General features: G+C 72.8%; 211 protein-coding genes, 1 tRNA gene, 1 pseudogene and 2 riboswitches (1 of these 215 cut by a window edge). Of the genes and pseudogenes, 88 read left to right on the top strand and 125 right to left on the bottom strand.

The window, feature by feature from the left end; genetic code table 11:
- Positions 1-47: 47 nt before the first annotated feature.
- From J2X26_RS07465 to nirB, 5 genes are read right to left on the bottom strand one after another with little or no spacing between them, the layout of a single operon-like run.
- A complete protein-coding gene (locus J2X26_RS07465; RefSeq protein WP_307491109.1) occupies positions 48-788 on the bottom strand; it encodes a sirohydrochlorin chelatase in 741 nt (246 codons plus the stop codon).
- The gene (locus J2X26_RS07460; protein ID WP_307491107.1) at positions 788-1,903 is read right to left on the bottom strand and encodes a uroporphyrinogen-III synthase; all 1,116 of its coding nucleotides are present in this window, start codon (positions 1,901-1,903) and stop codon (positions 788-790) included. The genes J2X26_RS07465 and J2X26_RS07460 overlap by 1 nt, the downstream gene beginning before the upstream one ends.
- On the bottom strand, positions 1,900-3,162 hold the full coding sequence (cobA, locus tag J2X26_RS07455) for a uroporphyrinogen-III C-methyltransferase (protein ID WP_439897838.1): 1,263 nt from the start codon (positions 3,160-3,162) through the stop codon (positions 1,900-1,902). The genes J2X26_RS07460 and cobA overlap by 4 nt, the downstream gene beginning before the upstream one ends.
- A gap of 5 nt (positions 3,163-3,167) precedes the next feature.
- Positions 3,168-3,542, bottom strand: coding sequence for a nitrite reductase small subunit NirD (gene nirD / locus J2X26_RS07450; RefSeq protein ID WP_307491104.1), 375 nt, complete (start codon positions 3,540-3,542; stop codon positions 3,168-3,170).
- On the bottom strand, positions 3,539-6,130 hold the full coding sequence (gene nirB, locus J2X26_RS07445; RefSeq protein ID WP_307491103.1) for a nitrite reductase large subunit NirB: 2,592 nt from the start codon (positions 6,128-6,130) through the stop codon (positions 3,539-3,541). Before nirB ends, nirD begins: the two co-directional genes overlap by 4 nt.
- Before the next feature lie 134 nt (positions 6,131-6,264).
- Here nirB and J2X26_RS07440 point away from each other — a divergent pair, with 134 nt between their 5' ends.
- From J2X26_RS07440 to J2X26_RS07430, 3 genes are all read left to right on the top strand, one after another.
- On the top strand, positions 6,265-6,798 hold the full coding sequence (locus J2X26_RS07440; RefSeq protein WP_307491102.1) for a DUF1697 domain-containing protein: 534 nt from the start codon (positions 6,265-6,267) through the stop codon (positions 6,796-6,798).
- 13 nt (positions 6,799-6,811) lie between these two features.
- A complete protein-coding gene (locus tag J2X26_RS07435) occupies positions 6,812-7,258 on the top strand; it encodes an HIT family protein (RefSeq protein WP_307491101.1) in 447 nt (148 codons plus the stop codon).
- Positions 7,259-7,539: 281 nt separating this feature from the next.
- Positions 7,540-9,066 carry a molybdopterin-dependent oxidoreductase gene (locus J2X26_RS07430; RefSeq protein ID WP_307491100.1) on the top strand — a complete coding sequence of 509 codons (1,527 nt, stop codon included), beginning with the start codon at positions 7,540-7,542 and terminating at the stop codon, positions 9,064-9,066.
- A gap of 7 nt (positions 9,067-9,073) precedes the next feature.
- On the opposite strand, the gene J2X26_RS07425 is transcribed toward J2X26_RS07430, so the two are convergent.
- From J2X26_RS07425 to J2X26_RS07400, 6 genes are all read right to left on the bottom strand, one after another.
- Positions 9,074-13,234 (bottom strand): bifunctional nitrate reductase/sulfite reductase flavoprotein subunit alpha, encoded by a 4,161-nt coding sequence (locus tag J2X26_RS07425; RefSeq protein WP_307491099.1) that lies wholly within the window; start codon positions 13,232-13,234, stop codon positions 9,074-9,076.
- Between the two features lie 2 nt (positions 13,235-13,236).
- Complete coding sequence (locus J2X26_RS07420; protein WP_307491097.1) at positions 13,237-14,598, bottom strand: MFS transporter; 1,362 nt, start codon at positions 14,596-14,598, stop codon at positions 13,237-13,239.
- A 130-nt stretch (positions 14,599-14,728) separates the two neighbouring features.
- Positions 14,729-15,781 carry an ABC transporter ATP-binding protein gene (locus tag J2X26_RS07415; RefSeq protein ID WP_307491095.1) on the bottom strand — a complete coding sequence of 351 codons (1,053 nt, stop codon included), beginning with the start codon at positions 15,779-15,781 and terminating at the stop codon, positions 14,729-14,731.
- On the bottom strand, positions 15,778-16,584 hold the full coding sequence (locus J2X26_RS07410; RefSeq protein WP_439897825.1) for an ABC transporter permease: 807 nt from the start codon (positions 16,582-16,584) through the stop codon (positions 15,778-15,780). Before J2X26_RS07410 ends, J2X26_RS07415 begins: the two co-directional genes overlap by 4 nt.
- The gene (gene modA / locus J2X26_RS07405; RefSeq protein WP_307491092.1) at positions 16,581-17,357 is read right to left on the bottom strand and encodes a molybdate ABC transporter substrate-binding protein; all 777 of its coding nucleotides are present in this window, start codon (positions 17,355-17,357) and stop codon (positions 16,581-16,583) included. The genes J2X26_RS07410 and modA overlap by 4 nt, the downstream gene beginning before the upstream one ends.
- A complete protein-coding gene (locus tag J2X26_RS07400) occupies positions 17,354-17,758 on the bottom strand; it encodes a TOBE domain-containing protein (protein WP_307491091.1) in 405 nt (134 codons plus the stop codon). The genes modA and J2X26_RS07400 overlap by 4 nt, the downstream gene beginning before the upstream one ends.
- Positions 17,759-17,857: 99 nt before the next feature.
- Between J2X26_RS07400 and ppk2 the strand changes: the two genes are divergently transcribed.
- Positions 17,858-18,703 carry a polyphosphate kinase 2 gene (ppk2, locus tag J2X26_RS07395; protein ID WP_307491089.1) on the top strand — a complete coding sequence of 282 codons (846 nt, stop codon included), beginning with the start codon at positions 17,858-17,860 and terminating at the stop codon, positions 18,701-18,703.
- Positions 18,704-18,758: 55 nt separating this feature from the next.
- Entirely contained in the window at positions 18,759-20,135 is a 1,377-nt protein-coding gene (gene nhaA, locus J2X26_RS07390) for a Na+/H+ antiporter NhaA (protein WP_307491087.1), read from the top strand.
- Between the two features lie 101 nt (positions 20,136-20,236).
- Here nhaA and J2X26_RS07385 read toward each other — a convergent pair whose 3' ends face one another.
- Genes J2X26_RS07385 through J2X26_RS07370 form a run of 4 tightly spaced genes read right to left on the bottom strand, consistent with a single transcriptional unit; the run spans position 20,237 to position 24,656 of the window.
- Positions 20,237-21,388: a peptidoglycan-binding domain-containing protein gene (locus J2X26_RS07385; RefSeq protein ID WP_307491085.1), complete on the bottom strand. Its 1,152-nt coding sequence runs from the start codon at positions 21,386-21,388 to the stop codon at positions 20,237-20,239.
- Positions 21,385-21,777: a DUF7144 family membrane protein gene (locus J2X26_RS07380; RefSeq protein WP_307491083.1), complete on the bottom strand. Its 393-nt coding sequence runs from the start codon at positions 21,775-21,777 to the stop codon at positions 21,385-21,387. Before J2X26_RS07380 ends, J2X26_RS07385 begins: the two co-directional genes overlap by 4 nt.
- The gene (locus J2X26_RS07375; protein ID WP_307491082.1) at positions 21,770-21,955 is read right to left on the bottom strand and encodes an SHOCT domain-containing protein; all 186 of its coding nucleotides are present in this window, start codon (positions 21,953-21,955) and stop codon (positions 21,770-21,772) included. The genes J2X26_RS07380 and J2X26_RS07375 overlap by 8 nt, the downstream gene beginning before the upstream one ends.
- Positions 21,956-22,013: 58 nt before the next feature.
- Positions 22,014-24,656 (bottom strand): LuxR C-terminal-related transcriptional regulator, encoded by a 2,643-nt coding sequence (locus J2X26_RS07370; protein ID WP_307491080.1) that lies wholly within the window; start codon positions 24,654-24,656, stop codon positions 22,014-22,016.
- A 193-nt stretch (positions 24,657-24,849) separates the two neighbouring features.
- On the opposite strand from J2X26_RS07370, the gene J2X26_RS07365 reads away from it, so the two are divergent.
- From J2X26_RS07365 to J2X26_RS07355, 3 genes are all read left to right on the top strand, one after another.
- Entirely contained in the window at positions 24,850-26,283 is a 1,434-nt protein-coding gene (locus J2X26_RS07365; protein ID WP_307491079.1) for an anaerobic C4-dicarboxylate transporter family protein, read from the top strand.
- 29 nt (positions 26,284-26,312) lie between these two features.
- Positions 26,313-27,659, top strand: coding sequence for a M20/M25/M40 family metallo-hydrolase (locus tag J2X26_RS07360; protein WP_307491077.1), 1,347 nt, complete (start codon positions 26,313-26,315; stop codon positions 27,657-27,659).
- A 106-nt stretch (positions 27,660-27,765) separates the two neighbouring features.
- A complete protein-coding gene (locus J2X26_RS07355; RefSeq protein WP_307491076.1) occupies positions 27,766-28,047 on the top strand; it encodes an isoamylase early set domain-containing protein in 282 nt (93 codons plus the stop codon).
- 22 nt (positions 28,048-28,069) lie between these two features.
- Here the strand turns inward: J2X26_RS07355 and J2X26_RS07350 are convergent, their stop codons facing one another.
- From J2X26_RS07350 to J2X26_RS07335, 4 genes are read right to left on the bottom strand one after another with little or no spacing between them, the layout of a single operon-like run.
- Positions 28,070-29,785, bottom strand: a complete 1,716-nt coding sequence (locus J2X26_RS07350) for a threonine/serine ThrE exporter family protein (RefSeq protein WP_307491074.1) — start codon at positions 29,783-29,785, stop codon at positions 28,070-28,072.
- A 5-nt stretch (positions 29,786-29,790) separates the two neighbouring features.
- Positions 29,791-30,579: an SDR family NAD(P)-dependent oxidoreductase gene (locus J2X26_RS07345; RefSeq protein ID WP_307491073.1), complete on the bottom strand. Its 789-nt coding sequence runs from the start codon at positions 30,577-30,579 to the stop codon at positions 29,791-29,793.
- Entirely contained in the window at positions 30,576-31,082 is a 507-nt protein-coding gene (locus J2X26_RS07340; protein ID WP_307491072.1) for a DsbA family protein, read from the bottom strand. Before J2X26_RS07340 ends, J2X26_RS07345 begins: the two co-directional genes overlap by 4 nt.
- Before the next feature lie 18 nt (positions 31,083-31,100).
- Entirely contained in the window at positions 31,101-32,126 is a 1,026-nt protein-coding gene (locus tag J2X26_RS07335; RefSeq protein WP_307491070.1) for an NAD-dependent epimerase/dehydratase family protein, read from the bottom strand.
- Between the two features lie 82 nt (positions 32,127-32,208).
- Here J2X26_RS07335 and J2X26_RS07330 point away from each other — a divergent pair, with 82 nt between their 5' ends.
- The 4 genes from J2X26_RS07330 to J2X26_RS07315 are packed head-to-tail and all read left to right on the top strand — an operon-like array spanning position 32,209 to position 34,640.
- A complete protein-coding gene (locus J2X26_RS07330; protein WP_307491069.1) occupies positions 32,209-32,667 on the top strand; it encodes a hypothetical protein in 459 nt (152 codons plus the stop codon).
- Complete coding sequence (locus J2X26_RS07325; RefSeq protein ID WP_307491068.1) at positions 32,664-33,893, top strand: Nramp family divalent metal transporter; 1,230 nt, start codon at positions 32,664-32,666, stop codon at positions 33,891-33,893. The genes J2X26_RS07330 and J2X26_RS07325 overlap by 4 nt, the downstream gene beginning before the upstream one ends.
- Positions 33,890-34,282 (top strand): hypothetical protein, encoded by a 393-nt coding sequence (locus J2X26_RS07320; protein WP_307491067.1) that lies wholly within the window; start codon positions 33,890-33,892, stop codon positions 34,280-34,282. The genes J2X26_RS07325 and J2X26_RS07320 overlap by 4 nt, the downstream gene beginning before the upstream one ends.
- A complete protein-coding gene (locus J2X26_RS07315; RefSeq protein ID WP_307491066.1) occupies positions 34,269-34,640 on the top strand; it encodes a PRC-barrel domain containing protein in 372 nt (123 codons plus the stop codon). The genes J2X26_RS07320 and J2X26_RS07315 overlap by 14 nt, the downstream gene beginning before the upstream one ends.
- A gap of 3 nt (positions 34,641-34,643) precedes the next feature.
- Here the strand turns inward: J2X26_RS07315 and J2X26_RS07310 are convergent, their stop codons facing one another.
- The 4 genes from J2X26_RS07310 to J2X26_RS07295 form a co-directional block, all read right to left on the bottom strand.
- Positions 34,644-35,801: a serine hydrolase domain-containing protein gene (locus J2X26_RS07310; RefSeq protein WP_307491065.1), complete on the bottom strand. Its 1,158-nt coding sequence runs from the start codon at positions 35,799-35,801 to the stop codon at positions 34,644-34,646.
- 80 nt (positions 35,802-35,881) lie between these two features.
- Entirely contained in the window at positions 35,882-36,421 is a 540-nt protein-coding gene (locus J2X26_RS07305; protein WP_307491064.1) for a methylated-DNA--[protein]-cysteine S-methyltransferase, read from the bottom strand.
- Between the two features lie 90 nt (positions 36,422-36,511).
- Complete coding sequence (locus tag J2X26_RS07300; RefSeq protein ID WP_307491062.1) at positions 36,512-37,330, bottom strand: ABC transporter permease; 819 nt, start codon at positions 37,328-37,330, stop codon at positions 36,512-36,514.
- Positions 37,327-38,331 (bottom strand): ATP-binding cassette domain-containing protein, encoded by a 1,005-nt coding sequence (locus J2X26_RS07295; protein ID WP_307491061.1) that lies wholly within the window; start codon positions 38,329-38,331, stop codon positions 37,327-37,329. The genes J2X26_RS07300 and J2X26_RS07295 overlap by 4 nt, the downstream gene beginning before the upstream one ends.
- An 87-nt stretch (positions 38,332-38,418) precedes the next feature.
- Here J2X26_RS07295 and J2X26_RS07290 point away from each other — a divergent pair, with 87 nt between their 5' ends.
- Positions 38,419-39,372, top strand: coding sequence for a helix-turn-helix transcriptional regulator (locus J2X26_RS07290; protein WP_307491059.1), 954 nt, complete (start codon positions 38,419-38,421; stop codon positions 39,370-39,372).
- Positions 39,373-39,378: 6 nt separating this feature from the next.
- Here J2X26_RS07290 and J2X26_RS07285 read toward each other — a convergent pair whose 3' ends face one another.
- Positions 39,379-39,951: a uridine kinase gene (locus tag J2X26_RS07285; RefSeq protein ID WP_307491057.1), complete on the bottom strand. Its 573-nt coding sequence runs from the start codon at positions 39,949-39,951 to the stop codon at positions 39,379-39,381.
- A 38-nt stretch (positions 39,952-39,989) separates the two neighbouring features.
- Entirely contained in the window at positions 39,990-41,270 is a 1,281-nt protein-coding gene (locus J2X26_RS07280) for a mechanosensitive ion channel family protein (RefSeq protein ID WP_439897837.1), read from the bottom strand.
- A 334-nt stretch (positions 41,271-41,604) separates the two neighbouring features.
- Here J2X26_RS07280 and J2X26_RS07275 point away from each other — a divergent pair, with 334 nt between their 5' ends.
- Positions 41,605-42,438: a DNA-3-methyladenine glycosylase family protein gene (locus tag J2X26_RS07275; RefSeq protein WP_307491053.1), complete on the top strand. Its 834-nt coding sequence runs from the start codon at positions 41,605-41,607 to the stop codon at positions 42,436-42,438.
- 118 nt (positions 42,439-42,556) lie between these two features.
- The gene (locus tag J2X26_RS07270; protein WP_307491051.1) at positions 42,557-43,630 is read left to right on the top strand and encodes a DUF4349 domain-containing protein; all 1,074 of its coding nucleotides are present in this window, start codon (positions 42,557-42,559) and stop codon (positions 43,628-43,630) included.
- 7 nt (positions 43,631-43,637) lie between these two features.
- Here the strand turns inward: J2X26_RS07270 and J2X26_RS07265 are convergent, their stop codons facing one another.
- Positions 43,638-45,017: a pyridoxal phosphate-dependent decarboxylase family protein gene (locus J2X26_RS07265; protein WP_307491049.1), complete on the bottom strand. Its 1,380-nt coding sequence runs from the start codon at positions 45,015-45,017 to the stop codon at positions 43,638-43,640.
- Between the two features lie 196 nt (positions 45,018-45,213).
- Between J2X26_RS07265 and J2X26_RS07260 the strand changes: the two genes are divergently transcribed.
- On the top strand, positions 45,214-46,227 hold the full coding sequence (locus J2X26_RS07260; RefSeq protein WP_307491048.1) for a hypothetical protein: 1,014 nt from the start codon (positions 45,214-45,216) through the stop codon (positions 46,225-46,227).
- Between the two features lie 5 nt (positions 46,228-46,232).
- On the opposite strand, the gene J2X26_RS07255 is transcribed toward J2X26_RS07260, so the two are convergent.
- The 3 genes from J2X26_RS07255 to J2X26_RS07245 form a co-directional block, all read right to left on the bottom strand.
- Positions 46,233-46,484, bottom strand: coding sequence for a PspC domain-containing protein (locus tag J2X26_RS07255; protein ID WP_307491046.1), 252 nt, complete (start codon positions 46,482-46,484; stop codon positions 46,233-46,235).
- A gap of 110 nt (positions 46,485-46,594) precedes the next feature.
- A complete protein-coding gene (locus J2X26_RS07250; RefSeq protein ID WP_307491045.1) occupies positions 46,595-47,044 on the bottom strand; it encodes a hypothetical protein in 450 nt (149 codons plus the stop codon).
- Positions 47,041-48,177 carry a serine/threonine-protein kinase gene (locus J2X26_RS07245; RefSeq protein ID WP_307491044.1) on the bottom strand — a complete coding sequence of 379 codons (1,137 nt, stop codon included), beginning with the start codon at positions 48,175-48,177 and terminating at the stop codon, positions 47,041-47,043. Before J2X26_RS07245 ends, J2X26_RS07250 begins: the two co-directional genes overlap by 4 nt.
- 75 nt (positions 48,178-48,252) lie before the next feature.
- Between J2X26_RS07245 and J2X26_RS07240 the strand changes: the two genes are divergently transcribed.
- The 3 genes from J2X26_RS07240 to J2X26_RS07230 all read left to right on the top strand — a co-directional run bounded on the left by J2X26_RS07240 (position 48,253) and on the right by J2X26_RS07230 (position 53,328).
- On the top strand, positions 48,253-48,618 hold the full coding sequence (locus tag J2X26_RS07240; protein WP_307491042.1) for a nuclear transport factor 2 family protein: 366 nt from the start codon (positions 48,253-48,255) through the stop codon (positions 48,616-48,618).
- Positions 48,619-48,758: 140 nt separating this feature from the next.
- Positions 48,759-50,996 carry a cellulose binding domain-containing protein gene (locus tag J2X26_RS07235; RefSeq protein WP_307491040.1) on the top strand — a complete coding sequence of 746 codons (2,238 nt, stop codon included), beginning with the start codon at positions 48,759-48,761 and terminating at the stop codon, positions 50,994-50,996.
- 64 nt (positions 50,997-51,060) lie between these two features.
- The gene (locus J2X26_RS07230) at positions 51,061-53,328 is read left to right on the top strand and encodes a glycoside hydrolase family 95 protein (protein ID WP_307491038.1); all 2,268 of its coding nucleotides are present in this window, start codon (positions 51,061-51,063) and stop codon (positions 53,326-53,328) included.
- Here the strand turns inward: J2X26_RS07230 and J2X26_RS07225 are convergent.
- Positions 53,318-53,983, bottom strand: coding sequence for an NAD(P)-dependent oxidoreductase (locus J2X26_RS07225; RefSeq protein ID WP_307491036.1), 666 nt, complete (start codon positions 53,981-53,983; stop codon positions 53,318-53,320). The genes J2X26_RS07230 and J2X26_RS07225 overlap by 11 nt on opposite strands.
- A gap of 90 nt (positions 53,984-54,073) precedes the next feature.
- Here J2X26_RS07225 and J2X26_RS07220 point away from each other — a divergent pair, with 90 nt between their 5' ends.
- Positions 54,074-55,063, top strand: coding sequence for a cupin domain-containing protein (locus J2X26_RS07220; protein WP_439897824.1), 990 nt, complete (start codon positions 54,074-54,076; stop codon positions 55,061-55,063).
- A gap of 77 nt (positions 55,064-55,140) precedes the next feature.
- Positions 55,141-55,545, top strand: a complete 405-nt coding sequence (locus J2X26_RS07215) for an aldehyde dehydrogenase (protein WP_307491033.1) — start codon at positions 55,141-55,143, stop codon at positions 55,543-55,545.
- On the opposite strand, the gene J2X26_RS07210 is transcribed toward J2X26_RS07215, so the two are convergent.
- Together J2X26_RS07210 and J2X26_RS07205 are read right to left on the bottom strand one after the other, a co-directional pair.
- A complete protein-coding gene (locus tag J2X26_RS07210; RefSeq protein ID WP_307491031.1) occupies positions 55,542-55,796 on the bottom strand; it encodes a nuclease in 255 nt (84 codons plus the stop codon). The two genes, J2X26_RS07215 and J2X26_RS07210, sit on opposite strands and share 4 nt — an antisense overlap.
- A 291-nt stretch (positions 55,797-56,087) precedes the next feature.
- Positions 56,088-58,106, bottom strand: a complete 2,019-nt coding sequence (locus J2X26_RS07205; RefSeq protein ID WP_307491029.1) for a thioredoxin domain-containing protein — start codon at positions 58,104-58,106, stop codon at positions 56,088-56,090.
- A gap of 144 nt (positions 58,107-58,250) precedes the next feature.
- On the opposite strand from J2X26_RS07205, the gene J2X26_RS07200 reads away from it, so the two are divergent.
- The 6 genes from J2X26_RS07200 to J2X26_RS07175 all read left to right on the top strand — a co-directional run bounded on the left by J2X26_RS07200 (position 58,251) and on the right by J2X26_RS07175 (position 65,681).
- Positions 58,251-58,778, top strand: a complete 528-nt coding sequence (locus J2X26_RS07200) for an RNA polymerase sigma factor (RefSeq protein WP_307491028.1) — start codon at positions 58,251-58,253, stop codon at positions 58,776-58,778.
- Positions 58,775-60,016: a hypothetical protein gene (locus J2X26_RS07195; RefSeq protein WP_307491026.1), complete on the top strand. Its 1,242-nt coding sequence runs from the start codon at positions 58,775-58,777 to the stop codon at positions 60,014-60,016. The genes J2X26_RS07200 and J2X26_RS07195 overlap by 4 nt, the downstream gene beginning before the upstream one ends.
- Before the next feature lie 71 nt (positions 60,017-60,087).
- Positions 60,088-60,927, top strand: a complete 840-nt coding sequence (fdhD, locus tag J2X26_RS07190; RefSeq protein WP_307491024.1) for a formate dehydrogenase accessory sulfurtransferase FdhD — start codon at positions 60,088-60,090, stop codon at positions 60,925-60,927.
- Complete coding sequence (locus J2X26_RS07185) at positions 60,927-63,227, top strand: FdhF/YdeP family oxidoreductase (protein WP_307491021.1); 2,301 nt, start codon at positions 60,927-60,929, stop codon at positions 63,225-63,227. Before fdhD ends, J2X26_RS07185 begins: the two co-directional genes overlap by 1 nt.
- 115 nt (positions 63,228-63,342) lie before the next feature.
- Positions 63,343-64,521 (top strand): DUF1611 domain-containing protein, encoded by a 1,179-nt coding sequence (locus J2X26_RS07180; RefSeq protein WP_307491020.1) that lies wholly within the window; start codon positions 63,343-63,345, stop codon positions 64,519-64,521.
- Positions 64,518-65,681 (top strand): alanine/ornithine racemase family PLP-dependent enzyme, encoded by a 1,164-nt coding sequence (locus J2X26_RS07175; RefSeq protein WP_307491018.1) that lies wholly within the window; start codon positions 64,518-64,520, stop codon positions 65,679-65,681. Before J2X26_RS07180 ends, J2X26_RS07175 begins: the two co-directional genes overlap by 4 nt.
- On the opposite strand, the gene J2X26_RS07170 is transcribed toward J2X26_RS07175, so the two are convergent.
- Complete coding sequence (locus tag J2X26_RS07170; protein ID WP_307491016.1) at positions 65,588-66,451, bottom strand: hypothetical protein; 864 nt, start codon at positions 66,449-66,451, stop codon at positions 65,588-65,590. The two genes, J2X26_RS07175 and J2X26_RS07170, sit on opposite strands and share 94 nt — an antisense overlap.
- 148 nt (positions 66,452-66,599) lie before the next feature.
- Between J2X26_RS07170 and J2X26_RS07165 the strand changes: the two genes are divergently transcribed.
- The 5 genes from J2X26_RS07165 (at position 66,600) to J2X26_RS07145 (ending at position 71,550) form a co-directional block, all read left to right on the top strand.
- A complete protein-coding gene (locus J2X26_RS07165; RefSeq protein WP_307491015.1) occupies positions 66,600-67,427 on the top strand; it encodes a PhzF family phenazine biosynthesis protein in 828 nt (275 codons plus the stop codon).
- 84 nt (positions 67,428-67,511) lie between these two features.
- Positions 67,512-67,883 carry an ArsR/SmtB family transcription factor gene (locus J2X26_RS07160; protein ID WP_307491013.1) on the top strand — a complete coding sequence of 124 codons (372 nt, stop codon included), beginning with the start codon at positions 67,512-67,514 and terminating at the stop codon, positions 67,881-67,883.
- Positions 67,880-69,547 (top strand): SulP family inorganic anion transporter, encoded by a 1,668-nt coding sequence (locus tag J2X26_RS07155; protein WP_307491011.1) that lies wholly within the window; start codon positions 67,880-67,882, stop codon positions 69,545-69,547. Before J2X26_RS07160 ends, J2X26_RS07155 begins: the two co-directional genes overlap by 4 nt.
- A gap of 82 nt (positions 69,548-69,629) precedes the next feature.
- Positions 69,630-70,595 (top strand): non-homologous end-joining DNA ligase, encoded by a 966-nt coding sequence (gene ligD / locus J2X26_RS07150; RefSeq protein WP_307491010.1) that lies wholly within the window; start codon positions 69,630-69,632, stop codon positions 70,593-70,595.
- A gap of 355 nt (positions 70,596-70,950) precedes the next feature.
- On the top strand, positions 70,951-71,550 hold the full coding sequence (locus J2X26_RS07145; protein ID WP_307491008.1) for a chloramphenicol phosphotransferase CPT family protein: 600 nt from the start codon (positions 70,951-70,953) through the stop codon (positions 71,548-71,550).
- A gap of 174 nt (positions 71,551-71,724) precedes the next feature.
- Here J2X26_RS07145 and J2X26_RS07140 read toward each other — a convergent pair.
- Both J2X26_RS07140 and J2X26_RS07135 read right to left on the bottom strand, forming a co-directional pair.
- A tRNA-Met gene (locus J2X26_RS07140) sits at positions 71,725-71,798 on the bottom strand.
- Positions 71,799-71,895: 97 nt separating this feature from the next.
- Complete coding sequence (locus J2X26_RS07135; RefSeq protein ID WP_307491006.1) at positions 71,896-74,880, bottom strand: UPF0182 family membrane protein; 2,985 nt, start codon at positions 74,878-74,880, stop codon at positions 71,896-71,898.
- Between the two features lie 148 nt (positions 74,881-75,028).
- On the opposite strand from J2X26_RS07135, the gene J2X26_RS07130 reads away from it, so the two are divergent.
- Positions 75,029-75,574: a PPA1309 family protein gene (locus J2X26_RS07130; protein ID WP_307491004.1), complete on the top strand. Its 546-nt coding sequence runs from the start codon at positions 75,029-75,031 to the stop codon at positions 75,572-75,574.
- Positions 75,575-75,580: 6 nt separating this feature from the next.
- Here J2X26_RS07130 and J2X26_RS07125 read toward each other — a convergent pair whose 3' ends face one another.
- Positions 75,581-76,687, bottom strand: coding sequence for a YlbL family protein (locus J2X26_RS07125; RefSeq protein WP_307491002.1), 1,107 nt, complete (start codon positions 76,685-76,687; stop codon positions 75,581-75,583).
- Between the two features lie 50 nt (positions 76,688-76,737).
- Positions 76,738-77,832 carry an NAD-dependent epimerase/dehydratase family protein gene (locus tag J2X26_RS07120; protein ID WP_307491001.1) on the bottom strand — a complete coding sequence of 365 codons (1,095 nt, stop codon included), beginning with the start codon at positions 77,830-77,832 and terminating at the stop codon, positions 76,738-76,740.
- Between the two features lie 65 nt (positions 77,833-77,897).
- Between J2X26_RS07120 and J2X26_RS07115 the strand changes: the two genes are divergently transcribed.
- Entirely contained in the window at positions 77,898-79,298 is a 1,401-nt protein-coding gene (locus tag J2X26_RS07115) for a zinc-dependent metalloprotease (RefSeq protein ID WP_439897823.1), read from the top strand.
- Positions 79,299-79,479: 181 nt separating this feature from the next.
- Here J2X26_RS07115 and J2X26_RS07110 read toward each other — a convergent pair whose 3' ends face one another.
- The gene (locus J2X26_RS07110) at positions 79,480-80,208 is read right to left on the bottom strand and encodes a SprT-like domain-containing protein (RefSeq protein ID WP_439897822.1); all 729 of its coding nucleotides are present in this window, start codon (positions 80,206-80,208) and stop codon (positions 79,480-79,482) included.
- Positions 80,209-80,399: 191 nt separating this feature from the next.
- On the opposite strand from J2X26_RS07110, the gene J2X26_RS07105 reads away from it, so the two are divergent.
- Together J2X26_RS07105 and J2X26_RS07100 are read left to right on the top strand one after the other, a co-directional pair.
- Positions 80,400-80,558, top strand: coding sequence for a DUF5679 domain-containing protein (locus J2X26_RS07105; RefSeq protein WP_146844118.1), 159 nt, complete (start codon positions 80,400-80,402; stop codon positions 80,556-80,558).
- 127 nt (positions 80,559-80,685) lie between these two features.
- Entirely contained in the window at positions 80,686-81,705 is a 1,020-nt protein-coding gene (locus tag J2X26_RS07100; protein WP_307490998.1) for a thiamine biosynthesis protein ThiF, read from the top strand.
- A gap of 27 nt (positions 81,706-81,732) precedes the next feature.
- Here J2X26_RS07100 and J2X26_RS07095 read toward each other — a convergent pair whose 3' ends face one another.
- The 3 genes from J2X26_RS07095 to J2X26_RS07085 form a co-directional block, all read right to left on the bottom strand.
- Entirely contained in the window at positions 81,733-82,086 is a 354-nt protein-coding gene (locus tag J2X26_RS07095) for a WhiB family transcriptional regulator (protein ID WP_307490997.1), read from the bottom strand.
- 139 nt (positions 82,087-82,225) lie between these two features.
- On the bottom strand, positions 82,226-82,402 hold the full coding sequence (locus J2X26_RS07090) for a hypothetical protein (RefSeq protein ID WP_307490996.1): 177 nt from the start codon (positions 82,400-82,402) through the stop codon (positions 82,226-82,228).
- A 159-nt stretch (positions 82,403-82,561) separates the two neighbouring features.
- Complete coding sequence (locus tag J2X26_RS07085) at positions 82,562-84,562, bottom strand: ATP-dependent helicase (protein WP_307490994.1); 2,001 nt, start codon at positions 84,560-84,562, stop codon at positions 82,562-82,564.
- A 171-nt stretch (positions 84,563-84,733) separates the two neighbouring features.
- On the opposite strand from J2X26_RS07085, the gene J2X26_RS07080 reads away from it, so the two are divergent.
- On the top strand, positions 84,734-84,994 hold the full coding sequence (locus J2X26_RS07080; RefSeq protein ID WP_307490992.1) for a mycoredoxin: 261 nt from the start codon (positions 84,734-84,736) through the stop codon (positions 84,992-84,994).
- Here the strand turns inward: J2X26_RS07080 and nudC are convergent.
- Entirely contained in the window at positions 84,987-85,964 is a 978-nt protein-coding gene (gene nudC, locus J2X26_RS07075) for an NAD(+) diphosphatase (protein WP_307490991.1), read from the bottom strand. The genes J2X26_RS07080 and nudC overlap by 8 nt on opposite strands.
- Positions 85,965-86,094: 130 nt before the next feature.
- On the opposite strand from nudC, the gene J2X26_RS07070 reads away from it, so the two are divergent.
- Both J2X26_RS07070 and J2X26_RS07065 read left to right on the top strand, forming a co-directional pair.
- Positions 86,095-87,042: a phosphotransferase gene (locus J2X26_RS07070; RefSeq protein WP_307490990.1), complete on the top strand. Its 948-nt coding sequence runs from the start codon at positions 86,095-86,097 to the stop codon at positions 87,040-87,042.
- Positions 87,039-87,737, top strand: a complete 699-nt coding sequence (locus tag J2X26_RS07065) for a tyrosine-protein phosphatase (protein WP_307490988.1) — start codon at positions 87,039-87,041, stop codon at positions 87,735-87,737. The genes J2X26_RS07070 and J2X26_RS07065 overlap by 4 nt, the downstream gene beginning before the upstream one ends.
- A 157-nt stretch (positions 87,738-87,894) precedes the next feature.
- Here the strand turns inward: J2X26_RS07065 and J2X26_RS07060 are convergent, their stop codons facing one another.
- From J2X26_RS07060 to J2X26_RS07050, 3 genes are all read right to left on the bottom strand, one after another.
- Complete coding sequence (locus J2X26_RS07060; RefSeq protein ID WP_307490987.1) at positions 87,895-91,434, bottom strand: ATP-dependent DNA helicase; 3,540 nt, start codon at positions 91,432-91,434, stop codon at positions 87,895-87,897.
- Positions 91,431-94,634 (bottom strand): ATP-dependent helicase, encoded by a 3,204-nt coding sequence (locus J2X26_RS07055; protein WP_307490985.1) that lies wholly within the window; start codon positions 94,632-94,634, stop codon positions 91,431-91,433. Before J2X26_RS07055 ends, J2X26_RS07060 begins: the two co-directional genes overlap by 4 nt.
- 63 nt (positions 94,635-94,697) lie before the next feature.
- The gene (locus J2X26_RS07050; RefSeq protein WP_307490984.1) at positions 94,698-95,645 is read right to left on the bottom strand and encodes a DUF3152 domain-containing protein; all 948 of its coding nucleotides are present in this window, start codon (positions 95,643-95,645) and stop codon (positions 94,698-94,700) included.
- 47 nt (positions 95,646-95,692) lie between these two features.
- Here J2X26_RS07050 and J2X26_RS07045 point away from each other — a divergent pair, with 47 nt between their 5' ends.
- Positions 95,693-96,361, top strand: coding sequence for a TetR/AcrR family transcriptional regulator (locus J2X26_RS07045; protein ID WP_307490982.1), 669 nt, complete (start codon positions 95,693-95,695; stop codon positions 96,359-96,361).
- A gap of 80 nt (positions 96,362-96,441) precedes the next feature.
- Positions 96,442-96,666: a DUF3107 domain-containing protein gene (locus J2X26_RS07040; RefSeq protein WP_055915598.1), complete on the top strand. Its 225-nt coding sequence runs from the start codon at positions 96,442-96,444 to the stop codon at positions 96,664-96,666.
- Positions 96,667-96,719: 53 nt separating this feature from the next.
- Here the strand turns inward: J2X26_RS07040 and J2X26_RS07035 are convergent, their stop codons facing one another.
- Positions 96,720-97,454 carry a ferritin-like fold-containing protein gene (locus tag J2X26_RS07035; RefSeq protein ID WP_307490978.1) on the bottom strand — a complete coding sequence of 245 codons (735 nt, stop codon included), beginning with the start codon at positions 97,452-97,454 and terminating at the stop codon, positions 96,720-96,722.
- Positions 97,455-97,785: 331 nt separating this feature from the next.
- Here J2X26_RS07035 and J2X26_RS07030 point away from each other — a divergent pair, with 331 nt between their 5' ends.
- Positions 97,786-99,561 carry a DEAD/DEAH box helicase gene (locus tag J2X26_RS07030; RefSeq protein WP_307492221.1) on the top strand — a complete coding sequence of 592 codons (1,776 nt, stop codon included), beginning with the start codon at positions 97,786-97,788 and terminating at the stop codon, positions 99,559-99,561.
- A 76-nt stretch (positions 99,562-99,637) separates the two neighbouring features.
- Here J2X26_RS07030 and J2X26_RS07025 read toward each other — a convergent pair whose 3' ends face one another.
- Genes J2X26_RS07025 through J2X26_RS07015 form a run of 3 tightly spaced genes read right to left on the bottom strand, consistent with a single transcriptional unit; the run spans position 99,638 to position 101,875 of the window.
- Complete coding sequence (locus J2X26_RS07025; protein WP_307490977.1) at positions 99,638-100,399, bottom strand: formylglycine-generating enzyme family protein; 762 nt, start codon at positions 100,397-100,399, stop codon at positions 99,638-99,640.
- A gap of 13 nt (positions 100,400-100,412) precedes the next feature.
- The gene (locus J2X26_RS07020; protein WP_146844129.1) at positions 100,413-101,036 is read right to left on the bottom strand and encodes a MarC family protein; all 624 of its coding nucleotides are present in this window, start codon (positions 101,034-101,036) and stop codon (positions 100,413-100,415) included.
- Positions 101,033-101,875: a PHP domain-containing protein gene (locus J2X26_RS07015; RefSeq protein ID WP_307490974.1), complete on the bottom strand. Its 843-nt coding sequence runs from the start codon at positions 101,873-101,875 to the stop codon at positions 101,033-101,035. The genes J2X26_RS07020 and J2X26_RS07015 overlap by 4 nt, the downstream gene beginning before the upstream one ends.
- Positions 101,876-101,913: 38 nt before the next feature.
- Here J2X26_RS07015 and J2X26_RS07010 point away from each other — a divergent pair, with 38 nt between their 5' ends.
- Entirely contained in the window at positions 101,914-103,440 is a 1,527-nt protein-coding gene (locus J2X26_RS07010; RefSeq protein WP_307490972.1) for an aminopeptidase P family protein, read from the top strand.
- A 179-nt stretch (positions 103,441-103,619) separates the two neighbouring features.
- Here the strand turns inward: J2X26_RS07010 and J2X26_RS07005 are convergent, their stop codons facing one another.
- Positions 103,620-104,330 (bottom strand): general stress protein, encoded by a 711-nt coding sequence (locus J2X26_RS07005; protein WP_307490971.1) that lies wholly within the window; start codon positions 104,328-104,330, stop codon positions 103,620-103,622.
- A gap of 131 nt (positions 104,331-104,461) precedes the next feature.
- On the opposite strand from J2X26_RS07005, the gene J2X26_RS07000 reads away from it, so the two are divergent.
- From J2X26_RS07000 to J2X26_RS06940, 13 genes are all read left to right on the top strand, one after another.
- Complete coding sequence (locus tag J2X26_RS07000) at positions 104,462-105,769, top strand: magnesium transporter MgtE N-terminal domain-containing protein (protein WP_307490969.1); 1,308 nt, start codon at positions 104,462-104,464, stop codon at positions 105,767-105,769.
- A complete protein-coding gene (locus J2X26_RS06995) occupies positions 105,762-106,322 on the top strand; it encodes a DUF1003 domain-containing protein (protein WP_307490967.1) in 561 nt (186 codons plus the stop codon). The genes J2X26_RS07000 and J2X26_RS06995 overlap by 8 nt, the downstream gene beginning before the upstream one ends.
- Positions 106,323-106,347: 25 nt before the next feature.
- Entirely contained in the window at positions 106,348-107,487 is a 1,140-nt protein-coding gene (locus J2X26_RS06990; RefSeq protein WP_307490966.1) for an Mrp/NBP35 family ATP-binding protein, read from the top strand.
- 200 nt (positions 107,488-107,687) lie between these two features.
- Positions 107,688-108,473, top strand: coding sequence for a DeoR/GlpR family DNA-binding transcription regulator (locus J2X26_RS06985; protein WP_307490965.1), 786 nt, complete (start codon positions 107,688-107,690; stop codon positions 108,471-108,473).
- Between the two features lie 20 nt (positions 108,474-108,493).
- Positions 108,494-109,657, top strand: a complete 1,164-nt coding sequence (galT, locus tag J2X26_RS06980) for a galactose-1-phosphate uridylyltransferase (RefSeq protein WP_307492220.1) — start codon at positions 108,494-108,496, stop codon at positions 109,655-109,657.
- The gene (gene galK / locus J2X26_RS06975) at positions 109,654-110,859 is read left to right on the top strand and encodes a galactokinase (protein WP_307490963.1); all 1,206 of its coding nucleotides are present in this window, start codon (positions 109,654-109,656) and stop codon (positions 110,857-110,859) included. Before galT ends, galK begins: the two co-directional genes overlap by 4 nt.
- Positions 110,860-111,159: 300 nt before the next feature.
- Entirely contained in the window at positions 111,160-112,182 is a 1,023-nt protein-coding gene (locus tag J2X26_RS06970; protein WP_307490961.1) for a secretion protein HlyD, read from the top strand.
- Positions 112,179-112,958, top strand: a complete 780-nt coding sequence (locus J2X26_RS06965) for an ABC transporter ATP-binding protein (RefSeq protein WP_307490959.1) — start codon at positions 112,179-112,181, stop codon at positions 112,956-112,958. Before J2X26_RS06970 ends, J2X26_RS06965 begins: the two co-directional genes overlap by 4 nt.
- Positions 112,955-114,196 carry an ABC transporter permease gene (locus J2X26_RS06960; RefSeq protein WP_307490958.1) on the top strand — a complete coding sequence of 414 codons (1,242 nt, stop codon included), beginning with the start codon at positions 112,955-112,957 and terminating at the stop codon, positions 114,194-114,196. The genes J2X26_RS06965 and J2X26_RS06960 overlap by 4 nt, the downstream gene beginning before the upstream one ends.
- Positions 114,197-114,459: 263 nt before the next feature.
- Positions 114,460-115,455, top strand: coding sequence for a hypothetical protein (locus J2X26_RS06955; protein WP_307490957.1), 996 nt, complete (start codon positions 114,460-114,462; stop codon positions 115,453-115,455).
- Positions 115,456-115,522: 67 nt separating this feature from the next.
- Complete coding sequence (locus tag J2X26_RS06950) at positions 115,523-117,112, top strand: hypothetical protein (protein ID WP_307490956.1); 1,590 nt, start codon at positions 115,523-115,525, stop codon at positions 117,110-117,112.
- Positions 117,109-117,828 (top strand): ABC transporter ATP-binding protein, encoded by a 720-nt coding sequence (locus tag J2X26_RS06945; RefSeq protein ID WP_307490954.1) that lies wholly within the window; start codon positions 117,109-117,111, stop codon positions 117,826-117,828. Before J2X26_RS06950 ends, J2X26_RS06945 begins: the two co-directional genes overlap by 4 nt.
- Complete coding sequence (locus J2X26_RS06940) at positions 117,825-119,072, top strand: ABC transporter permease (protein WP_307490952.1); 1,248 nt, start codon at positions 117,825-117,827, stop codon at positions 119,070-119,072. The genes J2X26_RS06945 and J2X26_RS06940 overlap by 4 nt, the downstream gene beginning before the upstream one ends.
- On the opposite strand, the gene J2X26_RS06935 is transcribed toward J2X26_RS06940, so the two are convergent.
- Complete coding sequence (locus tag J2X26_RS06935) at positions 119,012-119,587, bottom strand: winged helix-turn-helix transcriptional regulator (RefSeq protein ID WP_307490950.1); 576 nt, start codon at positions 119,585-119,587, stop codon at positions 119,012-119,014. The genes J2X26_RS06940 and J2X26_RS06935 overlap by 61 nt on opposite strands.
- Positions 119,588-119,645: 58 nt before the next feature.
- Between J2X26_RS06935 and J2X26_RS06930 the strand changes: the two genes are divergently transcribed.
- Both J2X26_RS06930 and J2X26_RS06925 read left to right on the top strand, forming a co-directional pair.
- Positions 119,646-120,944 (top strand): MFS transporter, encoded by a 1,299-nt coding sequence (locus J2X26_RS06930; protein ID WP_307490948.1) that lies wholly within the window; start codon positions 119,646-119,648, stop codon positions 120,942-120,944.
- 46 nt (positions 120,945-120,990) lie between these two features.
- Positions 120,991-121,905, top strand: coding sequence for a hypothetical protein (locus tag J2X26_RS06925; protein WP_307490946.1), 915 nt, complete (start codon positions 120,991-120,993; stop codon positions 121,903-121,905).
- Here J2X26_RS06925 and J2X26_RS06920 read toward each other — a convergent pair whose 3' ends face one another.
- The 7 genes from J2X26_RS06920 to glyA form a co-directional block, all read right to left on the bottom strand.
- On the bottom strand, positions 121,906-122,187 hold the full coding sequence (locus J2X26_RS06920) for an SHOCT domain-containing protein (RefSeq protein WP_307490945.1): 282 nt from the start codon (positions 122,185-122,187) through the stop codon (positions 121,906-121,908).
- A gap of 111 nt (positions 122,188-122,298) precedes the next feature.
- Complete coding sequence (locus J2X26_RS06915; RefSeq protein ID WP_307490944.1) at positions 122,299-122,964, bottom strand: response regulator; 666 nt, start codon at positions 122,962-122,964, stop codon at positions 122,299-122,301.
- Complete coding sequence (locus J2X26_RS06910; protein ID WP_307490943.1) at positions 122,961-124,118, bottom strand: sensor histidine kinase; 1,158 nt, start codon at positions 124,116-124,118, stop codon at positions 122,961-122,963. Before J2X26_RS06910 ends, J2X26_RS06915 begins: the two co-directional genes overlap by 4 nt.
- A gap of 83 nt (positions 124,119-124,201) precedes the next feature.
- Positions 124,202-125,014, bottom strand: coding sequence for an exodeoxyribonuclease III (locus tag J2X26_RS06905; protein WP_307490942.1), 813 nt, complete (start codon positions 125,012-125,014; stop codon positions 124,202-124,204).
- Between the two features lie 34 nt (positions 125,015-125,048).
- Positions 125,049-125,528 carry a VOC family protein gene (locus J2X26_RS06900; RefSeq protein WP_307490940.1) on the bottom strand — a complete coding sequence of 160 codons (480 nt, stop codon included), beginning with the start codon at positions 125,526-125,528 and terminating at the stop codon, positions 125,049-125,051.
- A gap of 68 nt (positions 125,529-125,596) precedes the next feature.
- The gene (locus J2X26_RS06895) at positions 125,597-126,478 is read right to left on the bottom strand and encodes a bifunctional methylenetetrahydrofolate dehydrogenase/methenyltetrahydrofolate cyclohydrolase (RefSeq protein WP_307490937.1); all 882 of its coding nucleotides are present in this window, start codon (positions 126,476-126,478) and stop codon (positions 125,597-125,599) included.
- Positions 126,478-127,767 (bottom strand): serine hydroxymethyltransferase, encoded by a 1,290-nt coding sequence (gene glyA, locus J2X26_RS06890; protein WP_307490936.1) that lies wholly within the window; start codon positions 127,765-127,767, stop codon positions 126,478-126,480. Before glyA ends, J2X26_RS06895 begins: the two co-directional genes overlap by 1 nt.
- Positions 127,768-127,832: 65 nt before the next feature.
- A riboswitch (ZMP/ZTP riboswitch) is annotated at positions 127,833-127,921 on the bottom strand.
- Positions 127,922-128,020: 99 nt separating this feature from the next.
- Between glyA and J2X26_RS06885 the strand changes: the two genes are divergently transcribed.
- Complete coding sequence (locus J2X26_RS06885; protein WP_307490935.1) at positions 128,021-128,980, top strand: methyltransferase domain-containing protein; 960 nt, start codon at positions 128,021-128,023, stop codon at positions 128,978-128,980.
- 18 nt (positions 128,981-128,998) lie between these two features.
- Here the strand turns inward: J2X26_RS06885 and J2X26_RS06880 are convergent, their stop codons facing one another.
- A complete protein-coding gene (locus tag J2X26_RS06880; protein WP_307490934.1) occupies positions 128,999-129,493 on the bottom strand; it encodes a GNAT family N-acetyltransferase in 495 nt (164 codons plus the stop codon).
- Positions 129,494-129,541: 48 nt separating this feature from the next.
- Between J2X26_RS06880 and purU the strand changes: the two genes are divergently transcribed.
- Entirely contained in the window at positions 129,542-130,405 is an 864-nt protein-coding gene (gene purU, locus J2X26_RS06875; RefSeq protein ID WP_307490932.1) for a formyltetrahydrofolate deformylase, read from the top strand.
- A 49-nt stretch (positions 130,406-130,454) separates the two neighbouring features.
- Complete coding sequence (locus J2X26_RS06870) at positions 130,455-131,840, top strand: extracellular catalytic domain type 1 short-chain-length polyhydroxyalkanoate depolymerase (RefSeq protein WP_307490930.1); 1,386 nt, start codon at positions 130,455-130,457, stop codon at positions 131,838-131,840.
- Between the two features lie 50 nt (positions 131,841-131,890).
- Here J2X26_RS06870 and J2X26_RS06865 read toward each other — a convergent pair whose 3' ends face one another.
- From J2X26_RS06865 to J2X26_RS06850, 4 genes are read right to left on the bottom strand one after another with little or no spacing between them, the layout of a single operon-like run.
- Complete coding sequence (locus tag J2X26_RS06865) at positions 131,891-133,063, bottom strand: sugar ABC transporter permease (RefSeq protein ID WP_307490928.1); 1,173 nt, start codon at positions 133,061-133,063, stop codon at positions 131,891-131,893.
- Positions 133,060-133,800: an ATP-binding cassette domain-containing protein gene (locus J2X26_RS06860; RefSeq protein WP_307490926.1), complete on the bottom strand. Its 741-nt coding sequence runs from the start codon at positions 133,798-133,800 to the stop codon at positions 133,060-133,062. Before J2X26_RS06860 ends, J2X26_RS06865 begins: the two co-directional genes overlap by 4 nt.
- Positions 133,797-134,882: a substrate-binding domain-containing protein gene (locus tag J2X26_RS06855; protein ID WP_307490925.1), complete on the bottom strand. Its 1,086-nt coding sequence runs from the start codon at positions 134,880-134,882 to the stop codon at positions 133,797-133,799. The genes J2X26_RS06860 and J2X26_RS06855 overlap by 4 nt, the downstream gene beginning before the upstream one ends.
- Positions 134,879-136,063, bottom strand: a complete 1,185-nt coding sequence (locus J2X26_RS06850; RefSeq protein WP_307490923.1) for an ROK family transcriptional regulator — start codon at positions 136,061-136,063, stop codon at positions 134,879-134,881. Before J2X26_RS06850 ends, J2X26_RS06855 begins: the two co-directional genes overlap by 4 nt.
- 408 nt (positions 136,064-136,471) lie before the next feature.
- Between J2X26_RS06850 and J2X26_RS06845 the strand changes: the two genes are divergently transcribed.
- The 3 genes from J2X26_RS06845 to J2X26_RS06835 all read left to right on the top strand — a co-directional run bounded on the left by J2X26_RS06845 (position 136,472) and on the right by J2X26_RS06835 (position 139,713).
- On the top strand, positions 136,472-137,764 hold the full coding sequence (locus tag J2X26_RS06845) for an ABC transporter substrate-binding protein (protein WP_307490921.1): 1,293 nt from the start codon (positions 136,472-136,474) through the stop codon (positions 137,762-137,764).
- A gap of 150 nt (positions 137,765-137,914) precedes the next feature.
- Positions 137,915-138,817: a carbohydrate ABC transporter permease gene (locus J2X26_RS06840; RefSeq protein WP_307490919.1), complete on the top strand. Its 903-nt coding sequence runs from the start codon at positions 137,915-137,917 to the stop codon at positions 138,815-138,817.
- Complete coding sequence (locus J2X26_RS06835; protein ID WP_307490918.1) at positions 138,817-139,713, top strand: carbohydrate ABC transporter permease; 897 nt, start codon at positions 138,817-138,819, stop codon at positions 139,711-139,713. Before J2X26_RS06840 ends, J2X26_RS06835 begins: the two co-directional genes overlap by 1 nt.
- A gap of 108 nt (positions 139,714-139,821) precedes the next feature.
- Here the strand turns inward: J2X26_RS06835 and J2X26_RS06830 are convergent, their stop codons facing one another.
- The 12 genes from J2X26_RS06830 to J2X26_RS06775 form a co-directional block, all read right to left on the bottom strand.
- Positions 139,822-140,604: an ATP-binding cassette domain-containing protein gene (locus tag J2X26_RS06830; RefSeq protein WP_307490916.1), complete on the bottom strand. Its 783-nt coding sequence runs from the start codon at positions 140,602-140,604 to the stop codon at positions 139,822-139,824.
- A 78-nt stretch (positions 140,605-140,682) separates the two neighbouring features.
- Positions 140,683-141,876: an ROK family transcriptional regulator gene (locus tag J2X26_RS06825; RefSeq protein ID WP_307490914.1), complete on the bottom strand. Its 1,194-nt coding sequence runs from the start codon at positions 141,874-141,876 to the stop codon at positions 140,683-140,685.
- A 69-nt stretch (positions 141,877-141,945) separates the two neighbouring features.
- Positions 141,946-143,127, bottom strand: a complete 1,182-nt coding sequence (gene mmsB, locus J2X26_RS06820; RefSeq protein ID WP_055912426.1) for a multiple monosaccharide ABC transporter permease — start codon at positions 143,125-143,127, stop codon at positions 141,946-141,948.
- Positions 143,124-144,662, bottom strand: a complete 1,539-nt coding sequence (gene mmsA, locus J2X26_RS06815; RefSeq protein ID WP_307490913.1) for a multiple monosaccharide ABC transporter ATP-binding protein — start codon at positions 144,660-144,662, stop codon at positions 143,124-143,126. Before mmsA ends, mmsB begins: the two co-directional genes overlap by 4 nt.
- A 117-nt stretch (positions 144,663-144,779) precedes the next feature.
- The gene (gene chvE / locus J2X26_RS06810; RefSeq protein WP_307490912.1) at positions 144,780-145,922 is read right to left on the bottom strand and encodes a multiple monosaccharide ABC transporter substrate-binding protein; all 1,143 of its coding nucleotides are present in this window, start codon (positions 145,920-145,922) and stop codon (positions 144,780-144,782) included.
- 340 nt (positions 145,923-146,262) lie between these two features.
- Positions 146,263-152,073, bottom strand: coding sequence for a pullulanase-type alpha-1,6-glucosidase (gene pulA, locus J2X26_RS06805; protein ID WP_307490910.1), 5,811 nt, complete (start codon positions 152,071-152,073; stop codon positions 146,263-146,265).
- 202 nt (positions 152,074-152,275) lie between these two features.
- Positions 152,276-152,998, bottom strand: a complete 723-nt coding sequence (biuH, locus tag J2X26_RS06800; protein ID WP_307490908.1) for a biuret amidohydrolase — start codon at positions 152,996-152,998, stop codon at positions 152,276-152,278.
- Positions 152,995-153,555 (bottom strand): cysteine hydrolase family protein, encoded by a 561-nt coding sequence (locus J2X26_RS06795; RefSeq protein WP_307490906.1) that lies wholly within the window; start codon positions 153,553-153,555, stop codon positions 152,995-152,997. Before J2X26_RS06795 ends, biuH begins: the two co-directional genes overlap by 4 nt.
- A 50-nt stretch (positions 153,556-153,605) precedes the next feature.
- Positions 153,606-154,757, bottom strand: a complete 1,152-nt coding sequence (locus J2X26_RS06790; RefSeq protein WP_307490904.1) for a BMP family ABC transporter substrate-binding protein — start codon at positions 154,755-154,757, stop codon at positions 153,606-153,608.
- A gap of 32 nt (positions 154,758-154,789) precedes the next feature.
- On the bottom strand, positions 154,790-155,701 hold the full coding sequence (locus J2X26_RS06785) for an ABC transporter permease (protein ID WP_307490902.1): 912 nt from the start codon (positions 155,699-155,701) through the stop codon (positions 154,790-154,792).
- Positions 155,698-156,795 carry an ABC transporter permease gene (locus J2X26_RS06780; RefSeq protein WP_307490900.1) on the bottom strand — a complete coding sequence of 366 codons (1,098 nt, stop codon included), beginning with the start codon at positions 156,793-156,795 and terminating at the stop codon, positions 155,698-155,700. Before J2X26_RS06780 ends, J2X26_RS06785 begins: the two co-directional genes overlap by 4 nt.
- Positions 156,792-158,336: an ABC transporter ATP-binding protein gene (locus J2X26_RS06775; protein ID WP_307490898.1), complete on the bottom strand. Its 1,545-nt coding sequence runs from the start codon at positions 158,334-158,336 to the stop codon at positions 156,792-156,794. Before J2X26_RS06775 ends, J2X26_RS06780 begins: the two co-directional genes overlap by 4 nt.
- 145 nt (positions 158,337-158,481) lie before the next feature.
- Between J2X26_RS06775 and J2X26_RS06770 the strand changes: the two genes are divergently transcribed.
- The gene (locus J2X26_RS06770) at positions 158,482-159,108 is read left to right on the top strand and encodes an alpha/beta fold hydrolase (protein WP_307490897.1); all 627 of its coding nucleotides are present in this window, start codon (positions 158,482-158,484) and stop codon (positions 159,106-159,108) included.
- Here J2X26_RS06770 and J2X26_RS06765 read toward each other — a convergent pair.
- The 4 genes from J2X26_RS06765 to J2X26_RS06750 form a co-directional block, all read right to left on the bottom strand.
- Complete coding sequence (locus J2X26_RS06765) at positions 159,105-159,371, bottom strand: DUF167 domain-containing protein (RefSeq protein ID WP_307490895.1); 267 nt, start codon at positions 159,369-159,371, stop codon at positions 159,105-159,107. The genes J2X26_RS06770 and J2X26_RS06765 overlap by 4 nt on opposite strands.
- Positions 159,368-159,784: a hypothetical protein gene (locus J2X26_RS06760; protein WP_307490894.1), complete on the bottom strand. Its 417-nt coding sequence runs from the start codon at positions 159,782-159,784 to the stop codon at positions 159,368-159,370. Before J2X26_RS06760 ends, J2X26_RS06765 begins: the two co-directional genes overlap by 4 nt.
- A 2-nt stretch (positions 159,785-159,786) precedes the next feature.
- Positions 159,787-160,776: a malate dehydrogenase gene (locus J2X26_RS06755; protein WP_307490893.1), complete on the bottom strand. Its 990-nt coding sequence runs from the start codon at positions 160,774-160,776 to the stop codon at positions 159,787-159,789.
- 105 nt (positions 160,777-160,881) lie between these two features.
- Positions 160,882-162,099 (bottom strand): NADP-dependent isocitrate dehydrogenase, encoded by a 1,218-nt coding sequence (locus J2X26_RS06750; protein ID WP_307490891.1) that lies wholly within the window; start codon positions 162,097-162,099, stop codon positions 160,882-160,884.
- 267 nt (positions 162,100-162,366) lie between these two features.
- Between J2X26_RS06750 and J2X26_RS06745 the strand changes: the two genes are divergently transcribed.
- Entirely contained in the window at positions 162,367-163,413 is a 1,047-nt protein-coding gene (locus J2X26_RS06745) for an MIP family channel protein (protein ID WP_307490889.1), read from the top strand.
- 68 nt (positions 163,414-163,481) lie between these two features.
- On the opposite strand, the gene J2X26_RS06740 is transcribed toward J2X26_RS06745, so the two are convergent.
- Positions 163,482-163,898: a DUF3017 domain-containing protein gene (locus tag J2X26_RS06740; RefSeq protein WP_307490887.1), complete on the bottom strand. Its 417-nt coding sequence runs from the start codon at positions 163,896-163,898 to the stop codon at positions 163,482-163,484.
- Positions 163,899-163,951: 53 nt separating this feature from the next.
- On the opposite strand from J2X26_RS06740, the gene J2X26_RS06735 reads away from it, so the two are divergent.
- On the top strand, positions 163,952-165,214 hold the full coding sequence (locus tag J2X26_RS06735; RefSeq protein ID WP_307490886.1) for an NAD(P)/FAD-dependent oxidoreductase: 1,263 nt from the start codon (positions 163,952-163,954) through the stop codon (positions 165,212-165,214).
- Positions 165,215-165,219: 5 nt separating this feature from the next.
- Here J2X26_RS06735 and purH read toward each other — a convergent pair whose 3' ends face one another.
- Positions 165,220-166,812 (bottom strand): bifunctional phosphoribosylaminoimidazolecarboxamide formyltransferase/IMP cyclohydrolase, encoded by a 1,593-nt coding sequence (gene purH / locus J2X26_RS06730; RefSeq protein ID WP_307490884.1) that lies wholly within the window; start codon positions 166,810-166,812, stop codon positions 165,220-165,222.
- Between the two features lie 37 nt (positions 166,813-166,849).
- Positions 166,850-166,937: riboswitch (ZMP/ZTP riboswitch) on the bottom strand.
- Between the two features lie 131 nt (positions 166,938-167,068).
- On the opposite strand from purH, the gene J2X26_RS06725 reads away from it, so the two are divergent.
- A complete protein-coding gene (locus tag J2X26_RS06725; RefSeq protein WP_307490882.1) occupies positions 167,069-167,860 on the top strand; it encodes an alpha/beta fold hydrolase in 792 nt (263 codons plus the stop codon).
- A 15-nt stretch (positions 167,861-167,875) separates the two neighbouring features.
- Positions 167,876-168,667 carry a MerR family transcriptional regulator gene (locus tag J2X26_RS06720; RefSeq protein ID WP_307490881.1) on the top strand — a complete coding sequence of 264 codons (792 nt, stop codon included), beginning with the start codon at positions 167,876-167,878 and terminating at the stop codon, positions 168,665-168,667.
- A gap of 41 nt (positions 168,668-168,708) precedes the next feature.
- Here the strand turns inward: J2X26_RS06720 and purN are convergent, their stop codons facing one another.
- Entirely contained in the window at positions 168,709-169,362 is a 654-nt protein-coding gene (gene purN, locus J2X26_RS06715; RefSeq protein ID WP_307490879.1) for a phosphoribosylglycinamide formyltransferase, read from the bottom strand.
- 77 nt (positions 169,363-169,439) lie between these two features.
- On the opposite strand from purN, the gene J2X26_RS06710 reads away from it, so the two are divergent.
- Complete coding sequence (locus J2X26_RS06710) at positions 169,440-169,967, top strand: hypothetical protein (protein ID WP_307490878.1); 528 nt, start codon at positions 169,440-169,442, stop codon at positions 169,965-169,967.
- A 6-nt stretch (positions 169,968-169,973) separates the two neighbouring features.
- Here J2X26_RS06710 and J2X26_RS06705 read toward each other — a convergent pair whose 3' ends face one another.
- The 3 genes from J2X26_RS06705 to sucC form a co-directional block, all read right to left on the bottom strand.
- Positions 169,974-171,257 carry a cell division protein PerM gene (locus J2X26_RS06705; protein ID WP_307490877.1) on the bottom strand — a complete coding sequence of 428 codons (1,284 nt, stop codon included), beginning with the start codon at positions 171,255-171,257 and terminating at the stop codon, positions 169,974-169,976.
- 117 nt (positions 171,258-171,374) lie between these two features.
- On the bottom strand, positions 171,375-172,250 hold the full coding sequence (gene sucD / locus J2X26_RS06700) for a succinate--CoA ligase subunit alpha (protein WP_307490875.1): 876 nt from the start codon (positions 172,248-172,250) through the stop codon (positions 171,375-171,377).
- Between the two features lie 31 nt (positions 172,251-172,281).
- A complete protein-coding gene (gene sucC / locus J2X26_RS06695; RefSeq protein WP_307490873.1) occupies positions 172,282-173,463 on the bottom strand; it encodes an ADP-forming succinate--CoA ligase subunit beta in 1,182 nt (393 codons plus the stop codon).
- A gap of 224 nt (positions 173,464-173,687) precedes the next feature.
- Between sucC and J2X26_RS06690 the strand changes: the two genes are divergently transcribed.
- Positions 173,688-174,380, top strand: a complete 693-nt coding sequence (locus J2X26_RS06690) for an AAA family ATPase (protein ID WP_307490872.1) — start codon at positions 173,688-173,690, stop codon at positions 174,378-174,380.
- A gap of 8 nt (positions 174,381-174,388) precedes the next feature.
- Here the strand turns inward: J2X26_RS06690 and J2X26_RS06685 are convergent, their stop codons facing one another.
- Genes J2X26_RS06685 through J2X26_RS06670 form a run of 4 tightly spaced genes read right to left on the bottom strand, consistent with a single transcriptional unit; the run spans position 174,389 to position 177,578 of the window.
- On the bottom strand, positions 174,389-174,952 hold the full coding sequence (locus tag J2X26_RS06685; protein ID WP_307490871.1) for a signal peptidase I: 564 nt from the start codon (positions 174,950-174,952) through the stop codon (positions 174,389-174,391).
- Positions 174,949-176,331 carry an RCC1 domain-containing protein gene (locus J2X26_RS06680; protein ID WP_307490869.1) on the bottom strand — a complete coding sequence of 461 codons (1,383 nt, stop codon included), beginning with the start codon at positions 176,329-176,331 and terminating at the stop codon, positions 174,949-174,951. Before J2X26_RS06680 ends, J2X26_RS06685 begins: the two co-directional genes overlap by 4 nt.
- Positions 176,319-177,005, bottom strand: a complete 687-nt coding sequence (locus tag J2X26_RS06675) for a hypothetical protein (protein ID WP_307490868.1) — start codon at positions 177,003-177,005, stop codon at positions 176,319-176,321. Before J2X26_RS06675 ends, J2X26_RS06680 begins: the two co-directional genes overlap by 13 nt.
- Positions 177,006-177,032: 27 nt before the next feature.
- Complete coding sequence (locus J2X26_RS06670; protein WP_307490866.1) at positions 177,033-177,578, bottom strand: hypothetical protein; 546 nt, start codon at positions 177,576-177,578, stop codon at positions 177,033-177,035.
- A gap of 196 nt (positions 177,579-177,774) precedes the next feature.
- On the opposite strand from J2X26_RS06670, the gene J2X26_RS06665 reads away from it, so the two are divergent.
- The gene (locus J2X26_RS06665) at positions 177,775-177,987 is read left to right on the top strand and encodes an RNA polymerase subunit sigma-70 (RefSeq protein WP_146844185.1); all 213 of its coding nucleotides are present in this window, start codon (positions 177,775-177,777) and stop codon (positions 177,985-177,987) included.
- The gene (locus J2X26_RS06660) at positions 177,987-178,535 is read left to right on the top strand and encodes a Clp protease N-terminal domain-containing protein (protein WP_307490863.1); all 549 of its coding nucleotides are present in this window, start codon (positions 177,987-177,989) and stop codon (positions 178,533-178,535) included. Before J2X26_RS06665 ends, J2X26_RS06660 begins: the two co-directional genes overlap by 1 nt.
- Positions 178,536-178,593: 58 nt before the next feature.
- Here the strand turns inward: J2X26_RS06660 and pcrA are convergent, their stop codons facing one another.
- Genes pcrA through J2X26_RS06645 form a run of 3 tightly spaced genes read right to left on the bottom strand, consistent with a single transcriptional unit; the run spans position 178,594 to position 181,931 of the window.
- Positions 178,594-181,026, bottom strand: coding sequence for a DNA helicase PcrA (gene pcrA, locus J2X26_RS06655; RefSeq protein ID WP_307490861.1), 2,433 nt, complete (start codon positions 181,024-181,026; stop codon positions 178,594-178,596).
- Positions 181,027-181,084: 58 nt separating this feature from the next.
- A complete protein-coding gene (locus J2X26_RS06650) occupies positions 181,085-181,567 on the bottom strand; it encodes a DUF456 domain-containing protein (protein ID WP_307490860.1) in 483 nt (160 codons plus the stop codon).
- A gap of 16 nt (positions 181,568-181,583) precedes the next feature.
- Entirely contained in the window at positions 181,584-181,931 is a 348-nt protein-coding gene (locus J2X26_RS06645) for a hypothetical protein (protein WP_307490858.1), read from the bottom strand.
- Between the two features lie 104 nt (positions 181,932-182,035).
- Between J2X26_RS06645 and J2X26_RS06640 the strand changes: the two genes are divergently transcribed.
- The 9 genes from J2X26_RS06640 to J2X26_RS06600 all read left to right on the top strand — a co-directional run bounded on the left by J2X26_RS06640 (position 182,036) and on the right by J2X26_RS06600 (position 189,919).
- Positions 182,036-182,788 carry an SDR family oxidoreductase gene (locus J2X26_RS06640; protein ID WP_307490857.1) on the top strand — a complete coding sequence of 251 codons (753 nt, stop codon included), beginning with the start codon at positions 182,036-182,038 and terminating at the stop codon, positions 182,786-182,788.
- A gap of 26 nt (positions 182,789-182,814) precedes the next feature.
- Entirely contained in the window at positions 182,815-183,390 is a 576-nt protein-coding gene (locus J2X26_RS06635; RefSeq protein WP_307490855.1) for a TetR/AcrR family transcriptional regulator, read from the top strand.
- 4 nt (positions 183,391-183,394) lie between these two features.
- Positions 183,395-184,372, top strand: coding sequence for an NADPH:quinone oxidoreductase family protein (locus J2X26_RS06630; RefSeq protein WP_307490854.1), 978 nt, complete (start codon positions 183,395-183,397; stop codon positions 184,370-184,372).
- On the top strand, positions 184,369-185,100 hold the full coding sequence (locus J2X26_RS06625) for a glucose 1-dehydrogenase (protein WP_307490853.1): 732 nt from the start codon (positions 184,369-184,371) through the stop codon (positions 185,098-185,100). Before J2X26_RS06630 ends, J2X26_RS06625 begins: the two co-directional genes overlap by 4 nt.
- Before the next feature lie 99 nt (positions 185,101-185,199).
- Positions 185,200-185,952 (top strand): ABC transporter ATP-binding protein, encoded by a 753-nt coding sequence (locus J2X26_RS06620; RefSeq protein WP_307490852.1) that lies wholly within the window; start codon positions 185,200-185,202, stop codon positions 185,950-185,952.
- Between the two features lie 7 nt (positions 185,953-185,959).
- Positions 185,960-186,670 carry an ABC transporter ATP-binding protein gene (locus J2X26_RS06615; RefSeq protein ID WP_307490851.1) on the top strand — a complete coding sequence of 237 codons (711 nt, stop codon included), beginning with the start codon at positions 185,960-185,962 and terminating at the stop codon, positions 186,668-186,670.
- A complete protein-coding gene (locus tag J2X26_RS06610) occupies positions 186,670-187,548 on the top strand; it encodes a branched-chain amino acid ABC transporter permease (protein ID WP_307490849.1) in 879 nt (292 codons plus the stop codon). Before J2X26_RS06615 ends, J2X26_RS06610 begins: the two co-directional genes overlap by 1 nt.
- Complete coding sequence (locus J2X26_RS06605; RefSeq protein ID WP_307490847.1) at positions 187,545-188,648, top strand: branched-chain amino acid ABC transporter permease; 1,104 nt, start codon at positions 187,545-187,547, stop codon at positions 188,646-188,648. Before J2X26_RS06610 ends, J2X26_RS06605 begins: the two co-directional genes overlap by 4 nt.
- Before the next feature lie 5 nt (positions 188,649-188,653).
- Positions 188,654-189,919 (top strand): ABC transporter substrate-binding protein, encoded by a 1,266-nt coding sequence (locus J2X26_RS06600; RefSeq protein WP_307490846.1) that lies wholly within the window; start codon positions 188,654-188,656, stop codon positions 189,917-189,919.
- 59 nt (positions 189,920-189,978) lie between these two features.
- Here the strand turns inward: J2X26_RS06600 and J2X26_RS06595 are convergent, their stop codons facing one another.
- From J2X26_RS06595 to J2X26_RS06575, 5 genes are read right to left on the bottom strand one after another with little or no spacing between them, the layout of a single operon-like run.
- Positions 189,979-191,562 (bottom strand): AMP-binding protein, encoded by a 1,584-nt coding sequence (locus tag J2X26_RS06595; protein ID WP_307490844.1) that lies wholly within the window; start codon positions 191,560-191,562, stop codon positions 189,979-189,981.
- A complete protein-coding gene (locus tag J2X26_RS06590; RefSeq protein WP_307490843.1) occupies positions 191,559-192,764 on the bottom strand; it encodes an acyl-CoA dehydrogenase family protein in 1,206 nt (401 codons plus the stop codon). The genes J2X26_RS06595 and J2X26_RS06590 overlap by 4 nt, the downstream gene beginning before the upstream one ends.
- Positions 192,764-193,825, bottom strand: coding sequence for a phosphotransferase family protein (locus J2X26_RS06585; RefSeq protein ID WP_307490841.1), 1,062 nt, complete (start codon positions 193,823-193,825; stop codon positions 192,764-192,766). Before J2X26_RS06585 ends, J2X26_RS06590 begins: the two co-directional genes overlap by 1 nt.
- A 58-nt stretch (positions 193,826-193,883) precedes the next feature.
- Positions 193,884-194,288, bottom strand: coding sequence for an acyl-CoA thioesterase (locus J2X26_RS06580; RefSeq protein WP_307490840.1), 405 nt, complete (start codon positions 194,286-194,288; stop codon positions 193,884-193,886).
- Positions 194,285-194,926, bottom strand: a complete 642-nt coding sequence (locus tag J2X26_RS06575; protein ID WP_307490838.1) for a QsdR family transcriptional regulator — start codon at positions 194,924-194,926, stop codon at positions 194,285-194,287. The genes J2X26_RS06580 and J2X26_RS06575 overlap by 4 nt, the downstream gene beginning before the upstream one ends.
- 116 nt (positions 194,927-195,042) lie before the next feature.
- Here J2X26_RS06575 and J2X26_RS06570 point away from each other — a divergent pair, with 116 nt between their 5' ends.
- Together J2X26_RS06570 and J2X26_RS06565 are read left to right on the top strand one after the other, a co-directional pair.
- Complete coding sequence (locus J2X26_RS06570; protein ID WP_439897836.1) at positions 195,043-196,221, top strand: acyl-CoA dehydrogenase family protein; 1,179 nt, start codon at positions 195,043-195,045, stop codon at positions 196,219-196,221.
- Positions 196,221-197,444: an acetyl-CoA C-acetyltransferase gene (locus J2X26_RS06565; RefSeq protein WP_307490836.1), complete on the top strand. Its 1,224-nt coding sequence runs from the start codon at positions 196,221-196,223 to the stop codon at positions 197,442-197,444. The genes J2X26_RS06570 and J2X26_RS06565 overlap by 1 nt, the downstream gene beginning before the upstream one ends.
- A gap of 57 nt (positions 197,445-197,501) precedes the next feature.
- Here the strand turns inward: J2X26_RS06565 and J2X26_RS06560 are convergent, their stop codons facing one another.
- The 3 genes from J2X26_RS06560 to J2X26_RS06550 are packed head-to-tail and all read right to left on the bottom strand — an operon-like array spanning position 197,502 to position 199,818.
- A complete protein-coding gene (locus tag J2X26_RS06560; protein ID WP_307490835.1) occupies positions 197,502-197,957 on the bottom strand; it encodes a MaoC family dehydratase in 456 nt (151 codons plus the stop codon).
- Complete coding sequence (gene fabG, locus J2X26_RS06555; protein ID WP_307490833.1) at positions 197,954-198,703, bottom strand: 3-oxoacyl-ACP reductase FabG; 750 nt, start codon at positions 198,701-198,703, stop codon at positions 197,954-197,956. The genes J2X26_RS06560 and fabG overlap by 4 nt, the downstream gene beginning before the upstream one ends.
- Entirely contained in the window at positions 198,700-199,818 is a 1,119-nt protein-coding gene (locus J2X26_RS06550; protein WP_307490832.1) for an alcohol dehydrogenase catalytic domain-containing protein, read from the bottom strand. The genes fabG and J2X26_RS06550 overlap by 4 nt, the downstream gene beginning before the upstream one ends.
- Positions 199,819-199,915: 97 nt before the next feature.
- Here J2X26_RS06550 and J2X26_RS06545 point away from each other — a divergent pair, with 97 nt between their 5' ends.
- The gene (locus J2X26_RS06545; protein WP_307490831.1) at positions 199,916-201,061 is read left to right on the top strand and encodes a serine hydrolase domain-containing protein; all 1,146 of its coding nucleotides are present in this window, start codon (positions 199,916-199,918) and stop codon (positions 201,059-201,061) included.
- A gap of 99 nt (positions 201,062-201,160) precedes the next feature.
- On the opposite strand, the pseudogene J2X26_RS06540 reads toward J2X26_RS06545, so the two are convergent.
- The 6 genes and pseudogenes from J2X26_RS06540 to J2X26_RS06515 all read right to left on the bottom strand — a co-directional run.
- Positions 201,161-201,571 (bottom strand): annotated as a pseudogene (locus J2X26_RS06540) (NUDIX hydrolase); the annotation flags it as partial.
- 37 nt (positions 201,572-201,608) lie between these two features.
- Positions 201,609-202,034 (bottom strand): type II toxin-antitoxin system VapC family toxin, encoded by a 426-nt coding sequence (locus tag J2X26_RS06535; protein ID WP_307490829.1) that lies wholly within the window; start codon positions 202,032-202,034, stop codon positions 201,609-201,611.
- Positions 202,031-202,306, bottom strand: coding sequence for a type II toxin-antitoxin system prevent-host-death family antitoxin (locus J2X26_RS06530; protein WP_307490827.1), 276 nt, complete (start codon positions 202,304-202,306; stop codon positions 202,031-202,033). Before J2X26_RS06530 ends, J2X26_RS06535 begins: the two co-directional genes overlap by 4 nt.
- 41 nt (positions 202,307-202,347) lie before the next feature.
- Positions 202,348-202,767, bottom strand: a complete 420-nt coding sequence (locus J2X26_RS06525) for an NUDIX hydrolase (protein ID WP_307490826.1) — start codon at positions 202,765-202,767, stop codon at positions 202,348-202,350.
- 14 nt (positions 202,768-202,781) lie between these two features.
- A complete protein-coding gene (locus tag J2X26_RS06520; protein WP_307490824.1) occupies positions 202,782-203,438 on the bottom strand; it encodes a LuxR C-terminal-related transcriptional regulator in 657 nt (218 codons plus the stop codon).
- Positions 203,431-204,738 carry an ATP-binding protein gene (locus tag J2X26_RS06515; protein WP_307490823.1) on the bottom strand — a complete coding sequence of 436 codons (1,308 nt, stop codon included), beginning with the start codon at positions 204,736-204,738 and terminating at the stop codon, positions 203,431-203,433. The genes J2X26_RS06520 and J2X26_RS06515 overlap by 8 nt, the downstream gene beginning before the upstream one ends.
- Positions 204,739-204,874: 136 nt before the next feature.
- On the opposite strand from J2X26_RS06515, the gene J2X26_RS06510 reads away from it, so the two are divergent.
- Entirely contained in the window at positions 204,875-206,275 is a 1,401-nt protein-coding gene (locus J2X26_RS06510; RefSeq protein WP_307490821.1) for a PspC domain-containing protein, read from the top strand.
- Positions 206,275-206,886 carry a hypothetical protein gene (locus J2X26_RS06505; protein WP_307490820.1) on the top strand — a complete coding sequence of 204 codons (612 nt, stop codon included), beginning with the start codon at positions 206,275-206,277 and terminating at the stop codon, positions 206,884-206,886. The genes J2X26_RS06510 and J2X26_RS06505 overlap by 1 nt, the downstream gene beginning before the upstream one ends.
- Before the next feature lie 69 nt (positions 206,887-206,955).
- Here the strand turns inward: J2X26_RS06505 and J2X26_RS06500 are convergent, their stop codons facing one another.
- From J2X26_RS06500 to J2X26_RS06490, 3 genes are all read right to left on the bottom strand, one after another.
- A complete protein-coding gene (locus J2X26_RS06500; RefSeq protein WP_307490819.1) occupies positions 206,956-207,525 on the bottom strand; it encodes an aromatic ring-opening dioxygenase LigA in 570 nt (189 codons plus the stop codon).
- Between the two features lie 140 nt (positions 207,526-207,665).
- Positions 207,666-208,805, bottom strand: coding sequence for a glycosyltransferase family 4 protein (locus J2X26_RS06495; RefSeq protein WP_307490818.1), 1,140 nt, complete (start codon positions 208,803-208,805; stop codon positions 207,666-207,668).
- 51 nt (positions 208,806-208,856) lie between these two features.
- Complete coding sequence (locus J2X26_RS06490; protein WP_307490816.1) at positions 208,857-209,255, bottom strand: DUF3817 domain-containing protein; 399 nt, start codon at positions 209,253-209,255, stop codon at positions 208,857-208,859.
- 142 nt (positions 209,256-209,397) lie between these two features.
- On the opposite strand from J2X26_RS06490, the gene J2X26_RS06485 reads away from it, so the two are divergent.
- Entirely contained in the window at positions 209,398-210,267 is an 870-nt protein-coding gene (locus J2X26_RS06485) for a hypothetical protein (protein ID WP_307490814.1), read from the top strand.
- A gap of 10 nt (positions 210,268-210,277) precedes the next feature.
- Here the strand turns inward: J2X26_RS06485 and guaA are convergent, their stop codons facing one another.
- The 16 genes from guaA to J2X26_RS06405 form a co-directional block, all read right to left on the bottom strand.
- Positions 210,278-211,858, bottom strand: coding sequence for a glutamine-hydrolyzing GMP synthase (gene guaA, locus J2X26_RS06480; RefSeq protein WP_307490813.1), 1,581 nt, complete (start codon positions 211,856-211,858; stop codon positions 210,278-210,280).
- A 68-nt stretch (positions 211,859-211,926) separates the two neighbouring features.
- The gene (locus J2X26_RS06475; protein ID WP_307490812.1) at positions 211,927-212,400 is read right to left on the bottom strand and encodes a hypothetical protein; all 474 of its coding nucleotides are present in this window, start codon (positions 212,398-212,400) and stop codon (positions 211,927-211,929) included.
- Positions 212,401-212,404: 4 nt separating this feature from the next.
- Positions 212,405-212,989: a hypothetical protein gene (locus tag J2X26_RS06470; protein WP_307490811.1), complete on the bottom strand. Its 585-nt coding sequence runs from the start codon at positions 212,987-212,989 to the stop codon at positions 212,405-212,407.
- Positions 212,990-212,997: 8 nt separating this feature from the next.
- Positions 212,998-214,440, bottom strand: a complete 1,443-nt coding sequence (locus J2X26_RS06465) for a hypothetical protein (RefSeq protein WP_307490809.1) — start codon at positions 214,438-214,440, stop codon at positions 212,998-213,000.
- A complete protein-coding gene (locus J2X26_RS06460; RefSeq protein ID WP_307490806.1) occupies positions 214,437-215,558 on the bottom strand; it encodes a hypothetical protein in 1,122 nt (373 codons plus the stop codon). Before J2X26_RS06460 ends, J2X26_RS06465 begins: the two co-directional genes overlap by 4 nt.
- Positions 215,555-217,087 carry an OmpA family protein gene (locus J2X26_RS06455; protein WP_307490805.1) on the bottom strand — a complete coding sequence of 511 codons (1,533 nt, stop codon included), beginning with the start codon at positions 217,085-217,087 and terminating at the stop codon, positions 215,555-215,557. The genes J2X26_RS06460 and J2X26_RS06455 overlap by 4 nt, the downstream gene beginning before the upstream one ends.
- Before the next feature lie 117 nt (positions 217,088-217,204).
- Positions 217,205-217,435, bottom strand: a complete 231-nt coding sequence (locus J2X26_RS06450; RefSeq protein ID WP_307490803.1) for a hypothetical protein — start codon at positions 217,433-217,435, stop codon at positions 217,205-217,207.
- Positions 217,436-217,494: 59 nt separating this feature from the next.
- Positions 217,495-218,184 (bottom strand): response regulator transcription factor, encoded by a 690-nt coding sequence (locus J2X26_RS06445; protein WP_307490801.1) that lies wholly within the window; start codon positions 218,182-218,184, stop codon positions 217,495-217,497.
- A complete protein-coding gene (locus J2X26_RS06440; RefSeq protein WP_307490800.1) occupies positions 218,181-219,386 on the bottom strand; it encodes a sensor histidine kinase in 1,206 nt (401 codons plus the stop codon). The genes J2X26_RS06445 and J2X26_RS06440 overlap by 4 nt, the downstream gene beginning before the upstream one ends.
- Positions 219,373-220,254, bottom strand: a complete 882-nt coding sequence (locus J2X26_RS06435) for a type II secretion system F family protein (protein WP_307490798.1) — start codon at positions 220,252-220,254, stop codon at positions 219,373-219,375. The genes J2X26_RS06440 and J2X26_RS06435 overlap by 14 nt, the downstream gene beginning before the upstream one ends.
- Positions 220,254-221,177, bottom strand: coding sequence for a type II secretion system F family protein (locus J2X26_RS06430; protein WP_307490796.1), 924 nt, complete (start codon positions 221,175-221,177; stop codon positions 220,254-220,256). Before J2X26_RS06430 ends, J2X26_RS06435 begins: the two co-directional genes overlap by 1 nt.
- On the bottom strand, positions 221,174-222,469 hold the full coding sequence (locus J2X26_RS06425; protein ID WP_307490795.1) for a CpaF family protein: 1,296 nt from the start codon (positions 222,467-222,469) through the stop codon (positions 221,174-221,176). The genes J2X26_RS06430 and J2X26_RS06425 overlap by 4 nt, the downstream gene beginning before the upstream one ends.
- 3 nt (positions 222,470-222,472) lie before the next feature.
- Positions 222,473-222,847: a hypothetical protein gene (locus J2X26_RS06420; protein ID WP_307490792.1), complete on the bottom strand. Its 375-nt coding sequence runs from the start codon at positions 222,845-222,847 to the stop codon at positions 222,473-222,475.
- Entirely contained in the window at positions 222,844-224,403 is a 1,560-nt protein-coding gene (locus J2X26_RS06415) for an AAA family ATPase (protein WP_307490791.1), read from the bottom strand. Before J2X26_RS06415 ends, J2X26_RS06420 begins: the two co-directional genes overlap by 4 nt.
- A 3-nt stretch (positions 224,404-224,406) precedes the next feature.
- Entirely contained in the window at positions 224,407-225,105 is a 699-nt protein-coding gene (cpaB, locus tag J2X26_RS06410) for a Flp pilus assembly protein CpaB (RefSeq protein WP_307490789.1), read from the bottom strand.
- Positions 225,102-225,793, bottom strand: the 3' portion of a protein-coding gene (locus J2X26_RS06405) for a hypothetical protein (protein ID WP_307490788.1). The gene runs 88 nt beyond the window's last position; 692 of the gene's 780 nt are visible here — the last part of the coding sequence; the start codon falls outside the window, past its right edge; the stop codon is at positions 225,102-225,104. The genes cpaB and J2X26_RS06405 overlap by 4 nt, the downstream gene beginning before the upstream one ends.

Raw genomic sequence — 225,793 nt, 5'->3', positions numbered from 1 at the left:
CCCGTTCCTAGAGGTACGGAACGGTTCGGGGCAACCCATGTCTCACGTCAGGTGGCGGCGTCGTACCTGTCGAGCACGATCTGCACGAGGCGCTCGTCGGGCGCGAGCGGGGCGGCGACGACGTCGGCCCCCGCCTCCATCACGCGGTCGTAGAAGTAGCCCGGTGCCAGCAGGTACGAGGCCACGACGACCCGGCCGCCGGGCGGCGCGTCGGCGCGTGCGGTGGCGACGGCCGCGGGCACGCGCGGTTCCGCGCCGGCCCCGTAGCCGATGGTCACCGGCTGCTCGAGCCGGTCCGCCAGACCGGCCGCGACCGACTCCACCGCGAGCGCGGCCGCGGGGTCGGTGGACCCGGCGGCGGCGAGCACGACGGAGTCGTCGGGGGCGAGGCCCGCGGTCTCGAGGCGGTCGACGAGGATGTCGACGAGCCGCGGGTCCGGGCCGAGCGGTGCGGCGGCGGTGGCGCCGGGCTGGTCGACCGCTGCGGCGATGTCGACCTTCACGTGGAAGCCGACCGACAGCAGCAGCGGCACGACGACGGCGCCGGACGCGTCGCTGTCGAGGGCGTGCGCGACGACGTCGGCGACCTCGGGCTCCTGGACGTCCACGAACGCCTCGCGGACGTCGAGATCGGGCCGGTAGGCTGCCACGCCGGTGAGGATCGAGCGGACGGCGGCCCGCCCGTCGGCGTCGTCAGTGCCGTGCGAGCACCCGACGAGCACGGGAGCGTCGAGGTCTCCGCGCGGGCCGTCGGGAGCAGGGCCGCGGGCGTGCAGTGCGTTCGTCATCAGACCTCCTCCAGCTGGAGACGGTATCCCCTCTTGACCACCGTGCGGATCAGCTGGCGGCTCCCTGTCGCGTCACGCAGCCGCGCGATGGCCACCTCGGCGGCGTGCGGGTCCTGCGAGTCCCCGGGCAGCGCGGCCAGCACCTGATCCCGCGGCACCACGGCCCCACCTGCGGCGGCCAGCAGCCGGAGGACCTCCAGCCCCGTCGGGGTCAGTGCGAGCACGTGCCCGTCGAGCACCGCGGTCCCGCGGTGCACCTGGAGCGGGCCCGCGATGGTCTGCAGCGCTTGGAGCCCGCCGTAGTGTCCGACCAGTGTCCGGACCAGCGCGCCCAGGCGGCCACGTTCGGGCACCAGGGGCTCGATGCCGCGGTCCTGCAGCGGCTTCGCGGTGATCGGTCCGACCGCCGCCATCACGACGCTGCCACGACGGGCGAGCGACGCGATGTCGTCGATGACGCCGGCCTCGTCGGCCGCCTCGAGCCAGGCGTGCGCACCGGGAGCGGAGGTGAAGACGACCGCGTCGATCTCGCCGGCGGCCACGCCCCGGACCGAGGCGGTCACCACGGACGGGTCCGGCGGCGGACCCCAGCGGTACACGACGAGGCTGCGGACCCGCGCACCCGCGGCGGCGAACGCCTCGTCGAGGCCGTCCGCGCCGGCACCGTGGTGCTGGACGGCGATGTCGCGACCGGCGACCCCCTCGTCCAGGAGCACCTCCGCGATCTCGGCGCTCGTCTCGGACTCCGCGACCCAGTCGGCGGTGAGCCCGGCGGCCTGGATCGCGCCGCGCGCCTTCGGTCCACGGGCGACGATCCGGGTGCCCTTGAGCATCTGCACGAGCGGCTCGTCGAGCCCCGCCGCGTCCGCCGCCTCGATCCAGCCGCGGAACCCGATACCGGTGGTCACCACCACGGTGTCCGGCGGGTGGGCCAGCAGCGACCGCGTGCCCTCGAGCAGCCGGGCGTCGTCGATGTGGGGCACCATGCTCAGCGCCGGGGCGTGCCGGACTGAGGCACCTCGGCGACCCAGTGCGGCGGCGAGCTCGGCCGACCGGCGGTCGGCGGTGATGAGCACGACGAGGCCCGCGAGGGTCTGGTCGATAGGTTCGCTCACGTGGCCATTGTGACGGCCCCGGAGGCCGATGCGTCCGGCGACTCGGTCGTGTGAGCGGCGTCACCATGGTCGGGCTCGAGGAGCCCGGCCGCGGCCACGGCACCCAGGACGATGACGGCAGGTGCGCGCACGCCGGCGGCGCCTGCGACGTCGACCACGTCGTCCAGGCGCGCCCGCGTGACGCGCTGACCGGGCAGGGTGCCCTCCTCGACCAGGGCGACCGGCGTGGCCGGGTCCGCGCCGGCGTCGAGCGCCTGCGTGGCCAGGGTCGCCAGCGCACTCACGCCCATGAGGACGACGACCGTGCACGACCCGTCCCGCAGACCCGTGAGTGCTGCCGACGACCAGCCGTCGTGCCCGTTCATCACGTGCACGGCACCGACCGTGCCGCGGTGCGTCAGGGGGATGCCGGCGGCGGCGGGCGCGGCGAACGCGCTGCTCACCCCGGGGATGACCTCGACGGGCACGTCGGCCTCCCGGCAGGCGAGCACCTCCTCGCCGCCCCGGCCGTACACGAACGGGTCCCCGCCCTTGAGCCGGACGACGACCCGGCCACGCTGGGCCTGCTCGACCAGGATCCGGCCGATCTCGTGCTGCGGCACCGGGTGGTGGCCGGGCGTCTTGCCGACGTCGATGATCTCGACCCCGGGCGCCAGCTCGTCGAGCACGGCGACCGGTCCGAGCCGGTCGGTGACCACGACGTCCGCCTCGGCGAGCGCGCGGCGGCCGGCCAGCGTGAGCAGCCCGACGTCGCCCGGTCCCCCGCCGACCAGCACGACGCGGCCCGCGTGCGCGCGGCGGTGCCGCAGGTCGACGTGCCCCTCGCGCAGCCGGGCGGCGAGCGCGTCGCGCACGGCGACCGTGCGCCGCGGGTCCGCCGCACCCGTCGAGACCACGCCCACCAGGACGTCGCCCTGCTGGGTGGTCGCGGGCGTGCGGGCCGAGCCGGCGGCGCCGGAGCCTGCGTCGACGCAGAACGTCTGACGCTCCGTGGCCCAGGCGAGCACGGCGGCGTCCGTCGAGCGGTCTCCCGTGGCGGTGTGCACCAGCCAGGCACCGTCGAGGTCGGACTCCTCCACCTCCCGGGCCCGCCACTCGATCAGGCCCCAGCGGTGCAGGTCGAGGAGCACCTCGCACAGCTGCGGCGCGACGACGACCACCGTGGCGGCGTCGGCGAGCAGCGACTGCACACGGCGCGCAGCCACGGGTCCGCCACCGACGACGAGCACGCGGCGGCCGGTCAGCTGGAGCCCGAGCATCGTGGTCACGAGCCCACCTCCACGAGGCCGTCGCGCAGCCGGACGGGCCAGGTGCGCAGGTCGGGGTCCAGGTCCCGGGCCGGCGTCTTGCCCGCGACATCCAGGCACCGGCCCGTCGTCAGGTCGAACACCTGCTTGTACATCGGGGAGGCGACCGTCGGTACCTCGGCGCCCTCGACGAACCGGGAGCCGACGATGCCCCGCGAGATGACGAACGCGTCGCTGAACGGGTCGTGCTGCTGGACCGCCAGCACGCGACCGTCGAGGAGCCGGAACAGGGCGACCTGGTCGGCGCCGAGCAGTGCGGCGGCACCACGCTCGGGCGCGAGGTCGTCGAACCGGCAGACCGTCGTCCACACGATCGTCTCCAGCGCGGTCATGAGCGCACCTCCAGTCGGGCTCCGGCGACGAGAACGGGTTCGTGGTGCGGCGTCGGGCGGGCGTGACGACGCTCGTCGGCGGTGGCCGGCCGGGACTGGCCGCGCTCCGGCACGTACGCCAGCGACGGGTCGGGGGTGTCGGGTGCGTTGACGAAGGACGCGAACCGGCGGAGCTTCTCCGGGTCCTCGAGCGTGGCGCGCCACTCGTCCTCGTACTCCACGACGTGCTGCGCCATCTGCTCGTCGAGGTCCGCGGCGATGCCGAGCGAGTCCTCCATGACGACCGCGCGGACGCCGTCGAGACCGCCCTCGACGTCCTCGATCCACGGCGCCGTGCGCTGCAGCCGGTCCGCCGTGCGCACGTAGTAGAGGAGGAACCGGTCGATGGTGCGGACCAGCGTCTCGGTGTCCAGGTCCTCTGCCAGCAGCTGCGCGTGCCGCGGCGTGAAGCCGCCGTTGCCGCCGACGTAGACGTTCCAGCCCTTGTCGGTCGCGATGACGCCGACGTCCTTGCCGCGGGCCTCCGCGCACTCGCGCGCGCAGCCCGAGACGCCCAGCTTGATCTTGTGCGGCGAGCGCAGACCGCGGTACCGCAGCTCGAGCATCACCGCGAGCGCCACCGAGTCCTGCACCCCGAACCGGCACCACGTGGAGCCCACGCAGGACTTCACGGTGCGCAGGGACTTGCCGTACGCGTGGCCGGACTCGAACCCGGCGTCGACCAGGCGCTGCCAGATGAGGGGCAGCTGGTCGATGCGGGCGCCGAACATGTCGATCCGCTGGCCCCCGGTGATCTTGGTGTACAGCCCGAAGTCCTTGGCCACCTCGCCGATCGCGATGAGCCCCTCGGGCGTCACCTCGCCGCCGGCGATGCGCGGGACCACCGAGTACGAGCCGTCCTTCTGGAGGTTGGCCATGACGTGGTCGTTGGTGTCCTGCAGCGTGGCCCGCTCGCCCTCGAGGACGTGCGCCGGGGACGTCGTCGCCAGGATCGACGCGACCGTCGGCCGGCAGATGTCGCAGCCACGCCCCTCGGCGCGGGTGCCGAACCGCTCGATGACCTGCGTGAACGACGAGACGTCACTGACCCGGACCGCGTCGTACAGCTGCGCGCGGGACAGGGCGAAGTGCTCGCACAGCGCGGTGCTGACCTCGATGCCCTGCGCTGCCAGCTCGGTGGTGACCAGCTTCTTGACCAGCGGCAGGCACGAGCCGCAGCTGGTGCCCGCCTTGGTGCACGCCTTGACCGCGCCGAGGTCGGTGCACGCGTGGTCGGTGACCGCGCCGCGGATGGTGCCGGCCGAGACGTTGTTGCACGAGCAGACGGCGGCGTCGTCGGGCAGCTCCAGCTCCGGCGCTCCCCCGCCACCCTCGGGCAGCAGGAACGCGGCCGGGTCGCCCGGCAGCTCGCGCCCGAGCATCGGGCGCAGGCTCGAGTACGCGCTGGCGTCGCCGACGAGCACGCCGCCGAGCAGGGTGCGGGCGTCGTCGGACATGACGAGCTTCTTGTAGACGCCCCCCACCGGGTCGGCCCAGACGATCTCGAGGGCGCCGGGCGTCTCGCCGAACGCGTCGCCGAAGCTGGCGACGTCGACGCCGGAGAGCTTGAGCTTGGTCGCGGTGTCCGCGCCGGGGAACTCCGAGGTGCCGCCCAGCAGACGGTCGGCGGTGATCTCCGCCATCGCGTAGCCGGGGGCGACGAGCCCGATCGTGGCGCCCTGGATGCAGGCGACCTCGCCGACCGCCGAGATGTCGAGGTCGCTGGTCAGGCAGGTGTCGTCGACGACGATCCCGCCGCGCGCGCCGATCTCGAGGCCAGACGTGCGGCCCAGCTCGTCGCGCGGCCGCACCCCGGCGGCGATCACGACGACGTCCGCGTCGACCCGGCCGCCGTCGGCCAGGTCCAGCCGACCCACGCCCCCGCGCCGGTGCGGGCGGATCTTCGTGGTCATCGCGTTCAGGCGGACCCCGACACCGAGATTGTTGATGAGCCGTCGCAGCGCCTCGCCGCCGCCGAGGTCGACCTGCGTCGACATGAGGTGCGTGCCCACCTGCAGGACGGTCGTGCGGGCACCGAGCGCCTGGAGCGCACCGGCCGCCTCGAGCCCGAGCAGACCGCCACCGAGGACGGCTCCCTTGACCACCCGGTCCTCGGAGAGCTTCTCGACGTAACCGCGCAGCTCCGCGACGTCGTCGACGGTGCGGTAGACGAACACGCCCGGCAGGTCCGTGCCCTCGATCGGCGGGACCCAGGCCGACGAGCCCGTCGCCAGGACGAGGTGGTCGTAGTGCTCCGTGCGGCCGTGCGCGGTGGTCACCGTCTTCGCGTCACGGTCGATGTGCGTCACCGCGTCGTCGCGGACCAGGGTCACCAGCGGGTCGGACCACAGCTCCGGGTCGCCCAGGGCCAGGTCGTCGGCGTCGCGACCCGAGAAGTAGCTGGTGAGGGCGACGCGGTCGTACGGGCGGCGCGGCTCCTCGGCCAGAACGGTGATGCGCCAGGTGCCGGCGGTGTCGCGGTCACGCAACGCCTCGACCAGCCGCTGGGCGACCATGCCGCCGCCGACGACGACGAGGTGCTGGTTCATAGGGTGCTCCGTCGGGCTGGGGGGTGGGGCACGTCCCACGGTAGGAACGGGTTGTTTCCCCGAGGACGTCGCTCGGTTACCTGGGAGGAACCTTTCCCGCACACCGCGTCGGTGCCTGGTGTGAGAGTGAGGGCATGAGCCCCGTGATCGCCCTCCTGCGCGCCGTCAACGTCGGCGGTCGCACCGTGAAGTCGGCCCAGCTGCGCGAGGTCGCCGAGAGCCTCGGCCACACCCGGGTCACCACCTACGTGAACAGCGGGAACATCGTGCTCGTGCCCGCCGGAGCCGCCTCCGCCGTGGGCCCCGGACTGGCCGAGGCCCTCGTCGCCGAGCTCGGGTTCGACGTCCCCGTCGTGACCCGGACGCTGGAGCAGTGGGACGCCATCGTGGAGCGGCTCCCGTACCCCGAGGAGGCGTCCTCGGACCCCTCGCACGTGGTCCTGTACTGCTGGGACGGCGCCCCCGCGCGCACCGACCTCGACCCGACGCCGTACGGTCGCGAGAGCGTCGCGTTCGCCGGCCACGAGACCTACGCGTACTTCCCCGACGGCATCGGCCGCTCCAAGCTCACCCTCCCCGTGCTGGAGAAGGCGACCGGCCGGTCCGGGACCGCGCGCAACTGGAACACCGTGCTCGCGCTGCAGCGGCTCGCCCGTGAGCGCGCCTGACTAGCGTGGCGTCATGAGCACCCTGTTCACCAAGATCATCGCCGGGGACATCCCGGGCCGGTTCGTGTGGGCCGACGACGTCGCCGTGGCGTTCGGCACCATCGCCCCCATCACCGAGGGTCACATGCTCGTGGTCCCCCGCGCCGAGATCGCGCAGCTCACCGAGGCGCCCGATGACGTGCTGGCGCACCTGGTGCTCGTCGCCAAGACGATCGGGCAGGCGCAGCAGCAGGCCTGGTCCGCGCCGCGCGCCGCACTCCTCGTCGCCGGGTTCGAGGTCGCGCACCTGCACCTGCACGTCCTGCCCGCGTGGGACGAGGCGAGCCTGTCGTTCCGCAACGCCCGCTCCGACGTCCCCGCGGCCGAGCTGGACGCGGCGGCCGAACGGGTCCGGGCCGCCCTGCGCGACCAGGGCCACGCCGCCCACGTCCCGGCGACGCTGGGCAGCCCCGCACTCTGACCCCCGCAGCGTCCGCACGTTCGAGCGTCCGGACGACAGGATGCGCGGACGTCCCGTAGGCATGGCTGCAACGTCCGCACGTTCGAGCGTCCTGGCGACCGAATGTGCGGACGTCCTGCATCCACCATGGTGACGTCCGAGGAAGTGCGCGGTATCGCGGCCGGATGCTCGGACGTTGTGGTGTCAGATACACAGGGTCGGCGCGCAGGGTGGGTGACGACATCCGCCGTCCGTCAGGGCAGAGTCGGGGCTGACCGCTCATCGAGGAGGGCACGCAGCAGATGGCAACACGCCGGGACACCGGGCTCGCCGCGCTCGCGGGACTCGCCGCGGGTGTCGTGACGCTCGGCGTCGGGTCCCTCGTCGCGCTGATCACCGGGCCGAGCACCGACCCGCTGGTGGCCGTCGGGTCCGCGTTCGTCGACGCGACCCCGGCCTGGCTCAAGGACTTCGCCGCCTCGACGTTCGGCACGGCGGACAAGGTCGTCCTCGGGATCGGCGAGGTGCTGGTCATCCTCGCGCTCGCCGCGCTGGCCGGGGTGCTCGCAGCCCGGCGCTGGGCGTGGGGCGCCACGCTCGTGGTGGTGCTGGGTGCCGTCGCCGCTCTGGCGGCGATGGGCCGACCGGATGCGGGGACCCTCGCCGGGGCGCCCGCGGTGGTCGGCGCGATCGCTGGTCTGCTGACCCTGCGGGAGCTGGTCCGTCGCCTGCCCGGAGCACCGGGGCGCCCCCGTCCCGAGGGTGTCCAGCGGCGCGCGTTCCTGCAGGCCACGGCCGCGGCGGGAGCCCTCGGCGTGGTCGGGGTGGTGCTCGGCCGGGCCATCGGCGCCGGTGCCCGCGGGGCGCAGTCGGCGCGGGCAGCTGTCCGGATCCCGTCCCCCACCACGACGGCGGCGCCCGTGCCCGCGGGCGTCGACGTCGGCGTCGACGGCGTCGGGCCCTGGCAGACGCCGCCGGACGAGTTCTACCGGATCGACACCGCCCTCGTGGTCCCGCAGGTCGACCCGAGCACCTGGAGCCTGCGGGTGCACGGCATGGTCGAGGAGGAGGTCACGCTCACCTGGGACGAGCTGCTGGAGGGCGACCTCGTGGAGGCCTGGGTGACGCTCGCGTGCGTGTCCAACCCGGTCGGCGGCGACCTCATCGGTAACCAGAAGTGGCTGGGCATGCCCATCGCGGACCTGCTGGCCCGGGCCCGGCCGACCGGCGACGCCGACATGGTCCTCTCCCGCAGCGTCGACGGGTTCACGGCGTCGACCCCGCTCGCTGCCCTGACCGACGGGCGCGACGCGCTGCTGGCCATCGCGATGGACGGCGAGCCGCTGCCCGTCGAGCACGGTTTCCCGGTGCGCATGGTGGTGCCGGGGCTGTACGGGTACGTGTCCGCGACGAAGTGGGTCACCGAGCTGCGCGTCACCCGGTTCGCCGACGACACGGCGTACTGGACCGAGCGCGGCTGGTCGGCGGAAGGGCCGATCAAGACGCAGTCGCGCATCGAGGTGCCGAGGCCCGGGACGTCCGTCCCCGCCGGGTCGGTCGTCGTGGCCGGGACCGCCTGGGCGCAGCACCGCGGCATCACCGGGGTGCAGGTGCGCGTCGACCAGGGGTCCTGGAACGACGCGACGCTCGCCGACGACGGCAGCATCGACTCGTGGCGACAGTGGTCGTGGACGTGGGACGCCGAGCCCGGCGAGTACCAGCTGTTCGTCCGCGCGTCCGACCCGCAGGGCCCGCAGACGGGTGCGGTCGCGGGCGTCATCCCGGACGGCGCCACGGGCTACGACACGGTCCGCGTGACCGTCACCTGAGCGCGCGTCAGTAGACGTCGCGCACGTACCGGCGCCGGGTGACGAGGTCCTTGACGTACGAGTCGGCCGCCGCGGCGCTGAGCCCGCCGTGCGTCGCGACGATCTCGCGCAGCGCGGCGTCGACGTCCTTCGCCATGCGCGAGGCGTCGCCGCACACGAAGAACGACGCGCCCTGCTCGAGCCACTCCCACAGCCGGGCGCCGTGCTCGCGCATCCGGTCCTGCACGTAGATCTTCGACCGCTGGTCTCGCGAGAAGGCGGTGGCGAGGCGGTCGAGCGTGCCCTCCGACAGCAGCCGCGACAGCTCGTCGCGGTAGTAGAAGTCGGTCGCCTGGTGCTGCTCGCCGAAGAACAGCCAGTTGCGCCCGGTGTGCCCGGCGGCCGCGCGGTCGGCGAGGAAGCCGACGAACGGCGCCACGCCCGTCCCCGGGCCCACCATGATGGCGGGCACGTCGGGGGCCGGTGGGCGGAAGTGGGACGTGGGCTGCACGTGCACGGGCACGAGCGTGCCGAGCGGTGCGTCCGCGAGGAACGTCGAGCACACACCGCCCCGGCGCGCGCCCGACGGCGACGCGTACCGGACGACGGACATCGTCAGCGCGACCACGTCCGGCGTGACGCGGGAGCTCGACGAGATCGAGTACTGCCGCGGCGCGAGACGGCGCAGCACCCCGACGAGGTCCGCGGCGGGCACGTCGGGGGCAAGCTCGGCGACCACGTCGACCGCCTGCCGGCACCACGTCCAGCGCGCGAGGTCGCTGCTGTTCCCGGGGCGCAGGAGGTGGCGCAGCTCGGTGCTGCCGGACCGTTCGGCGACGAGGCTGAGCAGGTCGCTCGAGATGCGGCTGACGTCCAGCTCGGTGGTGAGCGCGGCGCGCAGCGGGTGCGGACGGCCGTCCACCTCGACCACCTGGTCCGGGTCCCACCCGGTGACGGCGAGCCACTCGGCGACGAGCTCCGGCGAGTTCGACGGCCGCACGGCGATCGCGTCCCCCGCGCGGTAGGAGACCTCGCGCGGGCTGTCGGTGACGTCCAGCAGGATCTCGCGCACCTCCTTGTCCGAGCCGGGCAAGGACAGCAGGCGGTTCCCGATGATCTTCGCGACGCCGGGGTGCTGCCGCGTGGCGTGGGCAGGCTCGTCCGGGCGTGCCGCGACGGCGGGCTCGGCAAGGGGGGCCGGTGGCGTATCCCCCGTCAGGGCCGACACCACCGCGTCGATCCAGGCGTGCGCCTGCTGGTCCTCCCCGGGCTCGCAGTCGACGCGCTCCACCAGCCGCGCCGCCCCGAGCTCCTCGAGACGGTGGTCGAGCCGGCGCCCGTGCCCGCAGAACCGGTCGTAGCTCGAGTCGCCCAGCGCGAGCACCGCGAACCGCGACCCGTCGAGCCGGCGCGCATCGACCGCGGCCACCGACTCCCAGAACGCGGTGCCGTTGTCCGGCGCGTCGCCGTCGGAGAACGTGCTCGTCACGACGACGAGGTCGGCCCCCGTCGGCAGGTCGGCCGGGAGACAGTCGTCCATCGCGACGGTGCGCGGCGCGAGCCCGGCACCCACCAGCCGCTGCGCCACGGCCGTCGCGAGGTCCTCGGCCGCACCCGTCTGGGACGCCCACAGCACCACCACCTGGCGCGGCGCCGTCGCCGCCCGCTCGGGAACCGCACCACCGCGGCTCCCGTCGGCCTCGGGGGTGCGAGAGAAGAGGCCCGCGAGGAGGCCGTCGACCCAGAGCGCGTCGTCGGCGTCGAGGGGGGCGTTCGGCGGCAGCACGGGGGTGCCCGGCTCGCCCCCGCCCAGCCCCGCGAGGAACCCTGCGAGGTAGCGACGCTCGCGGTCGCCGAGGCGAGGCGGCTGGTGCGCGTCGAGCCCGAGCGTCGCACCCAGGGCGCGGATCGCGAGCGCACCCGGCGAGAGGCCGCCGGGCACGACGGGATCGACCGACCGGAGGTCGGGCACGACGGGTTCGACCTGCGAGGCGACGGGCGTGAGCGCCACAGCGCACACCTTGAGCTCGGGCTGGAAGGAGATCGGGTCGACCGCGTCGTTGGTGACGGCGTTCACGGCCAGGTACTCACCGAACAGGTCGTTCCAGTGGAAGGGGGCGAACAGCGCGCCCGGCAGCACCCGGTCGGTCACCGTGACGGGCAGCACGGCCCGACCGCGACGGGACGCGACCTCGACGGACGCGCCGTCGACCAGCCCGAGCGCGCTCGCGTCGGACGGGTGCATCTCGACGAACGGTCCCGGCGCGAGCTTGTTGAGCTTGGCGACCTTGCCCGTCTTCGTCATCGTGTGCCACTGGTGCTGCACGCGACCGGTGTTGAGCACGAACGGGAAGTCGTCGTCGGGGAGCTCGGCGGCGGGCAGGTGGGGGCGGGCGAGGAACCTGGCCCGGCCCGACGGCGTCGGGAACGCGAGCCGCGGACGCGTACCGTCCGGGCGCTCGAGAAGCTGCTGGCTCACGCCGTCGTTGAGGTAGCGCAGAGGGTTGCGACGCGGCCCGTCGGGCGCGGCGGGCCACTGCACGGAACCCGAGCGCAGACGGTCGTACGTCACCCCGCGCAGGTCGTAGCCCGTGCGGGGGTTCGCGAAGGCGCGCAGCTCGTCGAACACCTCCTCTGACGAGGCGAAGTCGAACCCGTCGTAGCCCATCGCGGTGGCGACCCGCGCGATGAGCAGCCAGTCCGGGAGGGCGTCGCCCGGCGGGCGCAGGGCCGCGCGAGCGAGCGTGAGGTTGCGCTCGGAGCTGATCATCACGCCGTCGGACTCCGACCAGAGCGCACCCGGGAGCACCACGTCGGCGTAGGCGTTGGTCTCGGTGTCCGCGAACGCGTCCTGCGTGACGACGAGCTCCGCCCGTTCGAGCCCTTCGATGACGGTGCGTCGGTTCCCCACCGAGGCGACCGGGTTCGTGCAGACGACCCAGCACGCCTTGATCTCGCCCGTCGCCATGCGCTCGAACATGTCGACGGTGCCGCGGCCGGTGAAGTCGGCACGCAGCGTCCCCGGGGCGAGGTCCCAGACCTCCTCGACGAACGCGCGGTCGTCGGCGTCGAGAACCGTGCGCTGGCCCGGCAGGCCCGGGCCCATGTAGCCCATCTCCCGGCCGCCCATCGCGTTGGGCTGACCGGTCAGGGAGAAGGGGCCCGAGCCGGTGCGGCAGATCGCGCCCGTCGCCAGATGCAGGTTGACCAGGGCGTTCGTGTTCCAGGTGCCGTGCGTCGACTGGTTGAGCCCCATCGTCCAGCAGGACACCCAGCTGCCCGCGCCCGCGAGCATGGCCGCCGCCGTGCGCAGGTCGGTCTCGGCGAGACCGGTGATGCGCGCCACCTCGTCTGCCGGGTAGTCCTCGAGCATGGCCTCGAGCTCGTCCCACCCCTCGGTGTGCTCGGCCACGAACTCGTCGTCGAGCCCACCCGCCTCGACGATCAGCCGCAGCAGCCCGTTGAGCAGCGCGATGTCCGTGCCGGGTGCCACCTGGAGGAACAGGTCGGCCTTGTCCGCCGTGGCCGTGCGACGAGGATCGACGACGATCAGCTTGGCGCCCGCCTTGACCCGGTCGAGCATGCGCAGGAACAGGATCGGGTGGCAGTCGGCCATGTTCGCGCCGATGACGAGGAAGACGTCGGCGTGGTCGAGGTCGTCGTAGGACCCGGGCGGCCCGTCCGCGCCGAGCGAGAGCTTGTAGCCCGTCCCCGCGCTGGCCATGCAGAGCCGCGAGTTCGACTCGATCCACTGCGTGCGCACGTAGCCCTTGGCGAGCTTGTTGGCGAGGTACTGGGCCTCGAGGCTCATCTGTCCCGAGACGTAGAGCGCGAACGCGTCGGGCCCGTGCGTGTCGACCACCTCACGCAGGCGCCGGGCGACCAGCGCGATCGTCTCGTCCAGGTCCGCTCGCACGGGCTCGGCACCGCGCTCCGCTCGCACGAGCGCGTGCGTCGCCCGACCGCCGGCCGCCAGCATGTCCGCGCTCGTCGCGCCCTTGGTGCACAGCCGGCCGGCGTTCGCGGGGTGCGACTTGTCCCCGCGGGCACCGCGCGCGACGCGGCGGCCCTCGTCGTCGCACGCGACGTCGAGGACGATCCCGCAGCCCACCCCGCAGTAGGAGCACACCGTCGCCACCTGCTCGACGGACGTGGTGCTCCCCTGCGGGGCGGGCGTGGTGGTGGTCAAGATCAGATGACCGTCGCGCCGTACGCGCCGCTGCGGCGCTGGTACACGGCCCACGTGGTCAGGCTCATGACCAGGTACAGGCCCACGATCACCCAGAGCGCCGCCTGGATGTTGCCGGTCGCCGTCGTGGAGATGGCGAAGCCGCGCGGGATGAGGAAGCCGCCGAACGCCCCGATCGCCCCGGCGATGCCGAGGCAGCCGGCCGCGGCCTTCGCGCGTCGGGCGCTGTCCTCGGCGTCTGTTGCCCCGAACCGGAAGACCGCGGGGATCATCCGGTAGACCGAGCCGTTGCCGGCTCCGGTGGCGATGAAGAGCACGAGGAACGACACGAGGAACGGACCGAACGCGTGGGCGCGCAGGGCGAAGATCGCGCAGACGACCCCGATCGCCATGACGGTGAACGCGCCGATGGTGACGCGGGCGCCGCCAAGCTTGTCGGCGAGGATGCCGCCGAACGGGCGGGCGATGGAGCCGACGAGCGCACCGGCGAACGCGATCGTGATGGTGACCTCGGGGAACGTGTTCGCCAGCAGCAGCGGGAACGCCCCGGAGAAGCCGATGAACGAGCCGAAGGTGCCGATGTAGATGAACGAGATGATCCAGGTGTTCCGGGACCGGGCGGCGACGCCGTAGGCCCGCGGGTCCGCCTTGGCGTTCGACAGGTTGTCCATGTAGCGGAACGCCAGGAACGCGGCGATCAGGATGAGCGGCACGAACATGAAGCCGGCCCACTGGAGCTGCATGCCGGCGCCGACGACGACGACGATCGGCACCGCCCACTGCACCGCGGCGGTGCCGAGGTTGCCACCCGCCGCGTTGAGGCCGAGCGCGCGACCCTTCTCCTTCTCGGGGTAGAAGAACGAGATGTTCGCCATCGACGAGGCGAAGTTGCCACCGCCGACACCCGCGAGCGCGGCGACCACGAGCAGGACCGGGAAGCCCAGCTCCGGGTTCTGCACGGCCACGCCCAGCGCGACGGTCGGGACGAGGAGCAGCAGCGCGGACACGATGGTCCAGTTGCGGCCGCCGAAGATCGGCACCGCGAACGTGTAGGGGATCCGCAGGGTGGCGCCGACGAGCGTCGGCAGCGCGATCAGCCAGAACATCTGGTCGACGGTCAGGACGAAGCCCGCGTCGGGCAGGCGCGGGACGACGATGCTCCAGAGCGCCCAGACGGCGAAGCCGAGGAACTCGGCGAAGATCGACAGGCCCAGGTTCCGGCGGGCGATCACCCGGCCGACGGAGGCCCACTGGCCCTCGTCCTCCGGGTTCCAGCCGTCGATCCAGCGTCCGGGGCGGTGGGTGAGCGGCGCGGCGTCGAGTACGGGGGCAGTGCTGGCGTCGGTGATGACCTGTGGCGCCATGGGGACCTCCGGGTGGACAAGGGGGGCTCGGTCGACGCCGACGCTAAGGATCGGATGTTTCGTCCGACCTGTCGGAACGGTTGCGTGCACGGTTCATTTCGCGCACGGTGTCCGTCGCGACGCTGTGAGATCAGGCGAGCGGACGGACCCGGACGTGCTCGGCGGGGACGCTCAGCCGGAGCTCGGCGCCCGCGTGCAGAGCGAGGGCCGCAGCCTGCGCGGGCGGGAGGTCGACGAGCACGTCCCCGCTGGTCCGGACCCGCACACCCGTGGTCCCGGGCTCGAGGTCGAGCACGCGTGCGGGCCAGCCGTCGCCGACCACGACCGCGCCCGGCGGGAACGTCACCTGCGCCCGCCCGCCCGGCTCGTGGGCACCGCACGGGACCAGGACACCGTCGGGGCCCTCCAGTGCCGTGGTGCCGTCGGGCTGGACCAGGAGCCGTCCCACGACGAGGTTCACGCCCGCCAGTGCGGCAGTGAACGGATGGACGGGGTCGGTGAGCACATCGAACGGTCGGCCCTGCTCCACCACCTGCCCGTCGTGCAGCACGACCACCCGGTCGGCCAGGGTCACGGCGTCGAGCACGTCGTGCGTGACGAGCACGGTGGCGGTGCGTGTCCGGCGGACCTGGTCCCGGACCACGTCGCGCAGCTCGGCCGCGGTGCGGACGTCCAGCTGCGCGAACGGCTCGTCGAGCAGGAGCACGGTGGGCTCGGCGGCGAGCGCCCGGGCGAGCGCGACGCGCTGGCGCTGCCCGCCGGACAGGGCGTCGGGGCGGCGGTCGGTCAGCCCGCCGAGGCCGACCGCCGCCAACCACTCGTCAGCCGCTCGTCGCGCCTGCGCGGCGGGCACCCCGGCCGCGCGCGGGCCGAACGCCACGTTCTCCCGGGCGCTCAGGTGCGGAAAGACCAGCGGGTCCTGCCCGAGCAGGCCGACCGAGCGACGCTCGGGACGGACGGCGGTCTCCACCCGGTCGTCACGGACGGCGGTCAGTGTCCGCTCCCCCACCCGGACCACGCCGTAGGACGGCACGAGGTGCCCGGCGAGCACGGCGAGCAGCGTGGACTTGCCGGCGCCGTTGGGGCCGAGGATCGCGACGATCTCCCCCGGATGGGCCGCGAACGTCACGTCCAGCGTGAACGCAGCCCGGCGGACGACGACCTCCGCGTGCAGGGACGTCATGCGGCACGTCCCGGTCGCCAGGCCCGCGCGGCGAGCAGGACGGCGACCGCGGCGACCACGAGCAGCAGCGACAGGGCGACCGCGGTCCCCTGGGTCACCCCGGCACCGTTGAACGCCGAGTAGATGGCCAGCGGCATGGTCTGCGTGACGCCCGGGGAGTTGCCGGCGAACAGCGCGGTCGCGCCGAACTCACCGAGCGCCCGCGCGAAGCACAGGACCGTCCCGCTGATCAGCCCCGGCATCACGAGCGGCAGGGTGATCCGTCGCAGGACCGTCCAGCGCCCGGCGCCGAGGCTCGCGGCGACGACGTCGAACCGCGTGCCCGCCGTCCGCAGCGACCCCTCGACGCTCAGCACGAGGAACGGCATCGCGACGAACGCCTGGGCGATGACGACGGCCGCCGTGGTGAAGGGGACGGTGATGCCGAACCAGGCGTCGAGCGACTCACCGACCAGGCCGCGCCGGCCCAGCAGGTAGAGCAGCGCGATGCCACCGACGGTCGGGGGCAGCACGAGGGGCAGGGTGACCAGCGCGCGCAGCACGTCGGCGGGCCAGCCGTGGGCGCGCGCGAGCACGACGGCGAGCGGCACCCCGAGCAGCAGGCACACGCCCGTCGCGACGACCGACGTCGACAGCGACAGCCACAGCGCGTCCAGCGCGGCGGGTGTCGTGATGTCGGCGGGCAGCGTCGACCAGTCGGCGCGGACCACCAGCGCGACGATCGGCATGACGAGGAGCCCGGCCGCCAGTGCCGCCGGCGGCCACAGGAGACGCGGGACACCCCCGCCGCCGCTCCGACTCACGGCGCCGTGAACCCCAGGTCGCGCAGGATCCGCCGGCCGTCCGCGGAGAGCACCAGGTCGACGAACGCCTGCGCGACGTCACCGTCCACGAGCACGACCACCGGGTACTCGTTGACCGCCGTGGCCGCCTCGGGGAACTCGACGCCCTCGACCGTGTCCCCGGCCGCGAGCACGTCCGTCCGGTACACCAGCCCCGCGTCGGCGTCGCCGGTCTGCACCTTGGTCAGCACGGCCTTGACGTTCTGCTCCTCGCTGACCGGGGTGAGGGTGAGTCCGGCCCCGTCGAGGACCGTGTGCGCCGCGGAGCCGCACGGCACCTCGGCTCCGCAGAGGACCACCTTGCCGCCCGACGTCGACAGCGCCGCGAGGTCGGCCAGCGTCTCGATCCCGAGGGGGTTTCCGGGTGCGACGACGATCTCGAGCGTGTTCGTCGTGAACACCGTCGGCGTGCCGTCGGCGAGGCCCGCACCCGTCACCGTGCCCATGCTCGTCAGGTCTGCCGACGCGAACACGTCGGCCGGCGCCCCGTCGACCAGCTGCGTCGCCAGGGTGGACGAGCCGTCGTACGTGACGGGGTGCACCGTGACGCCCGGGTTCTGCTCGGCGAGCTCGGCGGCGATGGCGTCGAACGCACCCTGCAGCGAGGCGGCGGCGAACACGGTGAGCTCGCCCGTGAGGCCGGTGGGCGACGGTTCTGCGGCCGGGGCCGCAGACGAGCAGCCGGCGAGCGCGAGCAGGACCGCGGTCCCGGCCGCGAGAGCACGGACCTTCATCGCTGCGCCCGCGGGGTCTCGACGAGGACGGTGGTGGCCTTGACCACGGCGACCGCCCGGGAACCGACCTCCAGCCCGAGCTCACGTACGGCCTCGGTGGACATGAGCGACACGAGGCGGAACGGCCCCGCCTGCAGCTCGACCTGCGACATCACGGTGTCGGACACGATCCGGGTCACCAGGCCGGGGAGGCGGTTGCGCGCCGAGCTGGAGCCCGCCGCCGGATCGTCGGGAGTCTTGGCGCGCTCGACGGCCAGCGCCGCCAGGTCCGTTCCCGCGATCACGCTCCGCCCGGCGCCGTCACCGGACGCGGTCAGGGCCCCGGAGTCGACCCAGCGCCGCACGGTGTCGTCGCTCACGCCCAGCAGCTCGGCTGCCTCGCTGATCCGGTAGGTCGTCACGAACGCGATGATAGTGCCGCAGGTGCGGAGCCATGGGCGTTTCCGCACCGCGGATGCGGATGTCGAGCGCCGGTCCGGTCCGGGCGGTAGCGTCCGGACATGGCGAAGAAGTCCGGCAAGAAGAAGAACAAGGACAAGATCCCGAACGCCGTCTACGAGGCCGAGCTGTTCCGCCTCCAGTCCGAGCTGGTCAAGGTCCAGCTCTGGGCGAAGGCGACGGGAGCCCGGGTGGTCGTCCTCTTCGAGGGCCGCGACGCGGCCGGCAAGGGCGGCACCATCAAGCGGATCTCGGAGTACCTCAGTCCTCGCGTCGTGCGCATCGCCGCACTCCCGACGCCGACCGAGCGCGAGAAGACGCAGTGGTACTACCAGCGCTACGTCGCGCACCTGCCCGCGGCGGGCGAGGTCGTCCTGTTCGACCGCTCCTGGTACAACCGCGCCGGGGTCGAGCACGTCATGGGCTTCTGCACGCCGCAGGAGTACAGCCGGTTCATGCGCCAGACGCCGATCTTCGAGCAGATGCTCATCGAGGACGGGATCCTCCTGCGCAAGTACTGGTTCTCGGTCTCCGACCGCGAGCAGCTCAAGAGGTTCCGCTCGCGCCTGAACGACCCGGTGCGGCAGTGGAAGCTGAGCCCGATGGACACCGCGTCCCTGAGCCGCTGGGAGGACTACTCCAAGGCGAAGGACGAGATGCTCGTGCACACCGACGTCCCCGCCAGCCCGTGGTTCATCGTGGAGTCGGACATCAAGAAGCACGCCCGGCTGAACATGATCAGCCACCTGCTCTCGACCATCCCGTACACCGACGTACCGCACGAGAAGGTGGTCCTGCCCGACCGGCCCGCCGCGTCGAACGGGTACAAGCGTCCGCCGCGCGAGCTGTCGACCTACGTCCCCGACCACGTCGCCGCGCTCCTCGGCGACCCGGAGAAGGACCTCTGACGCCCACGGCGAACTGCCGTTGCATCCTCGCCGCTCACCTGCGACCTTGAGCGGCATGTCGGTGACGTCCACCAGCCCGGGGCCCAACCTGCGGGTGTCGCTGCCCGGCCTGCAGCCCTCGGTCAAGGAGTTCCTCACCAACGAGGCCGGCAGCGCCGTCTACCTTCTGGCCGCGACCGTCATCGCCCTGGTCTGGGTCAACTCCCCGTTCGCCGAGTCCTACGAGGCGCTGTGGCACACCACCGCGGGCTTCCACGTCGGGACGTGGGGCATCGACCTCGACCTGCACCACTGGGTCAACGACGCCGCGATGGCGATCTTCTTCGCGGTGGTCGGCCTCGAGATCAGCCGCGAGGCCACCACGGGAGACCTGCGGGACAAGCGGACCGTCGCCGTCCCCGCCCTCGGCGCCCTCGGGGGCCTGGCGGTCCCCGTGCTGATCTTCCTGGCGTTCAACGGCGGGACCGACGCCGCGCACGGGTGGGGTGTCGTGATGTCGACCGACACCGCGTTCCTCGTCGGGATCCTCGCCCTGTTCGGCCCCAAGTGCCCGGACCGCCTGCGGCTGTTCCTGCTCACGCTCGCGATCGTCGACGACATCGGCGCGATCACCGTGATGTCGATCTTCTACACCGACGAGGTCGACATGGCCGCGCTCGCGCTCGCGGCGGGGATCGTCGTCGGGATCGTCATGCTGCGGTGGCTCAAGGTGTGGCAGCTGGCGCCGTACGTGATCGCAGGGATCGCCCTCTGGTTCGCGGTGCAGGCCTCGGGCGTGCACGCGACGCTCGCCGGGGTGATCGTCGGCCTCCTGGTCCCGGCCCGGCCGCCGGACCAGAAGACCATCGACGAGGTCGCCGGCTACGGGCGCAAGCTCATCGACGACGCCACCGCCGAGCGCGAGCACCTCGCCGAGGTCGCCGCGCGCGCCGCGGTGCCGACGAGCGACCGGCTGCAGCGCATCCTGCACCCGTGGAGCGCGTTCGTCGTGGTGCCGCTGTTCGGCCTCGCGAACGCCGGGATCCGGCTCGACCTGGAGTCCTTGCAGGCCGCCGCGCAGTCCCGCCTGGCCATCGGCGTGGCCGTCGCGCTCGTGCTCGGCAACGCCATCGGCATCACCGGCGCCGCCACCCTGGCGATCAGGCTCGGGCTCGGTGAGCTGCCCGGACGGGTGCGCTGGGGACACCTGCTCGGCGGCGCGGTGCTGGCCGGCATCGGCTTCACCATCTCGCTGTTCATCGCCGAGCTCGCGTTCGACGACCCCCAGCAGCTGGAGGACGCGAAGATCGGCATCCTCGCCGGGTCGCTCACCGCCGCGGTGCTCGGCTCGATCCTCCTGCGGTGGCTCGGCGAGAAGCTGCCTCTGTGCTCCCCGCTCAGCGACGCCCCACCACCGCTGCCGCCGCTCCCGTGGCGGGCACCCGCGGGCTGACGGTCGCCCGGTCCGGCAGGCAGGCGCAGGTCGCGCTGCCTGCCGGACCGTGGGTGCCGTCAGCCGTCAGCCGTCAGCCGTCAGCCGTCAGCCGTCAGCCGTCAGTCGTCACCCTCGCCCTCGCTCTCGCTCTCGGTCGGTGTCGGCTCGGGCGCCGGAGCCAGGGCACCCGCCAGGGCGGCCTGGAACGCGGCGACCGTCGCGGCGTCCACCGTGCCGGTGACCGGCACCCCGAGGTCGGTCTGCAGCGCACCCACGGCAGCCGTGAGCTCGTCGGTCCACAGGCCGTCGACCGGACCGTCCCAGTACCCGGCCAGCGTGAGCGTCTGCTGCAGCGCTGCGGTCGCCGCCGTGGACGCCCGGGCCGCTTCGGCACCCTTTGCCTCGAGAGCTGCCTGGAGTGCGGCGGCCGTCGCCTTGTCGACGGTCCCCGTCTCGGGCAGCCCGCTGGCCTTCTGCAGGGCCTGCACCGCGGCGACCGTCTGGGGGCCGTAGATGCCGTCGACCGGTCCCGGCGAGTACCCGGCGTCGGTCAACGACTGCTGCAAGGCGGCCGTGTACGTGCTCACGGTCGCGCTCGCCTCCGCCCGGCGCTCGTCCGAGAGGCACCCCGAGTCGGCGAACAGGCGGAGCCAGGCCATCTCGAGCGCCACCGCTGCCGCGTTGAACTGCTCGGACGCCTGGACGAGCGGAGTCTCGTCCGTGATGCCCGACCGCGCCGACGCGAACTCGTCCTCGGCCTGCTGGACGCGGGACACCGTGGCCGCCGGGACGGTCGCGACCGGGCTCGGCTCGGCGGTGGTCGGCTCCGGCGGTTCCAGACCCTGCTCGGCCGCCTCCGCCTCGGCGAGCGCCTGCTGCGCCGCGGCGAGCTCCTCCTGGGCGACCACCACGGCATCCCGCGCGTCGATCGCGGCCTCGCCCGCGTCCGCCGCCTCCTCCGCCGGTGAGGTGAGGTCGTCACCGGCCGTCTGGACGTCACCGACGGTGACCGCAGTCTGGCTCAGCACGTCGCCGTAACGGTCGAGCGCGGTGATGTAGGTCGAGCTCGCGTCGCAGAACGCCGTCGCCGCTGCTGCCGCCGCGTCGTCGGCCTCGGCCAGCGCAGCCTCCTTGGCGGCCACCTCGGCCTGCGCCGCGCTGACCGCCGACTCCGGGGTGGCGTCCGTGCCCTGACCGCCGCCGGTGCAGGCGGTCAGGGCGAGCAGCACGGTCCCCACGACCAGCGGGCCGCCGATCCGCCCGACGATCACTCGACGATGTCCCGACCGTGCAGGGTCAGCGCCCAGATCACGAAGACGTCGAGGGCGATGATGACGATGGCCCAGAACGGGTAGTACGGCAGCCAGATGAAGTTCAGGACGAGGCTCAGGCTGGCCACGAGCACGCCGACGATCCGTGCCCACACGGCGCCGCTGAGCACGAAGAAGCCCGCGACGGCGACGAGCAGGCCGATCAGGATGTGGATCCAGCCCCAGGTCGTCACGTCGAACTCGAACACCCACTCGGCGCCGACCACGTAGAACGTGTCGTTGAAGACGGCGACGAGTCCTTGCAGGGCGTGCAGGACGCCGATGACGATCAACATCGTCGCCGCGAAGACGGTCATGCCGACGGCAAGGCTGCTGCGTTGTTCAGTCACGATGGGATTCCTTCCGGACCGGTGGTGAGGTCTCGGCGTCGCCGATGACCTTCCTGCGCTGGAGCTCGTACTCCTCCGGCGACACGAACCCGCGCGCGACCAGGTCGGCCAGCTCGGCCAGCTGGGCGGCCGAGTCGATCAACGGGTCCTCGCCGGGGCCCTGGCTCGCGGGGGGCATGCGGGCATCGTCGCGACGCACCGGGTGGTCGCACACCACCCTGCGCGGGGTGAGCCGCTCAGCTCCGCGCAGCGCCCACACCCGACCGGGACCGCTCGGCGACGTCGCGCGCGAGGTCGGCCGCCTCGGCCCGCGAGCCGACCGCGAGCTTGCGGTAGACGACCTTGAGGTGGAACTTGAGCGTGTTCACCGAGATGGAGAGCTCGTCGGCGATCTCGCGCAGGGTGAGCCGGCTGGGCAGCATCCGCAGCACGTCGAGCTCACGCTCGGTCAGGTGCTCGCCGGGCACGCTCGGGTCCGTGGTCCTCGCCGCGGTGAGCGGTGACGCTGCGCGCCGGACCCGGTCGAGCCACGCGGCGGGTGCGAGGAAGGCCTGCACCTCGACCAGCTCCAGCACCTGCGCACCCTCGGAGGCCACCGTCTGGACGAGCCCGACGCCGGTCGCCGTCGCAACGGCGCGCGCCACGTGCTCCAGCGCCTCCTGGTGGCTCGCCGCGGCCCGCGCCCGGAGCAGGTCGCGGACCACGTCGTGCCGTGGGCAGCGGGGCTCGACCTCGTCGAGCAGGACCGTCGCCTCGGCCCGCCGACCCTCGTGCAGGTCGACGCGCGCGACGCACACACCGCCCCAGAACGGGTCGTCGACCTGCTCCGCCCACCTGCGGGCCTCGGCGGGTCGGTCGGCCGCGAGCGCGACCAGCGTCCCGGTCCGCGCCAGCCACATGAGCCCCCCGGGGCCGGCGAACTCGGTGCGCACGAACGCGTGGGCGCGCTCGAAGCAGGCGTCCGCCGCCTCCAGATCACCCTCGTCGAGCCGGAGCTCGGTCAGCTGCAGCAGCGCCAGCGCCTCTGCGTGCGCGACCGGCTCGAGCCAGCGCGGGGCCACGGAGACCAGCTCGGTGACGGCACGCGACCGGTCGCCGAGCTCGCGGTGGGCGACGGCCTCGGCCAGGCTCAGCTCGGCGCAGAGGATCGCCATGGAGGCCACCGCCTCGACGCCGCGGATGCCGGCGGCGACCCGCAGCGCATCCACCGGGCGGCCGGCGAGCGCCTCCCCCACGGCACGCGTCCCCTCGAACCCGAGCCGTCGCTCCGGGTCCCACCCCAGCTCCTGACGGACGTCCTGCAGCTGCGCCGACCCGTCGTCCCACCGCTCGGACAGCGCCGCCTCGCGCGCGATCATGTTCCAGCCGAACCTGCCCACCAGGTCCACCTGGCTGTCGTCGGCCAGCAGCGCGATGGCCTGCGCGGCCAGCACGCTGCTCGAGCGCCAGTCCCCCGTGAGCGTCGCCGCGATCGACTGCAGCATCATGAGACGGCCGTCCTGCGGGCGACCCCCGGCGGCGAGCCGAGCCCGGCTCGCCGTCGCCGCGTCGACGGCCTCGAGGAACCGGCGCTTGTCCACGAGGAGGTGGCACCACGCGAACTCGATCATCGCGTCCAGGTCGCCGGAGGCCACGTTGAGCGGGATCTGCGCGATGGTCCGCTCGATGGTCGCCACCAGGCCGGAGTCGTAGAGCTCGCTGACGTTCCCGGCGAGCAGGCGCAACGCCTCGCGTGGCCGGCCGGCGAGGAGCCACTGCTCGAGCGCGCTGGTCACCTCGCCGACGTCCTCGAACCACCGCGCTGCACGCACGTGCAGGAGGGCGACGCGCTCGGGTGCGCGGCGCGCGACCTCGCCGAGGAGCTCCTGCCGCACCACGGCGTGCACCTCGAACCAGCCGGACGGACCGAGCCGGGTGATGAACAGCCCACGGGACTCGGCGTCGGCGAGCAGGTCGCCCGCGTCAGGGCGGCCGGACAGGGCTGCGGCGAGCGGCCCGTTGGCCCGCACGACGACGGACGTGTCCAGGAGGACGTCGACGACCTCCTGACGCTCCGCTGCGAGCACCTCGCGCCAGACGTAGTCGGCGAACAGGAGCCCACGGGCGTCGACCCGGGGAAGCGAGACCGGCTGCGCGCTGTCCGAGCGCGACGCGAGGGCGGTGAGCTGCAGTCCCGCCGCCCAGCCGCCGGCCCGGTCGACCGCCGCGGTGACCTCGTCGTGCTCCAGCGACGCCTGGAGGCAGGCCAGCATCTCCTCGGACTCCTCCGGCGAGAACCGCAGCTCGGCGAAGTGCACCTCGACCAGCTGCCCCCGGGCACGCAGCCGGTCGACCGGCAGCTTGGGCGTGCGGCGGGTCAGCAGCACCACGTGCAGCCAGCCCGGCAGGGCGGCGAGGAAGTGCGCGAGCGAGTCGACCAGCGCCGCGTCGTCGTCGAGGAGGTGGATGTCGTCGAGGACCAGCACGGCCGACTCCGGGTGGTCGCTGCGCTCGAGCCGCGCGATGATCCCCGGCACGACGTCGGGACGCGTGGCCGGTCGCCGGGTGGTGGACGAGACCTTCCTGAGGTCGACCAGCTCACCCAGTGCCGCCGTCACCGCCGTCCAGAACTGGCCACCGTCGTGGTCGGACTCGTCCACCGACAGCCACGCCGTCGGAACCTCGGCGGTCGACCGCCAGTCGACCAGCAACGAGGTCTTGCCCGACCCGGCGGGCGCCACGACGACAGTGATCGGCACCGACGTGGACCGGGCGAGCAGCGAGAGGAGCCGCGGCCGCCGCAGGTAGTGGACAGGGTTGGCGGGCGCCCGCAGCCGCGACGCGAAGAACGACGACGACCCGGCATGGGTCGACCTGCTACCTGGTCCGTTCTGCCTCACGCGACCCCTCCTGGATCGACCGGAGCACAGCACCCTGACCAGGATCATTGCGGATCAACCGGGCGCGGGACCAGCACCGCCACGCGCATTCACCACCCCGCGCAGGATGGGGACCGCCCACCCCGCCCGGTGCGATGCTGCGGGAGGCACCGACGCCGCGCCGCTGCCACCGGACGAGCACCGAGGAGTCGGCATGAGCGTCAGCTTCGTTCTCGAGGCGCTGGTGGTGCTCGGGTGCATCGTCATGGGCACCCGCGCGGGCGGTGTGGGAGTCGGCCTGTGGGGCGGCCTCGGCACCTTCGTCCTGGTGTTCGTCTTCGGTGAGGCCCCGGGCGCACCGCCCGCCGCGGCGGTGGCGATCATCCTGGCCGTCGTCACCACGGCGGCACTGATGCAGGCCGCGGGCGGCATCGACTGGATGGTGTACGTCGCGGCGAAGGTGATCGAGAGCCGTCCGAAGCAGATCACCCTGATCGCACCGCTGACCGCCTTCGCGTTCTGCGTGGGCGCCGGGACCGGGAACATCATCTATCCGCTGATGCCGGTGATCTACGACGTCGCCTACCGGAACCACATCCGCCCGTCCCGACCGCTCACCGTGACGGTCGTGCAGTCGGGCATCGCGCTGGCGGCCTCACCCGTCTCGGCGGCGATGGCCGCGATGCTCACGCTCACCGACGTCGCGCCGTACAACCTGGGGCTCACCCAGATCCTCGCGATCACGCTGCCGGCGTGCGTGATCGGGATCGTCGTGACGTCGATCGTCGTGAACCGGATGTGGGCGGAGCTCGACGACGACCCGGAGGTGCAGGCCAAGATCGCGTCGGGTGAGCTGCTGGCGCCCGAGGCGCTGATGGCCACCGCAGCCGCACCCGGCACCTCCGCAGGCGTGGGCACCTCCGACGACGCGAACCCCGCGCCCGTCGTCGGTGGCGCGGCTCCCGCACCGGCCTCCGCCGCGCTCACGTACACGCCGGCAGGACGCAGGTCCGCGCTGGCCTTCTTCGGCGGCGTCATCGCGATCGTGCTCCTCGGTCTGTTCCCGGGCCTGCGCCCGTCGTTCACCGTCGGCGAGGAGACCGTGGCGCTCGACATGACGAACACGATCGTGCTGGTCATGTTCGTGGTCGGCGTGCTGATCCTCTTCGTCGGCAAGCCCGACGTGCGGGAGGTCCCGGAGATGTCCGTGTTCAAGGCGGGCATGATCTCGGCGATCGCCCTCTTCGGCATCGCGTGGCTCACCGCCACCTTCATCGCCGCGCACGAGACGTTCATCGTCGAGACCGTCGGCGCGTGGGTGACCAGCTGGACGTTCCTGTTCGCCCTGGCGGTCTTCATGGTCGCCGCGCTCACCACGAGCCAGTCCACCGCGACGCGGACGATCGTGCCGATCGGTCTGGCGGCCGGGCTCGCGCCCGGGGTCGTGACCGGGATGTGGGCGGGCGCACTCGGCGGCGTCTACACGCTCCCGGCCAACGGCACGCAGATCGCCGCCGCGAACTTCGACCTCACGGGCACGACGAAGCTGGGCACCAAGCTGCTCGACCACAGCTTCTTCGTCCCGATGCTCGTGCTGTCGGTGACGACCATCGTCGTCGGTGCGGTCATCGGCGCCGTCTTCTTCTGACTCTCGACCGGGACCGAACGGAGCACACGATGGATCCGCAGGAGATCGCGACCCGGGCGTCCGCGCTCATGCCGGGGCTGCTCGACGACCTGGGCGCGCTCGTCGCGATCCCGTCGATCGCGTTCCCCGGGTACCCCGCCGAACCCGTGGTGCGGATGGGCCAGGAGACGCTCCGCCTGTTCCAGGAGGCCGGCGTCACCGACGCGCGACTCATGGACGTCCCGACCGGGTACCCGCCGGTCTACGGGGAGATCGCGGGCCCGCCGGGGTCACCGGTGGTCGTGCTGTACGCGCACTACGACGTGCAGCCGGCGCCGCCCGAGCAGGGCTGGACCAGCGATCCCTGGACGGCGACCCGCAAGGACGACGGACGGATCTACGGGCGCGGGGCCGCCGACGACAAGGGCGGGCTGGTGGCCCACCTCGGCACCCTGCGGGTCTTCGACGGGCAGCCGCCGTGCACGGTCAAGCTGGTCCTCGAAGGGATGGAGGAGACGGAGAGCAACCTCGAGGCTTTCGTGCTGGCCCACCCGGAGCTGTTCGACTGCGACGTGTTCCTCATCTGCGACATGGGCAACCTGCGCGTCGGTGAGCCCGCCCTGACCACCGCGCTGCGCGGCGACGTCGCCTGCGTCGTGACCGTCAGCACGCTCGAGCACCCGCTGCACTCCGGGGTCTTCGGCGGCGCTGCGCCGGACGCGATGATGGCGCTCGCGCGCCTGCTCGCCACCCTGCACGACGACGCGGGCGACGTGGCCGTCGCGGGGGTCTCGTCGGGCACGTGGGAGGGCGAGGGCATGAGTCCCGAGGACTTCCGCTCCAACGCCGACATGCTGGACGGCGTCGACCTGACCGGGACCGGCACCATCGGCTCGCGGTTGTGGGCGAAGCCGTCCATCAACGCGATCGGGCTCGACATGACCAGCATCGCGGGGTCGTCGAACGTCCTGATCCCGCAGGCGAGGGCGAAGGTCTCGATGCGGATCGTGCCCGGGGCGGATCCCGAGCGGGAGCTCGACGCGCTCGTCGCCCACCTGGAGAGCCACGCGCCGTGGGGTGCGCGGGTCGAGGTGCAGCGCACGAAGACGGCGCCGCCCTTCACCTGCGCGACCGACGGCCCTGCCTACGTCGCCGCGCGCGCCGCGCTGAGCGAGGCGTTCGGCGCGCCCGTGGCCGAGGCCGGGAGCGGCGGCTCCATCCCGCTGCTGCGCACGCTCGAGTCGGTCGCCCCCCGGGCGGAGTTCATCCTGTGGGGACCGGAGGACCTCGCTGCGTCCCGCATCCACGCCTCCGACGAGAGCGTCGACCCGAGCGAGATCGAGAAGCTCGTCGTGGCCCAGGCACTGCTCCTCCAGAAGCTGGCTGAGGGGGCGTGACGAGGCTGTTCGTCACGTCGTGATCACCCGGCCGTAGCCCTCCCGGAACATGGGTGCGCCACGATGCGCCTGACTCACCCGTTCGAGGGAAAGTGTGGCCCCGCCCGTGCTCAAGAAGTCCCGCTCCGCCGCCTCCGCCACCTGCACGCTCACGTTCTTCCTGCCGACGACCGCGCTCGACGGGGCGGTCAGCGTGGTCGGCTCCTTCAACGACTGGACGCCCGGGCTGCACCCGCTGCGTCGACGCTCCAACGGGACGGCGAGCACGTCCGTGACCGTGCCGGCGGGCGAGACGGTCAGGTTCCGCTACCTCGGCGAGCAGGGTCGCTGGTTCGACGACGCCGACGCGGACGAGATCACCGCGGACGGGTCCGTCGTGCACGCCTGACGAGGCGTTCGCGCGGGGCCGGCTAGAACCGCTCGACCGCCAGCCCCGCGCGTCGCCCGACGGCGGTGCCGAGCGCGATGCCCGCGAGGACCCCGAGCGAGATCGCGACCATCGTCGTCCCGGCGGTGACGACCGTGCTGAGCGCCTGCGCGCCGTCGCCGAGGATCGACGTCACACCGACCAGGCCGAGCGCACCCGGCACCAGGAGCCAGAACCCCGGCAGGAACCCGACCAGCGCGGGCGGACCGGTCGGCCGGGTGGCGGCGAACATCGCGACCGGGGTCATGAGCAGCGCCCCGATGAACGCGGAGAACACCCCGCCGAAGAACAGCCCGCCCACCACCTGCCCGGCGTACGCGACGACGAGCACGAGCAGGATCCAGGGCAGCGCGGGACGGCGTGCGCAGTTGTGGAACACGACGCCCGTGCCGTAGACGAGGACGCCGATCCACGGCCCCGCCCAGCCGAGCGGCTGGAACGTCGCGGAGCCGACCTCGGACGCGGGGACCCCCACCAGCGCGGCGGCGCCGACGATGCCGAGCGCCAGCAGGACCAGCTGCATGACACCCGCCGCGAGGCGCGCCGACCCCGCGATCATCTGCCGGGTGGCCAGGTCGATCGCCGCCGTGGTGAGCAGGGCGCCCGGCAGGAACGTGACCAGGGGCGCCACCAGCGAGGCGAGCATCCCGACGTCGATCCCGGTGCGCGACAGCAGGAACACCGCACCGGAGACGACGAACGCGCAGCTCAGCACCACCAGCGCCTGGTACGCGGCCGGCAGCCGCACGGTGGCGACCTGCAGGCACGCGATCGCGGCGCCGAGCACGGCGGCGACCAGCACGTCGACGAGGCCGCCGCCCAGGATCATCGCCAGGCCCGCGGAGACGGCGACGTACCCGAGGACGCGGGTGGGGCCGTCGTAGAGCGGGGGCGCGGCGACGACCGACTCGATCCGCTCGGCACCCTCGGCGGGGCCGACCCGTCCGGACTCGGCGTCGGCGGCCACGTCGAGCACGTCCTGCACCTGGTGCAGGCGGAGCTGTCGCCAGCCGGCCGACGATGCAGCCGTCTGCGTGGTCGTGCGGCCCGGCACCGAGACGAGCAGGGCGGTGGGCAGCGCGATCACCTCGACGTCCGGGGCACCGTTGATCGCCGCGACCCGTTCGAGCGTCCGGGTCACCTGGACCACGGGCGCGCTGGAGTCGATCATCGCCTCGCCGAGCAGCATGAGGAAGCGGACGGTCTCGACCGTGTCGGTGGGAGCCTCCGCCGGGATCGCGACGGCGTGCGCATCGTCCAGGATGCCGATCTCCGACGTGGACGCGGCGGGCTCGAGCGCTGCCGCCGCGATCACCCCCGTCGGCCGCGCTCCGCGGTTCCGCCGGAGCGCCAGGACCAGGGCGGTGCTCGCGACGACCAGGACGAGCAGTGCGGTGATGACGGCGCCGAGCGGGATCGTGGAGGTGGCGGCCGCGGGCTCGTGGGTCCACGGCACCTCCACCACGACCGTCTCCGTCGGGGCAGGCTCGGGCGACGGCGGCTCCTGCGTCACCGTCACGGTCGGCACGGGCTCTGCCGGGGCGGTCTCCGTCGGGGCGACGGACGTGTCGGGGGCCGGCGTGGTCGTGGCGTCCGTCGGCGTCGGTGTCGGGGTAGGGAGCGTCTCGGTGGGGTCGGGCGTCACCTCGACCCCGGTCACCCCGGGGTCGGGCACCGCAGCCTCGGCGATCCCGATCATCGCGGTCAGACCACCGGGTCCTCGTCGCCGTACGCGCCGAGGCGCAGGGTGCGCGCGTCGGCGGCGAGGATCTGCGGCAGGGCCGCCAGCAACGACTCGACGGTGTCGGTCCCTGCGCGCACGAACCGCCCCGAGAGCGCGTCGAGCTCCCCGTCGCCGAACGCCCGGGCCAGCTCGGCGACGGCCTCGACCGGGGTCCACTCGGTCCGGCCGTCGTGCATCGCCATCGAGGTCGTCATCGCCGTCTCGACGTGCCCGGGGGCGAGGTCCAGCACGCGGATCCCCTGGTCGCGGTACTGCGCGTCGAGCTGCGTGGTGAACCGCGCGAGCGCGCCCTTGCTGATGGCGTAGCCGGTGTAGGACGTCATCGCGCGGTGCCCGGCGCCGGAGTTGAGGTTCAGCACCCGGCCGTCGCCGCGCGCGAGCATCCCCGGCAGCACCGCGTGCGTGACCAGCAGGGGCCCGCGCACGTTCGCCTCGATCACCCGCCAGGAGTCCTCGACGTCGTCCTCGACGAACGGCACCTCCGCGCGCTCGATGACCCCCGCATTGTTCACCAGGAGACCGATGCCGCCGAGCTCCTCCTCGACGCGGGCGACGGCGTCGAGCACGGCGGTGGCGTCGGTCAGGTCGGCGGCCGCCACGCACGCGTCGTCCCCGATCTCCTCGGCCACGGCATCGAGATGCGCGCGCGTCCGTCCGACCAGGCCGACGGCGTATCCCGCCTCCGCCAGGCCGAGGGCGATCCCCCGGCCGATCCCCCGCCCGGCTCCGGTGACCAGCGCGGTCCTCACGCGATCGCCCCCACAGCCTCGCGCAGCCGCTCCAGGGTGGGCTTCCCGTGGAACCTCGTCCCGTCCACGAAGATCGTGGGTGTCCCGCGCACGCCCGCCTCGATGCCCGCCGTGTAGTCGGCCGAGACCGCGGCCGCGTGGACCTGCGCGTCGTCGCCCGCGACCGTCGACGGGTCGAGCCCGAGCCTCTCGGCGGCCGCGCGCAGGTCGGGCTCGGCCAGACGGTCCTGGTGGCTCATCAGCTCGTCGTGCATCTCCCAGAACCTGCCCGCGACGCCGGCTGCCTCCGCGGCGAGCGCCGCGGACAGCGCGTACGGGTGCACCTCGAAGAGCGGGAAGTGCCGCCACACGAGCCGGACCCGCCCACCGGACGTGTCGACCAGCTCGCGCAGGGCAGGCGCCGCCGCGCGGCAGTACGGGCACTCGAGGTCACCGAACTCGAGCACGGTGATCGGGGCGTCGGCGCGGCCGTAGACATGCCGCTCGGCGAGGTCGTCGGTCATGCGTCGAGGATGCCAGGCTCAGCGGCGGCGTGGCCGCAGCGGCGGGCTCGCCGTCCCGGCGCCGGACGCGATCCCGGCGACGAGCTCCCGCACGGTGTCGATGCCGGACCGCGTGGGCCGCCAGTTCAGCTCCCGCTGGGCGTGCGACGTGTCGAGCAGCGGCGCCGCCAGGGCCATGTCCAGCCAGCCCGGTCCGACGGGCACCGCGCGCGCGTGCCACCCCACCCGCACGACCGCGCGGGCCTGCGCCACCGGCACCTCGACCAGCCGCCCGCGGGACACGACGTCGGCCAGGTCCTGGCCGCGCAGCACGTCGGGGGCAGCGACGTTGAACGGACCCCGCACGCGACGCACGACTGCCTCCCGGAACGCCGACGCGACGTCATCGGCATGCACCACCTGCAGCCGCAGACCGTCGGGCCACGGCAGTGCCGAGAGGTACCCGTTGATCGCCCGCTTCGGCACCCACGGCCCCAGGAAGTAGCGCGAGATCTCGTGCCCCGCAGCGCGCTGGAACACGAGCGCTGGCCGCAGCCGGGCGATCGCGAGGTCCGGGGAGGCGGCCTCTGCCTCGTCGAGCATCCGCTCGACGGAGGCCTTGTCGACGCTGTACGACGACGAGCGCACGCCGTCGGTCGCCCAGCCCTCGCCCCGCGGGACGTCGTCGGGCGCCGGCGAGTACGCGCCGACGCTGGAGGCGACGACCACGTGCGGCACACCGGCGCGACGGGCAGCGTCGAGGACCCGGCGGGTCCCGGCGACGTTCACGTCGTGCAGCCGGCGGCGGTCGTGGCTCGGCTGGATCGCCCACGCGAGCTGGACCACCGCATCGGCCCCGGCGAACGCTGCCGTCAGGGTGTCGACCGCATCCGGGTCCGTGACGTCGCACCCGACCCAGGACGCCACACCGTAGGGCGCCGGTGGGGTGCCACGGGGCGCACGCCGTGCGACCCCCACGACGGAGGTCACCGTGCCGTCGTCGACGAACCGCCGCAGCAGTGCCGTGCCGACGTTGCCGCTGGCACCCACCACGACGACCCTCATGGGCCCACGCTCGCACCAGTTGCGGGCGCCCGCATCCCTGTTTCGGCGCGCGCAGGGGCGGGCGGCGAGCCACGATGCGTCCATGCAGGTCGTCCGCGTGCTCCTCGGGCTCGCCGCGCTCGCGGTCGTGGCCGGCTGCGCCGTGGGCTCGCCCGCGACGACCGTCGACGAGGCGCGGGCGCTCACGGCCCCGCTGGAGCAGGCGTCGTCGGCGGTCGGGACCGCGACTCTGGCGACCGAGCTCCTGGGCGACGACCGCAGCACTGCCGCCGTCACGGACACCGCGCTGCTCGACCAGGTGCACGTCCTCGAGGAGGCCGCCGACGCCGTCGCGACCTTCGTCCCGGCCGATCCCACCGGTGCCGGGTGGCAGGCCGCCGCGCTGACCGCCGTCCGGGACGCGCAGCTGGCGGTCGCGGACGCGCGCGGGTGGGCCAACGGCGCGGGCTCTGACGAGGCGTCCGTGGTCGCGGCGCTGGACGCGAGCGCGACCGCGCTGGAGGACCTCACCGCCACGCTCGACGAGGTGACCGGCGAGTGAAGAAGCTCCTCGGTGTCGCGCTCGGCATCCTCACCGCGATCGGCGGCTTCCTCGACATCGGGGACCTGGTCACCAACGCGGTGGTCGGCAGCCGGTTCGGGCTCTCGCTCGCGTGGGTGGTCGTCGTCGGCGTGATCGGCATCTGCCTGTTCGCCAGCATGTCCGGGCGGGTCGCGGCAGTGAGCGGCCGGGCGACGTTCGAGATCATCCGCGAGCGCCTCGGGCCCCGTGCGGCGGGTGCCAACCTCACGGCCTCGTTCCTCATCAACCTGCTGACCCTCACCGCCGAGGTCGGGGGCATCGCGCTCGCGCTGCAGCTGGCCAGCAGCGTGGAGCCCCGGCTGTGGATCCCCGTCGCGGCGTTCGCGCTGTGGCTGGTGGTGTGGCGGACGAAGTTCTCGACCATGGAGAACGTCACCGGCCTGGTCGGGCTCACGCTCGTCGTGTTCGCGGTCGCGGTGTTCCTCCTGGGACCCGACTGGTCCGAGCTCGCCGACCAGGCGTTCTCCCCCACGGTGCCCGCCGGCGAGGGCCACGCCGTCTACTGGTACTACGCGATCGCGCTGTTCGGAGCGGCCATGACGCCGTACGAGGTGTTCTTCTTCTCCTCCGGCGCGGTCGAGGAGAAGTGGACCGTCAAGGACCTGGCACAGTCGCGGCTCAACGTCCTGGTCGGCTTCCCGTTCGGGGGCGTGCTGTCCGTCGCCATCGCCGCGTGCGCCGCGATCGTGTTCCTGCCCGCGGGCATCGAGGTGTCGTCGCTCTCCCAGATCGTGCTGCCCGTCGCTCTCGCCGGCGGCAAGCTGGCCCTGGCGGTCGTCATCGTCGGGATCGTCGCCGCGACCTTCGGTGCCGCGCTGGAGACGTCCCTGTCCAGCGGCTACACGCTCGCGCAGTTCATGGGCTGGTCGTGGGGCAAGTTCCGCCGCCCGGCGCAGGCGGCCCGCTTCCACCTCACGATGATCGTCTGCATCCTGGTGGCCGTCGGGGTGCTCATGACGAGCGTCGACCCCATCAAGATCACGGAGTTCTCGGTGGTGTTCTCCGCGATCGCGCTCCCCCTCACGTACCTGCCCATCCTGATCGTGGCCAACGACCCCGAGTACATGGGCAAGCACGTCAACGGCCGGGTCACCAACGCCCTCGCGCTGGTGTACCTGGTCATCATCGTGACGGCATCCGTCGCCGCGATCCCCCTGATGATCGCGACGGGAGCGGGCTCATGAGCCTTCCGCCCGACGAGCACCCGCCCGGGCTCGTGCTCGACGCCCGGCTGCACCTGCTCGACCGGCAGGTCCTCGACGTCGACGGCGTGCCGGTGTGCACCGTCGACGACCTCGAGGTGCACGGCGTCGACGGCAGCGACCTGCCGGACGGGTCCCAGACCGCCGTCGTCACCTCGCTGCTCAGCGGCGCGGTGCTGGCCACGCGGGTCTTCGGCGGCCGGCCGCCGTCGTCGCGCTTGCACCGCATCCGCTGGACCCACGTCGCCGACGTCGGCACCACCGTCGCGCTCGGCGTGCACGGTGACAGCCTCGACGTGACGTGGACCGAGCGCTGGATCCGCGACCGGGTGATCGGACGCCTGCCGGGAGGTCGCCATGATCCTGGGTGACGTGCTCGACGCCCCCGTGCGCGGGCCCGCCGACGAGCCGCTGGGCTACGTGGTGGACGTGCGGCTCGTGCTCGACGGCCCGCTGGACGGGACGCTCGCCGCGCCGCGCCTGCACGGGCTCCTGGTCAGCCCGCGGACGGGCACGTCGTTCCTCGGCTACGAGCGGACCGGTGTGCGGTCCCCCGCTCTCCTGGCGCGCTGGTTGCGGTGGCGCCATCGCGGGACGTTCCTCGTGAACTGGTCGGACGTCGAGGCCGTCGCGCCCGGCGCGGTCCGGCTGCGCGAGGGCTACCGACGGTACTCCCCGGACCTGCCGGGGAGACCGTCGCAGCGCCCGGACCTGCACCGGGCCACCTGACGACTACGCGCAGAGGACCGCGTCGACCGCCTCGTTGATCCGCTCCCACGCCGCCTCGGGGTCGGCCGTGGCCGCCGGCAGCGCGGTCACCGCGACGGTCACCGACCGGCCGTCGGGGCCCACGCCGCCGCCGGTCTCGTACCCGGGGATGCTGCCGCCGTGTCCCCAGGCGACACCGCCGCAGCTCAGCGGGGTGCTGAAGAGCGCCAGCCCGTACCGCATGCCGTGCAGCTCCGGCGCCGTCTCGACGGTCGTCTGCATCTCGGCGAGGAGCTCGGGCGGGAGCAGCTCGCCGCCGAGCAGGGCGACGAAGAACGCGTCCAGGTCGCTCGGGGTCGAGACGATGTCGCCGGCCGCCCAGGCCCACGACGGGTCGAGCACGGTGATGTCCCGCAGGTCGCCGCCCGGCTCCGACGCGTGGTACCCGAGCGGGTGGCGCTCGCGGAGCTCCTCCTCGCCGCGGTCGGGCACGTAGGTGTCCCGCAGGTGCAGGGGCTCGATCACCCGGTCGGTGACGACCTCGGCGAGCGGCCGGCCGGTGACCTTCTGCACGATCAGCCCGGCGATGACGTAGTTGGTGTTGCTGTACGACCACGCCGACCCCGGCGGCGTGCCCGGCTGCGTCAGTGCCAGGTCCAGCAGCTCGCGCGGCTCGACGTAGTGGTGCCGCGTCGCGAAGAAGTCCAGGTTCATCACCGCGGTGTAGTTGGGCACCCCGCTGGTGTGCTGGAGGACCTCCCGGACGGTGATGAGCGAGCCGTCCACGCCATCGCCGTGGACGAGCCCGGGCAGGTAGCTCTCGACGGGTGCGTCGAGGTCGACCTCTCCCTCGTCGACCAGCTGCAGCAGCGCGACCGCGACGAACGTCTTGCTGTTGCTGCCGATCCGGACCTGGCCGTCGAGCGGCACCCGGGCGCCCGTCTCGAGGTCGCCGACCCCGGCGGTGTAGTCGCGGCTGCGTCCCCGGGCGTCCCGGGACGTGGCCAGCGCACCGGGGAAGCCTGCGTCCCGGACCAGGGCGTCGAGCTCGTGCTGCACGACGTCCCGGTGTGCACGGTCCTGCGAGTACGCGGGGATCCCGGTGATCACGGCGCTGATCGCGACGCTGCAGGCGGCGGCGATGGTGACTGCCAGGCGGGCGTTGCTCTGTGGTCTCGTCATGAGACCAGCGTGCTGTCGTGCGGCGTCCGCCCACCATCGAGCACTCCCCCGGACGACCGTGGGGTTGCCCCCCGTACCCGTCAGAACAGCAGGTGCTCGCGCGGGCGGCCCTTGGCCTCGTGCCCGAGCAGGAACCGCTTGCGGTCGAGCCCGGCGGCGAAGCCGGTCAGCGACCCGTCCGCGCCGATCACGCGGTGGCACGGCACGACGATCGCGATCCGGTTGCGCCCGTTGGCAGCTCCGACGGCCCGCGACGACGTGCGCGGGTCGAGGCCGATCTCCGCGGCGAGGTCGCCGTAGGACCGGGTCTGCCCGTACGGGATGCGCAGGAGCCCCTCCCACACGCGGCACTGGAACGTGGTCCCGACGAAGTGCAGCGGCAGGTCGAACTCGGTGCGCGTCCCGGCGAAGTACCCGTCGAGCTGCGTCTGCACCTCGTCGAACTCGCCGTCCGCCCGCTCACCGAAGGGGCCCTGCACGGCCTCGTACTTCGAGCTCTGCAGCAGGAGCGCGGACAGCCCGCCGTCGTGGGCGACGAGCGTGATGGGTCCGAGCGGTGACGGCACGACCGTGTGCACCACGCGGACATCCTCGAGGACCTCGAGCTCCTGGACCGTCATGGTCGCCATCATTCCCCCACCCACTGACATCGCCCGCCGGTCGCGCGCCCTCGAGAGGAAGACGCGCGACGGACGGGCGATGTGAGGTGCTCAGTCAGTGCTGCGCAGCAGGGTCCGCACCCCGACCGCCAACCCGACGACCGCCGTGAGGACCGCCGCGAGCCACCCCGCGGCCACGGCGCTGCTGGTCAGGTCGCCGGCGAACAGCGCCCGCTCGGCCTCGACCACCCACCGCAGCGGGTCGAACGCGGACGCGACCTTCATCCACTGCGGCCCGGTCTCCAGCGGCAGGAGCATCCCGGACAGGATGAGCAGCGGGAACAGCACGGTCTGCTGCACGGCCCAGAACATCCACTCCTGCTTGCGCACCGCGATCGCCAGCGCGTGGCTGAGCGAACCCAGCCCGACGCCCAGCACCGCGAGCATCGCCAGACCGATCGGGGCCCCGACGGGGTCGGCGCGGAAGCCGAACGGCAGCATCACCAGGATGAGGATGACCGCCTGCGCGACCAGCGGCACCATCTCCTTGAGCGACCTGCCGACCAGTTGCGACGACCGCGACAACGGGGTGACCAGCAACCGCTCGTGGGCGCCCGTCTGCATCTCGAACTGCAGGTTGGAGCCGGTGGTGGACGTGCCGAACAGCGTGGTCATCACGAGGATCGACGGCACGAACCACTGCCACACGTCCGTCGAGCTCAGGCCCCCGGTCTCCCCCACCGATCCGACGAGCAGCGGACCGAACAGGCCGAGGAACACCAGCGGCTGGATGAGGCCGAACACGACGGAGAACGGCTCGCGGGCCACCGGGCGCAGCTCGCGCGTCATGACGAGCCACACGTCCGAGAACCAGGACCGGCGGACGGGGGTGAGCGTGCTGGTCGGGGCGTCGACGGTGATGGTGCTCATGCTGCGGCCTCCTCGGCGGTGGACTCGGTGGTGTCGGTCTCGCGCGCACCCTCGTCGCGCAGGCTGCGGCCGGTGAGGGCCAGGAAGACGTCGTCGAGCGTGGGCCGCACGGCGAGCGCCTCGAGCAGGGGCGCCCCGGCAGCGGACGCCGCGAGGACCAGCTCGGGCACCGCCGCGCCGGCGTCGGCCACCCGCGCCTCCACCCGGTCGCCGGCGACGACCACGTCCCGGGCGCCGGGCAGGTTCTCGACGATCGACGCCACGCGCGACGCCGTCCCGCCGACCGCGACCGTGAGCACCACGCGGTCACCGGCGAGCGTGCGCTTGAGCCCGTCCGCGGTGTCGTCGGCGATGATCTGCCCGTGGTCGACCACCACGACACGCTCGGCCATCGTGTCGGCCTCGTCGAGGTAGTGCGTGGTGAGCACGATGGTCATGTCGTGCTCGGCGCGCAGCCGGGAGATGTGCTCCCAGAGGTTGGCGCGGTTGTGCGGGTCGAGGCCCGTGGTCGGTTCGTCCAGGAACAGCAGGCGCGGCGCGTGCACCAGGCCCAGCGCGACGTCGAGCCGCCGCCGTTGTCCGCCAGACAGGTCCGACACCTTGCGCCTCGCCAGCGCGGTGAGGTCGAGCGCGTCCAGCAGCTCCGCCGTGCGCCGTCGCGCCGCCGCACGGTCGAGCCCGTAGACCTGGCCCTGCATGGTCAGCTCGTCGGCGGCACGCTGCTGGTGGCCCGCCCCGTTGCCCTGCCCGACGTAGCCGATGTGCCGCCGGACGGTCGCCGGGTCCGCGACGACGTCGACGCCTGCGACTGTCGCGGTACCGGACGTCGGCCGGATCAGCGTGGTGAGCATGCGCATCGTGGTCGACTTGCCGGCGCCGTTCGGGCCGAGCACCGCGACGAGCTCGCCGGGGGCGATGTCGAGGTCGATGCCGCGCACGGCGTGCACCGTCTCGGTGCTGCTCACCACGAAGTCCTTGGTGAGTCCTCGGGTCTGGATCATGGGTTCTCCCTCGTCGAGTGGGTACTGCACCAGCCTGTCGGGCATAGCGGTCAGGTCCTGTCCGCTACTGCGTGGCATCCTGAGTGCATGTCCACGCCGTCCTCCCGACTCCTCGCTCTCCTGTCGCTGCTGCAGGCCCGCCGCGACTGGCCGGGCGAGGCGCTCGCCGACCGGCTCGGCGTCAGCCCGCGGACCGTGCGCCGCGACGTCGACCGCCTCCGCGAGCTGGGCTACCCCGTGCACGCGAGCAAGGGACCCGACGGTGGGTACCGGCTCGACGCCGGGACCCAGATGCCACCGCTCCTGCTCGACGACGAGCAGGCGGTCGCCCTCGTCGTCGCCCTGCAGACCGCCTCCACGGGCGTCGCGGGGGTCGACGAGGCCGCCGTGCGCGCGCTCGCGACGCTCCGCCAGGTCATGCCGGCCCGGCTGCGCGCCGCCGCCGACGCGCTCCAGGTCACCGCCGTCACGCGCGGCGGCAACCGCCCGCAGGTCGACCAGCAGGTGCTGCTGGCGGTCGGCGCGGCCGTGCGCGCACACGAGGTGCTCCGGTTCGACTACGAGGGCGGCAGCGACACGCGGCTCCCCCGCCGCACCGAGGCCCACCACCTGGTCACCTGGGGCGGGCGCTGGTACCTGGTCGGCTACGACCTCGACCGCGCCGACTGGCGCACGTACCGCGTGGACCGCATGACCCCGAAGACCGGCTCAGGACCCCGCTTCGCGCCCCGTCCGCTGCCCGCGACCGACGTCGCCGCGTTCGTCGCCGAGCAGTTCAGCAGCGTCAACCCGTGGCCCTGCCGCGGCGAGGCCGAGGTGGACATGGCCGCGTCCGAGGTCGCCCAGTGGGCCGGCCGGGACGCCCTCGTCGAGCCCCTGGGCGACGACCGCTGCCGGGCCGTGCTGAGCGCCTGGTCCTGGGACGGGGTCGCCGCACGGTTCGCGATGTTCGGTGTGCCCCTGCGCGTGGTCGGTCCCCCGGAGCTGGCCGACGCGATGCACCGCCTCGCGGCCCGCCTGACGGCAGCCGTCCCGGCGTGAGCCTCATCACCCATCGACCTCGAGGGCAGGGTGGCGCGGGTCGTCGACGTGGACCACGACGTCCGCCACCTGCGTCGGCAGCGTCTCCTCGTCGTAGCGGGCGAAGGCGGGGAGCGTCCAGTGGTCCTCCGCCGGCGTCCGGCGGGCGAGGGTCGACGGCCGGACGGTCAGGTGCACGGTGAGCTCGGCGTCGAGCCACCGACCCAGCAGCAGGCTCCCGTCGAGCACCAGGACGGCTCGCCCGGGCGCGTCCACGAAGGCCGCCCGGGTCGCCCGGTCGGCGACGGCGTCCCACAACGTCGGCAGGAAGCGGCCCCGGGCGACGAACGGGTCGAGGACCTCCCGGCCGAGCGCACCCGCGTCGAGCCGGTCCTCCAGGTAGGCGTCCGGATCCCGCCGCCCGTGCTCGAACCGCACGGACGCGGGCCGCAGGAAGTCGTCGGCGTGCACCCGGAACACGGGCCGGCCGAGCGCCTGCAGCGGGTCGACGAGCGCGTCGGCGAGGTCGTCGGGCCGCGTCGGCGGTGCGCCGTCGACCATGACGCGGACCCTGCCGTCGCGCGGGGCGACGAGCTGCACCAGGCGGTCGACCAGCAGCTCCGGCGTGACGGGCTGGATCAGGGCTGCCGCCCCTCCCCGTGGTCCTCGGCGGACTGCTCGCGCTCGTCGATGACGTCCTGCCCGGGGCCGGAGAAGTGCCGCGACCGCTCCAGCGCGTCGATGCTGCCCGTGAACAGCCGGGCGTCCTGCCCGCCGGTGGTGATGGTCTGCGTGTCGTCCGGGGACCACGCGCCCGGCACCGGGAGGACGGGCGTCGGCGCGGAGTCCGGACGGGCGGCGGCGCGGCGTCCCGTCGACGGCGCGGGCGGCGTGCCCTCCCACCGGGTCTTCGGCAGGCTCTGCGGCGCCTCGCGCTGCAGCCAGCCGACGAGGCCCTCACGGACGTAGCACCGCAGGTCGAACAGCGTGGGGGCGTCCACCGCGCTGGCCAGCGCGCGGACGCGGACCATGCCCCCGACGGCGTCCGTGACCTGCAGGATGCCGACGCGGCGGTCCCACAGGTCGGTGTCCTGGAGCAGCCGCGTCAGCTCGGCGCGCATCGCCTCCACCGGGACCTCCCAGTCGACGTCGAGCTCGACGGTGCCCAGCAGGTCGGCCGCGCGACGGGTCCAGTTCTCGAACGGTGTCGTCGTGAAGTACGTGGACGGCAGGATCAGGCGGCGGTCGTCCCAGACGTGCACGACCACGTAGGTGAGCGTGATCTCCTCGATGCGGCCCCACTCGTCGGCGACGACGACCACGTCGTCCACCCGGATGGCGTCGGTGAACGCGAGCTGCAGCCCGGCGAACACGTTGGCCAGGGAGCTCTGCGCCGCGAGGCCTGCGACGATCGAGATGAGCCCCGCGGACGCCAGGAGGCTCGCGCCGAGCGCCCGGGCCGACGGGAACGTGAGCAGGATCGCCGCGATCGCGCAGAGCACGAGGATCGCGACCGTGATGCGGCGCAGCACCTGGACCTGCGTGCGGACGCGGCGGGCGTGCCGGTTGTCGGCGACGTCGATCCGGTACCGCTGCAGCGCGGCGTCCTCGAGCACGAACGCGAGACTGCCGATGAGCCACGCCACGGTGATGATGAGCGCGATCAGCAGGACGTGCTCGGCCGTCCGCGTCCAGTCGGCGGGGTCGGTGCTCAGGCGCAGCGCGATCCAGACCGCGACCACGAGCAGGACCGCGCGCATGGGTTTGCGCGAGCGACGGGTGAGGTCGGCGGCGACGGCGGAGCGGCGCGCGAGGCGCCGCACCACCACGGCAAGAGCGGTCGCTGCCAGGAAGGCGACGACGACGGCAGCGAGGAGCGACAGCGTCGGGACGACGAAACCCTCGACACCGTCGGCCACGGACGGGTCGACAGCGCCGGGCAGGAGGTGGGGGCGCACGTCCCTCAGCGTAGGCAGTGCCGGACGTAGGTGCGCCCCGTCCCCTGTTCTCGGGGACGGGGCGCCACGGAGAGGCGTCTCGCCGGCACGAGGCTTGGCGCACTCCCTGAACCCTCACGGGCGGTCCGGCTCTCGCCGTGACCCTCGGCAACGCGGCCGAACTTGCGACCGGCTGGTCGCCCCAGGCTCCCGGTGCGATCAGCTAGAACAGTTCTAGCACTGCCACGCGTGGGGCGCATCCTTTCCATGTAAATACATTGACTTGGTAAAGCGTCCAGCGAGCTACCGTCGACCCGTGAGCGCCTCTCTCGTCCTGCAGCGGTCGTTCGACCCGGCCCCGGCACTCGCCTCGCTGGTCGCCCATGCGGTGCCGGGCGTGGAGATGGTCGACGCCGGAGTCGTGCGCCGGGTCGTCCGGCTGGGCGGTGGACCGGCGATCGTCGAGGCCACCCTGGGCGCGGACCGGATCGCGCTGCGCTCCACCGCCGGGTCGGAGGCCGACCTCGCAGCGCTGGCCGCCTCGTGGTTCGGGCTCGCCGACGATCTCGACGCCGTGCTCGACGCCTTCGGGGACGACTCCGTCCTCGGCCCGCTGGTACGGGCGCGACCCCGGCTGCGGATCCTGGGACACCCCGACGGCTTCGAGGCCGCGGTGACGACCGTGCTCGGCCAGCAGGTGTCGCTCGCCGCCGCCCGCACGTTCGGGGGTCGGCTGGCTGCCGCCTACGGCAGCCCCGGACCGGACGGCCTGACCACGTACCCGACACCGGAACGGCTCGCGGAGGTCGACCCCGTGGAGCTGCAGGCCGTCGTCCGGATCACCCACTCCCGCGCCCGCACCCTGCACGCCCTCGCGCGGGCCTGCGCCGACGGGCTCTCGCTCGTGCCGGGAGCAGCGGATGTCCGGGATCGCCTCCTCGCCCTCCCGGGGATCGGTCCGTGGACCGCGGACTACCTCGCCCTGCGCGTGCTCGGCGACCGCGACGCGATGCCCGTGGGCGACCTCGTGCTGCGTCGGGCGCTCGGCGTCGGGTCCGCGGCGGACGTCACCCGCTTGGCCGAACGGTGGCGCCCACTGCGCGCCTACGCGGCCGTGCACCTCTGGACCGCGACGGCCTACGTGCTCTGAGCAGCGCGAACGCGGTCCGGTGTCGGCGCGGTCACGATTCGGTCCCGCCCCCGCCGATGCCGTCACAGTTGAGTCACAGCCAACCCGCAGCCTCGCCGACGGTCCTACGGTCACGGCCATGAAGCCGACGACGAAGCGCCCCGCACCGACAGCCCGCGCCCGCACCACCCGGTGGATGGTCGCCGGCGTCATCGCCCTCGCGGCGACCCTCAGCGCCTGCAGCGGCGCCGACAGCGGCGACAGCACCTCCGAGGCCCAGTACGACAGCGGCACCGACCAGGGTGCGGTCGGTGCCGACGAGGGTGGCGCCGATCCCGGCACGGTGGTCCAGCAGGACACCGACGGCGCCGGGAACGCCGTCGAGCCCGCTGCCAGCACTCCCGACGCGAACCGTCAGGTCATCCAGACCGGGGACGTCGCGATGGCGGCGAAGGACCCGCGCGTCGCCGCCGACGCCATCGTGCGCCTCACCGAGGACGCCGACGGCCGCGTCGACGACCGGGCCGAGAAGGCCGCCACCGAGACGGAGGTCGCCACCGCCACGCTGACCATCCGGCTCCCCGCGGCCGCGGTCACCCCGACGCTCGTCGCCCTGCGCGAGCTCGGTGACGTCGAGGCGGTGGACCTGACCAAGAAGGACGTGACCGGGGCCGCACAGGACCTGGACGCCCGCATCCACGCGATGGAGCTCTCGGTCGCCCGCATGACCAACCTGCTGGCCACCGCGACCACGCACGACGACATCATCGTCGCGGAGAACGCCCTCACCGAGCGCGAGGCCGGCCTGGAGCAGCTGCGGTCGCAGCGGGCCGCGATCGCCGAGCAGGTGTCGCTGTCCACGATCCACGTCGCGATCGTCGGCCCGGACCTGCCCCCGCCCGTCGAGCCGCCGGCGCCCGTCGAGCCGCCGACCGGTCCGCAGTCGTTCGTCGAAGGGCTCGTCACGGGCTGGGACTCGCTGGTCTCCGTGGTCTCGGCGATCGCCATCGTCGTCGGGGTGCTCCTGCCCTGGCTCGCCTTCGGCGGCGCGATCGCGGCGCTCGGCGTCGCAGGGGTGCGCTGGGCGCGGCGCTGGCGGGGGCCGGCGACGCCGGTGCAGCCGCTGGCGGCCGGGCCGGGCAACCCGTTCGACCCGCCGGCGGGCCCGCCGACCGCACCGCCCGTCGACCCCGGGCAGCACCAGCCGCGCTGACCTGGTGTCAGTCGGTCGACGCCGCCCGGCGGACGGCGTCGACCGACCGGGCGACGTCCTCAGCGTCCGTCGACCAGTTGCTCACCGACACCCGCAGCACGTCCCGGCCCTGCCATCGCGACCCCGACATCCAGGTCACGCCGTCGGCCAGCACCCGCGCCGTGACCGCACGGGTCCGCTCGTCGGACCCGAACCCGACGCAGACCTGGGTGAACACGACGTCGTTGAGGATCTCGGCGCCGTCGATCGTCGCGATCCCGTCCGCGATCGCCCGGGCGTTCGCCACCAGCCCGTCCACCAGGTCCTCGACGCCGCTGCGGCCCAACGACCGCAGCACCGCCCACACGGGGACGCCGCGAGCGCGCCGGGACAGCTCGGGCACCTTCTCCAACGGGTCGCCCGACCCGCTGAACGTCGCGAAGTACTCGGCGTGCATGCCGAGCGCCCGGCGCAGCGGCTCGGGGTGCGCGACGATCGCCAGGCCGCAGTCGTACGGCACATTCAGGGTCTTGTGCGCGTCGGTGGCCCACGAGTCGGCGCGCTCGTACCCGGCGACGAGGCGCCGCAGCCGAGGTGACGCCGCGGCCCAGAGCCCGAAGGCGCCGTCGACGTGGACCCAGGCGCCGTGCCGGTGGGCGACCTCGATCGCCTCGGCCATCGGGTCGAACGCGCCCGAGTGCAGGTTGCCCGCCTGCAGGCAGACGATCGTCGGCCCGCTCCCCTCCGCCAGAGCGCGCTCGAGGTCGGCGACGACGAGCCGGCCCTGGTCGTCGGCGGCGACGGCGGTCGGCGTCCCGAGCCCGAGGTAGCGCAGCGCGAGGTCGAGGGTCTCGTGCCGCTCCGCCCCGACGAGGACCCGGACCCGCGGACCGCCCGCGAGGCCGTCGCGGCCCACGTCCCAGCCCGCGTCGGCGAGCACCTGCTGCCGCGCCGCCGCCAGCCCGGTGAAGTTGGCCATGGTGGCGCCGGTGACGAACCCGACGTCGGCACCGGCCGGGAGGCCGAGCAGGTCGAGCGCCCACGCGGCGGCCGCGTCCTCCACCGCCACGACGCCCGGTGTCGAGTGACGCATCGCCGTGTTCTGGTCCCACGCGCTCGTGAGCCAGTCCGCTGCGAGCGCGGCCGGGTGCGTGCCTCCGATGACCCAGCCGAAGAAGCGCCCGGACGGCATCCCCATCAGCCCGGGCTCGATCCCGGCGGCGAGCTCGTCGACGACCGTCTCCGGTGGGGTCGGCCCGTCCGGGAGGGGTCCGCCGAGGACCGCCGCGAGCGCGTCGGGCTGCGCCCTCGGGTGCACCGGGCGCTCGGCCAGGGACATCAGCCACTCGCGCGCATGGTGCGCCGCGCGGTCGAGCGCCGGCGCGAATGCCGGCCACCGTGCCGTCATGGCGTCCACCCTGCCACCGGCGCGCCGGTCGCCGATCGCGAGATCTCGGAGTTTCACCCGGTCGATTCGTCCGGCGTGTCGTGCGGACCGGCGGTTTGCGTCAGGGGGGTCACCCAGACGGTCGACTCCGGGCACGCGCGCGGTCCATAGCGTCAAGGCGTGTCTGACCGGCCGGACGTCGGTGGAGGAGGTGGACGTGAGCACCACGGGCAAGGACCCGCAGTGGCGCGACGCCGAGCGCTTCGCTGAGCGGCACGCCCGCACGGTCCTCGCCCGCACCGACGTCCGCGTCACGGGCCCCGGCTCCGCGATCGAGCTGGACCTGGTCGGCATCGACTTCGCGGGCCGCGTCGAGCACCGCCGCAGCCCCGTCGGGCGCTCCGACCTCGAGGACCTCCGCGCGGCGGCGGGCTCGTTCGTCGCCGTCTTCTACTCCCGCTCCGGGTTCACCAAGACCGCCGTCCTGTGGGCGGAGGAGCACCACATCGCCCTGTTCGGCTACACCGACACCGGCTACGCCAGCCCGGCGAACCCGTGCGCCGCCGAGCTCGTGCACCGGGCCCAGACCGAGTCCGAGCAGCACGTGCGGACGGCGACGGAGCTGGTCTCCCGGCGGGCGAACGCAGCCCGGCAGGAGGCCGAGCGCCGGGAGCGCGAGGCGCTCGCGCTGGAGCTGCGCGCCGAGGACGAGGCCCGACGGGCGACCGAACGGCGACGGGTCCGTCGGGAGCGCTCCGAGCGGGTGCTCGGGCGGACCGTCGCGCTCCTGCTGCAGATCCAGATCGTGCCCGGCGCCCTGGCCGCGACCGTCGACCGGCTCGCGCACTCGACGATCGTCGCTGCCGTCACGGACTCCGCGGACCGGCTCTCGATGGGCGACCGCCCGCACGCGGTGGCGCTCCTGCGCTCGATGTTCGACGACGCCGCCGCGGTGCTCGAGGTGCTGACCCCGCCGGCTGCGCGGGACACGACGAACTACCGGACGTCGCGGGCCGCGATAGAGCGCGGTCTCGACGCGCTCGACGCGGCCGACGGCATCGGAACCGTGGGCCACGTCGCGCCCGAGGACGTGGCGACGCAGCTGCGCGCCGCCGAGCAGTCCTGGCGTGCGCTGATCGGCGAGCTGACCAAGGCGCTCCCGGCCCCCCTCCTCACCGATGTCCCGGTGCCCCGCCGACCCCGCCACCTGACGCCGACCGGCGGCATCTGAGCTGCCTAGTACCTGCCCGGAGCAGCGTCCACCGGCGTGGTCACCCGGTGCTCCGTGGGCATGAGGATCCACAGCAGCGGGTAGATCAGCAGCTGGCTGCCCGGCAGGACGAACAGGATGAGGACGAACAGGAGCCGCGCGTGGAACGGCGCGATGCCGAACCGCTGACCCAGGCCGGCGCACACACCGCCCAGCACGCGACCGTCGACCGGCCGGACCAGGCCCTGTCGGGCCATGCCGTCGTGGATGCTGCCCATGGTCGTGCTCCTCTCGGGCCGGCCACCAGCGGCCGGACCACCCCAGGATGCACGTCCGGACACCCCGGCCGCATCAGTGATCCCCCGGAACCCGACCCTGAGCAGGTGGCCTACTTGCCCTTGCCCGGTCCCTTGCCCTTGGGGGCGGGGGGCTCTTTGGCGGGTGGGGGAGCAGCCTCCTGCTCCGCCGCGGCCTGCTCGGCGGCGGCCTGCTCCGCCGCCGCCTGCGCGGCCGCTGCCGCCTCGGCGGCGGCCTGGTCGGCGGCGGCCCGCGACGCAGCCAGCTCTGTCGCGACCAGGTCGAGCGCGGCGTCGATCTCGCGATACCGGGTCGTCGAGACCTCGCCCGCGTCCACCCCGTCGTCGAGCGCGACCCGCGTCTCGACGAGGAGGGACTGGGCGTCGGCCCACCGCGCCTCGCTGGCGGCCTGGGAGACGGCGAGGACCGAGTCCTGGAGCGTCCGCGCACGGTCGGCGGCCAGCTCGGTTGAGCTGCCGCAGCCCGCGCACACCAGCGCGACGCCGAGGACGAGGGAGATCATCCGCGCCGCGCGCCTCATGGCTCGACGCTCTCTTGCAGCTGCGTGAGGGACTCGCCCACCGCGCCCTCGACGGCAGGGTAGGAGGGCGGCACCACCGTGGTCCCGCCGCCGGCCGCGAGCTGTCCGACCAGCACCGTGCCGCCGACGAGGAGGATCACCGCACCACCGACGAGCGCGGGACGAGCCCACCGGCGGGAGGGCGTCGCCGGGATGCTCTCCGGGACGGGGCTCTCGGCGGCGGGCATCACCAGCGTCTCCCCCGGGTCGCCGGCCAGGATCGCCGCCAGGTCCTGCGCCACCTCGCGGGCGTCGGGCCGGTCCTGCGGCGCCATCCGGGTCATGCGCGACAGGAGGTCACCGAGCCGGGGGTCGAGGTCGACCGGCACGTCGGGCGACGAGACCAGCCGCGCGGTCGCCATCTCGGCCATCGTGCCGGTGAAGGCAGGTCGGCCGGTCACGCACTCCAGCAGGACCAGCCCGAGCCCGTACACGTCGCTCGCCGGTCCCAGCTCGGAGCCGGTGGACTGCTCGGGGCTCAGGTAGCTCATCGTGCCGAGCGTCATGCCCGTCATCGTCAGCCGGGTCGCGTCGGCCAGGCGGGCGATGCCGAAGTCGGCGAGCTTGACCGCGGGCTCCCCCCGTCGCCGCGTGGTGTCGAGCGCGTCGGCGCTGGTCAGCAGCATGTTCGCGGGCTTGATGTCGCGGTGGACGATCTCCCGCTCGTGCACGGTGGCGAGCGCCTCGGCGACGTCCCGGCCCACCCGCGCGGTCTGCTCGACGTCCAGGGCACCGTCCCGGAGGCGTTCGGCGAGCGTCGGCCCCTCGACGAGCTCCATCACGAGGTACACCTGCTCGGACCCGTCGTCGCCGTGCACGGTCCCGGCGTCGTGCAGCGTGACCAGGCCCGGGTGGCTGAGCGTGGCCAGCACGCGGATCTCGGCGCGGTTGCGCAGGAGGTCGTCGGTCCCCTCGAGGACCGCCGGGAAGACCTTGACGGCCACGTCCCGCTCGAGCAGCACGTCGTGCGCGCGGTGCACGGTGGCCATGCCGCCGCGCCCGAGGACCCCGTCCAGCCGGTAGCGGTCGCCCAGCAGCGGGCGCTCGTCCGGCTCGGACGAGCCCACCGGGGACTCGCTGACATGGTCCAGCATGAGAATCGACGCTAGGCGCAGCGCCTGGCTCCCGCATCCGGGGACCGGGCGAATCCTCGATGCCACACTGCTCCGATGAGCATCCCCGAACCCCTCGCCTTCAGCGCCGCCTGGGTCGCGGCGTGGAACGCCCACGACGTCGAGGCCGTCCTGTCGCAGTTCCACGACGACGTGGTCTTCACGTCCCCGACGGCCGCGCGGGTGGTCCCGGCCAGCCGCGGGGTGACGCGTGGGAAGCAGGCTCTGCGCGAGTACTGGACCGAGGGTCTGAGGCTGATGCCGGACCTGCACTTCACCGTGGAGCGGGTGTACGCCGGCGTCAGCGTGCTCGTGATCACCTACCGGAACCAGGCCGGCGGTCTGGTCGACGAGGTTCTCGTCTTCTCTGACGGCCTCGTGGTCGAGGGGCACGGGACGTACCTCGTGCCAGACGGCCGGTAGAGAACGTTATCGGCGGTAAGCGTGTTCCGATGAAAGGTTTCACTCCGTAGTTGCGCACCCGCGTCCGTACCTACGTTCCCCTGAGGGCTGAGCCGTGCCCCCCGACGAAGGCGTCGGCCGTGAACGCAGGAGGAAGCACCATGTCGCACCCTCGCAGAACCATCCCGTGGCTGATGGCGGCCACCCTGGCAGTCGGAGTCGGCGTGGCCGCCGCCCAGCCGGCTGCGGCCGCGGTCGGCTGCCGCGTCGACTACACGGTCACCAACCAGTGGGGCGCCGGCTTCGGGGCCGACGTCAGGATCACCAACCTCGGGGACGCCGTCACCGGCTGGAACCTCACCTGGTCGTTCGGCGCCGGGCAGACCGTGGTCCAGGCCTGGAACGCGGCGACCTCGCAGAGCGGCTCCCAGGTGACCGCGACCAACGTCTCCTACAACGGCGGCATCGCGTCGGGCGCGAGCACGTCCTTCGGGTTCAACGGCACGTGGTCGGGCAGCAACCCGGTGCCGACGAGCTTCGCGCTGAACGGCACCACGTGCACGGGTGGAACGTCGACACCGACGACCAGCCCGACGGCCACCCCGACCAGCACCCCGACCGCCACGCCCACCGCCACCCCGACGCCCACCCCGACCAGCACAACCCCGCCCGCCGGGGCGTGGCAGGCCGAGAAGCTGGACCGCGGACTGATCAGCGTGCGGTCCGGCAGCAACAACCTGGTCCAGTGGCGGCTGCTCGGTACCGAGCCGGTGAGCACCGGGTTCAACGTCTACCGGGGCGGCACCAAGATCGCCGGACCGATCACCGACTCGACCAACTACCTCGACGCCGGGGCGTCCGCGAGCGCGACCTACACGGTCCGCGCCGTGGTGAACGGCTCCGAGCAGGGGGCGTCGGCGACGTCCCTGACGTTCGGCAACGGCTACCTCGACGTCCCCATCCAGAAGCCCAGCGGCGACTACGTGGCCAACGACGGCAGCGTCGGCGACCTCGACGGGGACGGCCAGCTCGAGGTCGTCCTGAAGTGGGACCCGACCAACGCGAAGGACAACTCCCAGTCCGGCGTCACCGGCAACGTGTACGTCGACGCGTACAAGCTGAACGGCACGCGCCTGTGGCGGATCGACCTGGGCCGCAACATCCGGGCCGGTGCGCACTACACGCAGTTCCAGGTCTACGACTACGACGGGGACGGCAAGGCGGAGGTCGCGATGAAGACCGCCGACGGCACCCGCTCGGGGACCGGTCAGGTGATCGGCGACGCCAACGCGGACTACCGGAACTCGTCGGGTTACGTGCTCTCCGGCCCGGAGTACTTCACGGTGTTCACCGGCCAGTCCGGCGCGATCGGCGCGACGACGAGCTACGTCCCGCCCCGCGGCACGGTGTCCAGCTGGGGCGACAGCTACGGCAACCGGGTCGACCGGTTCCTCGCCGGAACCGCCTACCTCGACGGTCAGCGGCCGTCGATCATCATGGCCCGCGGCTACTACACGCGTGCCGTCGTGGTGGCCTGGGACTACCGCAACGGGTCGCTGACCCGACGGTGGACGTTCGACTCGAGCTCGAGCACCTCCGGCAACAGCACCTACGCCGGGCAGGGCAACCACTCGCTGTCGGTCGCCGACGTCGACGGCGACGGCAAGCAGGAGATCCTGTACGGCGCCGCCGCCATCGACGACAACGGGACGGGCCTGTGGAACAACCGCACGGGCCACGGGGACGCCGGGCACGTCGGCGACCTGATCCCGAGCCGTCCCGGCCTCGAGTACTACAAGGTCACGGAGAGCACGACGCAGCCGGACTCCTGGATGGCCGACGCACGCACGGGCCAGATCCTGTGGAGCACCCCGGCCACCACCGACAACGGCCGCGGCGTCTCCGACGACATCTGGTCGGGCAGCGCCGGCGCCGAGTCGTGGTCCTCGTCCGACTCGCAGCTGCGCAACACCTCCGGCCAGACCATCGGCCGCAAGCCCGGGTCGGCGAACTTCCTGGCCTACTGGGACGGGGACACGTCGCGTGAGCTGCTCGACGGGACGCACATCGACAAGTACGGCACGGGCGGCGACACCCGCCTGCTGACCGGTGCCGACGTCCGGTCGAACAACGGCACCAAGTCGACCCCGACGCTGTCGGGCGACATCCTGGGCGACTGGCGCGAGGAGGTCATCTGGGCGAGGTCCGACGAGTCGGCGCTGCGCATCTACGCGACACCGACCGTGACGAGCGCCCGCGTGTGGACCCTGCTGCACGACCAGACCTACCGGGTCGCGATCGCGTGGCAGAACACGGCCTACAACCAGCCGCCGCACACCGGGTTCTTCCTGGGCACGCCGTTCACGCTGCCGGCCCAGCCGAAGATCTCGACCCCCTGATCTACCCTTCCGGAAGGACCGTCGCCACCTCCGGCGACGGTCCTTCCGGCAGCCCTGGAGACCCGTGACGACCGAGACGACCCTGCGCTACGACTCCCCCGCCGACCTGTGGACGGACGCCCTCCCGCTCGGCAACGGGCGGCTCGGCGCGATGGTCTTCGGCGGTGTCGCGGTCGAACGGCTCCAGCTCAACGACGACACGTGCTGGTCGGGAGCGCCACGCTCGGGCTCGGCACCCGACGGTCCGGCCACGCTGGCCGCCGCCCGCGAGGCGCTCGAGCGGGATGACGTCCGCGAGGCCGAGCGCCAGGTCCAGCGCCTCCAGGGCGGCTTCGTCCAGGCGTACCAGCCGCTCGCGGACCTCTGGCTGGAGCAGGACGCAGCAGCCGACGGGTACGAGCGCTGGCTCCGTCTCGACGAGGGCGTCGCGGGCCAGTCCTGGGCGACCGGTGCACAGGAGGCGTTCGTCAGCCGACCGGCATCGGTCGTCGTCGTGCACCGCACCTGGTCCGGCGGACCGCTGCGCATCCGGGTCACCTCGGAGCACCCGCTCGACCGGCCGACCGGCGACGGCACCCGCTGGTCCACCACGCTGCGGCTGCCGTCGGACGCCCCGCCCGACTACGTGGCGGGCGCGCAGGTGGTCCGCGACCGCGGTCCCGGGACCAGCATCACCGCGGCCGTGGCCCTCGAGGTGGTCACGGACGGCGTCGCCGCCGCGGGCCCGGACGGTCTCGTGCTGCGCGACGCGTCCTGGGTGACGGTCGTCGTCGCGACCGCGACCGACTACGTCGACGCGACCACTCCCGTGCACGGGGACGCGGACGAACTCCGTGCGCAGGCGGCGGCCACCGCTTCTGCGGCCGCCGCACGCGGGGCATCGGCCCTGCGCGACGAGCACGTCGCCGACCATGCCCGCCTCTTCGACCGGGTCGCGCTCGACCTCGGGGGGAATCCGGCAGCCGAGCTGCCCACCGACGTGCGCCTCCGTCGGCACGCCGCCGGCGAGCCCGATCCGGGGCTGGCCGCCCTCGCGTTCCACTACGGGCGGTACCTGCTGATCGCCGGGTCACGGCCCGGGACGCTGCCCATGACTCTGCAGGGGCTCTGGAACGACGCGGTGCAGCCGCCGTGGTCGTCCAACTACACGATCAACATCAACACCGAGATGAACTACTGGCCGGCGCTGAGCACCAACCTCGCGGAGTGCCACGAGCCGCTCCTGCGCTGGGTCGGCGAGCTGGCCACGTCGGGCACGCGCACGGCGGCCGAGCTGTACGGGCTGCGCGGCTGGGTCGCCCACCACAACTCCGATGCATGGGCCTTCACCGAGTCGGTGGGCGACGGCACCGGCGACCCGTCGTGGGCGTGCTGGCCGTTCGGGGGCGTCTGGCTCGCCCGGCACCTGGTGGACCACCACGACTTCACCGGGGACCCCGTCGACCTGTCCGTGGTGCTCGGCGCCGCGCGGTTCGTCCTCGACTGGCTGGTCGAGCTCCCCGACGGGACGCTCGGCACCCGCCCGTCGACGTCCCCGGAGAACACCTTCGTCGCCCCGGACGGCCTGCCCGCCTCCGTGACGACGTCGACCACCGCGGACCTGGCGATGGCGCGCGACCTCCTGGAGAGCGTCGTCCGGCTCGGCGGACCTCCGGACCTGCTGGCCGAGGCGTCGGCGGCGCTCGCGCGGCTGCCCACGGAGCGCGTCGCACCCGACGGGCGGCTGGCGGAGTGGCGCGACGACGTCGAGGACGTCGAGCCGGAGCACCGCCACCAGAGCCACCTCTTCCGTGTGCACCCGGGGACGTCGATCGACCCGGACCAGGCGCCGGACCTCGCCCGGGCCGCCCTGGCCACGCTCGACGCGCGCGGCCCCGACTCGACGGGCTGGTCGTTGGCGTGGCGTCTCAACCTGCGCGCCCGCCTGCGCGACCCTGCGGGTGCCGAGGCGATGGTCGACGCGTTCCTGCGACCCGCGGGGTCGGGCGCCGGCGTCTACCGCAACCTCTTCTGCGCCCATCCGCCCTTCCAGATCGACGGGAACCTCGGCTTCACGGCGGGCGTCGCCGAGCTCCTGCTCCAGTCGCACCGCACGGCCGGGCCCGTGCGGGAGCTCCACCTCCTGCCGACCCTCCCGGCGTCCTGGCCGTCCGGGTCCGTCCGCGGGCTGCGGGCGCGCGGCGGGGTCTCGGTCGACCTGGCGTGGGAAAGGCACACGCTCACCGCGGCGCGTCTCGTGGCGGACCGGGACACCACGGTCCTGCTCCGCCACGACGACACCACCGAGCGGCTCGACCTGCGCGCGCGTGAGGCCTGGTCGCTCACACGGTGACCGGGACCGCGGCACCGGCGGACACCGAGACCGTTCGCCCGGTCAGCGTCGGGTCCTCGACCGCCTCCGCGAGGAACCAGCCGACCTGCGCGCGCGAGACCTTCACGCGGTCGATGTGCCCGTCGGTCGACGTGGTCGGCGCACCGGCCCACGGCTCGTCGGTGAGGGTCACCGGCTGGACCTCGACCCAGTCGAGCCCGCTCGCGCGCAGCTCGGCGCCCTGCCGCTCGGTGTCCGCCATCTGCGGCCGCAGCAGCAGCGCGAAGATCACCCGGTTGACCAGCGGGAGGCCGACGCTCGTCGGCCCGGTGCCGTAGGACGTCTGCACGACGACGCGGCGCACGCCGTGGCGACGCATTGCGGTCAGCACCGTGCGCGTGCCCCGCGAGCGGATGTCGAGCGGGGTGCGCGACGGTCCGCGCAGGCGCACCCGGACCGCGCTCTCGCTGATGCCGAGCGTCACGACGACGGCGTCCTGGCCCTCGACGAGCCTGCCGACCAGTGCGGCGTCGGTGGCGTCTCCGTCGATCCCCCGGACCCCCGGCAGCGAGGACGCGTGGCGCGAGAGCGCGGTGACGTCGTGCCCACGGTTGACCAGCTCGGTCACGGCGGCACGGCCGGAGCCGCCCGTCGCTCCGACGACGAGAACCTTCATAATCTGTCTCCTTCGGTGCGGTGTGGATTCCTGTGGTTCCCACCTCACCAGCGGCGCACTGGACGGTCTATGATGAGTCGTCGCCAATCTATGGCCGATCATCCAGGAGGTCTCGTGACCGTCGTCGATCTCCCGTGGACCCCGATCGACCCCGTCGGCGAGGCCTTGCACCACCTGCGCGTGACGGGCGTCTTCTACAGCCGCACCGAGGCGGACGGCCCGTGGGCGGTCGACATGCCCGCGTTCGGCGACTGCGTCAGCTTCCACGTGGTGACGGTCGGCGAGGCGTGGGTCCAGGTCGAGGGCGGGCCGCCGGTCCGGCTGGTCCCGGGCGACCTCGCGCTCGTCCCCCACGGACGAGGACACCTGCTGCTCAGCGCTCCGGGCGTGCCGTCGCTGGGCCGGGTCGACGAGCTGCCGCAGGAGTTCCTCAGCCCGAACTACTCCGTCCTGCGGCACGAGGGCTCCGGATCGCGGGTCGAGCTGATCTGCGGCGTGCTCTCCGTCGACGGGGCCGCCTCCCGGCTCCTGCTCGACCTGCTGCCCTCGGTCGTGCACGTCGACGGTCGACAGGGCGGGGCGTGGATGGCGGCCACGCTCGCCCTCACCACCGAGGAGCTGACCCACGCCCGGCCCGGCGGCGAGGCCGTCACCACCCGGCTGGCGGACATCCTCGTGATCCAGTCGATCCGTGCCTGGCTGGACGCCCAGGAGGTCACCACCGGCTGGCTCGGGGCCCTGCGCGATCCCCAGCTCGGCGCCGCGATCACCGCCGTGCACCGCGAGCCGGGCCGGCCGTGGACCGTCGCGACGATGGCGCACGAGGCGGTGATGTCCCGGTCCGCGTTCTCGGCACGGTTCACCGAGGTCGTCGGCGAGCCCGCGATGCAGTACGTGACCCGCGTCCGGATGCACGTCGCGGCCGACCGGCTCGGCTACGGCCGTGCCACCGTGCGCGAGGTGGCCGCCGAGCTCGGGTACGACTCGGAGGCGTCGTTCAGCCGCGCGTACAAGCGTGAGGTGGGCGTCTCCCCGGGCCGGACCCGCCGCGCACCAGGATGGTCCGGGCCACCCGTCTGAACCCATGGCGCGACCGTCCGGGCCCGGCGTAACGTCGCTCGAACCAGGGTCCGGCAGGCAGCGAGGGGTGAGCAGCGATGAGCATGATGGCCGACATGATGAAGTCCATGCCGATGGCGGGCATGGCCGGCATGGAGATGCCGATGATGCAGGACTGCATCGAGGCGTGCTCGGCTGCCGCGATGGCCGCCACCATGTGCGCCGACGCGGACGGCGGCGAAGGCATGGGGCGATGTGCCTCGATGTGTATGAGCACCGCAGACGTCGCGACGACGATGATGCGGATGATGATGCGCCCGGCCGGCTACGACATGGGCGTCATGACCTCGATGATGACGGCGTGCATGACGATGGGTGAGGCCTGCGCCGCCGAGTGCGCGATGCACGCGGAGATGTCCGAGCACTGCCGGATCTGCGCCTCGGCGTGCACGGCGATGGTCGAGGCGTGCCGGGCGGCGATGTCCTCGATGCAGATGGCCTAGCCGACGACGGGGCGCGCCGAGTACCAGGCGCCTCCCAGAGCGACCACCTCGGCCACGAGATGCACCGCGACGGGCTCCCCCGTCGCCGGTGCCGCCCTGGTGGCCAGGACGGTCGCGCCACCGTCCAGCAGGGCGACGGTGATCGTGTCGGGCTCACGGGAGATGACGATCCCGTCGCGCCAGGCGCGCGGTGAGGCGGTCGCGACGGCCTCCTGGATCGGGAGAAGGTCGATACGGGTACGGTTCGGCACGGTTGCTCCAGGTCGGGCGATGTCCACTGTCGGTCCGCACCGTCGTCGAGGACGGTGTCGGGCTGCGCCGCGGGGCGGCGGGTCTGGTCCTACCTGCGGCGGGACGCCTGCAGGGAGCTCCTCAGAGCTGCGGGGACCGGGAGGACGGAGTCCTCAGAGACACATTCGACACAGACACCGGCGCGTCGACATGACGTCGACGGATCGCGCGATGCTGGTGGTGGACATGCCACGAGTGTGAGCACCGGTCCACATGCTGTCAAGGCGTCTCGGATGTCGGACGCCTGCCGCTCACCGCCCGAGCTGCCGGGCCAGCTCGTCCGCGCTCGTCGTCGGCAGAGCGCACACGAAGCCCCGGCACACGTAAGCGGACGCGATCCCGGAGACCAGCGGCCGGTCACGGAGAAGGGGCGGTGCGTCGGCCCCCGGCGGCCCGGCCGCGACGACGAGGCCGGGGGCCGTCGACCGGAGAGCGGCGGCGTGCAGCGCCTGCCTCGCGGGGTCGTCGGTCCCCACGACGGCGACCTCGCGCGGACCGTCGAGGAGTGCCTCCACCACCGCCAGCGCCGCACCGGCTGCTCGCGGGAAGCGTGTCGCGATCTCCAGCGGACCGCGGAGCGCGCGCTCGGCGGCTTCCCGGTGCCGCAGTGATCCCGTGAGGGCGGCATACGTCAGCAGGACGCCAGCCGCTGCGGACTGGCCGGACGGTGTCGGGCCGTCGGCGGGGTCCTGGAGGGTGCGGATCCGACCCACGACGGCATCGGTCTCGTCGTCGGCGGTGTCCCGCAGCCCGCCGTCCGCCGCAGCGAAGTGCACCAGCGCCGTCTCCAGGAGGTCCTCGGCGGCGTCGAACCACGCCGGATCCCCGGTGATCGCGCTGAGCGTCAACATCCCATCGGCCACGTGCGCGTAGTCCTCCAGCACGCCCGGTGCGGAGCCGGCCACCCCGCCGCGTGAGGCCCGCACCAACCGCGTCGACCCGTCCGGTGCGCGGCGGGCGTGCGTCTCGAGCACGAAGCGGGCCGCCGCCGACGCAGCGTCGACCAGGTCCGGGCGGTCCAGCAGCGCGCCGGCCTCTGCCAGCGCCGCGACCGCCAGCCCGTTCCACCCGGAGACGACCTTGTCGTCGCGCGCCGGACGCGGGCGGCGCTCCCGCGCGGCATGCAGCCGCTCCCGCACGTCGTCCAGCCGCTCGGTGTCGGTCGGGTCAGCGCGCCGCTGGAGCACCGACGTGCCGTGCTCGAACGTGCCCTCGTCGCTCACGCCCAGGACGCCGGCCGCCCAGGTGCCGTCGTCGTCCCCGAGCACGTCCCGCAGCTGCGCGGGACTCCAGGAGTAGAACGCTCCCTCGCGGCCCTCGCTGTCGGCGTCGAGCGACGACGCGAAGCCGCCCTCGGCCGTGCGCAGCTCGTCGAGCAACCACCGCGCCGTCTCCGTCGCGACGCGGTGCGCCAGCGGCGACCCGGTCGCCCGCCACGCGTGCACGTACACCCGCAGCAGGAGAGCGTTGTCGTAGAGCATCTTCTCGAAGTGCGGGACCACCCAGGCCGCGTCCACGGAGTACCGGGCGAAGCCGCCGGCGAGCTGGTCGTACATGCCGCCGCGGGCCATCGCGTCGAGGGTCGCCTCCGCCATCGCGAGCGCCCGCGCGTCGCCCGTGCGCGCGTGGTGGCGCAGCAGCCACTCGAGCACCATCGACGGCGGGAACTTCGGGGCGCCACCGAACCCGCCGCGCGCGGCATCGAACGTGGTCGCCACACCCGCGAGCGCGCGGTCGACGACGTCGAAGCCCGCTTGCTCCCCCGCGGCCGGCCGCTCCGCGAGCGCCTCCGCGATGATCCCGGCGCTCGCCTCCACCTCGTCCCGGCGCGTGGTCCACGCCGCAGCCACGCTCGCCAGCACCTCCGTGAACGACGGCATCCCCTGCACGGGGCGCGGCGGGAAGTACGTACCGCAGAAGAACGGCTCCCCCGTCGGCGTCGTGAACACGGTCATCGGCCAGCCGCCGGATCCCGTCATCGCCTGCGTCGCCGCCATGTAGACCGCGTCGACGTCGGGCCGCTCCTCCCGGTCCACCTTCACGCACACGAAGTGCTCGTTCAGGAACGCCGCCGTCGCCGCGTCCTCGAACGACTCGTGCGCCATCACGTGGCACCAGTGGCACGCCGCGTACCCCACCGAGACCAGCACCGGCACGCCCCGGGCCGCCGCCTCCTCGAACGCCGCGTCACTCCACTCGACCCAGTCCACCGGGTTCTCGGCGTGCTGCAGCAGGTACGGGCTCGTCGCGGACGCGAGGCGGTTGGGCACCGACCCAGCCTCCGCCCGAACCCGGAGCGGGGCTACCGCAGCGTCGCGACGGGGTGAACCTGCCGCGCCGCACAACCGATCGGCCCTCCAGAACGTCTGGGGGGCACAAGGATGTCGGGGCTGCAGAGCCGAGAGGGGTGATCCATGGGCGACGAACGTCTCGCCAGCCTGGTCCGCGAACGAGGACCGGCGCTGACGGCGTACGCCTACCTGCTCACCGGCGACGACGCAGCCGCGCAGGACGTCGTCCAGGCGGCACTCGTCCGGACGTTCTCCCGGCGCCGCTCCGGCGCCGACGTCGAGTGGCTCGAGGCGTACGTGCGACGCGCCATCCTGCACGTGTTCCTCGACGGCTACCGCAAGCGCCGCCGCTGGCTCGGGCTGGTCCCGATGGTCGCGGACCGCGGACCTGCACCGGACGGTCCCGACACCACCGCCGTCCGTCGTGCCGACATCGCCCGGGCTCTGGCGTCGCTCCCCCCGCAGCAGCGGGCAGCCGTGGTGCTCCACTACGTCGACGACCTCGCGGTCCGTGACGTGGCGGACCGCATGGGCGTGTCCCCCGGGACCGTCAAGCGGTACTTGTTCGACGCACGACAGAACCTGAGCCCGCTGCTCGGGGACAACGAGGGTGACCGCATCGACGTCACGACGGTCCGGAGGACACGATGACCGACGACTTCCGCAGGGGACTCGAGGAGCTGAGTCTCGAGGTCAGCGAGCGCCACCGCCGTCAGCCGGGTCTGCCCGTCCCGCTCATCGCCCGCGCGGCCCGCGGTCGGCGCCGCCGGCACGAGTCGCTGATGGCGGCCGGGTCCGCAGCCGCGCTGGTCCTGGTCGCGGTGACGGGTTCCGCGCTGCTGGACCGAGGCGCTCCGGCACCGGCCCCACCCGCGCAGACGTCGTCGCCGACGCCGTCCGTGGAGCCCTCGAGGACTCCGACAGCCAGCGAGCCCGCCCGCGCGCTCGCACCGAAGGGTCACGCCTCGGAGCCCGACGCCTGGGTCATCACCGACGACACCTGGGCCACGGTGGGAGCAGGGTGGGCGCTCACGCTCTTCTCGACGGTCTCGATCATTCCCGGTGAGGACTACGGCACCTTCGACCCGGCGGGAACGCAGGCCCTGTTCCTCGTCGCACCGGACGGTACGACCTACCGTCTCTCCGCGCTGCCGGCTGACGGCGAGGGCGAGGTCATGTGGTGGGACGCAACGCAGCGCAAGGCCTGGATGTACTTCAAGGGCCTGGGCGAGAGCTGGTGGTACACCGAGGTCGACCTGCGCGACGGGAGCCTCCGCGAGTTCCGTCTCGGTCCGAACTCCCGCGACGCGGCGCCGGTCCTGCAGCGGCCGGACGGTCGGGTGCTCTGGGCCGACACCGACCCGCACTTCCCGACGGGCGTCCACGGGCTGTACTGGCAGGGCACCGACGGCACCATCACGCCGCTCGCCGGGGACGAGATCGAGGGCGACGTGTGGCTCGACCCCGTCGCCCGCGACGTCGTTGAGTTCCTGGCACGTTCGGTGGACGGGTACGACCTCACGAGCATCGACCTGACGAACGACTCGATCGCGACCACCCCGCTCGGTGCCGCGCCGGAGGGCAGCTCCGAGTGCGGCCTCACGAACGTCCTCGCCACCTCCGCGCTCGTCACCTGCAGCGGCGCGGAGCCGTTCGGGTGGCGCACGTATGACGTCGCGGGCCGGACCTTCGCCGAGGCGGCCGACGTGGAGCCGTCGGACGAGCTGATCCAGGGCATGCTGATGTGCGGTGCGCTCGAGGTGCCGTGGAGCGCAGGCGGCCGGGAGCTCGACGCTCCCCTGGCCGCACAGGGCTGGAGCGATGCCTGGGTGCTCCCCGCCACCCCGGGCGCCGCGCTCTCGGTGCCCAAGAAGTTCGGCGGCTGCTGAGAAGAACAGGTGAGGCGGCTCGCGCGGGAACCGAACGTCACGAGCACTGCTCGACGGGCGATAGTGGGGGCATGCAGAGAATCGCGGTCCGTCGACGGGTGACGCGGATCGACCTGGACAGCGGGGCGCGCCGGGTCGAGGACGTCCTCGCCGCCGAGGAGCCCCTGGAGATCCGCGTCGGCGGACGCTCGCTCGCCGTCACCATGAGAACCCCCGGCCACGACGTCGAGCTCGCTACGGGGTTCCTCGTGTCGGAGGGCGTCGTGACGGCCGCGGAGCACGTCGCCGCCGCGCGGTACTGCGCGGGCACGACCGACGAGGGGCTCAACACCTACAACGTCCTCGACGTCACGCTCCGCGACGTCCCGGCACCGGACCCCAGCCTCGAGCGCTCCTTCTACACGACGTCCTCCTGCGGGCTGTGCGGCAAGGCCAGCATCGACGCCGTCCGCACGCACTCGCACTGGACGGTCGACGACGACGGGCTCGTCCTTCGCGCCGACCTGCTGGCGACGTTCCCGGACCGTCTCCGCGAGCACCAGGAGGTGTTCGCCACGACGGGTGGGCTGCACGCCGCCGCGCTGTTCGACGGTGCCACCGGCGAGCTCCTGGTGCTGCGCGAGGACGTCGGCCGCCACAACGCCGTCGACAAGGTGGTCGGGTGGGCGCTGACCGGAGGCCGGCTGCCGCTGCGGGGCACCGTGCTCATGGTGTCGGGGCGCGCCTCGTTCGAGCTCACGCAGAAGGCGCTCATGGCGGGCATCCCCGTCCTCGCCGCCGTCTCCGCGCCGTCGTCGCTCGCCGCCGACCTCGCGCACGAGGCCGGCATCACGCTCGTCGGCTTCCTGCGGGGATCGTCGATGGTCGTGTACTCGCGGCCGGAGCGCGTCGCCCTGCCGGTGCACGTCTGATGGCCCGCGAGCCGCGGTTCACCGTCCATCCGCCCGAGGCGTGGGCCGTCGGGCTCCCCTCCGTGGTCAGCGCCATGGGCTACGTGCTCGACGGCCTGGGTCCGAGCCGCGCGCTGAAGCTCCTCACCAAGGTGAACCAGAAGGACGGCTTCGACTGCATGAGCTGCGCGTGGCCGGACCCGGAGCACCGCGGGCGGGTCGAGTTCTGCGAGAACGGCGCCCGCGCGGTCGCGTGGGAGGCCACCCCGGCGACCGTCGCCACGTCGTTCTGGGCCGAGCACTCGATCGCCGACCTGCAGGACCGCTCGGAGTACTGGCTGGGCCAGCAGGGCAGGCTCGTCGAGCCCGTCCACAGGGCCGCCGGCAGTGACCACTACGTCCCCATCAGCTGGGTCGACGCGTTCCGGCTGGTCGCCGACAAGCTGCGCGGGCTCGACTCGCCGGACCAGGCCGCGTTCTACACCAGCGGCCGCACGGCCAACGAGACGGCGTTCGTCTACCAGCTGTTCGTGCGCGCCTTCGGGACGAACAACCTCCCGGACTGCTCCAACATGTGCCACGAGTCGACGGGCACCGCGATGCTCGCCACGGTGGGCGTCGGGAAGTCGACCATCGCGTACGACGACTTCGCGAAGTCCGACCTGATCATCGTCATGGGTCAGAACCCCGGCACCAACCATCCGCGCATGCTGACCGCGCTCGAGAACGCCAAGCGGCACGGCGCGACGATCGTCTCGGTGAACCCGCTGCCGGAGGCGGCCCTGCGGCGCTACAAGAACCCGCAGACCGTCCGCGGGGTCCTCGGCCGCGGCACCGACCTGGCCGACCAGTTCCTGCAGATCCGCAGCGGCGGCGACATGGCGCTCCTCCAGTGGATCTCCCGTCGGGTGCTGGAGGCGGAGGACCGCGCCCCCGGAACGGTCCTCGACCACGAGTTCCTCGCGGAGCACACGCTCGGTCTCGACGAGCTCCGGACCCACCTGGAGACCCTCGACGACCAGGAGGTGCTCACCGCCACGGGCCTGACCGCCGACGAGATGGACCGGCTGGCCGAGCGCTACCTCGCCGCGGACCGCGTGATCATCACGTGGGCGATGGGGCTGACGCAGCACCGCAAGGGCGTCGACACGATCAAGGAGATCATCAACCTCCTGCTCCTCCGCGGGAACATCGGCAAGCCGGGCGCCGGCGCCTCCCCCATCCGCGGGCACAGCAACGTGCAGGGTGATCGCACCATGGGCATCTGGGAGCGGATGCCGGACAGCTTCCTCGACGCGCTCGGCGCCGAGTTCTCGTTCGAGCCGCCGCGCCGGCACGGGCTCGACTCCGTGCAGTCGATCGAGGCGATGCGCCGCGGCGAGCTCAAGGTCTGGTTCGCGCTCGGCGGCAACCTCGTCGCCGCGATCTCGGACACCGCGGCGGCCGAGGCGGCGATGCGCGGGACCGACCTGACCGTGCAGGTGTCCACCAAGCTCAACCGCTCGCACGTCATCACCGGGGCCGAGGCGCTCATCCTGCCGACGCTCGGGCGCACCGACGTCGACCTCCAGGAGACCGGACCGCAGTTCGTGTCCGTCGAGGACTCCGTGTGCGCCGTCCACGCCACGCACGGCCCCCTGCCGCCCGTCTCGGACCTGCTGCTCTCCGAGGTGTCCATCGTGACTCGCCTCGCGCGGGCCGTCCTCGGCGACGACGGGCCGATCGACTGGGCCGGCTTCGAGCGGGACTACAACACCATCCGCGACTCGATCTCCCGCGTGGTGCCCGGGTTCCACGACTTCAACCGCCAGGTCCGTCAGGCCGGCGGCTTCGTCCTGCCCAACGGCCCACGAGACTCCCGGACCTTCCCGACAGCGACCGGCAGGGCCATGCTCACGGTCAACCAGCTCGTCCCCGTGGAGTGCCCACCCGGACGGCTGATCCTGCAGACCATCCGCTCCCACGACCAGTTCAACACCACGATGTACAGCCTCAACGACCGCTACCGCGGCATCCGCGGCGGCCGTGACGTCGTCCTGGTGAACCCCGAGGACGTCGCCGACCTGGGCCTCGCCGACGGTGACCGTGTCGACATCCACAGCGAGTGGCCCGGAGAGGCGGACCGGTCCCTCCGCAACTACCGCGTCGTGGCCTACCCGACGTCCCGCGGCTGTGCCGCCGCGTACTTCCCCGAGGCGAACGTGCTGATCCCGCTGGCCAGCACGGCGCTCGGCAGCAACACCCCGGTGTCGAAGGCGATCGTGGTCCGGCTGGAGAGGCGAACGGGCGACGATGCAGGGAAGTCGGCGCCGAGCGGCTAGGGTCGGGCCTGCCGGCAACCTTGCCGGCACTCAGTGCAGACCACTCGTTGACCGTTGGGCTCATCGCCCGGCCACGATCCCGTCGCCTCCTCTGAGCCTTTCTCAGAGGGAACACATGTCTGCGCTCACCAACAGCTCCTCGCCGCCCAACGCCTGGCGGAGTCTCGACGAGACCGCCCCGGCCGAGCCCTTCGCCCTCCCGGTCGGCGCGACCGCGGTCGTCTACTGCGAAGGCCAGTTCGGTGAGCAGGACGGCAAGACGGGCAACGGCCTGGTCCGGCACTCGGAGAAGTACGAGATCCTCAGCGTCATCGACAGCAGGTGCGCCGGCACCGACGCCGGGACGTTCCTCGACGGGAGCCCGAACGGCATCCCCATCGTCGCCACGCTGGACGAGGCCATCGCCGACGCCGGCCAGGTCCCCGACTACCTGATCTGCGGGCTCGCGCCGGCCGACGGCCTGCTGTCGCAGGACCAGCGGGTCGTGCTGCTCGACGGGATCGCCCAGGGCATGCACGTCATCAACGGTCTGCACGAGTTCCTCAACGACGACGCCGAGTTCGTCGCCGCCGCACTGATCGCCCGGGTGACCATCACCGACGTGCGCCGCCCGAAGGACACGCGGGACCTGCACCTGTTCTCGGGCCGGATCTTCGACGTCACCTGCCCGCGGATCGCGGTGCTGGGCACCGACGGCGCCATCGGCAAGCGCACCACCGCGACGCTGCTGGTCCAGGCGCTGAATGCTCGCGGGATCCACGCGGTCATGGTCGGGACGGGCCAGACCACGCTGATCCAGGGCGGCAAGTACGGCGTCGCCCTGGACGCCCTGGTGCCGCAGTTCTGCTCCGGCGAGGTCGAGCACCAGGTCGTCGCCGCGTTCGAGGGCGAGAACCCCGACGTGATCGTCGTCGAGGGGCAGGGCGCGCTGAGCCACCCGGCCTACCTGACGTCGGGACACATCCTCCGAGGCAGCCGCCCTCAGGGTGTGATCGTGCAGCACGCGCCGAAGCGTGAGGTCCTCGGGGACTTCCCGATGATGCCGATGCCGACCGTGGCCAGCGAGATCGCGCTGATCGAGGCGTTCGCCGACACCCGGGTCATCGGGGTGACCATCAACCACGAGTCGATGACCGCAGCGGAGCTCGACCGGTCCATCGACGACCACCGGCTCGAGCTCGGCCTCCCGGTCACCGACCCGCTGACCCGACCGGGCCAGGACCTGGTGGACATGGTCCTGCGCGCGTTCCCCGATCTCGCACCGAAGGCGGAACCCCGCACGTCGATCCGGTGAGCGCCCCACGGATCGAGATCGACCTCGGCGTGGTCGAGCGCAACACCCGCGTCCTGGTGGACCGGCTGGCTGCGCGCGACGTCCGGGTCCTCGGGGTCACCAAAGCCGTCCTCGGCTCGCCGCGGGTCGCCGCCGCGATGCTGCGTGGCGGGGCCGTCGGTCTGGGTGACGCGCGCGTCGAGAACCTGGCCCGCCTGGACGGGTCGGTGCCCCGCACCCTGATCCGCTCCCCCATGCTCAGCCAGGTGGCGCAGGTGGTCCGCACCGCGACCGCCAGCCTCAACACCGAACCCGCCGTCCTCGCGGCGCTCGACGACGCCGCGGCACACGCGGGGATCCGCCACGACGTGATCCTCATGGTCGAGCTCGGCGACCTCCGCGAAGGCATCGCCGTCGATGACGTGTCGGCAGCGGTGAAGGTCGTGCTGGCGTCGCGGTCGCTCCGGCTGCGCGGCCTCGGCACGAACCTGGCCTGTCAGAACGGGGTCGTGCCCGACGACGCGAACATGGACGTCCTGCACCGGCTCGTCGACCGGTCCGAGGCGCAGCACGGCATCACCCTCGACGTCGTGTCCGGCGGCAACTCGGCCGCCCTGGACTGGGCGCTGACGACGTCCCGGCTCGGACGCACCAACGAGCTGCGCCTCGGCGAGGCGATCCTGCTCGGCACCGAGCCCCTGCGCCGCACCCCGATCACCGGCCTGAGCACGAACGCCTTCGCCCTGGTCGGCGAGATCATCGAGGTCGCCGACAAGCCCGCCCGCCCCTGGGGCAACCAGGCGCTGGCCACCTACGGCGAACCTCCCAGCCGCACCGCGGGAGGAACCCGCCGGCAGGCGATCGTCGCCCTCGGCCGTCAGGACGTCGACATCGACGGCCTGATCCCACCGGCAGGAGTCTCTGTGCTCGGGATGAGCAGCGACCACCTGGTCCTCGACATCGGCGACCACCGGATGACGGTCGGGGACGAGCTCTGCTTCCGGCTCGGCTACGGCGCGCTCGTCCGTGCCATGACGTCACCGTTCGTCAACCGAGCCGAGGTTTCGGCATCGCCCGCTCTCACGACTCAGCCAGCGGGCTGGCCGAACGTCACGGAGATCACGACGTCGTCGCCCGCCGCGATGCTCACGTCGGACACCGTGACGCCGGCCGGAAGCTGAGCGGCCAGGTCGATCGTCCGGTTGGCCTCGGCGGCGACCTTCGACCGGAACGGCCCGATGAACCCCTCGACGATCGGGTTGCTGCTGGAGATCGTCACGTCGCCCACCTCGAGCACCAGTGATCGGTCGATCGAGGCCGACGCGGTCACGGTCACTCCCGCACGCAGGAAGCTCCGCTGGACCTTGGCGTCGGCGCGAACGGCCAACGCGCGCGGCCCGCGGTTCTGCAGGTCGAGGTCGAGCGCCGTGAGCGTGAAGCCCTTGTCCTGGAGGACCGCGGCCAGCACCGTCCGGACCGCGGCCACCAGATCCCGGTGCGCGACGGCGATGCGTGCCGTTCCGACGACCGGCTCGGCGTCCGAGGGCTCGCGCACCTCGACGTAGAGCTGGTCGTCCGCTCCGACGACCCAGTCGAAGCGGACGTCGCTCGCCGAGACGTCCACCTCGGCGGGAACACCCCTGACCGACGCCGGGTGCGCGACGACCTCCAGCCTGCGGACCGATCCCGGGACGCGGTGCACGACGTCGACGGACGGCGCCGCGGGCCGCACGGCCGTCAGCCGCTGGTCGTCGACGGTGACCCCGGACGCGTCCACGCGCAGGGACGGGATGTCAGCACCGTCGACCTCGGCCGCTGTCCGGACACCGCCCAGGCCTCCCACGCCCGGCTGCGCGAGGGTCGCCAGGAGCGCGGTGACCCGGCTCTCGACCTCGGCGCCGCTCGTCGGCACCGGGGCGGCGCCGAACGGGAGCAGACGTGTCTCCGTCATCGCGATGCGTCCTTCTCTCGGGGGTCGACCGCGTCCGGGTGCGGCCGTCCCGATCGAAGCACACGACGCCCGCCGGGTGTGCGCGTGCAAGGCCATCGCCGTCCGATTGGCTATCGCGGTGCTGCGTGTCCGCAGGGACGATCGGCGGATGGAGATCCTGAGGTACAGAGCGTTCACCACCACCGAGCCGAACCCGCGGTCGGGCAACCCGGCGGGCGTCGTGCTCGACGCCGAGGAGCTCGGCGACGCCGAGATGCTCCGGATCGCGGCGGACCTCGGCTTCAGCGAGACAGCGTTCCTCACCGCCATCGAGCCCGACGCGGCGCGCGTGCGCTACTTCACCCCACGCGCGGAGATCGCGTTCTGCGGGCACGCGACGATCGCGTCCGGTGTCGTCCTGGCACGGCTGCGGGACGCAGCCCCCGTGGTGCAGCTGACGACGAACGCCGGCCTCGTCCCCGTGGAGGCGACCACCGAGCGGGCGACCCTGGTGGCGGTCGACACCGAGGTCGAGGAGCTCGACGCCGGCCTGGTCGACGAGCTGCTGGCCACCCTGCGGCTCGACCGGGACGACCTCGACCCCGTGCTGAGTCCCGCCCTCGTGCACGGCGGCAACCTGCATCCCCTCGTCCTTGTGCGGGCAGGCGTCCTCGAGCGCCTCGACCACGACGGTGACGCGGTGCTCGCCCTGCAGGACAGCCAAGGGTGGGACGGCACGGTCCCGGTCGTCGAGCGGCTGTCGGCGACGCGCTTCGCTTCGCGGAACCCGTTCCCGCGGGGCGGGATCCGCGAGGACCCGGCGACAGGATCAGCGGCGGCCGGTCTCGGAGCGTACCTGCGGGCAGCCCAGCACCTCGACACACCCGCGGTCGTCACGGTCGACCAAGGGGCAGAGACGGGGCGACCGTCGCTCCTGGTCGTCGAGGTCCCGCGCGAGGGCCGCGTGCGGGTCACGGGGACCGCGGAGGAGCTGTAGCGCGCGCACCCCGATGGCACGAACGACGATCGCCGGCTCCCGATGGCGGACCGTGACCAGTCGTACCGATATGATGGATTCATCATGCCGCTGAATCAGCCCTTCACCCGCAGCCAGCGCCCCCTCTACGAGGTCAAGGCGGGACTGTTCAAAGGCCTGTCGCACCCGCTCCGGATCCGACTTCTCGAGCTGCTCGCTGACGGCGAGGAGCACACCGTCGCCGAGCTCCAGGCGCAGACCGGACTCGAGGCGTCGCACCTCTCCCAGCATCTGGCGGTCCTGCGCCGCCATCGCCTCGTCGAGTCCGACCGCCGCGCCAGCCACGTCCACTACCGACTCGCGCACGCCGAGGTCGCCGAGCTGCTCGCGGTCGCCCGACGGCTGCTCGTGGACATCGTGACCACCGACCGGGCCATGCTCGACGACGTCGCGGGACTGCCCGCACTGACTCGATGACGGGCGTGCTGGCCTCCCTGCAGCGTCTGCTCCCGAGCCGTTCCGACTACGCCGAGCTGCCGCGCTCGTGGCGCGCCGACCTGCTCGCGGGGCTCACGGTCGGCATCGTGGCGCTCCCGCTCGCGCTCGGTTTCGGCATCGCGTCCGGCGCCGGCGCCGAAGCCGGGCTCGTCACCGCGATCGTCGCAGGGCTGGTCGCAGCCGTGTTCGGCGGCTCGCACGTCCAGGTGTCCGGACCTACCGGTGCCATGGTGGTGATCCTGGCGCCGGTCGTCTCGGTGTACGGCGTCGGGGCCGTCGCGCTCGTGACGCTCATGGCCGGGGTCATGGTCGTCGTCGCAGGCTTCGCCCGGCTGGGCAGGGCCGTGTCCTACATCCCGTGGCCCGTCATCGAGGGCTTCACCCTCGGGATCGCCGTCATCATCTTCCTGCAGCAGGTCCCGGCCTTGACCGGCGCCGCCGGATCGGGACCGCACACCAACGTCGTCGCCTCCGCGCTCTCCTCGGTGACCCACGCCGATCCCGCCACGCTCGCATGGTCGCTCGCGACCGTCGGCCTCGTCGCCGCCTGCATGCTGCTCCTCCCCCGTCTGCGTCCGCGGCTCCCCGGATCGCTCGTCGGCATCGTCGTCGCGACGCTCGCCGCGCTGGTGCTGCACGCCCCGCTCGCGACGATCGGCGCACTGCCGAGCACGCTGCCCGCTCCTGCACTCCCGGCTCTCGACCCGGAAACGATGCGGGCGCTGCTGCCCGCTGCCCTCACCGTCGCGGCACTCGCGGCCATCGAGTCGCTGCTCTCCGCACGCGTCGCCGCCTCCCTCGCGGACACCGGCGCATACGACCCGGACCGCGAGCTGCTCGGGCAGGGTCTGGCATCGCTGGCGGCGGGCCTCTTCGGCGGGATGCCCGCCACCGGGGCGATCGCGCGGACGGCGGTCAACGTCCGGTCCGGCGCGCGCACCCGAGCCTCAGCCGCGGCGCACGCCGTCGTGCTGCTCGCCGTGGTCCTCGTCGTCGCGGGCCCCGTCGCCCACATCCCCCTGGCCGCCCTGTCGGGCGTGCTGATGGTGACGGCCGTGCGCATGGTGCACCTCGCGACGGCCCGGTCGATCTTGCGCTCGACCCGGGCCGACGCCGCAGCATTCCTCGTCACGGCCGTCGTCACGGTCTCGGTCGACCTCATCGTCGCCGTCGGCATCGGCGTCATCGTCGCGGGCGCGTTCGCCCTGCGTGGCCTCGCCCGCGCGACGGGCGTCGCCCGCGAGCCGGTCCCGGGAGAGCCGGAGGCCGGCGACGAGCAGATCGCCGTCGTCCGCATCGACGGTCCGCTCTTCTTCGCCGCCGCCGACCGCGTCCTCGACGAGGTCACGGGTCTCGACGGCGTGACCGTCCTCGTGCTGCGCATGTCGCAGCTCGAGCTCGTCGACGCCACCGGGGCGCACGTGCTCAGCGAGATCGTGCAACGCCTCGAGACCCGCGGCGTGACGGTGCTCATCAAAGGCGTGCGCGACGGGCACGTCGAGCTCTTCCGCACCGTCGGAGTGCTCGACGCGCTGCGCCATCAGAACCACCTGTTCGACAACCTCGACGCTGCCGTCGCGCACGCCCGCGACCACGTGCGCCGGGCCGAGCACCCGTCTGCCGCCGACATCAAGGCCGCCTAGCCGGTCGCCGTCCGGCGGAGATCCCTCAGCCACCGGCTCGCTCCGGAACCCGCTCTCGGCACGCTGCGCGCTTGAATGGGGCATGGCCCCGGACAGCTCACCCGCCGTGGAGCTCGAGGTCGGGTCCCGCACCGTGCGGATCTCCAACCCCGACCGCGTGTACTTCCCCGCCAGCGGAGCGACCAAGCTCGACCTCGCGAACTACTACCTCGCCGTGGGTGACGGGATCGTGCGCGCGCTGCGGGAGCGCCCGTGCATGCTGCACCGCTACCCGACGGGCGTCGCCGGGGAGAAGGTGCACCAGAAGCGGTTGCCGCACGGGGCGCCGCCGTGGATGGAGACGGTGGAGGTCTACTTCCCGCGCTTCGGTCGCACCGCCGACGAGCTGTGCGTGACCGAGCTGGCCCATGTGATCTGGGCGGTGCAGATGTCGACCGTCGAGTTCCACCCGTGGAACAGCCGCCGGGCCGACACCGAGAGCCCTGACGAGTGGCGCATCGACCTGGACCCCATGCCGGACTGCCCCTTCGACCGGGTGCGGCGAGTGGCACACGTGGCGCGGGAGGTCCTGGACGAGCTGGGCGCAGTCGGCTGGCCGAAGACCTCCGGCGGCTCGGGCCTGCACGTCTACGTCCGGATCACCCCCGAGCACGGGTTCACGGACGTGCGACGAGCGGCGCTCGCCTTCGCGCGCGAGGTGGAGCGCCGTGCGCCGGACGACGTCACCACCACCTGGTGGCGGCGCGACCGAGATCCGTCCCTGGTGTTCGTCGACTACAACCAGAACGCGCGCGACCACACGATCGCCTCCGCCTACTCGGTGCGCGGAACCCCGGGGGCCACCGTGTCGACGCCTCTGCGCTGGGACGAGATCGACGACGTCGATCCCCGCGACTGCACCGTGCACACGGTGCCCGCACGGTATGCCGAGCTCGGCGATCTGCATGCCGGCATCGATGACGCAGTGTTCGACCTGGCCCCGCTGCTCCAGTGGGCCGAGCGCGACGAGCGCGACGGCGCCCCGGCACCCCCGGACGGCGACGAGTAACCGGCCAGGGCGAGTACGACGAAGGCCCGGACCACCAGGTCCGGGCCTTCGTCTTCTTGTAGCGGGGGGACCACCCTGATCTGCGGTCGTCGGCAGAGCCGCCGAGCGTAGTCGCAGTTCAGAGGGTGTGCGTCGGCAGCCCGATCCCCTCCGCCGTTGCCATGGTGGGATCACACCAGAGGCTGTCGACAGCCTTGATCGCCGCGAGGATCGCTCCGGGGCGGGGCGCTACCTGCTCTCGTCAGTCGGCGATCGCGGGGTGTGGAGGAGGACGGGATCGCGACTGCCGTCCGGTCACCCCGGTTCACCCGCCGGCCGACCACCCCGAGGCGGTCGAGCCGCGATACTCGGCGCCATGAGCCTGCCCGCACCCGGCACCGTCGTCGTGCTCAACGGCACCTCCAGCGCAGGCAAGACCTCGCTCGCCCGAGCGCTGCAGGACCGCTGGGACGGGCCCCTCCTCGACGCCGGCCTCGACCGGCACCTGACGATGCTGCCCCGCCGCTACCTCTCGAGCTCGTGGCCGGAGGTGTTCCGGTACGAGCTCGCGGTCGACGGGACGATCGAGCGCGTGGTCGCGGGGCCTGTGGCGCACGACCTGGTCCGCGGCCTGCACCGGACTGCGGCGGCGCTCGCGGCTGCGGGGTTCGACGTCGTCGTCGACCACGTGCTGCTCGAGCCGGCGTGGTCGCGGGATCTGGCCGAGGTGCTCCGTGCGACGCGTGCAGTGCTCGTCGGCGTGCGGTGCGAACCGCCGGTCCTCATCGAGCGCGAGCGTGACCGAGGCGAGAGGACCCTGGGCCAGGCGACGGCCCAGCTGCCGTACGTGCACCGGCACGGCGACTACGACGTCGAGGTCGACACGGCGGTCCTCGACGTCCCCGCGGCCGCCGACGTCGTCCTGACGTGGATCCGCAGCGGAGCAGCCCCGAAGGCGCTCGACCGGCTCAGGTAGCGGTCGGCTCGCGGCGTGACCCGACTGACCCGACAACGTCACTCCGGATCGAGAGGCGCCCCCTGAGTGCCGCGAGGAACGGTGTTGCCCTCCACGCACCCGTTCGCCGGGCCTACGGCTGATTGCGCGAACGACGAAGGCCCGGACCATCAGGTCCGGGCCTTCGTCTTGTTGTAGCGGGGGCAGGATTTGAACCTGCGACCTCTGGGTTATGAGCCCAGCGAGCTACCGAGCTGCTCCACCCCGCGTCGGTGGTTACAACTTACCTCACCCCCCAGGGGGGACCAAATCGCAGGCGCCCGGCCGGTGGTGTCGTGCGTCACCTCCACCGGCCGGGCCCCTGCGTCACTCGTCGAGCCGGGCCTCCGCCTCCAGGGCGCTCTGGACGGCCTGGTCGAGCCGCTGCTGCGCCTCGCCGTACGCAGCGAAGTCGTTGCGTGCCAGCGCGGACTGGCTGTCGGCGATGGCCTGCTTGGCCTGCTGCAACGCCCGGTCGAGGTCGGAACGGGCGGTCGCGTCCGTGCCGGTCTCGGTCCCCGGGTCGGTCGGTGCCGGTGTCGCTCCGTCGGTCGGCTCGTCGGTCGGTTCGTCCGTCGGCGGTGTCCCCGCGTCGGGATCGGTCCCGGCGTCGCCGGCGTCGGCGCCCGAGTCCCCGCCGAACACCTGGTCGAGCGCACCGTCGAGGGTGTCCGCGAACCCGATGTCGTCACCGAACGCGACGAGCACGCGTTGCAGCAGGGGGAACGTGGTGCCGGACCGGGCCTGGACGTAGACCGGCTGCACGTACAGCAGGCCGCCACCCATGGGCAGGGTCAGCAGGTTGCCGCGGACCACCTGCGAGTCGCCACGGCCGAGGATGTTGAGCTCGTTGGACACGTCCGGGTCGGCGACGAAGTTGTTGTTCACCTGGCCGGGACCGGGGACCGTCGAGTCACGTGGCAGCTCGAGCAGGCGCATCTTGCCGTAGTCCGGGGACGGCTTCCCGTCCTCGTTCCCTGCCTCGGCGTCGACCGCGAGGTAGCCCGTCAGGACGTTGCGCGCGTTGGTGCCGGTCGGGATGAACGACGACATCAGCGAGAAGCTGGCCGCGTCCTGGTCCGGCATCCGCAGCGTCAGGTAGTACGGCGGCTGCGGGACGGCGACGCTGCTGGTCGGGTCGTTCGGGTTGGCCCAGAAGTCGTTGCCGGAGAAGAACTGGCCGGCGTTCGTCACGTGGTAGCGGGCGAGCAGGCTGCGCTGCACCTTGAACAGGTCCTCGGGGTAGCGCAGGTGGCTCATGAGGCTGCCCTTGATGGAGGACAGCGGCTCGAGCGTGGACGGGAACACCGAGTCCCACGCCTTGAGGATCGGGTCCTCGGCGTCCCAGGCGTACAGCGTGACCGAGCCGTCGTAGGCGTCGACCGTGGCCTTCACCGAGTTGCGGATGTAGTTCGCGGTCTTCGGCTGGAGCGCCTGGATCGTCTCGGAGGACTCGGTCAGCGAGTCCGTCGTGGCGTCGTCGAGCGACTTCGGCTCGGAGTACGGGTACTGATCCGACGTCGTGTAGCCGTCGACGATCCACTTGACGCGGCCGTCGACCACCGCGGGGTACGCGCGGCCGTCGAGCGTGAGGTACGGGGCGACCTTCTGGACGCGGTCGCGGGGGTCACGCTCGTAGAGGATCTGCGAGTCGCTGGTCACGCGGTCCGAGAAGAGGATCTGCTCCGAGCCGAACTTCAGTGCGAAGAGCAGCTTGTTCAGCGGGTTGCCGATCGACGGGCCGGCGGAGACGTCCTGCGTCGGGAACGTGCTGTTGACGGCGCCCTCCGAGTCGTCGGCCGGGTAGTCGAGCTCCCACGGGTCGGCCCCTTCGGGAGCACCGACGATCGAGTACAGCGGGGCCTTGGGGCTGAAGTAGATGCGCGGCTCGTACTTGCCCATCTGCCCCTGCGACGGGATGCCCTGCTCCCAGAAGGCGGGGGCTCCACGCCCCGCGGTCGTGTTGCCGTAGGCCGCGACGACGCCGTACCCGTGCGTGTAGACGGTGGTGTCGTTGGTCCAGTTGCGCTGCTGCGCGTCCAGTCCCTCGAGCGACAGCTCGCGGACGGCGATCACGGTGTCGCGGCTCTCCCCGTCGATCTCGTACCGGTCCACCGACAGCGAGTCGGGGAAGTCGTAGAACGCGCGGATCTGCTCGAGCTGCTTGAACGACGGGCTGACGATCTGCGGGTCGAGGAGCCGGATCGAGGCCGTGGTGTCGGCGTCGGAGCGCAGCGCACCGGCCTCGGCCGTGACCTCGGCGTCGTACTCCGTCTTCTCGACGTCCTGGAGGTCGTACGCGTCGAGCGTGGCGTCGATGTTGCGCCCGATGAACTCCGCCTCGGCGTCCTGCTGGTTGGGCTGCACCTGGAAGCGCTGGACCACGGCGGGGTAGACGCCGCCGACGGCGACGGCCGCCACGACCATCAGGCCGACGCCGATGGCGGGGAGGCGCCAGTTCCCGCGGACCGCGGTGACGATGAACATGACCGCCACGAAGATCGCGATGCCCGCCAGGATCGCCTTCGACGGAATGACGGCGTGCACGTCGGTGAACGAGGCGCCGGCGAACTTCCGGCCCGTCTTCGTCAGGATCGAGAACCGGTCCAGCCAGTAGCTCGCCGCGATGAGCAGCATGAGCACGGCCGCGATGACGGACAGCTGGATGCGTGCCGCCCTCGTCGTCCGCGGCGCGCCACCGCGCTGACCGCCGACGCGCAGGCCGCCGTAGAGGTACTGCGTAGCCAGTGCGCCGATGCCCGAGAGCACGACGACCGCCATGAGGAACGAGACCACGAACCGCAGCCCCGGCAGCGTGAACAGGTAGAAGCCCAGGTCGATGCCGTACTGGGGGTCGGTCTTCCCGACCGATCCCCCGTGCATCCACAGCTGGATGGTCTGCCACTGCTGCGACGCCGCGGCGCCGGCGAACAGGCCCAGGACCGCGGGGCCGACGATCATGACCAGCCGGCGCAGGGGCTCGATGGCCTCGCGGTACTGGTCGAGGTTCGCCTGCTCCTGCGTGGACGGGGCGTACACCGGGCGCGAGCGGTAGCCGAAGTTGAGGCTCCAGTAGACGGCGCCGCCCATGACGAGGAAGCCGAGCGCGAAGAGGATGGCGCGCGTGCCCCACTCGGTGCGGATCACGTTGCCGAACCCGAGCTGCTGGTACCAGAGGACCTCGGTCCACACCTGGGCCAGGATCAGCACGACGACGACGAGCACCCCGAGGACGACGAGCGTGGGGGCGAGCGCTCCGCGTCGGCGCGGGCGTGCCGGGCTCGGGCGGGGCGGCGGGCTTCCGAAGGTCACGGCGTGGCAGTCCTCGTCGTCGGCAACAGGGTGAGCACGTTCGGCACGGTCACGACCGTGCCGGGCGACGCGTACGGGACGCCGCCACTCGCACGGGAGAACGTGCCGGTCGAGGCACAGGTTCCCACAGGAATGGGACGATGAACCTGTGAGTGAACCCTCCCCCGACCTGGCCGCGCTGGCCGAATCCGTCCGCGAGATCGAGCACCACGTCGCCGAGGCCGGGTGGGACGGCCCGGTGCGGGTGTTCGCGCTGGTCCGGACGCAGGAGATGCTGCGGACCGAACCGGGCCTCGCCGCGCAGCTCGACCCGTCCGTCCTGACCGCCGCCCGGTCCCAGCCGTGGCACCTCACGTCGGTCGAGCAGGAGGAGCTGCCCGCCGCGCCCGACCTCGAGACGCTGCTCGCCGGCCTGTCGTGGCCGTCGACGGTGGACGGGATGGCGGTGACCGTCGAGCGCGTCGTGCTCCCCCCGGCCGCCGAGGAGGCGATGCCGCCGGACACCGACGCCGCGCTGGAGTACCTGCTCGCCCACCCCGAGCGGCAGGACGTGCGGCTCGTCGTCGGCGCGCTGCGCGACGGCCCGTCCTGGTGCGCGGTGCGCAGCCGCGCGAACGACACCGCCGACCAGGTCGGTCAGGGCCCGGACCTGGTGCCCGGTCTGGTGGCGGCGGTCCGGACCACGCTCGAGTAGCTCGGACTAGCTCGTGCAGGTCGGCAGGTCGTCGCCGGTGCCGGCGCCGATCGCCGTGATCGCCTCGCGCGCCTCGTGCAGGGTCTCGATGCGCACCACGCGCAGACCGTCCGGCACGTGGTCGACGACCTCGTCGCAGTTCGCGGCCGGGGCCAGGAACCACGTGGCCCCGTCGCGCGTCGCGCCCGCGAGCTTCTGACGGATGCCGCCGATGGGACCGACCTCGCCGGTCACGTCGATGGTGCCGGTCCCCGCGATGTCCTTGCCGTTCGCCTCGTCCTCGGGCGTCATCTTGTCGATGATGCCGAGCGCGAACATGGTCCCCGCGCTGGGGCCGCCGATGTCGTCGATGCTGATGGTGACGTCTACGGGCATGTCGAACGCCGGGTCGATGAACACCCCGATCTGCGCACCGCCGTCGGGCTTCTCGGTGGTCACGATCGGGATGTCGACCGCCTGCCCGTGCCGCCGGACCGTGAGCGTCACGGTGTCCCCCGCCTCGACGTCGTCGAGCATCCCGATGAGCCCCTGGTAGTCAGGCACCGCGGTGCCGTCGAGGGCGACGATGACGTCCCCGTCCTCGACCTTCCCCTCCGCGTCGGACCCCTCGACCGTCCCGGCGACGACGAGCGTCGCGGGAACCTCGTAGCCCAGCTCCGTGAGCGCAGCGACCGCGGCGTTCTCCTGCGAGGAGACCATCTCGGCGGTGTTCGACTCGTCGATCTCGTCCTGCGTCCGGTCCGGCGGGTAGAGCAGCTCGACCGGCTGGACGACCGCCCACGGGGAGAACCAGCCCTGCAGGACCCCGACGACGCTCGACGGGAACCCGGGCCCGCCCGTGCCCGACACGGTGGTCAGCCTCAGCTCGCCGGTCGAGTCGAACGTCTCGGCGCCGGAGATCTGGATGAGCGGGGTGCCGTCGTGCTCGCCCAGCACGTCGCGCGTGGGGCCGGGGCTGCTGATCGCGTACGGCACCGGGAGCACCACGAGGACGGCGAGCAGCAGAGCGGTGACCATCATGCCCACCGAGAGGGTGAGCGACCGAGGACTGATGCGCTCGGGCGGATCGAGGTCGTCGTCGACGTCGGGCGGTGAGGTGGGCTGGTCGAGCACGCCCACATCATCTCCCGACTCGGCACCAGCCCCGTCACTCGCGCCCGTGCTCACGGTCGCCGCCGCGCTCGCGCCTGGCGCCACACTGCCGCGGTGCCGATGAGGGCGACCGCTGCCCCCGCGGCCCCGAGCGCCGCCGCGTCGCGGGTGCCGACACGTCGTCCGGCCACCGCGACCCGTCCCTGCACGCCCTCGAGCAGCACGTCCAGGCAGGCGGCGCTCGACCAGCGCGGAGCCCAGCCGGCCTCGCGCAGCCGGTCGGCCGCGACGGTCCACGGGTAGACCACGAACGCGAGCTCGGACGCCGGCGCGGGCAGCACCCCCACGCGGTGCAGCCGCTCGGCGGTGCCGAACGCCGTCGCCGCGGCCAGCTCGACCCGCCGCATCCCGGCGGCCGCCTCGACCTGCGCGGGCTCGAGCACGTCGTCGGCACCGACGGTCAGGACGCCGGCCAGGCGGTGCGCCACGGCGAACCGGGCCGCCGCCGCGAGGTCCTCGACGTGCACGAACTGCCACTGCCGGACCGCGCCGCGCACCGTCAGCAGGCGGGGCGCCTCGAAGTGCCGCGTCACGAAGGTGTCGATCCCCACCCCGACCACCGCGGCCGGACGCAGCACCGTGACGAGCGGAGCCTTGCGGCGCCGAGCACGTTCCAGCACGGCCTCGGCGGCCAGGAGGTCACCGACCAGTCCCTCGCGGACCGACTCGTCCGCGCGCGGGAGGGGGTCGACGTCGTGGATCACGGGACGGTCGGCCCACGCGCCGTGCACGACGGCAGACCCGATCGCCACGACGTGCCGCGCACCCACGGCGCGCGCAGCGCCCAGGACGCGCTGGGTGTGCGCGACGACGGCGGTCTCGCGTTCGCGACGCCCCTTGACCGGGGACGCGACGAGGTCGCCCGGGTGCGCGACGAGCACCACGACGGTGGCACCGGCGATCGCGTCCTGCGGGCTCTCGGCAGGGAGCTCGTCGACCGTCCGGACGTGCTCGCCCCACGCCGCGGCGACCGCGGACGCGATGGGTCCGCGGCCGACGACGACGACCTCGTCGGCCGGCTCGCCTGCCGGTGCCGCGTCCGCCGTCGCCGTCGACGGGCCATCCCGTCGTGTGCTGCGCCCTGAGCGAATCTGCTCGCCCACCATCCCTCGTTCCTGTGCTGCGCGGTTACCGTGGTTCGCAGCCGGCCCTATCGTCGCAGGAGGTCCACGTGAGCCCCGACAACTCCGCCGTCCCAGGATCCGATGGTGGCGTGCCCGCCTGGGAGCAGGTGATGCGCGCGATGCTGGGCGAGGGCGCCGACGAAGCGATCCGCGAGCTGCAGGAGCGCGGCTTCGACCCCGGCGCGATGGCCGCCGCCTCCGGCCTGCCCGACGACCCCGCCGCGCTCCAGCAGGTGTTCGCGCAGGTCCAGGCCCTGCTCGCCGCGTCCGGCGACGACCCGGTCAACTGGCAGATGGCGCACGACCTGGCCCGCCAGCAGGCCGCCGCCGGTGGGGACCCGTCCCTGACCACCGCCCAGACGCGCCAGGTGCTCGACGCGCTCGCCGTCGCCGAGCTGTGGCTGGACGCCGCGACGGACCTGCCGCCGTCCACGGGCACCCCGCGGGCCTGGAGCCGCGCGGAGTGGGTCGAGGCGACCCTGCCGACGTGGCGGACGCTGACCGAGCCGGTCGCGTCCTCGCTGTCGGTCGCGCTCGTCGGAGCCCTCGGCGGCGCCCTGCCCGACGGAGCGCCCGAGGACCTCGCGCTGCCCGGCGGGATCGAGCCCAGCCAGCTCCTGCGCCAGCTCGGCTCCGCCGTCTTCGGCATGCAGGTGGGCCAGGCGGCCGGCACCCTCGCGCACGAGGTGTTCGGCACCACCGACATCGGGCTCCCGCTGCTCGACCGACCGGCGCCCGCACTCGTGGCCGCTAACGTCGACGCGTTCGCCGAGGGTCTCGACGCGCCCGCCGAGGAGGTCCGCCTCTTCCTCGCCCTGCGCGAGGCCGCAGCCACCCGCCTGTTCACGCACGTGCCGTGGCTGCGGGCCCACCTGCTCGCCACCGTCGAGGCCTACGCGCGTGGCATCACCATCGACGCCGACCAGCTCGAGGAGGCCGTGCGCTCGATCGACGTGACCGACACCGCAGCGCTCCAGCAGGCCCTGTCCGGTGGAGTCTTCGCGCCGCACACCACACCGGCGCAGAAGGCCGCGCTCGAACGGCTGGAGACGGCGCTGGCCCTGGTCGAGGGCTGGGTCGACGAGGTCGCGACCACGGCCGCGCTCCCCCACCTGCCGCACACCATGGCGCTGCGCGAGATGATCCGCCGCCGCCGCGCCGCCGGGGGGCCGGCGGAGCAGACGTTCGCCAACCTCGTCGGTCTCGAGCTGCGACCCCGCAGGCTCCGCGACGCGGCGGCGCTGTGGGCGCAGATCACCCGCGACAACGGCGCGACGGCACGCGACGCCGTCTGGGACCACCCCGACCTGCTGCCCGGCACCGAGGACCTCGACGACCCGGCCGGCTACGCGACCCGCCGCGCGACGGCCGTCGACGACGCCGCCGAGGTCGACCGCGCGCTGGCGGAGATCCTGGGCGAGGACCCGAACGCCGACCCGACAGCCTGATCGACGCGGTTCACGCCTGGCCGCCGCAGTCGTTCGGCCAGCCCGCGTCGATGACGTCAGCTCGGGCTCTCGTCGACGACGTCAGCTCGGGCTCTCGTCGACGACGTCAGCTCTGGCTCTCGTCGATGACGTCAGCTCGGGCTCTCGTCGACGACGTCAGCTCGGGCTCTCGTCGACGACGTCAGCTCTGGCGCTCGGACCCTAGATCGTCCAGCTCCAGCTCGAGCTGACCGAGCGACCCGTCGTCGGGATCGTCGTCGTCGGGCGGGAAGTCCTCGACGTCCACCTCGTCGGCCACGACCGCGTCCGGCTCGCCGATCCCACCGTCTTCGACCTCGTCCTCGCCCATGTCGCGCACGTCGTCGTCCGCCTCGGCGTCGCCCGGCGGGACGTGCGCTCCACGCTCCGCCGCGTAGGCGTACCCCTCCAGGAACCCTCGCGCCCGCAGGGTGCGCGGGTAGGCGTCGAGCACCGCCCAGAACTCCGGGCCGTGCCCGGCGTGCAGCAGGTGCGCCAGCTCATGCAGCAGCACGTAGTCCAGCACCCACCGCGGCATGCCGCGCACGCGGTCGGAGATCCGGATGGTGCCGTCGGACGGCGTGCAGGACCCCCACCGCCGCCCCTGGTTGGTGGACCACCGGACCGTCGTCGGCCGCGCACGCCCGCCGAGGTACTTGGTCGACAGCTCCGTCGCCCGGGACATCAGCTCGTCGTCCGACGGCCTGCGCCGCCGTTCCTGCGCCGCGAGCCGGGCCAGCATGCGGCGCACCCACTCGTTCTCCTGCGCCCGGGTGAACCGCGCGGGGATGGCCACGATGGTCCGGTCGCCCTCGCGCCAGGCCGTCACCGTGCGCACGCGCTTGCGTGAGCGGCGGATCTCCACCTGCGACAGGTCCTGCGTGGGCTGCACGGAAGAACGCTAGCGCGCAGTGCCCACGCGCCCCGGTTCACCCGTCGCCGCACGGCGCGTCCTGCACGATTCCGCGGGCTGTGGGCGCCTCGACTACTACTGTGAAAGCCGCGCGGGCGTGGCTGCACCACCACGCCCGGCCGCCGGCCGGCGGTTTCCCGGTCCGGTGCAGGACACCGAGGGAGGGCCCCATGGCTGAGACATATGCAGGCGAGTTCTACTGCGTGAAGTGCAAGGAGAAGCGTCAGGCGGAGGGAGACGTCGTCGTCTCCGAGTCCGGTCGGAGGATGGCCAAGGCCGTCTGTCCGGTCTGCGGCACGAAGCTCAACCGCATTCTCGGCAAGGCCTGAGATCTTCTTCGCCTGAGGGCATCGTCCGACCGGACGGTGCCCTTCGGCATGCCCGGGCCTGTGGATGACGGGCACGGAGGATCGGTCGCTGCTGCCACAGTGACGCCCTCGTCCTGAAGGGAGCGCCATGCGACTGCGTGCCGGGCTGCGGGTGCTGCGACGCACGGCCACCGAGGTCCAGGTGGGCACCGACCCGCGCTGGGCCGTCCGCCTGCCCGACCTCACCCCTCCCGAGGCGGACCTGCTCCAGTCCGTCGACCCCCGCACGGAGCTGACCGAGGTGGTGCGTCTGGTGGCGGGACGCGACGTGGACCCGGACAGGGTGCGTGCGCTCGTCGACGTGCTGGTCGAGGCGCGGCTCACCGTCGGCGGCCCGTCCCGGGCGGTCCTGCGCGGGCCGGCGGCCGTGGACGCCGCAGTCTGGTCCCTGCTCCGCGCCGACGGGGACGGTGCCTCCGTCGTCCGGGCGCGCGCGGACCGGGTGGTGGCGGTCCTCGGACTGGGCCCGACCGGCCTCGGCATCGCTGTCGGGCTCGCAGCAGCGGGGGTGGGCACCCTGCTGGTGGACGACGAGCGGCCGGTGCGCTCGACGGACGTCGGCGTGTGCGGGTACCGGTGGGCCGACGCCGGCTCGGTGCGCGAGCACGTGACGGCCCGGCTGCTGCGCGACGTGGCCCCGCACGTCTCGACCGCGTCGGACCGGACGCCGGACGTCGTGGTCCTCGTCGAGGACGGTGTCGCGGATCCCGGCCGCGGCCCTGTCCTCGTGGCCGGTGGGGTCGCTCACCTCGGCGTGGTCGTCCGCGAGGCCGACACGGTCGTGGGGCCGTTCGTGGTGCCCGGCGCCGGCCCGTGCCTGCGCTGCCTCGACCTGCACCGCACGGACGCGGACGGGTCGTGGCCCACGATCGCCGCGCAGCTGCACGTCGGCGGGGTCGCCGACGAGGCGGGGCAGGTCGCCGCGGTCTGCGCCGGTCTCGGCACCGCGGCCGTGCTCGCGCACCTGGACCGCACCCCCGGCCTCGCGCCGGGCGCCACGTTCGAGGTGGCCCTGCCGGACGCGGTGCCCCGCAGACGCACGTGGGCGGTGCACCCCGAGTGCGGGTGCACCGCCCTCCCGGCGTCGCTGGTCGGCGCGCCGGGCTGAGTCGCCGCCGTCAGACCTGAGTCCTGCTCAGGCCGCGGGGGCTGCGTTCTTCCGGGGGCGGCCACGACCACGCTTGGTCGCCACCACCACACCGCCGACGAACACCTCGCCACCCCACACGCCCCACGGCTCGGCGCGGTCGATGGCGCCGGCCAGGCACCCCTCCATCAGCGGGCACTCGCGGCACAGGGCCTTGGCCTGCTCGACCTCGGCGGTCCGCTCGGCGAACCAGAGCTCGGGGTCGTTGGACCGGCACGGGATGAAGTCGGCGACGAGCTGGTCGAACGTCTGGTGGTCGTCGGTCGTCGAAGTGCTGTCGGTGACGGGCCACTGGCCGGATCCGCCCTGGTTCACCGTGTCGAGCAGCGTCGTGAGCCGCACGATGTCCTCCTGATGTCCTTGCTGGTGAGCGTGTTGCGTCGGTGCCGGACCGACTGCCAACCCGTCCACCCGACTCATCGGGAGAACAGAAAGGCCGCGGGTCCGAGTTCGGACTCCGCGGCCTGTGCCTCGTTCGAGGTCAGATCATGGGAGTCCGGATCAGGTACGTGCGGGGATCGGTCGCCGTGCGACGCTTCGACCCGCCGATCGGCTCGAGGGTGCCGCCGCCGATGGGCAGAGCGATCCCCTGGAACCGGAACGTGGTGGGCGCGACAGATCGCGGCAGGAACGCGTGAGCATTTGCCGTGTCGATCATCTGGTTCTTCAATGCACCCACCCCCTCTCCGGTTCGGACCCTCGCCGTGTCGGCGCGATCCCTCTACAAGGACGTCGCTCAGACTAGAACCGGCTTTGCACGGGGGACAACCGAATAAACGAACTTTCACCGACGAGTTTCTGCCATCGCCCGATCGGCTCAGCGAGCGGGCTCTCGTACGGTCGCGCGCACCGCTGCCAGGACGTCCTCGCCGATGTCCGCGAGCGTCATCGGACCGACGCCACGAACCGCACCCAGCTCCTCGAGCGTGCTGGGGCACCTCTCGGCGATGGCGCGGATGGTCGCGCTGGTCAGGACGGACGCGGGCTGGCGGCGCAGCTCGGCGGCGTGCGCGTCCCGCCAGGCGGTCAGGCCGTCGACCACGGCCTGCTGACGCACGTCGAGATCGCGCCGCGGGACGCCCGGCCGGCGGCGCTCGTCGGGCCACAGGTCCGTGAGGAACCGCGACACCCCACGGCTTGCCCGCGCCCGAGGATGCCGGGCACGGGAGTACGACAGGTGCAGGTGCTCGCGCGCGCGGGTGATCCCCACGTAGAGCAGGCGCCGCTCCTCGGCCACGGTCGCGTCCGTCTGCGCCTGGACGGTCGGCAGGAGACCGTCGGACAGCCCCACCAGGAACACCGCGTCCCACTCGAGGCCCTTGGCGGCGTGCAGCGACGCGAGGGTCACCCCCTCGACGGTCGGCGCGTGCTGCGCGGCGGCGCGCTCGTCGAGCTCGGCGACAAGGTCGGAGACGGTGGGCGGGCCGTCGCCCGTCGGAGGAGCCGCCGCGAGCGCGTCGGCCAGCGAGACGAGTGCCTGCAGCGCGTCCCAGCGCTCGCGGCTCGCTCCCCTGCCCTCCGGCGGCGCATCGGTCCAGCCCGCGCTGCGCAGGATGTCCCGGACGGACTCCGGCATGGGCGTGCCCGGGTCCGCCGCGCGAGCCCCGCCGCGCAGCAGCACCATCGCCTTGCGCACGTCCGCGCGGGCGAAGAAGCGCGCGTTCCCGCGCACCTGGTAGGCGATCCCCCGGTCGGCCAGCGCCGCCTCGAACGCCTCCGACTGCACGTTGGTCCGGAACAGGACGGCGATGTCGGCAGCGGCCACACCCCCACGCACCAGCGTCGCGATCGCGTCGGTGACGCCCGCGGCCTCGGCATCGTCGTCGGGATACGTCACGTAGGAGACGTCCGGTCCGTCCGGCCGTTGCGCGCGCAGCTCCAGCGGCGCCGGTCCACCCGCCTTGCGGGACGCGTGCATCACGTGGTTGGCCAGGGACACCACCTGCGGGGTCGAGCGGTAGTCCCGGACCAGCTCCACCGTGGTCGCGCGCGGGTACGTCCGGGTGAACGTCGTGAGGTGGTGGGCGGACGCACCGGCGAACGAGTAAATCGTCTGGCTCGGGTCCCCGACGACGCACAGCTCCTGCCGGCCGCCCAGCCACTGGTCGAGCAGGTACTGCTGGAGCGGGCTGACGTCCTGGTACTCGTCGACGACGAAGTGCTGGTACTGCTCCCGGACCGAGTCGGCGACGTCGCGGCGCTCGGCCAGCATGGCGGCGAGCAGGAGCAGCACGTCCTCGAAGTCGATGACGCCCTGCTGGTCCTTGGCCGACTCGTAGGCAGTCATCAGGCGCGCCACCGACTGCGGGTCGGTGCCGCCCGGCCCGGGTCGGTCCGTCGCGGCGGCGGCCTTCGCGTAGTCGTCGGCCGTGACCAGGCTGACCTTGGCCCACTCGATCTCCGAGGCCAGGTCCCGCACGCTCTCGCGGTCCGTCTCGAGGCCGACCAGCTGCGCCGCGTGCGCGACGAGCTTGACCTTCTGCTCGAGGATCCGCGGCGGCGGACCGCCCACGACCTTGGGCCAGAAGAACCCGAGCTGCCGCAGCGCCGCCGCGTGGAACGTGCGGGCCTGGACCCCTGGCGCGCCGAGCAGGCGCAGGCGCGTGCGCATCTCCCCGGCGGCGCGGGCGGTGAACGTCACGGCCAGCACGTTGGCCGGGCGGTAGGCGCCCACCTGGATGCCGTACGCGATCCGGTGCGTGATCGCCCGCGTCTTGCCGGTCCCCGCACCGGCGAGCACGCGCACGGGTCCCCGGAGCGTGGTGGCGACGGCACGCTGCTCGGGGTCGAGGGCGTCCAGGAGGGCTTCGGCGGACATCGGGCACAGTCTCTCAGCACCTGCCGACACCCTCGTCGCCAGCCTGTGCACATCGGGTACCGTCACCCGTCCGCGCGACAGGGGGAAGATCCCGGGTCGCACGGGTGTTGGTGCCCCCGGGCGACGATCTCGCCCGCACCGACCCGTATCCGCTCCGACCACGAGGGACCGATGACCACGCAGACCCTGCCCGACGCCGGCACCATCACGATGTACTCCACGACGTGGTGCGGCTACTGCCGCCGGCTGAAGACGCAGCTCGACTCGGCAGGGATCGGCTACACCGAGGTCAACATCGAGGAGCACGCCGACGCGGCGTCGCTGGTCGAGTCCCTCAACGAGGGCAACCAGACGGTGCCCACGGTGGTGTTCCCGGACGGGTCCGCGGTGACGAACCCGTCGCTCGCGCAGGTCCGCGCCCGCCTCAGCTGAGCGGTCCCCCGAACCACTCCTCCACCAGCGCACGAGCGATCGACGCGCGCCCGGGCGGGATGACCTCGCCCGACCGCATCGCGTCGGCGAGCTCGTCACGGGAGAACCAGCGGGCCTCGGTCAGCTCGACGCCGTCCACCGTCACATCCGTGGACAGCGCGACGGCGCGGAAGCCGATCATGAGCGACGCCGGGAACGGCCACGGCTGGCTCCCCCGGTAGGAGACGTCCCCGACGAGCACCCCGGTCTCCTCGGCCACCTCGCGGCGGACGGCGTGCTCGAGCGACTCCCCCGCCTCCACGAAGCCGGCGAGCGTCGACCACCGGCCGGCGGGCCAGTGCGCGGCGTGGCCCAGCAGGATCCGGTCGTCGTCGTCGACCACCGCCATGATCACCGCAGGGTCGGTGCGCGGGTAGTGCTCCGAGCCGTCGTCGACGCACACCCGGGTCCAGCCGGACTGGGCGACCCGGGTCGCAGCACCGCAGCGCGGGCAGCGCGGGTGCCGGGCGTGCCAGGCGTCGAGCGCGACGGCGGTGGTGGCCAGCCCCGCCTCGTGCGCGGTCAGGTCCGCGCCGATGTCACGCAGCGGCGTCCAGGCCAGCCCGTCGGGAAGCGCTGCCGTGGTCGCGGGTCCGGCAGCGGTCGGCGCTGCGTGGACCAGGACGTCGGACGCCTCCCCCACCCGGGGAGCCGGTCGACGGTCCGGGACCCGCAGGGCCAGGAACGCCTCGCCCGCCTCACCCCGACCGAGCAGGAGCCAGCCGTCGTCCGGCGCGGGCACCTGGACCTGCGACGGTCGGAGCAACGCGACCCGCGAGCCCTCCCCGGTGACGACCGCGCCGTCGCACACGAGCAGGACGCGGGTCTCCGCGTCGGTCAGCGCGGCGGCGACGAACCCGTCGTCGGTCCGCGACAGCGCGGCACGGTCGACGCCGGCACGGGACAGCGGCAGGTCATCCGGAACGATCACGCCGGTCACCGTACGCGGCGCCGATCGGACGAGCACGCGGTCCACCAATGCGGCGCGACGGGAGCAACCGGGCGAAGACACGCCGCGCAGGTCGTCCGGGACGGCTCCGTCGCCCGCCTATCCTGGGCGGGTGGTTCGATCCCCTCTCGCCCTCGCCGCCCTGGCGACCGTCGCCGTGCCGGGACTCGACGCCTTCGACGTCCGACGGCCCGCCCAACCCGGGTCCGACTTCGACACCGCGGTCGTGATCGACGCCCACCGCAACCGGTGGGTCGTCCGCGCACCGCAGCACGCCGCGGCCGGCGCCGCACTCGAGGCGGAGATCGTGCTCCTCGGCGTGCTCGCGGCCGAGGCCGAGCGCGGCAAGCTCCCCTTCGCCATCCCGGCGCCCGTCGGGTTCGCACACCTGCCCGAGGGCGGGCGCGCAGCCGTGCACACCGAGATTCCCGGCGACCCGTTGCGGCTGGACCGCCTCGCGCCGGGGCCCGGGCTCGCCGCAGACCTCGGCCGCGCGATCGCCGCGGTGCACGAGCTGCCGACCAGCCTCGTCGAGAACGCCGGCCTGCCCGCCTACGACGCGGGCGAGTACCGCAGGCGCCGTCAGGCCGAGGTCGACGAGGCAGCACGCACCGGCAAGGTCCCGCCCGCGCTGCTCCGGCGCTGGGAGGACCGGCTCGAGGACGTCGCGCTCTGGCGCTTCCGGCCGACCGTCATCCACGGCGACCTCACCAGCGAGCGCGTCCTGGTCCAGGGCGACAAGGTCACCGGGATCCTGCACTGGGGAGACGCCTGCGTCGCCGACCCCGCCGACGACCTCGCCTGGCTCCTGGTCGCCGCGCACCCCGACACCACCGACTCGATCATGGAGGCGTACCAGCTGCGCCGGACCGAGCTCACCGACCCGCACCTGGCCGACCGCGCCCTCCTCGCCGGAGAGCTCGCGCTGGCCCGGTGGCTGCTCTACGGCGTGCGCACGCAGGACCCCGAGATCATCGACGACGCCGTCGCCATGCTGGAGGAGCTCGACGCCCACACGCGCGAGGACCGGGACGCCGAGGCCGAGTCGCTGCTGGCGTGAGCGACCGCTCCGTCACCTGGGGTGGCCTGCACAACGCGCGCGACCTCGGTGGCCTGCCCGCCGGCACGACGGTCACGCGGCCGGGTCGGATCTTCCGGACCCCGCGCCTGGACGGTCTCGACGAGCAGGGCTGGACGGAGCTGGTCGACGCGGGTGTGCGGACGATCGTCGACCTGCGCAACCCGCACGAGATCGCGACCCTGTCGCTGCCGGCGGGCGTCACGCGGCACCACCGGCCCGTCGAGGTCTGGGAGGACCGCGACTTCATGGCGCGCTGGGGCGACGTGCTCGACTCGCCGGAGTACTACCGGGCGAACCTCGAGGCCTGGCCGGAGCTGATCGTCGCCGCCGTCCGCGCCGTCGCGCACGCCCCGGACGGCGCGGTCGTCATCCACTGCTCGGCGGGTCGAGACCGGACCGGCCTGCTCACGGCGCTCCTCCTGTCGCTCGCGGGGGTTCCGGAGGACGCCATCGTCGAGGACTACGCGTGCGCGGTCGTCGCGATGAACGACTACGCCCTGGCCGGTCTCGGTGACGAGAGGGGACGTACCGACGACGAGCTCGGTCCGCGGTTGGCCGAGGTGACGGGGCACCTCCGCGCGTTCCTCGCCGACCTCGACGTCGCCGGGTACCTGACCCTGCACGGCATGTCCGCCGACGAGCTCGCACGCGTGCGGTGCCGGCTCCTCGACTGACCGGGGCCGGAGCGCGGAGGTGTGCGGTGCGGGCTCCTCGACCGATCGGGCCGGACTGCGGACGTATGCGGTGCGGGATGCGCGGGTGCGTTGAGGCGAGCAGGTCGCGCCAGGACGGGGCGGTCGCGCACCAGAGCAGCCCCCGGGGTCGCCGCCGTCAGTCGACGTCGAAGAGTGTGGGTGCTGCCGGCTGTGTCGATCGACGAGGCGGCGCCGCGTTCGTGCCCTCCCACCCCGGACGGCGACGGGTGGGCGCGTTCGTCCTCGATCCGCGCCGGTTGGGCACCGGTTCGACGGCAGCCACACCCTGCGGACCCTGCGCCTGCGTCGCGGAGCGCAGCAGCTCGGTGATCTCGGCCTCGTCGAGCAGCCGGTCCGGGTACACGGTCGCGCCGGCACCGACGTAGCAGAACGCTGCGCGCACCCGGTCGAGGGGGGTCCCCGTCCAGCGCGACCACGCGAGCCGGTAGACGGCCAGCTGGAGCTCGCGGGAGGCCCGCGCCGCCTCGTCCTTCGGTGGCGCACCGGTCTTCCAGTCGACGACGACCACACCGGGCTGCTCGCTGCCGCCCCCAGCGGGGTCGGGGAACACGGCGTCGATGCGGGAGCGCAGCACGTACCCGTCGACCGAGATCTCGATGTCCACCTCGACCGCGACGGGCGACCGGTTCGCCCACTCGGTCGCCTGGAACGCGTCCCGGAGCGCCTGCTCGTCCAGGTCGAGGGCCGTCGAGTCGTCGTCGGCACCCGGCAGCGCATCGACGTCGACCAGGGAGGCGCTGCCGTACCAGCCCTCGACCCAGGCGTGGAAGCGGGTACCTCGGCGCGCCTGCGGTGACGGTTCGGCCGGGACCGGTCGGCGCAGGTGCTGCGCGAACTCCCCGGGGTCGCTCTCCAGCCTGACCAGCGCGGATGCGGACAGGTGCGCCGGGAGCTCCACCTCGCCGGACGGTCGGCGCACCCGCTCACGCTCGGCCAGCAGCCGGTCGGCGAGCACGTCCCACGGGTGCGGCTCGTCGACGACGTCCGCAGCCACCGCTGCCCCCCGCTCGTCGGGCCCCACCATCGCCTCGCGGACGCGGGTCGCGGCGTCCTCGACGTGCGTGCGGCGGCTCGGCCCGACCTCGGCGCCGAAGGGGTCCGCGGGCCAGGTCGCCGTGAGGACCAGCGAGGCGCGAGGGTTGGTCCCACTCTCGTCGGGTGCCTCGTCCCAGCCGCCGTTCTCGACGAGCCCGGCCTCGGCGAGCTCGGTGAGGAAGACCGAGACCTTGCGCACCCGGCTGCCGTCGCCCCACCACGCCGCGGTGAGGAGCAGGTCGGTCCGCGCGCGGGTCAGCGCGACGTAGGCGAGGCGGCGCTCCTCGGCGACCTGGTGGTCGCCGGCGTCGAGCACGAACTGCTTGCGCCGCTCCTCCAGCTCCTTGGGATCCTCCGCACCGGAGAACGCGAAAACCGGCAGGTCGTGGCGGTCGCCGCGCAGCGGGTACGGCAGCGAGCCGAGCCCGGTCAGCCACGCCGAGTCCTTCGGTCCGTCCTTGCCCTGGGTCGCCGTGGCCGGCAGACCGCCGTCGACCAGGCCGGCGACCGCGACGACGTCCCACTCGAGGCCCTTGGCCGCGTGCACGGTGATGAGCTGCACGGCGTCGGGATCGGGCTCGGAGACCGGCATGTCGAGGCCGTTCTCCCGGGTGTCGGCCGCCTCGAGCCAGGCGAGGAAGCCGCCGAGGTTCGGGTGGTCGGCGGAGCGGGCGAACTCGACGGCCACGTCCCGGAACGCGTCCAGCTGGGCGCGCGCCCGGCCCGGCGAGGTCCGTGCGCGCGCGGCGACCTCGATGTCGAGCCCGAGCAGCCGCTCCGCCTCGCCGACCAGCTCCGGCACGGACAGATAGCTGTGCGCCCGCAGCGCCCGCAGCGTCATCGCGAGGTCCGCCAGCCGCGCACGGCCGACCGCGCTGAGGGTCCGACCGCCGCGGCTCGTCCAGCCCTCAGCCGGGAGCTCCGTGATCGCGTCGAGCGCGTCCACGATGCTGCGCTCGTCGACCGCATCGGCCTCGACGACCACGTCGGCACCGGCGGCCGCGCCGTCGGACACGTCGAGCACCGGCCCACGACCGCGCGACCGCGCTCCGCCGCCCCCGTGACGCGCCGCCAGCTCACCGGACCAGGCCGCCAGCGCGTGCAGGTCCGACGCCCCGAGCCGCGTGCGGGCGCCGGTGAGCAGGCGCATGAGGGCGTCGCCGCGGGACGGGTCGTGCGCGGTCTGCAGGAGGGCGACGAGGTCGACCACCTCGGGAGCGGACAGCAGACCGCCGAGGCCGACGACCTCGACCGGCAGCCCTGCGTCCCGCAGCGCCCGGCGCAGGGTCTCGAACTGTGACCGCTTCCGGCAGAGCACCGCCGCGGTGACCCGGTCGCGCCCTGGCCCGGCGGGCTGCCACCGGTCGCGGACGAACTGCGCGACCGCGCGCGCCTCGTCCTCGACGGTCTCGGCGACGTGGGCGTGCACCCGACCGTCTCCGGCGCCGGGCCGGGCGGCGAGCACAGGCACGGCCACCCGGGTCGCGGACGCGCGCAGCGGTGTGGCGACGTGGTTGGCCGCGGCCAGGATCAGGCGGTCGTTGCGCCACGACGTGGACAGCTGGAGGACGTCCGCCGGCGTGCGGGTGCCGTCCGGGTGCACCTGCGGGAACGACGTGGGGAACCCTTCCAGGCCGCCCGCGCTCGACCCGCGCCACCCGTAGATCGACTGGTTGGGGTCTCCCACCGCGGTCACCGGGTGCCCGCCGCCGAACAGCGCACCGAGCAGGGTGAGCTGCGCGTAGGACGTGTCCTGGTACTCGTCGAGGAGCACCACCCGGAACCGTTGCCGCTCCCCGGCGCCGACCTCCGGGACGTCGAGCGCGAGCCGGGCGGCGAGCGCGACCTGGTCGCCGAAGTCGATCGCGTCGGCCGCACGCTTGCGGCTGCGGTACTCGGCGACGAGCTCGAGGACGCGCACCCGCTCCCCCAGCGACCGCACCAGCTTGTTGATCTCCGCGTACGGCTCGCGCGGCGGCGTGCCCGCGGGCGTCGCGACGAGCCCGTCGAGGATCGTCTCGATCCCGGACCGGGCCTGGGCGGCGTCGAGCAGGTGCTCGTCCAGCGCACCCGACAGCGCGAGCACGGCCTCGATCACCGTCGACGTCGCGGCGTCGGTGTCGAGGTCGTCGCTCCACGCCTCGACGACCTCCGAGGCCAGCTGCCACTGCGCGGCCTCGCCGAGGAGCCGCGCGGACGGGTCCAGGCCGAGCCGCAGCGCATGGTCGGACACCAGGGAGGCCGCGTAGGAGTTGTAGGTGGAGATCGTCGGCCGCGCGAGGCCTGCCAGCCCGTCGGTCCGTGCCGCGTCGACGGTTCCGCCGAGCACCACGCCTTCGGCCGCCGCCGCACGGGCGAGCGTGCGCAGCCGCTTGCGCACCCGCTCCGAGAGCTCCCCGGCCGCCTTGCGCGTGAACGTGAGGCCGAGCACCTGGTCGGGCTCGACGATGCCGTTGGCCAGCAGCCAGACCACGCGCGCCGCCATGGTCTCCGTCTTGCCCGAGCCCGCACCGGCCACCACGAGCGACGGCCCGAGCGGCGCCTCGATCACGACGCGCTGCTCGGGGGTCGGCGGCGGCTGCCCGACCAGGGCGGCGATCTGTGCCGCGGAGAGCGTCATGCCACCACCTGTCCGCCCTCGCCGCGGACCGGGCACGAGCGCCGCACCGGGCACCGGTCGCACAGGTCGTTGGCGGTCGCCTCGAACGTGGACGCGGCCATCTTGTCGGCCACCTGGTCGACCATCCGCCGCGCCCAGCTGGGTCCGTCGAGCTCGGGGCCGAGCGGCTCCTGGGTCCGGGTGACCGCGGTCGCACCCGTGCCGAGGAACACGAGCTGCGCGCCCCCGCTCGTCGTCCCATCGGGGAGCCCGTCGAACGCGCCGGCGTCGACCGCAAGCTGGTAGGCGCCGAGCTGCGGGTTCTCGGCGGCCTTGCTCACGCTGGGCGGGCTGGCACCGGTCTTGAGGTCGACCACCCGCACGACCGGTCCCTCGGCACCGTCCTCGACCCGCTCGATCCGGTCGACCGACCCCCGCAACGTCGCCCGGTCCGTGTCGACGGCGAACGCGCCCTCGACCAGGAGCGGCTCACCGGCGTTGCGCAGGTACACGGCGAGCCGGTGCACCATCGTGTCCGCCTTGCGACGGGTCGCCAGTGCCGGCCACCCGGTGCCGAGCCCGAGCTCCGCCCACCGCCGGTCGAGCGCCGCGGACAGCTCGGCCTCCGTGCCCTGCGGGTGCTCCTGCGCGATCGCGTGCAGCAGCGTGCCGAGGTTCTGCCCGCCGCTGGCGGACGACGTCCCGCCCGCCGCCTCCAGCGCCCACCGCAACGCGCAGCGCTGGGCGGTCTCGACCTTCGACGGGGACACCGGCACGCGTGTGTCCGCGTCCCACAGGGGCGCCTCGCTGGACGGTTCGGCGAGGCCGTACCACTGCGCCGGGTCGGCACCCGGCACGTCGGCCGACGCCAGCCGCGCGAGCGTGCGAGCCGCCGCGGGGTCCGGCTCGACGCCGTCGACCGCCGCCTGCTCGAGGTGCGCACGCAGCTGCGCGACGAGGCCGCGCAGGTCCAGCGGCGCAGGAACGCTCGTGCGCCGCGTCTCGCCCTCGTCGTCGGAGGGCTCCACGAGCTCGAGGAACGGGGACGGCTGCTGGTCGGCGTCGTCCACCGCCGTGACCAGCAGGGATCGGCGGGCGCGCGAGCACGCGACGACGAACGACCGGAGCTCGTCGGCCAGGACCGCGTCCCGCGCGGCAGCCGCGGTCTCGGCGTCGTCGCCCACGCCGGGCACCGCGCGGCCGGCGACGAGGTCGACCAGCGCCTGCGCGCCCAGGAGCGAGTCCCTCAGCCGCAGGTCCGGCCACGCTCCTTCCTGCACCCCGGCGACGACGACGAGGTCCCACTCCCGACCGGCTGCCCCGGCCGGGGTCAGCACCTGTACGGACGCGCGCCGGGCGCGTGCGGCGAGCGAGTCCGACGGGAGGTCCTGTGCCTGGAGCCAGTCGACGAACGCGCCCGGCGTCGAGCGCGGCATGCGGTCCACGAACGTCTCGGCAGCGCGGAACAGCGCCAGCACCGCGTCGAGGTCACGGTCGGCCCGCTCGCCCGCCGCTCCCCCCGCGAGCGCCGAGCGGCGCCACGGCTCCGCCTGCTCGGCCGCCGCCCACAGCGCCCACAGGACGGTCTGCGCATCCGCACCGACGACGGCCGCCGCCTGGCGTCCCGCCGCCAGCACGCGGGCCAGCCGCGCGACGGGTCGTGCTGCGGCCGGCAGGAGCGCCGGCTCGTCGGAACCCAGCGCCTCGACCAGCAGGGCGTCGCTGGTGCGCCCCCCGCCGTCGGCCAGCTCCTGGGCTCGCAGCGCCCGGCGGACCCGGCGCAGGCCGACGGTGTCCAGGCCGCCGAGCGGCGAGCACGCCAGCCGGGCTGCGGTCGCGGCGTCGAGAGTCGCCGCGCCGACGCACACGCGCATGGCATCCAGCAGCGGCCGCGCCGCCGGCTCCTCGCGCAGCGGCACGTCGCTGCCGAGCACGCTGACCGGGACCGAGGCCCCCGTCAGGGCGCGCCGCAGCGCGGTCACCTGGGCTCCGGACCGCGCGACGACGGCCATCTGCGACCACGCCACCCCGCGTTCGACGTGTGCGCTGCGCAGCGCGTGCGCCACGAACGCCGCCTCCTGCGCGGTGCTAGGCAGCACGGCGGCGCGCACGTCCCCGCCGCCCGGCCGTGCCGGGACCGCCCGGCGGTGCTGCACGGCGCCGACCGCTCCGACGCGCTCTGCGATCCGCCCGACCACCGACCGCAGCCCGGCGTCGTGCCGCCACGCCGTCCGCAGCACGATCGTGCGCGCACCGAGCTCGCCGGGTCCCGGCCCCCCCAGGCCTGCCCGCCCGACCAGCGACGGTGTCGCGCCGCGGAACGTCTGCACGGCCGCGTCCGGGTCCGCCAGCAGCAGCACCCGGGCGCCGTCGTCGGCGAGCACCCGCAGCAGCCGGGCGGTGGCCGAGGTGCTCTCCTGGTAGTCGTCGACGACGACGACCCGCCAGCGTGGGCGCACCGCACCGGGCACCTCGTCCTCCCACGTCAGCAGCGCCTGCGCGGCCTCGTCGACCACGACCGCCGGGTCCAGCCGCGCGCCCAGGTCAGGGGTGCCGGCGCGCAGCTGCACGACGTCGAGGTACTCCTCGTACAGCCGCGCCGCGCTGGCCCAGACGGGCCGGCGGTGCGACTCCGCGAGGGTGGCGAGGTCCACCGGGGTCAGGCCACGCTCGGCCGCCCGCATCAGCAGGTCGCGCAGCTCGTCGCGGAAGGGGCGCAGCCCGAGCACGTCGGGCCGGACCTCCGGCGGCCACGCGAGGGGCACCCCCTCGCCGGCGGCGTGCCCGGCGAGCAGGTCGCCGAGGAGCAGGTCCTGCTCGGCGCCCGAGACCAGCGTCGGGACCGGGTCACCCAGCAGGGACGCGCGCGCCCGGAGCACCGAGAAGGCCGCCGCCGCCGCGGTCTGCACGAGCGGCCGGCCCGACGTCCGGCGCAGCCGCGCCGACACCCGGTCCCGCAGGTCGGCTGCCGCACGACGGCCCGGCGAGAGGACCAGCACGTCCTCCGGGGACAGTCCCCCCTCGACCGCGGCGACGACCGCCTCGAGCGCGACCGTGGTCTTGCCGGTCCCCGGGGCGCCGAGCACGAGCACCGCAGGATCCGTCGCGACGACCGCCGCAGCCTGCTCGGGATCCAGCTCCACGAGGGCACCGGCACCCTGGTCGGGGACGTCCGCGAGGGCCGGGCGCACGAGGCGCAGGGCGTGCGGGGAGCCGGTCACGCGACGATCCCATCACGAGCCACCGACACCCGGACGCACGACCCGCGCGGCCGGCCGGAACAGCTACGGGAACGGCCAGGGGTTGGGTGTGCAGGGTGCGGCCCTGTAGCTCTGCTGCTGCATCAGCGGCGCCCGCTGACCCGCCCCGGGGCACCTCTCGTGCCGGTGCCCGAGCAGGTGCCCGACCTCGTGGTTGACCAGATACTGCCGGTAGGCCGCCTTGTCCGCGGCGTACTCCTCCGTCGCCAGCACCCACCGGCGCAGGTTCAGCACGGCGCGACCGTTGGTGCCGCACGACACCTCGCCTCCCGTGTCCAGCGGAGCGCACAGGTCGTCGACGGTCGCCGGCGAGGCCAGGATCACGCGCAGCTCCGCGTCGCCGTCGGTCCGCGCGAACGACAGCGACCCGTCGGCACCCCAGCCGCGCGGGTCGTTGAGGGTCGCCATGACGGTCGCGGCGAAGGCCGGCCCGTCCACCAGGAGCCCGTCCTCCACCTCGACCCGCACGGTGCGGACCGCACCCGTGCCCGGCCCGGGGTCGGTACCGGGGACCACGCTGAACGTGCCCGCGGCGGCCTCGACGACGACGGGCGAGAGCAGCCCCGAGGCCACGTCCTGGGCGGTCAGGCCGGGTGGCAGGGCGACGATGCCGGGCGGCGGGTCCGTCGGCAGCATCCCGACCGGCACGTCCACCGGCTCCGCGACGCGCAGCTCACGTCCGCCGGACGCCCGGCTCTGCAGACCGGTCCGGTCGACGGTCTCGGCGGGTGCCGACGACGGTCCGAGCGCCGCGTCCACCAGCGCCGCCGTCTGCGGGGCGTCCGCGGCCCAGAGCGCGCTGCCGGCGCCGAGAGTGAGCCCGATGGCTGCCACGACGACCGGCAGGACGAGCCCGGCAGACCGGCCCCGGCGCCGCACCGGAGCCGCGCGGAGTCGACGACGAGGGACCGACGGCCGCAGGGATGCGCGCGTCGGTCCCTGGTCCGTCCGGAGCGGTTCCCGGGTCGTCACCCGATCATCGTCGCATCCTTGACACATCCCGTGACTACCATCACGGCATGACGGACGGGACAGACGACTCGACCCCGCGGGCGCGCAGCCCGCGGATGGCTCGCGACGAACGCCGTGCCCAGGTGCTGCGCATCGCCCAGGAGCTCTTCTCCTCCGAGGGCTTCCACCACGTCTCCATGGACGACATCGCGGAGCGCGCCGAGGTCAGCAAGCCGGTCCTGTACCGCCACTTCCCGTCCAAGCTCGACCTCTACCTCGCCGTCGTGGACCAGAACGGTGCCGACCTGCTGGTCGCCGTCGACGCGGCGGTGTCCGGGATCGAGCAGGGCCCGGTGCGCCGGGGTGACGGGCGCGACGTCATCGCCGCGATCGTCGAGGCGTACATCATGTTCGTCGAGGGCGCAGGAGAGTCGTCCGCGCTGCTCTTCGAGTCCGACGTCACGCACGACGCCGACGTGCGCGCGCGGGTCGAGCACGCGTCCTCCGAGGCGGCCCGCCGCATCTCGGTGGTCCTGTCGCAGGTCACAGCCCTGCCGCTGGACGACGCGAGCATGCTCGCCGTCTCGTTGATCTCCATGGCGCAGGGCGCCGCCACGCACCGCCTGCGCCAGCCGTCCGACGTCGGCCCCGAGCGGACCGTCGAGCTGGTCACCCAGCTGGCCTGGGGCGGGGTGTCCGCGCTGATCCGGCCCGACTTCGAGTACGAGGACGCCTAGGATCGGACGACGTGCCACGGCCCACCGGCCGACGGCGCCCGAGAACCACAGCGTGGAGTGAGGACGTGAAGGAGATGACGGTGGAGATCACCATCGGCGTGCAGAACCTGCCTCGGGAGATCAGCCTCGAGTCCGACCAGACGCCGGACGAGGTCGCTGCCGCCGTGGCCGCCGCCCTGAGCGGACGACCGGCGCTGGAGCTGGTGGACGTGCGTGGCCGTCGGGTCATCGTGCCGACCGCGAGCCTCGGCTACGTCGAGATCGGCTCCGAGAGCAAGGGCCGCGTCGGCTTCGGCAACATCTGACAGGCACAGCGGAGCCCCGCACCGAGCGATCGGTGCGGGGCTCTTCCGTGCGATCAGGCCGTCAGGCCGAGGCGGCTCATCCGACGCGTGTGCTGGGCCGTCAGCTCGCCGAAGAGCTTGGTGGGTGCGTTCGTCGGGGCTGCGTCGGGGCTCGTGGACTGGTTCGCGGACCCGATCGCGACGAGCCGCACCAGGGCGGGACGCTGCACCAGGAGCCGCTGCACCACGCCGAGCGCCTCGCCCACCAGCCGCCGGCCCCACAGCGCGAGCCGGGCGGTGAGCACGCCGTCCGCGGACCCCGCGGCATCGAGCTCCGCGACGGCCAGCTCCGCGTGGGAGGCGTCGTCGAGGACCTCCAGCACCACCGCGCGCGAGCCCTCGTCGAGACCCTCGGCGGCGAGGCGGCAGAAGTCGTCGGCCACGCCGTAGCCGACGTACGCCTTGAGCAGGCGCTCCCACCACGAGCCGGGTTGCGTGCGGGCATCGAAGTCGTCGAGCACGTCGTCGTACTGGCGGACGGCCGCGACGGGGTCGCCGCCGATCTCGGTGATGCGGGCCAGGACCCGGTCGCGACGCTCGACGGCGGCCGACGCGAAGCGGCTGAGCTCGAGGCGCTGCTCGATGGTGGGCGCCAGAGCGGAGTCGGCGGCGAGGCGCGCGAAGGCCACGTGCTCGAGCTGCGCGACGAGGCCGAGAAGCTCGATGGTGTCCGCGAGCTCCGGCGATCCTGCAGCCGGGATGGTCGCTGAGCTGGTCCCCGAGCCGGTCCGTGCGGGCGTCGTCGTCATCCGAGGATCGTAGCCCCGGCGGGGCGGCGACCGGCCTGCCAGGTGCGTCAGATAGACTGTGCAGGTAATTCGGTTGCCCGGTCGTCTCGAAATCCCCGCTCGTTCGACGATCACCCATTCTCGCGCAGCCCCGGACCCGTCCGGACGACGCGCGCGAGTCGACTTGCACGATCGGCTGCCGGCCAACCCGCGTGGTGAACTCCGCTGTCGCCCGGGACGCTCCGACACCCGTCGGCCCCGGCAGCGCGCGGCACACCACCCTTCGCAGTGAAGAGTCCTCGTGACCACCACCGACGAGACGCCGGAGCAGGTCTCTGCTCTGGCCGAGCCCATGACCCGCCCCCTGAAGAACACCTGGTCCTCCGTGCAGGCCGTCGAGGCCTCCTTCGCGGACTTCGACGTCCGCCCGGAGATCGTCCAGGCGCTGGCCGACGCCGGCATCACGCACCCGTTCCCCATCCAGGCGATGACCCTGCCGGTCGCGCTGTCCGGCCACGACATCATCGGCCAGGCCAAGACGGGTACCGGCAAGACCCTCGGCTTCGGCGTCCCGCTGCTGCACCGCGTGGTCGCCCCCGGCGAGGAGGGCTACGAGCAGCTGGCCCACCCCGGCAAGCCGCAGGCGCTCGTCGTCGTCCCGACGCGTGAGCTCGCCGTGCAGGTGGCCGGAGACCTGGCGACCGCCAGCTCGCGCCGCTCGGTCCGCGTGCTCCAGGTCTACGGCGGCCGCGCGTACGAGCCGCAGATCGCGGCGCTGAACAGCGGCGTCGACGTGGTCGTCGGCACCCCCGGCCGCATGATCGACCTGCTCAAGCAGCGTCACCTCGACCTCTCGCACGTCAAGGCGGTCGTGCTCGACGAGGCCGACGAGATGCTCGACCTCGGCTTCCTGCCGGACGTCGAGACCCTGCTCGCCGCCACCCCGGCCAGCCGCCACACCATGCTGTTCTCGGCCACCATGCCGGGCGCCGTCGTCGCGATGGCCCGCCGCTACATGACGCAGCCGACGCACATCCGCGCCGCGGACCCGGACGACGACGGCCAGACCGTCAAGAACATCAAGCAGGTCGTCTACCGCGCGCACGCTCTCGACAAGGTCGAGATGCTGGCCCGCATCCTGCAGGCCCGCGGCCGCGGCCTGACCATCGTGTTCGCCCGCACCAAGCGCACCGCCGCCAAGGTGGCCGACGACCTGGTCGAGCGCGGCTTCGCCGCCGGTGCGCTGCACGGCGACCTCGGCCAGGGTGCGCGCGAGCAGGCGCTGCGCGCGTTCCGCCACGGCAAGGTCGACGTCCTGGTCGCCACCGACGTGGCCGCCCGCGGCATCGACGTCGAGGCCGTCACGCACGTCATCAACTACCAGTGCCCCGAGGACGAGAAGACCTACCTGCACCGCACCGGCCGCACCGGCCGGGCGGGCGCCAAGGGCACCGCGGTCACGTTCGTCGACTGGGACGACATCCCCCGCTGGGGCCTGATCGACAAGGCGCTCGGCCTGGGCATCCCCGAGCCGATCGAGTCGTACTCCTCCTCGGCGCACGTCTACGAGGACCTCGACATCCCCGAGGGCACCAAGGGTCGCCTGCCGAAGTCGCAGCAGACCCGTGAGGGCCTGGGCGCGGAGAAGCTCGAGGACCTGGGCGAGACGGGGAAGCGTGGCGGTGGACGTCCCGCCGGCGGCTCGCACTCGGACCAGATCCGGGGCAACCGGGGTGGCGGCGACTCCCGTCGCGGCAGCGAGTCCCGCTCGACCGGGTCCCGCTCCAGCGACACCCGCTCCAGCGACACCCGCTCCGGCGACACCCGGACCGCGTCGGCCCCGCACGCGTCCACGCCGCCGTCCGAGCGCCCCGCCGACGAGTCCGGTGAGCCCCGCGAGGGCGGCACGCGTCGCCGCCGTGGCGGTCGTGGCCGTGGCCGCGGCGAGGCCGGTGCCGAGAACACGACGCCGACCTCCGAGTCGCCCGCGAACGGTCCGTCCGCGGAGCAGGGCGGCGAGGACGCGCCGGCCGGGGGAACGCGTCGGAGCCGCAACCGCCGGCGCACGCGCAGCGGTCAGTCGGCCGAGGGCGGCGGCGCCCCGCAGGCGTCGGCCACCGAGGGCTGAGCGAAAGCAGAAGAATGGACAGGACGGGGTGCGCGCTCAGCCGAGCTCGCACCCCGTCCGGCGTCGCGGCCGTGCGTCAGCTCCCGTCCTCGTGGCGGTCGCGGCGAAGCAGCGACGTCCCGAGCGGCGTCCAGCCGAACGGGACCGGCCTCGGGATGCGTGCGCGGGACAGGTCGGCCGCAGCCGACCACCCCTGCGCCTCGTCGGAACCGTCCGCCCCGACGGCACCGCGCGCGACGCGGAAGCCGACGTCCTCCAGCACCGCGTCCGGCGCGCTGCCTCGGCGCACGGATGCGCGACAGCTCCACGGCCGGTCCGCCCAGCCGCCCCCGCGCAGCGTGCGGTAGTCGGCGTACCGGGCGGTGTCGATGTAGTCCCAGACCCACTCCCACACATTGCCGAGCATGTCGAACAGGCCGTAGGCGTTGGCGGCCTTCCGCGCCACAGGCTGCGGTCCGCCGACCTCGTCGGACGCGGTCCAGGCGATCTCCGCCAGCGGGCCGTAGGTGGGGGTGGTCGTCCCCGCGCGGCACGCCCACTCCCACTCGGCCTCGGTCGGTAGCCGGTACCCGTCGGCGCCTACGTGCCAGGTCACATCGCCGTCAGCCAGCACGTACGCGGGGACGAACCCGTCGGCGAGCGAGGCTCGGTTGCACCACCGCACCGCGTCGAACCACGTCACCGGGTGCATCGGATCGTCCCCACCCTCCACGGTCACGGGCGTGACGGCGAGGGTGAAGGGGCGGAGCCGGACCTCGCGGCTCGAGCCGGTGCGCGCGTCCCGGAGCAGGATCGTGCCTCCCGGCACCGGCACCAGGTCGACGCGTGAGCCGGGCACTGTGCGCCGAGCCTCAGGCAGCCTTGATGAAGGCTTCGACCGCGTCGGCCACCAGCTGCACCGCGATGGCGGCCAGGAGCAGGCCCGCGATCCGCGTCACCAGGATGGTGCCGGAGTCGCCCAGGACGCGGTGGATGACGTTGGCGAAGCGCATCGCGAGGTAGAGGCTCACGTGCACGGCGACGACACCCAGCGCGATGGCCACCCAGTCGGCGACGGTCTTGTCGGACTGCTGGACGAACACCATGGTCGCGACGATGGCACCGGGGCCGGCCAGCAGCGGCGTACCCAGCGGGACCAGTGCGACGTTGACCTTCCCGTTCCCCGACGGCTGCGGCTCCTCCATCTTCCCGGTCAGCAGCTCCATGGCGATGAGCAGCAGGAGCAGACCGCCGGACGCCTGCAGGGCGGGCAGCGTGATGTGCATGTAGTTGAGCAGCGACTGCCCGAACAGGGCGAACGCGACGATCACGCCGAGCGCGACGAGGACGGCCTGCCGCGCGGCCCGGTTGCGCTGCTGCCGGGTCATGGCGCCCGTGAGGCCGAGGAAGATCGGGACGACCCCGGGCGGGTCCATGATCACGAACAGCGTGATGAAGACCGACGCGAAGAGGTAGGCGTCGAACACGTTGCTCATGGCCGCACCACGTCCGTCGCCCCCTGCTCCTCGATCGCCGCGAGCACCTCGGGCGCAGTCAGATTCTCCCCCAGCCGGTTGGCCTTCCCGGTCCCGTGGTAGTCGCTCGACCCGGTCACCAGCAGCCCGAGCCGGTCGGCGATCGCGGTCAGCCGCTCGCGCTGCGCAGGCGAGTGGTCGCGGTGATCCACCTCGATCCCGCCCAGGCCGGCCGCGGCGAGGCGGTCGAAGACCCGGTCCGGCACGATCCGGCCGCGCGCGTCGGCGCCGGGGTGGGCGAACACGGGGACGCCGCCGGCCGCCCGGATCGCGCGCACCGCGTCAGGGCCGTCGGGGGCGTAGTGGGGCACGTGGTACGGCCCGGCGGCCGAGAGCAGGTACGCGAACGCGGCGTCCCGGTCGGGCACGATGCCGAGCGCGACCAGGGCGTCGGCGATGTGCGGCCGGCCGACGACGACGGCGTCGCGGGAGTGCTCCAGCACGTCGTCCCAGGTGATCGGCACGTCGGCGGAGAGCAGCTCGACGATCGCCCGCGCGCGGTTGAGCCGCGCCTCGCGCGTCCTGTCCAGCTCGACGGTGAGCGCCGGGTGCGTCGGGTCCTGCAGGTAGGACAGCAGGTGGATGCTGATCCCGTGGGCGCGCGCCGAGACCTCGGTCCCCTGCACCAGCGCGATGCCGTGCTCGCGCGCCGCCGCTGCCGCTTCCGGCCAGCCCGCCGTCGTGTCGTGGTCGGTGAGGGCGACGACGTCGAGCCCGGCTGCAGCCGCCTCCGCCACCACCTGGGCCGGCGCACCGGTCCCGTCCGACGCCGTCGAGTGGGTGTGGAGGTCGATGCGCACGGCCTCACGGTAGTCGGCACGGATGGGAGGATGACGCCATGAGCGAGGACCTGACGCCCGAGTCCACCACCGAGCAGCCGCTGGCCGACCGCGGGAGCAACCGCTCGCAGCGCCCCAGCTCGCCGGAGTTCGTGCGGTTCATCACGTCCGGCTGGGGCGAGCGCCCGTCGTCGACGCTCGAGCGCAGCCCGGCCGCCGACCACACGTCCGCACGGCGTTCCGCGCTGTCGGCGCAGTTCCCCGGCGAGCGGCTCGTGATCCCCGCCGGCACGTTCAAGCAGCGGTCCAACGACACCGACTACCGCTTCCGCCCGCACTCCGCGTTCGCGCACCTCACGGGCCTGGGGTCCGAGCAGGAGCCCGACGCGGTGCTCGTCCTGCACCCGGTCGCGGACGGCGCGGGCGACGACGGCAGCGGCCACCACGCCGTCCTGTACATCCGCCCGCTGGCGGGCCGTGACACGGAGGAGTTCTTCTCCGACGCCCGCTACGGCGAGTTCTGGGTGGGTGCGCGCCCCACCCTCGAGGACCTCGAGACCCTCACCGGGGTCAGCACGGCGCACGTCGACGACCTGCGCGACGCGCTGGCCAAGGACGTCGGCGTCGACGGCGTGCAGGTGCGCGTGGTCCCCGACGCGGACGAGGCGATCGAGGAACTGGTCGAGGAGATCCGCGCGACCGAGGCCGCCGGTGAGCGCGACGAGAAGCTGGCCGAGGCGCTCTCCGAGCTCCGGCTGGTCAAGGACGCGCACGAGATCGAGCAGATGCGCCTCGCCGTGGACACCACGATCGACGGCTTCGAGAAGATCGTCCGCGCGCTCCCCCAGGCCGTCGCGCACCGCCGCGGCGAGCGGGTCATCGAGGGCACGTTCATCGGCCACGCGCGGGTGGAGGGCAACGCGGTCGGCTACGAGACGATCGCCGCGTCCGGCGAGCACGCCACGACGCTGCACTGGACCGACAACGACGGCCAGGTGCACGCCGGCGAGCTGGTGCTCGTGGACGCCGGGGTCGAGATCGACTCCCTCTACACCGCCGACATCACGCGCACGCTGCCCGTCGACGGCACGTTCACCGAGGTCCAGCGCCGCATCTACCAGGCGGTCCTCGACGCGGCCGACGCCGCGTTCGTCGCCGCCGTGCCGGGCGCCCGGTTCCGGGACGTCCACGCGGCCGCCATGCAGGTGATCGCCGCCCGCCTCGAGGAGTGGGGGCTGCTGCCCGTCACCGCCGAGGAGGCGCTGCTGCCGGAGAACCAGCACCACCGGCGGTGGATGGTGCACGGCACCAGCCACCACCTCGGCCTCGACGTGCACGACTGCGCGCAGGCCCGCGCGGAGCTCTACCTCGACGGGATCCTCGAGCCCGGCATGGTGTTCACCATCGAGCCCGGCCTGTACTTCAAGTCGGACGACCTGCTGGTCCCCGAGGAGTACCGGGGCATCGGCGTGCGGATCGAGGACGACGTCCTGGTCACCGCGGACGGCAACGAGAACCTGTCGGCCGCGCTGCCCCGCGACCCCGACGCCGTCGAGGCGTGGATGGCGGGCCTGCTCGACGGCTGAGGTGTCGATCGGGGCCACCCGTCGGCGTCACCACCTGTGAAGGGACACCCCGACACAGGAGGCAGACATGGACCCGAACCTCGCACTGCTGTTCTCGAAGGGCTTCACGCTGCGAGAGGTGCACAGCGCAGAGCCGGACGCCCCGCAGGTCGACCCGGAACCGACGTTCCGCGAGCGCGTCAGGGCGCGGTCGGCGGCCCGCTCGGAGGCGCGATCGTCGGCCCGGGCTGCCCGGGTTGATCGGAAGGCGGTCCGGGCGGCGGAGCAGGTGGTCCGGGCGGCGCGACCGGCGGCACGGTCGGCGACCCCCACGGCTGGGAGCCCGCAGCCGGTGGGTACGCACCCGACGGATCCGACGGACTTGTGGTGGTGATCGGCGTCGGCGGTCGGGCCGGCCAGCCGGACTGGACGCCACCGATCTCGCGCAGGAGCTCGCGCGCCTTGTGCGCCTGCTCCTGCCGGCACAGCACCGCGTAGGACGACGCGACGATCTGGCTGGTCGACGTGAAGTCCCGCTTCCCGCGGGAGAACGAGTACGTGAGGATCGCGAACAGCAGGCCGAAGGCGCCACCGATGAAGATCGCGGGCACCAGCGGGCTCTGCGCTCCCGGGGTGGTGAACAGACTGAGCAGGAGCCCGACGAAGAGGCCGAACCACGCGCCGGACAGGAAGCCGCCGAGCGCGACGCGGGGGTAGGAGAGGCGTCCGGTGACCCGCTCGACCATCTTCAGGTCGGCACCGACGATCGTCACCAGCTGCACCGGGAACGCGCTGTCGGCGAGGTGGTCGACGGCCTTCTGCGCCTCGAGGTAGGTGGCGTAGGCCGCGACCGTCTCGCCCTGCGGCGGCGTGGGGGTACGCGGGGGTCGGGCGTTACCGGAGAACGACATGCCGCGATCCTCTCCCAGGGCCGCAGAGATCGCCAGGCCCGGTCGACGAGCGGGTGACGCACGGGTGACGTGTGGCCGGACAACCGGCGGTGTGGCGGCTGACGTCGGGTGCCCGGTCTAGGCTGACCGACGTGAGCAGCGTCGGGACCAGGGTGTTCGTCGCGCGCCTTGCCGGGACCAACGTGTTCGACCCCCTCGGTGACCAGGTGGGACGAGTGCGTGACGTCGTCGTGCTGGTGCGCCCCAAAGGGCTGCCCCGGGCCGTCGGGCTCGTCGTCGAGGTGGCCGCGCGCCGCCGCGTGTTCCTCCCGCTCACCCGCGTCACCGCGATCGACTCCGGGCAGGTCATCTCGACCGGCCTGGTGAACATGCGCCGGTTCGAGCAGCGGGCGTTCGAGACCCTCGCCGTGGGCGAGCTGCTGGACCGCACCGTCGAGTTCGTCGACGGCTCCGGGCAGGCGACCATCGAGGACGTCGCCATCGAGCTGCAGCGCAACGGCGACTGGGTCATCTCCAAGGTCTTCGTCCGTCGCATCCCCGCCGGGCGCTCGGGCATCCTGCGCCGGCGCGGCGAGACGCTGCTGGTGTCCGTCGACGAGGTCACCGGGCTGGGTCAGGCGAGCGCCGCCCAGGGTGCCGAGCTGCTCCTCGCGCAGTACGAGGACCTCAAGCCGGCCGACCTCGCCGACGTCCTGCACGACCTCGGCCTCACCCGTCGGCTGGAGGTCGCCAGCGCGCTGGACAACGAGCGGCTGGCCGACGTGCTGGAGGAGCTGCCCGAGGACGACCAGGTGGGCATCCTGCAGGGGCTCGCCCTGACCCGCGCGGCCGACGTGCTCGAGGCGATGCAGCCCGACGACGCCGCCGACCTGCTGGGCGAGCTGCCCGACGACCAGGCCGCCGAGCTCCTCGAGCTCATGGAGCCCGACGAGGCCAAGGACGTCCGCCGCCTGCTCGCGTACGAGGACAACACCGCGGGTGGTCTGATGACCACCGAGCCCGTGATCCTCGGCCCGGAGACGCCCATCGCTGCCGCGCTGGCCCACGTGCGCCGCCAGGACCTCACGCCCGCGCTGGCGTCGATGGTGTTCGTCGCACGCCCGCCGCTGGAGACGCCGACGGGCCGCTTCATCGGTGTCGTGCACCTGCAGCGGCTGCTGCGCGAGCCGCCGCACGAGGCGATCGGCTCGATCGTCGACACCGACATCGAGTCCATCACCGTCGATGCCCCGCTGCTGTCCGTGACCCGCAACCTGGCCACCTACAACCTGCTCGCCCTCCCCGTCGTCGACACTGAGAAGCGCCTGCTCGGCGTGGTCTCCGTCGACGACGTCCTCGACCACCTGCTGCCCGAGGACTGGCGCGAGACCGACGACGAGGGCAACTTCCCGGACACGAGCGTCCTCGGCATCACGCGCCCGGGGGTGAGCCGTGGCTGACCGCCTGGACACCCCGCTGGAGACGCGCCGCCGGTTCATCCGTCGGCCGCAGCTGGACGAGGACGCCTCGGGGAAGATCTCGGAGAGCATCGCGAGGTTCCTGGGGACCCCGCGGTTCATCATCTACCTGACGCTGTTCTGCCTGGTCTGGATCGCGTGGAACATCTGGGCCCCCGAGGGCATGCGGTTCGACCAGGCCGCGAACGGGTTCACAGCCCTCACACTCATGCTCTCCCTGCAGGCGTCGTACGCGGCCCCGCTGATCCTGCTCGCGCAGAACCGGCAGACCGACCGCGACCGCGTGCAGGCCGAGCAGGACCGCCAGCGCTCCGAGCGGAACCTCGCGGACACCGAGTTCCTGGCGCGCGAGATGGCGGCGCTGCGCATCGCGCTGTCCGAGGTGGCCACGCGCGACTTCGTCCGCTCGGAGCTGCGCAACATGCTCGAGGACCTCACCGCGGAGCGGGACGGGGACAAGGAGCACGACGGCGACCGTCCCGAGAAGAAGGGCGACCGCTCCCGCGGGGGCGGGGACCGGCAGGCACGGGGCTGAGGCTCGGCCGACCTACGATGGGCCCATGCCGGACCCCACCGACCCCCTGCTCGATGCCATCCGCGAGGCGCTGACGCACGTCCTCGACCCGGAGATCAAGCGGCCGATCACCGACCTCGGCATGGTCCGCTCCGTCGAGGTCACCGGCTCCCGCGCGACGGTCGGCATCGACCTGACCACCCCCGGCTGCCCGCTGAAGGACACGCTGACCCGCGACGTCAGCGCGGCGGCGGCCGGCGTCGAGGGGATCGACGACGTCTCCGTCGTGTTCGGTGTGATGTCGGCCGAGCAGCGGGCGGCACTGCGGACGCTCCTGCGGGGCACCGACGCCGAGCCGGTCATCCCGTTCTCGCAGCCGGGCTCGCTGACCAAGGTGTTCGCGATCGCGTCGGGCAAGGGCGGCGTCGGCAAGTCCTCAGTCACGGCCAACCTGGCGGTCGCGATGGCCGCCGACGGGCTGAAGGTCGGCGTCGTCGACGCGGACATCTACGGATTCTCGATCCCCCGCATGCTCGGGGTGACGCGGCAGCCGACGCGGGTCGACGACATGCTGCTGCCGCCTGAGGCGTTCGGCGTGCTGGTCGTCTCGATCGGCATGTTCGTCCCGCCCGGGCAGCCGGTCGTGTGGCGCGGTCCGATGCTGCACCGCGCGCTGCAGCAGTTCCTCGCGGACGTGTTCTGGGGCGACCTCGACGTGCTCCTGCTCGACCTGCCCCCCGGCACCGGGGACATCGCCATCTCCGTGGCGCAGCTGCTGCCGAGCTCCGAGATCGTGGTGGTCACCACCCCGCAGCTCGCCGCCGCGGAGGTCGCCGAGCGGGCGGGGTCCGTCGCCGTGCAGACCCGGCAGCACGTGGTCGGTGTCGTGGAGAACATGGCGTGGCTCGAGCAGCCCGACGGATCGCGGCTCGCCCTGTTCGGTTCCGGTGGCGGGCAGATCGTCGCCGACAACCTCTCGCGGATCACCGGTGGCGACGTGCCGCTGCTCGGACAGGTGCCGCTCGACGTGCGCCTGCGCGAGTCCGGCGACGCGGGCACCCCGGTGGTGCTCAGCGCCCCGGACTCCCCCGCCGCTCAGGCGCTGCAGGCCGTCGCTCGCTCGCTGGCCTCCCGCCGCCGCGGCCTGGCGGGCCGCTCGCTGGGTCTGACCCCCGCAGGTCGCTGACGCAACGTCCGCACGATCGAGCGCCCCAGCGACCGAATCCGCGGACGCAGCGCGTCCCCACCCACGACGTCCGCACGATCGAGCGCCACAGCGACCGAATCCGCGGACGTCCGCACTCCCGCGTGCTGGAGCCCGCGGGAGTGCGGACGTCTCGCAACCCTCGTGTTGAAGTTTGTTGGATTGCGTGCGAGAGTGTTCGGATGCTTGCCTCTCAGCGACAGGAGCGGATCCTGGCCGCCGTCCGCGCCGACGGGGCCGCGCGCGTCGCCGACCTGGTGGAGAGCCTCGACGTCTCGGACATGACCGTCCGGCGTGACATTGCCGAGCTCGCGCGCGCGGGACTGGTCCGTCGCGTGCACGGCGGCGCCGTGGCCCCGGACGCCCTCGGGAGGCCCACCGACGAGCCGGGCTTCGACGCCAAGCGCTCCTGGGCCGGTCCGGAGAAGGCGGCGATCGCCCGCGCCGCGCTGGCCACCGTCGAGCCCGGACAGGCCATCGCGCTGTCCGCGGGGACGACCACGTACCTGCTGGCGGAGCTGCTGGCCGGTGCCGGCATCCCGGACCTCACGGTCGTCACCAACGGCCTGCGCATCGCCGACGCCCTGCACGGCGCGGCCGGTGTCGAGGTGATCCTCACGGGCGGGGTCCGCACCCCGTCCGACGCGCTCGTCGGCCCGGTCGCGGACGCCACGCTCGCGAGCCTGCGCGTCGACCGCACCTACCTCGGCGTGCACGGTCTCGACGCCAGCGGCCTGACCACGCCCAACCTCGCCGAGGCCGCCACCGACCGCGCGCTCATGGCGTGCGCCGCCGCGACCACCGTGCTCGCCGACCACACGAAGTGGGGGGTCGTGGGCCTGGCCCGCATCGCCCCCCTCGACGACATCGACACCCTGCTCACCGACGACGCCCTGCCCGCCGACGCACGACGACACCTGACCGGCGCGGACCTCCGCCTGGTCACCACCCCCGGAGCCGCCACGTGACCGTGACCCCGACCGTCCGCATGACCCCGACCACGCTGGCCGACGGCCGCGAGCTGATCTACTTCGACGACTCCGAGCCGTACGTCTCGGGAGGCGCGACCCGCACCCTGACGGACGCACGCCCGCTCGTGGACAGGTTCGCACCGGTGCCCGACGCGGACGGGGTGCCGCAGCCGGTCACCGGCCCGGAGCTGCGCCGCGACCCGCTCACGGGCGAGTGGATCCCGATGGCCGCCCACCGGATGAACCGCACGTTCCTGCCGCCGGCCGACGCCAACCCGCTGGCCCCCGCCAAGCCCGGCGCGGTGTACCAGGACGGCGAGATCCCGGCCGAGGACTACGACGTCGTCGTCTTCGAGAACCGCTTCCCGTCGCTGCTGGCGATCCCGGGGATCCCGGACGCTCCGGTGCAGCGCGACGGCGAGCCGCTCTGGACCGTGCGCCCCGCCGCGGGCCGCTGCGAGGTCATCTGCTTCTCGTCCGACTCGACCGCGTCGCTGAGCACGGTGACCCCGCGCCGCATGCGGACGATCGTCGAGGCCTGGACGCAGCGGACGGAGGCCCTGAGCGCGCTGCCCGGCATCGAGCAGGTGTTCGTGTTCGAGAACCGCGGCAAGGAGATCGGCGTCACGCTGCACCACCCGCACGGGCAGATCTACGCGTTCCCGTACGTCACGCCGAGGACGACCGCGATGCTCGCGCAGGCCCGCGCCCACCACGAGCGGACCGGGCGACTGCTGGGCCGGGACGTGCTGGACGCCGAGCTGGCGCACGGGGAGCGGATCGTCGTGGAGTCGGAGCACTGGGTGGCCTACGTGCCGTTCGCGGCGCGCTGGCCCGTCGAGGTGCACCTGGTCCCACGGCGCGACGTGCCCGACCTGCCGGCGCTCACCGACGCGGAGCGCGACGACCTGTCGACCGTCTACCTGGCGCTGCTGCAGCGGCTGGACCGGTTCTTCGTCGGCCCCGACGGCGAACTCATCCCCCTGCCGTACATCTCCGGCTGGCACCAGGCGCCGACCCGCGAGGGCCGTGACGTGTCCCGCCTGCACCTGCAGCTGTTCTCGGTGCTGCGCGCGCCGGGCAAGCTCAAGTACCTCGCCGGTGTCGAGTCCGGCATGGGCGCCTGGATCAGCGACACCACCCCCGAGCGCATCGCGACCCGACTGCAGGAGCTGGCATGACCGCCGACGTGACCTGGCTGGACGTCTGGACCCCGCAGGAGGGCGCCGACCGCGTCCGCGCCCTGTTCGCGGGCCGGTTCGAGGCCGAGCCGGAGGGCACCTGGTCGGCACCGGGTCGCGTGAACCTCATCGGTGAGCACACCGACTACAACGGAGGCCTCTGCCTGCCCATCGCGCTCCCCCACCGCACGTACGCGGCACTGCGGCGTCGCGACGACGACATCGTGCGGCTCGTGAGCGCGCAGGAGCCCGCCGGGCTGCGGACCGTCGACCTCGCCGACGTGGCGCCCGGCACGGTGGACGGCTGGGTCGGGTACGTCGTGGGGGTGGCCTGGGCTCTGCGGCAGGCCGGCCACGCCGTCTCCGGGTTCGACGTCGCGATCGACTCGTGCGTGCCGTACGGAGCCGGGCTGTCGTCGTCCGCCGCGCTCGAGGCGTCCACCGCGGTCGCGCTCGACGCGGTGTTCGCGCTGGGCCTCGCGGCCTCCGACGAGGGCCGCGCCACCCTCGCGGCGCTGTGCGTGCGCGCCGAGAACGAGATCGCCGGCGCGCCCACGGGCGGCATGGACCAGGCGGCGTCGCTGCGGTCGCAGGACGGTCACGCCCTCCTGCTCGACTGCCTCGACGGCTCCGTCCGGCACGTCCCGTTCGACCTCGCGGCGCACGACCTGGCGCTGCTGGTGGTCGACACCCGCGCCGAGCACGCACTCGTCGACGGGCAGTACGCCGCCCGCCGGGCGTCCTGCGAGGCGGCGGCCGCACGGCTGGGCGTCGGGACGCTGCGCGAGGTCTCCGACGACCCCCGCGGGCTGGAGTGGGCCCTGGACAAGCTCGACGACGAGGTCCAGGTGCGCCGCGTCCGGCACGTGGTCAACGAGATCGACCGCGTGACCTGGTTCGTCGCGCTGCTCGACGCCGGGGAGGTCGGGCTCGTCGGGACGCTGATGAACGCGTCCCACGCCTCGCTCCGCGACGACTACGAGGTGTCGTGCCGGGAGCTGGACCTGGTGGTCGACACGGCCCGCGCGGCCGGTGCCGTCGGAGCGCGGATGACGGGCGGCGGGTTCGGCGGGTCGGCGATCGCCCTGGTCGCCGCCGACGAGGTGGACCGGGTGGCGCAGACGGTCGCCGACGCGTTCGCGGAGCAGGGTCTGCGGGCTCCGGCGTTCCTGGTGGCGACGGCAGCGGGTCCGGCCGCCTGACCGGTCGCCGGCTCCGCACGGCGACGGCGAGCCGACCCGCGGAGTCCGCGGACAAGGAGATCGTGGGTTCGGCACGAGACCGGGGGTGCGAACCCGCGATCTCGCGTCGGACGCACGACCTCGTCCTGCTCCGACACGCGCGTCGGTGCTTGACCGCTAGTGCGCGTCGCACAGTAGTGTCTGGCGCACGGTAACGGGACCGCCCCGCCGACCACGTCATCCTCACGACGGATCCCCTGGTCACGGCGCTGTCGGTACGTTCCGTCGCAGCCGTCCCAACCACGCCAGAGGAGCCCGACCGTGGGGGTCACCCGCAGGATCATCTTCCCGACCATCCGCCTGATCCTCTGGGCCGTCATCGCGGCCGCCCTGGTGAAGATCGCGTTCGCCGGGGCCGACGTCAGCACCGTCGACACGTCGCTGCACCCCACCGGCGCCATCGTCGAGCCCACCGTCGAGGTGGCCACCGCGACCGTGACCAACGCGGTCACGGTCCAGGCGTCGGTGACCGCGGACCCGGCCGTCGTCGTGCGAGCCACGCTGGCCGGCACGGTCTCCAAGCTGTTGGCCGCCGACGGCGCCGCGGTCGCCGCCGGGACGCCGATCCTCGAGATCCGGCAGGAGACCCCGCAGGACCCGATCGTGACCACCGATCCGGAGACTGGCGAGCAGACCAGCACGGAGCGCAAGCCCAAGGTCACGCTCGCGACCGTCACCGCGCCCGTCGCCGGCACGCTGTCACTGCCCACCCTGAAGGACCAGGTGGTCTCCGTCGGCGACGAGGTCGGCAAGGTCGCCCCCGGCACGCTCTCGGTCACCGGCACCCTCACCCCCGACAAGCAGTACCGGCTCGTCGGCGCACCGACGCTGGCCAGCGTCACGCTCACGGGAGGTCCGGCACCGTTCGACTGCACCGGGCTGCGGGTCGGCGCAGCGCCGACCACCGGCACCGACAGCGTCTCCGACGGCACCACCACGAGCTCGTCGGGCACCGTGACCTGCGCCATCCCCGCGGGGATCACCGCGTTCCCAGGGCTCGGCGCCACGGTCGAGATCACCAACGGCACGGCCGCCGACGCCGTCGTGGTGCCGATCACCGCGGTGCAGGGCACCGTGCAGGCGGGAAACGTCTGGGTCGTGGCCGCCGACGGCAGCAACGAGAAGCGTGCGGTGGTCCTCGGGCTGACCGACGGGAAGAACGTGCAGGTCACCGAGGGCCTCGCGGCCGGCGACACGGTCCTGGAGTTCATCCCCGTGCCGGGCGGCACGGGCAAGCAGGTCGACTGCAGCGTCGACTTCGACCCGATGGTCTGCGAAGGATGAGCCTCCTCGAGCTCACCGACGTCACGCGCTCGGTCCGGCTGCCCGACGAGCGGCTGCTGCACATCCTGCAGGGCGTGACCGTCGCGGTCGACGCCGGCGAGCACGTCGCGATCGTCGGCCGGTCCGGCACCGGCAAGTCGACGCTGCTCAACATCCTCGGCCTCCTCGACGCACCGACCTCCGGCCAGTACCTGCTGGAGGGTGTGCCCATCGGCAAGCTCTCGAACGGTGCCCGCACCAGGCGACGCGGCCGGGACTTCGGCTTCGTGTTCCAGCAGTTCAACCTGCTGCCCGGCCGCACGGCCCTGGAGAACGTGTCCGCTCCCCTGCTCTACGCGCGCGGCCGGCAGTTCTGGTCCCGCACCCGGCTGGCCGCGGAGATGCTCGAACGTGTCGGCCTCGGCGACCGGGTGGACACCATGCCCGACAAGCTCTCGGGCGGTGAGCAGCAGCGCGTCGCCATCGCCAGGGCGCTGGTGCGCGGACCCCGCGTGATCCTGGCCGACGAGCCGACCGGCGCCCTGGACGTCGAGACCGGCAGCGAGGTCATGGACCTGCTCGACGAGATCGCCTCGCAGACCGGAGCCGCCCTGGTGACCATCACGCACGACCTCGCGGTCGCCGCCCGCGCGGAGCGCCAGTACCGGCTGGCGGAGGGGGTCCTGGTGCCGATCAGCCTGGACACGACGTCCGAGTGGGTGGGCGACGTGCCCCTCGTCGCCGACCGGTCGTCGCACACCGAGCGGCGCCTGCCCGACGCCGGGGTGCCCGCATGACCGGCGTCGTCGGCGCGATCGTCGAGGCGTGGGGCGAGCTGCGGATCCACAAGCTCCGCGTCCTGCTCGCGCTCATCGGCGTGGCCTGCGCGGTCGCCGCGATCACCGGGGTCACCGCGCTGGTGTCCATGCTCAACCAGTCGTTCAAAGAGCAGGCTGAGCGTCAGTCGGGCCGCAGCGTCACGCTCAACGTCAACGCGTGGCCGCGCGACGCCGACGCCGTGCAGCCGGCCGGGTGGGACGACGCGTTCGCTCGCGTGCTCGAGCGCTACGACATCACCTATGCGAGCCGCGACGAGTGGACGCAGGCCGTGGTGCGGTTCCCGGACGGCACCCGTCAGACGCAGCTGCGAGCGGTCGACGCGGACCTGGGCGTCATCAACCGCATCGCGCCCGAGCACGGCCGCTGGTTCACGGACGCGGACACCGAGGCACTGGCACCGACCCTCGTCGTCAACGAGGCGTTCCTCCACGCGTACGGGCTCGTCGACCTGTCGTCGCACCCGACCGTCGAGCTGGGCGACCGGGCGCCGGTCACCGCGTCCGTCGTCGGCGTCGTGCACGACGACTGGCCGGGCGCCGAGCCGCAGGCCTACGTCCTGTACGAGCAGCTCCACCGGTGGATCGGTCCGGACGGTTCCGGGGTGCAGTCCGGCGGCTCGGGGCCGGGCGCGGCGAGCCCGATGCAGGCGCAGATGCCGGCGATCCTCCTCTGGGTGCCGGCCGACCGGTCGGAGGCGATCCGCGAGACCATCGCGCGGGACCTGCAGGCAGCGGCGCCGGGCTGGCAGGTGGACATCGTCGACAACCAGTACGACAGCGGCGGGCTCGACCGGGCCACCAGGTGGGTCGGCATCGGGATCGGCGGGTTCGCGCTGCTGCTCGGCGGGCTCGGCCTGGTCAACATCGCCCTGGTGACCGTGCGCTACCGGATCCGGGAGATCGGCATCCGACGGTCGTTCGGTGCGACGTCGGGACGCGTGTTCTTCGGGGTGCTGCTGGAGTCGGTGGTGGCGACCGTCGTGGCCGGGCTCGTCGGCGTCGTGCTGGCCGTCGCGATCATCAAGAACATCCCGGTCGAGCGCGTGTTCGGCGGGGGGATCCAGGACATGCCACCGTTCCCGTTCAGCGCCGCCCTGGTCGGGATGGCCGCCGCCGTGGCGGTCGGCGCCCTGGCGGGACTGATCCCCGCGACGTTCGCCGTCCGGGTCAAGGTCATCGATGCCATCCGGTACTGAGATCCGGTACTGACGTATGACGTCCCGAAAAGGTTGTGCACCCTGCGGTGGATGTTCGCCGGGAGACGCCTCCCTACGCTCGGGACCTGCAGGACCGCACGCAGGGGCGCCGGGCGGCCGCGGAGGGCGGCCGCCCGGCGTCATCCCGGTGCGGTCGCCAGATCACCCTCAGGGTTGATCTTTTGCCCCGATCTGGCCCGATATCGTCCTGGTCGACCTCAGTGAGAACACCTGTGACTCCCCCGCCGAAAGGGCCCGCCACGATGAGAACCACGCCGATCACCGCCGCGATCGCCACGGGGGCCGTCGCCCTGACACTCCTGGCTGGTTGCTCCTCCGGCGGCGGCCCGTCGGACGACGCGACGCTGACGTACGAGGACAGCCCGCTCTCGGCGTACTGGGAGAAGCTGGGCGGGTCGCAGGACGAGGCGGAGATGGACGCCCAGATGGTCCGCTCCGAGGAGATCGTGGCGGCCTGCATGCAGGACGAGGGCTTCGAGTACACGCCGCAGGACACGTCGGGGATGAGCAAGAGCTTCGACGACAGCGACGACGGCATGCCCGCGTGGGACTCGCTCGAGTTCGCGGAGCAGTACGGGTACGGCGCGACGACGTCGCAGGACATGCCGATGAACCAGGGCGACGGCGAGGAGTGGGTGGACCCGAACGCCGACTACGTCGCGACGATGAGCGAGACCGAGCAGGCGGCGTTCTACGAGGCCCTCTACGGTCCGCCGACGATGTCTGGGGATCCGACCGACGAGGAGGCGGCCGAGGCGCAGGCGCAGGAGTACGACTGGACGACCGCCGGCTGCCAGGGCAAGGCCCAGCACGAGGTGTACGAGGCCGGCCAGGTCTGGGACGACCCGGAGTTCAAGGACCTCACGGACGCGATGAACGAGCTGTGGCAGGACGCGCAGACCGACGAGCGGACCACGCAGGCGTACGCGAAGTGGGCGGAGTGCATGGCCGACGCGGGCTACGACTTCGCCAACCCGCAGGAGGCGCAGGACAGCATCTACAACCTGACCAACGAGATCCCCTACGACGAGGAGACCGGGACGCAGGACGAGGCCGCGCTGGCGGAGATCCGCGAGCAGGAGATCTCGACGGCCGTCGCCGACCGCACGTGCCAGGACAGCACCGGGTCCGGTCGGGCGGCGCTCGAGGCGCAGTTCGCCATCGAGCAGGACTTCATCGACGCGCACAAGGACGAGCTCGACGCCATGGTCGAGAAGGCGGCGCAGGCGTCCAAGTGAGCCGTGCGGGTGCCGTCGGCAGACGGCCCGAGCACGCCGGCACGTCCGAGGTCCCAGGAGGAGAGCAATGAGCACGCAGGTCACCGGAGGGCGGCGGACCATCGTCGTGATGGCGGTCGTCGCCGTCGTCTGCCTCGGCGCGGGGGTCCTCCTGAGCAGGCTGATCGTGTCGCCAGGCAGCGCGGCGGCCGACGCCGCGCCCCCGACGGCCGGCCCGATCACCGTCCCCGTGGAGAGCCGCGTCGTCGCGAACGAGCTCGTCATCCGTGGCGACATCGGGTACGACGACCCGGTCGCCCTGCGGGTCGAGACCGGGGACCTCGGCGGCCCGGCCGTGGTCACCGGCCAGGTGCCGGTGGTCGGTGCGGAGATCGGCCCGGCGTCGGTGGCGCTCGAGATCGTCGGCCGGCCGGTGATCGTGCTGCCGGGCGACCTGCCCACCTACCGGTCGCTGCGGGCCGGCGTCTCCGGGCCCGACGTCCGCCAGCTCAAGGCCGCGCTCGCAGCCCTCGGCATCGACGCGGGCAGCCCGGACAGCGACGCCTACGACGCGGCGACCGCCGCGGGGGTCCGCGCGCTCTACCAGCGGGTCGGGTACGAGCCGCCGTCCGCCGGTGAGGAGCTCCAGGACGCCGCCGCAGCGGCTCGTGACGGCGTCCGGTCGGCGCAGGACGCACTCAGCGCCGCCCAGCGGGAGCTGGCCGGCGCGGCCGCCGGCCCGTTGCAGTCGGTGATCATCGGCCTGGACACGTCGGTCACGGTCGCGGAGGCGACCCTCGCCCAGGAGCAGGCGCGCTGCGCCGCCCCCACCGAGGAGTCGCCCTGCAGCCCCATCGCGGTGCTCGAGGCGCAGGGTGCGCTGGCCCAGGCGCGGGCGGCGCGGGCCGAGGCGGGCAACCCCGCGGACACGGGCGCGCAGCGTGCCGCCGTCGCGTCGGCGCAGTCGCAGCTGACGTCGGCACGCGAGGACCAGGCCGAGGCGCAGGCCGCGACGCTGACCCCGCTCCCGGCCAGCGAGATCGTGTTCGTCCCGTCGCTCCCCCGTCGCGTGGACGTCGTGAAGGCGACCCGCGGCGGGACCATCACCGGCGAGTTCATGAGCGTGTCCGGGGCCACCATCCAGATCACCGGCAGCGCGACGCGGGCGGACGCCGAGCTGCTCACGGTCGGCACGGTGGGGTCGATCACGCTCGACGACCAGGAGCTGCCCGTCACCGTCGCCGTCGTCAAGGACTCGACGGCGACGCCCGCACCGCCCGACGGGCAGACGGAGGGCGAGGAGCCGAAGGAGCCGACGGAACCCAAGGGCGACCGCCGGACCGTGATCTTCACGCTGGGCAACCTCACGCAGGAGCAGGTCCTCGCGCTCCAGAACACCAACGTCCGCGTCCGGGTGCCGGTCAGCTCCACGGAGGGTGAGGTGCTCGCCGTGCCGCTGGCCGCGCTGACCGCCGGTCCCGGCGGGGAGTCCCGGGTCGAGCTGGCCGGGAGCGGCGGGAAGGCCAGCTCGCTGGTCACGGTGACCACCGGCCTCGCCGCGGACGGGTACGTCGAGATCGTGGGTTCCGAGACGCCGCTCACGGCGGGCGACCTGGTGGTCGTCGGCGTGACGAGCACGGACGACGAGCCGACGGCCGACACCGAGGCGGACGAGTGACCGTCCTCGACCTGCTCGACGCCCCCGAGCGCGTCGAGCCGCCCCCTCCCGTGCTCGAGCTCCGGGGGGCCGCGCGGCAGTTCCCGGGCGACCCGCCGGTCCACGCGCTGCACCCGGCCGACCTCGCGGTGGGGTCGGGCGACTACTTCTCGGTCGTCGGACCGTCCGGCTCGGGCAAGTCCACGCTGCTGAACCTGCTGGGCCTGCTGGACAAGCCGACCGACGGCGAGTACCTGCTCGACGGCATCCCCACGGCCGGCGCCGGAGAGCGCGAGCGGGCGGCGCTGCGCGCGGGCCACATCGGCTTCGTGTTCCAGGCGTTCCACCTGATGCCGCACCGGACGGTGCTGGAGAACGTCCTGCTCGCCACGCTGTACAGCGGTGTTCCTCGCGCGGAGCGGCGCGACCGTGCGCTGGCGGCGCTGGACCGCGTCGGGCTGAGCCACCGCGTCGACTTCGTCCCCACCGTGCTGTCGGGCGGCGAGCGCCAGCGCGCGGCGGTCGCGCGCGCCGTCGTCGCGCAGCCTCGCGTGCTGCTGGCCGACGAGCCGACGGGCAACCTCGACTCGGAGAGCTCGGCCAGCGTGCTCGACCTGTTCGACGAGCTGCACGCGGGCGGGCTGACGCTGCTGGTCATCACGCACGACGACGAGGTGTCGGCGCGCGCGCAGCGCCGGGTCCGGATCGCCGACGGGTACCTGCGGGAGATCGCATGACCGCGGTGACCGAGCGCGTGGCGCGGTCCGACCGGTTCGGGCTGCGTGACCTGCTCGCCGAGGCCGCGGCGGGGATCGGTGCACGGCCCGGGCGGCTGCTGCTCACCATCCTGGGCACCGTGCTCGGCATCGCCTCGGTGGTGGTGACCATCGGGCTGGCGCAGACCGCGTCGGGGCAGATCAACAAGCAGTTCGACGCCGTCGCCGCGACCCAGGCCGTGGCCAAGCCGGAGACCAGCAACGGCTGGGACGGCTCGCAGCGCGCGCTCGGGTCGCTCCCCTGGGACGCACCGGCCCGCGCCGAGCGGCTCGCGGGCGTCGAGGCCGCCGGGACCTTCTCGACGGTGGACGTCGGCGACGCGGAGATCACGGCGGTCCCGGTGCACGACCCGTCCGCCGCCCGCACGGTGGCGCCGGACGTCGTCGCGACGTCCCCGGGCGCGCTCGAGGCGGTCCGCGGACGCATCGTGCAGGGCCGCTACTTCGACGCGGGGCACGACGCCCGCGCCGACCGCGTCGTCGTGCTCGGTGTCGACGCCGCCGAGCGCCTCGGTGTCGTGCGGGTCGACCGGCAGCCGTCGATCTTCATCGGCGACCGCGCCTACCAGGTCATCGGCATCGTGGACGACGTGCAGCGGCGGGCGGACGTGCTGTCGGCGGTGCTCATTCCCGAGGGGACCGCCCGGGCGGACTTCGCGCTGGCGGCACCCGACGAGCTGCACCTGCACCTCGCGGTCGGCGCCGGACCGGTGGTGGGCAGCCAGCTGCCGACCGCACTGAGCCCCAACGCCCCCGAGACCATCGACGTGCAGACCCCGCCGGCGACGTCCCAGGTGCGGCAGAGCGTGCAGGCCGACGTGAACACGATCTTCCTGGCGCTCGGCGGCGTGGCGCTGCTGATCGGTGGCGTCGGGATCGCGAACGTGACCCTGCTGTCCGTGCTGGAGCGCGTCGGCGAGATCGGGCTGCGCCGGGCGCTCGGCGCGACCCGGCGGGACATCGGCGCGCAGTTCATGGTCGAGTCGGTGGTGGTCGGCCTGCTCGGCGGGATGCTCGGGGCCGCGCTCGGCGTCGCCGTCGTCGTCGGTGTCAGCGCCGCCCAGGTGTGGACGCCCATCCTCGATCTGCGCATGGTCGGCGTCGCGGCGTTGGCGGGCGGCGTGATCGGTCTGCTCGCGGGGCTCTACCCGTCGCTCAAGGCGGCGTCCATCGAGCCCATCGCGGCGCTGCGCGGGGGCGTCTGACGCGTCACGTCCTCGTGCAGGGCGAAGAACACGGAGTACGGCGTGCCGTCCGCGGTGGGCGGACGGTCGGCGAACTCGCCGAGCACGACTCCGATCCGCGTCGCCAGCTCCTCGAGCCCGGCGGCGTCGAGTCGCACGCCGAGACGCGTGGTGACGACGTCCTGCGGGTCGACGAGCGCGACCTCCTCCAGGAACGTGTCGATGAGGATCCGGCTCATGCCCGTCGTACCGGGGGTCCGCCACGACTTGCCCGTCGACCGGTACGGCACCTCGCGGGCTCCGCGGGTACCGCGTCGGGTGGGTTGCGCGACCAGGAAGCCGCGGTCGACGAGCGTGCGGACGTGGTGCAGGACGGTCGCCGGGTTGCGGCCCAGCCGCTCGGCGATCTCCCGGTTGGTGAGCGCGTCGTCGAGGCACAGCCGCAGGATGCGGAGGCGCAGGGTGCTCGCCAGGGCACGCGCGTCGGCGTCGACGTCGACCGTGTCGACGGTGTCGTCGGAGGCAGGCTGCGTCATGACCCCGATCCTCGCACAGTGATTGACATTTCCCAATCAGTTGCCGATGCTGGGCCGCGTGAGCATCCCCGACACCACGACCCGCCGGTCGCTGATCCACCACCCGGACTTCCGCCGGCTCTGGACGGGTGACGCGTTCGGCCAGCTCGGCGCCCAGCTCACCGCGCTCGCCCTGCCCATCCTCGCGGTCCAGCAGCTCGCCGCGACCGAGTGGGAGATGGGCGTGCTCACGGCCGCCGAGTACGCCGCGTTCCTCGTCATCGGCCTGCCGGCGGGCGCCTGGGTGGACCGGATGCGCAAGCGCCGCGTGCTCATCGTTGCGGACCTGGTCCGCGCCGCGGTCCTCGGCGCCGTCGTCGTGACCGCAGCGACGGGTCACGCGACGATCCCCCTGCTGATCGCGGCCGCACTCGTGGTCAGCGTCGCCACCGTCTTCTTCGACGTCTCCCACCAGAGCTACATCCCCGGCCTCGTCGGTCTCGACCACCTGGTCGAGGGCAACTCCAAGCTGCAGGCGACCGCGTCGGTGGCCCAGGTCGCGGCGCCGGCCCTCGGCGGGCTGCTGCTGCGGGTCATCGCCGCGCCGGCGCTCATCGCGATCACCGTGGTCACGTACCTGATCTCGGCGTTCGCCGTCGGCCGCATCCGACAGCGCGAGACACCACCGCACCCGGACACCCGGCGCCCGCTCCGCACGGAGATCGCCGAGGGCCTGCGGTTCGTGGTGCACGAGCCGTACCTGCGACGGATCGTCGCGTGCACCTCGCTGGCCAACTTCGGGAACGCGGTCAGCACGGCGGTCCTGGTCATCTACGTGCTGCGGACCCTCGACCTGGGCACCGCCGCCTACGGTGCGATCGTGTCCGCATCGGCGATCGGTGGCCTGCTCGGGGCCGTGGTCGCCGGCCGGCTCGCGCAGTGGATCGGCGAGGGCCGGATCATCCCGCTCTCCGCGCTCGTGTCCGCTCCCGCAGCCGCGCTGGTCCCGCTGGCCGCCACCAGCGTCATCCCGGCGGTCCCGCTGCTGATCACCGGCGGAGCGGCGTTCGGCTTCTCCGTCATCGTCTACAACGTGGCCCAGGTGAGCTTCCGGCAGCGCGTCTGCCCTCCCCCGCTGCTCGGCCGCATGAACGCCTCCGTGCGGTTCATCGTGTGGGGCTCGATGCCGATCGGCGGCCTGCTCGGCGGCTGGCTGGGCACCCACCTCGGCGTGCTGCCGACCCTCTGGGTGTCCGTCGGCTTCATGGCGCTCGCCGCGCTCCCCGTCGTCCTGTCGCCCCTGATCGGGATGCGCGACCTGCCGGGCGCCCCGTTCTCGACGCCTGATCGCCGGACAAGCGCCCCTGGCAGCCGCTAGTTTTCGGTCGGCACCCCAGTCCGCCGACGCCCCGGGGAGACACCGCATGGCGCACCGCCTCCTTGCCGTGGTCGTCGCCGCGACCCTCGCGATGCTCGTCGGGGCCTGCTCGCCGTCGGCCGGCACGACACCGGACGCCGCCGAGCCGTCCGCGCACCCCACCACGCGGACCCCCGTCCGCACCCCCGCGCCGCCCGGACCGTTGTGGAGCTACCTGGAGCAGGTCAACGCCGACTCGGAGACGAACAAGGCCGAGCTGCACCGGCAGTCCGAGGACGTCATCGCCGCCTGCATGGCCGACGAGGGGTTCGAGTACTGGCCGCGCGAGCTGGACGAGTGGGACGAGTGGGAGCAGTACACCCTCGAGTACGCCCAGCAGTACGGCTACGGCGGGACCAGCACCGTGCCGGAGCCGGAGCTCTCCGCGTCGGACCGCAAGAACAAGGAGTACCTGGAGTCGCTCTCCGCGGGTGCGCGGAAGGAGTACGAGCGGGCGATGCTGGACATGAGCGACCCTGACGTCCCCACCGGGTGCGCCGAGGACGCCCGGGTCGCCGTGTACCGGGACAGCAACTGGCAGGAGGACCCGGCGTTCGCCGACCTGCACGCCGCGTTCGAGGCCTGGATCTTCGAGATGCTCGAGGACGCCCGGATGACTGAGGCGGCCACGGAGTGGTCGGCGTGCATGGCGGACGCCGGCTACGACGTGGCCACGCCCGACGACGCGCAGCAGAGCCTCTACGGTCCACCCGACGCGGACGGCGCGGCGTCCCGTGAGATCACGCCGGAGTCGGACGAGCAGGAGATCGCCACTGCGGTCGCCGACCTCACGTGCCAGCTGGAGACCGACTACCAGACCTCCATGCTCGCGGCGCAGCACGTCATGGAGCAGGAGTTCGTCGACGCCCACCGCGAGCAACTGGAGGCACTGGTGGACGCGCACGCCCTCGAGCAGGACTGATCAGCCGCGAGGGGCGTCCGACGCCAGCAGCACCTCGAGGCGCGCGCGGTACTCGGTCTCGTCGATCTCACCGCGGGCGTACCGCTCGGCCAGCACGCCACGAGCGCTGCCGCCGTCGCGAGGGCCGTCCCAGCCGCCCCAGTAGCGGCGCCGGCGGCGGCTCCCGATCGCGAAGAAGAGCGCGATGAGCCCGAACCAGAACAGCGGCACGAGCAGGAACCAGGGTCCGGGACCCCATCCCCAGCCGTAGCCGACGGGGTGGGACACGAGGGTGGTGAGCATGATCGTCCTTCGGTCGCGAGCCGGTCGACGTTCGACCGGACCACCACCGTCGCCCGCAGCAGCCGCCCGCGTCGTCGTCCGTGCGGAGCGTCCGACGTGCTCCGCAGGGAGTCAGCCGGCCCAGCCGGGTCGCACCACGCCGGACTCGTAGGCGACCACGACCATCTGTGCACGGTCGCGCGCACCGAGCTTGGTCGCCGCGCGCAGCACGTGGGTCTTGACCGTCAGCGGGCTGAGGAACAGGCGCTCGCCGATCTCGTCGTTCGACAACCCCTCGGCGACGAGGACGAGCACCTCGCGCTCGCGCGGGGTGAGGTCCGCGAGGGCCGGGGCCTCGGTGACCTCGCGCGTCGCGCGGGCGACGGTGGCCAGCAGCCGTCGCGTCACGGTCGGCGAGAGCAGGGCGTCACCGGCAGCGACGACACGCACGGCGCGCAGCAGGTCCGCCGGCTCGGTGTCCTTCACCAGGAACCCCGACGCACCTCCGCGGATGGCCTCGGTGACGTACTCGTCGAGCTCGAACGTGGTCACGACGACCACCCGCACCCCCGCCGCACGCGGTTCGGCGACGATCCGCCGGGTCGCGGCCAGGCCATCGGTCCCCGGCATCCGGATGTCCATCAGCACGACGTCCGGCAGCAGCTCGAGGGCCAGCCGCACGGCCTCGTCCCCGGTCGACGCCTCCCCGAGGACCGTCAGGTCGGGCTCGGCGTCCAAGAGCGCACGGAACCCGCCGCGGACCAGCGCCTGGTCGTCGGCGAGCAGGACGCGGATCACCGGTCACCTCGCGGGAGCTCGAGCCGGACCTGGAACCCCGTCGGCCCGGATGCGGCGACGAGCGTCCCGCCGACGGACTGGGCACGCTCGCGCATGCCGCGCAGGCCGTAGCCGTCGACGACCTCGGCGGCGCCCGGGCCGTCGTCGACCACCTCGAGCACGATCCGGTCGTTCACCGTGAGCCTGACCTGCACAGACGCACCCGGCGCGTGCCGGCGCACGTTCGTCAGCGCCTCCTGCAGCGTGCGGTGCACGACGCCGGCGAGAGGGTCGGGCACCTGCGTCGCCGCCTCGGCGACCCCCTCGTCGTCGACGGTGAGGCCGTCGGCGCGCGCGCGGACCAGGAGCTCGGTCACGCTGCGCGGACCGGGAGCACCGGCGGGTTCCCGCGGCGCCTCGCCGTCCGCCCGCAGCACGCCCAGCACCTCGCGCACCTCGTCGAGGGCGTCGCGACTCGCCTCGCGGATCTCGGTGAGCGCGCGTCGAGCCGCCTCGGGCTCGCGGTCCATGAGGTGCAGACCGACGCCCGCCTGCACCGTGATGCCGGACAGCGAGTGCGCGAGCACGTCGTGGAGCTCGCGCGCGATGCGCAGGCGCTCGGCGGCGACCGCCGACTCCTGCCGGGACGCGCGCGCCGCGCGCAGCGCCTGCATGCGCTCGGCCCGCCCGCGTGCACCCTCCCCCAGCAGCATCGCGACCGCGAGGCCCGCGACCGTGACCGTCGCGTACACCAGCGTCGGGGTGTCCGGACCGATCGCGAGGACCGTGACGGCGAGCGCGCCCGCCGTCCCCGCGGCCAGCGAGAGGACGCGCTGCCGGGTGACGCCGAGCGCGACGACCACGAACCCGAGCGGCACGAACGCCGGCCCCGGCTCGTACCCGAGCGCGACGAACGTCGTGGGCCCGACGACCGCGAGCACCGTCCCGACGACGGCAGCACGACCTCCTCGCACGACCAGCACGATCGCAGCGGGCGCGAGCAGCAGCAGGAGCACCGCGAGCGCGTCGAACGCCCGCGCCTGCGGGTGCCACCAGCCCGCCCCCGCGGCTCCGAGGACCGTGACGAGCCCGAGGAACGCGGCGGGCACGGCCACCCAGCCCCACCGACCGCGCCCCCACGGCGGCCCGCTCCACGGGGCGGGGGCCGGAGTCATCCGACCACCGTAACGAGGCGCGTGGTGGCCGCGCGTCGTCCGCGCGGAGCGAGTCAACCGCTCCGTCGCGACGACGTCCGGTGTCAGAGGTCGTACTCCACCACCACGGGGGCATGGTCGGAGAACCGCTCCGCGTAGGTGGCGGCCCGGTCCACGGTCGCGCTCACGGCAGCGTCCGCGAGGTCGGGCGTGGCCAGCTGGTAGTCGATGCGCCAGCCGGCGTCGTTGTCGAACGCCTTCCCGCGCCACGACCACCACGTGAACGGTCCCGGTCCCTCGCCACCGAGCTCACGACCGAGGTCGTGCCAGCCCAGGTCGTCGAACCAGCGGTCGAGGTAGGCGCGCTCGCGCGGGAGGAACCCGGCCGACTTGAGGTTGCCCTTCCAGTTCCTGATGTCCGCCTCGCGGTGCGCGATGTTCACGTCCCCGGCGACGGCCGCGTAGCCACCCTGCTCCGCGATGTCGGCCAGCCGCCCGGTGACGTGGTCCAGGAACGCGTACTTCTCGTCCATCGACGGCGTGCCGAGCGTGCCGGAGTGCAGGTAGGTGGACACCACGGTGATGCTCCGCGCCGGTGCGCCCTCGTGCGCGGGGAGCTCCAGGTCGGCCTCCACCCAGCGCCCGGAGTCACCGGTCACGCCGGTCTTCAGACCGATCCGCACGGCCGTCATCGGCAGCCTGCTCGCGATCGCGACACCCGCCCGCCCTTTGGACTCGCTCGCCTCGTGCGCGAGGTGCCACTCGCCGGCCGGCAGGTGGTCCGCCAGGATCTCGTCGGTTGCGCGCACCTCCTGCAGCAGGATCACGTCCGGCTTCCGGGCCTCCAGCCAGGTCCCCATCCCTCGCTTGTAGGCGGCCCGGATCCCGTTGACGTTCACGCTCGCGATGGTCAGCACCGGACCATCCAACCCGATCCCGCCGACAGCGCCGTCACTCCCCCGCGTACGCCGCCTCGAGAGCAGCGATGTCGAGCTTGCCCATCGTCAGCATCGCCGCCATGGCGCGCGCGACCCCGTCGGTGTCGGGGCGCGACATCACGTCGTCGAGCTGGACGGGGACCACCTGCCAGGAGACGCCGAACTTGTCGACGAGCCAGCCGCACTGGCTCGGCCGGCCGCCGTCGGCGGTCAAGGTCTCCCAGTAGTGGTCGACCTCCGCCTGGTCGGCGCAGTCGAGGACGAACGAGAACGCCTCGTCGAGGGTGAACACGGGGCCGGCGTTGAGGAACGTGACCCGCATGCCGTCGATCGTGAGCTCGACGATGAACTCGGAGCCCTCGGCGACGCCCGGGGTGCCCGGTGGCGCGGTCGTGACGGAGTGGATGACGGTGTTCGGGATCACCGAAGCGTAGAAACGCGCGGCCGACGCGGCCTGGTCGTCGAACCACAGGTGCGGACGGACGATGCCCATGACGGGCTCCTCTCCGACGACCGGGGCCGGCCGTCACAAGGACAGCCTGGCCCCGGTCGAGGAGGTTCTCAGCCCAGGAGACGCTCGGCGGTGTCCACCACGTTGCTCAGCAGCATCGCGCGGGTCATCGGCCCGACGCCGCCCGGGTTGGGCGACACCCACGAGGCGACCTCGCGCACTCCGGGGTCCACGTCACCGACGACGCGGCTCTTGCCGGTCTCCGGGTCGGTGGACCGCGAGACGCCGACGTCGATGACGACCGCGCCCGGCTTGATGATGTCCGCCGTGATGATCCCCGGCACGCCCGCGGCCGCGATGACCACGTCGGCGTTCCGGGTGTGCTCCGCGAGGTCCTCGGTGCCCGTGTGCGTGAGCGTCACGGTCGCGTTGATCTCGCGGCGGGTGAGCAGGAGCCCGATCGAGCGCCCGACGGTCACCCCGCGGCCGACGATCACGACGTCCGCACCGCGCAGGTCGATGTCGTGCCGCAGCAGCAGGTCGATGATGCCCCGCGGGGTGCACGGCAACGGCGAGGTCACCGGCTCGTTGACCCGCAGGACCAGGCGCCCCAGGTTGGTCGGGTGCAGCCCGTCGGCGTCCTTGTCGGGGTCGACCAGCTCGAGCACCCGGTTGGCGTCGATGCCCTTCGGCAGCGGCAGCTGCACGATGAACCCCGTGCACTCCGGGTCCTCGTTGAGCCGCCGCACGGCAGCCTCGATCTCGTCCTGCGTGGCTGTGGCCGGCAGGTCCTCACGGATCGAGGCGATGCCCACCTCGGCGCAGTCCTTGTGCTTGCCGGCGACGTACCAGCGCGAGCCGGGGTCGTCTCCGACGAGCAGCGTCCCCAGCCCGGGGCGGACGCCCCGGGCTGCGAGCGCGACGACCCGTTCGGTCAGCTCGGCCTTGATCCGGGCCGCCGTGGCGGTCCCGTCGAGGATCCGCGCCGTCATCAGTACTGCTGCAGGTCGGGGTACAGGGGGAAGCCGTCGGTGAGCTTGAGCACCCGGGCCTTGAGGGCCGCGACGTCCGTCGCGGCACCGTTGATCAGCGCGGTCGCGATGATGTCCGCCACCTCGGTGAACTCGACGTCGCCGAAGCCGCGGGTGGCCAGCGCCGGCGTGCCGATGCGCAGGCCGGAGGTGACGCGCGGGGGGCGCGGGTCGAACGGCACCGCGTTGCGGTTCACGGTGATGCCGGCGGTGTGCAGGAGGTCCTCGGCCTGCTGGCCGTCGAGGTCGGAGTGCCGCAGGTCCACCAGGACCAGGTGCACGTCGGTGCCGCCCGTGAGGACGGAGACACCGGCCGCGGCCACGTCCGGCGCGGACAGGCGCTCGGCGATGAGGCGGGCGCCGTCGAGCGTGCGCTGCTGGCGGTCCTTGAACTCCTCGGTGGCGGCCACCTTGAACGCGACGGCCTTGGCGGCGATCACGTGCATGAGCGGGCCGCCCTGCTGACCCGGGAACACGGCCGAGTCGATCTTCTTGGCGTACTCCTCGCGGCTCAGGATGAAGCCGGAGCGCGGGCCGCCGATCGTCTTGTGCACGGTGGAGGACACGACGTCCGAGTGCGGCACGGGGCTGGGGTGCAGGCCCGCGGCCACCAGGCCGGCGAAGTGCGCCATGTCGACCCAGAGCTTGGCACCGACCTCGTCGGCGATCGACCGGAACGCCGCGAAGTCGAGCTGGCGCGGGTACGCGGACCAGCCGCCGATGATGACGTCGGGACGCTGCTCGAGCGCCTTCTCGCGGACGACGTTCATGTCCACCAGGAACGTCTCGGGGTCCACGCCGTAGGCGCCGACCTGGTAGAGCTTGCCCGAGAAGTTGATCTTCATGCCGTGCGTGAGGTGGCCGCCGTGGGCCAGCTCGAGGCCGAGGATCTTGTCGCCCGCGTTGATCAGGGCGTGCAGCACGGCAGCGTTGGCCGTGGCGCCCGAGTGGGGCTGGACGTTGGCGTGCTCGGCGCCGAACAGCTCCTTGGCGCGGTTGATCGCGATGGTCTCCGCGATGTCGACCTGCTCGCAGCCGCCGTAGTAGCGGCGGCCAGGGTAGCCCTCGGCGTACTTGTTGGTGAGCACGGAGCCCTGCGCCTGCAGGACCGCGCGCGGCACGAAGTTCTCGCTCGCGATCATCTCGAGCGTGCCCTGCTGGCGGGCGAGCTCACCGTCGAGGACGGCGGCGATCTCGGGGTCCAGCTGGGAGATGTTCTGATCCATCAGGGGGATCTGGTCGGCGCTCATGAAGCACTCCTGTCGGCAGTCAGCGTGTACGCGCGCGTCCGGCACCCGCACACTCGTGTGTGGTGACCGGGGGCCCAGGCGTCCGACCCGTTGGTCTGCTGCTGCGTCGCTCCCCGGTGGTGACCCACCTGCTGCGCCAGTCGCGACCGGCACAGACTAGCAATGAATCGCCGGTCCGTACCGCCTGCACGCACGACGTGGCACCGGGCGATACCGTCCGGATCAAGCGGGGCCCACCGATCTGGGGAGGGACGTGCGGAACCAGGACGAGCGACGTGCGCTGCTGACCGAGCTCGGTCGGCTGGGAGACGGTCGCGGGCTGGAGATCGGGCCGCTGAGCCGCCCGATCGCGCTGAGGTCCGCGTGCGACGTGCGCTACGCGGACATCTTCTCCGCGGACGTCCTGCGGTCCCGGTACCTGGCCGACCCCGACGTGGTGGGCGAGGACATCCCCGACATCGACTTCCCCCTGCACGACGCCGACGGCGTGCAGCGCAGCCTGCGCGACGTGGCCGCGCGCGACGCACCGTACCGATGGGTCCTCGCCTCGCACGTCATCGAGCACGTGCCGGACCTGATCGGGTGGCTCTCGGACGTCGCAGCCCTGCTGGAGGACGGCGGCGCCCTCGTGCTGGCGGTGCCCGACCGGCGCTACACGTTCGACGCCCGCCGCCCGCAGACCACGGTCGGCCAGATCCTCGACGCGCACGAGAACGGCGACGTCCGACCCTCCCTGCGCGCCGTGTACGACCACTTCCGGTCCGTCGTCTCGGTCCCCGCGGCAGCGCTCTGGGCCGGTCGGGTGCCGACGGACGACGACCGGGTGCACGGACCGGACGTCGTCGCCGACCTGCTCGAGCGGCGGGCGCACGGCGAGTACGTCGACGCGCACGTCTGGATGTTCACGCCCGACGTGTTCGCCGAGCAGGTAGCCGAGCTCGCCCGGCTGGGGGTCGTCGACTTCGTCGTGACGCGGATCCTGGCGACGAGCCCGGACGAGCTCGAGTTCTACGCGCTGCTCGAGCGGCTGCCGCGGGACGTCTCCGCCGAGCAGCGCGCCGCCGTGCGGAGCGCTGCCCCCGACGGTCTGGTCGTCGCGGCACCCGACCTCGACCCGGACGGCATCCGCACGGTCGTCTCGGCCAAGGAGCTGCGCCTCATCCGTGCCAAGCGGCGCCTGTTCGAGGCGCTGCGCCCCCGTCGCCGGGACTGAGGCCGGGGTCCGGCGCCGTCACTCGGTCGGCTCGCCGTCCCCCAGGATCTTGCGCAGGTACGCGTACGTCAGGTCGCCGGCGGTCTGGTCGTGCTGGTGCTCGTAGCCGTGCTTCGCGTACAGCGCGAGGTTGTGGACCGAGTCGCGGCCGGTGAACACCCAGACCTCCTCGATGCCCTCGGGCAGGTGCGGCAGGATCGCCATGAGCAGCTGCGTCCCGAACCCCTGGCCCTGCAGGTCGGGGGCGACCGCGAACCGGCCGAGCGTGGCCTTCGGGCCTTCGATGAGCATCCTGATCGAGCCGACCAGACGGTGGCCGTACCAGCCGCCGAGCGTGATGACACCGTCGCGCTGCAGGTCCTCCTGGAGCTCCTCGAGCGTCTGCGTCAGGGGCGGGATGTGCGGGTCGCCGTACTGCTGCGCCTCGGTCACGAACGCGGCGCGGCGCAGCGTCAGCAGCTCACCGGCGTCGTCGAGGGTCACCGAGCGGATGTCGAGGTCGGGCTGCGTCATGCGGCCCATCGTGTCAGCCGATCCGCACGACCACTACTCTCGGACCTCGTGTCCTCCGACTCATCGCCCGCCACCCACTGGGTCCTCACCCTCTCCTGCCCCGACCGCCCCGGGATCGTGCACGCGGTCGCCGGGCTGCTGGCGGAGCACGGGGGGAACATCACCGAGTCGCAGCAGTTCGGGGACCCGTTGTCGGGCCTGTTCTTCATGCGGGTGCAGGTCACCGCGTCGACGCCGCGTGACGAGCTGGAGGCGGCGATCGGGCCCGTGGCCCGACGCTTCGAGATGGACTGGTCGCTCGACGTGGTGGGCCGTCCGGTGCGGACGCTCGTCATGGGCTCGACCGCCGCGCACTGCCTGAACGACCTCGCGTTCCGGCAGCGCTCCGAGAACCTGCCGATCGAGCTGGTCGCCGTGGTGTCCAACCACACCGCGCTGGCTCCGCTGGCCGAGTTCTACGACATCCCGTTCCACCACGTGCCGGTGACGTCGGCCACCAAGGCGCAGGCCGAGGCTCGGCTGCTGGAGCTGGTCGAGGAGCTGGACGTCGAGCTCGTGGTGCTGGCGCGCTACATGCAGATCCTGTCCGACGACCTGTGCCGCGCGCTGGCCGGCCGGGTCATCAACATCCACCACTCGTTCCTGCCGTCGTTCAAGGGCGCCCGCCCGTACGCGCAGGCGCACGACCGCGGCGTCAAGCTCATCGGCGCCACCGCGCACTACGTGACGGGCGACCTCGACGAGGGGCCGATCATCGAGCAGGACGTCGAGCGCGTCGACCACAGCCGGCACGTCGAGGACCTGGTCGCGCTCGGGCAGGACGTCGAGCGCCGCGCGCTGGCCCGGGCGGTGCGCTGGCACGCGGAGCACCGAGTGCTGCTCGACGGGCACCGCACGATCGTCTTCCGCTGAAACGCTTCGCCGACTGACCTGCGGAGACGCCCTCGGGCACGCTCCGAGGATGACATCGTCCCTGCGTCGCGTCGTCGCGGCCGCCACCACCCTCGTCCTGGGCGTCGTCGGGCTCGCGGCCGCCGCGCTGACCACCGCCCCCGCCGCGCAGGCCGCCTCCCTGGTCAGCGTCCCCAGCTTCGGCAGCAACCCCGGGCAGCTGGGGATGAGCCTGTTCGTGCCGGACTCGCTGCCGGCCAGACCCGCGGTCCTCGTCGCCGTGCACTACTGCACGGGCACCGCGCAGGCGATGTACGACGGTGCCCAGTTCGACGAGCTGGCCACGCGGTACGGCTACATCGTCATCTACCCGCAGGCCAACCGGAGCGGGAGCTGCTTCGACGTGAGCTCGGCGGAGGCGCTGCTCCACGGCGGCGCGAGCGACCCGACGAGCATCGTGTCGATGGTCAGGTACGTGCAGCAGCGGTACACCACCGACACCAGCCGTGTGTTCGTCACCGGGGTGTCGTCGGGCGCCATGATGACCCAGGTCCTGCTGGCCACCTACCCGGACGTGTTCGCCGCGGGCTCGGCGTTCGCGGGCGTCCCGGCCACGTGCTTCTCGACGACGTCTCCCCCGCCGGGCACCGGCTCGCAGGCACCCTGGAACAGCGACTGCTCCGGCGGCCGGCTGGTGCGGACCGGGCAGCAGTGGGGTGACCTCGCGCGCGCCGCGTACCCGGGCTACACCGGAGCACGGCCGCGGGTGCAGCTGTGGCACGGGTCGCAGGACACCACGCTCAGCTACGTGAACCACGGCGAGGCGATCAAGCAGTGGACCAACGTGCTGGGCGTCAGCGCGACCCCGGCCTCGACCGACTACCCCGCGAGCGGGCTCGTCCGGACGCGCTACGGCGCCACCGGCGACCGGGCGCCCGTCGAGGCGATCACCCTGCAGAACGTGGGCCACAACCTGCCCGTCGACGCGGCGGCCGCGATCCACTTCTTCGGGCTGGACTCGACGTCCACCCCCCAGCCGACGACCCCGGCACCGACCACACCGGCACCCACGACCCCGGCACCGACCACTCCCGCACCCACCACGCCGGCACCCACGACCCCGCCGCCCAGCCCGACGCCCGCGATCGCCTGCAGCGTCGCGTACTCCGTGAACCAGTGGAACACCGGGTTCACGGCGAACATCACGGTGAAGTCCAACGTGGCGCTCAACGGCTGGACCCTGACCTGGACGTGGCCGTCGGGTCAGATCGTGACGCAGGCGTGGAGCTCGGTCACCACCCAGAGCGGGTCGTTCGTCACCGCGAAGAACGCGGCGTGGAACAGCTCCATCCCGGCGGGCGGCTCGTTCCAGCTCGGCCTCAACGGCTCGCACACGGGCACCAACACGGCACCGACGAACTTCGTGCTCAACGGGGCACCCTGCTCGCGCGGCTGACCCACGTGCTCAGGCCCGGCCGAGCGGACGCTCGGCCGGGCCTGCGTCGTTCACGCCTCGCGCGCCCGGCGCTGCAGCGCGTCGATGGTGACGGCGACCGCCAGGACCAGGCCGGTGACGACCAGGCGGGCGGACTGGTCGAGGTTGAGCAGGGTGAGCCCGGTCGAGATGGACTGGACGACGAGGATGCCCACGAGCGCGGACCATGCCGAGCCGCGCCCGCCGAACAGGCTGGTCCCGCCGATCACGGCGGCCGCGATCGCGGTGAGGTTGGTGTCCCCCGCGCCGCTGCCCTGGTTCGCGGCCGCGAGCCGGCCCACGGCCAGCACCCCGCCAAGGGCGGCGAGCGTCGAGCACGCGACGAACGCGGACACGAACACCCGGCGCACGGGGACGCCGGCCTTGCGGGCCGCTTCTGCGTCGCCTCCGACGGCCCGGACGAACCGGCCCCAGCGCGTCCGGCGCAGCATCAGGTCGGTGAGCGCGACGAGCCCGACGAACAGGGCGAAGACCGCGCCGACGCCCCGGTTGGTGCCGAGGTAGGCGACGACGACCGACAGCCCGGCCGCGAGCGCGACCACCCGCGCCACGACCTGCCACAGCGGCGCGACGGGCAGCTCGGCGCGCAGCCGGCGCACGCGGTCGACGGCTCGTCCGGCGGCATAGCCGGCCACGACGAGGGCGACGATCACCCAGGACGTCGCGGGGGCCAGGAACGCCGTCTGGCAGAACCGCACCAGCCACCACTCGAACGGCAGGTTCACGGAGCCGGTGGGGCCGAGCACGCGCATCTGCAGCCCGGTGATCACCAGCAGGCCGGCCAGGGTGAACACGAAGCTGGGTACCGCCAGCCGCGTGTGCAGGGCCGCGTAGATCGACCCGACGAGCACGCCGACCGCGAGCGCGGCCAGGACCGCGAGCAACAGCGGCCAGCCCAGCTGGACGGAGCCGACGGCGACCACGGCGGCGGCCAGCCCCGAGACGGCCCCGACCGACAGGTCGATCTGGCCCACGTGCAGCGTGAGGACCACGCCGAGCGCGATCACCCCGGTCGCGGCGGACTGCTGCGTGAGGTTGACCAGGTTGTCCGCGGACAGGAAGTGCGGGTTGAGCACCTGGAACACCAGGCCGATGAGGACGAGGACCACGGCGACGGGCAGGACGCCGAGGTCGCCCGTGCGCAGGCGTTGCCAGGTGGACGCAGCCAGGCCGAGGTCGCTCATCGCTGGATTCCCGTCACGGCCGCCAGCAGCTCTTCGTAGCTGGTCTTGGCGGCGTCGAACTCCCCGTTGGTGCGGCCCAGCCGCAGGACGACGATACGGTCGGCGACGGCCTGCACGTCGGCCAGCGAGTGGCTGGTCAGCAGGACGCCGTGCCCGCGCTCGCGCAGCCGCTCGACCAGGGTGAGGAACTCGGCCGTCTGCCGCAGGCCGAGGGCCGCGGTCGGCTCGTCGAGGACGATCACGCGGGGCTCCCCCAGCAGGGAGCGCGCGATCGCGACGGCCTGCCGCTGCCCGCCGGACAGCGCCGCGACCGGCACGCGGACCGACGGCACCCGGGCGGCGAGCTGGTTGAGCAGCTCCCACGCGTGCTTCTCCATCGCGACCTCGTCGAGCAGCAGCCCGCGCTGGGCCTCGTGCCCGAGGTACAGGTTCTCGACGACGTCGAGGTTGGCGCACAGGGCGAGGTCCTGGAACACCGCCGCGATCCCGAGGCCGCGCGCGACCGACGGGTCCGACAGCGTGACAGGGACCCCGTCGACGAGCACCTCGCCCTCGTCGGGCACGAGCGCGCCGGTCAGGGCGCCGACGAGGGTGGACTTGCCGGCGCCGTTGTCGCCGATGACGGCCACGACCTCGTGGGCGTTCACCTGCAGGTCCACGTCGACGAGGGCGCGCGCGGCGCCGTAGCTCTTGGACACCCCCCGCAGCGCGAGGACGGGCCCGTGCACGGCAGTCATGACGTCCCCGCGTCGAGCAGGCCTGCGGCGGTGCAGGCGTCGGTGTAGGGCTGCACGCAGATCTCCTCGGTGGTGTAGACGCCGCCGTCGACGATGACGCGGCGCACGTCGTCCAGGGTCACGGGCACGGGGCTGAGCAACAATGCCGGCACTCCTTGCACGCGGGAGGTGGTGACGGGCACCTCGCCGTGCACCACACGGACGGCGAGCTCGGCGGCGGTGCGCGCCTGCTCGCTGATCGCCTTGTAGACGGTCATCGACTGGTCGCCGGTGACGATCCGCTGGATGGCGGCGAGCTCGGCGTCCTGGCCGGTGACGGGAGGGACGGGGTCGAGCCCTGCGGCCTTCATCGCCGAGATCGACCCACCCGCGGTGCCGTCGTTCGCGGCGTACACGGCGTCCACACGCCCGGCGTACTGCGTGAGCTGACCGGTCACCCACTCCTGCGCCTTGTCGGGACTCCAGTCGGGGGTGTCGTACTCGGCCAGGACCTCGACCGCGGCGCCCTCGAACGCGTCCGCAACCCCCGCCTCGAGCGCCGCGGAGTTCGGGTCGGTGGCCGACCCGTTGACCATGAGCACGCCCTGCGGCGGGTCGTCGGGCCCGGTCCGCCCGGCGGCCAGCTCACGGACCAGCGCCTCGCCCTGCAGCCGGCCGATCCGGCGGCTGTCGAACGAGACGTAGTAGTCGAGGTCGGCGTCCTGGATGAACCGGTCGTAGGCGATGACGGGAACACCACGCCGGTGCGCCTGCCCGACGATGCTGACGGCCGCCGCGGCGTCGACCGCGTCGAGCACGAGGACCCCCGCGCCCTGGGTGAGCGCGGACTCCGCCTGCTGCTGCTGGGCGGCCGCGTCCTGGTTGGCGTTGGCGTAGATGACCGTGCAGTCGGGGCAGCGGTCGGCGACGACCTTCTCGAACTGCGGTCGGTCCACGGCCTCGTAGCGAGCGGTCTTCGACTCCGGGAGCAGCAGCGCGATGACCTGGTCGGAGGGGGCGGAGACCGTCGGGGCCGTGGCGCACCCACCCAGGGCGAGGAGCCCGAGGAGGGTGCTGACGACGGCCACCACGACGCGGGTCACACGACCACCGCCCCGGCACCGGCGATCGTGACCGTGTCGAGCGCCACGGCGAGCGCCCCGCGTACCTCGGCGGCGGCGCCGAGCTCCGCGCCGACCACGGGCACGGGTCCGGCGGTGCTGGGGATGGTGCGCTGGGAGAGCGCCGCGCGCAGGGGCTCTAGGAGCATCTCGCCCGCGTCCGCGAGCTCGCCGCCGACGACGAGGAGCTCGGGGTCGAACAGGTTGCACACGCCCGCCGCGGCCACGCCGAGGTGGTGCCCGGCATCGGCGATGACCCGTCGGCACCCCGCGTCCCCCGCCTCGGCCTGCGCGATGACGTCGCGGAGCGTGAGGTTGCCGTGGCTGGGCCGCAGCATGTCGAGCAGCACCGGCGCCCCGACGTACATCTCCAGGCAGCCGCGGTTCCCGCAGCGGCAGACGGGACCCTGGTCGTCGATCGTCGTGTGGCCGATCTCCCCCGCGGCACCGACGCGGCCGTGGAACACCTCACCGCCGAGCACCAGACCACCGCCGACGCCGTGGGAGGCCCGCACGTAGACGACGTGCTGCTTGCCGCGGGCGGCACCGAGGCGGACCTCGGCGAGCGCACCGAGGTTGGCGTCGTTGTCGACGTACACCGGCAGGCCCAGCCGGTCCCCGAGCAGCTGCGGCACCGCGGCGCCGTCCCACCCGCGGAGCATGCCGAGGGACGACAGCTGGCCGGTGCGGACGTCGACCGGCGCCGGGACGCCGACGCCGACGGCCAGCACCTCGGACAGCACGGCGTCGACCGAGTCGACCATCTCCGTCAGGAGCAGCGCGGCACGCTCGAGCCCTTGGTCGGCGCGGTGGTCGGGCGGCAGCGGCATCCGCTGCTCGGCGACGATGCGGTGGGCGACGTCGGACAGAGCCACCCGCAGCGAGCGGGTGCCGAAGTGCATCCCGGCGACGAGGCCGAGGTTGCGGGCGAGCGTCACCTGCTGCGCGCGGCGACCGCTGCGCGAGGTGGGGGCCGTGTGCAGGACGCCGACGCTCGTCAGCTCTTTGACGATGTTGGACACGGTGGCCGGGGACAGGCCGGTGACGCCGGCCAGCTCGACCTGCGTGAGCGACCCACGCTGCTGGACGGCGCTGACGATCCGCGCCCGGTTGGCTTCACGCAGTGAAGTCTGGGAGCCCGGTGTAACCCGGTCATTGCCCACGCGCGAAGGATACACACGCCGTGTCGCACCTCACACCGGGCGCCCAGCAGGCGCTCGGGATGCCGGGGCACCGCGCCTGCGGCCCGGCGCGGAGAGTGCGGTGACCTGCACAGATGCGCCGTGAATGCGCTGGTTGCCGCTTCTGCGGCCATCCGCACCAGTCTGCCGTCTCCGAAGGGTGAACTCCAGATCACGATTTGGCGTCGCATGCGTTCATTTCTTGACTTCAACGCGCCGCGGCCGATGGGATGTCCACCGGATCGGGCGAGGCGCACTGATGAGTCTTCGACCCGATCGTCCGGCCGGCGCTCCTGCGCCGCCGGGCGAGCACCCCGGGCCGCGGGAACCCCACCGCGGCCAGCACAGCAGCAGTACCCCTATCCACGGCAAAGAAGGCGTAGGAGTCACATGCGTACAGCACGCAAGTTCACCGCCCTGGCCGCAGGTCTCGCCGTCGCCAGCCTCGCGCTGGCAGCGTGCAGCTCCGGCGACAGCGGCGACGACGCGACGAGCGGGACCGGCGAGGAGGTCGAGGTCTTCACCTGGTGGGCCAGCGGCTCCGAGAAGCTCGGCCTCGACGCCCTCGTGGGCGTCTTCGACGTCCAGAACCCGGACGTCACGTTCGTCAACGGCGCCGTCGCCGGTGGCGCCGGCTCCGCGGCCAAGGACCTGCTCCAGTCGCGCCTGCAGGCCAACGACCCGCCGGACACGTTCCAGGCCCACGCGGGCGCCGAGCTGACCGACTACATCAACGCCGGCCAGGTCGAGGACGTCTCGGCCCTGTACGACGAGTTCGGTCTGCGCGACGCGTTCCCGGCCGACCTGGTCGAGCGCCTCACCGTCGACGGCAAGATCTACTCGATCCCCTCGAACATCCACCGTGCGAACGTCGTCTGGGCCAACACCCAGCTCCTCACGGACTCGGGTCTCGACCCGGCCGCGAAGTACGAGACGCTCGACGACTGGTTCGTGGCGCTCGACACCGTCAAGGAGAAGACGGGCCGCACGCCGCTGTCGCTGGCGACCACGTGGACCCAGGTCAACCTGCTCGAGACCATCCTGCTGTCCGACCTGGGCGCCGACGGCTACAACGGCCTCTGGGACGGGTCGACCGACTGGTCCAGCTCCGAGGTCACCGACGCGCTCGCCGACTTCGAGAAGCTCATCGGCTACACCAACGAGGACCGTGACGGCCTCGACTGGCCGGACGCGACCCAGCAGGTCATCGACGGCAACGCCGCGTTCAACGTCATGGGCGACTGGGCCGTCGCGGCGTTCGAGGAGGCCGGCAAGAAGTCTCCGGCCGACTACGTCTACATGCCGGTCCCCGGCACGGACGGCGTCTTCGACTTCCTGGCCGACTCGTTCACCCTCGCCGTGGGTGCCCCGCACCCCGCCGGCGCCAAGGCGTGGCTGAAGACGATCGGGTCGCTCGACGGCCAGGTCGCGTTCAACAAGGCGAAGGGCTCGATCCCGGCCCGCAACGACGCCAAGCCCGAGGACTTCTCGGCCTACCAGCAGTCCGCGATGGCCTCGTTCGGCCAGGACACCATCGTGTCCTCGCTGGCACACGGTGCGGCTGCGCCGACCGCCTGGGCGAACGCGATCTCCGACGCCACCAGCAAGTTCACCACCGGTGGCGGCGACCTCGCCGGCTTCCAGGCGGACCTCGTGGCCGCCGCCGAGGCCAACGCGAGCTGATCGGCTCACCGCGTGACCGGCCCGTCCCGGCCCTGGTGATCCCAGGGCCGGGGCGGTGCCGCGCTCCACATCCGCAGCACCGCACGCCCCGGGTCGGTCGCTCCGACCGCCCGACCCGTCCGCTCGCTCGTCACGACTCAGGAGGCACTCGTGCCCCGACAGATCCGTACGTGGGGCCCGCCCCTCCTGCTCATCTCGCCGACCTTGATCCTGCTCGGCGTCTTCGTCTACGGACTCCTCACCATCAACGCGACGACGTCGATGAAGGACATCCACAACGCCGCCCAGGCGAACGGCCGTGAGCCCGTCAGCTTCGTGTGGTTCCAGAACTACATCGACCTGTTCGGCTCCGAGGAGTTCCAGCACTCGCTGAAGAACCTCGTCATCTACACGGTCGTCTTCCTCGCGGGGACCATGATCTTCGGGTTCCTCTGGGCCTGGCTGCTCGACCGCCCGGTGCGGTTCGAGGGCGTCTTCCGCTCGATCTACCTGTTCCCCATGGCCGTGTCGTTCGTCGCGTCCGGTGTCGTGTGGCGCTGGCTGCTGAACTCCAACCAGGGCGAGAACGCCTCCGGCCTGAACCGGCTGTTCCAGATGATCGGGCTGCCGTTCCTGCAGAACAACTGGTGGAACAACGTCGACGTCGGCATCGCCGCGATCGCGATCCCCGCGATCTGGCAGCTGTCGGGCTACGTGATGGCCCTCTTCCTGGCCGGCTTCCGGGGTGTTCCCGAGGAGCTGCGCGAGGCCGCCCGCGTCGACGGCTCCTCCACCTGGCAGATGTACCGCCACGTGGTCTTCCCGCAGCTGAGCCCCGTCGCCCTGTCCGCCGTCATCATCGTCGGGCACATGTCCCTCAAGGCGTTCGACCTGATCATGTCGATCTCGAAGCCGGCGAACTACCAGACCAAGGTGCCCGCCATCGACATGTACGTCTTCAAGTCGAGCTTCGACTACTCCAACGCGGCCGCCGTCGGCGCGATCCTGCTCGTCATCGTCGCGGTGCTGATCGTCCCGTACCTGGTGCACCTCAACCGGACGGAGAAGCACTGATGACCGTCGTCACGCCCACGGAGTTCACCGCTCCCCTCGGCGCCCCGCTCACCCTCGAGCCGGAGAAGCAGACCAGCCGCTTCTCCAAGGGCCGGACCGCCAAGTACGCCCTGCTCATCTTCTTCACGCTCATCGTCCTGATCCCGGTCTACGTGCTCGTCGTGACCAGCTTCAAGGGTCAGGGCGACGCCTCCCCCGCACGTGCGTGGAACCTCCCGCAGGTGTGGGTGACCGAGAACTGGACCGGCGCGTGGCAGGCCCTCTCGCCGTCGCTGTGGCGCACGTTCCAGATGGTCATCCCGGCCGCGATCATCTCCTCGTTCCTCGGGTCGATGAACGGCTTCGTGCTGGCCCGCTGGCGATTCCGCGGTGCGGACATCGTCTTCACGCTGATCCTGTTCGGGATGTTCATCCCGTACCAGGCCGTGATGATCCCGCTGCTGCAGCTCATCCTCGGCGCCGGCATCCCGTCGGGTGTCCCGTCGCTGATCATCCTGCACGTCATCTACGGCCTGCCGATCACGACGCTGATCTTCCGCAACTACTACATGTCGATCCCCGACGAGCTGGTCGAGGCCGCCCGCGTGGACGGTGCCGGGATGCTGCGGACCTACTGGTCCGTCATCCTGCCGATCTCGATCCCCAGCTTCGTGGTCGTGCTCATCTGGCAGTTCACCTCGGCGTGGAACGACTTCCTCTTCGCGGTGTTCTTCTCCTCCAGCCAGAACGGCCCGGTCACCCTGGCGCTGAACAACCTGGCCAACGGTGCCCTGCTCACCAACTACGGCATCTCGATGGCGGGCGCCCTGCTCGCGTCGCTGCCCACGCTGCTGGTGTACATCCTGCTCGGGAAGTACTTCATCGGCGGCCTCATGTCCGGTTCGGTCAAGGGCTGACGCCCCTGGCGTGACCACCCGCCGCGGTCTCCGCAACCCGGCACAGCCGAAGGGCCCCCGCCAGTCACCTGTCGGGGGCCCTTCGTGCGTGCCGGTACGAGCTGCTGCTCAGCGCAGCGCGGCCATCCGGCGCAGCATCTCGTTGTCCTGGCTGGTTGCCCCGGTGATCGCCGCGAGGATGGACTCGTAGCTGGCGGTGTCCGCGTCGAACGCGCCGTTGTTGCGCCCGTGCCGCAGGACCACGATGCGGTCCGAGACCGCGCGGACGTCGTTCATGTTGTGGCTGATGAGGATCACGCCGTGGCCCAGGTCCCGCAGCCGCTCGATGTACGTGAGGACCTCCGCCGTCTGGGCGACGGACAGTGCCGCCGTGGGCTCGTCGAGCACCACCAGGCGCGGGGAGCCGATCAGGGTGCGCGCGATCGCGACCGCCTGGCGCTGCCCCGCCGACAGCTCCGACAGCGGGGTGCGCACCGACGGGATCCGCAGCGTGAGGTCCCGCAGGATCCCCCGCGCCATCTGCTCCATGCGACCGTCGTCGAGCAGCGCGCCGTCGGTGAGCTCGCGGCCGAGGAAGATGTTCGACGTCACGTCGAGGTTGCCGCACAGGGCGAGGTCCTGGAAGACGGTCGCGATCCCGAGCGCGTGCGCCGCGGACGGCGACGGGATCGTCTGCTCCACGCCGTCGATCTCGATCAGGCCGGAGTCGGGCTGGAGCACGCCGGAGATCACCTTGGCGAGCGTCGACTTGCCCGCACCGTTGTCGCCGACCAGCGCCACCACCTGGTGGGCGTGCACGTCGAGGTCGACGCCGACGAGAGCCTCGACGGCGCCGAACCGCAGGCTGATCTGCCGGAGGGACAGCAGCGGGACCCGGGGGTTCTCGCTCATGACCTCACCTGCTCCTCGTTGGGCACGTACGTGCAGTGAAACCCCGACCGGTGCGTGCGTCAATGCGCCATCTCCTGTTCACCCGCGCAGCTCGTCCCCTGCGGCGCGTGCCTGCTCGTCGGACCGGACCACGAAGTCGGTCGACCGCAGGACGAGCTCCAGGGCGCCGACGACCTCCGCGCGCTGGCCGAGCTCGGCAGGGACCACCTCGAGCGGCGCGATCTGGTTGAGCAGCACGCGCTGCCGGATCGCCTCGCGCAGCGGGCTGAGCAGGAGCTCTCCCGTCTCGGCGAGCTCTCCTCCGACGACGATGCACTGCGGGTTGACCGCGGTCGCGAGGCCGGACACCACCTCACCGATGATCGAGCCGGCGTCCGCGATGACGCGCGCGCAGCCCGGGTCACCCTCGATCGCCCGCTGGATCACGTCGCGCAGGGCGAGCGTGCCGTGGCTGGAGCGCAGGGGCTCGAGCAGCGCCGGGCCGCCGACGACGGTGTCGAGGCACCCGCGGCTGCCGCACCGGCAGATGTCTCCCTGCGGGTCCACCTGCACGTGCCCGATCTCGCCCGCGGTCCCGCCGAACCCGCGGTGCACCTGGCCGCCGATCACGATGCCGGCGCCGGTCCCGTGCGACGCCCGCACGTAGACGGAGTCGCGGTACGGGCGAGACGCCCCGTGCGTGCTCTCGGCGAGCGCCCCCAGGTTCGCGTCGTTGTCGACGAACACCGGGCAGCCCAGCCGCTTCGAGAGCACGTGGCCGACGTGGATCTCGTCCCAGCCGCGCATGATGCCACGGACCGAGACCATGCCGGTGGCGCTGTCGACGGGCGCCGGCAGGCCGATGCCGATCCCGACGACCTCGTCGAGCGTCGACCCCACCCGCTCGAGGAGGTCCGCCACGAGCAGCGCCGCGCGGTCCAGGCTGGTGTCGAGGCGGTGCTCGTTCGGCAGCGGGAGGGTCTGCTCGGCGACGACCTCGTTCATGACGTCGCCGAGCGCGATCCGCATGTGCCGCGGGCCGATGTGGATGCCGACCGCGAGCCCCACCCGGTGGGCGATCGTGACCATCTGGGCACGACGCCCACTGCGGGTGGTGTTCCGGGTGTCGACCACCCCGGCGGCGAGCAGCTCCTTGACGATCGTGGAGACCGTCGCCGCGGACAGGCCCGTCGACCCGGCGAGCTCGACCTGCGTGAGCCCGCCGTGCCGGTGGACCGTCTCGACGATCAGCGCGCGGTTGGCCTCACGAAGAGAGGACTGCGACCCTGACATCGCAACCCGTCCTCCCACGCCCGCGAGCATAGCCGCGGGCCTCGTCCGTGCTGGTCAGCCGACCGATCGTCAGCGCGCCGCGCCCGCGCGCCGCTTGTTGTAGATGTCGAACGCGACGGCCAGCAGCAGGACCAGGCCCTTGACCATCTGCTGCACCGACTGGTCGATGCCCATGAGCTGCATGCCGTTGCTCATGACGGCCATGATCAGGCCACCGACCATCGCGCCGGTCACCCGGCCGACGCCACCGGTGGTCGATGCGCCACCGATGAAGCAGGCGGCGATGGCGTCGAGCTCGAACATCTCACCGGCGCTGGGTTGTGCCCCGTTGGACCGCGAGGAGTAGACCACGCCGGCCACGGCGGCGAGCATGCCCATGTTGACGAAGATCCAGAAGTTGACGTGCTTGACCTTCACGCCGGACAGCTGCGCGGCGGACAGGTTGCCACCGATCGCGTAGACGTGGCGGCCGAACACGGTCTTCGTGGTGACGATCTGGTACGCGATGACCAGGATGCCGAGGATGATCAGCACGATCGGCAGACCACGGCTGCGGGCCAGCTGGTAGGTGAAGGCCATGCCGACGAGACCGACCAGGACGAGCTTGGTGATGAAGATCGGCATCGATTCGACGACCTGCTGGTACTTGATCCGGCCGAGCCGGGCGCGGTACTGGCTGAACGCGTAGCCGAGGACCGCGATCGCCCCGATGACCAGGGTGAACACGTCGATGCCCTGACCGCCCAGGAAGCCGTTGAGGAAGCCACCGGCGATCTTCTGGTACTCCGCGGGGAACGGCGACAGGGAGATGTTGCCGAGCACCTGGAGGGTCATGCCGCGGAAGAGCAGCATGCCGGCCAGGGTCACGATGAACGCAGGGATGCCGACGTACGCGACCCAGAAGCCCTGCCACATGCCGACCAGGAGCCCGACGGCGAGCCCGGCGAGAACGCCGACCCACCAGGGCAGGCCGCGCTGGATGACGACGACCGCCGAGACCGCACCCGTGAGCGCGACCACCGACCCGACGGACAGGTCGATGTGACCGCCGATGATCACGATGACCATGCCGATCGCGAGGATCAGGATGTAGGAGTACTGCAGGACGATGTTGGTGACGTTGCCCGGGCTGAGCAGCACCCCGTCCGTGAGGATGGTGAAGAGACCCACGATCGCCACGAAAGCGACGTAGATCCCACTCTGGCGCAGGTTCCTCGTGAAGAGGTCCTTCAGGCCTGCCATGGCGGTCATCGAACCTGGTCCTTTTCCTTGGTCATGAGCTCCATCAAGTTCTCCTGGGTCGCCTGCTCCTTCGGCAGCGAACCGGTGATCCGGCCGGCCGAGAGCGTGTAGATCCGGTTGCAGATGCCGAGCAGCTCGGGCAGCTCCGAGGAGATGACCAGGACGGCCCTGCCCTCCTCGGCGAGACGGTTGATCAGCGTGTAGATCTCGTACTTGGCACCGACGTCGATGCCGCGCGTCGGCTCGTCGAGGATCAGCACCTGGGGGTCCGTGTAGAGCCACTTGCTCAGCACGACCTTCTGCTGGTTGCCGCCGGACAGCTTCCCCGAGAGCGCCAGCACCGTCGGTGCCTTGATGTTCATGCTCTGGCGGAAGCTCTCGGCGACCTTGATCTCCTCGTTGCTGTTCACCCAGCCACCGCGCGACACCTTCGACAGGTTCGCGGCGGAGATGTTCGTGCGGATGTCCTCGATGAGGTTCAGCCCGTACTTCTTGCGGTCCTCCGTGGCGTACGCGATGCCGTGGTTGATCGCCTCGGAGACGGTGGCGACGCGGATCTCCTTGCCGTGCAGGAAGACCTTGCCGGTGATGTGGCTGCCGTACGAGCGGCCGAAGACGGACATCGCGAGCTCGGTGCGCCCGGCGCCCATGAGTCCGGCGAGACCGACGATCTCGCCCGCACGCACGGTGAGGTTGGCGCCGTCGACGACGATGCGGTCGGGGTCGGTGGGGTGGTGCACGGTCCAGTCCTCGATCCGCAGCACCTCCTCGCCGATCTGCGACTCGTGCGGCGGGAACCGGTGCCCGAGGTCGCGGCCGACCATCCCGCGGATGATGCGCTCCTGCGTGACCTCGTCGGCGACCATGTCGAGCGTCTCGACCGTGCGGCCGTCGCGGATGATCGTCGTGGTGTCGGCGATCTCGGCGATCTCGTTGAGCTTGTGGGAGATCATGATGGACGTCATGCCCTGCGCCTTGAGCTGGCGCAGGAGGCCCAGCAGGTGCTCGGAGTCGTTGTCGTTGAGGGCGGCCGTCGGCTCGTCGAGGATCAGCAGCTTGACCTCCTTCGACAGCGCCTTGGCGATCTCGACGAGCTGCTGCTTGCCGACGCCCAGCTGTCCGACGGGGGTGACCGGGAGCTCGTCCAGACCGACCCGCTCGAGGAGCGCTACGGCCTGCGAGTTGGCGAGGTTCCAGTCGATCAGCCCGCGGCGCGAGCGCTCGTTGCCGAGGAAGATGTTCTCCGCGATGGAGAGGTAGGGCACCAGCGCGAGCTCCTGGTGGATGATCACGATGCCCTTGGCCTCGGAGTCGTTGATCGACCCGAACTGGACCTCTTCACCCTCGAAGAGGATCGATCCGTCGTACGTGCCGTGCGGGTACACGCCCGACAGCACCTTCATCAGCGTCGACTTGCCTGCGCCGTTCTCACCGCAGATCGCGTGAATCTCGCCACGCTGGACCGACATCGACACGTCCTGCAGCGCCTTGACGCCGGGGAAGGTCTTCGTGATGGCTTGCATCTCGAGAATGGAGTTGGCCATGGGGCTTCCACCGTCCTTCGTCGTGCAGGGTGCCGCCGTCGGCACCCCTCGTGGGGGGCGACCCGGGCCGACCGGCACCGTGTGGTGCCGGCCGGCCGCAGGTCAGGACGGTACGGGTCAGGCCTGGCCGGAGGCGACCTGCTCCTCGGTCCAGTAGCCCGAGTCGATCAGGAGCGACTGGATGTTGTCCTTGTAGACGATGTCCGACTCGAGGAGGAAGGACGGGACGACCTTGACGCCGTTGTCGTACGTCTCGGTGTCGTTCGCCTCGGGCTCCTCACCGGCGAGGAAGGACTGCGCCGAGATGACGGCCTGCTCGGCGAGCTTGCGGGTGTCCTTGAAGATCGTCGAGAACTGGACGTCGTCGTTGATCAGCTTGACCGACGCGATCTCCGCGTCCTGGCCGGTGACGATCGGCAGGCCATCGGCGATCGTGGGACCGTAGCCGGCGTTCTGCAGCGCGGTGATGATGCCGCGGGACAGGCCGTCGTACGGGGACAGGACGCCCTGCACCTTGCTGCCGTCGGAGTACGTCGACGTCAGCAGGTCCTCCATGCGCTTCTGGGCGGTCTCCTGCAGCCAGCGCAGCGTCGCGACCTGCTCGATGTCGGTCTGGCCCGACTTCACGACGAGCGTGCCGGCGTCGATGTACTCCTGCAGGGTGTCCATCGCGCCCTGGTAGAAGAAGTGCGCGTTGTTGTCGTCCAGCGAGCCGGCGAACAGCTCGATGTTGAACGGGCCGGCAGCGTCGCCCTTGGAGCCGTCGGCGTTGAGCACGCCCAGCCCGACGAGCAGCGACGTCGCCTGCTGGACGCCGACCTTGTAGTTGTCGAACGTCACGTAGAAGTCGACGTTCTCGCTGTCACGGATCAGGCGGTCGTAGGCGATGACCGGGATGTTCGCGTCAGCGGCGGCCTGCAGCTGGTTGGACAGTGCGGTGCCGTCGATCGAGGCGATGATCAGCAGGTCAGCGCCCTTGGTGATCATCTGGTCGATCTGCTGCTGCTGGGTCGGGATGTCGTCGCCGGCGAACTGCAGGTCCACCGTGTAGCCGGCGTCCTTCAGGCCCTTCTCGACCGCGTCGCCGTCGGCGATCCACCGCTCGGAGGTCTGCGTCGGCATCGCGACGCCGACGGTGAGGTCGCCGGCGTCTGCCGAGCCGCCCGTCGAGTCGTCGGTGCTGCCGGCGCCGCTGCCCGAGCAGGCGGCCAGTCCGAGTGCGACGACCGCACCCATTGCCGCGATGGTGATCCGTCGCATTGCTTGCTCCTTCTCATCGTTGAGAGGTCCGGTGTTCGGACCTGACGAGCTCGGGTTCGTCGGCCCCGGACAGCGTCTGCGCTGCCTCGGCCGGTGTCCCGGCTGCGTTCCCCGGCTGTGCCGGTGATCGCTGCGGTGCTCACTTTCTTCTCTTCGAGTCTCGAAGTCAAACCCTGGTGTGCGGGGACATGATTACAAATCCATCACGATGTGAGCGCCCACATCACGGTTATCTCACGATCTGGTGCCGGTTTGGCTTCGCAGCGCGAACCTATGCGGTCACGTGCCGGGCAGCGCGACGGGCCCGCGACCGAGGTCACGGGCCCGTCGAGGGACGTCGTCAGCTGCGCTGCGAGCCCCACCAGCTCCGGACCGAGTCCCACCAGCCGTGGCCGTGGCCCCAGGTCGCGTGGTTCTCGACCAGCACCGCGACGGTCCGCGGCGGGACCGTCACCGTACCCGTGGCCTTGTCCCAGGTCGTGCCCTTGACCACCGGGTCGCTGCCCTTGGCCTGGACCGGCGACAGGGTCAGCTTGTGGCCCGACAGCGACGAGACGGTCTGCGTGGTGGCCTCGTCGGACGCGTTGACCACGACCAGGACGCCGTCCAGCTTCTTGTCCACGTCCTTGGCCCACCACCGCGTCGTCGGGTCCCAGCCGGGCTCGTCGTCGATCGTCATGACGACCACGCCCGGATCGGCGTCGGGACCCGAGCCAGGGAAGCCGACCTTCTGCTCGATCAGGTCGGCCGAGCCGAGCCGGAACAGCGGCGTCGAGAACCGCAGCTTCAGCAGGTCGTCGGCGGCCTTCGACGCCGTGGCGATGTCCGCCGGGGTCGGCTTCAGCGCCGGGTCCGCCAGCAGCGGCTGCTGGAACGGCCACTTGGCCTCGTTGTCGGGCGCCGGGGGCAGACCACGGCCGAAGCCGTTGTCCTGGCCGGACAGGTCGAGCAGGTTGAACCAGTCGCCCGAGTTGTAGCTGTTGCGGTCGAGCGACTTGCTGCGCAGCAGGTCGGCGCCCGCGTGCCAGAACGACGGGGTCTGGGCCAGAGCCGTCGTCGCCAGCGAGACGGTGTTCATGCGCACGCGGTCCGCCATCGGGGTGTCCGTGGGCAGCTTGTACGTGAGCGAGTCCCACAGCGTCTCGTTGTCGTGGGCGTCGACGTAGGTGATGACCTCCTCCGGGGAGTCGGCGTACCCGGCCGGCTGGCCGTTGTAGAGGATCTCCAAACCCTTCTGGTCCGTGCCCGCGCTCGTCTCGAAGGCGTAGTCGCGCAGGTTGCCCGCCATCCCGAGGCGGACCAGGTCGGCGTCGTGCGCCGCCCGGGCCAGCTGGTCGGCCGTCGAGCCGTTGATCGCGTCACCGTTCGGGTCGGTCCCGCCACCGGAGCCGAAGCCCTGGATGCGCGGGTTCTCGTCGAACGGGCCGCCGCCGCGGACCGCGTCACGCAGCCGGTCGGAGAACGTGCCGATGCCCGTCCCGCCCAGCTGCCCCTGCGTGGCCTGCGTGAAGAGCGCGTTGTTCGCCACCTCGCCGAAGTTCCAACCCTCGCCGTACAGGTAGACCTTCGAGCCGTCGACACCGTCCTTCTTCGGCGTGAGCTTGTCGAGGGCGGTCCGGACCGCCTCCATGTTCTCCACCGAGTGGTGGCCCATGAGGTCGAACCGGAAGCCGTCGACCTTGTAGTCGCGGGCCCACGTCACCACCGAGTCGACCATGGCCTTCTCCGCCATCGCGTGCTCCGTGGCGATGTTCTGGCAGCACGTCGAGGTCTCGACGTTTCCGGTCGCGTTGAGCCGCTGGTAGTAGCCGGGGACCACGCGGTCCAGCACGGACTGCGGCGACTGCCCGCTGGCCGTGGTGTGGTTGAACACCTGGTCGAGCACCACCTGCAGACCGTCCGCGTGCAGCGCGCCGACCATCGTGCGGAACTCGGCGACACGCGCACCGCCGTTCGCGTCCACCGCGTACGACCCCTCGGGCGTCGTCCAGTGCAGCGGGTCGTAGCCCCAGTTGAAGCCGTCGGCGTCAGCGACCGCCGTGACGCACGCCTGCTGCTGGTCGGAGTCCGGCGCGTACGACGCGAGGTCGCAGTCCGGGGTCTCCTGCAGCGCCCTGTCCTCCTGGATGGAGGCGATGTCGAACGTCGGCAGCAGGTGGACCGTGGTCAGGCCCGCCTTCTCGAGCTCACGCAGGTGCGCGCGGCCGTCGCCGTTGGTGGCGAAAGCGAGGTAGGTCCCGCGCTTGGCGGCCGGCACCTTCATGTCATTGATGGAGAAGTCCCGCACGTGCAGCTCGTAGATCGTCTGGTCCACGGGCCGCACCACCGGCTGCTTCGCCTTCTCCCACTCGCGCGGGCGGAAGGCCTTGTCGGCCAGGTCCACCAGCACCGAGTGCGTCGAGTTGAGCGTGAGCGCCACCGAGTACGGGTCCGTGACCCGGTTGACCTCGACCTGGTCGGTCGTCGGCGCGTACACCGTGACCTCCCAGAGGTAGGTCGCCCCGGCCCACGACTTCTTGCCGTCCACGGTCCAGGAGCCGTCGGACTGCCGCTGCGCTGCGACGCGCTGGTCGGTGCCGACCAGCAGGTCGACCTTCTGGGCCGTCGGAGCCCACAGCGCGAGCGACGGGACACCCTTCTTCCACGTCGCACCCAGGCTCCGCTTGGCCGCCTGACCGGCGTACAGGTCGTCCAGGACGCCCGGGATCTGCACCCCGGTCGCCGCCTGGTACGTGCCGTCGGCCGCCGCCTGGGTGACCAGGAGCGCACCGCGCAGGAGCTCCGCCGCCGGCGTCCCGTCGGGCACGCGCAGGGCGAGGTAGCCCTCGAGCGCCGGGAAGCGCTCGAGCTGCGCCGCCGTGAGGCCCGCCGGGTCGTAGGTGAGCGCGACCGGCTCGCCGTCGCCGAGGTCCGCCACGGAGAGCCCACCGGTCGGCGAGCCGTACAGGGCGAACGTGCTCTCGGCAGGGGTCGGTGCCCACGCGGCCGGCCAGGCGATCGTGCGTGCGTCGATCCAGTGCGCGCGCTCCTCGCCCGCGCCGGGCAGCGGCGGGTCCGTGACCTCGATGGTCAGCACGTGCGTGGCCAGCACGTAGGAGAACGTCACGGGCTTGCCGCTCGTCACCGCGAACGGGATGTTGGCACCACCCGGGGCGCCGCCCGCTCCGTAGTTCTCGGTCCAGCCGAGGTCGTGCGCGACCTTGGCTTCGTACGCACCGGCGGGCAGCCGGTCCGTCGTGAACGTGTACGTCCCGTCGCCGTCCGGGTCCTGGAGCCACGTGGCCATGCACTCCGGCAACCAGTCTCCCGCGCAGCCCAGCTCGCTGTTGTGCGAGCCCGGCACGGTCACGATGCCGCCCTGCGCGGTCGACGTGAAGTTGTGGGTCGTCGGGTCGTAGAAGAACGTCACCTCGCCGTCCGCGGCCAGGGTGTACGTCGCGTTCGGGCCGCCCGGCACCCCGTTCGCGCCGTAGTTCACCGTCCAGCTGTTGTCGATCGCGACCTTGTACTCGTACGTGCCAGCCGGGAGGTCGAACGTTCCGGACCACACCCCGTCGCCGCCCTTCGTGAGCTGCGCGGTGGTGCAGTCGGGCTGCCAGTCGCCCGGGCAGCCCATCTCGGTGTTGTGGGTGCCGGGCACGGAGACGGCCGTCGGGCCGGTCGGCGGCTCCGGGACCACGCCGTCGACGGCGACGCCCACGCTGCCGAACGTCGACGCGGCGGACCGGTGACCGGCGGCGTCCACGGAGACCGCGCGGTACTCGACGAGCGTGCCGGGGTCCAGGTCGGTGGTGGTGTGGAAGACCCGGGGGGACGTCGTCTCCGACGTGCCCAGCGGTGCCCATGCGTCCTCGCCCACCACCCGGTAGGCGAACGAGGTCTGGCTCCAGACGTCGTTCGCGACGGCGGCTGCCACCGGGGCCTGCGCCCCGAGCTCCGCACCGGCGTTCGGCACGTTCACGGCGATGTCGCCCGCGGTGGCCGGCGCCGCCACGGGGGCGCCGGCCTTGAGCACGATCGCGCTCAGGGCGGGGATCGACACCTCGACGGTCCCGTCGGCGGCTGCCGTGACGGCCGTCGACGTCCCGTACAGCGGAGCGAACGTCGCCCCGGGCGTGAGGGTGTCGATCGTCGCGGTCGCCGGGGTCGTGCCGTTGTTCGTTGCGACGAGGTGCTCGACCCGCTCGTCGGCGTCGACTCGGGAGAACGCGTAGACGGCACCGTCGGCAAGCCGCTCGATCTGGGCGCCGTGCTGGAGCGCCGGCGTGCTGCTGCGCAGCGTGGCCAACCCGGCGATGTGCTCGTAGAGCACCGTGTCCGTGGCGTAGCGGTCGACGGCACCCGCGAGGGTCCCGTCCAGCAGGAGCTGGTTGGCGTACTCGTCGACCTGAGTGGCGAACATCGACTGGCGCGCGTTCTTGTCCCCGCCGTTCGGCTGACCGTTCAGCGTGCCGTCGCCCACGAAGCCCTGCTCGTCGCCGTAGTACACGACGGGCTGGCCCCGGGTCAGGTACATGAGCGAGTGAGCGAGGCCGGAGCGCTTCTCCCGGTCGGTCGCGTCCTTCACGACGTACCCGATCCGACCCATGTCGTGGTTGCCGAGGAACGTGGGAAGCGCCTGCGCGTTGGTCGTCGGTGTCGTGTAGTGGTCGTCGCCGGCGAACAGCGCCGACAGACCGCCGGCGTCAGCACCACGGGCGTAGTTGCTGGCCGCCGACTGGAACGTGAAGTCGAGGACCGCGTTCATGTCGCTGTCACGCAGGTACGGCGCCAGCTTGACCGGGTCGGCGTCGTAGACCTCGCCGAACATGAAGAAGTCGTCGTTGCCGACCGACTCCGCGTGGTCGCGCACGCCGGTCGTGAACTTCTGCCAGAACTCGAAGTTCACGTGCTTGGCGGTATCGATCCGGAAGCCGTCGACGCCCAGGTCGACCCACTGGTTGTAGACGTCCACGAAGCCGTCCACCACGCTCGGGTGCTCGGTCATCAGGTCGTCCAGACCGTCGAAGTCGCCGTACGTCACGGACTCCCCGGACCACGTCGAGTTCCCACGGTTGTGATAGAGCGTCGGGTCGTTCAGCCAGGCAGGGACCTTGACGTCCGCGGCCGCGGGGTCGATGACCGGTGTGTACGGGAAGGACGTCGCCGGGTCCAGCGTCGGGAAGGTGTCCGTGCCCGCGTAGGTGGCCGGGTCGAACTCCGTGCCGGCAGCGTCGGTGTACGGGCTGGTCTCCTGGTCGATGTACGCGTACTGGCCCTCGGCGTAGTCGATGACGTCGGCCGTGTGGTTGGTGATGATGTCGAAGTAGACGTCGATCCCGCGCGCGTGGGCGTCGGCGATCAGCGCCTCCAGCTCCGCGTTGGTACCCAGGTGCGGGTCGATCTGCGTGAAGTCCGTGATCCAGTACCCGTGGTACCCGGCCGACACGTCCGCGCCGCTGCCCTGCACGGGACGGTTCTTGAACGACGGCGTGAGCCAGATCGCGGTCGTCCCGAGGCCCTCGATGTAGTCGAGCTGGTCGTGCAGGCCGGCGAGGTCGCCGCCCTCGTAGAAGCCCTTGTTCGTCGGGTCGTAGCCCGTGACCAGGCTGTCTCCCGTGAGCCCGCCGGTGTCGTTGGCGTCGTCGCCGTCCGCGAACCGGTCGGTCATCACGAAGTAGAACTGCTTGTCCGCGCCCGGGTCCCGCACCGGGTCCGCGACGAGGGCGTCGTCGGCCGGCGTGTAGTCGCCGCCCAGGTCCAGCGGGGTCAGCGCGATGCGGTGCGTGGTGTCGTCATAGGTGAACCGCAGGCTCGACGGGCCGGCGACGACGAGCGGGATGTTCGCGTCGCCGCCGTCCTTCCCGTACGCCTCGTCCCAGCTGTCGTCGATGGCGACCTTGTACTCGAAGGTGCCGGCGGGGACCGTGAAGTCGGCGGAGTAGACCCCCGCCGTGGCGGTCAGGGCGAGCTCGGTGTCGGCGCACGCGGGCTGCCAGTCGTCGGTGCAGCCGAGCTCGCTCTGCAACGAGCCGACGAGCGCGACCGTGCGGTCGGCGGCGGAGGCGGGGGTCACGGCGGCGGCGACGAGCCCGACGCCGGCGACCGCGACGGCGGTCAGCGCAGCGAGGCCGCGGGAGAGAGGTCGGACGGGGGCGTCGGCGGGCGACATGGCGACTCCTTCGTCTCCCCGCACGTCGATGTGCGGGGCAGGTGTCGCCGACCGTATCCGCTTGCAGCAACTTGCAGCAAGCGATACGGGCGAATCTCTGAAGACGGGAGGGAACGGACGCGCTCCCACGCGCGGGCCGCCACCCTCTCGCGCCCAAAAGGGTGACGGGGTGTCGTCCTGCCTGACAGGACGACGCCGTCCGCTAGGCGGTCACCGGGTTCGCCAGAGACGCCAGGAGCGCCGCCGAGTCCGCGACCGCGCCGAACACGCCGCCCTGCATCGTCACCATCTTCAGCGCCGCCAGGTAGTTGCCGTAGTCCGTGGCGCCCGTGCAGTCCGACAGCAGCAGGCACTCGTACCCGCGGTCGTTGGCGTCGCGCATGGTGGTGTGCACGCAGACGTCGGTGGTGATGCCGGTGAGGATGATGTGCGTGATCCCCCGGCTGCGCAGGATCAGGTCCAGGTCGGTGGCGTAGAACGAGCCCTTGCCGGGCTTGTCGATGACCAGCTCCCCCGGCAGCGGCGCGACCTCGGGGACGATCTCCCAGCCGGGCTCGCCGCGCGTGAGGATGCGGCCGCACGGGCCGAGGTCCCCGATGCCGGCGTCGATCCGCCGCGAGCGCCAGAGCTTGTTGGCGGGCAGGTCCGACAGGTCGGGCCGGTGACCCTCGCGCGTGTGCAGGATGTGGAACCCGAGCTCGCGGGCGACCGCCAGCATCGCCGCCGTCGGCGCCAGTCCCGCGCGGGTGAGCGCCAGGTCGTAGCCCATCGCGTCGACGTAGCCCCCGGGCCCGCAGAAGTCCTGCTGCCAGTCGATGTTGAGCACGGCGGTGGTCGCGGCGGAGAACGAGCCGTCGTACGGCCAGGCGTAGGGGTCGGCCTCGACGGGACCGAAGGTGGTGGTGGTGGTCAGCAGCTCGGTCATGTCAGGGCTCCAACGGTCAGCTCGGCGGTGGACAGGGCGGCGACGACGTCAGCACTGGAGCCGACAGCCCCGAAGATGCCGCCCGACATCTCGATGCTCGACACCGACGCCGGCACCAGGGAGGGGTCGATCGGCACGCAGGCGTCGAGCACGAGCAGGCACTCGTACCCGCGGTCGTTGGCGTCGCGCATCGTGGAGTGCACGCAGGTCTCCAGCCCGACGCCGGTGAGCAGCAGGCGACGGATGCGGCCGGTACGGAGCACGAGGTCGAGGTCACTGGCGTAGAACCCGTCGACCCCGCCGGCGGTGAGGTCCAGGTCCGCGACACCGGCGGCAGCCTCCGACGGGATGCCGGGTGGGCGCAGGGCGCCGGGTGCGGGTGCCGTCGTCCGGACGACGATCACCTTGCCGCCCACGGCGTGCACCGCGGCGGCGAGCGGCTCGGTGGTCTCGGGCGGCTCGACGCCGACGGGCAGGACGACCAGGAGCGCGGTCCCGGGCCCGCCGAGGTCGCCGTCGTACGGCCACGGGTACGGCGTGGTGCCGGTGACGTGCATGGCTCCTCCAGGAAGAGGGCGGGGGCCGGTGAGACCGGCCCCCGCCAGGGTCAGGAGACTGTTCCGGTGACGCCCTGCACGAAGTAGTCCATCTGCTCGATGGTCTCGATCGGCGGGGTCTCGCCCTCGGGGACGGTCACGGTCCCGTCCTGCGCGGTGACCGGTCCGGTGAACGGGCTGCCCCCCGCCTCGAGGTCCGCAGCAGCGGCGGCGATGAGCGCCTTGGTCTCGTCGGTCACGCTGGGCCCGAACGCGGAGGCCACGAACGGGTTCTTGCCGCTGGCCATGTTGGCGCGGTAGTTGGCGTTGTACTCGCTGCCCGTGAAGTCACCGTCGATCGCCGTCTGCACGATGTCCGTGTACAGCGGGCCCCAGTCCCACTCGGACCCCGTGAGCCAGCCTTCGGGCGCCAGCGACGACGCGTCAGCGTGGTAGCCGACCGTGTACGCACCGGCGGCCTCGGTCGCCTCGATGATCGTCTTGGTGCAGTCCTGGTGCTGCGTCATCACGTCGACGCCGGAGCTGAGCAGCGACGCCACCCGGTCGGCCTGCGTTGCCGGGTCGCACCAGCTGGTCGTCGAGACCGCGGTGACGTCGACGTCCGGCCGCACCGACTGGGCACCGAGCGTGAACGCGTTGATGTTGGCCAGCGTCTGCGGGATCGGGATGGCGTAGACGTAGCCGAGCTTCCCGGTCGTCGTCGCGGCCCCCGCGGCGATGCCGGCCAGGTACACGGGCTCGAAGACGCTCCCGAAGTACGTGCCCATGTTGGCGGGCACCGGGTCGAGCAGCCCGCCCTGGTGGACGACGACGACCTCGGGGTGCGCCTCGGCGACCTGCTTGGCCGCGTCCAGGTGGCCGTAGCTGGTGGCGAAGATGATCGTCGCCCCCTGCGCGACCATGCTCTCCCTCGTCGTCGCGGCGGTGTCGTCCTCGGGGATGTTGTACGCCTCGAGGACGTCGAGGTCGGGGAACTCCTCCCGCAGCGCCTCGACACCCTGGTAGACGGCCTGGTTGTAGCCGAAGTCGTCCTTCGGCCCGACGGCGATGACACCGACCGTCGTGGCGTCGGCGCCGGGCGCCGAGTCACCGGCCGGGGCGGAGCTGTCGCCCTCCGGGGAGCTGACGGCGGGGCTGCACGCGGCGAGGACCGCGACCACCGCCGCGACGAGACACACGCGTGCTGTTCGGGTGAGGCGCATGGTGGACCTTCCGTTCAAGGGGGCGGGGACCATCAGGTGGTGCGGCTGTTGTCGAACACCTTGAGCAGCTCGTCCGGGGCGGCGAGCATCGTGCGGCGGCCCAGCACGGCCAGGACGACGAGGGTGAGCACGAACGGCACGGCGTTGAGTGCGAACTGGTTCACGGCGATGCCCGAGGTCTGCAGCACGGACGCCAGCGACAGCGCGGCACCGAACAGGTACGCGCCGGCCATGATCCGGATCGGGTTCCACATCGCGAAGATCACGAGGGCCACCGCGATGAAGCCGCGGCCGGCGATCATGTTCTCGAACCAGCTGTTGGCGTACGCGATGGAGATGTGCGCTCCACCGATGCCCGCCAGCGCACCTCCCGCGACCGTCGCGCAGTAGCGCACGGCCTTCACCGAGTACCCGTGGACCTCGAGCGCCTCCGTGCGCTCGCCGGCCGTGCGGACCAGGAGGCCGACGCGGGTGCGGAACAGCACCCACCAGATGACCGGTGCCGCGACGTAGGCGATGTACACCAGCGGGTCGTGGTCGAACAGGATCGGGCCGATGCCGGGGATCTCGCTCGGGCCCGGGACGGGGACGGGCGTGAACGCGTTGATCTGCTGGCTCACGTAGCTGACGCCGAACAGCGCCGTCACGCCGAGGGCGAGGAAGTACAGGGTCAGGCCGCTGGCGAACTGGTTGGCACGCCGGCTGACCACGAGGACGGCGTGCACCAGGCTCAGCAGCGCGCCCGCCAGCGCGCCGCCGAGGACCCCCAGCCACGGGTTCCCGGTCTGCGCGGTCACCGCGTACCCACCAAGAGCACCGAGCAGCATCGCCCCCTCGGTGCCCAGGTTGATGACGCCACCGCGCTCGGAGATCGTCTCCCCCAGCCCCGCGTACATGATGGACGTGCCGCCGCGGACCGCCCCGGCCAGGATGTCGATGATCACGAGCGCACCTTCCGCGGGCTGGTCCAGCCGAGGACGGCCAGCAGCACCAGACCCATGAGGATGTTGACGCTCGCGGCCGGCAGGCCCGAGCCGATCTGGAGGCTGTTGCCGGACACCGCGATCGCGGCCAGCACGAGCGAGGCGATCAGCAGCGGCAGCGGCTTGTGCCGCGACAGCCAGCTGGCCAGGAACGCGACGTAGCCGATGGTCAGGCCGAACGTCGGCCGCAGCTTGTACTCCATCCCAGCGAGCTGGATGAAGCCCGCGAGGCCGGCCAGGGCACCGCCGATGAGCAGCGCGGTGAGCAGCAGCGTGACCACCGGCAGCCCGGCCCGACGCGCGGCCTCCGCGTTGCCGCCGACCACCGACAGGCGGAAGCCCCACGTCGTGCGGGACAGGGCGAACCAGACGGCCCCCGCCGCGACGACCGCCAGCGCCACCCCGACGTGGATCGCGGTCCCGGCGAACACCGGGAGCTTCATCGCGTCGTTGAGCTCCACGCTCGTGGACTGTCCGAGGGCCGCCGGGTCCTTCCAGGGACCGAGGATGAGGAAGAGCATCGAGTACAGGGCGACGTAGTTGAGCAGCAGGGTGGTGACGGCCTCGTTGACCTTCACGACGAGCCGCATCGCGGCGGCGATCCCGGCCCACGCGGCACCCGCGACGATCGCGGCGAGGACCATCAGCAGCATGACGAGCCACGGTGACGCGACGGGCGTGAGCCACAGCGCCACGCCGGCCGCCGCGACGGCCCCGATGATCAGCTGCCCCTCACCGCCGACGTTCACCAGACCGGCGCGGGCGGGGACGACGACGGCCAGCCCCGCGAGCGCGATGGGTGCGGCCCGCAGCACGATCTGCTGGAACTGCCCCGGCTGCGTGAGGGTCGACGTCCAGATGTCGGCGTAGACCGCGAACGGGTCGGCGCCGTTGGCCAGCACGAACGCCCCGAACACCACGAGTCCCGCGATCAGCGCCCCGACCCACCGCAGCAGCGTGGAGCCGCGGCTCACGAACCGTCCCCGCCCGCCTGTGGCCGGCGGTGCGGACGGTGGCGGGAGCGGTGGCGCCGACTTCTCGACTTCCTGGCTCATGCCACGCCTCCGAGCATCAGTCGTCCGATGGACATCCGGTCGGCGCCGGCGGTGTCGACGACCCCGACCAGGTGCCCGTCGTGCATGACGGCGATCCGGTCGGCCACGGCGATGAGCTCGTCGAGGTCCTCCGAGACCATGAGCACGCCCGCGCCGCGAGCACGGTGCTCCAGCAGCAGCTCCTGCGTGCGCCGCGTGTTCGCGACGTCCAGCCCTCGGCTCGGGTAGGCCGCGACGACCAGTGAGGCGTCCTGGCCCAGCTCGCGGGTGAGCAGGACGCGCTGGATGTTGCCGCCCGACAGGGACGACAGGGTCCGCTTGGTGGGGGCCATGTGCAGGCCCACGCGCTCGTCCAGCACCGCCGTCCGCGCACCGACGGCCGGCCAGTCGATCCCGAGCCCGCGCCGCGGCACCGCCCGCCCGTCGAGCACCATGTGCTCCAGCACGGTCAGCCCGGGCACCACCGAGTCCACGACCGGGTCCTCCGGCACCGCGACCGCGCCCCCGTCGATCGCCGTGCGGGCGGTGACCTCCGTCGAGTCGCCCACCCGGACCGTGCCGTGGGTGACCGGCCGCAGGCCCAGCGCCACCTCGCACAGCTCCTTCTGGCCACTGCCCGCCACGCCCGCGACACCGACCAGCTCGCCCGGGTGCACCTCGAGGTCCACGCCCTTGAGCGCGACGTGCCCGCGGTCTCCGAGCGCCGTGGCGCCCCGGAGCTCCAGCACGGCATGCTCGCGCGGCGGCACCGCGACGCGCTCCACCGCGAGCGGCGGCACCCGACGGCCGACCATCGCCTCGACCAGCTCGGCGTCGGAGAAGTTCCCGGGGTCCTCGGCGTTCAGGATCACCTGGCCGCCGCGCAGCACGGTCACCTGGTCGGCGATCGCGCGGACCTCCCCCAGCTTGTGCGTCACCAGCACCACGCCGAGGCCCTGGTCGCGCAGCTGCGCCACGACGCCGAACAGCGCCTCGACCTCCTGCGGCGCGAGCACGCTCGTCGGCTCGTCGAGGATGACGAGCCGCGCCCCGGTCATGAGGACCTTGAGGATCTCCGCGCGCTGGCGTTCGCCGATGGACAGGTGCCGGACCTGCGCGGACGGGTCGACGGCGAGCCCGTAGGCCTCCGACGCCTCCGTGATCCGCGCGGCCAGCCGGGCCAGCCGCAGCGTCGGCCCGTCGGGCAGTGCGAGGGCGATGTTCTCCGCGACCGTCAGCGCGGGCACCAGGCGCAGGTCCTGGAACACCATGCCGATGCCGAGGGCCCGTGCGTCAGCGGGGCTGCCCGGCGACACGGGCGCACCGTCGACGAACATGCGTCCCTCGTCGGGCGTGTAGACGCCGTAGATCATCTTGAGCAACGTGCTCTTGCCGGCCCCGTTCTCCCCGATCAGGCCGTGCACGGTGCCGGGCAGGACCGTGAGGTCCACGTCCCAGTTGGCCTGCACCTCACCGAAGCGCTTGGACAGGCTGCGCACCTCGAGAAGCGCGGCGGGCTTGCCCACCCGACCCCGGGCGCGGGCGACGGCGTCGGTGGTCATGGTGCCGACCGCGGCGACGGAGGAGTATCCACAGCGGTATCCGCTCGTGTATCCATGACGGGAGGTTAGGAGCGCCATGTTTCGGACATTCGAGACATAGGTAACGCTTGCGTGTCTGACCTGGGACGGCGCCTACGCTCACGCCATGGCGACCCCGCGCGTGCTCCTGGTGCACGGAGCAGCGACGACGTCCCGCGTGTGGGATCGGGTGCGCGGGCTCCTGCGCGACGACGGGCTCGAGGTCGTCGCCCCCGACCGGGCCAGCAGCGGGGATCTCGCCGTCGAGCTCGCAGCGCTGGCCGACGACGCGGACGGCGCTGTGGTCGTCGGCGTCTCCGGCGGTGCGACCCTCGGCCTCGCCCTTGCCTCGGACCGGAGGATCGCCGGTGCCGTCCTGCACGAGCCGGCGGTCGGGTCCCTGGTCCCCGGCCTGCTCGACCACGTCGTCGCCGGGTTCACCTCCGCGGGCGTCCCCGGCTTCGGCGCCGCGCTCTACGGACCCTCGTGGACGCCGGCGATGGCACCTGCCGACCCGGACGCCGTCGCCCGCGACCTCGCGATGTTCCGCAGGTTCGAGCCGGCGCCGCTGCACCTCGGTCAGGGCCGCGTCGTCGTCACGGTCGGCGAGCACTCCCTTCCTGCCCGGCACCGCGCGGCGTGGGCGCTGCACGACCTGCTCGGCGTCGAGGTGCGCGTACTGCCCGGGACCGGGCACTTCGTCCAGCACGACAACCCGCAGGCGCTGGCGGACGCGATCAGGTCCGTCCTCTAGCCGCCACGGAGCACGGCGAGCCGCGCAGCGACCTCCGCGTCGTCCGCGTCGACCTCCACCACCTTGTCGCGGCTCGTCGCCCCCGAGACCAGCCGGACCTGGCGAGGCCGCACGCCCAGCGCCTCCGCCAGGGCGTCCAGCGCCGCCCGCGTCGCGGCGCCGCCCACGGCGCGCGCCCCCACCGCGACGACGAGGCTGTCCGCGTACGTCCCGCCCACGGCAGTGCGGGACGCACCGGGCCGTACCCGGATGGCCACCCTCACGACCGAGGCCCCACCAGAGGTCCCGGGTCGCGACGCAGACGCCGGAACAGCGCGACCCCGACCGCCACCAGCGCCACGCCGACGAGCACGTACGGCCACGGGTTCGACTGGACCACGCACGCGGACGCGCCGGTCACCCCCTCGGCACAGACGGTCCCCGGCCCCTGCCGGTTCAGCCACGCGAGCGCCAGCGGGAGGGCGGCGAGGCCGGTGACGACACCGACCTGCGCAGGACGCACGCCCTGCCGCACGACGAGCAGCCCGCCGACCAGCACCAGGGCCAGCGCGACGAACAGCCCGCCCGGGATACCGAGCCCGAGACCCGCACCGATCCCGGCACCGAGCAGCACCCAGCCGAGGAACGCCGCGACGCCGGTACCCGGGAGCGGGGTGCGGACTTCCTCGGCCCACAAGGTCAGAGCAGGCCCAGCGCCTGCACGGCGTCGCGCTCCTCGACGAGCTCCGCGACGGACGCGTCGATGCGGCTGCGGGAGAACTCGTCGACCGACAGGTCCGGGACGATCTGCCAGCTGCCGTCGACCGACGTCACCGGGAACGACGAGATGAGGCCTTCGGGCACGCCGTACGAGCCGTCGGAGACGATCCCGGCGGAGGTCCAGTCGCCCGCAGGCGTGCCGTGCACCCAGGTGTGCACGTGGTCGATCGCCGCGTTGGCCGCGGACGCCGCCGACGACGCACCGCGCGCCTCGATGATCGCCGCGCCGCGCTTGGCCACCGTCGGGATGAACGTGTCGCGCACCCAGGCGTCGTCGCCGACGACCTCGAGCGCGGGCCGGCCGCCGACCGTGGCGTGCGACAGGTCGGGGTACTGCGTCGCGGAGTGGTTGCCCCAGATGGTCAGGCGCGCGATGTCCGCGACGGCGGCACCCATCTTGGTCGCCAGCTGCGAGACCGCGCGGTTGTGGTCCAGGCGCGTCATCGCCGTGAAGCGCTCGCGCGGCACGTCCGGCGCGTGCGACGCCGCGATGAACGCGTTCGTGTTGGCCGGGTTGCCGACGACGAGGACCCGGACGTCGTCGGCCGCGCCGGCGTTGATCGCCTCGCCCTGGGGCTTGAAGATGCCGCCGTTCGCCGAGAGCAGGTCGCCACGCTCCATGCCGGCCGTGCGCGGTCGCGCGCCTACGAGGAGCGCGACGTTGACGCCGTCGAACGCCGCCGTCGCGTCGTCGTAGATCTCGACGCTGTCCAGCGTGGTGAACGCGCAGTCGTCGAGCTCCATCGCGGTGCCCTCCGCGGCCTTGACGGCCTGCGGGATCTCCAGGAGACGGAGCCGGACGGGGGTGTCGGCGCCGAGCAGCTGGCCGGACGCGATGCGGAAGAGCAGCGCGTAGCCGATCTGCCCGGCAGCTCCGGTGACGGTGACGGTGACGGGCGAGCTGGCCACGGAACGGGCTCCTTCGATCGACGACGACGGCGCCCTCACGCTACCCCGCAGACGACCGACGGCGCCCACCCTGGCCTGGGTGGACGCCGTCAGTGACGAGCAGGATCAGGCGAGCTTGGCCGCCAGGTTGGCGTCGAGCGTCGCGAGGAACTCCTCGGTCGTCTGCCATGCCTGTTCGGGCCCGACGAGGGCCGCGAGGTCCTTGGTCATGGCGCCCGACTCGACGGTCTCGATGACGACCTGCTCGAGCGTCTCCGCGAACTGCGTGACCTCGGGCGTGCCGTCCAGCTTGCCGCGGTGCTTCAGGCCACCGGTCCAGGCGTAGATCGACGCGATCGGGTTGGTCGACGTCGGCTTGCCGGCCTGGTGCTGGCGGTAGTGGCGCGTCACGGTGCCGTGGGCGGCCTCCGCCTCGACCGTCTTGCCGTCGGGCGTCATGAGCACGGAGGTCATGAGGCCGAGCGAGCCGAAGCCCTGGGCCACGGTGTCGGACTGCACGTCACCGTCGTAGTTCTTGCAGGCCCAGACGTAGCCGCCCTCCCACTTCATGGCCGCGGCGACCATGTCGTCGATGAGGCGGTGCTCGTACGTGAGGCCGGCGGCAGCGAAGTCCGCCGCGTACTCGGCGTCGAAGACCTCCTGGAAGATGTCCTTGAACGCGCCGTCGTAGGCCTTGAGGATCGTGTTCTTGGTCGACAGGTACACCGGGTAGCCGCGCTGCAGGCCGTAGGCGAACGAGGCGCGCGCGAAGTCGCGGATCGAGTCGTTGAAGTTGTACATGCCCATGGCCACACCGCCGCCGTCGGGGTACGTCACGACGGTCTGGTTGATCGGCTCGGAGCCGTCCGCGGGCGTGTAGGTCAGCGTGAGCGTGCCGGCACCGGGGACCTTGAAGTTGGTCGCCTTGTACTGGTCGCCGTGGGCGTGACGGCCGATGATGATCGGCTTGTTCCAGCCCGGCACCAGGCGCGGGATGTTGCTGATGATGATCGGCTCGCGGAAGACGACGCCGCCCAGGATGTTGCGGATGGTGCCGTTGGGCGAGACCCACATCTTCTTCAGGCCGAACTCCTCGACGCGCGCCTCGTCGGGCGTGATCGTCGCGCACTTGACACCGACGCCGTGCTCCTTGATGGCGTTCGCGGCGTCGATGGTCACCTGGTCGTCGGTGGCGTCGCGGTGCTGGATCGACAGGTCGTAGTAGCGCAGGTCGATGTCGAGGTACGGGTGGATCAGGCGGTCCTTGATGAACTGCCAGATGATGCGCGTCATCTCGTCGCCGTCGAGCTCGACGACCGGGCCGACAACCTTGATCTTCGCCATGCGGGGATCTCCTGTGCTGGGGACGGAAGGGGGCACGGCACGATGGAACGTCTGCCGGCGCGGGTCCGGGGACAAGATTACTCGACGTCGAGAGATCTCGTGAGTCCGCCCCTCGGCGCGCACCGTGACCGCAGCCACCAGGACTGGCATGCTGGCACCCACCAGGGGCGAGACGCTGCTCACCGCGTCGCCACGACCGCACAGACGGCCATGGCAGGCTCCGTGCGCACCGCCCTTCCATCGACGGTTACTCACGACAGGATCGACATGTCACAGGACAACCCCGACAAGGCCGCAGGCTCCCCGGAGCCCGACGACACCACCGCTGCCGGCACGCCCGCGCCCGAGGAGGCGACGGCCGCAGCCGCCGCCGACACCCCGGCACCCGCCGCCGAGCCGGTCGTCGAGCCGGTCGCCGAGCCCGAGGCCGACGAGGACGTCGTCGTCGAGGAGCTCGACGCCTACGTGGTCCCGGCCGGCACGGTCGTCGTGACCGGCCCGAGCCTGGTGGCCCGGCTCGGCGCCGAGGCGTTCGGCACGTTCACCCTGGTGCTGGTCGGCCTCGGCATCGCGCTGTACTCCACGGTCAGTGGCCTCGGCGGCACGCTCGGCGTCGCCCTCGGCTTCGGCATCGCGGTCCTCGCGGGGATCATCGCCGTCGGCCACGTCTCGGGCGGGCACTTCAACCCGGCCGTCACGCTGGGCGCCGCCATCGGTGGCCGGACGGCCTGGAAGGACGTCCTGCCCTACTGGCTCGCGCAGCTCGTCGGCGGCATCCTCGCCGCCGCGATCCTGTTCATCACCATCCCGGCGGCCCTCCCGGGCCTGCTCAACCAGGGCGCCGAGGCGTCGTCGAAGAGCTTCTTCAGCAGCGTGTCCAACGGCTACGCCGAGCACTCGCCGCTGTCGGTGGCGTCGCAGGGCCAGGTCGAGTTCTCGCTCGTCATCGCGCTGCTGGTCGAGATCATCGTGACGGCCGTGTTCGTCGGCATCATCCTCGGCGCGACGGACCGCCGGTCCGCGAACGTCCAGGCGCCGTTCGCCATCGGCCTGGCGCTCGCGGTCCTCATCCTCGTCGCGATCCCCGTGACGAACGCGTCGCTCAACCCGGCGCGCTCGACGGCCTCGGCGATCTTCTCCGACAGCTGGGCCCTGAGCCAGCTGTGGCTGTTCTGGGTCGCCCCGCTCGTCGGCGCCGCCCTGGCCGGCCTGATCTACCGCGCGTTCGCCGCGGAGCCGGCCGAGGACAACCTGCTCGAGGAGGACGACGCGTACGTCACCACGGACGACGTCCTCGTGGTCACGGAGCGCTGACTCCCGCCTGAACGACGCACGATCCGGACGCCCGGGACCTTCGCGGTCCCGGGCGTCCGTGCGTGCGGTCAGCGCGGCAGGATCTGGGCGAGGAGCGCCAGGCCCGCACCGAGCAGGACGAGCACGGCGACGTCGAGGGCCTTGGCCCGCACCGAGACGGCCACGGGTCCGGGCGACGGCAGCACGGCGCGCACGACCGCACCGGCGAGCGCGACGGCGGCGAGGACGAACGCACCGGCCCGGGTGCCGACGACGAGGGCCACGACGGTGGCGACGACGATCCCGGAGCTGGTCCACCACAGCGACACGTTGCGGGCGGCGTCGAGCGACGCACGCGCGATGGCCCGCGGGTCCAGCGGGGCCTCTTCGACGGGGATCGGGCCGGTCGAGGGCGGCTGCTCCACCACGGGGGGCTCCGGGAGCAACCCGTCGGCGGCGTCGGGGTGGGCGTCAGCGACGTGGTGCACCCCGGCTGCCCCGCTCATGCGCTCCTTCACCATCTCGCTCGTGCCTCCCGACGGGAGACTACCGTTGCGAGGTGACCGCCAGGACCCACGACGACGACCCGGACCCTCGACCACCCGGTGACGTGCTCGTCGTCGGGGCGGGTCTAGCGGCCACCCAGACGGTCGCGGCGCTGCGGGAGCGGGGCTACGACGGGCGGGTCGTGGTGCTCGGCGCCGAGGGGGTCGCCCCGTACGACCGCCCACCGCTGTCGAAGCACCTCCTGGACCGCCCCCGCCCGACGTGGCTCGCCGACGAGATCGGCGCCGACCTGCTGACCCTCGCGGACGAGGTCCACCTGGGCACCCCGGCGCGCGGGCTCTCGCTGACGGGGGCGCGACCAGAGGTGCTGACCGACCAGGGCGCGCTCGGCGCGGACGCCCTCGTCGTGGCCAGCGGCGCGCACGCCGTCCAGCCACCGGGCTGGGAGGCGGCCCTGACCCTGCACACCGCCGCCGACGCCGAGCGGCTCCGCGCGGCGCTCGTGCCGGGTGCGCGGCTCGTCGTGATCGGCGCGGGGTGGATCGGCGCGGAGGTCGCCGGCGTCGCCGCCGCAGCCGGGGTGGACGTCGTGGTGGTCGAGGCGAACGGCGCGCCGCTCGTCGCGGCGCTCGGCCCGACCGTCGGGGAGCTGACCGCGCCGTGGTACGCCGCCGCGGGCGTCCGCCTGCTGACCGGCGAGCACGTGGTCGAGGTCGGCACCAACGGGGTCAGCCTCGCGGACGGCAAGCTGATCGCCGCCGACGTCGTGCTCGCGGCGGTCGGTGCGCGCCCGACCACCGACTGGCTGGCCGGAGCGCTCCCCCGCGAGCCCGACGGGTCGCTGCGGGTCGACGAGCACCACCGGGTCGTCGGTGCGCCGCGGAACGTCCGGGCGGTGGGCGACGTCGCGCTGCGCCGCTCCCCGCGGCACGGCTGGGTGCCCGGCGGGCACTGGGACGGCGCGCTGCGGGGACCGGCGGCGCTCGTCGCGGACCTGCTGGGCACCCCGGCCGACGCCGTCACCGACGTGGCGCCCTATGTGTTCTCCACGCAGCTGGGCCACGAGCTGGCCCTGTTCGGCGCTCCGCACACCGACGACGAGGTGGTCCTGCGCGGCGACCCGGCCGGCGGCGGGGGCTGGGGCGCCCTGTGGTTCCGGCGGGGTTCCGACGACGTCGGCGCGATCCTCACGGTCGACCGCCCGCGCGACGTCGGCGCCGCACGCAGGCTGTTCACCGCGCCGGGCCTGCCCCGGCTCGACCGCGCGCTGGCGGTCGACCCGGGGCGGCTCCTGCGGGAGGCGTCCCTCGTCTAGCGCGCTCAGTGCGCGAAGTGCCGGGTGCCCGTCAGGTAGAGCGTCACCCCGGCGGCCTGCGCCGCGGCGATGACCTCCTCGTCCCGGACGGACCCGCCCGGCTGCACGATGGCGCGCACGCCGGCGTCGATGAGCACCTGGGCGCCGTCGGCGAACGGGAAGAACGCGTCCGAGGCGGCGACGGCTCCCCGCGCCCGCTCGGTGTCCCCCGCGTTGGCCCGCTCGACCGCGAGCCGGCACGAGTCCACGCGGTTGACCTGTCCCATCCCGACGCCCACGGACGCTCCCGCGTCGGCGAGCAGGATCGCGTTCGACTTCACGGCGCGCACGGCCCGCCAGGCGAAGGTCAGGTCGGCGAGCGTGGCGTCGTCGGCCGCGGCACCCGCGGCCAGGGTCCAGCCCGACGGGTCGTCACCGGCGGCGTCGACCTGGTCGAGCTCCTGCACGAGCAGCCCGCCGCTCACGGCACGGCGCTCCGTGGCCACGCCCTCGACGGGCGTCACCTGCAGGAGCCGGATGTTCTTCTTGCGCGCGAGGATCTCGAGCGCCTCGAGCTCGAACCCGGGGGCGACCACGACCTCGGTGAACACCGGCGCGATCTGCTCCGCGGCGGCGGCCGTGAGGGTCCGGTTGGTGGCGATGACGCCGCCGAAGGCGGAGACCGGGTCGCACGCGTGCGCCTTCGCGTGGGCGTCCGCCACGTCGGTGCCGACCGCGATGCCGCACGGGTTGGCGTGCTTGATGATCGCGACCGCGGGGCCGGTGTGGTCGTGCGCGGCCCGCCAGGCGGCGTCGGCGTCGACGTAGTTGTTGTAGCTCATCGCCTTGCCGTGCAGCTGCTGCGCACCGGCCAGCCCGCGTCCCGCCGCGCCGTCGGGCGTCAGGTAGAGCGCCGCGCGCTGGTGCGGGTTCTCGCCGTAGCGGAGCACCTCGCCGCGCACCCACGTGGTCCCGGTGAACGCCGGGAAGCCGGAGTCGGCGGCCTCCTCGTCGGGCGCGTAGTCGGCGGCGAACCAGCTGGCGACCGCGGCGTCGTACGCGGCGGTGTGCGCGAACGCGTCCGCGGCGAGCAGGCGGCGGGCGGCCAGCGTGAAGCCGCCTCCCTGGACGGCGGCGATGACCTCGGGATACCGCGCGGGGTCGACCACGACGGCCACGCTCGGGTGGTTCTTGGCGGCCGCGCGGACCATCGACGGGCCGCCGATGTCGATCTGCTCGACGCACTCGTCGGGCCTGGCGCCGGACTCGACCGTGGCGGTGAACGGGTAGAGGTTGACGACGACCAGCTCGAACGGGGCGATGCCCAGCTCGTCCAGCTGCGCGAGGTGCTCCGGGAGCCGGGTGTCGGCCAGCACGCCGGCGTGCACCCGCGGGTGCAGCGTCTTGACGCGCCCGTCGAGGCACTCGGGGAAGCCGGTGAGCTCCTCGACGCGGGTCACAGGGACGCCGGTGGCGGCGATGGTGGAGGCGGTCGAGCCGGTGGAGACGATCTCGACCCCGGCGGCGTGCAGGGCTTCGGCGAGCTCGGTCAGGCCGGTCTTGTCGTAGACGCTGACGAGGGCCCGACGGACGGGGCGCTGGTTCTCGGTGGAGGACATGGGCGGCGGCTCCTGATGCAGGGTCGGCTAGGGCGGACCCATGCACCCAGGCGGGCGGTGCGAGGCGGGGCACTGCAGCCGCTCCCCGGTGGTTGCACCCACCTGCGCCAGTCACGACCGGGGTCGAGTCTAGCCGCCCCCACGGGAGAACCGCCGACATCCGGACCACGGCCGGTGGCGTCCGCCGAGGCTTGACCCTGACGCAACGTCACGCCTGCATGCTGGATCGCACGGCGCAGGACGGAACGGAGACGCCATGCTCGACAGGACCTCGACCCCGATCTGGACCGGCATGGTGCCGGTCGACGACACTGCTCTGGCCGTCACCGACTCGGGTGGCTCCGGCACGCCGGTGATCTACCTCAACGGCCAGTTCGCCACCCAGGGCTACTGGCGGCGGGTCATCGCCGAGCTCGGGCCAGGCTGGCGACACATCACCTTCGACGAGCGTGCCCGTGGGCGCAGGTCAGGACGCTCGGCGGACTACTCGTTCGAGGCCGCCGTCCGCGATGTCGATGCAGTGCTCGACGCGCGAGGTGTCGACCGGGCGCTGGTGGTCGGGTGGTCGTACGGCGCCTTCGTCGCTGCACACTGGGTGAGCCGCAACCCGGCCCGGACGATCGGCGCTGTGCTGGTCGATGGAGCTCAGCCGCACGACTGGCTCACGGACGAGATGGAGCAAGGGATCCGAACGGTCTTCCGTCGCCTCCAGTGGCTGATGGTGCCGCTGCGCGTCACGGGACTCACGCCGCGGATGACCGCCCTGGAGATGGCCGAGTGCAACATCGACGTCGGCAGGCTCGCGCGTGAACGGGAGCTCGGCCCGGTGATGGACACGATCACCGTCCCGACCCGGTACGTCCTCGCATCCGGGAGGTCGTTCGGGAGCACGGGAGACGGGCAGGAGAAGATCCGCGCCAGCGTGCCCGCGGTGGCCGAACGCAACCCCCGCATCACGATCCACGCCAAGGTCGCGAGCAATCACGGCGCGATCCTCCGCAAGGACTTCCGCACGATCGCCGAGGCGGTCCGCGGTGTCGCCGGCTGAGGCAGTCTGGAGCCCATGCTCACGATCGGCCAGCTGGCCTCCTACGCCGGGGTGACGGTGCGCACAGTCCGGCACTACCACCAGATCGGCCTGCTCGCCGAGCCCGAACGCGACCACTCCGGCTACCGCAGCTACGACGCAGCCGCCGTCGTGCGGCTGATCCGGATCCGGGTGCTGGCGGATGCGGGCGTGCCGCTCGCTCGAGTGCAGGAGCTCCTCGTGGCCGGCCCGGACGAGTTCGCCCGAGCAGTCGAGGAGCTCGACGAGGCCCTGCGCGCCGACATCCGTCGCCTCCAGAGCAACCGCAAGCGGATCGCGAAGCTCGCCGCCGGCGATCACCTGGCTCTCCCCCAGATCGTCCTGGACTACCTGGACCGGCTGCGCGGGCTCGGCGTCGGCGAGGCCTACATCGAGCTCGAGAGGGACGCGTGGATCATGCTCGCCCCGCAGATTCCGCTCGACATCGAGGCCGTGATCGCCGAGAAGAACCGGCAGCTGGACGAGGACCCGGACATGACCCGGCTCTACCGCCTCCTCGGCTCCGTGTCGGACTGGTCGGACGACGACCCGCGAGTCGTCGAGCTCGCCGACATCGTCGAGGACCTCCGCATCCGCGCTGTGCAGAGCGGTGCGCTGGAGATCGGCGACGCCGATGCGTCGGACCCGTTCGCCACCCTGCTGGACGCGGCCATGGCCGAGTCCACACCGGTCGCCCGACGGCTGCTGGCGATCCTCGAGCAACGCGGATGGCGTGGCTGGACGCGGCTCGAACGAGTCCCCGAGGGCCGGATCGACCGCGACAGCTGAGACCGCCGTCCTGGCGGCAGGGTGGCACTCCCGGCGAGCGCTCAGGCGCGTCCGACGATCGCGTGCCGGCCCTCGACGCGCAGCCCGCCGCGCGCGATGCGTCCGACCCACTCGACGAGCAGGGGCTGCTCGACGGCCTTGATCCGCTCGTGCAGCGTCGCCTCGTCGTCGTCGGGCTCGATCGCGACGGTCGCCTGCGCGAGGATCGGACCGGTGTCGATGCCCTCGTCGACCACCATCACCGTGCACCCCGTGACCTTGACCCCGTACGCCAGCGCGTCCCGCACGCCGTGCGCACCGGGGAACGACGGCAGCAGGGCCGGGTGGGTGTTGACGATCCGTCCGCCGAACCGCCCGAGGAACGTGGCACCGAACAGCTTCATGAACCCGGCGAGCACGATCAGGTCGGGCGAGAACACCGCCACGGTCTCTGCGACAGCAGCGTCCCACGCGGCCCGGTCGTCGAAGTCCTTGACCGAGACGACCGCCGTCGGGATGCCCGCCTCGCGCGCGATGTCGAGCGCCCGGATGTTCCCTCGGTCCGCGATCACCGCCACGACGCGGGCACCGTAGGCGGGGTCGTCGTGGGCGGCCAGCAGCGCCGCCAGGTTCGAGCCGGTGCCGGAGACGAGGACCACGAGCCGGCCCGACTCGCGGGTGGCCGGGGCAGGTCGCTGGGGCGTCTCGTGCGTCACGCGCCGACCCTACCGGCGGAGCGCACCGGTGCGGACGGCCCGTCCGGCGCCGGCCGTTCGTGGGCGAGAATGCACGGGTGAGCAACCCGTACGCGCCCCCGGAGAACCGTCCAGGCACCACGGACGACGCGCCGGTCCAGGACGCCCCGGTCTGGCCGCCTGCCGGCGCGCCGCAGCAGCCGCCGGTCGTCCCGGAGCGCCCGCCGGCGGATGCCGAGGGCACGGCGCGCGCGACGAGCCTCACGCGGCTGTTCGCGGTGCTCGTGCTCGCGTCCGTGCTCGTGGCCACGCTCCGGCTGCCGTGGCAGGCTGCCGCCCTCCCGTTCGCGCTCGGTGCGATCGTCGTCGGCGCCCGCGCCATGATGGTCGCACTCCGCGCCCGGTCGCGCGGGCTCGCGCCCCTGCTCGCCGCCGGACTGGTCATCGCCCTGTCCTGGACGCTGCTCCTGAGCGTGCAGCTGGCCCTCTGGCCTGCGCAGCAGGAGAAGCAGGAGTGTCTCGAACGCGCCCTGACGATCGGGGCGACGAGCGCCTGCGAGAGGGAGTTCGAGCAGTACCTCGACGACCTGCGCACCTCCGTCGAGGACAGCAGCACCGGGTCCTGAGACGAGTCAGGACCGGTCGCGCGGCACCAGCGCACGGACGACCCGAGCGATCTCCGCGCGCAGCAGCGCATCGCCGGGCAACGCGACGAACAGTGCCCCCACGAGAACCCCGGCTCCTGCGAGCAGCCCGACGACGCCGCCCTGCGCGCCGACCACCGACAGCCGGTCCGGGCCGATCCCACCGCTCGCCAGCGTGACGAGCAGCGTGACCACGACGACGGTGCCCACCGCGGCCGCGGCGCATGCGAGCGCCGACTCCCACCACCGCTGCGGCGTCAGCCTGCGGTGGACGTACAGCCCCACGAAGGCCCCGACCGCCACGAGCACGAGCGGGACCAGGCTCGTCGCAGGTCCGACGACGTCGGAGGACGGGAGCGCGCCGAGCATCGGCACCGCGGGCAGCGCACCGCCGACGACGTCGTCGGGCGCGAAGTGCGTCCCCTCGCCGACCGCGAAGCCCGCGCCGGTCAGCCACGCGAGCGCCCACACGACCAGGTTCGGCAGGTAGGCCAGCTCCGCGACGGCCAGCACGACGCCGCCGACGGCGTCGAGGCCGAGCCCGCGCACGACGTCACCGATGGTGGCCCGGCCCGCGAGGATCCACAGCGCGGTCACGAGCGCGGCGACGGTCACCAGCGCGGCCGACGCGAGCAGCCCGCCCGCGGCGCCGGTACGAAGAGGTGCGGGGCACCGGGACCACACGGGCCGGGTGAGCGCGCGCAGCGCCGGCGCCTCGGGACGGGCGAGCAGGCCCGCGCCGAGGCCGATCGCGGAGACGGTCGCACCGCCCACGAACGCGCGCGCGAGGTCGATCCCGACCACGCCGGTGACGAGGGCGAGCAGGACGGCGACCAGGGTGTACGTGCCGACGCCCGCCGCGTACGCCGACCACGTGGCCAACCCGGAGCGGCGTGCCGAGGCGTAGCAGACGAAGAGCGCGAGCAGCGTCACCCCGAGCGGCACCAGGCTCACGACGACCGGGCCGACGTGCGCGGGGACCCCGTGCCCGAGCAGCCACATCGCCGAGCCGACCCCGACGGAGCGGAACCAGCCGACCCCGCTGTTCGACGGGTCCGCCGACGTGGCGACGTACGCCGCGACCGCGGGGAGCGTGAGGACGAGGAACGAGAGCAGCGCGGCCTGCAGCGCGGACAGGACCCCCGCGACCCAGCGCGGCGCACCGTCGAGGGCGCTCGTGAAGAAGGTGGGCGTCGGGTCGTCGGACAGCGTGCGGCGACGGCGACGGTCGACGACGGGTGTGCCCCCCGTGCGGGGACCGGTGGCGCTCACCGTGCCATGGTCGCTGCCGCGCTCGCCGGAGTGACGAACCCGGCACGGCGCGTCGGCTGTCGGGTCAGACACGTCGACCCCGGCGAGCGGGGCTCACCGGGGTCGACGGAGGAGTGGTCAGCTCAGGAGCTGGCGCGCGAGGTCGGCCGTCTCGGACGGCGTCTTGCCGACCTTGACGCCCGCGGCCTCGAGGGCCTCCTTCTTGGCCTGCGCGGTCCCCGACGAGCCGGACACGATGGCGCCGGCGTGGCCCATCGTCTTGCCCTCGGGGGCCGTGAACCCGGCGACGTAGCCGACGACGGGCTTGGTGACGTGCTCGGCGATGTAGGCCGCCGCACGCTCCTCGGCGTCGCCACCGATCTCACCGATCATCACGATGACCTCGGTGTCGGGGTCCGCCTCGAACGCCGCGAGGGCGTCGATGTGCGTGGTGCCGATGATCGGGTCGCCGCCGATGCCGATGGCCGTGGAGAACCCGAAGTCCCGCAGCTCGTACATCATCTGGTAGGTCAGCGTGCCGGACTTCGACACGAGGCCGACGCGGCCGGGGCCCGTGATGTCCGCGGGGATGATGCCGACGTTGGACTTCCCGGGGCTGATCAGGCCGGGGCAGTTGGGGCCGATGAGCCGCACGTTCTTCTCCACCGCGAGCGCGAAGAACTCGGCGGTGTCGGCCACCGGGACGCCCTCGGTGATGATGACGACGAGCGGGATGCCCGCCTCGATCGCCTCGACGACGGCGGCCTTGGTGTGGGCGGGCGGCACGAAGACGACGGAGACGTCGGCGCCGGTGGCGTCCATCGCCTCGGACACGGAGCCGAAGACGGGGACGTCCACGTCACCGAACGCGACCGAGGTTCCCGCCTTGCGCGGGTTCACCCCGCCGACGACGGACGTGCCGGATGCGAGCATGCGGGTCGTGTGCTTCTGGCCCTCGGAACCCGTCATGCCCTGGACGATGACCTTGGATGCCTCGGTCAGGAAGATCGCCATGTGAGTGTCTGCTTCTCTCTGCGTCAGGGATTCAGGCCGCGGCGTGGGCGAGCTCGGCCGCCTTGTCGGCGCCGCCGTCCATCGTGTCCGCGATCGTGACCAGGGGGTGGCCGGCCTCGGCGAGGATCCGACGACCCTCGAGCACGTTGTTGCCGTCCAGGCGCACGACCAGCGGCTTGTTCTCCTCGTCGCCGAGGATCTCGAGCGCCGCGACGATGCCGTTGGCGACCGCGTCGCAGGCGGTGATGCCGCCGAAGACGTTGACGAACACTGACTTGACCTGTGGGTCCGTGAGGATGATGTGCAGGCCGGCCGCCATGATCTCGGCGCTCGCGCCGCCACCGATGTCGAGGAAGTTGGCGGGCTTGACGCCACCGTGCTTCTCACCGGCGTAGGCGACGACGTCCAGCGTGCTCATGACGAGCCCGGCGCCATTGCCGATGATGCCGACCTCGCCGTCCAGCTTGACGTAGTTGAGGTCGGCCTCCTTGGCGCGCGCCTCGAGCGGGTCCGCCGCGGCGGCGTCCTCGAGGTCGGCGTGCTCCGGGTGACGGAAGCCCGCGTTCTCGTCGAGCGTGACCTTGCCGTCGAGCGCGACGATCTCGCCGTCCTCGGTGAGGACCAGCGGGTTCACCTCGACGAGCGTGGCGTCCTCGCTGCGATAGACGGTCCAGAGCGTCTGCAGGACCGCGGCGACCTTGGGGGCGATGTCCGGCGCGAACCCGGCGGCGGCGACGATCTCGTCGGCCTTGGCCTGGTCGATGCCGGTGCGCGGGTCGACCGCGACCTTGGCGAGGGCGTCGGGACGCTCCACCGCGAGCTGCTCGATGTCCATGCCGCCCTCGACCGAGCACATGGCCAGGTAGCGGCGCTCGGCGCGGTCCAGCAGGAGGGAGAAGTAGAACTCGGTCGCGATCTTGGCGCCCGCGGCGATCATCACGCGGTGGACCGTGTGGCCCTTGATGTCCATGCCGAGGATCTCGGTGGCCTTCTCGGCCGCGTCGTCCGCGGACCGGGCCAGCTTCACGCCGCCGGCCTTGCCGCGGCCACCGACCTTGACCTGCGCCTTGACGACGACGACGCCCGGCTGACCGCCCAGGAGCTGCTCCGCGCCGGCGCGAGCCTCCTCGGGAGTCGTGGCGACGACGCCGCCGAGCACGGGGACGCCGTGCTTCTCGAAGATGTCACGTGCCTGGTACTCGAACAGGTCCACCTGGTCTGGGTCCTCTCATCACCGGCGTTCGACGGCCTCTGTGCGGCCGAAACGCCCCGGTCGATGGTAGCGGGCACCCACAGATATCTTCACATCGAGAGATGTGGCGTACGCGACGTCGGATCATCCACACATTCTTCGCAACCCCTCCCCCGAATCGTCCCGATCCGCTACGTTCCCCGCATGGATCCGGATGCGGTCGTGGCTGCACTGCCTCGGGCACGATGAGCGCCCCCTCGGACACGGCGCCCACGGCGTCCGTCGCTCGCCTCGCCGTGCTGCGGGAGGTGGCGCACCGCATCGCGGACCCCCGCGCGCTCGGCCGGCCGGTCCTGGTCGGGATCGACGGCATGGACGGCGCAGGCAAGACCACGTTCGCCGACGAGCTCGCCGCCGAGCTGCTGCGGGAGGGACGCACAGTCGTGCGGATCGGCGTAGACGGGTTCCACCGCCCGCGCGACGAGCGCTACCGCCGTGGCCGGCACTCCCCCGAGGGCTTCTGGGCCGACTCCTACGACTACGACGCCCTGCGCACCCAGGTCCTGGAGCCGTTCGCGCCGGGAGGGTCCCGCCGGTTCCGCCGTGCCGTCCGCGACGTCGCCACCGACACCGCGCTCGACCTGCCGCGCGAGCACGGCACGGACAGCACGGTCCTGGTCGTCGACGGGATCTTCCTGCACCGCGACGAGCTGGCCGCCTGGTGGGACTTCTCGGTGTACCTCGACGTCGACTTCGCCGAGACGTTCGCCCGCATGGCCGTCCGCGACGGCTGCTCGCCGGACCCGACCCACCCCGCGAACGCCCGCTACGTCGAGGGGCAGCGCCACTACCTCGCCACCTGCCGCCCGGCGACGCGCGCGACGGTCGTCGTCGACAACCGCGACCTGCCCCGTCCCTGCATCGTCGCGCACGACTGACCCGCGAGTCACCCCTCCGGTACGTGCGCCGCCTGGCGCCCGCGTGCCACGGGATCTGCCTCGGGCGGCGCGGGCAGCGGGGTCCCGCTCGGCACGAACGCGATCGCGACCAGCGCCGCGACCGCAACGAGCGCCGGTACGGCGACCACCGGGCGCTGCACCGTCGCGATCAGGGGGCCCATGCCTGGGACCCGGACGACCGGCACGAGCGCCTGCTCGACGACGTAGGGCCGCGGGTCGGCCTGCGCGTTGGCGTCCCCCTGCATCTCGACCGAGACCGTCGCGCCCCCCTGCGTGCCGTCGGCGGGCGCGACGGCCACGACCCGGTGCGTGATGAGGCGCCCGCCGGCGTCGCGCAAGGTGGCGACGTCACCCGTCTCCAAGGAGGCGGCGGCGACGGTCCGGGACACCACCAGGTCTCCTGTCTCGTACGTCGGCCGCATCGAGCCTGACGTGACGACGAGCGGTTGGACGGCCCCCAGGCGCACACCGATGAACAGCGCGAACCCCAGCACCCCGACGATCGCGGCGACGGTGAGGAGCGCGTCCGCCGTGACCCGCAGCGCCCTCACGGCGTGCTCCAGGTGGCGGTCACCGGGACGGACGGGACCGGGGCGACCACCTGTCCGGCGCCCGTGCCGAGCGTTCCGGCTGCGCCCCAGCAGTAGATGTTGTCGTCGGCGATGGCGCACACGTGGTTCGCGCCGGCCGAGATGGCCGTGAACCGGATGCCGGCCGGCTGCTGGACCGCGACCGGTTCTTCGCTGGATCCGAAGAGCGGCACCTGCGTCGTGCCGAGCTGCCCGGCGGAGTTCGAGCCCCAGCACCAAGCTTGCCCCGTGCTCTCGAGCGCACAGGTCGACGCGTCGCCGGCGGAGACGGCGACCATCGAGCGGCCGCCGAGCCCGATGACGGCCGCCGGGGTCGTCTGCGCACCAGGGACGAATCCGATGCCGAGTCGCCCGCCGCTGGCCAGCCCCCAGCAGAAGACCTGGGCGGCGGCGATCGCACACGTGTGGAACGGTCCGGCAGCTATCGCGTCAACCGGCCCTGCGGGCATGGCGCCCTGAAGCACCCGGACGGGGTAGGGGTACGGAACGTTCACACTGCCGACGCCGAGCTGGCCCTGCTCGTTCGTGCCCCAGCAGTAGTCGATACCGGCCGCGATGAAGCAGGCGTCCTCGAAGTCCGACGTGAGCGAGGAGATCGGTACGCCCGCGGGGAGCTGGCTGTTCGGGTCCTGCGCGATGCTCGGCAAGGTGATCGGCGCGTTGGCCCAGCTCTGCGGCGCGGGGGACGGCGGACGGGTGAGCCCGACCTGGAGCCCCCAGCACGCTCCCGGGGTGTTCGCTGGCGCAGTGATCTCCGTCACCGCGCACGAGATGTCCTGCCCGGCCACGACGTCCCGGACGACCTGGTTGTACAGCGGTGACTGGTACTGGTTCCCGGTGCCGGCGGGCAGGTCGTACACCGCCGTGGGGACGGACGAGCCTGGCACCAGGTACGGCTCCGCGACGTTGAAGTCGCCGAGCTTGCCCCCACCTGCTCCCCAGCAGTACGCCCGTCCGCCGGAGGCGCCGCACGCGTAGCCGTTCCCGGCATTCACGCTGTCAGCCGTGCCCACGACCATCGCGGTCACGCCGTTGCCCGCGGACACCGGGACACCAGCGTCGGCGGTGGTGCCCACCCCGAGCTGGCCGTCGCCGCCCTCACCCCAGCACCACATGTCGCCGACGACGAGAGCACACGTGAAGCCGACGCCCGCGTCGAGCTCGTTGGGAACCAGGTTGGGGAGGATCAGCACGTCGGCGTCGGCGTACACCCTGTCCTGCCACGCCGACGACGTGGCCGTCGGCACGAGTGCGGCAACCGCGAGGAGACCACCGAGCACGGCGACCGACAGGGCCGCCACTCGTCGCCTGACCACCGTCGCCCGCGTCACGGTGTCCACCCGGTCGTCCCTGCGCGGCGGCGCTCGCGCACCCAGGCGCGCAGGGTCAGGCCCAGCGCGACGAGCGCGAGGGCGGCTGCTCCGAGCGCCGCGGCCTCGGCGCCGGTCGTGGGGAGCGGTACCGGGCTCGCGGGCTCCGGCGGCGTCGGCGGCACGATGGCGTCGGGTGCCAGCAGGTGCAGCTCGTAGCTGACCGTGCTCGCCTCGTTGCCGGGCGCAGCGGCGTCCAGGGCGAGTGCGACGCGCAGATACGCGACCCCGCTCGCCGGGACGGGCACGTCGAGCGTGGCGTCCACCCCCGGCGCGACCGGACCGTCGAGCAGAACTACGCCGCCGGCGCTGCAGCCCTCCGCGGTCCACGCGACCGTGCAGGCCTCGACCTGCGTCGTCAGGTGGTCGGCCAACGCACCGGTCCCGGACACGACCGCTCGGACGAACGCGGCGCCGTCCGGCGCGTCCGTGGTCAGCGTCGCCGTCCGGACCTCCGTCGTCCCGGGGTCCATCGCCCCGAACTGCAGCGTGCCGGGGGTCACGGCCGAGTCCGTCGCCGCGGTCACGAGCTCGGCCGCGCGCGCGGGCACCGCCGCCCCCGGGAGGGCGGCGATGAGCGTGGCCGCGAGCGCCACCACGAGAGCTGCGCCCCCGTGGTGGGGCCGCGCTGGTCTACCGAGCACAGCGTGACCTCGACGCACCGGCGACGATCAGGGGGCGACCGGGTCGTCCGACACGCCGTCGACCCGGACGATGATCCGGCCGGTCGCGCCCTCCACCGCGGTGGGGCCCGCGGTGACCGTGAGAGTGAACGTCGCTGTCGCACCGGGAGCCAGATCCTGCGGGAGGGCTGCGGGCGTGAACGCCACGACGGCGGTGATCCCTGCGGGCAGGGTCGAGGTGGGGTCGAGACCGATCGCGGTCACGTCACCCGTCCACGTGCTCGCCGGGTCGTTGCGGACGTATCCCGTCAGCACCGTCGGCGGATCCCCCGGCGCGACCTGGACCGAGCCGAAGTTCAGCGTGATCGCGGTGATGTCGTCGGACTCTTCCCAGGCGGCGTCAGCCGTCCCCGGTATCACCGGCGCCGTCTGGCTGGCGGGCAGTGCGCCCTGGAGGTTGAAGTTTCCGGTGGTGACGTCGGCGTCGAAGAACACCACGTCCGTCCACGCGGCGCTCGTGAGCGCCGCTCCGATGCCGAGTACTGCAAGCCCGGCCAGCCCGATCTTGACCCTGCGCGCACGTCGCACGTCCACGGCGCACCTCCCCGTCTGCTCCCGCCCAACGGCCCGACCCGCCGCTGGATCTGCTCCCACTGTGCTGGCGGTGTCCGAAACGTGCAACAGATCACCGTTGTCACGCATCGCGCTGACCTCGCACATCGCGATCGATGACGGTCGTTCTGTCAACCGTGATTGACAGACGATGGAACGTCAACGTAGGTTGACGACCATGTCCGATGAGCTCATGACCGCAGCCGCCAGCGCGGCCGAGCCTGCCGACGGTCTGCGGGCCGTTCGCTCGCTGCGCGCGCTGGCCGACCGGCTGGAAGCACTGCACGTCGAGCGCGCCCGGCGGCTCGGATGGTCCTGGCAGCAGGTCGCCGCCGCCCTGGGGGTCTCCCGGCAGGCGGTCCACAAGAAGTACGGGAAGAGGTTCGGCTGATGTTCGAGAGATTCGCCAAGGACGCCCGCGAGGCGGTGGTCCACGCCCAGGACGAGGCGCGCACGCTGGGTGCGGACCGGATCGGGCCTGAGCACGTGCTGCTCGGTACGGTGCGGTCACCCGACACGGTCGCCGCACAGGCGCTGGGCCGGCTGGGCGTCGACCACTCCGCGCTGCTCGCCACGGTCCGGGCACAGCCGGCGCACGCCATCGACGCTGACGCGCTGGCCGGGATCGGGGTCGACCTGGAGGCCGTCCGCGCTCAGGTCGAGGCGTCGTTCGGTCCGGGAGCGCTCGACGCGGTGAGCGGCGCGGCACCCACCAAGGGGCACCTGCCGTTCGACGCCGACGCCAAGAAGCTGCTCGAGGTCGCGCTGCGCGAGGCGATCCGCTGCAAGCACCGCCGCATCGACAGCGGCCACCTGTTGCTCGCCGCCGTCCGGCTGGACGACACCACCGCCTATCGGGCGCTCGCCGCGGTCGGCGTCGGGCCGGCCGCGGTGCGCGAGGCAGTCACCGCCGTGTGGGCCGACGTACCGGTCGGCTGACGGTGACCTCCTGGACGCTGTCGACGGTCCTGCGCACCCGGGCGTGGGTGCCCGGGCGTCAGAGCTTCGTGACCGGCGAGAACCGCAGCAGGAGCCGCTTGACGCCGTCGGTGCCGAAGTCGACCTTGGCCACCGCGTTCGGACCGGCTCCCTCGAGCGCGATGACGGTGCCCAACCCGTACGAGTCGTGCGTGACGCGGTCCCCGACCGACAGCTGCGGGATGGCCGAGTCGGGCCGCGGCTTGGCGGAGCCGAAGCTCGCGCCGGTGGAGGGCAGCGCCGGTCGCGCCTCACGCTCCGCGCGTGGTGGCGACGACGCCCGGTAGCCACCGCCGCCCGAGCCGTAGCCCGAGCCCCAGCCGCCGCGCAGCTGCGAGGTGGAGGACTCCCGCCGGCGCCAGTCGATGAGCTCGTCCGGCAGGTCGTCGAGGAACCGGCTGGGTGGGAACTCGTTGGGCACGCCCCAGGCCGTGCGGACGGCTGCGCGCGAGATGTACAGGCGCTCCCGCGCCCGCGTCAGCCCGACGTAGGCGAGGCGGCGCTCCTCCTCCAGCTGCTGCGAGTCCGACAACGAGCGCTGGTGGGGGAAGGTGCCGTCCTCCATCCCCGTGAGGAAGACGACGGGGAACTCGAGGCCCTTGGCGGTGTGCAGGGTCATCAGCGTGACGACGCCGGGGTCCGGCCGGGTCTCGCCGTCGTCGTCCCCGCCGTCGTCGTCGGGGATCTGGTCGGAGTCCGCGACGAGCGAGACGCGCTCGAGGAAGTCGGCGAGGACGCCCTCCGGGTCGTTCTGCTCGAACTCCGAGGCGACCGCGTGCAGCTCGGCCAGGTTCTCCACCCGGGAGCCGTCCTGCGGGTCGTCGCTGGCCCGCAGCTCGGCGAGGTAGCCGGAGCGCTCGAGCACGGCGCCGAGGACCTCGGCGGGTCCGGCGGTGGAGGCGAGCACGCGCAGGTCCGTCATCATCGCCGCGAACGCCGACAGCCCGGTGATCGCGCGCGTGCCCAGGCCCGGGACCTCGTCGAGGCGGTCGAGCGCCGCGCCGAACGAGATGCGCTCGCGCTCCGCGTACGACGCGACCATCGCCTCGGACCGGTCCCCCAGCCCGCGCTTGGGCACGTTGAGGATGCGGCGGACGCTGACGTCGTCGTCGGGGTTGTCGAGCGCACGCAGGTACGCGACCGCGTCCTTGATCTCCTTGCGCTCGTAGAACCGGGTGCCGCCGACCACCTTGTACGGCAGCCCGACGCGGATGAGCACCTCTTCCAGCGCCCGGGACTGCGCGTTCGCGCGGTAGAACACGGCGACGTCGCCGGGCCGGACGCCGTCGGAGTCCCCCAGGCGGTCGATCTCCTCGGCGACGAACCGGGCCTCCTCGTGCTCGGTGTCCGCGACGTACGCGACGATCTGCGCGCCCGCGCCAGAGTCGGTCCAGAGGCGCTTGTTCTCCCGGCCGGGGTTGCGGCTGATCACCGCGTTGGCGGCCGACAGGATGGTCTGCGTCGACCGGTAGTTCTGCTCCAGCAGGATGGTCCGCGCGTCCGGGTAGTCGACCTCGAACTCGAGGATGTTGCGGATCGACGCACCCCGGAACGCGTAGATCGACTGGTCCGCGTCACCAACAACGGTGAGCTCGCCGCGCGGCAGCTCCATGTCGGTCGAGTCGTCGACGATCCCCCGGGAGGAGCCGACCAGCTCCCGCACCAGCGCGTACTGCGCGTGGTTGGTGTCCTGGTACTCGTCGACCAGCACGTGCCGGAACCGGCGCCGGTAGTGCTCCGCGACGGCCGGGAACGCCCGCAGGAGGTGGACCGTGGTCATGATCAGGTCGTCGAAGTCGAGGGCGTGCGCTTGCTTCAACCGGGCCTGGTAGCGCGTGTAGACCTGCGCGAGCGCGGTGTCGAAGTCGTTGGCCGCACCTCCGCCGGAGGTCGCCGCGAACGTCTCGGGGTCCACCAGCTCGTCCTTGAGCGAGGAGATCTTGTTCTGCAGCGCCTTGGCCGGGTACCGCTTGGGGTCGAGGTCCAGCTCCCGTGCCACCAGCGTGAGCAGGCGCTGGGAGTCCGCGGAGTCGTAGATGGAGAAGCTGGACCGCAGGCCCAGGGTCGACGCCTCCCGACGCAGGATCCGCACGCACGCGGAGTGGAACGTGGACACCCACATGCGGCCGGCGGCCGGGCCGACGAGGCTCTCGACGCGCTCGCGCATCTCCGCGGCGGCCTTGTTGGTGAACGTGATGGCGATGACCTCGCCCGCGCGGGCCCGGCCGGTGGCCAGCAGGTACGCGATGCGGTTGGTCAGCACCCGCGTCTTGCCCGAGCCGGCGCCGGCGACGATCAGCAGCGGCCCGCCCTGGTGCAGGACGGCCTCGCGCTGCTGGGGGTTCAGGCCGCGGAGCAGGGCCTCGGCCTCGCCCCGGCGACGGGCCGCGCCCGAGGGGTCTGCGGAGGCGCCCGGGATGGGCAGGGCGAGGTTCTCGAAGAGCGACGTCATGGCCCCTCCAGGATAGGCGCCGCGACTGACAGCGGGTGCTGCCTGTGGAGCGTGGCGGTCAGGTCAGCGCCATCGCCGTCAGCCACGCACCGGTGGACACCAGAGCAGCGGCGAGCTCCACGAGGATGGTCAGGCCCGTGGCCTGCAACGCCGCCACGGTCGCCCGCCAGGCGGGTCGCGCCTCGCGCGAGCGCACCCACTCGGCGAGGTAGATCCCGAGCACGAAGCCGACGAACAGGCCGACCACGGGGATCGCGAAGAACCCGACGACGCCCGCGACCCCGCCCCAGATCAGCGTGGACGACGGCACCCCCGCGCGCTTGAGGTGCCGACCGGCCAGCAGGTACTTGCCGATGCCCGCGAGCACGGTGACGACCACCGTGATCGCGACGACCGTCCACCCCGCGGCACCCCCGGTGACGACGCCCCAGACGATGATCGCGCCGGCGACCAGGAGCCCGCCGGGCAGCACCTGGACGACGACACCGAACAGCCCGACGAGCACGACGAGCCCGACGAGGAGGTCACCGACAGAGTTCACGGGGTGGACAGTAACCTCAGCGCCAGAGGACCGCGATCGCGACGTTCAGGGCGGTGAGGCCCGCGATGGCACCGAGGTAGCCGGTGGTAACGCGCGACGGCTTGCGCACCCCGAGAATCACGAGCGTGGCCACGACGAGCGCGACGACGAGCTTGACCGCGATCTTCGTGGTGTTCGGCTCGTGGCCGGCGAGGCCCGCGGACGCGATGCCGACGATCAGGATGCCGGTGACCAGCGCGGTGAGGATGCCGTGCAGCACGCCCGTGGCGATCTTGGGGGTGCGGAGGTTGACCAGGGTGCCGCCGAGCACGATGGCCCAGCCGAGCAGGTGGAGGACGACGAGCAGGTTGTAGACGAGTTCCATGACGCGCAGCCTAGTCGTATCTGACGCAGAGTCAGAAAAAAGCAGCCGCGAGTGCGCTACTGTCTGGCGACATACCGAACAGTCGGTATCGAGAAGGGTGCAGGATGCGCAGGTTCGAGGGCAGAGTCGCCCTGATCACCGGGGCGAGCCGCGGGATCGGCCTGGCCGTCGCGGAACGGCTGGTCTCCGAGGGTGCCACGGTCGTCATCACCGGACGCAAGCCGGAGTCGCTCACGGCCGCCGTCGAGCGGCTCGACGCGATCGCCGCGGGCCATGCGCTCGGCCTCGCGGGCAAGGCCGACGACGCGGACCACCGCGCGGACGTGTTCGCGCAGATCAGCGAGCGGTTCGGCCGCCTGGACCACCTGGTCAACAACGCCGGCATCAACCCCGCGTACGGCCCCGCGCTCGAGATCGAGAGCTCGGTCGTCCGCAAGATCCTCGAGGTCAACGTGGTCGCGGCCCTCGACTGGACCCGGTCCGCCGTCGACGCCGGCCTGAGCCGCTCGATCGTCAACACCGCCTCGGTGGCGGGCCTGTCGGCCAGCCCAGGCGTCGCGTTCTACGGCGTGTCCAAGGCCGCGCTCCTCAACCTCACGCAGCAGCTCGCGGTCGAGCTGGCCCCCGGCATCCGCGTCAACGCGGTCGCCCCCGCAGTGGTCCGCACGCGGCTCGCGCAGGCGCTCTACGAGGGCGACCGCGAGGCCGCGCTCGCCTCGGCCTACCCCCTCGGGCGCATCGGCGAGCCCGAGGACGTCGCGGGACCCGTCGCGTTCCTGCTCTCCGACGACGCCGCGTGGATCACCGGTCATACGCTCACCATCGACGGCGGCGCCAGCGCCGTCGCCGTCGGCTAGCTCCAGCAGAAGAACGAGAGGCACCCATGGCAACCTCCAGCGTCGTCGACGACATCACGCGCGCTGCCGTCGACCTGTTCTCCACCCAGGGGTACGCCAACACCTCGGTGCAGCAGATCGTCGAAGCAGCCGGCGTCACCAAGGGCGCGATGTACCACTACTTCGAGTCGAAGGACGACCTCCTCTTCTCGGTGTACGAGCGGATGCTCTCGCTGCAGACCAGCCACCTCGAGGAGATCGTCGGCCGCGGCACCCCCACCGCGCAGACGCTGCACGACGTGTGCGTCGACGTCATCGAGACCTCGATCGACTTCCTCCCCGAGGGAACCGTGTTCTTCCGCAGCGTGCACATGCTCTCGGAGCCGCGCCAGAAGGAGGTCACCCGCCGCCGCCGGCAGTACCACGACGTGTTCGCGAGCCTCATCGAGCGCGGCCAGGAGGAGGGCCTCTACCGGACGGACATCCCGCGCGCGGTCCTGGTCGCCCACTTCTTCTCCGACGTGCACTACCTGTCGAACTGGTACTCCCCCGAGGGCCCCGAGGACAAGGCGCTCCTCGCGCAGCAGCTGACCGACCTCTTCCTCGTCGCGATCAAGGCCTGAGCGGGTGCGCGCCTGGCAGGTGGTGCGGTACGGCGAGCCCACCGACGTCCTCCAGATCGCTGAGGTCCCGGACCCGACGCCCGGCCCGGGGCAGGTGCTCGTCCGCGTGCGCACGGTCGCGGTGAACTTCCCCGACGTCCTGCTGGCCCGGGGGGAGTACCAGGTGCGGCCGCCGCTGCCCTTCTCCCCCGGGATCGAGCTGTGCGGCGAGGTGGTCGGCGTCGGCGACGGCGTCACGCGCGCGGCGCTCGGCGACCGCGTGGTCGGGTCGCGGATCGGCGTCCTGTCGGAGCTGGCCGTGCTCGACGGGCGCGAGGTCTTCCCGGCGCCCAGCGCGCTCGAAAACGCCGAGGCCGCCGCCCTGACGATCGGGTACCAGACCGCGTGGTTCGGGCTGCACCGGCGCGCGGTCCTGCAGCCGGGCGAGACGCTCCTGGTGCACGCCGCCGCGGGCGGGGTCGGGACCGCCGCGGTCCAGCTGGGCGCCGCCGCGGGAGCCCGGGTGATCGGGGTGGTCGGCAGCGCCGCGAAGGCGGAGGTCGCGCGGAAGGCCGGCGCGGACGTCGTCGTCGACCGGTCGACGCAGGACGTCGTCGCCGTGGTCAAGGCCGAGACCGGCGGTACGGGCGTCGACGTGGTGTTCGACCCCGTCGGCGGCACCGCGTTCGAGCAGTCCACCAAGTGCATCGCGTTCGAGGGGCGGATCGTCGTGGTCGGCTTCGCGGGCGGGACCATCCAGGCCGTCAACGCAGGGCACGCGCTGGTGAAGAACTACGGCGTCCTCGGGCTGCACTGGGCGCTCTACGCGCAGCGCCGACCGGAGCTGGTCGACGCCGCGCACGTCGAGCTGACCCGGCTGGTCGACGCCGGACAGGTCCGGCCGGTGGTCGGTGAGGTGGTCGCGTTCGAGGACGCCGCGCGGGCCGTGCAGCGCCTGGCGGACGGCGCCACGACCGGGCGTCTCGTGGTGCGCGTCTCATGAGGCTCGACGGGCGGGTCGCGATCGTCAGCGGCGGCGCGCGCGGGCTCGGTGAGGCATTCGCCCGCGCGCTGCACGCCGAGGGCGCGAGCGTCGTGATCGCGGACCTGCTCGACGACGACGCCGGTCGGCTCGTCGCCGAGCTGGGTGACCGCGCGCTGGCCACCCACCTGGACGTGACGTCGCCCGAGAGCTGGGCCGCCACGGTCGAGGCCACCCGCGCGGCGTTCGGCACGGTCGACGTGCTGGTCAACAACGCGGGCATCGCGAACGCCGGGCCGATCGACCACTATCCGCTGGCCAAGTGGGACGCGGTCATCGCGGTCAACCTCACGGGAGTGTTCCTGGGCGTGCAGGCGGTCGTCCCGACGATGAAGACCGCCGGCCGCGGGTCCATCGTCAACATCTCGTCGGTCGAGGGCATGCTCGGCGGCTCCCACCTGCACGGCTACGTGGCCTCGAAGTTCGGCGTGCGCGGCCTGACCAAGTCGCTCGCGGTCGAGCTGGGTCCGGACGGGATCCGGGTCAACTCCGTGCACCCGGGCTTCGTGCAGACGACGATGACCTCGCGAATGGACCCGACCGCGGTGCCGATCCCCCTGGGTCGGCCGGCGCTGCCGGCGGACGTCGCGGGCACGGTCGTCTTCCTCGCGAGCGACGACTCCGCCTACACGACGGGCACCGAGCTGGTGGTCGACGGCGGCATGATCGCCGGCGTCCCGCACTCCTGATCCTGTGCTTCTCGGGCGTGATCGAACCGTGTCCTCGTGAGCATACCGTCCGGTCGGTTTCTGTTGTACTTTCGTCCTCACCGACACAAAGAGGTGCCGATGTCTGCACAGATGACGCCCGTCCGAACGGGCGGTGAGCCACGCAGTCCCCGGTTGTCCATCCACGGCCTGAGCGTGCGCTTCGGGGGGCTGAGCGCCCTCGACGACGTGAGCCTGGAGGTGCGCGAGGGTGAGGTCGTCGGCCTCATCGGCCCGAACGGTGCCGGGAAGACGACCCTGTTCAACGCCGTGTGCGGGCTGGTCCGCCCCAGCGCAGGCACGATCACCGTCGACGGCGTCCCGCTGCCCCCCGACCCGACGCGACTGTCCGCCCGCGGCGTCGCCCGGACGCTCCAGGGCCTGGGCCTGTTCCGCGGCCTGACCGTCCGCGAGAACGTGCTCGCCGGGCGTCTCGGTGCCCACGACCCCGGCACGGACGCGCAGCGCCAGCTCGACGCGCTCGACCTCGCCGGTCACGCCGACCGCCCGGTGGGCGACCTGCCCTATCCGGAGCAGAAGAAGGTCGCGCTCGCCCGGGCGCTCGTCGCGCAGCCGAGCCTGCTCCTGCTCGACGAGCCCGCCGGCGGCCTGGGCTCCGAGGACATCGCCGCGCTCGGCGACCTGATCCGGCGCACCGCCGCCACCGGCTGCGCCGTCCTGCTGGTGGAGCACCACGTCGACTTCGTCATGAGCGTGTGCGACCGCGTCGTCGTCCTCGACTTCGGGCGGGTGATCGCGTCCGGCACGCCGGACGAGGTCGCCGGGGACCCGGCGGTCGACGAGGCATACCTAGGAATAGAGGTATCGAGGTGACGATCCTGTGAGCGCGCTCCTGGAGGTGCGGGGACTGACCGTCGGCTACGGCGGCGCGCCGGTCCTGCGCGACGTCGAACTCGACGTGCCGGCGGGCAGCATCGTCGCCCTCGTCGGCGCCAACGGCGCGGGCAAGACCACCCTCCTGCGGACCCTGTCCGCCCTGGTCCCCCTCACCCGCGGGAGCATCCGCCTCGACGGGCAGGACCTCGCCGGAGTGAGCGTCGAGGACCGGGTCCGGCGCGGGCTCGCCCACATCCCCGAGGGCCGCGGCGTCGTCGCGGAGCTGACGGTCGACGAGAACCTGCGGCTCGGCGGCCTCTGGCGGGGGCCGGACCGCCGCGCGGCCGTCGACGAGGTCTACGCGCTGTTCGAGCCGCTGGCCCGGCGCAGGAACAACGCGGGTCACCAGCTCTCCGGCGGCGAGCGGCAGATGCTCGCGCTCGGCCGGGCGCTCGTCGCTCGACCCTCGGTCCTGCTGCTCGACGAGCCGTCGCTCGGGCTCGCCCCGCGCGTGGTCGCCCAGATCATGGGGGTCCTGCGCAGCCTGGCCGACCGCACCGGCCTGACCGTCCTGCTCGCCGAGCAGAACGTCGTCGGTGCGCTGTCCGTCGCCGACCACGGCGTCGTCCTCGGGCTCGGTGAGGTCGTGGCGTCCCGGCCCGCCCACGAGCTCGCCGCCGACGACCGCCTCCGCCACGCGTACCTGGGGTTCTGATGGACCGACTCGTCTTCCTCCTGGGCACCGGCCTGGCGCGCGGTGCCGTCCTCGCGCTGTTCGCCCTCGCGCTCGTCCTGATCTGGCGCGGGGCCCGGGTCGTCAACTTCGCGCAGGGCGCCATGGCGGTGGTCAGCACGTACGTCGCGTTCGAGGTGACGTCGCTGACCGGCAGCTACTGGCTGGGTCTGCTCGCCGCGCTGCTCGCGGGCGGGCTGCTCGGGTTCGCCGTCGAGCGCGGGGTCATGCGGTTCGCGTCGCCGGCCTCGCCGCTGTCCGGCGTCATCCTGGCCATCGGGCTGGTGATGGTGCTGCAGTCGGCGCTCGGGATCATCTTCGGGCCCGACTACCGGCCGATGCGCGTGCCGTTCGACGACCGCGCGATCGTCGTCGGCGGGGTGCCGCTGCTCTCCCCCTACGACCTGTTCGTGCTGGTCGTCGCCGTGGTGGTGATGGGCGCGCTGGCCGTCCTGTTCCGGTGGACCTCACTGGGCCTGCAGATGCGCGCGGCTGCGTTCGCCCCCGAGGTGTCCCGCCTGCTCGGCGTCCGGGTGTCGCGCACCGTCACCGTCGGGTGGGTCCTGTCGAGCGTCGTCGGGTCCCTCGCGGCGCTGCTCCTGGTGCCGACGAGCCTCGGCCTGAACCCGCACGCGACCGACTCGCTGTTCGTGCTCGGCTTCACCGTCGCCGTGGTCGGCGGGCTCGACTCGCCCGTCGGCGCACTGGTCGGCGGGGTGGTCGTCGGCATCGCGATGAGCCTGGTGACCGGCTACCTCGGCGCGGGCCTGGTGCCGATCGCCGTGCTCGTCCTGCTGGTGCTGGTGCTCCTCCTGCGACCGGCAGGCCTGTTCGCGGCGGCGGAGGCGAGGCGCGCATGAACGGCCGGCAGAGGCTTCCCGGACAGCGACCGCTCCTGCGCACGCTGCTGGTCGCGGCGGGATGGACCGTCGTCGCCCTGGGCGGCACGTTCGCGCTCGACCCGTTCCGCAACTACCAGCTCGCTCTCGTCGCGGCGTACCTGTGCGCGACCGCGGGGCTCACCGTGCTCGTCGGCGCAACCGGTCAGCTCTCGCTCGGCCACGCCGCGCTCATGGCGGTCGGCGGGTACGGGTTCGCCCTGACCACCAACGCGCTGCCGTTCGGCGGTATCCCGGCCTTCGTACTCGCTCTGCTGGTCGGGGCGCTCGCGAGCGCGGTCGTCGGCCTGCTCCTGGGGCTGGCCGCCGCGCGGCTGTCCGGGCCGTACCTGGCGGGTCTCACGCTCGCCGTCGTGGTCGCCCTGCCGGCGGTGGCCTCCACCTGGTCGACCGCGCTGCACGGCGACCAGGGGGTGCAGATCCCGTTCGAGGGGGTGCCCGACGCCCTGCGCCGGGTCGTCGCGCTCGAGCAGTGGCAGGCGATGGTGGCCGTGGTCGTCACGGCGGCCGTCGTGACCGGTCTGACCGTGCTGCGCGGTGGGCGGTTCGGGCTGCGGATGCTCGCGGTCCGCGACGACGAGGTGGCCGCACGGCTGAGCGGCATCCCGGCCGGCCGCGTGAAGGTCCTCGCGTTCACCGCCAGCTCGGTCGCGGCGGGGGTCGGCGGCGGCGTCCTGTGCTTCGTCGCGCAGGCCGTCAGCCCCGGCGCCTACACCGTCGGGTTCTCCCTGCTGCTCGTGGTCGCGGTCGTCATCGGCGGTCTGGGCAGCATCCTCGGCGCCGCGCTCGGCTCCGTGGTCATCGTGCTCCTTCCCTGGCTCATCGGCCGGCTCACGTCGAGCCTCCCGGCCGACGCCGCCCAGCGACTCGACGGGAACCTCGCGGTCCTCGTCTTCGGGCTCCTGCTCATCACCGTGATGGCGGTCGCCCCGCACGGCCTGCACGGGGCGCTCGTCGCCCGGCGTCGCCGCACCAGCCGTCGTCCCACCGGAGACGGTCCCCGCCCCACCGAAGAACCCGCACCGCGCAAGGTCCTCGTCCCTACCGAAGAACAGAGGTGACACCGATGTCACAACGCTCCCGGTCCGTCGCGCTGATCGCCACCACCGCCCTCGTCGCCGCCGGCCTCGCCGCCTGCAGCACCCCGGAGCCCTCTCCCGGGATCAGCGAGGACACGGTCACCGTCGGCACCCACACTCCCCTCACCGGCCCCGCTGCGGCGGGCTACTCGTCCATCTCGGCGGCGACGAAGGCGTACTTCGAGTACGTCAACGACAACGGCGGGATCAACGGCCGCAGCATCGAGTACATCGTCAAGGACGACGGCTACAACCCGGCCACCACCTCGACCGTGGTCCGCGAGCTGGTCCAGGAGGACGAGGTCTTCGCGGTCATCAACGGCCTGGGCACGCCCACGCACTCCGCGGTGGTCGACTACCTCAACGAGAACGAGGTGCCGGACCTGTTCGTCGCCTCGGGCAGCCCCAAGTGGGACCAGCCCGGCACGTTCCCGTACACGTTCGCGTACAACGCCAACTACATCGTCGAGGCCAAGGCGCTGGCCACCTACGCCCAGGAGACGTGGCCGGACAAGACGTTCTGCGTCCTGGGCCAGGACGACGACTTCGGCACCGACTTCACCACCGGGCTCGTGCAGGTGCTCGGCGCCGACGGGCTCGCCTCCACGCAGACCTACTCGGTGTCCGTGCAGGACGTCGTCGCGCAGATCGGCGCCATGCAGGCGGCCGGCTGCGAGGTCAACTTCCTCGCCACGGTCAACGGCTTCACGGCGCTCGCGCTGGGCACGGCCGCCAAGATGAAGTACGGCGCTCAGTGGGTGTCGTCGTCGTCGGGCGGCGACTACCCGACGCTGGCCGGCTACCTCGGCGAGGACATCGCACCGCTGCTGCTCCAGGGCTTCGTCAGCTCCAACTACCTGCCGTTCAGCCCGGACGACGAGTGGGTCTCGCTCTTCCAGGAGATCAACGACGAGTACAACGACGGCGCACCGTTCAGCGGCAACACCATCTTCGGGATGTCGGTGGGCTACCTGTTCGCGCAGGCCCTGGCCAAGGCGGGCGACGACCCGACGCGCGAGAGCCTCCTCGACGCGCTCGAGGTGGGCGCCCTGGCGGGCAACGGCATCGTGCCGCTGAGCTTCTCCAAGGACAGCCACGCTGCGTTCGAGGGCGTCGGCATCACGGTGGTCGACAAGGGCGTCCAGGACTACGTCGACGGCGAGATCTACACGACGGACGCCGGCAACGGCCCGGTCGAGCCCTACACGGGCGAGGCCGTGGCGCTCGAGGGCGACGGCATCCCGACCGCCTGACACCCCGCGCAGCGAGAGGCCCGGTCCCCCACGAGGGGACCGGGCCTCTTCTGTGCCTGTCAGGCGTCGGCCGACGCGGTCGAGAACTGGGCCACGAGCTCGCGCTTGAGCACCTTGCCGCTGCCCCCGAGCGGGAGGGCGTCGACCAGGTGGACGACGCGCGGGAACTTGTACGCCGCGATCCGTTCCTGCACGAACGCGACCAGCTCCTCGGGCGTCGCGTCGTGCTCGTCGAGGAGCACGACCGCCGCGTGGACCTCCTGGCCGCGCGCCTCGTCGGGAAGCCCGAAGACCGCGGCGAACGCGACGGCCGGGTGCCGCATCATGACGTCCTCGACCTCGCTCGGGTACACGTTGTAGCCGTTGCGGACGATCATGTCCTTCTTGCGGTCGACGATCGTGACGATGTCGTCGGCATCCTTGGTGCCCAGGTCACCGGTGCGGAACCAGCCGTCGACCACGGCGGCGGCCGACGCGTCCGGGTTGCCCAGGTACCCCTTGAACAGGGCGTGGCCGCGCACGACGATCTCGCCCAGCTCACCGGCGGGCAGGCGCACGATGCGGTCGTCGATGTTCGCGTCCGCGATCTCGATGTCAACACCCCACAGCGGGCGCCCCACGGTGCCGGGCCGGATCGGCTCGCCCACGTGGTTGAACGCGACGGCCGGCGACGTCTCGGTCAGGCCGTAGCCCTCGTGCACCTCGGCGCCGAAGTCCCGGGCGAACGCCTCCAGCACGGCGACGGGCAGGGCGGCACCGCCGGAGACGGCGTACCGCAGCGGCGGCCGGGCGGTGCTGCGCGCGGCGGCCTGGATGAGCCCGATGTACATCGTCGGGACCGCCGTGAACACCGTCGCACCGTGCTGCACCATCTGCGCGAGCGCCTGGTCGGGGTCGAACTTGGGCAGCAGGATCACCGCGGCCCCCCGGCGGAACGCGGTGTTCATCACCGACACCTGGCCGAACGTGTGGAACAGCGGCAGGCCGCCGAACACGACGTCGTCGCGCACCATGTCGAACAGGTCGATCAGGGCCACGTTGACCTGCTCGATGATCGCCATGTGCGAGCCGACGGCCCCCTTGGGCCGGCCCGTCGTGCCGCTGGTGTACAGGATCGTGGCGGGGCTGATGGGGTGCACCGACTCGTACAGGTCGATCGCGTCGGACGCCGCCGCCTCGTCCTCCAGGCGCGGGAACGGGACCGCCATGCCGTCCGGCACCAGCACGGTCAGCAGCGGGATGCCCACCCGTGCGGCCGCGGGGGCGGCCTCGGCGAGCATCGGTGCCGCGGCCACCAGGATCGTCGCGCCCGAGTCGCGCAGGACGAACTCGATCTCCTCGGCCTTGAACAGCAGGTGGACCGGCACGACGACAGCGCCGAGGGCCAGCACGCCGTAGTAGACGCGGGCGAAGTCGGGCACGTTCGGCACGATCATCGCGACGCGGTCACCCGGACCGATCCCGCGGGCGCGCAGGGCACCGGCGTAGGCGCGGGTCTGGTCCCAGAGCTCGCCGTAGCGGACCACCTGGTCGCCCAGGAAGAACGCCGCGCGGTCGGGGGTGCGGTGGGCGGTCTCGGCGAGGATCGCCGCGACCGACATGCTCCCGTAGCCCGCACCGTCGAGGGCTGCGTCGTGTGTCATCGGTTTCCCTTTCCCTTGGAGAGCTGGGCTCGCCCCAGTGAGGCGAGGTGGACCTCGTCCGGACCGTCCGCCAGGCGCAGGGCCCGGGCGGCGGCGAACATCTCGGCCAGCGGCTGGTCGCCGGACAGGCCGGCCGCGCCGAAGAGCTGGATGGCGCGGTCGAGGATCTGCTGCACGGCCCGCGGGACCGCGATCTTGATGGCCTGGATCTCGGTCATGGCGGCACGGTTGCCGACCGTGTCCATGAGCCAGGCGGTCTTGAGCACCAGCAGCCGCAGCGCCTCGACCTGGAGGCGGGACTCGGCCACCCACTCGCGCACGACGCCCTGGTCGGCCAGCGGCTTGCCGAACGCGATCCGCGACGTCGCACGCTCGACGACGAGGTCCATCGCACGCTCCGCCATCCCGAGCGACCGCATGCAGTGGTGGATCCGGCCGGGGCCGAGGCGGGCCTGCGCGATGGCGAAGCCCTGTCCCTCGCCGGCGAGGATGTTGCCCACCGGCACGCGCACGTCCTCGAAGAGGATCTCGGCGTGCCCGCCGTGGTCGCGGTCGTCGTAGCCGAACACCGTCAGCGGCCGCACGATCCGTACCCCCGGGGTGTCCCGCGGGACCAGGACCATGCTCTGGCGACGGTGCCGCTCGGCCGTCGGGTCGGTGGCGCCCATGACGACCAGCAGCGCGCAGTCGGGGTTCATCGCGCCCGTCGACCACCACTTGCGGCCGGTGATCACGTACTCGTCGCCGTCGCGGACGATGCGGGTGGCGATCTGGGACGCGTCCGACGAGGCCACGTCGGGCTCGGTCATGCAGAACGCGGACCGGATCTCGGCGTCCAGGAGCGGCTCGAGCCACTCCTCCTTCTGCTCGGGCGTGCCGAACTCGGTGAGCAGCTCCATGTTCCCGGTGTCCGGCGCAGCGCAGTTGAACGCGGCCGGAGCGAGGCGTGGGCTGCGACCGGTGAGCTCCGCGACGGGGGCGTACTGGAGGGTGCTCAGGACGCTCGGCAGGAACAGGTTCCACAGGCCCTGCTCGCTGGCGAGCTGCTGCAGGTGCCGGACCACCGGCCGCGTGCCCCACTCGGTGGGGGTCGCCGCCAGCTCGGCCTCCAGCACCGGCTCGGCCGGGTAGACGTGCTCGTCGAGGAACCTCTGCGCGCGCGCGACGATGTCGACCGTCACGGCGTCGGGGGCGAAGTCCATCAGCGCACCACCCCCGCCAGCTGCGCGAGACCCTCGTCGGCCAGCGGCGTGACGAGGGCGCCGATCTTGTCGAAGCCCTCCCCCACCGTGTCGCCGCCGAGGAACCGGAAGTGGATGCCCTCGAGGATCACGGCGAGCTTGTACGCGGCGAACGCCCGGTACCAGCCGAGCTCCGGGACGCTGCTGCCCAGGCGGGCGCTGTAGGCGTCGACCAGCTCGTCGAAGTCCGGGTAGCCGGCGGCCGGGTCGACCGCGCTGGGCGCGACGCTGCCTCCGCCCTCGATCCGACGGATGTGCCAGTAGAGGCCGAGCATGCCCAGGTCGACGGCCGAGTCGCCGAGCGTCGCCATCTCCCAGTCGAGGATCGCGGTGATGCGCGGGCTGCTGCTGGTCGACCTTCCCACCAGCACGTTGTCCAGGCGGTAGTCGCCGTGCACGATGCTGCTGCGCCGGGTGGTCGGGACGCGCTCGGCGAGTCGGTCCTGCAGGTCGTCGAGGACCGGCACCGGCCGCGAGCGCGAGCCGTCCAGCTGGGTGCGCCAGCGGCGCAGCTGGCGGTCGAGATACCCGTCGGCCCGGCCCAGGTCCGTCAGCCCGACCTGGTCGGGATCGATCGCGTGGAGCTCGGCGAGCAGGGTGGCCAGCTCGAGGCTCACGGCGCGCAGCTCGTCGGCGGTGTACGTGGTGTTCTGCGACGGGTGGGCGAGCACGGTGCCCTCGACGAGGGCCATGACGTAGAAGACGCCGCCCGTACCGGCCGTCGGGTCGTCGACCAGGGCGACGACCGGCGGGACCGGCACGCGAGATCCCTGCAGTGCCGAGATGACCCGGTGCTCGCGGGCCATGTCGTGCGCGGTGGTCTGCACGTGCCCGAGCGGCGGCCGCCGGACCACGAGCGGCCGCAGGCCCCCGTCGACCCGGTACGTGAGGTTGCTGCGCCCGCCCGCGATGACCCGCGCGGACAACGTGCCGTCGCCCACCACGCCGGGGTGCTCACGGCGCAGGTACGCCTCCAGCTGCGCGACGTCGAGCCCGGGTGGGTCCGGCATGCGTCGGGTCATCGTCGACCACCTCTCCGGGTGGCACGTCGTCATACCGCCCGGTCGGTATGCTACCGGATCAGACGACCAGGTCGCGCTCGATCGCGGCACGGATCCCGTCGGGGATCGGTACGGGCCGGCGGGTCTCGTCGTCGACGAAGACGTGCACGAACCGGCCCTCGGCCAGCAGCTCGCCCTCGCGCAGGATGCCGAGCTCCCACGTCACGCTCGACGTCCCCACCCGACCGGCCCGCAGACCCACCTCCAGCGGCTCGGGGAACGCGGCGGAGGCCTTGAACTCGCACGACGACGACACGCAGACGCCGATCGGACCACCGCCGGTCGGGTCCAGGCCGGCGGACCCCATGAGCCAGGCGTTGATCGTCGTGTCCATCGCCTCGTAGTAGACGGTGTTGTTGAGGTGGCCGTAGACGTCGTTGTCGTTCCAGCGGGTCGAGAAGGGGGCCATGTGCGGGTACGTCATGGCCGCAGCACCAGCTCGAAGGCCGCGCGCGCTCGCTCCGCGCTGGGCCGGTCGCCGTTGATCAGGTCCGCGTAGGTGAACGACTCCGAGATGCGGACCAGCAGGTAGGCGAGGTCGTGCGCGGTCACCCCGCGACCGAACGGCTGCTCGCCCAGCTCCTGGCGCACGAGGGCCTCGACGACCGCGACGTACCGCCGCTGGATCTCGCTCTCCTTCGTCGTCAGCAGGCGCAGGGCCCGGGCCGGCTCGCGCTGGAGGAAGCCGCGGAAGTAGTCGGCGGTGATGAGGTCGCCGGCGAAGTGCGTGAGGACCGCGGACACCCGTGCGGCTCCCTCGGTGTCGCGCGTCGCGGCCTCGGCCTGCTCGAGCGTGGGGACGGCGAGCGACCAGAGGACCTCGGAGAGCAGCGCGTCGCGGTTGCCCACCCAGCGGAACAGCGAGGTCCGGTCGACGCCGAGCTTGCTCGCCAGACGGCCCATGTCGATGCGCGCACCCTCGATGAAGGTCGCGCGGGCGGCGACGAACGCCCGCACCGCGTCCGCGTGCTCACCGTCCTCCAGCCGTTGGGACAGCCACGAGGGAGCGACGCGGGTGCCGATGCGGCCGAGCCCGTCTCCGATCACGCCAAGGTTCGACATGGCGGCAACCTACTCCTCCTCGCCGGGGGCTATGCAACATCTCGGAAAATGATGCACACTCGAGGGTGAGATCAGAGCCGATCCATGAGCGGAGCCATGACGTGACTCAAACTGACCTGTCCCATGCCCTCCTGACGAGCGACTTCTACTCGTTCCAGGGCCTCCTCACCCCGGACGAGAACGCGCACGTCATGGAGATCCGGGAGTTCCTGGAGCGGGAGCTGCGTCCCATCGCCGACGACTACTGGGACCGCGCCGAGTTCCCGATGCACCTCATCCCCGAGGTCGGGCGGCTCGGCATGCTCGGGCCGGTGTGGCCAGAGACCAAGCGCTTCGAGAACACCGCGCTGTACCGCGGGTGGGTCGCGCTCGAGCTCGCGCGGGTCGACCCCGGCTTCGCGACGTTCGTCGGCGTCCAGAACGGGCTGACGATGGGCGCGATCGGCGTCGGCGGCTCCCCCGAGCAGCGCGCCGAGTGGCTCCCGCCGATGGCGAGGGGCGAGGTGATCGGCGGCTTCGGGCTCACCGAGCCGCTCTCCGGCTCCGACACCGCCCGCGGCCTGCGCACGACCGCGCACCGCACCGGCGACACGTGGGTGCTCAACGGCGCCAAGCGCTGGATCGGGAACGCCACGTTCGCGGACGTCGTCGTCATCTGGGCGCGCGACACCGCCGACGACCAGGTCAAGGGCTTCCTGGTCCGCCGCGGCACCCCCGGGTTCACCGCGACGAAGATCGAGCGCAAGCAGGCGCTGCGCACCGTGCAGAACGCCGACATCCTGCTCGACGGGGTGGTCGTGGACGAGTCGGACCGGCTGCCCAACATCCACTCGTTCAAGGACGTCGCCATCGTGCTGCGGCTGACGCGCGCGGAGGTCGCGTGGCAGGCGGTCGGGGTCTCCGTCGGCGCCTACGAGGCGACCGTCAGGTACGCGCTCGAGCGCGAGCAGTTCGGCAAGCCGATCGCGTCGTTCCAGCTGGTCCAGGACCGGCTCGCCCGGTGTCTCGGCAACATCACCGCGAGCATCGCGATGTGCGTGCGGGTCTCCCAGCTCCAGGACGAGGACCGCCAGCTCGACCAGCACTCGGCACTCGCCAAGGCGTACACGACGTCCGTCATGCGCGAGACCGTGGCCCTCTGCCGCGAGACGCTCGGCGGCAACGGCATCCAGCTCGACCACGGCGTCGCCCGCTACATGGCCGACGCCGAGGCCGTCTACTCGTTCGAAGGGACCCACGACATGAACAACCTCATCGTGGGGCGTGCCATCACCGGCATCGCGGCGTTCGTCTGATGGCCGAGGCGTACATCGTCGCGACCGCCCGCTCCCCGATCGGCCGCGCGTTCAAGGGCTCACTCGCATCGGTCAGGCCGGATGACCTCGCCGCGTCCATGGTCCGCGCGGCCCTCGCGCAGGTCCCCGAGCTCGACCCCGGTCGCGTCGAGGACCTGCTGCTCGGCTGCGGCATGCCCGGCGGCGAGCAGGGCATGAACATGGCCCGGATCGTCTCGGTCCTCCTGGGGCTCGACGGCGTGCCCGGCACGACCGTCAACCGGTACTGCTCGTCGTCGCTGCAGACCACCCGGATGGCGTTCCACGCGATCAAGGCCGGCGAGGGCGACGTGTTCGTCTCCGCGGGCGTCGAGTGCGTCAGCCGGTCCGCGATCGGGAACTCGGACTACATCCCGGGGGCCTCGCTCGAGAACCCGCGGTTCGGCGACGCCGTCGCCCGGACCGCCGAGCGCGCCGCGACGTCCGAGGCGTGGGTGGACCCGCGCGAGACCGGCCTGCTCCCCGACGCGTACATCGCGATGGGGCAGACGGCGGAGAACGTCGCCGCGCTCACCGGCACCACGCGCGCCGAGCAGGACACGTTCGCGGCGCTCAGCCAGAACCGCGCCGAGAAGGCGCTGGCCAACGGGTTCTGGGCCGACGAGATCACCCCGGTGACCCTGGCGGACGGCACGGTCGTGTCCGCCGACGACGGCCCCCGCGCCGGTGTCACCGTCGAGTCGCTGGCCGGTCTGAACCCGGTGTTCCGGCCGGACGGCACGGTCACGGCCGGCAACTGCTGCCCGCTCAACGACGGCGCCGCCGCGATCGTCGTGGTCAGCGACCGGATCGTCGACGAGCTCGGCCTCACCCCGCTGGCCCGCATCGTCTCCACCGGGGTCAGCGGGCTGTCGCCGGAGATCATGGGCCTCGGACCGGTCGACGCCTCCCTGATGGCGCTGGCCCGCGCGGGTCTCACCATCGACGACATCGACCTGGTCGAGCTCAACGAGGCGTTCGCCGCGCAGGTGCTGCCGTCGGCGCGGGCGCTCGGGATCGACCACGAGAAGCTGAACGTGCACGGCGGCGCGATCGCTGTCGGCCACCCGTTCGGGAGCACCGGCGCCCGGCTGACCACCACCCTCCTGCACGGCCTGGCGGTGCGCGACGCGACGTTCGGCCTGGAGACCATGTGCGTCGGCGGCGGCCAGGGCATGGCCATGGTGGTCGAGCGCGTCTCGTAGCACCGACAACGTCCGAGGAAGTGGCTGCTCCAGCGCTCACTTCCTCGGACGTTGTGGTCAGGCTGCGAAGTAGAGGACGACCGTCTCCGCGATCAGCGCCGGCTTCGTCGCGCCCTCGATCTCGACCGTGATCGTGAAGGTCGCGCGGACGCCCTGCGCCGTCGGCTCGGCGGACGTCACCGTCGACGACGCCCGGATCCGCGAGCCCGCCGTCACCGGCTGCAGGAACCGGACCTTGTCGAGCCCGTAGTTGACCACCAGACCCGTCCCGCCGACCTCCACCAGCCCGTCGGTCAGCGACGGGATCAGGGACAGGGTCAGGTACCCGTGCGCGACGGTCGCCCCGAACGGGCCCTGCGCCGCCCTGACCGGGTCGACGTGGATCCACTGGTGGTCGTCGGTGGTGTCGGCGAACGCGTCGATGCGGTCCTGGTCGATGGCGAACCACGCGTCGGCGGTGACGGACTGCCCGATCACGTCGACCAGGCCGCCCGGCGTCGCGACCGCGATCATGCCTTCGGACCGCCCGCCACGTAGAGGACCTGCCCGTTGACGAAGCCCGCGGCCTCGGAGCAGAAGAACGACACGGCGTTCGCGATGTCCTCGGGCACCCCGATGCGTCCGACCGGGATCTCCTTGGCGGCCGCCTCGACGAACTGCTCGTACGTGATGTGCATCCGCTCGGCCGTCTGCCGGATCATGTCGGTCCCGATGAACCCGGGCGCCACCGCGTTGGCGGTGATCCCGTACCGGCCCAGCTCGAACGCGAGCGTCTTGGTGAAGCCCTGGATGCCCGCCTTGGCCGTCGCGTAGTTGGCCTGCCCGCGGTTGCCCAGCGCGGACGTGCTCGACAGGTTGACGATCCGCCCCCAGCCCGCCTCGACCTGGTGCTTCTGCACCGCGCGGGTCATGAGGAACGCCCCGCGCAGGTGCACCGACATCACCGAGTCCCAGTCGTTCTCGGTCATCTTGAACAGCAGGTTGTCGCGCAGGATCCCGGCGTTGTTGACCAGGACGGTGGGGGCTCCGAGCTCGTCGACGACGCGCGCGACGGCCGCGGCGGCGGCATCGGTGTCGCCCACGTCGGCATCGAGCGCGAGCGCGTCCCCGCCGGCTGCGCGGATGGCGTCGACCGTCTCCTCGCAGTCCTGCTCGCGCAGGTCGAGGACGGCGACGCGGAACCCGTCGGCGGCGAGCCGGAGGGCGGTCGCGGCGCCGATGCCACGAGCAGCTCCGGTCACGAGGGCAGTTCTGGTCACAGGTGAGTCCTTTCGTCGAGAACGATCAGCTGGCGGAGCTCGCCACCGGCCGCGAGGCGGTCCATGGCGACGTCGAGGTCGTGCAGGGTGATGCGGGAAGAGACCAGGCGCTCGAGCGGCAGCCGCCCGGAGCGCCACAGGTCGACGTAGAGCGGGATGTCGCGCGCCGGGACGGCGGACCCCAGGTAGCTGCCGACGACGGTCCGCGCCTCGGCGGTCAGCGTCAGCGGGCTGACCGACGCGCGGGCGTCCGGCGCCGGCAGGCCGACCGTCACCGTCGTGCCGCCCGGCGAGGTGGCCGCGAGCGCGGTCTCGAACGCGCGGGCGTTGCCGGCCGCCTCGATGACGACCGGGGCTCGGACGCCGGCCACCGCCAGGGCGGCGGGCGTGAAGACGGCGGACGCGCCGTTCGACCGCGCGGCGTCGAGCTTGTCCGAGAGCGCGTCGACGCCGATGACCTCGAACCCGAGCGCGACGGCGACGAGCAGGGCGGCCATGCCCACGCCTCCGAGCCCCACGACCATCACCGTGTCACCCTCCCGCGGACGGCCGGCGTTGACCACCGCGCCGCCGCCGGTGAGCACCGCGCAGCCGAGCAGCGCCGCGACCTCCGGCGGGACGTCGGCGTCGACCCGGACGACGGACGTGCGGCTGACCACCGCGTGGCTGGCGAACGCGGAGACGCCGAGGTGGTGGTGGACGGGCTCGCCGTCCCGGGAGAGCCGTCGGTGGTCGCCGACGAGCAGTCCGAGGCCGTTCGCTGCGCTGCCCACCCGGCACGGCAGCCGCCCGTCGGTCGCGCACTCAGGACAGTCGCCGCAGCGGGGCAGGAAGGTCATGACGACGCGGTCGCCCGCGGCCAGGTCGTCGACGCCGTCGCCCAGAGCCTCGACGATCCCCGCGGCCTCGTGGCCCAGCAGCATCGGCGTCGGCCGGACGCGGTTGCCGTCGACGACGGACAGGTCGGAGTGGCACACCCCGGCGGCCTCGATGCGGACCAGCACCTCGCCCGGCCCGGGAGAGTCCAGCTCCAGGGGTCCGACGGTGAACGGCCTCGACTGCGCGAACGGCGCGGGCGCACCGGAGCGTTCGAGCACCGCGCCGACGATCTGCACGCGTACCTCCAGGAGTTGACCTCGTTGTCAGGCATACCGACCGCGCGGTATGTTGCCGCCACAGTACACACCATTGCCGATGTCAGGGAGACGCTCGATGACGAGCACACCGGTCCAGGGCTCCGCCGAGGAGCGGTTCTCCGCCCTGCGCGACACGTTCCAGCAGCGCCTCGACACCGGCGCAGAGCTGGGGGCGAGCCTCGCCGTCGTCGAGCGCGGCACGCTGGTGCTCGACCTCTGGGGCGGCTGGGCCGACGAGGCGCGGACGACGCCGTGGACCGCGGACACGCTCACCAACGTGTGGTCGATCTCCAAGACCATGACGTCGCTGACGGCGCTCGTCCTCGTCGACCGCGGCCTGCTCGACCCCGACGAGCGCGTCGGCACGTACTGGCCGGAGTTCAAGGCCGCCGGCAAGGAGGGCGTGCTGGTCAGGCACATCCTCCAGCACACCTCGGGCGTCTCCGGCTGGGACCAGCCCGTCACGGGCGAGGACATCCTCGACGTCCCCACGGCGACAGCCCGCCTCGCGGCGCAGGCGCCCTGGTGGCCGCCGGGCACGCTGTCCGGCTACCACCTGCTCGACTACGGCCACCTGGTGGGCGAGCTCGTCCTGCGCGTCACCGGCCGCACCCTGGGCGAGTACTTCCGCGCCGAGATCGCCGAGCCTCTCGGCGCCGACTTCTGGCTGGGTCTGCCCGAGTCGCAGGACGGCCGCGTGAGCAACGTCGTCCCGCCTCCCCCGTCCCAGCTCGACCTGTCCCTGCTGCCGCCCGAGGCCCCCGCGCGTCGCACCCTCGGCGGTCCGGGCCTCGATGCCTCCATCACGTGGACCCGCGCCTGGCGGGCCGCCGGGATCGGCGGAGCGGGCGGCCACGGCAACGCCCGCTCGGTGGCCCGGGCGCAGTCCGTGCTCACCAACGGCGGGGGCGGCCTGCTGTCCCCCGAGACCGTCGACCTGGTGTTCGCGCAGCACACCGACAACGTCGACCTCGTCCTCGGCCTGCCGCTGCGGTTCGGCCTCGGCTACGCCGTGTCGAACCCGGCGAGCACCCCGTACATCCCCGAGGGACGCGTCGCGTTCTGGGGCGGCTGGGGCGGGTCGATCGTCGTCAACGACGTCGACCGCGGCCTCACGTTCGCCTACGTGATGAACCGGATGTCCCCGGGCATCCTCGGCTCCCCCCGCTCCGACGCCTACCTGCAGGCGCTGTACGGGTCGCTCGACGGTCTCGACACGTAGCCCTCAGAGGGACGGGTCGGCGGCCTCCCCGGTCCGCCGGGCGAGGCTGAGCAGACCACCTGCACGGGTCGTCTCGCCGTCGTCGTCGAGCACTGCGTACCCCGCCATCCGCAGGGCGATGTCCACCAGCTCCACGCGGTCGAGCGCGGGAAGGTCGGCCAGGTCGAACCACGCCGCCGCGTCGGTGCTGCCGTCGACCTCGTCACGCAGCTCGCCGCCGACGACGTGCGCGAGGTAGACGATCCGCAGACCGTGCAGGGGACCCTCGTCGGGGTCGAGGCGCAGGGCGGCCGGCACGACGATCGAGTCGATGCCGAGCAGCTCGTCGAGCTCCACGTGGTAGCCGGTCTCCTCCAGGACCTCCCGCACCGCGGCGTCCGCGGGGTGCTCGCCGGGATCGATGCCGCCCCCGGGGAGCGTCCACCCCGAGCGCCCACCCTCGACCCAGTGCGGGAGCAGCACCCGCCCGGACTCGACGATCACGGCGTAGGCGGCGACGCGTTGCTTCACCCGCAGGAGCCTAGAGCCTCACCGCCGAGCCGTTCGGTCAGCGGGGCGCCTGCTGCCACGGGTTCGCGACCGCCAGTCCGGGGATCCCTGCGAAGTCGCGGACGTTGCGCGTGACGATCGCCATGGAGTGAACGAGTGCCGTAGCGGCGATCAGGCCGTCGGTGTGCGGTCGTCGGTCGGGATCAGACAAGCCCGCTGCCCGCACGGCGACTGCACCGTCGACCGGCAGCGTCCGCTCCGCGAACTGTGGAAGCACCTTGCCGATGAACCACGCGCGCAGGGGGGCCCCCTGGGTCGGGTCCCGACGCTCCCGGGCCAGGATCCCGAGCTCGATCTCGTACAACGTCATCGCCGAGACGTAGAGCTCAGCGCTCGGCCGCGAGTCGACCCACGCCACAACTCGTCGGTCAGCATCGGGCTTGCGAAGCTCGGAGAGCACGTTGGTGTCGAGCAGGAAGCTCACAGGTCGGCCGGGCCGGCTGACAGGGCGACACGGGGCGGATCGAAGTCGATGTCCGTCGCGTCATCCATCCGCAGCGCATCACTGAACAGACAGCGCGGGCCGGCCATCCGCTCGTAGTCGTCGAAGGTGACGAGCACGTGAGAAGGGACACCCCGGTCGGTGATCACGACCGGGCCGGTCCGAGCGGCACGTTTGGCCGCCGACACGTCGTGGTTGAACTCGCGCGATGTCATGCGCACCCCCGCCACCTCGTTCCAGCCATCGACGCACATGTAGGCACGTACCTACATTACAGCACGTGCCGGGCCACTGTTCAGCGCGTCAGCTCGGGCAGGTCGACGAGGCGAAGCCCGACGTCGACGAGCGACACCCGCCGGAGACCCGGCACCTCGGCGAGGCCGAACCAGGCCACCGCGTCGGTGCTGCCGTCAGCCTCGTCGCGCAGCTCGCCTCCGACCACGTGCGCGCGGTAGAGGATGCGGAGCCACTGGAACGCGCCGAGCGACGGATCGACGAGCTCACCGGCCGGCACCACGACCGAGTCGATCCCCAGCAGCTCGTCGAGCACGACGTGGTAGCCGGTCTCCTCCAGCACCTCGCGCACGACGGCGTCGGCCGGGTCCTCGCCCGGCTCGATCCCGCCGCCCGGCAGCGTCCATCCCCCGACGACGTCGTCGGGCCAGTGCGGGAGCAGCACGCGACCGCCGTCGACGATGACGGCATAGGCCGCCACGCGCAGCCGCACCGTCAGAGCAGCCGGCGCGCCGCGGCCCAGCGGGTCAGCTCGTGCCGGCTGGACAGCTGGAGCTTGCGCAGCACCGCGGACACGTGGGTCTCGACGGTCTTGATCGAGATGAACAGCTCGGAGGCCACCTCGCGGTAGGAGTACCCGCGCGCGATGAGCCGCATGACCTCGCGCTCCCGTGCCGAGAGGCGGTCCAGCTCGTCGTCGCCGATCGCCACGTCACCGGCCGCCGCGCCGAACGCGTCGAGCACGAACCCCGCGAGCCGGGGCGAGAAGACCGCGTCGCCGCCGGCCACACGCCGGACGGCGTCGGACAGGTCGGTGCCGTCGATCGCCTTCGTGACGTAGCCGCGAGCGCCCGCGCGGATCACCGCGACGACGTCCTCGGACGCGTCGGACACCGACAGCGCGAGGAACCGGGTCTCGCCCAGCAGGTCGGTGCAGGCCTTGATGACCTCGGCGCCGCCACCGCCGTCGCCACCGGGCAGGTGCACGTCGAGCAGCACCACCGGCGGCTTCAGCTCGCGGACCAGTCGGATCGCCTCGTCGACGGTGTCCGCCTCCCCGATGACCCGCACGCCGGCGTCCAGCGACGCCTTCACCCCGGTCCGGAACATGTGGTGGTCATCGACGAGCACCACCTCGACTGCTTCACTCATGCTGCGCTCCTTGTTCGTCCGTCGCCCGGATCGGCACCACCAGGTGCACCTCGGTACCGCGCTCCAGGCTGCTGGTCACCTTCGCCGTGCCGCCCCGGCGACGTACCCGCCCGATGATCGACTCGCGCACCCCGAACCGGTCGGTGCCCACCTCGTCGAGGTCGAACCCGTCGCCATGGTCCCGCACGAACACCTCGACCTCCGACGCGCCGACCTCCAGGTACAGCGACACGGGCGGGCGGCCGTGCACCACCGCGTTGACCAGCGCCTCGCGCGTGGCCTGCAGCAGCGCCTCGGTGTCGGCGTCGGGCACGCGGTCACCGACGACGACGGACTCGATGGCCACCGGGTCACCCGACGGGCCGGACCGGGAGTCCTCGACCTCGGCGACGATCCCCCGCAGCGCCGCCGCGACGGAGGTGCCCGGCGCGGGACGGTCGTCGTAGAGCCACTCGCGCAGCTCGCGCTCCTGGGCGCGCGCCATGCGGGCGACCTCGGCGGAGTCGTCGGCCCGCGACCGGATGAGGGCGAGGGTCTGCAGGACCGAGTCGTGCAGGTGGGCCGCGATGTCGGCGCGCTCCGACTCCCGCGCGCGGGCGGCCCGCTCGTCGCCGAGCTCCCGCACCAGCCGCAGCCACCACGGGGTCAGGACCAGAGCCACCCCGCCGAGCATGACGACGGCCGCGATGATCGACTGCGCGAGCGTCGCGGCCTCGACACCCTCGCCCGAGGCCAGCCCGACGAACAGCAGCACCCCGACGCCCGCGAGCAGGATCCCCCCGGCGACCCGCAGCAGGCTGACCGGCGTCCGGCCGCCCGCCCGGTCCTTCAGGCGACCGCGCTGCACGGCGTCCAGCTGGCTCCAGGCCAGCCAGAGGCCCGCCAGGACGATCACTGCGGGCAGCAGCCAGTCCGCCTGCACGTCCGCGCCGGACCGGACCGCGATCAGCAGGGCGGCTGCGACGACCAGGAGCCCGCCGATGGCGATGTCCGTCACCGGGATGCGTCGGCCCGGCTCGATGATGGCCTGCCGCCGCGCGAGCCGCGTCAGCGCGCTCGGTCGGACCTCCTGTGCCGCATCCGCCGGGTCGCCGGCCGGGATCGCGAGCCACCAGAACACGTACAGCAGGGCGCCGACGCCGGCGACGGGAGTGAGCACGACGAACGCCAGCCGCACCAGGCCGACCGCCACGTCGAGGTGCGCGGCGAGCCCGAGCGCGACGCCACCGACGATCCGTCCGCGCGCGGGTCGGCGCAGCGGCAGCCGGCGGGGCGCGGAGACGGTGGGGGCGGGGTGCACGGTCCGATCGTCACATGCCCTGAGCCGTTCCGGGGTCGGGTCCGGGGTCGGTTCAGGGGTGCCGCGCACCAGGTTCAGGGTGCGGTCAGGGGACCACCCGATGCCGTACGCACGGCGCGACCGACAGGATCGAGACATGGACACGAGCACTCCCACCGGCGCTGCCGGACCCGACCCGGCACCGGGTAGCCCCGCGCCGGACCAGCCCCCCACCGACACCAACCGGCCGGGGAACGCGCCGAACAGCTTCTTCACCGCTGTGCGCCGTCTCGGCATCACGCGGTCCGACGATCGCTGGATCGGCGGCGTCAGCGGGGGCGTCGGTGACCGGTTCGGCATCGACCCGCTCCTGGTGCGCGGCATCTTCTTCGCCACCTTGCTGCTCGGCGGGATCGGGCTCGTCGCGTACGGCGTCGCCTGGGCGCTGCTGCCCGAGCGCCGCGACGGTCGCATCCACCTCGAGGAGATGATCCTCGGCCGCTTCGACATCGCCCTGCTGGGTGCGCTGGCGTTCGTCATCGTCGGCTTCGGCCGCGGCGACAACTGGTTCTTCTTCTGGGGTCCTCCCGGCTGGGTCCAGGCGCTCCTGTGGGTGTCCGTCGTCGGCGGCATCGTGATGCTGATCGCCATCGTCTCCAACCAGCAGTCCTCGAAGCCGCGACCGCCGAGCGGCCCGTACGTGCCGTACGGGTCCCCGACGACGTACCCCGCGGCGTCGTACCCGGCCAGCCCGGTCACCGCCGCGGCCCCCGTCGGCGACGCGCAGCCCGTGCCGCCGGCGCCGGCGGCCCCCGCGGCGTGGTCCGCCTCGTACGCACCGGCTCCCCCGGCACCGCGTCCCGTGCAGCCGCCGCGCCCGGTCACCCCGCCGCGTCCGCGGACCCCGGGCGCCGGGGTCGGCACCGTCGGTGTCGTCGTCGCGCTGAGCCTGCTCAGCCTCGCGGTCCTGCTCATCGCGGAACGCCAGGGCGACTTCACCGGTCCTGTGGGCCTCACCGCGCTCGGCATCGGCATCGTGCTCTGCGGCCTGGGCATCATCGTCTCCGGCCTGCGCGGCCGGACCAGCGGTGGCCTCGGCGGCCTGGCCGTCGTCGGCATCCTCGTCGCGGTGCCCCTCGGCGCCGTGCAGAACGCCAGCTGGGTCTGGTCGAGCGACTCCCAGCACGACTTCTCGGCCGACGGTGCCATCTACGTGACGGACCGTGCCGACGCAGCGAACGGCTACTCCATCGGGTTCGGTGACGTCACGATCGACCTCACCGAGGTGCCGATGACCTCCCAGACCCTCGTGGTCCCCATCTCGCTCGCGGCCGGCGACCTCACCGTCGTCGTCCCCAGCGATGCCAGCATCTCCGCCGATGTCGACGCCGGCGCGGGCACCGTGAGCTGGGACGTCGACGGGGAGAGCAAGAGCGTGGACGGCGTCGGCCTGAACCCCCGCACCTTCACCACCGGAGCGATCGACGACGACGGACCCCAGCTCGCGCTGCAGGTCCAGATCGGCGCCGGCGACGTCTCGATCATCGAGGAGAACTGATGCCCACCGACAAGACCCCGCGCGACGCCGACGAGACGCTCGCCCTGCCGGTCACCGACCAGGAGCCCACGACGGAGACGCCGACCGACGACGACACGACGGTGATCGTCACCGACGACACCACCGTGAGCACCGCCGACGACACCACCGTGCTCCCGCTCGAGGAGAGCGAGCCCGCCGCCGACGAGACCGCGGTGCTCGTGCCCGACGAGACGCGAGCGCTCCCGGTCACCGAGGAGGCCCGCCCGTACCCGAGCACCACCGCCTGGTCGTCTCAGGACGAGCCCGCCGCGTACACGTCCCCCATCGGTGCGCTCTACGCGCCGACCGACCGGCCCGATCCGGCACCCGCCGACCGCGTCGCGCCCGACCCGGTCGCCGCGCCCGCCCCGGTCGTCGAGCCGGCACCGGCCGACCCGCCGCGCCGCCGGCTGCGCGTGGGCACCGTCGTCTGGGGCCTGGTCATCGCGGCGATCGGCGTCGGCCTGCTCGCTTGGGCAGCCGGCTTCGCGATCGACCTCCAGCTGGCGATGATCATCCTGCTCGCGGTCGCCGGGACGGCGCTGCTGGTCGGGTCGATCGTCAGCGGAGCCCGCGCCGCCCGCCGCTGACCGGAGCCGGACGCACGACGTCCGAGCAGGTACGGCCCCTGAGCCGTACCTGCTCGGACGTCGTTGCGGTCAGGCCCTGGGCCCCGTGGGAGGCGGCGGCGTCGTCGTCGGCGGCGTTGCGGCAGGCGTCGCGGTCGGCCTGGAGGTCGGAATCGGGTCCGGGTAGGCGGACGACCCGCTCGTCGTGGCCGTCGCCGTGTCGTACCCCAGCGCGGTGCCGACCTTGCGCAGCGCCCAGCCGATCAGGATGAACAGCACCCCGAGCCCGACAACCAGCGCGGCCACACCGAAGGCGACGACCGAGGTGAAGAGCGACGCCCGCAGGAACGACGCATCCATCATCGTCGCCCGAACCGGGTCTTCCCTGTCGAGCTCGGCGTAGGTCTTCCCGCCCGACGCCTCGAGAGCGTGGGTATTGATGATGTCGGCCTGGAACCAGGCCTCCCACGGCGTGTCGACGAGCTGCCCGCCGAACGCCTGGGCGTCGTCGGAGACGGTGATCTTCTCGGCGGCGAGGTTGCTGGCCACCGCTCCCCAGGTCACACCACCGGCAATGATGAAGATGATTCCGGCGATGATCGTCAGCAGCCCTAGTACGCGGACTGTCTTGGAGCTACCGGTGGTCGTGGTCGTCGTCATGTCTCCCCTTCCGAACCCCAACGGACGGGTCCGAACCCCCTGGACCCGCTAGGCCGCGAGCGACCCATGACAATTCGTCCAACAAGGTCGACTGTAGTGACATTTGACCTGGACGAATACGGCGAATCGCCGGGGCGTTCTCAGACGCGGGCGAGACCCCGGGCGCGGCTGTACTCCGCCTCGGCGGCGCTCAGCACGTCGTCCCAACCGAACGACGGGCGCACCACACCGTTGTGCGCGAGCATCCCGTCGAGGAGCCGGCTGTCACGAGCCAGGTGGACGACGGCCTCCGTCATCTCGGCGTCGTCGGACACCAGCAGGCCGTCGATGCCGTCCTCGACGAACTCGGCGATGCCGGTGCCACGACGGGCGACGATGGCGAGCCCCGCGGTACGGGCCTCGAGCGCGGCGATGCCGAACGCCTCGAGCTCGGCCGGGGCGAGGAACACGTCGGAGTCGGTGTAGGCGGCCCGCACCTGGGGTCGGGTCAGCCGGCCGCGCAGCTCCACCACGTGCTGCAGGCCCTGGCCCGCCACGGCGGACGCGACCCTGCCCTGGGCGGGTCCGGAGCCGATGATCGACAGTCGCAGCCGGTCCGGCGGCAGGCGCCGGGCGGCCTGGCCGACCAGCTCGACCAGCGGGACCGCCCGCTTGCGGGGTGCCAGGCGCATGGTCGAGACGAGTCGCAGCGGGCCGCGCTCGCCGGGACGGCCCCGCCCCTCGGGGAGCGTGGTCGGCGCCCAGAGGTCGAGGTCGATCCCGTTGGGCATCACGGACACCTCGGCGCCGAACACCTCCCGCACCCGCGCTGCCGCGGCGTGGCTGACGGCGCTGAGGGCGGCGGGGGTCCCCTGCCAGTGCGTGCGGTGGACGAGCGTCCGCAGGGCGCCGACGACACCGTCGAGCATGCAGTGCCACGTGATCGCCGTCGGCAGGCCGACGTCGAGGGCGATCCGGGCGCCGTCGAACGCGAACGGCGAGAGCACCCCGGCGTGCACGTGGACGACGTCGGGTCGCAGGTCGGCGAACGCCGACCGCATCAGCCGGGGGCCGACGGGGTTCACCGGCAGGTCGAACGGGAGCCGCGCCCCGAGCCGGTGCACGTGCACCCCGTCCTCGAGGTCGACGACTCCCCCGCGCTCGCCGCCGACGCCCAGCGTGGCGGTCAGCACGTGCACCTCGTGCCCGGCAGCGGCCTGCCGCGAGGCGAGGTCACCCACCTGGGACTCGATCCCGCCGGTACGCGGCGCGTAGCAGTCGGAGACGTGGACGATCAGCACGGGGCCACCGTATCGGCGTGAACCGGACGTCCGTTCACGATCCTGTCCACATCACCTGCGTGCGCCACCGGCGGCCTCGATGCGCGCGAGCGCCTGGGCGTGCACCGTGCGCTCCAGCACGAACGACATCACCGGGACGACGCCGGCGGCGGCCATGGTGGCCAGCCGCCCGAGCCGCCAGCGCATCTTCGACCACAGATCGAAGACGGTGACCAGGTAGACGACGTAGACCCAGCCGTGCGCGTACGCGATCCAGGCGCCGATGACCGGGTTCGGGGTCCCGGCAGCGTCGACGCCGTTCGCGTGGAACACGTACTTGAGGATCAGCTCGACGCAGAGCAGCAGGAGCAGCGTCCCGGTGATCCACGCCATCACGCGGTAGCGCAGCGTGGCGCCCCGGGCCTTGCGCACCCACGGGTCGACGCTCGTCGCGGTCGGGCTCTCGGTCACGCTCTCACTCCCACTCGGTCGCTCTCGCAAGGAATCCTAAGGCGGCCGCGCGGCCGTCCCCGCCACGACCCGGTCCCGCCGAGGCGCTGACCGTCCACGAATCTCCGTTGACGTGCCGGCCCGGCAGGACGAGGCTCCGCCCATGGGCGTCACGACGTCAGTGTCCCGCCAGTACGAGCGCCGCCAGGCGTCCCGGGGGTGGACAGCGCTCCTCGCGCTCCTGACGGTCGCAGCGGCGGGGTCGGCCTGCACGGCGCCCGGGACTCCGCCCGCCGCTGACCCCACGTCGACGTCCCCGACGGAGCAACCCACGAGCGGCGCAGCGCCGTTCGTGGTCCAGCCGTTCGACGGTCCGGACCCGGCGCCGGTGGTCGACGGCACCACGCACCGGTACGTGAACCCGCACTCCGGCCCGAAGGCGGCCGGCGCCCCTCCGCCGTCGGACTACCGGTGGATCGAGTACACCGTCCCTGCCGGGTGGGAGGTGGGCGACACCTACATCGGGAAGAACCTCGGCGAGCCCGACGAGGTGGCGCTCAGCTTCTGGACAGCGGCAGGGGTCTATCCCGATCCCTGTCGTCGGAGCGGGAAGCTGAGCCCGTGGGACCTGTCCGTCCACGACCATCCGGACGACGCCACCATCTCGCTGGGAAGCTACCCCGCGACGGGGCTCGCGACGCAGCACGAGCGCGATGCCTCGGAACCACGTTCCGTGGCCATCCCCGACCCGACCGTCGACGCCGGCACGCCGGCGCTGCGATTCGAGCTGACCGTGCCGGCGGACCTCGACATCAGCACGTGCGACGACGGCGCCTATCGCTCGTGGCCGGGTTACGCCGACGGCTACCCGCCGAACGACAACCACGTCGCCGGACAGACGGACATCGTCTACGAGGTGGACGTCGACCGGTCCCCGCTCATCATCGACGCCTCGTTCCGGCCCGACTCGTCGGCGGAGGACATCGCCGAGCTCAGGTCCGTGATCGGGTCGATCGTCATGGACCGGTGGTGACCGACCGGCGTCACTCCCACTCGATGGTGCCCGGCGGCTTGCTGGTCACGTCGAGGACCACCCGGTTGACCTCGGGCACCTCGTTGGTGATGCGGGTCGAGATGACCGCGAGCACGTCGTAGGGCAGCCGGGTCCAGTCGGCGGTCATCGCGTCCTCGGACGACACCGGCCGCAGCACGACGGGGTGGCCGTACGTCCGGCCGTCACCCTGCACGCCGACCGACCGCACGTCCGCGAGCAGCACGACCGGGCACTGCCAGATGTCACGGTCCAGGCCGGCGCGGGTCAGCTCCTCGCGGGCGATCACGTCGGCCGCCCGCAGGATGTCGAGCCGCTCCGCCGTGACCTCGCCGATGATCCGGATGCCGAGCCCCGGGCCGGGGAACGGCTGGCGCCACACGATGCCCTCGGGCACGCCCAGCTCCAGCCCGACCGCGCGCACCTCGTCCTTGAACAGGGTCCGCAGCGGCTCGACCAGCTCGAACTGCAGGTCGTCCGGGAGCCCGCCGACGTTGTGGTGCGACTTGATGTTGGCCGCGCCCTCGCCGCCACCGGACTCCACGACGTCGGGGTAGAGCGTCCCCTGCACGAGGAACTTCACCTCGTCGTCGCTGTGCTCGACGATGTCGCGCGCCGCGTCCTCGAACACCCGGATGAACTCGCGCCCGATGATCTTGCGCTTGGTCTCGGGGTCGGTGTGCCCGGCGAGCGCCCGCAGGAACCGCTCGCGGGCGTCGACCACCTTGAGCTCGACGCCCGTCGCGGCGACGAAGTCCTTCTCCACCTGCTCGGCCTCGCCCGACCGCAGCAGTCCGTGGTCGACGAACACGCAGGTCAGCTGGCTGCCGACGGCCTTCTGGACCAGCGCCGCAGCGACCGACGAGTCCACCCCGCCGGACAGTCCGCAGATCACCCGCGCCGAGCCCACCTGCGCGCGGATCTTCTCGACCTGCTCCGCGACGACGTTGCCCGCGTTCCAGTCGGGGGTCAGGCCGGCGCCCTCGTAGAGGAAGTTCTCGAGCGCCTTCTGCCCGAGCGGCGAGTGCTTGACCTCGGGGTGCCACTGCACGCCGAACAGGCGGCGGGTGCGGTCCTCGAACGCGGCGACCGGGCTGCCCGACGAGGTCGCGAGCACCTCGAAGCCCTCGGGAGCCGCGTGCACCGCGTCCCCGTGGCTCATCCAGACGGTCTGCGAGGCGGGGCTGCCCGACAGGACCGTGCCGGCCGACGTGACCTCAACTGCGGTGCCGCCGTACTCGCGCTGGCCGGTCTGCGCGACCGTCCCGCCGAGCGCCGCGGCCATGGCCTGGAAGCCGTAGCAGATGCCGAGCACCGGGACCCCGGCCTCGAACAGCGCCGGGTCGACGAACGGGGCACCCGTGGCGTACACCGACGACGGGCCGCCGGACAGGATGATCGCGGCCGGGTCCTTGGCCAGCAGGTCCGCGACCGACGCCGTGTGCGGCACGATCTCGGAGTACACGTTGGCCTCGCGCACGCGTCGCGCGATCAGCTGCGCGTACTGCGCGCCGAAGTCGACGACGAGCACGGGACGGTGGGTGGTGGCGGCCGGGTCAGGCGTCTGCGTCACGCCGCAAGGGTAGTCGGCGCTCGGCGGTCGCCGTGCACGCTGGTCGTCGCGACCCTCCTGGGCGCGGGTCAGCCCGGGCCGGTGAGAGCCGCGTACAGGATCACGGGGACCAGGACGATCAGGGCCAGCGGCGAGTACACGCCGAGCGCCGACCGCTCGAGATCAGGCCGGTACAGGAAGATCCTGTCCGGGTCGCCCTTGGCCTGGACGACGTCCACGACCTGACCGACCTGGTACTGCCCGGCAGGCAGCTTCTGGGCGACGGTCACGCCGCCCGGCCGCGCTGCCGTCGCGATCGTGACGTTCTCCGTCGCACGCTCGACCACCGAGTGGCGCTGGAACGCGGACGTCGGGCGGACGTCCACCACGATCGCCGTCCCCCGCACACCCCGTGCGAACACGCTGTGCCGGCGGTACATGTACGCGAAGGCGGCACCGCACGCGATCACGGCGACGACCGTCACGAACGCGACGACGCCGAGCTGGAACCAGACCGGCATCGTCGACGAGTCGTCCAGCACGCCGGCGGAAATGGGCGTCACCGGCTCACCCGGCCACCTTGACCGACCGGAGGATCTCGTAGCCGACCGAGCCGTCGAGCTCGCCCTCGGGTGCCTCGGCGGCGACGGCCACGAGCCGGGTGCCGTCGGGGTCCCGCGTGGTCACCGAGATGATGTCGCGGTTGCCCGTGTCCAAGGGCAGCGTTCCCCGGATCACGACGGCCGGGCCGAAGCCCTCCCACGTGCCGGGAGTCGTCGTCATGTCCTCCAGCGACGTCCCCAGGCTCGCCGCCGACACGGCGGACGCCGCCTCGACCGCGTCATCGGTCACGTTGTCCTGCTCCGTGACCGTGAGGTACACCTCGGCGCGGTCCTCCCCGGGACGGGACAGCACGAGCTGAGTGCCGCCGCTCTCGATCTCCTGCTCCTCGACCTCGAAACCGTCGGGAACGTCGATCGAGATGCCGAGGACCTCCGTCGTGGTCGCACCGTCGATCGAGTCGACCGGTTCGATCACCTCGGCGTCGGCCCCGGCAGTGGTCTCGCCCGACGGTGCTGGCTCCGGCGAGTCCGACGTGCAGCCGGTCAGCATCCCGGTCAGCGCCACCATCGCGACCACTCCGACGGTCATCCGCTTCCTCATGCTGCGCACGCGGCCCAGTCCTTCCATCCGTTGGCACCCAGGTAGTACGCGCCCGTCGACTCCTGGGTCGAGGTCGACGCGCCGAGGCCGAACTCTAGCCCGCCGACCAGCGGGGCCTTGAGGCCGAGGGCGGCGTTCACCAGGTTCTGCCCCGAGACGTCCAGCGTCTGCGCGGTGATGTCTCCCGAGCGCCGCGCCTCGAGCATGATCGCGGGGATCGCCTGCTGCGGCGCCGTGAACGGCTGGCCCGTGGTCGCCGCCAGCACGCCGATCCCCACCAGCGCACTGGTCACGGCGGTGCGGTTGGAGTCGGTCACGTCGAACTGCGCGGAGAGGCTGACGCCCTTGCCGCCGGACCCCTGGAGGGGGAACCCGGCGAGCCCGGTCAGAGCCGCAGCGCCCTCGGCCGTCGCCGCACCGTCGAACGAGACGTCCTTGAGGTTGCCGGACGAGTCCACGGTGGTCGCGACGACGATCTCGATGCTGGCACTGCCCTCGGCGCCCTGTCCCCAGTTGCCGTCGGACGCGGACAGCCCGAGCTTGGCTGCTGCCTCGGCGTCCAGGTTCACCTTGTTGTAGATCGTGACGTCCTTGGTGTCGTGGTTGATCCGCGCACCGAGAGCCGTCGTCAGGTTGGCGGACGCGGAGCCGCCCGCGAGGATGGCGTCGGCCTGGGCGTTGCCGGCCCCGGAGATCCCCGCCTCGTAGTACGAGTAGTCGGGCAGCGGCGGGTCGTAGCTGTACCCCGTCACCTTGTCGATGGCCCACCCGATCACGTCGACGCCCACGCCGACGGCCGGGTTGATCGCCGACCCCACGCTCTTGGCACCGTTCTTCGCGATCGTGCGGTGGACGTACTCCGTGAAGGCCTCGGCGTCGCCCTTGGAGCTGAACTCGTACTCCACGCCGGCACCGGCGAAGACACCCGCGCGGGCGTCGGCCGTCAGTGCGAGGGCGCCGCCGTAGTCGCCGATCTGCAGACCGCCCTTGATCTCCCCCGCGCTCGCCACCGCGGCGGCACCGGCCTCCCCGCCGACCGTGACCCGGTAGGTGCCGTCGCTCATCTTCTCGATGGTCATCGTCCCGTCCGCGCCGAGGTCGATGAAGGCGATGGTCACGTTCGCGTTGATGTTCTCGCTGTCCTCGCCGAGCGTGCACGCCTGGTCCGGGACACGGTCGCCGTCGGCGTCGCGCTCGCCCGCGGCGCACGACGTCCCGAATGCGTCGCAGAGCTTCTCCGCGATGAGGGCACCCACCGGCGTCGAGCCCATCACCAGGGACAGGATCAGGGCGCCGACCACCAGGATGGCGCCGATGTACTCGACGGAACCGGCTCCGTCGTCGCCGGTCGGACGCCGCAGCAGCAGGCGGCTCACGGCAGGTCGCATGCGCATGGTCTCGCCTTCCACGGGGTCCGGAGCACGGTCGGGGCGGGTCATCGGGTCACCGTCAGCTCGGTGTCGGCGCGGAATCCACCGATGCCGCCGGGCGGGGCGAACGGGGGCGGCGGAGGCGGCGGGGGCGGCGGCGGCGCGCCCGGTGTCGGGCTCGGCTCAGGCGTCGGTGTGGGGGTCGGTGTCGGCGCGGGCGGCGCGGTGCGGCAGGAGCCGCCCACCAGGAACCCGAGCCACCGGCCCGAGCGGCACGCGCCGCTCTCGAGCACCAGCTTCGCGGTCGCCACGGACTCGATCCGGCGGTCCGAGTTGGGCACGGTGTCGTTGTTGCGGACGCGGACCGTGACCTCGGCGCGCACCGGGTCGACGTTCAGGGACACCAGCGTCGCGTCGTTGTCGTCGGCGTACCGCGCCGCCGCCGCGCTCACCGCTCCCGAGGAGAGGGCGCCCAGGTCGGTCCCGGCGAAGCCCCAGAAGCCGTCGGCGTCGTCCGCGTCCCAGGCCGCGTCGAACGCGTTCTCGACGGCGTTGACCCAGACGTCCGCCGCGGCGAGCGCTGCTGCGTCGGCCGCCGTGGTGGACTCGCGCCGGTCGTTCGTCGCGGAGCCGACCATCACGATCACGACGATCGTCACCGCGACGAGGCCGGCGACGGCGGGGATGAGCAGGGCGCTGACGGACCCGCGCTCGCGCTCGGACGCCACGCGGTAGCGCAGCGGCAGCCGCTCGGCCGCGCCCGGCGCCACGAACAGCACGCCGATGAGGGCGAAGACGACCCAGACCACCAGGTCCAGCAGCATCCGCCACGACCAGGGGTCGACGCCGACGAACAGCGCGAGCGAGACACCCAGCACGAGCTGGACGAACCAGGCGGCGCCGGCCGCGACGAGCATCGTCGGGACGATGTCGGACCGTGCCACGAGCCCGCGCCGGTCGCGCGACGAGCGCACGGTGATGACGCTGATGAGGGTCAGGCGCACCACGGAGAGCACCCAGCCGATCGCCACGGCCGTGGTGGGGTCGATGGCGGTCAGGAACTGGTCGAACGACGGGACGAGCAGCCAGAAGACGAGCGCATAGGTGGCCAGGTCGAGCACGACGAACAGCAGCACGGCGCGTCGGTCGATGCCCCGCACCAGGTCGGTCACCGTGTGCTGGCTCATGAGTCCTCCACCTGCACGTCCGTGATCCGGAACCGCTCGGGCACGTCGATGTCGACGGAGTCGCCGCCGAGGTCGGGCCACACCACGGTCACGGTCACCGACTCACCCTGCTCGACGGGCGCGTCGAGGAACCGGTCCGCGACGACCGCCCGGCGGTCCTTGGTGCTGCCGTTGCCGGCCGCGGTGATGTAGTCGCCCGGGTACAGCCGGCTGCCCTCGCCGAGCAGGCTCACGTTGAACGCACCTGCGGCGAGCGTCAGGGGCGAGACGCCGCGGCCGAGGCTGCGCCCGGTCGCGAAGTCGCCGAAGAGACCCGTCAGCGGACCCTTGCCCTCGGACGTCCGCTCCACCTGGAGCGAACCCACGAGGTAGCCGTCGTGCCGCTCGACCGAGGTCGCCGTGATGTCGTACCCGACGCCGTCGACGTCGACGGACACGGTCTCGTCGCCCGAGGCGACCGGACCGGTCGCCTCCGGGGCGGGGACGCTGCTCGGCACGTCGACCGCGGCACCGGGGTCCTTGGTGGTGAAGCGGATCTCGACGCGACGGTTCGCCGACCGGGCCTCGGGGGAGCTGCCGGGCGCGACGGGCTCGCTCTCGCCCTTGCCGTCGACGGCCACGGTGTACCCCGCGCCGAGCGCCGGGGTGAGCCGGTCCGCCACGGACTGCGCCCGCTTGATCGACAGGTCCTGGTTGTAGGCGTCCGAGCCCACGTCGTCCGTGTGCCCCACGACCGTGACCTCGCCCGACTGCCCGCTGGCCAGGATCTGCTGCGCCGCGACGTCGACCACCGCGGCCGCCTCGGGGGTCAGGGCGAACTCGTCCGTGGCGAACAGGACGTCGGACGCGAGCGTGACGGTCGCCGTCTCACCCTCGACCCGCGCGCTCGACGTGTCGTCGTACCCGACCGTGAACGCGTCGATCGTGGCGGACGAGGAGGTGATCTCACCCTCGGCGCCGAGCTCCTCAGGCGTGGAGGCGAGGTCCGAGGCATCGGCGGACTCGACGGGCACGCCGGAGACCAGGCCGAAGTACGGGAAGAGGACGTCGATGGTGTCCGACGTCGGCGCGGCGAAGTACGCCTCCGCGGTGATCGTGTCACCGGGGGTCAGGTTCAGCGGCCCGCTGGTGGTCACGGCCTGGTTGCTGGAGTCGCGCGCCGTGTCGAACACGGTCGACGACGGCAGGTCGAGCAGGCGCAGCTGTCCGACGTTGAGGAACGAGCCCGGGTCGCGCAGCAGCACGCCGAGCGAGATCGACGTCCCCTCGGGGGCGTCCTCCGGCATCGTGAAGTCGACCGTGAGCAGCGACGAGTCGCTGGTCGCCTGGAGCGGGTGCACGGTGATCTCCACCGGCGCTCCGAGGTGCTCCACCTCCGACGTCACCGCGCCGTCCTGCGTCGCGCTCGCCGACGGCGCGGACGAGCCTGAGCTCGTCGGGTCCGGGTCGGGCGAGTCGGGCGAGCAGCCGGCGACGACGAGCACGCTGACGAGGGCGGTGCTCAGGACGGCGAGGGGAGGACGACGCACCAGGCGTTCCTTTCGTCGGTCGGTGTCCGCCACGGGCGGCACCCGTGGTGGGTGGGACGGCGACAGGTCCGGGAGCCGCAGATGCTCGGCTCCCGGACCTGGACCCTGCTCGGGCGATCAGCCGCCGATGCCGTCGATCGCGTCCTGGAGCTTGGTGACGATGGTGTCGCCCAGGCCGCTCGCGGCGGCGATGACGACCCCGATGATGGCGACGACGACGAGGATGATGCCGACGTACTCGACCGAGCCCTGGCCACGCTCGTCGCTGCGGACGCGGTCGAACGCGCCGAGGACAAAGCCGGTGAAGGCGAGCTGGGCGGCAACGGCGCGGCGGGTGAGGTTCTCCACGATGATCTCCTGTGGTCCGTGGGGACTGGCCCCGAGGTCTCTTGCTGACAACGACGACGTTACGGACGCGGCGAGCGCGGCACGACCTGCCCAGGACCCATCTCGGGCCCCTTTGTGACCAGGCCCTGGGGCCCACCCGACGGGTTCAGCCAGAGGGCGACCGCCTGGGCCCGGGTGGTCGCGCCGAGCTTGCTGAAGATGCTGTTGATGTGGTTCTTCACGGTCTTCTCGCTGAGGAAGAGCGTGCGCGCGATCTGCGTGTTCGTCAGTCCCTGGGCCACCACGTCCATCACCTCCGCCTCCCGGGTCGAGAGCCCACCGGGGCGTACGGGCGGGGCCGGCGGCGCCGGCGGGGCGGGCGACGACCAGGGCGACAGGCCCGCCGTGAAGGTGCCACCCGCGAGGCAGGCCCGGATCGCCGACCCGAGCGCGTCGGGGGCCAGGGACCCGTGGATGATGTAGCCCGAGGCGCCCTGCCGCATCGCGTCGGCCACGATCTCGAGGTCGTCGGTGTTGGTGAGCATCAGGACGGTGGCCCGCCCGACGAGATCCGGCAGGGCCGAGAGCCCGTCCCGCACCGGCATCCGCACATCGAGCAGCACCACGTCGATGCCGCCCGCCTGCACCCGCTCGACGGCCTCGGCGCCGTTCGCGGCCTCCTCGACCGACTCGACGTCGTCCAGCTCGCTCAGGGTGGCGCGCAGGCCGAGCCGGATCAGCGCGTTGTCGTCGGCGACGAGGACCCTCACGACGCCACCGCCGCCCGCTGCTCGAGGGGGAACGTCACGGTGGTCAGGAGCCCGCCGCCCGGAGGGGTGCTGCGCACGACGTCGCCACCGCGCTCCCGGGCGCGCTCGGCGATGCCGATCACCCCGAAGTGCCCGTCCGGGACGGTCCCCTGCTCGGGCTCGTCCATCCCGCAGCCGTCGTCGCCGACCTCGACCAGCACGTCGGTCTCCCTCTTCTCGATCCGCACCGACGCGTTGCGCGCCCCGGAGTGACGCCGCACGTTCTCCAGCAGCTCCAGGACCACGGCCCGCACGTCGACCGCGAGCTCCGGGTCGATCTCGGACACCCGCGGGTCCACCTCGGCCGCGCAGGCGATCTCGGTCCGCGCCGCCCACCGCTCGCAGATCTCGACCAGGTCCTCGTGCACGGACGTCTCGGCCCGACGCAGCTCACCGAGCGCGGCGCGCGTGTCGGCGAGCGCGGTGCGGACCGTCTCGACCAGCTGCTCGGCCGTGCGACGGGAGCTCTCGCTGGCGTCGTCCCGCTCGAGGCGGCGCGCCAGCGACTCGCTCAGCATGACCGCGCCAGCGAGGTCACCGGCGACCGTGTCGTGCAGGTCCCGCGCGATCCGCACGCGCTCGACGGTGGCCGCCCGGCGGGCCTGCGTGGCCGCGAGCTCGTTGCCGACGGCCGCCTGGGCGCGCAGCGCACCACCGAGCGCGTTGCCTGCCCACGCCATGCCGATGACCCCGGCCGCGCCCGCGCCGAGCACCGCCCAGCTCATCTCGTCGCCCGGGGTTGACCGGTTCGCGGCCACCAGCGTGAGCGCGATCGGGATGGCCATGACCAGCGCCAGCCGCATGCCGACGATCACGCCGAGGAGCCCGACGGTCGCCGCCGCGTACACGACCATCAGCTCGCCGTCGATCACCAGCAGGACGATCACGGTCGTGATGAGGTCGCAGGCGAGCAGGATCCCTGAGCGGGACAGCAGGTCACCGCGGCGCTCCCACGAGTGCGCCGGGAAGTACGAGAAGGGGGCCGCCACGACGACCAGCAGCACGCCCAGCAGCGTGATGCCCCCCTGGGCGATCGAGGACACCAGCCCGATCGCGAGGATCGCGAGCCGCACCTCGCACAGCAGCCGGACCACCCCGCCGATGGCGAGGTGCGCGGGCGGGGCTGCGGGCGCCACAGCACCCGCAGCGTCAGAAGAGGTCACCGAGCACATCCATGTTGGCGAGCACGATCGCCGACCCGATGAGCAGCAGGGTGCCGGGCACGATCGTCATCGTCACGACGAGCGACACCTTGGGCCCCGCCTTCGCAGCCGCCTGCCGGACGCGCTGCGCGTGCTCCTTGCGCACGTCGCCGGCGATGTCCTCGAGCGCGCTCGACAGCGGGACGCCCAGCTCCTCGGCCTGCAGGAGCGCGGTGACGAAGGCGCCGACTCCCTCGGAGCGGGTGCGGTCGCGCAGGGCGACGAACGCCTGCCGGCGCGTGACGCCGACGCTCATCTCCTGCAGACAGGTCCGCATCTCCTCGGCGAGCGGGCCGGTGTGGAACTCGCACACGCGCTCGACCGCCTGACGGAAACCGAGGCCGGCCGTGACGGTCACGCCGAGGACGTCGAGGAAGTCGGGCAGCTCGTCGTCGATCTGCGCCTGCCGCTTGTTGCCCGCACCCAGCAGCCACAGCCGCATCCACGCCGCGAGGAGCACGAACACGGCCAGGCCGAACAGGAACTGCCCGATGATCGTGAACACGACGAGGACCACGAGCCCGATGACCACGAACGCGGCCTGCCGGCGCAGGTAGAGGGTCAGCGTGAGGCCGTCCGGCCGGCCGGCCCGTCGGATGGTCTCCTCGAGCCGCCGTAGCCGGGCGGGGCCGTAGATCCGCATGGTCGTCCCGAGGAACCGGGACCCCATGGCGTCGAGGAACGCGCCGAAGCCGAGCCGGCGGCCGCCCGCCTGGGTCGTGCGGATCGATGCCTCGACGTCCTCGAGCCCGGTGGTCCGCAGCATCCGCACGCCGACGATGCCGAGGACCGTCAGGCCGGCGGCGACGAGCGCGACGAGGAGGACCATCAGAACTTCACCTTCGTGATGCGGTTGATCACGAAGAAGCCGATGAGGAACAGCGCGGCGGCCGTGCCCAGCACCAGCTGCCCGATGAGGGTGCCGAACATCGTGTCGAGGGCGCCCGGTGACAGGACGTTCATGAAGATGACGGCGAACCCGCCGATGAGCACGACGGCGTACCCGGAGAACGTGGCGCCGACGACGGCGGTCTTGATCTCGCGCCTCAGCTGGCGCCGCTCGTCGAGGGTCGCCGCGATGTTCTGCAGGGCCGTGACGAGCGCCCCGCCGGCCTTGCCCTGGATGACCAGGGTCTGCACCAGCACGACGAGCTCGCGCGACGGCAGCCGCTCGGCGAGATGCCCGAGGGCGCCCTGCAGGCTCTGCCCGACGGCGAGCTCGGCGCCCACCTGACCGAGCTCGGTGGCCGCGGGCTCCTCCATCTCACGCGCGGCCAGCTCGATGGAGCGCCGCACGCCCAGACCTGCCTGCGCTCCGTTGGCGAGCAGCCGCGCGAGCTCGGGCAGCTGCCCGATGAACTTCTCGATGCGCGCCTCGCGGCGCTTCTGGAGCCAGCGGCGGGAGGACGCCACGACGATCACGACCGCCAGGACCGCGGCGATCCGGCCGGCGATCAGCGAGGTCACGAACGCGGCCGCCAGCGCCGCACCCGTCACCAGCAGCACGAAGACGGTCGGCGTCCAGCCGACCAGGCCCGACCCGGCGAGCAGGGCGGCGATGGCCGAGCCCCAGCGCGTCCGGCGGAACCGGACGTCGATCCGGCCGAGCAGGTCGCTGCGCCACGTCGGCCGCGCGTCCACGGCGGCGAGCAGCCGGCGCCGGTACGCGACGTCCTGCTGGAGGACCGCCACGGTGGTCACCAGGAGCACGAGCGTGACGAACAGCATCGCCGCGATGAGCACCGGCGTCATGCGGCACCGCCCTCGGCCACCACGACCGTCTCCCCCGCGCGCAGGAGCCGGTCCCGGAGGGCCTGCGGCAGCGGGTGGCTGGTCCACGTACCGGTGACGTGCCGGTCCGGTCCGATCGGGTCCTGCCGGAAGGTCCGCAGCGGCACCAGGTCGTAGTCCGCCCGGCGGCTGGACACCAGCGCGGCGATCTCGGCCACGCGGCGCGTCCCGTCGACCCCGCGCTCGAGGTGGATCACCAGGTCGATCGCGGAGTTGACCTGGTCGCGGATGGTCGCCACCGGCAGCTCGAGCTCACTCATGCTGGCGAGGGTCTCGAGCCGGCCGAGCGCGTCGAACGCCGAGTTGGCGTGCACGGTGGCGAGCGAGCCCTCGTGGCCGGTGTTCATCGCCTGGAGCATGTCCAGGGTCTCCCCGCCGCGGACCTCACCGACGACGATGCGGTCGGGACGCATGCGCAGAGAGTTGCGGACGAGGTCCCGGATGGTGACCTGACCCGTGCCCTCCACGTTGGCCGGGCGCGACTCGAGGCGCACCACGTGCTCCTGCTGCAGCGACAGCTCGGCGGCGTCCTCGATGGTCACGATGCGCTCGTGCGCGGGGATCAGGCCCGACAGCGCGTTGAGGAACGTCGTCTTCCCGGTGCCGGTACCGCCCGAGATCATGACGTTGAACCGCGCCCGGACGCACGCGCCCAGCAGGGTCGCCGCGTGGACGTCGAGGCTGCCCTTCTCGACGAGCTCCGCCAGCCGGTAGGGCTGCGGGAAGCGGCGGATGGTCAGCGACGGCCCGTCGAGCGCGAGCGGCGGGATGATGACGTTGACGCGCTCCCCGGTCGGGAGCCGGGCGTCGACCATCGGGGACGACTCGTCGACGCGGCGGTTCACCGTCGAGACGATGCGGTCGATGGTCTGGTACAGCTGCTCCTCGGAGGCGAAGGTCGTGGCGACGCGCTGCACGCGACCGAGCCGTTCCACGAAGATGTCGCGCGGCCCGTTGACCATGATCTCGGTGATCGACTGGTCCGCGAGGAGCGGCTCGAGGACACCGAGGCCGAGCGCGTCGTCGACGACGCGCTGGATGAGCACGGACCGGTCGCGCGTCGCGAGCACCGGGCCGTCGGCGGAGAGCAGGCTCGACAGGATGCGTTCGAGTCGCGCGCGCCGCTGCGCGGGCTTGAGCCGCGCGAGCTCGTCGAGGTCCACCTCCTCGAGGAGACGGTCCCGGTAGTGGCTGATGAGGTCGGGCTCGTCCGACGAGCCCTCGGACTGCTGGAGGCGATCACGGAGCGCCACGGATCACCCTCTCGGCAGGACGGCGTCGCGCGTCACGCTGAAGCTGCGGGACGTGATGCCGGGCAGGACGATCGGCACCCGGACGGCGACCTCGACGCGGACGCCGTCGCCCGGGTAGCTGGTCGAGATGCTGTCGACCTGCGCCCACCCCGGAAGCTGCCGGTGCACCTCGTTGCTGACGTCGAGGCCCAGGGCCTGCGCCCGGGCGCCGGACCGCGCGGCCTGCTGGGCGGCGGAGGTGACCTGCGCGACGTAGAGCCCCTGGATGCAGAGCATCGCGACGACCACGAGGACGGACACGAAGCCGATCAGCTCCAGCGAGATCGCGCCGCGGTCGGAGCCGGCCCGACGACGGGCCTGCTCGAGCCGGGCCCTCACGCGTCGTCCCGCTGCACGGGCACCGAGACCGTCGAGGACAGCGACACCCCGGGGATCACCACGGGGGCGCCGATCCGGACGACCACGGAGTCCGGGCCCACGGTGACGTCGGCCTCGCGGCGCCACGGCCCGACGAGCTCGTCCGTCGCGTCCCGCGTGGCCAGCGCGACGGCGTCGGGCCCGTAGGGCATGACGCCGACGGTCCGCGCGCCCTCGCTCGCGGCGTTGCGGGCGAACAGGAACCCGGTCCCCCAGGCCACGCCCTGCGCGCAGAGCAGGAAGACGATGATCGCGATGGTGAAGACGACGGGCGTCTCCACCGCGATCTGACCGGAGGACGACCCCGCGCGGAGCCTGCGCCGCTGACCCCGCGAGGCGGGCACGGCCGGCTCCGCCTCGCCCAGGTCGCCGGGCTCCAAAGTGGGCACCCGCAGGATCTGCTCGCCGAGCTTGGCGACGGCCGTGTGCGCCGGTCCGACCGCGGTGGCGATCGAGGCGGTGTTCATCGCCGACTCGAACGCGGCGCCACCGTCCGGCACGCTCGCGTCGATGGGCGTCTCGATGATCCGGACCGCCAGGGTCTCGGTCACCTCGCTGCGGCGGTTCTGCCGGTTGAGCACGACCTGCACGCCGGACCGCGACCGGACCATGAGCCGCTCCCACATCGCCAGCGTCCGGCGCGCGGAGCGCAGTGCCGGCAGGTCGGGAGTGACGACGAGCAGCGTGAGGTCGGCCTCCTCCAGCACGCTGGCGGTCGCCTCGGTGAGGTGCGAGCCGACGTCGACGATCGAGACGTCGTACTGGAACCGCAGCGCGCTGACCACAGCCCGGGCGGCGCGCGGGGTCATCTCCTCCTCGCGCTCCCCGTCGTTCGGGGCGGACAGGAGCCGCAGGCCGCCGGGCACGTCGTACGACGTCTCCCGCAGGATGCGCCCCGACATCTCGCCGGCGATGTCCACGAGGTCGACCACGGACCTGCGGGTGTGCACGCCGAGGTACGCGGCCAGGTCGCCGGACTGGAGGTCGAAGTCGACGAGCCCGACGGTGCGGGTGCCGAGCAGCGACTGCGCGAGCAGCAGCGCGACCGCGGAGGTCCCGACGCCACCCTTCGCGCCGGCCACAGCGATGACGCGCCCGCCGCGCCCCAGGGTGGAGTCCGACCCGACCGCCGAGCGCGCGGCGGTGACCCACTGCGCGACGGTCTCGAGCCGGGACACGATCTCGGCGAGGCTCGACGCGCTGGAGATGACGGACCGGGCCCCGGACTCCATGGCCGCGGCGAACTGCTCCGGCCCGGCCTGGTCGACGAGCATGACGATGCCGAGCAGCGGGCTGGCGGAGGCGATCGAGCGGGCGACCGCGAGGCCACGGCCTCCATCGAGGCGCGCGTCGACGACGAGGATGTCCGTGTCCGGGCTGCGCTCCAGCGCGTCCGAGACGTCCGAGGCCTCCCGGACGACCTGCATCAGCGAGATGGAGTCGGCCTCCGCGAGCACCTGCGTGATGTGCTCGGCGGTGGAGTCGTTCGGTGAGGCGAGGACCAGCTTGATCGTCATCGGTCAGCCACCCGCCTGGAACACGAGCTCGTCGTCCGGGAGGATCTCGTCGTCCCCGTCGCCGCGCAGCGCGAGCCGCAGCTTGGTGGAGAAGCTCTCGGCGTACGCGAGCCGCAAGGAGTCCGCAGAGCTGAGCGCGAACGTCACGGGCACCCCCTGGGTCGTTCCGTAGTTGCCGGCGTCGTCGGACGTGCTGACATCGCTCGGGAGACCGACCTCGAGGACGAGCGCGTTGGACACCCAGACCTCGGCCCGCTCCGGCACGTCCTCCTCGCCGCCGGTGGTGGCGATGATGTCCACATGGTCTCCCGGACGGACCTTTCCGGCCACACCGGTCTCCGCGTCGACCACGATCGCGACCTCGCGGAAGCCGGGCTGGACGCCCGGTCGCGGGATCAGCATGCCGTCGAGCAGGACGGAGCCCTCCGGAAGATCGGTCGCGGCCACGAGCCCGGCGGTCTCGGCGACGTTCTGCACGGCGGTCGGCGGGACCCAGCGCTCCGGCATCTCGACCTCCTCGAACATGTCGGGCTCGATCGGCTGGTACGCGGTCACCCCCTGCTTGAGCTGGAGCGCCTGCGTCATGGGGCCTACCTGCGAGCTGACGTTGCCCACGAAGACGACGACGGCGAGGAACACCGCGATCGCACCGAGGGCTGTGACGACGAGCAGGACCGCTCCACGTCGTTGACGCGGGTTCATGCAACCGCTCCGTTCGAGATGTCGATCGGGGACTGTGAGGACAGGCCCACCTGGCAGAAGACGCAGAGCCGACCAGCGCCGACCCGCTGGCAGGAGGGACACCGGGGCTGCCGGGCGGAGCCGGCGGACTGCAGGGCCGTCGAGACGATCTCCTCGAGGGTGACGTGCAGGACGGTGGTCTCCCGCCAGCGCGAGGAGCCCCAGCGCCCGCCGTCGTCGGAGGCCAGCTCCATGAGCCCCGGGGTACCGGGCGGCAGCGCCACCTCGCCCGGGACGGCCTTGTCCGAGCCCGCTGTCACGACCGCGACGCCCGGGGGCAGGTCGGGTGCGTCGCCCTGCCGCACGGTCCCGGCCCGCCAGTCGACGACGAACCGGGCACCCGGGACCAGACCTGCGACGTGCTGGGCGACCGACGGCGTCGGACGTTCGAGCGACGACACCGAGGAGAGCTGCGCGATGGTCGTCGTGGACCGGCGGACGTCGTCCAGCACGGCGTCGACGAGCCCCAGCGCGTTGCCGGGGAGCAGCTGCGCCGCTGCGGCCATGACGAAGAACTCGGTGACGGGTTCGTCGTGGTGCGCCAGGCCGATGCGCCCCTGACCCAGGGACAGCCGTGCGCTGCGGGCGGCGCGGCGTGCCTCGTCGTCGGCGGACAGCAGCACGACGTCGACGGTCGGGAACTGGGCGA

Origin of the sequence: Cellulomonas humilata, from assembly GCF_030814415.1 — a bacterium.
GTDB classification, from domain to species: domain Bacteria; phylum Actinomycetota; class Actinomycetes; order Actinomycetales; family Cellulomonadaceae; genus Cellulomonas; species Cellulomonas humilata_A.
The sequence above is the reverse complement of the archived record's forward strand: the minus strand, read 5'-3'. Positions and strand labels throughout refer to the sequence as shown.

Excerpts from the sequence above, each read along its gene's own strand:
- J2X26_RS07465 (WP_307491109.1), bottom strand. The coding sequence starts at position 788 with ATGACGAACGCACTGCACGCCCGCGGCCCTGCTCCCGACGGCCCGCGC.
- cobA (WP_439897838.1), bottom strand. The coding sequence starts at position 3,162 with ATGCTCGGGCTCCAGCTGACCGGCCGCCGCGTGCTCGTCGTCGGTGGC.
- nirD (WP_307491104.1), bottom strand. The coding sequence starts at position 3,542 with ATGACCGCGCTGGAGACGATCGTGTGGACGACGGTCTGCCGGTTCGAC.
- nirB (WP_307491103.1), bottom strand. The coding sequence starts at position 6,130 with ATGAACCAGCACCTCGTCGTCGTCGGCGGCGGCATGGTCGCCCAGCGG.
- J2X26_RS07440 (WP_307491102.1), top strand. The coding sequence starts at position 6,265 with ATGAGCCCCGTGATCGCCCTCCTGCGCGCCGTCAACGTCGGCGGTCGC.
- J2X26_RS07435 (WP_307491101.1), top strand. The coding sequence starts at position 6,812 with ATGAGCACCCTGTTCACCAAGATCATCGCCGGGGACATCCCGGGCCGG.
- J2X26_RS07430 (WP_307491100.1), top strand. The coding sequence starts at position 7,540 with ATGGCAACACGCCGGGACACCGGGCTCGCCGCGCTCGCGGGACTCGCC.
- J2X26_RS07420 (WP_307491097.1), bottom strand. The coding sequence starts at position 14,598 with ATGGCGCCACAGGTCATCACCGACGCCAGCACTGCCCCCGTACTCGAC.
- J2X26_RS07415 (WP_307491095.1), bottom strand. The coding sequence starts at position 15,781 with ATGACGTCCCTGCACGCGGAGGTCGTCGTCCGCCGGGCTGCGTTCACG.
- modA (WP_307491092.1), bottom strand. The coding sequence starts at position 17,357 with ATGAAGGTCCGTGCTCTCGCGGCCGGGACCGCGGTCCTGCTCGCGCTC.
- ppk2 (WP_307491089.1), top strand. The coding sequence starts at position 17,858 with ATGGCGAAGAAGTCCGGCAAGAAGAAGAACAAGGACAAGATCCCGAAC.
- nhaA (WP_307491087.1), top strand. The coding sequence starts at position 18,759 with ATGTCGGTGACGTCCACCAGCCCGGGGCCCAACCTGCGGGTGTCGCTG.
- J2X26_RS07375 (WP_307491082.1), bottom strand. The coding sequence starts at position 21,955 with ATGCCCCCCGCGAGCCAGGGCCCCGGCGAGGACCCGTTGATCGACTCG.
- J2X26_RS07365 (WP_307491079.1), top strand. The coding sequence starts at position 24,850 with ATGAGCGTCAGCTTCGTTCTCGAGGCGCTGGTGGTGCTCGGGTGCATC.
- J2X26_RS07360 (WP_307491077.1), top strand. The coding sequence starts at position 26,313 with ATGGATCCGCAGGAGATCGCGACCCGGGCGTCCGCGCTCATGCCGGGG.
- J2X26_RS07350 (WP_307491074.1), bottom strand. The coding sequence starts at position 29,785 with ATGATCGGGATCGCCGAGGCTGCGGTGCCCGACCCCGGGGTGACCGGG.
- J2X26_RS07340 (WP_307491072.1), bottom strand. The coding sequence starts at position 31,082 with ATGACCGACGACCTCGCCGAGCGGCATGTCTACGGCCGCGCCGACGCC.
- J2X26_RS07335 (WP_307491070.1), bottom strand. The coding sequence starts at position 32,126 with ATGAGGGTCGTCGTGGTGGGTGCCAGCGGCAACGTCGGCACGGCACTG.
- J2X26_RS07330 (WP_307491069.1), top strand. The coding sequence starts at position 32,209 with ATGCAGGTCGTCCGCGTGCTCCTCGGGCTCGCCGCGCTCGCGGTCGTG.
- J2X26_RS07320 (WP_307491067.1), top strand. The coding sequence starts at position 33,890 with ATGAGCCTTCCGCCCGACGAGCACCCGCCCGGGCTCGTGCTCGACGCC.
- J2X26_RS07315 (WP_307491066.1), top strand. The coding sequence starts at position 34,269 with ATGATCCTGGGTGACGTGCTCGACGCCCCCGTGCGCGGGCCCGCCGAC.
- J2X26_RS07310 (WP_307491065.1), bottom strand. The coding sequence starts at position 35,801 with ATGACGAGACCACAGAGCAACGCCCGCCTGGCAGTCACCATCGCCGCC.
- J2X26_RS07305 (WP_307491064.1), bottom strand. The coding sequence starts at position 36,421 with ATGACGGTCCAGGAGCTCGAGGTCCTCGAGGATGTCCGCGTGGTGCAC.
- J2X26_RS07300 (WP_307491062.1), bottom strand. The coding sequence starts at position 37,330 with ATGAGCACCATCACCGTCGACGCCCCGACCAGCACGCTCACCCCCGTC.
- J2X26_RS07295 (WP_307491061.1), bottom strand. The coding sequence starts at position 38,331 with ATGATCCAGACCCGAGGACTCACCAAGGACTTCGTGGTGAGCAGCACC.
- J2X26_RS07290 (WP_307491059.1), top strand. The coding sequence starts at position 38,419 with ATGTCCACGCCGTCCTCCCGACTCCTCGCTCTCCTGTCGCTGCTGCAG.
- J2X26_RS07270 (WP_307491051.1), top strand. The coding sequence starts at position 42,557 with ATGAAGCCGACGACGAAGCGCCCCGCACCGACAGCCCGCGCCCGCACC.
- J2X26_RS07265 (WP_307491049.1), bottom strand. The coding sequence starts at position 45,017 with ATGACGGCACGGTGGCCGGCATTCGCGCCGGCGCTCGACCGCGCGGCG.
- J2X26_RS07255 (WP_307491046.1), bottom strand. The coding sequence starts at position 46,484 with ATGGGCAGCATCCACGACGGCATGGCCCGACAGGGCCTGGTCCGGCCG.
- J2X26_RS07250 (WP_307491045.1), bottom strand. The coding sequence starts at position 47,044 with ATGAGGCGCGCGGCGCGGATGATCTCCCTCGTCCTCGGCGTCGCGCTG.
- J2X26_RS07245 (WP_307491044.1), bottom strand. The coding sequence starts at position 48,177 with ATGCTGGACCATGTCAGCGAGTCCCCGGTGGGCTCGTCCGAGCCGGAC.
- J2X26_RS07240 (WP_307491042.1), top strand. The coding sequence starts at position 48,253 with ATGAGCATCCCCGAACCCCTCGCCTTCAGCGCCGCCTGGGTCGCGGCG.
- J2X26_RS07235 (WP_307491040.1), top strand. The coding sequence starts at position 48,759 with ATGTCGCACCCTCGCAGAACCATCCCGTGGCTGATGGCGGCCACCCTG.
- J2X26_RS07225 (WP_307491036.1), bottom strand. The coding sequence starts at position 53,983 with ATGAAGGTTCTCGTCGTCGGAGCGACGGGCGGCTCCGGCCGTGCCGCC.
- J2X26_RS07220 (WP_439897824.1), top strand. The coding sequence starts at position 54,074 with ATGGCCGATCATCCAGGAGGTCTCGTGACCGTCGTCGATCTCCCGTGG.
- J2X26_RS07215 (WP_307491033.1), top strand. The coding sequence starts at position 55,141 with ATGAGCATGATGGCCGACATGATGAAGTCCATGCCGATGGCGGGCATG.
- J2X26_RS07200 (WP_307491028.1), top strand. The coding sequence starts at position 58,251 with ATGGGCGACGAACGTCTCGCCAGCCTGGTCCGCGAACGAGGACCGGCG.
- J2X26_RS07195 (WP_307491026.1), top strand. The coding sequence starts at position 58,775 with ATGACCGACGACTTCCGCAGGGGACTCGAGGAGCTGAGTCTCGAGGTC.
- fdhD (WP_307491024.1), top strand. The coding sequence starts at position 60,088 with ATGCAGAGAATCGCGGTCCGTCGACGGGTGACGCGGATCGACCTGGAC.
- J2X26_RS07185 (WP_307491021.1), top strand. The coding sequence starts at position 60,927 with ATGGCCCGCGAGCCGCGGTTCACCGTCCATCCGCCCGAGGCGTGGGCC.
- J2X26_RS07180 (WP_307491020.1), top strand. The coding sequence starts at position 63,343 with ATGTCTGCGCTCACCAACAGCTCCTCGCCGCCCAACGCCTGGCGGAGT.
- J2X26_RS07170 (WP_307491016.1), bottom strand. The coding sequence starts at position 66,451 with ATGACGGAGACACGTCTGCTCCCGTTCGGCGCCGCCCCGGTGCCGACG.
- J2X26_RS07165 (WP_307491015.1), top strand. The coding sequence starts at position 66,600 with ATGGAGATCCTGAGGTACAGAGCGTTCACCACCACCGAGCCGAACCCG.
- J2X26_RS07160 (WP_307491013.1), top strand. The coding sequence starts at position 67,512 with ATGCCGCTGAATCAGCCCTTCACCCGCAGCCAGCGCCCCCTCTACGAG.
- J2X26_RS07155 (WP_307491011.1), top strand. The coding sequence starts at position 67,880 with ATGACGGGCGTGCTGGCCTCCCTGCAGCGTCTGCTCCCGAGCCGTTCC.
- ligD (WP_307491010.1), top strand. The coding sequence starts at position 69,630 with ATGGCCCCGGACAGCTCACCCGCCGTGGAGCTCGAGGTCGGGTCCCGC.
- J2X26_RS07145 (WP_307491008.1), top strand. The coding sequence starts at position 70,951 with ATGAGCCTGCCCGCACCCGGCACCGTCGTCGTGCTCAACGGCACCTCC.
- J2X26_RS07120 (WP_307491001.1), bottom strand. The coding sequence starts at position 77,832 with ATGGTGGGCGAGCAGATTCGCTCAGGGCGCAGCACACGACGGGATGGC.
- J2X26_RS07105 (WP_146844118.1), top strand. The coding sequence starts at position 80,400 with ATGGCTGAGACATATGCAGGCGAGTTCTACTGCGTGAAGTGCAAGGAG.
- J2X26_RS07100 (WP_307490998.1), top strand. The coding sequence starts at position 80,686 with ATGCGACTGCGTGCCGGGCTGCGGGTGCTGCGACGCACGGCCACCGAG.
- J2X26_RS07090 (WP_307490996.1), bottom strand. The coding sequence starts at position 82,402 with ATGATCGACACGGCAAATGCTCACGCGTTCCTGCCGCGATCTGTCGCG.
- J2X26_RS07085 (WP_307490994.1), bottom strand. The coding sequence starts at position 84,562 with ATGTCCGCCGAAGCCCTCCTGGACGCCCTCGACCCCGAGCAGCGTGCC.
- J2X26_RS07080 (WP_307490992.1), top strand. The coding sequence starts at position 84,734 with ATGACCACGCAGACCCTGCCCGACGCCGGCACCATCACGATGTACTCC.
- J2X26_RS07060 (WP_307490987.1), bottom strand. The coding sequence starts at position 91,434 with ATGACGCTCTCCGCGGCACAGATCGCCGCCCTGGTCGGGCAGCCGCCG.
- J2X26_RS07045 (WP_307490982.1), top strand. The coding sequence starts at position 95,693 with ATGACGGACGGGACAGACGACTCGACCCCGCGGGCGCGCAGCCCGCGG.
- J2X26_RS07035 (WP_307490978.1), bottom strand. The coding sequence starts at position 97,454 with ATGACGACGACGCCCGCACGGACCGGCTCGGGGACCAGCTCAGCGACC.
- J2X26_RS07030 (WP_307492221.1), top strand. The coding sequence starts at position 97,786 with ATGACCCGCCCCCTGAAGAACACCTGGTCCTCCGTGCAGGCCGTCGAG.
- J2X26_RS07020 (WP_146844129.1), bottom strand. The coding sequence starts at position 101,036 with ATGAGCAACGTGTTCGACGCCTACCTCTTCGCGTCGGTCTTCATCACG.
- J2X26_RS07010 (WP_307490972.1), top strand. The coding sequence starts at position 101,914 with ATGAGCGAGGACCTGACGCCCGAGTCCACCACCGAGCAGCCGCTGGCC.
- J2X26_RS07005 (WP_307490971.1), bottom strand. The coding sequence starts at position 104,330 with ATGTCGTTCTCCGGTAACGCCCGACCCCCGCGTACCCCCACGCCGCCG.
- J2X26_RS06990 (WP_307490966.1), top strand. The coding sequence starts at position 106,348 with ATGCCGGACCCCACCGACCCCCTGCTCGATGCCATCCGCGAGGCGCTG.
- J2X26_RS06985 (WP_307490965.1), top strand. The coding sequence starts at position 107,688 with ATGCTTGCCTCTCAGCGACAGGAGCGGATCCTGGCCGCCGTCCGCGCC.
- galT (WP_307492220.1), top strand. The coding sequence starts at position 108,494 with ATGACCCCGACCACGCTGGCCGACGGCCGCGAGCTGATCTACTTCGAC.
- galK (WP_307490963.1), top strand. The coding sequence starts at position 109,654 with ATGACCGCCGACGTGACCTGGCTGGACGTCTGGACCCCGCAGGAGGGC.
- J2X26_RS06965 (WP_307490959.1), top strand. The coding sequence starts at position 112,179 with ATGAGCCTCCTCGAGCTCACCGACGTCACGCGCTCGGTCCGGCTGCCC.
- J2X26_RS06960 (WP_307490958.1), top strand. The coding sequence starts at position 112,955 with ATGACCGGCGTCGTCGGCGCGATCGTCGAGGCGTGGGGCGAGCTGCGG.
- J2X26_RS06955 (WP_307490957.1), top strand. The coding sequence starts at position 114,460 with ATGAGAACCACGCCGATCACCGCCGCGATCGCCACGGGGGCCGTCGCC.
- J2X26_RS06950 (WP_307490956.1), top strand. The coding sequence starts at position 115,523 with ATGAGCACGCAGGTCACCGGAGGGCGGCGGACCATCGTCGTGATGGCG.
- J2X26_RS06940 (WP_307490952.1), top strand. The coding sequence starts at position 117,825 with ATGACCGCGGTGACCGAGCGCGTGGCGCGGTCCGACCGGTTCGGGCTG.
- J2X26_RS06935 (WP_307490950.1), bottom strand. The coding sequence starts at position 119,587 with ATGACGCAGCCTGCCTCCGACGACACCGTCGACACGGTCGACGTCGAC.
- J2X26_RS06925 (WP_307490946.1), top strand. The coding sequence starts at position 120,991 with ATGGCGCACCGCCTCCTTGCCGTGGTCGTCGCCGCGACCCTCGCGATG.
- J2X26_RS06920 (WP_307490945.1), bottom strand. The coding sequence starts at position 122,187 with ATGCTCACCACCCTCGTGTCCCACCCCGTCGGCTACGGCTGGGGATGG.
- J2X26_RS06910 (WP_307490943.1), bottom strand. The coding sequence starts at position 124,118 with ATGACTCCGGCCCCCGCCCCGTGGAGCGGGCCGCCGTGGGGGCGCGGT.
- J2X26_RS06900 (WP_307490940.1), bottom strand. The coding sequence starts at position 125,528 with ATGGGCATCGTCCGTCCGCACCTGTGGTTCGACGACCAGGCCGCGTCG.
- J2X26_RS06895 (WP_307490937.1), bottom strand. The coding sequence starts at position 126,478 with ATGACGGCGCGGATCCTCGACGGGACCGCCACGGCGGCCCGGATCAAG.
- glyA (WP_307490936.1), bottom strand. The coding sequence starts at position 127,767 with ATGAGCGCCGACCAGATCCCCCTGATGGATCAGAACATCTCCCAGCTG.
- J2X26_RS06880 (WP_307490934.1), bottom strand. The coding sequence starts at position 129,493 with ATGACGCAGCCCGACCTCGACATCCGCTCGGTGACCCTCGACGACGCC.
- J2X26_RS06870 (WP_307490930.1), top strand. The coding sequence starts at position 130,455 with ATGACATCGTCCCTGCGTCGCGTCGTCGCGGCCGCCACCACCCTCGTC.
- J2X26_RS06865 (WP_307490928.1), bottom strand. The coding sequence starts at position 133,063 with ATGAGCGACCTCGGCCTGGCTGCGTCCACCTGGCAACGCCTGCGCACG.
- J2X26_RS06860 (WP_307490926.1), bottom strand. The coding sequence starts at position 133,800 with ATGACTGCCGTGCACGGGCCCGTCCTCGCGCTGCGGGGGGTGTCCAAG.
- J2X26_RS06845 (WP_307490921.1), top strand. The coding sequence starts at position 136,472 with ATGCGTACAGCACGCAAGTTCACCGCCCTGGCCGCAGGTCTCGCCGTC.
- J2X26_RS06835 (WP_307490918.1), top strand. The coding sequence starts at position 138,817 with ATGACCGTCGTCACGCCCACGGAGTTCACCGCTCCCCTCGGCGCCCCG.
- J2X26_RS06830 (WP_307490916.1), bottom strand. The coding sequence starts at position 140,604 with ATGAGCGAGAACCCCCGGGTCCCGCTGCTGTCCCTCCGGCAGATCAGC.
- J2X26_RS06825 (WP_307490914.1), bottom strand. The coding sequence starts at position 141,876 with ATGTCAGGGTCGCAGTCCTCTCTTCGTGAGGCCAACCGCGCGCTGATC.
- mmsB (WP_055912426.1), bottom strand. The coding sequence starts at position 143,127 with ATGACCGCCATGGCAGGCCTGAAGGACCTCTTCACGAGGAACCTGCGC.
- mmsA (WP_307490913.1), bottom strand. The coding sequence starts at position 144,662 with ATGGCCAACTCCATTCTCGAGATGCAAGCCATCACGAAGACCTTCCCC.
- chvE (WP_307490912.1), bottom strand. The coding sequence starts at position 145,922 with ATGCGACGGATCACCATCGCGGCAATGGGTGCGGTCGTCGCACTCGGA.
- pulA (WP_307490910.1), bottom strand. The coding sequence starts at position 152,073 with ATGTCGCCCGCCGACGCCCCCGTCCGACCTCTCTCCCGCGGCCTCGCT.
- biuH (WP_307490908.1), bottom strand. The coding sequence starts at position 152,998 with ATGACCGAGCTGCTGACCACCACCACCACCTTCGGTCCCGTCGAGGCC.
- J2X26_RS06795 (WP_307490906.1), bottom strand. The coding sequence starts at position 153,555 with ATGCACGTCACCGGCACCACGCCGTACCCGTGGCCGTACGACGGCGAC.
- J2X26_RS06790 (WP_307490904.1), bottom strand. The coding sequence starts at position 154,757 with ATGCGCCTCACCCGAACAGCACGCGTGTGTCTCGTCGCGGCGGTGGTC.
- J2X26_RS06780 (WP_307490900.1), bottom strand. The coding sequence starts at position 156,795 with ATGAGCCAGGAAGTCGAGAAGTCGGCGCCACCGCTCCCGCCACCGTCC.
- J2X26_RS06775 (WP_307490898.1), bottom strand. The coding sequence starts at position 158,336 with ATGACCACCGACGCCGTCGCCCGCGCCCGGGGTCGGGTGGGCAAGCCC.
- J2X26_RS06770 (WP_307490897.1), top strand. The coding sequence starts at position 158,482 with ATGGCGACCCCGCGCGTGCTCCTGGTGCACGGAGCAGCGACGACGTCC.
- J2X26_RS06750 (WP_307490891.1), bottom strand. The coding sequence starts at position 162,099 with ATGGCGAAGATCAAGGTTGTCGGCCCGGTCGTCGAGCTCGACGGCGAC.
- J2X26_RS06745 (WP_307490889.1), top strand. The coding sequence starts at position 162,367 with ATGTCACAGGACAACCCCGACAAGGCCGCAGGCTCCCCGGAGCCCGAC.
- J2X26_RS06740 (WP_307490887.1), bottom strand. The coding sequence starts at position 163,898 with ATGAGCGGGGCAGCCGGGGTGCACCACGTCGCTGACGCCCACCCCGAC.
- purH (WP_307490884.1), bottom strand. The coding sequence starts at position 166,812 with ATGTCCTCCACCGAGAACCAGCGCCCCGTCCGTCGGGCCCTCGTCAGC.
- J2X26_RS06725 (WP_307490882.1), top strand. The coding sequence starts at position 167,069 with ATGCTCGACAGGACCTCGACCCCGATCTGGACCGGCATGGTGCCGGTC.
- J2X26_RS06720 (WP_307490881.1), top strand. The coding sequence starts at position 167,876 with ATGCTCACGATCGGCCAGCTGGCCTCCTACGCCGGGGTGACGGTGCGC.
- sucD (WP_307490875.1), bottom strand. The coding sequence starts at position 172,250 with ATGGCGATCTTCCTGACCGAGGCATCCAAGGTCATCGTCCAGGGCATG.
- J2X26_RS06690 (WP_307490872.1), top strand. The coding sequence starts at position 173,688 with ATGAGCGCCCCCTCGGACACGGCGCCCACGGCGTCCGTCGCTCGCCTC.
- J2X26_RS06665 (WP_146844185.1), top strand. The coding sequence starts at position 177,775 with ATGTCCGATGAGCTCATGACCGCAGCCGCCAGCGCGGCCGAGCCTGCC.
- J2X26_RS06660 (WP_307490863.1), top strand. The coding sequence starts at position 177,987 with ATGTTCGAGAGATTCGCCAAGGACGCCCGCGAGGCGGTGGTCCACGCC.
- pcrA (WP_307490861.1), bottom strand. The coding sequence starts at position 181,026 with ATGACGTCGCTCTTCGAGAACCTCGCCCTGCCCATCCCGGGCGCCTCC.
- J2X26_RS06645 (WP_307490858.1), bottom strand. The coding sequence starts at position 181,931 with ATGGAACTCGTCTACAACCTGCTCGTCGTCCTCCACCTGCTCGGCTGG.
- J2X26_RS06640 (WP_307490857.1), top strand. The coding sequence starts at position 182,036 with ATGCGCAGGTTCGAGGGCAGAGTCGCCCTGATCACCGGGGCGAGCCGC.
- J2X26_RS06635 (WP_307490855.1), top strand. The coding sequence starts at position 182,815 with ATGGCAACCTCCAGCGTCGTCGACGACATCACGCGCGCTGCCGTCGAC.
- J2X26_RS06625 (WP_307490853.1), top strand. The coding sequence starts at position 184,369 with ATGAGGCTCGACGGGCGGGTCGCGATCGTCAGCGGCGGCGCGCGCGGG.
- J2X26_RS06620 (WP_307490852.1), top strand. The coding sequence starts at position 185,200 with ATGTCTGCACAGATGACGCCCGTCCGAACGGGCGGTGAGCCACGCAGT.
- J2X26_RS06610 (WP_307490849.1), top strand. The coding sequence starts at position 186,670 with ATGGACCGACTCGTCTTCCTCCTGGGCACCGGCCTGGCGCGCGGTGCC.
- J2X26_RS06605 (WP_307490847.1), top strand. The coding sequence starts at position 187,545 with ATGAACGGCCGGCAGAGGCTTCCCGGACAGCGACCGCTCCTGCGCACG.
- J2X26_RS06600 (WP_307490846.1), top strand. The coding sequence starts at position 188,654 with ATGTCACAACGCTCCCGGTCCGTCGCGCTGATCGCCACCACCGCCCTC.
- J2X26_RS06595 (WP_307490844.1), bottom strand. The coding sequence starts at position 191,562 with ATGACACACGACGCAGCCCTCGACGGTGCGGGCTACGGGAGCATGTCG.
- J2X26_RS06590 (WP_307490843.1), bottom strand. The coding sequence starts at position 192,764 with ATGGACTTCGCCCCCGACGCCGTGACGGTCGACATCGTCGCGCGCGCG.
- J2X26_RS06585 (WP_307490841.1), bottom strand. The coding sequence starts at position 193,825 with ATGACCCGACGCATGCCGGACCCACCCGGGCTCGACGTCGCGCAGCTG.
- J2X26_RS06580 (WP_307490840.1), bottom strand. The coding sequence starts at position 194,288 with ATGACGTACCCGCACATGGCCCCCTTCTCGACCCGCTGGAACGACAAC.
- J2X26_RS06575 (WP_307490838.1), bottom strand. The coding sequence starts at position 194,926 with ATGTCGAACCTTGGCGTGATCGGAGACGGGCTCGGCCGCATCGGCACC.
- J2X26_RS06565 (WP_307490836.1), top strand. The coding sequence starts at position 196,221 with ATGGCCGAGGCGTACATCGTCGCGACCGCCCGCTCCCCGATCGGCCGC.
- J2X26_RS06560 (WP_307490835.1), bottom strand. The coding sequence starts at position 197,957 with ATGATCGCGGTCGCGACGCCGGGCGGCCTGGTCGACGTGATCGGGCAG.
- J2X26_RS06545 (WP_307490831.1), top strand. The coding sequence starts at position 199,916 with ATGACGAGCACACCGGTCCAGGGCTCCGCCGAGGAGCGGTTCTCCGCC.
- J2X26_RS06530 (WP_307490827.1), bottom strand. The coding sequence starts at position 202,306 with ATGTGCGTCGATGGCTGGAACGAGGTGGCGGGGGTGCGCATGACATCG.
- J2X26_RS06520 (WP_307490824.1), bottom strand. The coding sequence starts at position 203,438 with ATGAGTGAAGCAGTCGAGGTGGTGCTCGTCGATGACCACCACATGTTC.
- J2X26_RS06510 (WP_307490821.1), top strand. The coding sequence starts at position 204,875 with ATGGACACGAGCACTCCCACCGGCGCTGCCGGACCCGACCCGGCACCG.
- J2X26_RS06505 (WP_307490820.1), top strand. The coding sequence starts at position 206,275 with ATGCCCACCGACAAGACCCCGCGCGACGCCGACGAGACGCTCGCCCTG.
- J2X26_RS06500 (WP_307490819.1), bottom strand. The coding sequence starts at position 207,525 with ATGACGACGACCACGACCACCGGTAGCTCCAAGACAGTCCGCGTACTA.
- J2X26_RS06485 (WP_307490814.1), top strand. The coding sequence starts at position 209,398 with ATGGGCGTCACGACGTCAGTGTCCCGCCAGTACGAGCGCCGCCAGGCG.
- J2X26_RS06470 (WP_307490811.1), bottom strand. The coding sequence starts at position 212,989 with ATGACCGTCGGAGTGGTCGCGATGGTGGCGCTGACCGGGATGCTGACC.
- J2X26_RS06465 (WP_307490809.1), bottom strand. The coding sequence starts at position 214,440 with ATGACCCGCCCCGACCGTGCTCCGGACCCCGTGGAAGGCGAGACCATG.
- J2X26_RS06460 (WP_307490806.1), bottom strand. The coding sequence starts at position 215,558 with ATGAGCCAGCACACGGTGACCGACCTGGTGCGGGGCATCGACCGACGC.
- J2X26_RS06435 (WP_307490798.1), bottom strand. The coding sequence starts at position 220,254 with ATGGTCCTCCTCGTCGCGCTCGTCGCCGCCGGCCTGACGGTCCTCGGC.
- J2X26_RS06430 (WP_307490796.1), bottom strand. The coding sequence starts at position 221,177 with ATGACGCCGGTGCTCATCGCGGCGATGCTGTTCGTCACGCTCGTGCTC.
- J2X26_RS06415 (WP_307490791.1), bottom strand. The coding sequence starts at position 224,403 with ATGACGATCAAGCTGGTCCTCGCCTCACCGAACGACTCCACCGCCGAG.
- cpaB (WP_307490789.1), bottom strand. The coding sequence starts at position 225,105 with ATGAACCCGCGTCAACGACGTGGAGCGGTCCTGCTCGTCGTCACAGCC.